Genomic DNA, 230686 nt, shown 5'->3' with positions numbered 1-230686 from the left:
CTTCCGCAGCCAGGCGGCGCTGTAAAGTTCTGGGGTGGAGCTTCAGCGCCCCTGCCACAGTGCCGAGCTGAGATCTGCCGCTGGGCAGTATTTCACTGAGTAATTGTCGAATTTCTACAGTTAGAGGAACGGGCAGCGTCGCACTCTGCTGCTCCAAATGGTGAATGGCCAATCGCTCAACCACTGGATCGGCAGACTTCAGTGGTGTATCCAGAAATGCAGCTGGGAAGTCCATCGCACAATAGCCCGAGCTAAACAGAACCCCACACCCAAAGTAATTGCAGTAGTCACCCTCTACCATTTGAGGACCATGAGGCAGCAGTACGTTTTGCGGGCAACACTCAGTCTCTACCAACATCCGTATCATCGTCAGCGTATTTCCCAGCACCTGCTCTCGGATCTGGCGATAGCTATTGAGAGCTGGGTCCTGCCAATCAAAAACAATACGTAGTACATCTCCCTCACTTAATGGTTCCAGTTGCATACTGAGGGATGAACTATGAAGAGAAAGAAAGCGCCTAACGGATAGCAAGGCTTGCCGGGGAGTGGCCGCATTGCATGCAACTACACCTATCCCACCCAAGCCTTCCACCCCTTGTCGCGATGCGAGGCACAGCCCCAAATCGGGGCGATCTAACCGGCGTGCTGCAGTTTCCAGCAGGCGCGCGACCTCAACAAATGATACCAAGCGGGAATCCGCCGGGCTGATATCACAAGGCATACCGAACTCGGCCAAGAAGGCTTCCCCCCTGCCCCCAAGCTGCTCCACGAATTCACTGAAACCGGAAAGAATACTGACTCGTACAAGGCTACCCATAACTTGCTCCCCATCTTTGTGGCGCGGAAAGACAATTATTTGTCGCAATCTAACAATAAATCACGGGCACATCTACCCAGTCTATAAGGCATAGAAATTTGCAGGGATAGGGATTGTGAAATCGACTCATTTCGATGTATTAATTATCGGCGCGGGACTCTCAGGGGTAGGAATGGCTTGTCATTTGAGTCGCGAATGCCCCAGGCGCAGCTTCGCCATTATCGAGCGCCGGGCACAAGTCGGCGGCACCTGGGACCTCTTTAAATACCCGGGCATTCGATCTGATTCCGATATGTACAGCTTCGGCTATGACTTCCAACCCTGGTCCGGCGAGAAAATACTCGCGGATGGCCCATCTATCCAAAAATATATTGAAACCACCGCAGAGCAATATGACGTTAAAAAGAGAATTCACTTTGGAATAAATTTAACTACGGCAAACTGGTCCAGTACAGACCGAGCTTGGACTCTGGAAGGTCACAACACCGAATCTGGCAGCCCAGTGAGATATATCTGTAGTTTTCTGATTGCCTGTACTGGGTATTACGACCATAAAGAGGGCTACTTGCCGCAATATCCAGGTATAGAAAACTATCAAGGAAAACTGATTCATCCCCAACAGTGGCCAGAAAATCTGGACTACCGCAGCAAGCGTATTATCGTGATCGGCAGCGGTGCTACCGCTGTTACCCTGGTCCCTTCGCTCGCAACCACCGCCCAACATGTCACCATGTTGCAACGCTCCCCAAGCTATATCATTTCAGTTCCATCTATCGATAAAATCTCTCGTGTACTATCAAAATTTCTGCCAGCACCCTGGGTCCACAAGCTAGGACGCTGGCGCAATATCAAATTGCAACGCTGGATTTTTAAAGCTGCTAAGCGCTGGCCTAACTTTATTAGAAAGTTACTATTAAAAGATGTAAGAAAAAGCCTTCCAGCTAATTACGATCTCAGTCACTTCGACCCCAGTTACAACCCCTGGGATCAACGTCTCTGCGTTGTACCTGATGGAGATCTGTTCTCCTCAATCTGCTCAGGAAAAGCTTCTGTTGCCACCGGTGAAATAGAAACCTTCTCAGATAAAGGTATCCTACTTAAATCAGGGCAACAATTAGACGCAGACATTATTATCAGTGCGACCGGATTAAAGTTACAAGTTCTAGGAGGTATCAAGCTCTGTATTGATGGTGCACCGGTAGCAGTCAATCAAAAGCTGACTTACAAAGCAGTGCTAATGGAGGGGGTTCCTAACATCTCATGGGTATTCGGCTATACCAACGCCCCCTGGACTCTTAAAGCCGACATTACTGCTCGCTATATTTGCCGCCTGTTAAAATACATGGACGCACATAACTTTCAGGTGTGTACAGCGATAGATAGCGAAGGCAGTGCTGAGCAAGGTTCGGTGATGAGCAGCCTGGATTCTGGCTATGTAAAACGGGCAAATGGAGAACTTCCCAGACAAGGTAAGCGCTATCCATGGCGCCTGTTAAATAACTATGAGGAGGACTGTAAGATACTCCTTGATTCAGCGATTGAGGATGAATTTCTAACTTTTGTGCCGCACCAATCTGACACCCAGAAAATTCTAAAGGCAAAAGATAAAAACAACACATCCTCTATCGAAGTAAGCAGTATTTAAATTTCAGGCAGCATTAAGAACGCGAGTCTCGGCTCGCTTCTATTTTACCTTTCATTAGGTAGACGGATATAGAGGCCGCACAAAATCCCTAGCTCCAAGCCCAGACTAAAAACCCCATAGTGAACAACCGCTATAAATATTATTTGACCTGACAGTCGCGACTCGTAAAAAAGTAACAAACACTTCTAATTGATCCGCCACCGATACCCTCTCGGAATTCGTTACGGGCTTCACGTAACCATATAATCATGGGGTAGCAAATCCGAATATTAGGTCACCAGACAGGATGGCTTATTGTGAGAGCTGTGAGTATTTTTTTAATTTTGTCCTCGCTATCAATAGCTTCAATGGCGTCTTCTGTAAGTATACAACTAGAAAACTGGGACAGAATTTGTCAAATTCAAGTTACTGGCGGAAAAAACCCGTCGTTCACAAATTTCCAAACTTTTAATAATATTAAAAGAGGCTGGTCAATTTCCAAGCCCTATCAAATATGCTATCGCCGGAATGAAGAACCTTCCCAATGTCATTCAAAAATGACGATGTGGCGGTGCAAGCGGTATGTTCAATCTGAAGACCAGAAAGCAAATACTTTTCCTATATTCTAGGTTTTATCGTCTCCACCTTTACCTTTAAAGGTTTCGCCTAGCACACGACAACCAGATATCGCCCGCGCTACAACTACACAAAACAAACCTTAAAGTGGGAACTGGGTAAAAAACCCGCACACCTTTAATGAAAGCTACCAAATTATGACGCTTGATCTAATATGCTGAACTTAAGCACCCAAGGATTAATATCAGAGGGAGCAACAAAGTCAACTTGCAATACAGTACGATCATCAGAAAACTGATACACCCATTTATTGTCAATAGACGGCCCCTTCCTCCACTCGGGATTTTCTTTCATTTGCTCACTTAACCAGGCTTTTACAGTTTCCACATCACCGTAAAGCTGAAACGCTGTGTACCATTCTTCCAGGCTACCATAGCTATACTCCTTAGAAACAAACTGAATTGACTCAGGCAAATCACCAAGATTTGGCATGATTTTATCCGCCATCATCCCCCGGATATAGCCCCCCTCTGGCACCCACAGGTACTCAATCTTCGCTGCGACACTTTTGGCTTTTTCAATCGTATCAACCTTGCTTACCAGATATAAAGCGCCATCTATACCAGATGAAAGGCCAGCTGTAGTAATAAACTTGCCGTTATCAACAAACTTTTTATTTTTTACCAATTCAACATCAGAGAAGTTCTTCTCGAAAGAATCAAATGCTCCGCGAATGGTGGTTGCTTTCTTACCATCCAGAAGCCCAGTATTTGCCAGAATAAAGGCACCGTTACATACCGATAGAACGTACTGAGCCTGTTTGGACTGCTCTTTAATCCACTGTAATACTTCCGGGCTCTCCATTGCTTCATTAATACTGCCCCCTGGGATAATTACTGCATCAAATTGATTGTCCTGATCGAAGCTGGTATCTGGAGCCACTTTAAGCCCCATGGCTGAAGTAATGGTTCCACCATCTTCCGAAACCGTTGTTAAACGATAATTGGCTTGCCCAAAAACCTCATAGGGCCCGGCATAATCAATAGTTTGTGCACCGTCGTACAACAATATCCCTATGTGAAAGGCATCTTTAGATGTGAAGTGGGCCCAGACCATATTGCTAAAAAGTAGCGAGCATAGGCCAGCCCAGATTAAAGAACGCATGGCTATTTCCTTTTTGTTTTTGTGAGTATAGATACATGCTTAAGCGCTTACCGGGCATCTGATTCAAAGCCCAAACCTATAAACAAGATATCTTTTGGGGATACAGCTAGAAGTGTAAATTGGTGGGCTTGGTCACAAATGACATAAAATCGACAAATTCAGACATCGACAAATAGGTATAGGAGATTTATATCTCAACAATAATATTTGAGTTGGATATTTATAAGACTTACATTATTTCTACTGTGCTAAATTTTCTCTCGACAAAGTAGATCCCCTAGTACGAGACATGTGCCAATAAAATATTTAGATAAACCTATAGTTCGGCAGATAACTAGCAATAATGACTTCACTAACCAACAAACCCACCCGACTAGAATGCAGAAAAATTTGATCACACGTCCACCTAAAAATGTATTCGTGAAACATTCTCAATGTATTAGATCAAAGGATACCAGCTAGCAACATGCAGCAAGCGTACGAACAAGCAGAATGAGTGATTCTTTCAGACAGGCCGCTATTTGGAAGGGGGGGTGAATTAGTTTGCACCTAGACCCAAACGAGCGGTATTACAGGAAATTTTTCTTAGCTGAATGAAAATCGTCCACTCAACAAGCCTGCTTGTAGCTAAATCACCACTTGATGTTTCAATGCAGACAGCCTGTACTATCTTCCTGTTACTCCCTCCTGCTCCAACATTACGTTACCTAATTACGTACTACTGTCGCCCCCTATTGCCCCCTCTTAATCCAACACTATTCTCTGGCTTTACACTTCCTTATACTCCTGTATCAACGAAATCAGCCGCTAAACAAATACCAGCTGTATTCTTTTTTACCCTTCAACATATAGACGTCTAAGCACATTCTTTTATTAATTAGAGACATAAGAATTTTGAATCTAACTCTTCGCCTCATGAGTTTCTAGCTGCTCCTCAGAATTTATCTCAACCTAGGAAAAGTATTCGTTATTTTATAACAGATAAGAATCAGGCATACAGATATTCCTTACAGCATTCAAATAACTCATAATTTATTAACAAATTTTACAGCTTCAGTTAAAGAAAACCTTTCTAACTTATAGTGCAAATAAGCCAAAGGCAATGTAGAACTGATAGACCGTAATTTATTCAGTTCAGAACGCTCCTCATCCGAGAGCGCTTCACAGCAGTTTACTGAGTTCTGCTCCCTCTCAAGCAACCTCCTACCCAAGACTTGCTCAATAGATTCCAAAGCGACCTTATCAATCATACACCCTCCTTAGGTTCTGAACGCTTTGCTTTGGCATTAATATTATGTGGCACATTCCTAACAGTTACCAGTTTTCCATCCAACTCTATCACCACATCTCCACTTTGACCAATTTCAACTTCAAAGTTGTCAAATCCATGAGCGATTCTATGCCTACCAAAGGAAGTTTCCTTAACTGCCTCTGCCGCCACCTCTTCATCAGACCAAGTAGTATTCATCTCTCTTATCTTAATAAATGCTTTCTGAAAATTATCTCTGTTATTATCTATCAAACTTCCAAATAAATATCCGATACTGACATGCCCCCCATCACAGCTACTCCCACCATCCGCATAATACTCAAGACATTTCCCAATGACCTCTCTTGTTATACTAAAGCCTATAGGAACAAGTTTCACAGATTCTTCCTCACCTTTTTTTACCACTCTATTATCCAAAGCAAAGTTAAGCCCACCTATGAGAGCCCCATCTTTACCTCCCCTCTCGCCATCTATCTCTAGATCAAACATCCCTAAGAAAAATCGTTCCCCTCCTATATCAACAATAATAGAGCCTCCACTATTAACAATTAAATTCTCTTTATTGAATTCAATTTTTTTATTTATTTCATTATTTTTAGTCGCATTTTCACCAAGGATCTTGAAACTCCCTACCTTAACAAGGTCATGATCTTTATCTGTTAGATTAGGTGAAAAATAATCACGCTTATCTGCTACCAAGCCAAAAGGATCAACCCAAGCAATCGGATTAGGTACATACCGATAATTATTATTACCACCTAGTAATCCTATGGGGTCCTGCTGAGTAAATACCCCAACTTGTGGATCATAATATCTAAATCGATTGTAATGTAGTCCAGTCTCCTGATCGAAGTACTGCCCTTGGAAGCGAATCGGTTGGTCTATCTGACATTTATGGGCTAAGGCAATATTGCCATAGCTTTTATAGGTAACACTCCATACCACGTTGCTATTTTGGTTAGTTAATGTATCCGGAGTTCCCAGGTGGTCCAGATGATAGTGGTATACCTGTACTTTATCTTGCCCAATTTCCTTCAAAGCAATCGGTTTAAATGTATTTGGTTCGAAGTAGTAGATACGAGAATTTAGGCCCTGATTGGTCCTGACCTCTGATTTATTTTCCCGTAGAAGAACATCATCATTCCAAAGGAAATCAATTTTCTCATCGCCTATAGCTTTACTAATACGGCGACCCAGTGGGTCGTATTGGTAGTGCGCTATCTGCTGGAACTGCTCTACACCCTCTGCCACCTTTAATTTCTCTACACGCACCAGCTGCAGGCGACTGTTGTAGTGATAGCGCGTCTGCAGTTTTTGTCCTTTTCCACGCAGTTCAGCAATCCGATTGCCGTGAATATCGTAGCGATAGTGTGTATCACCACGAAAAGCGAGACGATTGCCTTTTACCTGAGTAGCGCTGGCTTGCTGTTTGGCTTCGTCTTTTGAGTTGGCAGCGGCAAGGATATTGTGCGCAGGGTCGTGTACAAAATACTCTGGGTTGGGCCCCTCTACCTGGGTAAGGCGGTCCAGAGCGTCGTAGTGGTAACTGCGATTACCGCGCAGGCTGTCTTCAATTTTGGCTATCTGACCAGCTTTGTTGTACTGGTAGCCACGCTCAAGGACTGGGTTTGTGCCTGAAGTGGGATCGGACACTGGCTTCTGATTTACATTACTTGTTTTGCCCAGTCTGAGTTTCTGCAGGCGGCCTTGTGGATCGTAGTCTCTCTGGCTTTCCAGCCCATTGCCGTGTTGACGCAGGCTTTCCCTACCCTGTTCATCATGGCTGACACGAGTGATTAACTCATCAGTATTACTACCTAAAGGGCGGCGGTGCAGGCTTTGGAATTGTCCGGCAGGGTTAAAAGTAAACTTAAGTTCTTCTCCATCGGGCAAGGTCGTGGCAATACGATTACCTGCTGCATCGTATCGGTGACTAAGCTTTTCTTTGCCCTGCCAGTCGCCGGTAACTCGGCCATTGGCATCGTATTCCCAACGCAATTTGCTGTGGGCATTTTCCGCCTCTATCAATTGCCCACTGCGGTTGTAGCGGAAATTGGTATTGCCGTCCGGGGTGACCTCTTCCAACAAGCGGCCAAAGGGATCGCGCTCGAAGATGGTATCGATACCTTTACCGCTGTCCGTATCGGTCACGGCTCTGGAGCTTACCAAATGGCCGGCACGGTTGTAGGCATAGCGGGTAACGCGGCCGTCGAAGCCTACTTCTTCAATCAGGCGTTCGTTGAAGTCGTATTTAAGCTGATAGCGCTCGCCGTTTTCATTGGTGAGCCCGATTAGGTTGCGCTCGCCGTCATAGTGATATTCCAGACGGCTGCCATCCGGGTTGGTGCGGGCCTTTACCTGGCTGAGGCCATCGTAGGCATAGCAGGTACTGCGGCCTTCAGAGTCAATAACTTCGGTAAGTAATCCATGGGGGTTGTAGCTGTACTGAGTGCGAGCACCGTCTGGAGTGGTCACCGCATGGATACGATCCTGAGCGTCGTATTCATAGCGGGTCAGCCGGCCGGGGGCGTGCTGCACTTCTTCCAGTCGGCGAGCACCGTCGTACCGGTAGTGCTGGGTACGGCCCATAGGGTCTTTTACTGCGGCGAGCTTGCCTTCGGGGTTCCACAGATAACGCGTGGTATTGCCGAGAGGATCGGTAACACTGCCGATCAAACCAACGGGGTTATAGCCGTATTGGGTCTTGTTACCGAGGGGATCTTTACTGGCCACGATCTGGTCATTTTCGTTGTACTCCCTTTGCCAGTTATTACCAGCAGGGTCGGTAACTTTTGCGGGCAGGCCTTCAGCATTGTATTCGATACGATGGTTATTGCCGGCCGCATCGCTCTTTTGTACTAGGCGGCCCTGGTCATCGTACTGGTAAATTTCTTCGCGAAGGCTGCCATCGTCGCTGGGCAGTTGTACCCGAGTAACCTGCCCCAGGTTGTTGTAGCTGTAGAGAGTCTCTGCACCTTCGGGATCGCGGTGATAGATCGGCAGGGCCCGGTCGTTAAAGCGGTAGCGCTCTTTGCCGCCACGGGTATCAGTAACAGTAACGCCCTTACCATCATCGTCCCAGTCAAACTGGTAATTGTAAGTCGCCTGACCATCGATTGGGTCACCCCACTGTCTCACACAACGGGCGGAGGGGCCTTCGGCATCCCACTCAAAATGGAAACGGTAGCCAGTTTTTAGGGTGCGCTGCTTAATTACATGGTGATGGTATTGGTACTGCTCACTGTAACCATCGGCGTCGGTGGCTTTAATCAGGTCGCCAACATCGCTGTACTCATAGCTTGCGAGTACTTTAATATGGCCATCGCGAGTTTCCTTCTTAAGCTCACCGATACGCAGGCTGTTCGGCTGCCCTTGCGGAGGGCTGATATGCAGGGCTTCACCGAGGCTGCTCTCAATGCATATTAAACGCTCATCGATATAGTGAAACAGGTAGAAATTGCCATAGCCATCACGTATTTCCGCAAGCTTAAGTCCTCCTGTTACACCGGTTGCCTTAAAGTGTTTTTGCACGCCATTGGGGGCCCCGTAAGGGGTAATAATCCAATGATCGTCGTCGACACGAGTAAGTGTTAATTGCTCAACAACATTGTGGCTGCGATCGCTATCCCCCGGAAAGGGAAAATTAATTACCCGACCCTCTGCGTCCATAAACTGAACTCTTTTATCAGGTGCCGATATTAGCCTCTCTCCCAGGGTGTGAGTCCAACCATGACCCAAACCGAAATCTCTGGGATTACTACTGCGATAAGTACGCTCAAAAACAAGGGGGAGCGGTCCGTCTAATAGCGCATCGACTAAGGTCAAACGCTCTTCCCCGGTTTTTAAATTAATGGGATCACCACCTTCAATAGCACAACTATTATTAGGAACTTTCTTCCCAGTGTGGGTTGTGCCGGTTATGGTCCCAGCTTTATCGGGCTGGTCAGAGATTGTATTCTGAGAGCTCTGCGAACCCTGGCTGCTGTCAGAACCCGCTTCAGAATTATCATTGGCGGTTCCTTTACCGCTTTGCGACGCTCCTGCACTTGATGGTTGCCCACCGGAGGAAGGTGGTACTGTAACTTCAGAAGAACTCAGATCAGAGAAGCTCGCCTTATTACCCTCAGTACTTCCTGCGCGTTTATGGAAAAATACATTGCGACGCTTTTTGATTTTGGCAAATTCCAGCATTAGGTTACTAACGCCCTGAAGAGACCTTAGTAAGCCCGCATTATCTTTGGAAATCTCGACAGCGTTGGAATCGCTCATGGATGCTACCATGGCGAATGTTAAGATAATCTCAAAAAGGCCATTTTCTGGTAGGGCAACCTCCGATGGGTATAGAGCTTTTAAGTAATCGCGGAAGAAACGTAAACTTGTTTCACGTATTCTCGCATCCTGGTATAAAGTTTCAGCTACTTCAAAGGCTAACTCTAAGTGCTGCTGGGTAACTTTATTGGCATCGAAACCAAGCGCATCTACTAGGGATCTGCTAGAAGTCGGTATAGATTTTTCATCTTGCTTTTCAATGCTCTTTTCATACAGCAGATAGTTCCTAGCGGTGCACCCCTGCGCCATCAAAGGGCGAATAGAACTCACCAAAGTCTCTACTTCAGATAAATCTTTACGCCATATTGCTAGCCCTCCGGCAAAGTCACTCTGATCAGTAGATTCATTGTTCGATAACCTTGAATTAACTCGCCCTAGGTCAACAATATACTGAAGGCCTGTATCGATTTTAGGAATCAATTGGGACTGCTTGTCGGCTAGCACCGCATCAGCAAATGGAGCCTCTTCGATTACCAAGCGGTTTTGAACTAACTCCTTATAAATAGCTCTCTCAACCCAGGAGTAGCTTGAAGGAGCATCTAAATGGAATGAGGCTGATAAATCACCCCATCTATAAGGCTGCTTGCCTGGTTGAAGAGGATCTGAACAACTCCCTCCCATACCCAGGAAGTAATCGTAAATTTCTTGAAGAGATGAAACACTGAACATTTCCAGGGTTTGCTCAGCACTAGTTGGCAGTGAAGATCCGGAGCTAAAACCGCTGCCTCTTCGAGCCAGGTAAACAATTCCATATGTATTCTCAACAAATAGCTGCATAGCTCACTCTTTATTGATTACGAACCAGCCATGCAACATTCCTTCGCTGCCAGCTCAAAGCAAAATAAAGTCCACTAAAAGTACTCTGCCCTTTCCACCTTCAGTCTTCGCAACTCAGGGAGTCGGAACGTCTGTCACCACTGTTAACGAAAAGTGGTTTTCGGAACGGGAAAGCCGCGGGATTATACTGAGGGGAAATCAGGAAATGGATTACACAGGAGCACAATAAAAAATAATGCACCCTAATGTAATGGCACGTATATCTGAGTTACGAAAACAACTTAAAGAGAGGGAGATAAATTACTACAGATGCACAGGTATAATTCAATTTGGGGCAAGCCTAAGCTTACCCCAAATCAGCGCAATTAATTTACGCTGTCAGAATGATAAACTATTGCCTGCCAAACATTTTGTTGGCCGCCTATATAATTATCCAGGGTAGGATTCTTAATATAGCTCCAGGCAACTTTACCATTACCCAAGTACATAGGCTCATCCAAACCACCCCAACCGTAGTCAGTCAGTTTTACCGGCCCCTCAAGTACATTTAAGTCAGCATCAATCTCCATTACATAGTAGGCTTTTGGCACCAGCATACGCATGGCCTCACCACTCTTATTGTAACTGCGATTGTACGGGAGGTTATCGGAGATACACTGGAACTGCGCGTAACCAAATAAGTAACGGCCATTTTTCAGATCAACCAACTGGGGATCACTAATTTGGCAATCGGAATCCGTTGCCAGCCATTCAATGCCATTACCTTCAATACTGCCTTCCCCATCAACTTTTGCAATACCTACACGTGTCAGGGAAGTAGTATCCAAGGCATCTCCAGAATAGAGACCCTGCCTGGAAATTACAGGATATTCACCACTGTCGATATATGAGAAGAAGCAATTGCGAATGCCGTTATCAGCACATTCCTCATCGAAGGGGCCATCGCCACTAATATCGATGCTCAGCTCGTCCTGCAAGAACATATCCATATTCGCATCTTCAATGTACTTCGGAGATACAATAACTGAGAGGTTTGTATCGGCATCAACCGGGACAACCGTATGGCCACCACCGTTGGATATCATCGCACTTGTCGAGGGCACTAAATGATTATAGGTGCCTTCATAAACAGAGGATCCACTGTCCTCCATTTTAATGGCGATCGCATTCAGGCCCGGTGACGGATAATATTTATTTCCATCGCTGGTACACAGAGCACCGTACATCTCATTCCCCGGATTATAAAAGGCTCGAATATTCAGAACGTGGCCATGGCCACACGCCCAGTACCAACCCCGGTGATCATCTCCAGAGAAGGACATTGACCAGTCATCCCGATTGATTACCGTCAGCCCCGCCGAATAATGCGAACCGCTAACAAGAACACGGGCCGTTACAGAAAACGCATAACTTGTGCGCCCCTGGCTGTCATCCTCTACGTACAATAGCTCTTGAGCTCCTAAATGAGTGCCACCATGCATTTTATTGACAACATAGGCATCTGGAGTTTCAGTTATAGGCTTGTCATCCCACTCCATCAGCCAGATCTGGTCATTATACTTCTCCTCATTATCAGTACCTGCAACACTGTCAAGATTATCTTCAATCTTCATCCAGGTTGTACCGTACTCTTCTACCAGATCCTTCTCGATATCATATCGCTCACTGGCCTTATATTCGGTATTGCATAAAACAGCTACCCTGGAGCAATCCGAACTGGCCGTAATACCATGTGACTCATAACATTGATTCAGAATGGTGGCGTTACCTGTCTGCTCGAAGCTCATGGTATCAGGATTATATTGAAGCTCGTAAACGGACCCATAGGTTGTATCAGAGGCTCTATTCCCCTCTGACAAAGTTGTGGATACATACATTTTTGGCTGGTCAGTATCCGTTGCACAGGAGGCCGTATAGCTACGGATAGGAATATCAATATTTTCCTCATCCTGCTCACTGTCCGTACGGCCAATATAGTGGGCCAGCTGGTAAACCTCCTGGGCATTTACCATTGCATCAGGCAAAGTGATATCTGTAGCGGTAATTGTTGCAAACCCGAGTTCAGCTGTTGACACATCTCCAACGGTTACAGTCGATGGGTCATTATCAGGCAATGAGGAGTCATCTCCACCACTACCTGACCCACTTCCACCTGAACCACTTCCTCCACCTTGATTACCCCCACTACTATCATCCCCACCGTCGCTTACAGGTGGTGAATCGGTGTCAGAATCCGACGAACCTCCCCCTCCACCACAAGCTGCAAGTGCCGCAGTTAGTGCAAGTACCAATAATTTCTGCCCGAATAACTTTTCCATAATCGCCTTAAGTGCCGTGTTTTTTATTTTGGTGTTAGGTACTGTCCAAAATATAAGTTCCAGACAGTCATGAAATGCAAAAGTGGGCGGAATTTTAGCGGAAACGAAATTTAATTCTGTGCGTAACTTAAAAAAATATGAACACAATAAGGAATCTTAAAAATGAGAGAAACAGCACTGTATATTTTTTCTGTTAGATATAGATGGACTTAGGAATCAATAGCTAAAAACACATCAAGTTTCATTGGAAACTACTTATTTGGCAATCACTCGCAGAGCTATAAATCAAAGAAGTTGAAATATGCACTGGAAGCAACTAAATGGACATGAAAACACAGTTAAAAATGCCACTTATACAGGAGGCCACCTTGCCTTCGCATTTAAACTAAAAAGCCCTGAGGCTAATGCCTAGAAGTCTGATGTCGACATCTTGCCCATCGGTTCAGGCGTAACCAGGTTCCACCAGAAATCAAACCGGTCCATTAAGGAAAGTAATGTCTTCAACTCTCCCGCATCGCCCTCAATTTTGATTTTCCCATCCTCCATCTTCTCCTGGATAGATGCACTACCCAAGATGATATCATTGAGATCTGAGCGGTTTATCTGCACACTGCTTCCTGGATTCTCAACTGGGGGGCCATAGTTCAACACCGCATTCTCAAGCACAAGCGCATACTTTTCTTTTACGTCCGGCATATTGATATTGATGGAGAGCTTTTTGCCAGTTGCCTTTGGGCCGTTGAGTCGAATTCCCAGATAATCAAAAATCAAACCAGCCGGCATACTGCGAATAGTGTCCGGGCTCGCAGTCAGAGGGACAGGGTATCTCTGGATACCATCCCGCAACTCCCTGGCACCACTTAAGAAAAAATTTCTCCAGGTGCCATTCTCCTGCTGATAACCCAATTGCTCTAACGCATCTGCCAATAGGTCTCTTGCTGCACGATTATTAGGCTCTGCGGAAACCAATTTATCGAGCACCTCCGCAACCCAGCGGTACTCTCCTGCCTCATAGTCTTTCTTTGCTTGCTTGATAATATTGGCGGCCCCGCCCATATACTCGACGTACTTTATTCCCGCGGCCGTCGGTGGCATTGGATACAGGCGAGCGGGATTGCCATCAAAAAACCCTAAATAATAATTCCATACCGCACGGGTATCGTGATTTACACTGCCGTAATAGCCGCGATTGGCCCAATATTGTGAGAGCTCTGGAGGCAACTCCATCAGCTCAGCCGTTTGAACCATGTTGTACCCGTGATTGGCTAATCGTAGGGTTTGATCGTTGAGGTACTTGTATAGGTCTCGCTGCTTTTTCAGATGATTCACCACATTCTCTGGTCCCCAGGTTGGCCAATGATGGGGTGCAAACAGAACTTCGGCTTTTCCACCCCAGCGCTGCACGGTTTCATTGAGGTAGCGAGACCAGTCACGAGCATTTCGGACCTTTGCTCCCCGCAAGGTGTAAAGGTTATGTAAGGTGTGGGTTGCATTCTCAGCAGCGGTTACGGCTTTGAGTTGAGGAATATAGAAGTGCATTTCTGCCGGCGCTTCAGAGCCCGGCGCCAAGAGAAACTCAAAGATAAGTCCATCCAGTTCCAAAGTTTGCCCGGTCTCAACAATGGAGTCTGTCGGTTCTATCAGTGTGATGGTGCCAGTGGAGGTTTCAAGACCGAGGCCAGACCCTAAGGTACCTTTGGGATCTTTAGGGATCAGGTTCCCGTACATAAAACTGGCACGACGCGCCATATGATTTCCTGCAAAGACATTTTCACTAACAGCTTCAATCAGGAAATCTTGCGGGGCTATTACCTTAACCTTGCCTGATTTTACATCTTCTTCATCGATAACACCGCGAACCCCCCCATAGTGGTCAACGTGACTGTGGGTGTAGATCACAGCAACGACAGGCTTGTTTCCGCGATGCTGCCGATAGAGGTTCAACGCTGCTTCAGCCGTCTCGGCAGAAATCAGCGGGTCCATAACAATGACCCCGGTATCGCCCTCAATAAAAGTTATATTGGAGAGGTCCGCACTGCGAACCTGGTAGATTCGCGGTATCACCTCATAGAGACCGCCCTCCGAAATTAATTGCAGTTGCCGCCACAGACTGGGGTTGGCACTGTCAGGAGCCTCTTTATCGCGAGCAAATTGAAATTGCTCCAAGTTCCATACCGTATCGCCTTTGCTGTTTTTAATCACACCATTATTTGGTAGAGGAGCAATAAACCCCCGCTTTACATCCTCAAAGTCCTTCCGATTTGCAAAGGGGAGCTCTTTCAGTACAGCCTGGTTTGATTTCATTGTGACGACACTGGCGGGATTGGGTTCTTGCGCTATGACACTTACGGTCGTTAGCGAACAGGCAAGGAATACTAAAAATAGCGAAAACAGCGGCAGCTTGTTAACGTTCATCAGTTGTTTCCTTTCCATAATTCGCAAAGTGAAGCGGCAGAGCCCCTTGTAGAGGATAGGTAGGAAACTATTAAGCGGGCGGGTATTTATGCCGGAATCAGGAGAATATCTGACAAATTTAGGGGGAAAGGAACAAAAAAGCCGGCGAAGAGCGCCGGCTTTTTTGTCATTAAATATTATCTGACATCCAGTAAATGCCTGGCAATAATCAGGCGCTGGATCTCACTGGTACCTTCGTAGATTGTAGTGATTCTCACATCCCGACTCATACGTTCGAGTGGATATTCACGGGTATAGCCCACACCACCGTGCATTTGCAGAGCTAGATAACATGCCTCGTTAGCCTTCTCACTAGCGAACAGCTTGCCCATTGAAGCGGCAGGGCCAAACGGCATTCCGGCATCTTTCTGCCAAGCGGCTTGCAGCAATAGGAGTCGCGCACCTTCCATCTCAGTATATTTATCGGCAAGCTGCCATTGCAGCCCCTGGAACTCCGCCAGTTTTTTACCAAACTGCTCCCGCTCATGCAGATAGGCCCGGGCACAATCCAAAGCTTCAAAGCCGATACCCAGCGCCAGGGAGCCAATACCGATTCGGCCTCCAGCGAGCTCACCTGCAGCAATGCGAAAGCCGCGATTTTCTTCACCTAAAAGATGGGAGGCAGGAATACGGCAATTGTCGAAAGAAACCTCATTGGTAACAGAGGCTTTCTGTCCCATTTTTTCTTCGGCCTTGCCAATCACCAGGCCAGGTGTGCCAGCTTCAACCAGGAAGCAGGAAATACCTTTGCCTTTAGGCGCGGAAGAATCTGTCACCGCCCAAACAACAAAAATACCGGCAAATTCGGCGCTACTAATAAAGAGCTTACTGCCATTGAGAACGTATTCATCACCCTGCTTTTCCGCGCGGGTGCGCATAGAGGCCGCATCCGAACCGGAACCGGGCTCGGTGAGACAGAAAGAACCCGCAGGGTATTCTCCACTACAGATTTTGGGGAGGTATTTTTGGCGCTGCTCTTCCGAACCTACCGCCTGAATAACCTCTGCCACCATATTGGTTACGGACGTGGTCGTTGCAACAGAGGCACAGCCCCGCGCCAGCTCGGCGATCGCCAGGGAGAATGCGACAGTGCCAGCACCAGTACCGCCGTAATTGGGATCAATATTGATTCCCATAAAGCCCAGCTCTGCCAATTGCTTGAGCTTTTCCAACAAGAGCTCTCGATTACCGGTCTTGTCGAGTTCGGCAGCAATGGGCTTCAGTTCACTGTCAGCAAATTGCTTTGCCGCATCCTGAATCATCTGCTGTTCTTCGCTCAGTGAAAAATCCATACAGTACCTACTTATAGTTATTACGGACAAATCACACGGCACCCACCTTGGTACCGCATCGCTATGCCGAGCATAATAAAAACCGCGCCGACAATGGTTGCCAATTCCATCTGTTCATCCATGAAATCAGCAATCAATCCCTATGATTGAGGCCTGAGGAGAGAATTCAGATTCCTACCCAGGTTCATAAAAAAGCCAACCAGCAAAATCGCTACAGTTCTTTCACTCCGCACAGGATATTTGACTGCGCTCAATTAGCGCCGCGAACCTTTCACACTGGGTTCTGGGTCCGGTACCGCTACAGCGGTATCAGTCTTCACTTCCTCCATCACCACATAGGTGTGGGTTTCCCGTACTCCCGGTACGGATGCCAGCTTTTCACCGAGGAAGCGACGATAACCCAGCATATCCTTAATACGAATTTTCACCAGGTAGTCAAAACCACCGGCAACCATATGGCACTCCTGGACCTCCTCCAGTCCAGCCACATGCTCATTAAAGGCTTCCAATGCTTCAGTTGCCGTATTGTTCAGGGTCACCTGGATATAGACCACCAGGCCCGCATGAACTTTGAGCGGGTCGAGTAGCGCTACATAGTCGCGAATAAATCCTTCCCTTTCGAGCCGCTTGACTCGCTCCAGGCAAGGGGTGGGACTAAGGTTAACCCGGCGCGCCAATTCCACATTCGGCAAGCGGCCGTGACGTTGCAGAATTCGCAGTATTTGGCGATCAATACGATCAAGATCTTCCAACTGTCGAGACATTACAAAATACCCTACTGGTAATCACGCAATTAGGCGTGATATTTAACCACAACTCGCGACATTATGGCGATTAATTCTAACGATTTTCGCACATAATCCGGTTTTTTATTCTGACCCTAGATATAGAGCTTGGGAGACGATATGTCGACAAACTTCGCCGGAGACCTCCAGAATGCCCGAGACCGGGCACGCGAGTATTTGCACGCCGACGAAAACCTCTGCGTGAGCGAGCTGCTGGCTGCGCCACGCCCCAGCGACGAGATGCGCAAGAAAATTCTGAACACCTCGCGCGCACTGGTTCATCATTCGCGACAGCAGCGCAGCAAGCGCGGAACGCTGGACGCTTTCCTTCAGCAATTCGGCCTTTCCAATAAGGAAGGGGTTGCATTGATGTGTCTGGCAGAGTCCCTGCTCCGGGTACCAGACGCCGATACTGCCGACAAACTAATCGCCGAGAAAGTGCATTCCGGCAACTGGTCCAGCCATCGTGGCCAGTCCGACTCCCTGTTTGTGAACGCCTCAACCTGGGGCCTGATGCTCACCGGCAGCGTGGTGGAGCTGGACCCAGATATCACCGAGCGTCCCTCCCACTGGATGAAACGCCTGGTTAGCCGTATCGGCGAGCCCATGGTGCGCACCTCCATGATGCAGGCCATGAAAATTATGGGTGGCCAGTACGTGCTCGGCCGCACCATCAAGGAAGCCCTGAAACGCGGCCCCAAAGAAAACCTCCCGGGCACCCGCTTTTCCTTCGACATGCTGGGCGAAGGCGCCCGCACCATGGCCGATGCCCACCGCTACTTCGATGCCTATATGATGGCTATCGAAGAGATCGGCAAAGACAACACCCAGCGGGATGTGGTTGAGGCCAACGGTATTTCCATCAAGCTTTCCGCCCTGCACCCCCGCTACAGTGTGCTGCAGCGGGATCGCGTAATGGACGAATTGCTGCCCCAGGTGAAGCGTCTTTGTGTCGCCGCAGCCCAATACGATATGGGCCTGAATATCGATGCAGAAGAGGCAGACCGCCTGGATATCTCGCTGGATATCTTCGAGGCCCTCGCCCGCGACCCCGAAATTAAAGACTGGCAAGGATTGGGCTTTGTACTGCAGGCCTACCAAAAGCGCGCCCCCCATGTCGCCGACTGGCTGATTGCCCTGGGCCGCGATACCGGCCGCAAACTGATGGTGCGCCTGGTTAAAGGCGCTTACTGGGATAGTGAAATCAAACACTCCCAGCAGATGGGCCTGCCGGACTACCCGGTGTACACGCGCAAATGCCACACCGATCTGTCATATCAGGTCTGTGCGAAAAAACTGTTGGAAGCTGGCAATGCAATCTATTCGCAATTTGCCACCCACAACGCCTACACCGTCGGGCTGATTCTTGAGTTAGCCAATGGCCGCACCGACTTTGAATTCCAGCGCCTGCACGGCATGGGCCACTTGCTGTACGCACAAATTGAAGCGGTACACGGCAAGCGTGTGCCCGTGCGCGTCTACGCACCCGTGGGGGCACATCGTGACTTACTGCCCTACCTGGTTCGTCGCCTGCTGGAAAACGGGGCTAATAGCTCCTTTGTTAACCGCTTTATGGACGAAGCAACGCCGGTTGAAGCCCTGGTCCAGGACACCCTGGAACAAAGCGAAGCCTGCAACCCCTACCGTCACCCGCAAATTCCTGTCCCGGAGAATATTTATATGGGCGCAGAAGCCCTGCCACGGAAAAACTCACACGGCATCGAACTGACTGATCCACTCTCCGTTGATCCCTTGCTGAAAGAGCTTGAGCAGCAACGCGAAAAGCATTTCCTCGGTGGCCCTATCGTCAACGGCACCATGGGCGAAGCGGAAGAACCGGTTTTCAACCCGGCAACCGGCGAAAAAATTGGACACACCGCGAATACTGATAAACACCTGATTGAGCAGGCCTATGCCTCCGCCACTGAAGCGCAGATCGACTGGGATCGCCAGGGCGGAAAACACCGCGCGGATATTCTCGACAGAATTGCTGATCTCTACGAAGATAAAGCCAATGAACTGGCTGCAATTATTTGCATTGAAGCGGGCCGCACCCTAAATGATGGCATTAGTGAAGTGCGCGAAGCTATCGACTTCTGCCGCTACTACGCCAACGGCGCACGCCAGCATTTCAGTGAGCCCACCGAACTGCCCGGCCCTACCGGTGAACAAAATCAGCTGTATTTGAGTGGCCGTGGCACCTTCGTGTGCATCAGCCCTTGGAACTTCCCCCTGGCAATCTTTACCGGCCAGGTAGTTGCCGCACTCGCCGCCGGCAATGCCGTACTGGCCAAGCCCGCAGAGCAAACCCCCATCATTGCTGCACACGCCGTGCGCTTGATGCTCGATGCCGGCGTGCCGCCAAAAGTACTGCACTTGATCACAGGTACCGGTGCCGCAGTGGGCAAACTGCTAATCGAAGATCCCCGCCTGGGCGGTGTAGCCTTCACAGGCTCCACCGAAACTGCACGCCTGATCAACCAGCAGCTGGCAGCGAAAGAAGGCCCGATTGTACCGCTGATCGCCGAAACCGGCGGCCAGAATGTCATGGTCGTAGACTCCACTGCCCTGCCCGAGCAGGTGGTAGACGATGTAATTCAGTCTGCCTTCCTCAGTGCCGGTCAGCGCTGTTCCGCTCTGCGTATCCTGTGTGTACAGGATGTCATCGCCGATAACCTGCTGAATATGCTGAAAGGCGCGTGTGAAGAACTGACCCTCGGCGATCCCGGTAAACTGGATACCGATATCGGTCCAGTTATCGACGAAAAAGCCCTCGGCATGCTGGAATCCCACCGCGAGCGCATGGCGAAAGAAGCCAAGCCGCTATTTGCATTTGAGGAAGCGAAGAAGCCCAGCAATGGCACCTTCTTCGGCCCGCAGGTAGTAGAGATTGAAGATTTCTCCGTGCTCAAGCGCGAGACTTTCGGACCTTTCCTACATGTAGTTCGCTTCAAGGCAGACGAGCTGGAAGACGTAATCCGCCGCATTAATGCCACCGGCTACGGCCTTACCTTCGGACTGCACTCCCGCATCGAAGGCCGTGCCCACGCGGTATTTAAGCGTATCAACGTCGGCAACTGCTATGTAAACCGCGATATGGTTGGTGCAGTAGTAGGTGTTAACCCCTTCGGCGGCCACGGCCTATCCGGCACCGGCCCCAAAGCCGGTGGCCCGCACTACCTATTCCGTTTCGCCAGCGAAAAAACCAAAACTATTAACACTGTTGCCACTGGAGGTAACACTGCACTGTTTACATTGGGGCAATAAGCTCCCATAAAACAATGAGAGAGCGGGCTTTTAGCCCGCTTTTTTGTGGAGAATCATTTCGCTAACCACCCACAAAGTACCAACTCCAAACTTCCCTTCCCCGTAAACTTTTCAGCCCCTGTAAATTAATCGGATGAATCATGGCAATTAGTTCAATTTCAAGCGCAGTCTTTTGTGGCAACAACCAAGTATTTTCTTTTACAGCTCCACATAAGGTATAGTTGGTCAGCCCTAAAAAATGGAATGGATTCAATGAAAAACATAATAGCTGGAATAACAATAGGCTTAGTCGCCGGATACTTAGGCCCATTAATTACAGGATATTCTGCAGCCATCACTATACCCGAAGCTTTCAGAGCACTCCTTTCAGATGGAGGAGCTGTCCTTTGGGAAATTTTTGTTGTCCATTTAATAGGATATGGACTAATTGTTTTCACACTCATTTTCTTAGCATCTAGGCTGATAAAACTGCATCCATGGGCAACTGCAGCAATTGCCATTATCGCCTGCGAAGCCACTCTGTATTTTTTCCACACCAGCGAATACACACTTTACGTACCTCATATCGTAGCTCTGGCATTTTGTGCATTCTTAAGCGCAACGCTTTCCAGAAAGAGCACAAATATATCACCTGCCGTTTAATTATCTCTCGAGTTAAGATTAATAGAAGATAAAGAACCCTTAATCCATAATCTGTTCAAACTCGAGCAACAGGGTATCTTATTTCTAAAATGAAATTTGATAAATAAGATACCCTACTTTAAATGGCCGCGCTGGTACTGGCGCAAACAGATAAAATCTAAAAATAACTTTACATTTACGACCATATACCACCATATAAAATTTTCTAACCTGTTAAATTCAAAGTCCCTAAGAACATATAAAAAAGATCAGACTAAACCATAAGCTGCAACAATCCAGCCTCTTCGATTCAGGAACCACAAGCTCTTCACACATTACACAATGCCAGCAATCATGACTGTATTGGTAGAAAATACAAAGCCCAATGACAAAACTGGTTAACCAGTAGGTTACATGAAACTGTTTCCCACGTAGAAAGACTTTTACGCCGCCAAAGGGACAGCTCTTGTCTTGACGCGCCACCGCAGGTGGGAGAAGCTAAGGCCACTCTGGGCAATAAAAACCCTGTCCCAGTATAAAAATGAAGTTTCATGTACACCGATTTTGGGGAGTCTCAATGCGCTCGCTGATACTGATGTGGTTGCTGTCCTTCTTTTTGATTTCCTGTGGTAGTGAACCAAAAACTCACACAGAAAATTTAAATACCGAGATCAAACCCGCCTCCAAGGCAACTATTTCCCACAATAGATCCCTGGCAAAACAACTCCCCTTTGGCGATGAAACTGATTTTTTGCTGGCTAAACGAGGCTTTATTGAATCTATTCCCGGCGCCCAAGTGAAAAATTCCGAAGGTCGGGAAGTCTATGGCCTATCCCAGATGCAATTTTTACAAGGCACGCCTCCTGATACCGTCAACCCCAGCCTTTGGCGTCAGGCCCAGCTCAACGTCCTGAATAACGGCCTGTTCAAAGTGGTAGACGGTATCTATCAGGTGCGCTCGCTGGATTTGGCCAATATGACCCTGGTGCAGGGAGAAAGCGGCTGGATTGTTATCGACCCCCTTACTTCTGCGGAAACTGCAGCTGCAGCTCTTGCACTGGCCAACAAAGCACTCGGAAAGCAACCGGTAAGTGCCGTTATTTTTACCCATAGCCACGCAGATCACTTCGCCGGAATAGCTGGAGTTTTGACCAAAGAACAGCTCGCAAGCGGTTCTATAGATATTATTGCTCCAGAGGGCTTTTCTGAGGAGGCGATTAGCGAGAATGTGCGCACCGGGAATGTGATGCAGCGCCGTGCGTTATACCAATTTGGAAATTTGCTGCCCTCCAGTCCGGAGGGTTTTGTCTCATCCGGCTTAGGCAACCGGGTATCAGATGGTGAGCACGGAATAGCTACACCAACAATAGAGATTACTGAAACCGGTGCAGAGATGACAGTTGATGGAGTGGACATCGTCTTCATTAACACACCCGGGGCCGAAGCACCCGCAGAGATTGTGTTTTTCTTCCCTCAATTTAAAGCACTCTGCATGAGTGAGATCGCCAACCATACACTGCATAATATTTACACTCTGCGTGGTGCGAAAACCCGCGATGCCAAGGCCTGGAGTCGCTATATTGAGTACGCCATGGAGAAATTTGGCGATAAGACCGAGGTGGTTTTCAGCAGCCACCACTGGCCCACCTGGGGCAAAGATGAAGCTATGGATTACCTGGCTAAGCAGAGGGATCTCTATAAATATATCCACGACCAAACACTGCGCCTAGCTAACCACGGTTACGATATGGTCGAGGTTGCAGAGCGCCTTGAGCTGCCCGAGAACCTTTCTCAGGCTTGGGCCAATCGAGGGTACTACGGCACTGTCAATGTTGGAGCCAAGGCAGTTTACAATCGCTATCTGGGTTATTTCGATGGCAACCCAGCAAACCTCCACCCTATTCCTCAGGAAGAAGCTGCAGAGCACTACATCGACTACATGGGGGGGGGAGAAGCCATTATGGCTCGGGCCCGACAGGATTTTGCCCAGGGCAATTATCGCTGGGTAGCCATGGTGCTAAAGCACTTGGTTTTCGCTGAACCTGAGAACGAGCAAGCCCGTTATCTATTGGCTGATAGCTTGGAGCAACTCGGCTACCAGGCAGAATCTGGTATCTGGCGCAACTTTTATCTCTCCGGAGCCAAGGAATTACGCCATGGTATCGAATACCGTGAAGAAATACTGCCCGATGAAGAAATAGTAGCGCGAGTCCCTCTCCAGCTGCTTTTCGACGCGATGGCGGTGCGCCTTAACGGTGAGAAAGCGGCAGATGCAGATATCCGCTTAAATATCGATATGACTGACACTGGAGAAAAGTACTTAGTCGTAGTACAAAATGGAGTGCTGCACGGCTACCCAGGCCGACACAGTAGCGAGCCCTCTGCCAGCCTCGCTCTGAACAGTACCGACTTACGTATGATGTTTAGCGGGTTAGTAGGCGCCCCTACTCTAATCAAAGATGGTAGACTCAAGGTGAGCGGAAATCCTTTGGCACTAATAAAATTTGGGCGGTTATTTGATAAATTTGATCGTAATTTTAGCCTTGTAACACCTTGAAGAAGTTAAGCGGCCAGCGTGTAAAATTCTAACTAACTACAAACTGTAATACGCCTGATAACAGCAGATATCTGACCCATACCAACCCAAACAATACTGAGCCTTTTGGGCTCTGTATGTTTACAAGGCTAAACTCTCCCTACCCAAGAAAGTCATACTACCGATTGATAGAATGTGCCCCGCATAGCACCTGAACCCATCTGTCACACTAACTACCCATTCGCCTATTTCAAACCTGCATCAGCATTCAACAACTGTTCAACCCAATTGAAAATCATGACACACAGAATGCAAAGTTTTACAGGAAACTTCTTAGATAGATTAATTTACAAGAGTCTCTAAAACAGCCTCTGCAGTGATTAAGATAATCTCGGCACATAATAAGATTACTCACCACCCCACCTCACTCCGCCCTAAAAGCCAATCTGCTATTAACCACGCATAAAAACCTATAACCGCAGAATCACAACCTAAGCCAACCATATATTAAATCCAACTTAAAAACCCTCAATTTACTCACAATAGAAATAGACAATACTCACAAATCAAACCTATTACTATTTATTGATATTACGCACCAAACAACAAATACGTAATAGTTCTTCTAGCCGTCAACATCGAAAATTACAAAATCTTACAACGGCTTGATTGGCCCACATAAAATATTTACTGTCCACACCGCATTATTAAATCGTATTGGACAATGGAAATGGACAATGGAAGATATAATGGAAATTTCGATAGCAACAAAAATTGCTGCAACAGATACGACAGCCAGGGATTTTAAGTCTTATCGATCATTTCGCGCTAAAATCCTTGCAGCAACACGGATTGAAGATAGTCTCACGGTAGATTCAAAATACTACGATGAGTTACTCACTTCCTCCGGGGCATTAGACGTCTGGTCGTTGTATATGCTCCAATCACTTGAATGCATGATTGAAGCGTCTCAGACTGCACTTGAATCTCTTGATCAACTCAAGGAGAGTCTCTCAGAAATTCTAAGGCTTGACGCGGATTCTCTTTTAATAAAGATACGCGCCAATACAGAGGTCGATGAAACATTGGCGATAGCTCTTAAAGAGGGATTAAAAAAGTATGGCACTACGGAGAAATGGCTCTTAACTCTTCAACAAGCACTTGTAAACAGAATAGAAATTAGTGAAGAAGGAAAGCGCCTAGTTGAGGCTATTCAGGAAGGTCGACCACCGGAAAGACCACAGCTGTTTCCCGTCTTAACCTACCTTCACGACGACTCTCTTGCTTTGATTTTTTGTTTGCTTGGCGGCCTCACAATGAAAGCAATCTGTGTTGTTACTCTACTAATTGCCCTAGCACCGCACAGCCCTAGCGAGCCACCGCCGCCCCCTCCACCACCACCGCCACCCCCTGAGGACTAACATAATTAACAACTCCAATAATACATCGAGTTCATTGTGGCATGCAGTTAAGAATTAGAGTACAACTTAATTGCATGAGTTATCACTAGCGGCAAGGGCGACAGAGATAAAGCACTGAGCGCCCTTGCTAGTTTCCAACTATATATCTATGATTCTATTTGCAAGACAAGCTATAAATAAATCCAGTTAACTGCACTGAGAGCTTTTGCAAGAACTGTTAACTAACATTCAGCAAGTCATCTGATTAAATATTTACCAACTGAAAGCCAAACCTTATTTGCCTATCCATGTTTAGGATTTGGGCAGTATCGATAACTTAAGTTATTTGTCGCCTCGTAAATATCACCACTGGATACGCTCTCATTAATTTGGCAATAGTAACCATGTCGATTTGAAGATCTTCTATTGGAGCTACAATTCCAACTTTGAGCTCTGCTGCGTATCCAATAACACGTTTTTCACTTACTATTTTAGGCACACTCTTCTACCCTATTCAAAAGGCAAGCATCTACTCGAAAAGGAGAGGTTTCAAACTCCTTTAGCAGAGGCGCAGCCTTGTTTCGCCCTTTGGTTTGACTTGTTAGATGACATGCTTCGTATTTTCTTAGCAATAGGCTTCTCAAAAAAATGAAAAGAAATGTATGCAGCCAGTACACTTAAAGAGAAAGATAGTATCAACTTTAACTCAACGGATAAATCTAATTTATTTACCTGCACAATAATTGGCATATGCAGCAAGTACAAAGAATATGAAATCTTCCCGAAAAAGTCGCCAAACCTATTTGCCAGTAGAATATTATTATTCGGAACTAAAAACACTACACAAAAGAAAACACAACTCATTACCAGTAACACTTCGTAACTTAGCCACATTTTCTGTTTTGCATCAGAGGTAATCATTGTTAAATAAGGATACATCAGAGGAATTAAACAAAGCGCCAATATAAACCAGTGCTTTCTAAGATACCGCGGAACTTTGAGAGATTTATAGTTCATCCCGCATATAACACCGACAAAGAAAAACGGCAAACTCCTAAGCACATTAAACTCATTGTATGGAATACCATAAACTTCACCGTATACTCTCGGGAAATTGGAGAAAAACAGTAAAATCATTAAAGTGAAAATAGATAGATAAATATAACCAGACCGATTCTTAGCACATGCCCAGAAAATTATAAAAATGAAATAAAACTGTATTTCTGGTGGAATTGACCATAGAATACTCTCTCCATACAAGAACAGCAAATGACCTAATAGCGCATTAAGATCAGGTATGCTGTAAAGAGTATTGTTACCTGAAATTGACAGCAAATAAGATCCAACTACCACAACCAAGTATAAAGGTAAAACTCTTCCAATTCTTGCTAAAAAATAATATGTGACGTTGGCTTTTGTGAAGTCTTTCTCTAAATAGAGATATGACATCAAAAAGCCACTGAGCAAGAAAAACAGCATTACACCATATGCACCAGAACCGCCACCCAATACGCCATCAAGCCAATTCGTAATGTCGCTAAAATGGGTAACAAAAACAATTAGAGCTGCTAATCCCCGCAATGTATTAAGCTTTCTAAGCTCCAAAATCTACTCCTAACTAGAAAGACATTAGTCATGCCCACAAAAAGTAGACATTCTAACTATGTATATTTACGCTCATGCCCTGATGGACTTACATAGCCCAATGCAAAATTGCCCATCAATCTTATTATATAATTTTAAATATATTCAAACACTTCAGATTTGACTTACTCTTCGCTTTCAAATGCGCTAGCATATTATAAGCTTTACGAACACATAATCTACCTAGGTAAACTACTGGTAAAAAATTGAACTAAAACCCAAACTGGCAATAATACCTAAAATTAATATTCTTAGGTAAAAATCAACCAAATTATCCATAAAAAATATTAGTGGCTGATAAATGGTAATTAAGGTCCAAGGGTATGAAAGTATTAGTATCAGAAAGCCAGGAATATTGTAGCCATTATCCCAGTGCAAATTAGCAGCTCTGAATATACTCCAGGAAATGTAGTAAGAAATGCTTAATATAAATGGGATTAAGGACGCTTTTTCAATTTTTCTGCCCATGCATATAACATAACGTTGCAATAAAGAGCAGTCAAAGAGGAACGTAGGCTGTCCAACCTAGTCTCCGGCCGGGAAATCTTGCCTGGCCCGGTTACAGCTGACGACCTTTGAACGATCTACATACTCTTCCAACCGCCTTTGGCTAACCGCTGTCAGGCAGATTTACAGGGAAAATACCATACTTTGCTTCTCAGTTAACTACCTGACAGTCCATGACAAATAGCGCTGATAACTTGTGGAGCTTGTTAGCTCAAAATGTAGGCGCTCGAACGAAACGGCTATGCTAGCTTCCAGAAAAACTCTCTGAAATGTGTGTTCAGTGGTGCTTGCAACTACAAACCATCTAAAAAATGACCACCTCAAACTGAGGCATCGCTTGCAGCGCCCTGCTGACTTAAACTCTTATAAACTACACGCTTTGACTTTAAACCAAACAGATAACGAAAAATACCTATAGGCTTTACGACAAAATAACATAGCAAAATACATACAAGGGACGCACCAAGTAATAAGCTCATTGACTTTACCGCAATACTTGCATCCCATTGCACTATATAAAAGGCAAGCGCAACGATAACTGTTTGGTGCAATATATAGAATGGATAAGTCAATTCATTTGCGGTATGTAGCCATTTGGGTGCTTGCTTGAAGAACGCACTTGCATACCCCACTAATACCAACAGCCCAGACCAAGAAACAAGTGTACAAACTAACCACCAAAGCTGCCAACGTACCGCTAGTGGTACATATTCGCTAATATCAGGTTTGAAGTAGTAACCATAAAATAGAACAGTGCTGAATATGAACCATTTTAAATTGACTGACCGGCTGTTAGCCACAGACTGCCATATTTTAGGACTACTCATGAAACACATACCAGCCATGAAGAACAGCAGAAAAAACAACGATACAGATAAGTTATCAATACTGTTATCTTGAGCAGGCATTAGAAGTTTAAGGCCGCACCTCAACAAAAGAACTACAAGGACAAGTGAAAACAATCTATGCTTAAATAACACTAGCCGCTCAAGTCTGATAATAAAGGCTTTACCCACTTGGCTGTCGAGCCCTGACTTAAAAGGCACGGCAAGCAGCATAAACACAATAAGGAACTCGATAAACCAAAGATGATTAGATTCAAATGTCAGAGATAAATGCTAATACGCATCAATTATACTTGTGTAGTCATTTATGTTTTCGAAGTAATTTTGAGGTGGCACTATGAGTACCATACCAACAATTAGTGTGACAAAAAGCCGATGGAACTTGTTGATGATAAATTTTCTCGTATTAATCTTTTTTAGCAAAAGCAGGCTACCTACTCCAGAGATAAAAAAGAGAGTATGCAATCTTAGCTGCTCAAAATACACCATGATATCATCAAGTAACTTACTTGATTTTCCATTCATCACATGCCAACCATCCCCATTAAACGGCATGAACACATGATGTAAGAATACGGCCACGATTAGAAAAACTCTTAACCAGTCTAATTCTGAATATCTTCACCCTTTCATTTAACACGCACCTTCCATTGGCTTTGGTCTTTCCCACAAAAAGTGGACACTCTAACTATGCGCATTTACTCCCATACTCTACTGGCCCCATATAGCCTAATGCAGAGTGCCTACGAACCCTATGGTAAAAAATCTCAATGTATTCAAACACCTCAGATTTTGGTTACTCTTCGCTTTCGAGTGTTCCGGCATAGACCAACTCGACTTTTAGCCTGCTAAAGAATGATTCCATTGCGGCATGGTCCTAACAGTCAGCTTGGCGACTCATACTCCGCTTGCACTTGCTTTTGGACAAGAGATCCTGGTATTTCTGCGATCGATATTGCCCCCCCTATCAGAGTGAACTATTAGTCCAGGCTTTATTTGTCGTCGCTCTAGAGCCATTCTCAATGCTCGACGTATTAAATCATCCGTCACCTGGGAGTCGAATGCCCAACCTCAAATACGTCTAGAGTACAAATCCATCACTGCTGTGAGGCTCAGCCACTGTTCCATAACCCACATATACGTAATGTCACTGGTCCAGCGGCAATTTGGTCGATCCACATCGAAGCAACGCTTAAGTAGGTTGACGGCGACATTGATGCCCACATCTACGGGCTGACCATATCGAAAGCCTTGTCATTTCTCGCTTCAATATGCTCCTGTTGCATAAGCTTAACGTCGTAGCTCCGTGAGCACGACTCGCCTAATCTTAATTAGGCAGGGTGCCTACTAAACGTAGGTAAGTCTTATTTCTCATGCCTAGCAACGCTTCGCTAGCTTCCCGTCAGCGCGGAACTCTGTTTTGTTACTCAGCAGATATAGTGCTTTCGATCCATGCTATGTAATGAGAAATCCGAACGCTATTTCCACGATCACCGTAAAATGGGCCATGATATGTACGAAGATCTTTTTCGCTAGACATCCACGAAGCAAGGCCAGCAAGATACCATTTCTCATTTTCCTTAATGAGGACGGGGCTTCCACTATCGCCACTACCCGACACACCCTCGAGTGGAATAGCAGATTTTGGCGAATCGAATTTGTAGGAAATCCAACGTACATCTACATTAGAAATGACATTATAAGCTCGGCGTAAAGTGGTTCTATGGAGAGCTTGAGGCTCCACTCCATCATAGCCATTGCCCGTCGCCCCTTTACCGATTATTTGGACAGTCTTGCCTTTCTCATCACTACCAAGAAAAAGAGAGATAGGTTCAACATCGGCAATTGGTTCTTTAAGTTTAATAAGCGCAATATCATCGGACAACGCCAAAAACTCCCTCAAATTTGATCCATCACCCGAGGCTAATGCATCTTCAACAAGAGTTGAAGGTGGCTCCTTGTATCCTGGATGTACAATTACTGTCTCCACCGTACGTGATAGGCCGTTAATCATTATCTCCTCAATACAATGCTGCATACAAGCTACATGTGCAGCTGTAACAACCCATTGAGGGTAAATTAATACACCGTGCCCTTCACTTGGAAAGTCAGCAAGCGCTGGAAAGGTAGATACTGGAATTTGATATTTATTATCTTCAATATCATGACGAATGACTATGGCATTGGCCGCAAAAGATGCAGTAAGTATGAGCGAGAAAAAGTATGGCTTTATATTTTTCATATCCTTCATTCCAACATTTACTTCGAAACGACTGTCGATAGGCTTATGCCCTAAATACGAGTAGTGCTAAGCTAGCGGTTTACTCGTGTATTTTTGCAAGCAAAGTGACAGGTTTACACTTCCCTATGAGATTTATCTTGCATGGTTGTTCTTCCCTGATTATGCTGTTGAAAGTCCTTTTCAATGACGGATAAATTGAGTTCAACCTTCAGTGACCACCGAAAGCCTTGTTTATCACAGTTCGCTGCCTAGCCAGTTCATAAATGAGCGATGACAAATATGAATGTGATAAGTACCCACTAAGTATAACTCGAATAGTCATCTGGGCATCGAACCCGAATAGCGAGTCGGAGATAGCTTATCTTATAGAACCTCAAGAGATCAATGTCGACATTAATACAAGCACTAGAGAACTCGATATTTATGTGAGACCTACTGGCCAGCACTTTAGTACTATCAATGATAAAAGTGGCATTAAGCAACTACAACCTATTAAGCCTTAAAGAGTATTAACAGATTCTACTGGGAGACTTGGAATAGAACTCGTAAGTGTCTCTGACATTGCGGGGTTGCCTATTGTCGCCTGCACCCCTTCGCAAATATGAAGCTTTACCTAGTCCATCGGACGACTCGCCAAGACTGACAAACTAGGCGCTATTGATACAGCACATTTTGATGAGGATATGAAGCCTGGACTACATGCTATAAAGCCAGGAAAATTAGAGAGACCTGTAGCTTACTGGCTGTAAGAAGTCATTGTTTAGAAATGAGTAAAATGCAAAATAATCGGCTTCAGAGGATTCCGAAATCACTACACAAACCTATCCAGACCATTCTAAGCACCATTCAAGAATGAGCTAACAGGAATCGATAAGCAACTGAATAAACTGGTTAACAATGTACCTGATCGGCAGCAAAAACAAGATCTATTGTTGAGAACCAAAGGAACCGGAATTGCATTGACTTATACGTTACTATGTGAACTTCCTGAGCCAGGAAAATTGAATCGAAAAGAAATTGTTGAACTTGTAGATATCGCCCTGATGAACTGTGATAGCGGCAGCTTCCAGCGCAAACGATAAATTCGAAGTGGAAGACATCGTGTACGCTCGTTGCTACTTCTTTCCACTATGTCTGCTTACAATTTCATCTCAATTTTATGACGATGTATAAACGACTAGTCGACGCTGACAAGCCTAAAAAGATCGCCCTAATTACTTGCATGAGAAAGGAGCTTACAACCCTAAATACCTTGGTAAAAATAACACCAACTGGAATGAAGGTATGGCTTAAAGGCTTGACGAGCAATCGTAATCACTTGTTATGAATTGCTACTTCCTGCTGGCCTGGATAATAAGCCACTCTATATCTCCGCCACTATTGTTTATTAGACCATACTGCCCACCCGGATGACTGAGGATCATGTCTCCTTCTCAGATAGTTAGCGAAATTTTCCAACAGGTCTTTGGGCTCAAACTATTCGATGACGTTATTTGCCTAATTCTTTGGAACTTCCAACAACAAAATTAAAATTTTATTCACCCTATACTCCTTAACAAGGTCCCAACGGAAAACTTTAAACTACTGCGATTGGCTATCATACCAGCGCTGCACACCACCAATGCACTGACGAGTAAAGTAACGATGATCCATAACCAATCAGGCTTGTAATCGATGCCAAATTGAGACTGATAGATCAACTGGGCCGTAAGGTAAGTACCTAAAATGGCCCCCACGCTAGCAATTAAAGAAGTCAACAACCACTCAAACAGGCTTAGCCTACAGCACGTAAGGCGTGATTGACCAAAGCTGATCAGTAAAGCGTTCTTTTTACGCTCATCAGCTTCATAGCCTTTGACCGATGCACTGATCACCAGCACTGCCAGCAAAATAATCATCAAACTAAATCCAGATACCAGCATAATGACTATCGATAAAGTATCATCAAAGCGTTGCGTCAATTCGCGCACCGAGATTAACCGCAATGATGGATGACGCTGCCAAAGCTCTGCCAATTGTCCCCAAGCAGTGCCCGCAAGCTCTAGACTCCCCATATAAAGAGGCGGCATTTGAAGCTGGTTCATGGTGCTTTGTGGCACATTAAACCAAAAGGTGATGGAACCTTTGCCTGGTACATATTTATGACTGGCTTTAATTTCAAAGTTCAAAGATTGCCCCGCAACTTCAAACCGCAATTGGTCGCCGAGCTTCAACCCCATATCGGTCATAACTTCTTGCTCCACCGATACTTGTTGCCAGTCAGCGTCCCCTTCTTTCCAGCGTTGGCCAATCACGGTTTGGTTGTTGTTTGCTTGCTTAATACTGAAATGCAAGCGTATAGGCTTTTGTAAGCTAGCCAAACTTTCGCTGGGGCCGGTGGCGAATTCTACCAAGGTCTGGCCATTGACATGGCTTAATTGCCCGTACCAAAATGGCTTTAATTGGCGAATGTCACTGCCAGTTTGCGCACTCCATTGGCGAATGTCTTGCACCTGTTGTTCATTGGCTTGGGTGATCATCAGGTTACCATCGTGCTCGCGGGTATAGCTTTCCATGGTTTGGCCAATGTCTTTCATCAAACTTAAGGTGAATAGCAACAAAGTGGCACACATTCCAACACCCAGAATTTGAATGGATTTGCTGAGCAAGCGCTGTTTCATCATATAAAAACCAAAAGCCATCATGCCCGTTGCACGGCTCGTCACGGTATAGCCCAACCTCAATACCAACCAAGTCAATACCATCATCAATATCAAGGTGGCCGCCATAGCGGATAGAGTCATGGCCGTGAGCAGACCGTTGTCGGAGTAAACGAAGACCACCACCGCCACACCGAATAACGCAAATCCATAGCGAGGCAATAAGTGATTCAGACTCGCCATTTGGCGAATCAATTGCGCCGGGGTTACTTTGACCATCGCTAGCCAATTGGGGATTTGGAAAATCGCCAATAGAGCCAACAACAGCGCGTAACTGCTGAATAAATCCGCCCATATCCAGGTGACTGTTAGGTCCGTAAACTGTATCTGCATTTGCTCCAAAATTAGGTATCCCGCCCCCCATGCCAAGATGGTTGCCGGAAGTAGACCTGCTATGACTGTTAATAGCCATTGACCAAATGATAAAGCGAACACCTGGAGTTTATTGCTTCCCATGGCCAGACATACCGCCGCAAAGCGCTGTTGGGATATCAACTGACGTCGACCAGCTTGGTCGATAGCAATAGCTGCCATCAAAAACAACAGTACCGATGCTAAACCCACAAAATTCTCAACACGTTGCCAAAATAAAGACAGCGGATGGCCACTGCGTTTGTCGTAAAGCTGTGCGGTCACTAGCTCAGTAGTGGCCCACTGCTTGAGGGTGTTCAGCTCGCTTTCATCCGCCGTAAGCAAATAGCGAAAGCGGGCATTGTCAGCTTGTATCATTGAAAGATCATCCAGGTGCACCAATGCACGCATCGCCACGGAATGGCCTTCGAGCAGGCGGTCGGGTTCATGTCGTACCAAACCTGTGAGCTTCAATTGTCCATGTCCGATGTCTAAGGATTGACCAAGGGTGAGCTGCAGCGAAGAAAACAATCGGCTATCGACCCAGATTTCACCAGATTTAGGCCCATGGCTTAGGGATTGCCCCTGTCCATCCGTCTCAAATGCCACTTGCACTGTGCCTTGTACTGGATAAAGATCATCCACTGCTTTTAATTGAACCGTTTGCCAATAGTGATCATTAGTCAAAGTTACATTCACCAGCTGGCTTACGCTCAACTGCTGCGCATACTGGTGCAACTTGCTTAGTTGTGCATCGGTTAGCGCTTGATTCTGAGAAATCACCAAATCGCTACCGAGCATTTGCTGTAAATTATTGGCTAAATAAGTTTGAATGGAACTACTGGTTAAGCTGAGCGTTAAAATGAAAAACATCAAAGTTGCTTGGGTCCAGCGAATTAAGCACACATCCGCTTGGTTATATTGCTGGCGGAACAATTGCCACACAAATAAAATCAGCATAATGGGCCCGCCATAGCCGCAGCTTTGTTGCGCGTCTTGACCGCTAATTTACCTTGGCTCAATTGCAGTAAAGTATCCGCCTGCTCTGCTAATTCCATCGAGTGCGTGACCAGCACCAGCCCCACCCGGCTTTGCCGACAACAATCAAACATCAATTGCGCGATATGTTGCGCAGTTTTCTCATCTAGGTTGCCCGTAGGTTCATCGGCAAAAATAAATTCTGGCTTCATGACAAAAGCACGGGCAATGGCCACCCGTTGTTGCTCACCGCCACTGAGTTGCTGTGGTTTATGGTACATTCGATCAGATAACCCCACCTTGTCGAGCCATAATTCAGCTGTGGATAATGCATGTTTGTCACCTTTTAGTTTTAAAGGCAGGGCGACGTTGTTTAAAGCATCAAGTTCGGGCAACAAGTGAAACTGCTGAAAAATAAAACCTGAACTTTGACGCAGGTTCTTTAATAGTTTCTGCTCTCCATTATTCTGAAATTGCACCTCGCCAGAAACCGGACTTTCAAGACCTGCCATTAACAGCAATAAACTTGATTTACCTACTCCAGAGGGTCCAACAACTGCGTAAGAATGGCCGCTGAACAGCTCAACATTCAAATTCCTAAACAGGCTAATCCGCTGTTTGCCGACGGTAAAATGATGATCAATTTGCTTTAAGTTAATGCTGCTCGACATGGATAGCTTCCTGAAATAACTGGTTGAGCAGAACTTTAAAGACGTAAAGGTGAAATTAATGTGAAATCAGTGAAAACAAGTTTCTAAGTTGTCAGATCACAAATAAGGAGGCTATATGTTGCTCAATAACCTCCAGCGAAACAACAAAAGCATGTAGTCCATAAGAAGTCCCTCATAAAGTTTGACGTTACCTTATAATCACCTTATGCGGCCATTCTTTCATATATTTATCTGGACTCCTGAATCCAAGTTAACTGCGCCTTCTCTTCAAGTTATAGTACCTATCAAGGCACTAAGATAAGTTATCCCTAAGCTCCTTAACCAACTCAAAGTAAAATCCTTTGATACTCTAAGTTTTCAGTTTCTGGAAAAATGATTCTACATGCACATTATCATTCATAAATCCTGGTCGATTCATGCTCGGTCCAATACCTAGTTCTGATCCGAACCTTTGGATGATTCGATATCTTGCTGATGTGCCACCGAAAGAAACCGTTGCCACTTTTTCTACAAATCAAGTTCCTGCTTTAATTTACGAATTCCCGCCTCTAAACTCTTTACCCTAGAAATTTCCTTTTCTGTTTTAGAGACTACACCAGTAGGCTTTCTTCGTTTATCCGCCACAACCTTCCTCTCCTGAAACTCTTTTCTCCACCGTGACAATATGAAATGGTGAATATTGGAAGTTTTGGCCACTTCCTTAACTTGAATACCCTCTATCAAACTAAGCATTACCGCTTTCACTTTTACTTCGATTGAATACTGTCAAGTCTTTCTAGGTTTGTTATTATTCGGCATAAGACACCTCGCCTGTTTAACTTTGGTGTCCGTTAAAACGGGGCAAGATCAAAGAGCAACCATAGTCACTTGTTTTAACTTCTATTCATCGGAACTGACTAAAGAGTAAATATCGAAATTCAATGCCAAACCCAAAGTAACGACTCTTTGCAAAAGTTCTTTTTCAAGTATCACTGCCATGTTTGGATAGTAATACGTAGACACATATGTGATACCAATACGAGCCTCACCTGGCAACTGTATAAGCCTTTCTTTTCGTGACTCTAGTAGCTCCAACAACTCTTTGAAATGTACATTTGTATAGTAATCATCGGAAGATTCTAAAGTACGATAGGACCAAAAGTTATCTTTGCGTTTTCGTACATTATTTGGACCCCACAGCTCTCCCTCGCACCAAAAATGCGTTGGTTCGATATCCAATATTTTGGAAATTGACTCGAGAGAACACTTAAAATCTCTAGCATAAAAATATGCGTATGTTTGATGATCATTCATAAGATTTGAGAATTACAACGTCTGCAGTATGGGCGAGGAGCAAAGCGACGTGTCCAGTCCACACGGCGTACATAGCTGAACTGGTTAGGCTTGAATCCCTTAAAAACCATCTACTGCGACATTCTTTAAATAGCTAATGAATTGATCGTCTTCTAGATTGAATAGGTCAAAGCCCACCCTAGCGAAACCATCTTTTTCTATCTCTCTTATTTCACCAACGCCACCATTTATGCGGGAAAAGTCTCGCTGTAGATTATAAATTAATTGATTAAATCTCATATCTGGATCTCTCATCCAGATTTCATCTAAGAGTTCTAATACTTCATGTATCCGTTGAGGATCTCTCATTATCTTACCCAATTATTAACTCTAACGCCCGTAACACCAGGCAGTTTGGAGCGTAGCGGAAAACGGGGCGCGTGCTTGCGTTTGCTAGTGTTGAGGTTGAACATCTGCATATAACTCATTGGCATGGACGTAAAAGTTGCAATTTTTCAAGGAGTCGAAATCTTGACTAGACTCATTTGCACCAATAGCTACCAAAACACTTGAGTCTTGCCAGACCACTTCAAGACTATTCGGATAACCAGATATCCCAAGAAACTCTACACCAGTAGGATTGATAATTCTATACTCCTGAACACCAACCAACCTCATTGAACATCTTACGGAAACTCCCTCAGGATACGCTTCTATGAAGATGTAGTCTTCATCTAAACGAATATCGACCCTCTCAACATTACCCCCCTCTAACCGGAAAATGCTATCAAGAAAGTCTTCTGTATTTTCCTCAACTATTCTTTTCATGACCATTAAACACTAACACCGCAAGCAAAGGCGCGCATTAGTGTGTCCAGTGCGCTGGGCGATTTTTCTTCCATTGTTATGCCTTTAGTCATCATGTGGTTTCAACATAAATAGGAGCTCTGTGAACGAATTGGCCACCGGGAATATTGCTGCATCAATTTCAAGCTCATGAAACCAGAATACAACCTTTGGGTGTTTTCACTCTCTGAGTAATCGAAGCAAAGATAGTCACCGCCCCCACCCACAACAATGGGAAGATAATGCTTTGAAACACCATGAACTCTTCTCAATACTGAAAGTGACTCAATAACATTCTCTTTACTTTCTAATGGATCGAGTGTGAGCAAGGCTCCTAAACCAATAGAAGCCTCCCCCCCTTAAAGTAGACGCCACCTTATATTCATCTTATGCGGCCATTCTTTCATATTCATCTGGGCTTTTGAACCCAAGTGAACCATGTCTTCTTTTAAAGTTATAGTACCCATCAAGATACCAAGCTAAGTTGGTTCTTAGCTCCTCAACGGACTCAAAATTAAATCCTTTAAAACTCTCAGTTTTCAGTGTTTGAAAAAATGATTCTACATACACATTGTCATTCATAAACCCTGGACGATTCATACTCGGCTCCATACCCAGTTCTTTGAGTCGACTTTGGTATGCATAAGCACTGTACTCAGAACCTCCGTCACTGTGAAATATTAGATCTGATTCTATATTTCTGCGACGAACAGCTTTATTTAGCGCTGACAGTGTCAGCTCAACAGTTCGAGTATCCGACAACTCCCAACCCAACACTTTCCGGGAGTAAAGATCAATAATCACAGCTAAATATTGCCATTGTCCATTGATCTTCAGATAGGTTATATCACCAGCCCATTGAGAGTCTGGTTTACTCGGCATACCATGCTCTCTTTGTAGGTTTTCAACCTTAATACAAGGATTTCTAGGCAAAGGGCGTCGACGATAGATCCTTCCAGCTTTCCCCACGATTCCAGCCTCTCTCATAAGGCGTTCAACGCGTTTGTGATTTATTCGTTCACCGTTAGCTTTCAGCTCTACGCTAATCCTTGGACTTCCATAATTACCATCATGCTGCGTATAGATAGCTTCGATACACCCTAGAATTCGCCTATTCTCTATGTCACGAGTGCTTTCATCGCGATTGAGCCACTTATAAAACCCTTGGGGTGAAACATTCAAGTATCTGCATAAGTACCTGGCACCAAAGTCTGATCGATTAAGAGCTATGAACGAGAATCTTTCGGCTTTGGATCTTTCAGGCACATTTCCCACTTTTTTAGGAAATCATTCTCCTTTTGCAATTTCTCGACCTGCTTTTTTAGACGTCTTATCTCTTTATCATCGGCTTGAGACCGATTTTTCGTTGTTTTTGTCATACTTATTCTACGACTGGGCTTCTCGACCAGCTTGCCTTCTCTACTTTCCTGTCGCCATCTATATACCATTACTGGATGCAAACCAATAATGTTGGCGATAGTAGTCGTATCTACTTTCAGTTGATTAGTGAGAGCTACCACTCTAACTTTGAATTCTGTTGAATATTCAACGACTCGCTCTTCACTCAGTATTTTCGGCATTTTTTCCTACCCCATTCAAAAGGTAGGCGTCTACCCAATGGGGGAAGGTTTCTCCCCCCTAAAGTAGACCCTACCTTAAGTTGGGAGGCTTCGCCGTAGGCGACGTTGACCTTATTGTTATACTTTTCTCTGCCCCACTTCAAGCTCATTCTCGTGGCAGTAAAACACAACCGTATTTGAATTATTATGTAACACCATAGTGTCATCTCTAGCAGGCAAAAATATATCCTGCCGCAACTCTAAAAAGATCCGGCTTTACAAAACAAGGTCTTCACTCTCGCTAAATACTACTTGCACAGCTCCTTCATCGCTCAACTTTTCCTTTAACCAGTTTTTTGCAACAGACTCACTTTCAATCTCAAGCCTAGAAATTGATGACACTGCCCCACCATTTAGACCACAGTAATCAGTAGCGCTGTATTTAGTAGCAAAGTCGTAAGTATTCTACGAATGCTCAGAATCCAGCCATCGAGTGTTTAAATTCAGCTTTTCCATTTCACGTTTTCGGTAGTTCATAATGATGCATAATGCCACCATAAAAGGATGCCGAAGCAACGTGCAGGCATTCCGGTAGAGGTCGTTTTTGGCCGGAACGTATTTAATGGCTTTGTTATATGCTTTCGGGCAAAATTTTCTACTCTTCAAGACAGTCATTGATATATTCTTCAATGTTTGAAGCTAGCTCCATATTTGAAATTTCTTTGTGATTAAAATCTTCTTCATGGTCTGCAATATATATAGAAGTATCTTGTTGACGCAAATTGATAAAATAATAATTTCCGAAGCCGTCGAAGCCTATTGCGAAAAAATAATTTGGCCAATAATCTTGATAACAGAAACCATCTTCACGAAGCTTCCGATTAGTTTTTACAAGCCAGTCTAGGTCTTTTACAAGCTGCCCCTCAATACGATCCGGATCATCAGATGGTAGAAATGGATAATTTATAAGAGCATCGGTATAGAAAGATGGTAACTCAATGTCAAAGGCATTATTAATTGTATTAATTATATTTTTCATATGTTTGTGTATTACTCACGTATAACGTCCTTGGTGTGCGGCGGGCCGCGCGTAGCGTGACCCGCCCAGAGGAAGCCACGCAGTCGCTGGAACGAACATCACCCAGTTGTTACATACTGAGCAGCTCGCAGGATATCTCCTTTAGCTCAGAAAACTTAATAGGAAAAGTATAAAGACTACCCATGCTTAATAACTTTTTTTTGAGTTGGTCGTTCATGGCTTTAGACGGTACACGTACTTGTTTATACGGCCCAACTGGTATGCTCCAATCGTAGACATATAACCCCAGTGCAACATAATCTGACCAAACTTCAGGGCTCCCCCAATTGGGCGATTCGAGCTGTTCTGAAATATTATCATGCTCAGAGTAAGCATTCATTACTGGGCTTGGAATTGTTCCTTCGCCAGCGGTAGAGAATAAACCGATACATCCTTCACTATCTATAGCGAACCAGTCGAACTCTCTGCCTTCTAATTCTTCTTCATAGACACTCATAATTTATGGCATGTAACGCCCAGCACACGGGCTAAAAAATTGCGAAGCAGTTTGGCACAACGAAGCTGTGCTCAACGTGCTGCTGCAGGTTAGATTTACTTTGCTGGCTCATATTTATTTTTATATTCAACAAACTTAGCTAGCTCCTTTGCTGATAACTCCGATTCGGGAATCCAATATATAACATGACTCATTTTATCGGTAAATAAGCTACTAGAATGAACTGCTGACTCATATTGTATGTAAACACGGCCTCTAGAGTTGCCAATATAGGAAGCCCAATAGGCAGAATTATTACCAGATGCTGCACTCAGTAGCATTTCAATGTCTTCTTTGTCTGCGCGCTTTAGTGAGTCAGCGCGTGCCGTGCTGGCAATAAAAAAGAGACTGAATATTGTTGCTATGACTATGCGCATAATCTCTCCAAGTGAATCTATCACCGCCAGCAGAGGCCGAAAAACCAAAGCGAAGCGGCGATTTTTTGGTCCTTCCGGCTGGATTTGTTAGCCATTTGGTTTGGACTCAATTAAAAACTCAGTAGAAGGACCTATTTCTAAGTGATGGGTTAGGGAAAATACCTCTACTCGCATGTTAATAATCTTCTGGTTTTTAGGAGCGCCATCAACCCATGACATTTTAAAGACGCCTTCCTTCCCAGTCTCTTCCAGAGGCTTAAAAGGATACTGATGACCAATTAATACATTTTCCCCATCGATTACCTGCACAACTTTAAAGTAAATGCCTAGCTCTGAAAATTTGAAAGGTGATGTCTCTGGTATAACTACGGTGATGGTGACCGAGCCGGCATCAATACAGCTTACACCGTCGCTTCCCAAGCCTCGGGCTACTTTTATGCTTGTAACCTCAAGCTTTGGAGGCCTCACTACATACCCAGTAGCTTGGTCGGTATGCCACTTATACTCATCTTCATTCGGCTTGAAAAGCTGATTTTGTATTGGCGAACAGCCAAAAGCACTTTGGGATAGTAGCGCGAATATTCCAATTAATATGTGAAAATATTTCATAGCTTCCTTGTATGGCTAACGGCTACAACAGAGGCGGCTGGAGCGTAGTGTAGGCCGTCCCGCGAAGGACCAAAGGCACGTAGCAGCCTGCTTGTACTTGCTAAATGTTAACTTAAATACAATCATCAAAGATATAGCAAGCCCCCCAAATAATTGAATACCAGGCTACAAACCCTGCTACGCAAAAATAGACCACTGTAAACTCCCAGTTACGACGGTAAAGCTGATAGCAATAGGAGCCTAACACAACCCCCAGCACACAAACTATAAGGCTAGTAACACCTGACTTTACACCGAAAATATAATGCATGGGCAATGTTACCAATGCCGGCACGAAGGGCAAAAGCAGAAACATTCCTATCAGCACTCTTTTGGGTATAGTCATCTTGGCGATCGCTCTCTTTGGCACTTAACGCCGTGCCTGTGTTTTATACACATTACTTAAATCCATTTAACACCTCTGCTGCTTCAATATAATGGAGTAACTTAGCATATCCTTGCCAAACAGTTTTAACCCCTGGCTCGCCATCCCCTTTACGTCCTAGAAATCCTCCTAGACCTGCCAGCATACGCGTTATATCTCTTATGCTCGGAGGTATATTTGGCGGGGAGCTTTTATCTCGCATCATCCATACCATGCGCCATTCTTTTTCAGAGTAAGCACTCGTACATGGTTCATCAGGAAGACTTCTTGCTTGTGTAGTTATCGAATGTAGTCGCCATCCAATAATCATATAGATCGCAATACAGTTCAACATTCGCTGCTCTGTTCTAAAACGATTACTTTCTATCTGGCATCCGCCTTTTACCACCCGAAAATAGGTTTCAATTTCCCACCGGCTTCGATACCACTCAATGATAACTCTCGCCTGCTTATAGTCTTCAACTGGAAGATCAGTTAACAGCATCCACTCAATGCCTTTTTCACCCTCTGGTGGGTTTATTTCTTTAGCCAATACAGCATAGAGAGAAAGTGGTCGTTTAGATTTTCCTTTTCCAAATAGCCGTATCTCAGTAGTGGATACGCTGACTTTGGCTTTTCTTCCAGGTTCCCCATTCCGTTTGGGAATGTCTACCGTGTATAGACCAATAGATTTCTGCTCGTTCATATGATCCCAAAGCAAAACCGTTTCTTCTCCATCGAGCTCTAAAGTGCGATTGGCCTTAGCTCGAACGATATAGCTCGCCCGCCGCTGTTCACTTTGCTCTTCAGCCAGCTGAAACCACTCATGAATATCACCCTCTCTATCAGCAATACTCACAATTGTGCTTTCAGGGCAGTGCTCTTGTATCTGACAAGCCGTTTCGTAATGGTCTAGCCAGCGTCGACTCTCCTTATCCTTTATCGACTTGGTATAGCGGGAATTAGAACTGGACCCCTTATCTCTCTGCCACATACTACCTTCAACAACACCCAAATTAACCCTGGATGGTGTTATCGCGATGGAGGTGTGCAAGAGTTGTTGGTTGGTCTCTTTACGCCTAAGTGTTCCCATCTCTTTACTTTCTAGGTCAGTGGCAAAATTTAGAAAGGTAGTATCTTGTGGGATAAGAACAACAGGCTGCGCTTTGATTCTCTCAAGAGTTGCAGATTTATGGCCGCTCATAATAGAATCAAAATTGACTTTATCATTTTCGATAAAGCGATAAGCTGCAAACGTTTCTGCCCAAGTTTTGTTTGCACAGGGAATGCTATTCTTTGGATCTGAACTTAAACTACTAAGAATATTGGACAAGCGCTTATTCAAGCGTGTATCACCCATAACCTGATTTTTTACTTCCTCCATGACCCAGTCCTGCATAATTATCCAATCAAATCTGTAATTCATGCCAGGTCAAACTGTAACTTATTGATTTACATAATAAAACCGGAAAAACTTGTGTATAAAACTTAGCGCCTTGCTAAGGGGCAGACGAAACGCAGTGTAGGCTGCCCCGCGGAGGGCCGAAGGCCCGGAGTGAACTTAAGCAACTTGTTAAGCTTGATGCTCATTTAAAACCAACCACTCTACCCACTGTAATCCTGAAATACCAATGTGATTACCCACACTTTTGCTAAGAACAGCATTTGACTCGCTACTTATGTTGCCTAGTATGCTCCAACCACTACCTAATCTTTGGCCAAACTCGATAACCTCAACCACAACGTCTGACCAAGAACATTTATCATTGTGAAGCAATTCTAAGGTAGCCATGTAACCACCTTTAGAATGCTTTTTTATTGTAGATTCAGCTGGTGGACGACCGAATGCCTTTATACATCGATTCACTATTTTTCTAGCTGAATCTTCTGACGAAGAATCTAAATGTAACTTCCAAATTGATCTAGGCATGATTCCTCGTGGAGCTTAACGCCGCCATCACCCGTCGGAGGTAGCTGGCGCTTTTTGTGCGACTTTTTGAACAAGAAGTGACAGGTTCCGAAGGTCGGCTGCATGGCCTACTTAAATTTACGGCAACCATGAGCTGCTATTTATGTCGCATTTACGGGCTTTACTTTCTGTATCTTCAAACCCACGAAATGCAGCAATATTCTCTTCTGAGTTAGCTAACATGGTATATAACTGAGGCATGAAATAAATGCCATTTCCGGATTTACAAAACGAAAATATGAAAGGATTTTTATTTAGTTTTGGCTTATTACCAAGCATACCATTGTAAACATATTGGATCTCACTGGGTAATTCACCATTGTATGATTCGATGACTTTAGCTCTTACGAGGTATTGCTTTAAACCTACCTCTGGAAATCTACCATTATCGTATTCATCAAACTCGATGTTTTTCACTAGAGCAGAATATTCATAAGAATCATAGTTATTGTGTGCCCACATACTAACGTCGGCAAAGCTAAACTGAGCCATAAGCGCGACACTTGCTATTATCATTCTATAAATCATTAACGATCTTCCTTAAGTAAATTTAACGCCCACAGCACACGCGGCCGAAGCGCAGCGTAGGCTGTCCCGCGGAGCCCCGAAGGGCCATAGCAGTGTGTCTGTGATTGTTAAGAGTTATTGGCTCCATGCTCCTTATCCCAACAAAAGCAAACAAATAAGTAGTAGCTACCAAATAGGGCGTATATCCACATAATTGTAGGCCCCATGTGATCCATAGCACTATCGCCATATCTGGAATACAACAAAAATACTAGAAGTGCAGCAAAGAACGAAGTATTTAGAATAACCGTGCTAATAAAGCGCGAAACACCAAACCTGCTCCCCTGCCTCGGGCAAAGAAATGTAAATGGGAGCCACGCAAATTTCTGAGCATGAAATACGTTCATTATTTTAACAAACTCACCCATAAATCGATCCTTCGATTATGATTCTTAACGTTGCCAATAGGGGCGGCCGAAGCAGCGCGTAGGCCGTCCAGCCCAGCTATCAGCTGGGCTGGACCTAGTTATGTGTTTTCAATATCTGCCCAGGACTGGCTGTTTACTAACTTGACCTCTACACTAATCTCTTCAAATTCTGGAGAATAATCTTCAATATGAATAAAATCAGTGGGAATTTTATTACCTGACTCATCTTGAAGCATCAACTCCAGATCATCTCTCTTTTGATAATACTCATCATATTGCTCGCTGGCGAATAACTTAAAAACACTTTTTACTTTTTGATAGCCAGGACCTTGTATAAAACGTCCATGAACCATGCCCACACCTAAATCAGCATGCTCCAGCCTCGATTGACCTATGTAAAAATCTTTTGAAAGTATGTAGTAATTCATGTGGTCACATAACGCCTAAAGCACGGGCGGCAAAACCATAGCGAAGCGGCGGTTTTGGCGTCCCGTGCCTTTACTTGTTAAGCCTTGCCCGGTACTGGCTAAGTTTCTTGTTAAATTGTTTGAGGAACTCACTACATTTAAACTCTTTATCAAGGGAAAGAACCCTCTGAACTTCTGAGCTGATTTCGTCACACTGTTCGATTGTGGCACCGTCATTGCCATAAAGTATGCCGCTTGGCCATTCGTGCTCAGCATATTCAAGCCATGACACGATCGATTGAAGCAGCAATAACCTAGCCTCATCATTTTCTGGGTCAATTTCATGGCACTTATTGTAAAGGTCTAATTCAGTTACCCAATCAAGTGCCTCATGAGCAGTTTTTGATTGATATATATTTTGTGAGAGCTTGCCTAGCCAGAGTGTGCTCGCTAAATCTCCTTTTGCATAGCCGTCACTAAGGATTGGAAACACCAGCTCATGGAATATTTCGTGCCGTATTCTTGAGTGCCTGTTTGTCTCTAACTTTGGCAAATACTCCCACACCCACTCTTCAATCTCTTTGCTGCTTTGAAATGAAGAAATAAAAGCACGAACTGATTTTGAAGCTTGCTTCTTCAATCCCTTTTCTTCGAATTCTCTGAACTCTTTATAGTGTTCAATATTCATAGAGGCTTAACGACTACAACAGGGGCGGCCGGAGTATAGCGTAGGCCGTCCCGCGAAGGGCCAAAGGCCCGTAGCAGCCTGCTTGTAATGGTTAAATGCTGCTGCCATAAAGCTCTATTTTAACTTTTTTGGAGGTATACCACACAATGTATATTTTTGTACCGACGCACAGGCCATTTATGAGTTCACTCGTGTGCACCACAAAGTCTGCTGTGCACTCAAATTTTTCATCCTCTTCATCGAACGGGTAACTCTCTTTAGTCCAGATACTCATAACAGTATCTAGAGTTTGCTCTCGCATAACCTCAACAATCTTACACTCTTCTGGAGTGATCGGATTCATAGGTATTGGATTAACATATGGATTTCTCATGGTATTTAACGCCCACAGCACGGGCGGCCGAAGCGCAGCGTAGGCTGTCCCGCGAAGGCCCGAAGGGCCAAAGCAGCGTGCCTGTGATTGTTAAGAGTTATTGGCATCATGTTCCTGATTCCAACAAAAGCACACAAATAAGTAGTAGCTACCAAATAGAGCGTATATCCACATAATTGTAAACCCCACGTGATCTATAGCACTACTACCAAATTTGGAATACAACAAAAATACCAAAAGTGAAGCAAAGAACGAGGTGTTCAGAATGACAGTGCCAATAAAGCGCGCAACACCAAATCTACTCCCTTGCCTTGGGCGGAGAAATGTAAATGGAAGCCATGCAAATTTCTTAGCGTGAAATACATTCATTATTTTAATAAACTCACTCATAACTCGATCTTTCGATTATGACTCTTAACGCCGCCAACAGCGGCAGTTTTGGAGCGGCGAAGCAGCGGAAAAACTGTCCAGCGCACGGAGTGCGCGATGCTGCTTGGCTTTGTTAGAGCCTGCTCTATTTTTGATAAAACCCACTACAAACATGACAACCAAATATGCCGCCAAAATGTAAATTGTGCTGTTTACAAAAACTCTCTTCACCATCCAGATAGTACATCTCCTGGGCCAAAGTGAGTTCTTTAGCCCATTTACAGGACTCTATAAAAGAAACGGCATCACCGTACCCAAGTGATTTCGCCAATATAGTAAAGCTACTCTCGCGAACTGCTTCGTTTACCGCTTTCCTAACCTCAAGTGGTTTTTCATAAAATTCTGACTCATCAAGGTAAGCAACAGCGTCTTTTTTGTGGGATACATCTATTTTCCCATAGACATCGAATCTTATCGGATCTTCCATGTGTTGTAGTTCTAACGCCTAATGCACCGAGCGCACGTCTGTGCGTCCGGTGCCTTTACTTGTTATAGGGATCACGCTACACAGGTTGTTTATACAACTTGCTTCTGACTTACATAAAGGCAACATAGCGTCATTTTCCGCACCGCAGTTTCCAATTAATGCACACGGATAAAAGTGCTTGCCCTGCCATATTTCTTGGTAGCGTGGATAATTTTTCTTTGAGATAGAATAGTTACACTCATACGGGTCATAGCTCGTATACACAAGCCTGCAATCGTGTTTCGTATTACACTGCTGCTCGTGCGCAGGAAATTCTTCGACCACACTAATCTCACCTTGCAGTAGCGAAGACGACGAGACTAGATACACAAGCGGCACAAGCAGGCTAACAGCGCCTAATATGACAATGTTCTTCGACACCTTTAAGCCCTATAACGCCTTTGTAATGGGCCGGAGCAAGCGTAGCTTGCGGAGGTCCAGCCGAAGGCGACATTCACAAACTTGTTAAGTGATTTTTTCATTCTATATAAAAGCTAAACCAATTTTTGTATTTGGCACTTAATAAATCTCGTATACCGAAATATAAGTCCAAATCTGTTAGAGTTATTGGTAAATTACTTAGTTTAGGTACAATTTCTTTATTTAAGTATCGGTTATCAAAGAACTTTTTTAGAACTTTGATAGTTTCATCTTTATTGAATATTTCGGTAATTATAAGATCATTTTTACGATCTTTACCAAGATTAGCAAGGCTTATTCCCTGGTGGTAGGCCCATATATGTTCTTCTGGACCTATGTAAGATCCAAAACTAATAATCTCCATAGTATCTTTTTTAACGAGATGTCCCGAGCAGCCGATCCATCCAATTGGAAAATAGAAAGCATTTTCATTTTCCAAAACGTTTTGTTTGGAATACCCATTGTCGGTGGGATCAAAATCTAAATCTTCTAGAATTGCTTTTTCAGCCTCATCGAGCAAAGAGTTACTCCTATAATCAACGGGTTGATAATTCAATTCACTGACTAATGACACAATGAATTCTCGCTCCTTGCGGAATTCATTCTGCTTCTCTTGGCATTCAAGATGATATCCTTCATTTCCACATGAACAAATTCCTGGGCCAAAAAGCCCGTCATCTCTATCGACATCATCTGTATACCACTTTTCAAATTCTGACATGATGTATTTTCACTTAACGCCTTGCGAATGGGCGAGCGGCGCGTAGCAGAGCGAGTCCAGCCCCGGTTGTTTTTCCGGGGCGAACATTGCGCATCTTGTTATGCCTTTGCACACACAGCGACCTGGTTAATTTCAATGAGCTGGCCCTCATTGGTTTGAAAAAACAGCTTGTTACTTTTATAAACAGCCACAAGGCTAGAGCTAAAGACATCGTTACTAACAACGTTCTCAGGAATTGGCCAGCCTGAAAAATATTGAATGCCACTCTGGCTTTTTATAGTAACGCACTCTTGATACCAATTTACCTTATCTTCAGAGCCCGACTCAATTACCCATCTGAATTCCGTTTCGAATGGTGATACGACTACAATTTCGTGGGCAGACTCGTTTTTGACGATGCTATTAAAGGTTGCGGGACACCCTGAGAGTAAGATTGATATAAGTACTACGTAAAATATTCGATTCATAATTTATAGGGCATAACATTTATATAGTAATCATTCTGACCACTATTATATTGACTACTATCTCATAATCAATCTGCCGCCACCACCACAGTTTCCTATTGAAAATCAGCTAGTTACACTAAAATGGTACGTTTAAACAAACTACAAAAACGATCACCATGACTACTATCTCAACTTCACCCTACTCACGTAACCCCATAATTTTTAAGTGCTTTCCACAAGCTTTCAGCCGAACCCAGAAATAACACTCATCATGATCATATTTCACTAAGCTGGCACTTACTAACTGGCGTAAATTATAGCCTAACCAACATTCGAATGAGCTTAGCCGTGAACTCTGAGCATGCTTCTAAAAATTAATATTTAGAAAGAGGGAGCAACTTGAAGGCAGGCATATCTGGATGGCTTAAGTAGTTTTTAAAGGCTAAGAAACTACCTCTACACAGTAGTCTGCTAGACCTCCAACCAATCTTACTGCCAAAACCCTATTTTTGAATATTAATACGCTCTATCACTTCCAACACCGAATCAAAGCCCTTGGTATGAAACGCATTCATACCCACCTTATTCGCCACCTCTACGTTTCTAGGGATATCATCCATGTAGACAACACTACTGGCTTCAACTTCCAGTTGCTCAAGCGCGTGCTTGAAAAATGCTTCATCGGGCTTTGCCATACCTATTAGGTGGGAAGCGAATATTCTGCCCAAATAGTTATGTGCGTTAAATTCATGAGTGATGCGTGGCCAGTGAAGTTCATTGGTATTTGTCAATGCAGCCACTTTGTAGTTTTTCTCTAGAGAACTGAGTAATTCAATTGCTCCTGGATAGAATCCTGCGGGCCAGTTTGTGAAATGATCGATAATAGCCTCTATCGATTCCTCTATTTCCAATTGAGACTTTAAAGCGTTTGCAAACTCTTCAGTGGTGATTTCTCCTCTCTCAAACTGCCTTACCGGACCGGAGATAATGACATCTGTCACAGGCGCTTTACCGGTTGGTAATGGACGGCCTTTTAGCTCTATTAGTACGCCGCCGAGATCAAACAGTAATACATCAATTTTCAAAACCCATAACCCTCATATTTTCAACGGCCAGAAACGCGCTGCTCACTCTTCACCATCAGATACACCTCGGTGAGACCAAGGCTAGTGCTATCAAATTAGCCAATATCATTCTTATCGTCCTACTTTCTTCCTCTCTATGATCTAAGATCCCAAGTACAATCAGAAGCTAGTAAGCAAACTATGACGACTTCCCTTCATGAGCTTGTGGAGATGGTGCTCGCAAGAAAGATTAGCGCAGTATCACTGATTGAAGAAGCTTGTGACAATGCAGTTGCTCATTCCGAACTCAATGCTTTTATCTGCCTCGATCGGCATGGCGCCCTTCAAAAAGCAAAATGCATTGACAGGGAATTGGCCTCCGGTAGCCACCGTAGGCCCCTTGCCGGTATCCCCATCGTTGTTAAAGACAACATCAATGTAAAGGGTTTGCATACCACTGCTGGGACCCTTGGCATGAACTTTCTGCCGAAGTCCTCTGCCCCAGTGGTTGAGCGGCTAGAGGGATGTGGGGCCATAGTGGTTGGGAAGACCAATCTACATGAGCTCGCCTTTGGCGTAACCTCCAATAACGCTGCATTTGGTGCCGTAAGGAATCCGTGGGACATCGCTTGCTTCCCCGGCGGTTCATCGGGGGGCACCGCTGTTGCCGTAGCCGCAGGGATTGTGCCCGCTGGCCTCGGCAGCGATACCGCCGGCTCCGTCAGATTACCGGCGGCGTTAACTGGTGTTGTTGGCTTTCGCCCTTCAACTGGCACCCTTAGCAGCCAAGGAGTCGTACCCTCTGTGCCAGCATTTGACACAATCGGCCCTATGGCTGTTAGTGTCGAAGATACCATCTATCTGTTTGAAGTGATGACAAGGGGCTCCGTACCCCAATGCAAGCCAATCAATCAGTTGCGCTTGGGGCTTGCCCACCCTCTATTTGACAACCTCTCACCTGGAGTAAACCAGTCTTTCAGGGCTCTAATCAGTACCCTTATTGATGCTGGAGTAGACCTGGTAGAAGTAGACCTTTCGCCAATAGTCAGCGCCGCTCTCGAAATTGGATTTCCCGTCGGGTTTCATCAGATGCGGACAGCCATGGGGCATTTCCTGGCAAATTATCAACCACAAACTCAACTAGAAGGTTTGGTAGCAATGATCAAAAGTGAGGATGTGAAAGAGGTCTATCAGGAATCAGTGCTCGGCCCTAAGGCACCGCCAGACTCAGCCTATCAAGCGGCCTTAAAGAAATTGCCTGCTGTGCGCGACAGCTATTCGAAGATCATCCAGCAGCATCAACTGGACGCGATCGTATTTCCAACTGCACCTATCGAAGCGCAACCCCTGGAAACATCCTCATATCAACTGGAGCTAAATGGACAGACACTCCCCACCCTGGACACACTGATATACAACAATGTCTCCGCACCAATTACCGGTGCCCCAAGCATCAGCATCCCCATCGGGCCTGGTACCAATGGATTACCGGTGGGCTTGGAGATAGATGGGTTACCTGGAGCGGATTTGGCACTACTTGCCGTAGCTAGACAGATCGAACAGGTAATAACACTCCAAAAGTAAGAGGAACTATCCCCCCTCTTCCCCTCGGGGAATTGTCTTCCATATAGCGGTATTACTTGATGAGTAAATTGCTTTACCGTCAGTTGCTACGCTATACACACCGCCGGGAACAGGGTAAAGATTAACCAGGGAGCCGTTCTCTCGATAGTGTCGCAGTCCGTCACCTGCCGCCACCCACAGATCATTTTTGGGGCCAGTAACAATAAAACCATCAGGAATCCCTACTGGTACCGATAACACCCATTGCTTCTCTTCCAATTTTTCCGGGGATGGCAAAACGCTTACATAAATGTCTTTTGTTTTTTTGGGGTTGTAAGGGTTCTTTCCATCGATAGCTGCAGTATCACCAATATAAATTTGGTTGCCTGCTGGAGAGATTGCCAACCCATGAGGCATCATGTACTCCGCTGACAAGCGAATTAACTTTTTTGTTGAAGGATCAAAAGCGTAGACTGCTGGCGTTAACATTGGCTCAGGCTTGAAGCCTTGGTTGTAGCCATAATCTGGATCGGTGAAGTAGATCCAGCCAGAGGGTGACTGTACAACTTTATTGGGTGAATTAAATGGCTTGCCTTTATAGGCATCTACAAGCACTTCTCGTTGACCGTCTGAAAGGCTTATGCGACTGATAGCGCCCGGGGTTGCTCCTTTCCCCTGCTCTGCAACCAATAAATGTTCACCGTCATTGCTAAGCCACATGCTATTTGCCATATTGCTTCGGTGCTTCCAGGTTACAACTTCGCCAGTAATAAAGTCGTAGTAACGGATCGCTATCTGTGGATTCTCAATCTCTAAATCTGGAACACTGGTGAAGTAGAGACGTTTCTGGGAGGGTATATAAACAAGCCCCTCATGTGCATCCGTTTCCACCAAGATCGAATGGGTAGCCTGCATCGGGGAATTCCCCAGTAAATAATTGCTGTAAGTAATAGCCAAGAAAAGGACTGAGCTGAAAAGCAAAGAAAAGAAGACACTGGGGGATTTAGTAGTCATATCGCCCCTAATTAGACTTTATCTGTACGGATACTTCGACGACTACTCTACTGTGAACCGCTGAAGGTATCATCAGGATCATTCTCTGACCCCACACTGGAAACGGCCTTATCCAGCATTCTATTGATCTCCCCACTCTCCTTTAAGCTTTCTAGAGCAGCATTTAGTCGCTCGAGCAGTTCCTTATTCCCTTTCTTAACACCGATACCAAAGGGTTTTGGCGGGAAGTCTCCACTAATATTCACCAGACGATATAAAGTCGGATAGGCTGATGCCTTACGCAAAAGTACCAGGTTAATAATGTCATTGGAGGCAGCATCAGCATTTCCGCTTTGAACAGCCTCTAAAGTTGCTGAGCTTGTGGGCGCTACAACCAATCTGGCCCCCTCCAATGACGGCAGGACAGCACGCATTCTTTTCAGGGAAAGTGAGCCTTTAGTAACAGCAATTATCTTACCTTCCAGATCGATAAAGCTCTCGATATCGCTATCTTTATGGACTAGTAAACCCTCCCCCGTAACGTAATAAGGAATCGAAAAGTCCACTTTTTCTTCGCGCTCTGGAGTGATGGTAAACTGGGATACCACCATATCCACTCTTCCGTCTTCAAGTGCCTTTATACGATCCTCATCCAGCACACGGGTTAGCCTTATATAGCCAGGGCCGCCAAATAACTTCTCCCCAATTGCCCTGACCAGGTCAGGCTCAAAGCCTTCTATAGCGCCAGAAGAGGGTTCTCTATACGCCAACCCTGGAATGTCATAAGTAACCCCAGCAACAAGCTCTCGGTCCTCAAGATCAGCCCAAACATACCCCACATAAATAACCGATAAAACTAGCAAGCTGCCTATTAGGCGGGACACTAGATACATAGCTAAGATCCAGTAATTTCAAATATATTGGCTCAGAGCCCCCTAAGTAATTCTGTAATATCCACTGAGACACCAAAGGCCGAAACCTTAGTCGACTAGCAGAAAGAGGCTATAGGTAAATATAGGCGTATATAAAACCAATACAGGTGATACTGCACTTTAAGCTACTACGGATATTGGATTGCTGGCGTATCTATAGTTGATAAGCGGACTATTCGTGCCACCAATACAATAAGCGCACTATTCTTTCATTTTCACGATTAGTAACATTGGGCTTGTTGACACCCACTTACTGCTTAGCACCTAACCCTTTCTCTTTTTCAACACCATCAGTTTTGCAAAGGTACGCACGGAGACTGTCTCCACCAAGTGGAAAGGACTATCACTAAAGAGTTGGTTCCATTCACTCAACGTTCGCTCCCGCCCACGAGTTCCCATCAACATCTGCATGTCCATGGCAGCCAAATTAAGGTCTGCGCCCTTCTCAGGTAATACTGCGTCAACAATGGTGAGCGTAGCATTTTGCCCCTGCATGGCAGAGTAAATATTATTAAGGAGTCGCTTTGCCTTACTGTCATTCAGCAAGTGAAAAACGGCCGTACACAAGTAGATATCCTTATCACTATTAGCTACCGGCAGCCTATCGTTAATAATATCTGCTGGGAAGAAGTCCAATCGCTCTTCAACTGAATCACTCAATGAGTTTTTCCAGTACTCTCTTGCCGTCCCCTCAACATTATTCCTGTCGACCACCATCGCCATCATGTGTTTATATGAAGAGAGGACACTCGCACTCTTGCTGCCTTTTGCCCCGCCCAAGTCAATAATCCTATCAAACCTGCTCCAATCAAAATCTTGTAAATACTGTAGCCCGGTAAGATTATCAACGGTATCCATAGCGTCCGAAAACAGCGTGCTCACAGATTGATGATCATTCATATAATCAAACATTTCCTGATCATAAACACCTTCAAAAGGCACACTCCCATCTTTAATATGGTCTTCAAACCCATTAAACCAAGGCTTGCTGAACTCAGGGGAGTTATGCATAAGCACCATGCTTCTTACGCTGTTACTGGCATCACTGCGCAACACTTCAGAGTTTCGATTGTGTGAAAAGTGCCTTGCTTTTACCTCCTTAAAAATCCCCATTGCACACAACATCCTCATCAATCGATATAGATGCTCTTTATCTGCATTACAATCATTTGCCAGTTTTTCTACTGGAACAACTTCACCGTTAATATGATCAGCTATATTGAGTCGGACAGCCGTATACAGACATCTAGACTGCCAAAATAGCGATCCAATTTGCATTACTCGAAATGGCGGCGGCATCAGAGCATTAGGAATATTACAAATACTATTAATCATATTAGAAGCGCGTTGAAAGACCCAATTTACGGCCCTATTTCTTTGCATTGACTGGGGCATAAGAACTCCTCAGAAATAACATCTGATTAAAAATAGATATAAGGGTCCGCCTCAACTTGCTGAGGCCATATCGCTATAAGCTTTGCAAACCTGACTTCAGAAGTCGGCCATTAAACTCTGCAAGCTGTTTTAAAAAATCGGGGTCCATAACGTGCCCCATTTGCTCTTCCAGGACGGGTTTGGCCAACATCGGCAACATAGCCAAACTGACAAATGAAATCCTGAGTAAATCATACTTGGGGTCTTCAGGTTCAGCTTCTTCACCCTTAATTTCAGCTAACCGCCGAGAACCCCTTTGACGCCCCCGCTCCAGGAGCTGACGGATCACATTTTTCCCCGGCCCTTGATTAAGGGCCATGACTTTCAGGATCAGAGCCGGAAATTTGGGATTCTCTTGCATGGTGGAGTAGTAAAGGGCAAAGAAATCTCCAAAATCCCAATCGCCATCAAGGCTGAGTTGCTCTACGGCCTCGATCAATGGCAGAAGGGTTTGGCGGATCATATCTTCATAGAGGCCATCCTTGCTACCGAAGTAATATCGAATCATCGATACCGCCACTCCAGCCTTAGCAGCAATCTGGCGAGTTGTGACCCGTTGGTACTCATCGTTCAAAAAGCACTCTCGCGCCGCATCGATTAGCCGATTGGCAACATCCGACTCCTGCATAGGCCCGCTCCTTCCTATCTAGCTTGCAAGAGAGGCTAACAGGGCACTCTACTGCCTTCCAGGCTATTTGTTGTTCAATTTGAGGGGTTTGTACGACTGGTTGACGTGGCCCCATATCCCCAAACTGGATACGACCCCACTCATTCATATGAAATTGTCTCGAAGATATTCGTAGTTTAGAGCAAGTGGATTTGAATCTGGCACTAATTACCCAGCTAACAAAGCACCTGGGTGATCTCTAATATTCAGAATACAAGTATTGCTAATAACACCAAGATATACACTCGAAAATTGATAGTCATCCTCTACATTTTATCTCGTTCGTAAGCCCGTCCTTCGAGAAATGCCACGAATCAAATCTCGCATTCTGAATCAACTTAAAACCACCTATCGACCTCAAATCCAAACATCGGTATTCTCCCGCGCGGCGGCATATTCATCTTGATTTAACTTGTTGCCAGAGTTAATCAGACATGCCTCCTACTCGACTATTTATGGATAAAAGTTTGGCAAAACATTAAAAACATTTTCAAAGCAGGAACATGAAAATGAAACTATTTACCAGTACAGCACTGGGAATTTCAGCGACCTTGACTCTAACCTTGCAGTCGGCAGTGGCATACAGCCAGACAGCTAATAAAGCGATACGGAGTTATACCAGCAATGAGTTTGCTCAACTGGAGGAGCAACCCAAATCGAGCCAAGTCATTATTGATGGCAAACTATACCAGCTGACCGGAGATATGCTGGAGCCAGTTCAAGAGGATTCCGGTCAAGTTAGCATTATGTCCGCTGTTGAAATATCAGCGAATAAGTGGCCTGATGGAATCATATATTACGACTTTTACGATAGTGTCACTGAAGAAAATCAACAGCGTTTTATCGACGCCACCAAAGTCTGGGAAGAAATTGCAGACTTACAATTTTTAAGACGCACTGATCAATCTGACTACGTTCACGTAAGAAACGGAACTGAAAACCGTTCCATGGTTGGAAAGACTGGCGGCGGGCAATTATTCAGCATGAACAACTGGGATACCAAGTACATTATTGTCCATGAATTGGGCCATGTTATTGGTATGAGGCATGAACATCAGCGATCTGATCGTGATGAATATGTCGAAATCATTGAGGATAATATTAAACCCGAGTATGTCCACAATTTTGATATACGGCAAACCCACAACTACAGTAACTATGACTTCCTGTCTGTAATGCACTATCCATCACGTGCATTTTCGGTTAATGGGCAAGAGACTATTATCCCTAAATCGGGTTATGAGCACTTCAGCCGTATAATGGCCCAACGTATCGACTTGGGCGGCGGTGACCAGGTTACAGCAGCATCCCACTATGGCGCGGTCAATATTAATATTCCTGACCCTGCATTCAAGTCATATTTGACTTCCTATTTCGACACAAACAACGATGGTGAAATTGACAGCCTGGAAGCAGCAAACATTGAAGAAATTCGCACTCCAGGCAACGGGGAAATCCAGTCACTGCAAGGTATTCACGTATTCCGATACTTAAAGCAATTAACCGCTGTTAATGAAAACCTCACAGAGTTACCCGAATTACCTAAACGTCTAGAAACGTTAAATATTGCCGGCAACTACTTGGACACTGCGCAATTCGAGTGGGTAATGGACCGACATTTCTTAACCGCTATTGATGTTACGGACAACCTCCTCGATGTCTACTCCTGCGAGGCACTTGAGTTAATTGATTCTTATCTTAATGAAGGGAGCATTAGCTTCAGCCCCGCTAAAGGCGGTAATTCATTAGCTTGTGATGAGGAGGCAGAGCTAACTCTTATTCCATCAAAAACGCGAGAGAACTTAAGTAGCAAAGGCGAAAAAGTATTCCATATCGACGTGCCCGAAAATGCTCAAACCCTGACAATTATTACTGACAATTCAGGCGATGAACTGGGCGGTGAAATGAATATGTACGTGGCCTATAATCGCCAACCGACCACAACCGATTTTGACTTCAGTTCTGAAAATGGCGGTAATATTGAAAGTATTGAGGTCACTTCGCCAGAAACCGGCCGCTGGTACATATTACTGTCTCCTATCGAACGCTCCTTCGAGGGTGTAAATTTAACGGCAACGGTAACTCTGGCTGATCAGTCCGACAATATTCTGGTTAATCAGGAACCTGTCAGCGGTCTTAATGCCAGTGCAGGAGAGTCGTTGTTCTACACCATCACAGTACCGGAAAATGCCAGCGACCTTTCATTTGAGATAACCGGTGGTAGTGGCGATGCGGATCTCTATATTCGTTTTGCTAGCAGACCAACTGAATCGGTCTATGATTATCGGCCCTATTTAGGTGGCAATGAGGAGTCCGTTGCTATAGCAAACCCAACTCCCGGAATCTGGCATGTCATGCTCCACGGCTATACAGACTTCGATCAAGTATCCCTGACCGGCTCTTTTACTGAATCATCTACTGATGAATTTTTAATCCCCGGCGAGGTTATCTCTGACCTGAATGGCCATGCTGGAGATCAATTAGAGTTTAAGATTGAAGTTCCTGAAGGAGCGAGCCAGCTTTCTGTAGCTACGGGGGCTGCTCTATTCAACTCCGTTGGTGATGCAGATCTCTACATCAAGCACGGTGAACCCGCCACTGAGTCAAATGCCGACTACGCTTCTGAAAACTGGGGCAACTATGAATCCATAGATTTGAACGCTCCTCAATCGGGCACTTGGTATATTACCATCTATGGTTATACCGACTTTGAAAATGTTTGGATTAGTGCTGATTATTGAAGCATGAATAATTAACTAATAATTTGGTAGTAGAGCTTCGTTAAATCAACGGACTCTACTACTCTTTTTGAGGAGTAAATTTGCATAGAATTTTACTAATAACTTAACCACTTGTAACATTACAGTATGTATTTAGAGGTTAAGAAATGACTATCCCAACGCGCCAGATCCGCGCTAGCTTTAATAATCACACCATTCGCGTCTACCAAGCATACAACACAGCCATTGCAAATTCCGCCCTACAAAACGGAACCTTTGTATCCCCACCATTCAAAATGGAACGTATGACCTGGATTAAACCCTCTTTCCTATGGATGATGTACCGTTCGGGTTGGGGAGAAAAAGACAGCGGACAAAACCGCATTCTGGCGATAGATATCACTAGAGAAGGATTTGAATGGGCCTTACAGAATAGCCTACTTAGCCACCAAACCGATCAATACCCAACGAAAGAAGCATGGTTGCAAGCTAAGAGAACTACACCTGTCCGTATTCAGTGGGACCCTGAACGGAATTTAGATCTGGAACCCCTTCCTCACAGAGCTATTCAGATTGGGCTGTCGAATAAAGCTGTGATGCTTTACGTTAACGAATGGATTCAGAAAATTACTGATGTAACTGATAGCGCCTACAGAATTCACCAACTAGTCAAAGCTAGAGAATTAGAGCAAGCGGAAAACCTTCTTCCCTCAGAGGCTGAGTATCCCTTAAGTGTTTCATTAAAAGAAAAATTGGAAATGTAAATCTGCACGGCCAATACCAACATTAAGCCCCTGTGACACATCTAAAAATCACAAAGCCCGAAGAAAATTTTGGTCAGCAAATGGGGCTCAATTGAACTGATGGTATTACTTTTAAAAACCAATATAGAGAATGACTAGCAGTGTTATCCTTCTCCCCAGAAATACAACAACCCGCTGTAGACTTTTCAAACAAACACAAAAAATATAGGCACTAAAATGATCTTATTGGATTTTATTAAGTTTTTTTAGTGTCAAAGCTGCGTAAAATTGATGAATATTTATCGGAATTAGAGTCTTACTAAGCAGTTTTTAAGGATTGTTGATTCAAGCAAATCCAAGACTCTTTCTTAGAGGAGAACAGTAGCGTGACGTAAAAGTAAGTAAAAGGCGCTGACCCAAGGTGCGCCAACACCAGGGGCCAGCTAACCAAATTGATAAATCACCTATCAAGATGGCTGTATGCATAGTACGCTAGAAACCCGCTCGTCTTCAATAAAGTCGAGAAGATCCAGTAGTTTGGAGCGATTTCCCAAGCCCTGGGAGCGTAGTGCCCGCCTTTTCTTCTTTTATGCTTACCGTTCTCGCGCTCCCCCCTGCCTTTCCTGCAATCACGACTTTCTAAGCCTTCCGGTTTCGGAGCCAAAAAAATAGCTTGAAATTCAGTAGGAAAAAATATGTTGATCTTGAAGCGTCGGACTGGTGAAAACCTAAGAATTGGAACAGACATCTCACTCAAAGTACTGGAGGTTAAGGGCAACCAAGTGAAGATCGGGATCCATGCCCCCAAATCCCTAGCAGTTCACCGCGAAGAAATTTATAGACGTATTCAAAGGGAGCAGAAACTCAGTAACAGAAAACGCTGAGAATCAACTTCCCTTTAAATGAGGGCCCACAATGGGCCTCAACCTCAATCTATCGGCCAAGGTTTTCCAACTCTTTCACAAAGAGCAACTCACTAAGCCAACCCAAAAGAAATCCATAGGCTCCTTGAGTGTCCCCCGCTAAATTAGCGCCCTTACATCCTCGCCCGCTAAATCCAAAGCCACTAAAACTACCACCTTTGCTCACTTGCCACGCAAATGCGAATCATTATCATGTTCGGCAGTTTACTTGCTGGAAGTCCTCTCATGTTTCGCAAAACCCTGCTAGCTACCGCACTCGCAGCCGCAGTACCCGCCTCCCTCGCCAATGAAACTCCTTCAGATCAGCCCACGGTAATGGAGGAAACCGTAGTAGTCGGTGTGCGCCAGCGCCTCTATGAGCGCGGAGCCTTGCTGGATGCAATCCAGAAAACTGAGGTTGTTGATGAAAGTCTGATCAAATCCCTGCAGGCGGTTAACCTCACTGACGCCATTGAAAAGTCCCCCGGTGTTCGGGTTTCCAATGAGTGCTCCATGTGCGGGGTGAAACGAATAATGCTGAACGGTATGCGCGGTGAGCACTCTACCATCCTCACCGACGGCGTTCCTCTTCACACCATGATGGCTGGCTATTACGCAGTGGATGCATTGGCCACAACAGGTGTCTCTCGTATCGAAGTGGCCCGAGGTGCGGGAGCATCGCTGCTCGCACCCGAAGCGATCGGAGGAACCATCAATGTCATCTCCAAGGAAGTCGAGGAAACCGGCCTCAACATCAATGCCTCTATGGAGGACAACGACAGCTATTTTCTAGGCATGATGGGCGGCTATGTAAGCGATGATGAACGCACCCGCACATCACTGGTCATTCAGGACGATAAACACCACCAGATGGACAATGATGACAACGGTGTTAGCGAAGCTCCGCTGCAAGAGAACACCAGTTATGTAGTTCGCCTCTCCCATGACCTGGGTGAGCGGGACAACGTGGTACTGCGCACAGCCTATACCGACTCCAGTATTTTTGGCGGCCCCCAGGGATACAGCATTGGTTCCGTCCTACAAGGCTACGATGGTGTGGAATCTGACCACTTGTTTGTCAACGACGATGTGCGGCAGCAATACATTGGCAAACCCTGGGAAACCACCGAATGGATCGCCACCACTCGCAGTGAAATTTCCTCAAGCTGGCTCCACGAATTCAGCGAATCCTATAACACGCTGTTTACTGTCGCCTGGTCTGAGCACAAGCAGGACTCCTTCTACGAAGGCTTCGATTACACCGCTACAGACACACTCAACTACTTCGACCTGCGCAACAATTTGATCCTTAACGATCAGCACATGCTCACATTTGGTGTCGATCTTCGCGATGAATCCATGCGCTCCGACTCTGTCGCAGGAGAGGAAAGCGATAATTACATCGAAGATAGTTTCGACTACCAGACCACCGGCCTCTACATACAGGACACCTGGACCGTTTCACCGGACCTCGAAGTGGCACTGGCCATACGCGTAGACAATGCCAAAGCCGACTTTGTCGCCGAGCAAAAACCCGGTACAGAGATCGATGAAACGGTGGTCGCCCCTCGGATAGACCTCCGCTATCTGCACGACGACCAGTGGACCTCCCGGGTAGCGCTGGGACGAGGATACCGAGCCCCCCTATCCTTTTTCGAAACAGATCACGGCATTCTTGATGCCGGTGATGGCTTTGCCATCGAGATCGAAAACCTTGAAAAATCTCTATCCGCAACTTATGCATTGAGCTTCGAGGGAGAACGCCTCAACAGCACCCTGTCACTGGCATTTACCGAGGTAGATAACCTCGCAGCACTAAGCGAAACCGAGGATGGAGTACCACTGCTTACCCAGATGCAGGAAAGCGCCTCCGTAGGTGCTGCCGATATCACTCTCGGCTATGCGCTCACCGAAAATTTGTCTATCGGTGGCACACTGGAGACCTATGATTACGACGATGTTTTCCGGGAATCTTTTGCCATTGCTCCAGTAGAGCAGCGTGCACTATTCAATCTGGATTACAAAGCCGACTACTGGATGCTATACGCCAGCGCTACCTGGGTGGGCTCCCGGGACTTGGATGAATTTGGCTACGAAGGTTTCAATCAGTTGGGCGACTCCACTTTAAAAAGCACGAGCGCAGACGCCTATTGGACAGTAGATCTTAAATTAACCTTTGACGTCACTGAAAACCTGAGCCTGTATCTGGGCGGAAACAACCTGACAGATTACACCCAGGTTGAGGAAGGTGAGAGCCCTCTATTCTGGGATGCCAGTGGTGCCTACGACGTAGCCTATATCTACGGCCCCCTGCGTGGACGAGAATATTACCTGGGCTTCGACTGGAACCTGTGATGCGAACCTGGCTCGCACTAATCACACTTCTGTTCGCGCCTGCTGGCGCGACAGAAGCTGCCATTTCCCTTTACGATTTTGAACTGCGCAGCCTCACCGGCCCCGAGCGTATCAACTTGCAGCAATTCAAAGGGAAACCCAGCTTGATAGTACTGGTTGAACCGGAATGCCCCTGGTGCTTTCGCCAGGTTCGAACACTCAACCGGCTTACTAGAGAGTGCTCCCAACAGTTTCAACCCATCGCTCTGGGTATCAATGGCTCCCGAAAAGCCCTACTGGCCGAATATCGAAAGCTACGCCCCAAATTCCCCATGCTTCAAGCAAGCACACAGCTTCAACAAGTACTGGGCGAAACTCCCGGCACTCCATTTAGCTTCCTTATAGCCTCCAGCGGAGAGCCTCTTAGCTGGCTAAGGGGGTATATTCCGGATAAGAAACTACAACCGATTTTGGAGAGGAGCTTTGACTTCAAATGTGAAAGTACTCTCGGGACAGCTTCATAAATTAGAGAATTGAATACTGCAATTTTTGCTGAGATAGGAACCCTGCTAGATCTTAAGTACTTATAGATTAAAGATATCGCCAGCCAAGACTGTGAATATCAGCTAACTTAGCTAATTACCCCAATTTAGAACTGTGGCCAGAAGATCTAGGGATTATTTTAGGCTCACTAAGTCAGCGAAAGTTTACAAGTTGATATCATTATCAAGCCCGCGCCTACTCCCTTTTGGCGGTCCCCACCTAACACAAGTACCATCTTTTTCTAAAGTTCCCTTCAGTACACCACATCTAATTTGAGGCGTTGTTATTTGCTGTCTGCAATAGGCTAATGATTTATCTGGATGAGAATCTTCACAGTACTCAGCAAGTAACTCACTCGCTTTCTCCGGCCTACTTAGATAAGCAACACTAACCAGCAATAACACAACCAGTATCGCAACTCTCATGAATTAAGTCCCGGGTAATATATAGAGCTACAATAAATAGCATTGTTCACAACACAACCTTCTTCTTAAAATTCCAAGCTGTATTAGCAACGTAGGGCATCCAACAAAGCCACAACGATACATGTCAGAAATATTGACACAGAATAGAATAAGGAATCAAATTCCGTAAAATTATATAAATTATACACAGTCAATATTCCTGCCATTTATAGTCCTGGCTTTCCAAATAATACGCCTTACAATCGCTATATCTTTTCCTGGGTGTGAATCAGATATTCTATCGATATAGAGACTCGATATAGTTATTCACTACAATGCAATTAAAGTCTGGATAAGTATACTCATCACACTACCAGATCATTCACTAAAGGTTGACGTGATTAAAGGCAAAGTGGTGCTTCACTTTCTGCCCAGAAAAATTGATTAATTGAATGAAACGAATTAACAGGTTTCCAGACTATAAAGCCATAAAGTTGTTGGCTGACTTTTCTTCAACAAAACCAATAGATGGATCTTGGCTTTTTAGCGTGCTTAGTAACGCCTCCCAATCGTAGTTTTTCTCATAGAACTGCTTACTTAAGTACGCAGAAATTGCGGCCTGCACAATTGATACATGGGCAGGGTTATTTTCTTCTTCATTTATAACGCCATACCCATTAATTCCACCCAGTAAATGCTTTGCCCCCACAAGGGTCAGCAAGCACCCTGCACCAGTTCCCAAAGTAAAAGCATCAGTAAACCAGTCTGGCCCACGGGTACTCAGTGGGGAATTATCCTGATCCGCTGCAACAACTAAGCATGGAGCAGTCATTTCCGTAAAACTTGGATTCATAAATGGGAAGAACTTGGCCGCAAAAGGGGATAGGTTCTCTCCGCCCGTTCCAGTTGCACAAAGTAAAACACCCGCTCTCACCCGCTTATCTGATAAATCAGGACCAGGAATATTGTCTTCATTTAGTACCCGAGCCCCCAGTAACATACCTACAGTTTGTGCTCCATAGGAATGCCCAATAGCAACTACCTTTTCTTTATCTAGACGGCCGCGCAACATGGAAACAGCTTTCTCGATACTGTCCAGCTCATCCAGAACTCTCTTCATGTCAGATACTCGATACTGCCAGATTTCAGGCACTCTAGGGTCATCATCTGGCACCTCAGAATCCAGGAAAACTGGTTGCAGAACTACAAAACCCAAAGAGGCGAGAAATTCAGTTATTGGAGCGTATCCATAAGGTGGTGATTTGTATCCATGGGCGAAGATAACGATTGGTAAGTTTTCACCATTCACCGGTGCGATTACACGAACCTTTAGCTCTTGCCCCCTGACCGAGTCAGACAGTAATACAGCATGATGTATAACAAAAGGGCCTTGCTTTTTTACTGATGTGTGATCTGATATTGTCATAAATGGTTTTCCTTCAACTTTAATTTTCCACTTGATCGATGGGGTTAATAGAACTCAGTAAAGTGGCCACTGGTATTTGCAATCAGTACCGAATTACCATGGCATCGAACCATTGAAGCTAGTAAAAGTACCAGAATCTCCTTCTCGACCCAGAAGTGCGACACGCACAATTTCCCTCGCACCCTCTGCTACAGTTTGCTCACCCTCGTAATTATTTAAGCCAGTGCAAGTAAACCCAGGGCATACGGCATTTACCTTTATGTTTGATTTTTCAAGATCAATTGAGAAAGCCATAGTCACAGCATTTAGTGCAGTTTTTGACATGGAGTAGGCACCAAACATTTTTCGTGCCGGATTCTTAGGATTTGAATGGCTCATCAACGAGCCAGCACCGCTAGAAACATTAACCACTTTGGCAGAAGGAGAGAGTTTTAGAAGAGGTAGCATTGCCTGTGTAACCGCTACAACCCCGAAAACATTAGTTTCAAATATCTCACGTAATTCAGCCAAAGTTACAGCGCTAACCTGAGTCTTTTTGCCGATTTCCGCCAGAGTTACTCCAGCCTCCCCTGCATGGCTAATCGCCGCGTTATTAATCAATATATCGAGACGGCCAAAGTCTTTTCTAATAGTGTTGGCTGCAGCTCGGATACTGCTCTCATCAGTAACATCTAGCTGAATAGGCCAAACGCTTTCGCCTATGGAATCAGCGGCTTTTTGCCCCAGCTTCAAATCACGAGCCCCAACTAAGACAGAAACGCCTCTAGCACTCAGGTCCCTCGCAACTTGTAATCCTATTCCCCTATTAGCACCAGTTATCAATGCAATTGGTCTACCGTGCATCGTCAGTCTCCACATAGATACGGCTCATGGGCCATTGGCTCCAGCACATGGCTATGGCAAAATCGGAACAACGTTCCGATTAAATATACGGAACAATGTTCCGTTTAGCAAGAGGTAGATATGCCAAAACCTGATGACACTAATTCGAGCCAACGTAAGCGAGCGGACGGCAAGCGCAACCATGGCGCCCTGCTCCAGGCAGCCAAGGAAGTATTCGCCACCTCCGGCGTAGATGCCCCAGTGCGGGAGATTGCAGGTAAGGCCGGTGTCGGTGTAGGCACTCTTTATCGGCACTACCCGAAGCGGGCAGACCTGATCGCGGCAGTTTTCCGCAGGGAGATCGATAGCTGCTCTGAGGAAGTGATAGAACAAGCTAAACACCTCCCCCCCTTTGAAGCCCTGGCCAGCTGTATGCAAATATTTGCGACCTTTTTTGCCACTAAGCGAGGACTATCCGAAGTATTGCACTCAGGCGATCCAGCCTTTGAAACCCTTCCAAGCTATTTTGACCAGCACTTAAGGCCTGCCCTCGCTATGGTATTAGGTGCAGCAATAGAATCGGGAGATGTTCGTTCAGATATAACTGCAGATGAACTACTTGGAGGAATTGCGAGATTGGGGATGTCCTCATCTGAAGACTCATCTGGGCAAGTAGGACGTATGGTTGCACTTTTAGCCGATGGACTGCGATTTAAAGAGTGAAAAACTCTTTTATCAAAACGGCTTTAAAGGTTAATGGCAGTCAGAAAATGACTGAAGCAACCAAACCAAAATGGTGAGAGCATTTATTCGATGATGCAGATGAATAGTTTTTATTTAGGTGCTATTTAGATCTGGCAATTAAAGAAAGATACAAAAATATGCCTACAGTGAATATTTCACTTTCTGCCGCTCTCTCCATAGGGCTTGAAACCGCTAGGATTGTTAAATGAGATTGATTCTAATTCTAATAGTAGCAGTTGGCCTGGATAGTCTAGTCCATACATTCAGTCCTGAATTGGGAGGGAGTCTACCTTTACTTTTATTCTTAATACTTGGAGGACTTCCGTATGTGGTACTTCCGCCAAAATCCAGATATTTTAGGAGAGAGATAAGATCTTGGGCAAGAAGCAAAAATATAGAAATTGTAGAACCCAAAAACTACTATCTCCTAAAAGGAAAACTGTTCTGGAAGACATCGGATGTCCAAGACATTTTTATTCTAAAATAACATAATGCTGAATATTGGATTGCCTGTGGCTCATGGTTTCTCGGGGTATTCAATAACAACTTAAAGGTATACAAGCTAATTGATAATCGCTTAAAGCTGATAAGCTCCACCTGAGACCTAATATCTATAAAAATAAGTACAAGAATATATAAATCAGCTCCAGCGCCTGAATCTATTGATGCCTACAGCATTAACTTATTGACCGATTTATCTGATACAACAAGCAAATAGATTGAAAAAATAATTACAGTTCAATTTTTGCCCGCTATATTTGAAGGCCGAAGCTTCTCAATTATTGGTTTGTCATTGTCACTCCCCCTATTCTCGTCTAACCCCTATCAGCTCCCCCCAAATAAATTAACATTCACTTAAAGAATAGATAGAGACTAGACCATCGAAAGTGCAATAAATTTACTTTGCAATAGTCTATGCTGCTATGAGACAAACCTCCTCAAACAATGCGATTTTTCAGCCCCCAGAAAACCTTCCTGCTCCAATACAATTTAGGCAAGCTAATGAGGCTGGTATGTATTTTACGTTTCACTTAGCCCATGAAGCACTGAATTCAGACAAATAAATGTCAAGCTTTTATACCGCCCTTCACACTTTACTTTCTTTGACAATCATCACATTGTCACAAAATATCAAAAATGACCTCGTTTTTTGGCCCACGGCTCAGCCAATTGTTGATCAATAGAAACGTAAATTTTATTAAAACATGTTAATTCATGCCTGGCATGGAACCCCCGTACGCATGGAGGGTCTGTCTTATTAGAATTTTTTAAGGGGTGAATATTTATTAACTGCATTTTTTGATCTTGGTGACACAGAAAGAATGGCCGACATTCTCAAACACCAACTTATTTCACAGTATTCACCAGGAAATTAAACTTAATATTTAAATCGTTCTAAATAAATCGACGAGAATAATGTAAACCAGGAGTAACCTTATGCTTTTAAGAAAAAAAAGCGCGCTTGCGACAATGTTGCTGATACCTTTCAGCTTACAAGTACAAGCTCACGGCTGGTCTGAATTTCCAAAAGCCAGGCAAAAAATTTGCTATGATCAAGGCAATATCTGGTCTGGAACACCATCCAATCCAGGCTGCGCGCTGGCAAAAACCATTTCCGGATCTTATCCTTTTCAACAACACAACGAATTCTCCATTAACATCCCTGACTATAATAATTCTGCCGCTGTAAAAAGTGCCATTCCCGATGGAACTCTTTGCTATGCAAATGATCAGCAGAAAAAAGGGATGGGAGCAGCAACTGATGCCTGGACCCGTGTAGAAGTTAATGCTGGGACATTCGAATACGTATTTCAGGCAACAGCGCCACACAACCCATCTTTTTGGGAGTTTTACCTTACGAAAGCGGATGCAGACCTGTCACAACCACTGGCATGGGATGACCTTGAGCTTATCCAGGAGGAAGGGGACGTACCTGTCGTCAATGGTCAATATCGCATGAATGTCACCATTCCAGAAGACAGGGTGGGTAATGCAATTTTATTTGTACGTTGGCAGCGAGTAGACCCAGTTGGTGAAGGCTTCTACAACTGTAGTGATATCACTATTGTAAATACTGATGTTGAACCGCCTAGCGAACCTGATCCCGGCACCACACAGCCGCACCTGATTCAAGGCAACACCTTTATTCCAGAAGACATTAGTATAGATTCGGTTAATGTGGGGGACACCGTCAATTATACGGTATTCAATAAAAATGGTGAGGAACACTCATCATTTTCGCTGGCAATTACCGAAGATAATAATAATGACTGGGACAGGCTTTTAGCTTCTCAAGTCACTGGCTGGTACCAATCAAACCACAATGGAAATGTTTTTATTGGTCGCTGGCATGAAGAAATGAATCACTACATGTACTTCCAGGGTGATTTACATGGCAACTACTTCAACTCCAAAGACTCACGAGCCTCCGGTCAATTCACTATTACAAGCAATGGAAGTGAATTAATAGCTGCTATCACACCCAAGGTTTTAAAACCGCTTGATATAGCTAGAGTAGAACACGGGGATTTAGTGGTACTTTCATCGGGAGAAAGCGCCGGAAATATCAATAATACGGAATGGTCACAGGTAAGTGGAAGCCCTGTTGAAACCGCAACCGGGCCCAGTGGTGCACTGGTTATCGACACGTCAAGCTTAACAAATGAACAGCATGAATTAAGTTTCAAGTTAACCGTAAGCGGTGACTCTGCTGTTGATGACGAGATCTACTCATTTACTGTTGAACCATCAACTACCACAGATCCCACAGATCCCAAAGATCCCACAGATCCCACAGATCCCACAGATCCCACAGATCCCACAGATCCCACAGATCCCAGTATTCAAGCTTGGGATAGCAACGAAATCTACACCGCAGGTGATATCGTTAGCCACAATGGTGAAACATGGACTGCCGGATGGTGGACAAGGGGCGAGGAGCCGGGTACAACCGGCCAATGGGGTGTTTGGCGTTAAGTTAAAGGTCACCAACCAAAACAAGTAGCTAGTAGAAAATTATCTGCTAGCGCTTATCTGAAAGGCCTCAATAATCCTGAGGCCTTTCATTATAAAAACTCACCCCAAAAGAGTTACCTTTCAACTGGATCAATATTTGAAGATTGTGGACTGGAGTAGTCGACATTTAGATCCCAGAAAGCGCGGCGCCTTTACTGAGAATACTCCCCTATTCTCCAGCCGCTGGAAATTCCATCAAAATACTGATCAATCTCAATCGAAATTTTGAAAGCCACTATAAAGATAATGTGAGCATTGAAGAGGCTGTACGACATGCTTGCAGCGAGCGCGATAAGCGCTGGGTACACAGCATATGGACTGTCGGCACAACCTTTCTTCAGCGCCCTGCTAACTCCACTCCGTCACCACCATCATTACTTCCAGCTTTCACCTAAAACCACAATTTCTAATCCAAATCTGAATTCTTGATACTTTCATTACACCTTAGAAAACTAACAGACTGGGAGAGCACCTGCTTCACCGCCAGCGCCTCTAGCACCACTCTTCAATCTGTTGGCATGCTGGTTTTCTGATGCACCGAATCAGGAAAGGATTGGTTATATCTAGCGGTAGTGATCGACTTATATAGTTGGCTAGTTATTGATTGGGTAACGTCGAAAACGGGTGGCTAACTTATGACGCTTTTCAAATGACTATATGGAGATGTAAGAAGCCTACGAATGTTCTCCTACATACTGACAGGAGAAGTCAGTATTGCTCTAGGAATTATCAATCTTTAATTACAGCGTATGATCTGCGGTACAGTATGAGCGCCAAGGGTAATTACTACAATAACGCCTTTGTAGGTACCTTTTTCCACTCACTTAAAGCAGAGCTAATCCATGGTATCCGCTGTTGATGGCTAGGATCAAAAATTGCCACTTTCAAATAGTAATACCTGCTATCTCTTGCACTTCTAGCTGCCTATCAAACCCTCTACAGCTCAACTAAATAAAGGTCGAAAGCACTCCTCATCGAAGACAGAATTACATGTATATTTTACAGCAACCCCTTTTAGAGCCAAATAAACCTTACTTTCTGCCAAATCACGATTCTACTTATTTCTAGGTAAGATGGAAAATGGTAATGACTACCCATTCCTATTGTTTCTTACATACAAATCAGAACTCTCGGTAGAATATTTTAAGTATGTCTGTTTATTTTCTAGAAAAATCTAAATCTTCTTATTCAGGCAATATTCACATAGAAAATTTAGAATCACTTTTCTAGCGAAAACATTAATTTAAATGCTAGAAGGTTAACCTTTGCTGTTAATGGGGAAGTATGTATGAAAGTGAATTCTCAAAAATTAATTATATGCCTTGCAGTTACCGCTCTCCTCTCTGGATGCGGAGGTGGTTCTGGAAGTGACAAGTCAGCGAACAGTAATTCTGGAAGCGGACCGGTTAGTGGAGGTGGGAGTGGCTCCGGAAATGGGTCAGGAAATGGCTCCGGGAGTGGATCTGGAGATGGAGATGGAGATGGAGATGGAGATGGAGATGGAGATACCACTACACCTCCAACGGACGACCCCGATGCTGGCAGCTCGCGCTTCACAGTTAACTTTACACCTTTAAGCGGCAGTACTATTGGCAAAGATAAGGAAATCTATTTAGATTTTAGCGAAGCTATTCTAATCGACAACATTGTCATATCTGGGAGCATGGGAGAGGCCGGTGAACTTTCTCAACTCGATGAAGATACGCTTATATTGCATCCCAGGGGAGACTGGACCAACTCTTCGAACTACTCCCTAACAGTCAACGCCAGAGATGATTCCGGCTATGATATCGAAGCGCTAACCGCCACCTACTATATTGATACGCTCTCCCCTTCCATTACTAACTTCGAGCCAGATATCACTCGCCTGGAGAAAGATGACACGATCAATGTCCTCTTCTCTGAGACCATGGATATCGAGAGCCTTGCCCTATCTGGTACTCTCGTAGAAGATGGCTATACAATCAACTGGTCAAAAACAAATATACCCAATGATACCTTAACGATTAGTCCTGTAGATGGCTGGAAATCAGCTCAAGATCGTAGCATTCAGATTGATATAGACGATCTTGTAGGGATTCCATTGATCACTTATGAGAATAGCTTTACTGTTCCCTTTTACTTTGAGAATTTTGATCCCGCACAGGTCGTTATAGGGCAAGATAACTTCTCCAGCACAGATTTGGGAATAAATGCTAAAAATTTTGCCTTTCAGCCATCCGGTGATGTCAGCATCGATGATGAGGGGAAACTATTTATATCAGATACTTCATCCAATCGCGTCTTAGTTTTTAATTCAATTCCTATTACAAATGGCTCACCTGCAAATGCAGTAATAGGCAAGGACGGACTGGACACTTTGGCTTTATCAAATCCGGAACAGGAATTATTCGGTCCCTCAGACATTAGTTTTGACGGAGAACACCTGCTAATTTCTCAATACCGGGAAAGGCATATTTCTATTTACGATAGTGTGGTATCCGGAGCAGGAGCAGCGCCTACACTGACTTTAAATATTGGAGATTATGACATCTCCCCCTGTAAAAGTCTGGCACTTTGGATAAACTGGGGAGCTACCGTTGCTGATAGCAAAATAATGGTTACTGATGCAGCCAATTCCAGGGTGTTAATATGGAGCCAAATTCCTGAAAATAGTTATGCCTCCCCGGATCTCCTTGTTGGTCAGTCAGGGTTAGAAAACTGTGATCCAAACGATGTAGACCAAAGTGGCATATCATATCAACTATCAGCAAGCACCCTATACACTCCAACAGATGTTTGGAGTGACGGAGAAAAGCTGGCCATTATTGACAGTGGAAATAACCGAATTCTTCTTTGGAATAATTTTCCTACCAGCAGTTTTGCCCCTGCTGATGTTGTTCTCGGACAACCCTCATTCAGCGAAAGAAATATTGAACTACCCGATGTGGACGGTATTGAATGGCCTGTAAATAGTAAGACCCTAAATCGCCCAGAAACTGGCATCTGGTCAAATGGCATTCAACTCTTTGTTGCCGACGCAAAGAACAATAGAGTTTTGGTTTGGAATAATTGGCCAACCAGTAATTTCGCTCCAGCAGACACAGTGTTAGGACAAGCTGACTTTGTAAGCTTCAAGCCAAATGATGCCAACCAAAACGGTATTAGCTATCCTGATGAACCTGAATCACCTACAGCTTCGACTTTAAAGGAGCCAACAGGAATTTTTGGCTATAAAGATAACTTATTTGTTACTGATTCTGGCAATCATCGAATTCTGATCTTTAAATCTAAATAAAAACATCACTTGATAAATGGCTGTATAATTCGCAAGGAATATGTACGGCCATTCTTCAATTTATATTTTAAAAAGCTAACTCTGCCTATATAAGTATCTTAAACATATATACGATATAGAAAAAACATAAAAAAACCAAGCTAAGCGCTTACCATCGCCCATTTTATAGTAGTGGATCAATCGACTTTTAGTTATTCAGCAGGCTCTATCCAACCATAGTTTTGAGCCAAGCGTGCCGCTTCAACTCTATTACTGACATTCATTTTTTGGCAGCTGCTATGGATATAATTTCGAATGGTACCTGGGGAGAGTGAAACTTCTCGTGCAATATCCTCAGTGGTTTTCCCGGTATAAACGAGCTGGAGAATCCTCTGTTCCTTAGCGGAGAGCGGATTGTCCCCACATTTGAGTGCTTGCTGCACTAATTCAGGAGCTACCACGGTTTTACCTACTGAAACTTGACGAATACAGCTTGCAAGCTGGCTCGGCGGAGCATCTTTAAGAAGGTAGCCGTTAACCCCTGCATTGAGTGCGCGACGAATATAGCCACTCCTTGAGAAAGTTGTCAGCATCACAACCTTGGGAGGATTTATAAGGCGCTGTAATTGTTCTGCGAGCTCAAGACCTGTCATCCCAGGCATTTCTATATCACTAACTACCAAATCCGGCCTGCAATTATCGCAAATCTCAAGGGCCTCTCTCCCATTGCTCGCAGTTGCGACGACCCGAATATCTTTCTCCAAGTCAAGTAGTGCTCTCAATGCACCGAGCACCATCGCTTGATCTTCAACTAAAAGCACTTTAATCATCATTTTATACAACTACTTCTTTGAGGGGAATTGTGGCGTAAATATGACAACCACCCTGGAATTGAATTTTCAAACTGCCTCCAAGATGGTTCCAGCGATCGCTCATACCACTGAGGCCATGGCCCATAGATACCTTTCCCGCAGCCTTTCCATTGTCACAAATATGTAAAGAGAGTAGTTGCTTATCAAGCCACAGCGAAACTTTACACATGCTCGCTTGGCTGTGACGTAGAATATTTGTGGTGGCTTCGCGAATAGTCATTGCCAACGTATTGTCAACCTGAAGGGGTATTTCTGTGGCCTCGATATCATGTATAAAGGTTATATTCACTGACTCCAGCGCAAATTTTGAACTCGCCAGCTCATTGACCAATGAGCTGCTTTTATAATTCGATACCGTTTCTCGAACCTCGGTAATCGCTGTTCTAGAGATTTTTTTAATATCAAGAATATGCTGCAGTGCCGTTGCTGGATCAACTTCGAGAAGCCGTTCTGCAAGCTCCGCCTTTAAAGTGATACTCGTGAGACTCTGACCGAGCGAATCGTGCAAGTCTTGTGCAATACGTTCACGCTCGGATGTCTTTGCCATAGAGGAAATTTCCTTTTGGCTCTGTTTAATAACCAGGTTAGATAAGTACTTTCTCAGTTGAAATAGAAAGTTCAGGCCGTTGATAGCTGTAAAAAATAGTCCCGTCAAAACAGCATATAGTGATTGTCCAGTTAAGTAGGCAGTACTCAAATAAGAAGAAGTAACAACAAACAGTAAAATAATGGATGCATAGAGTTGCCTGTACGCTGAGCAAGCTGCAGCTGCAAAGGCAAAGAAACCGATACCGGCAAGTGAATAGAAAGAAGTGATAACACCTAAAAGGTTTAACACCAGGACAATACCAATAACTTTGGTTCCTTTGCACCAAAATACGAGGAAGAACAAGGGAAAGAGAAGCAAGTGGCAAATCACTACCACCCCAAAAGCAACTTCACTAAAAGTGTGAAAAATAAAGGGCAAGTATATAAGGATCTGAAAATAAGGTACTAAGTTCAGAGCACCTCTCAGATTCTCGGGGAAACTATAGAACCTTTGTAAATAGTGATATGCCGACATTAGTTATTAGCTTCCAAAAATTGTACTCCATGCTCCATCCATTCTTTCACATATACAGGTGCCATGGCATGGCCCATGCCTTCAACCCACAACGTTTTAGCACCAGGAATGCGAGCTGCATACTTTTTGGCTTGAGCAATACTTAACAGGGGATCTCTATCACCGTGAATAACCATAGTGGGGACCTCTAAGCCCTCCAATCGCTCTAATCGCGAGCCAGAAAGAGAGATTGCTGTAAATTGCTGAACTGGCAGATTATGATCAAATCCTTGCCTATGACGTAGTTCGTAGAGAGTGGTGTGTGCAATATGTTCAACATCAAAGCCTCCCTGCCCCTGAAGACTGTGATAAGTACTTACCATCAACTTAGCCATTCCCTCATCGGAGCCACTGAGTCCATAGCGAAGAAATAGCCGAAGCATATTGTATCTGAAGGTTTTTCCCTGGGGTAACTCGGGGTCGTCTAGAAAACCTGAGGACATGATTGAAGTAAGGCTTTTCAAGCGATTGGGGTATTGCAGGGCCATTTCTTGCGCAATCATCCCTCCCATTGAGGCGCCCATAACATGAACTTGCTTAATCCCCAGGGAGTCCATAACCGCAAGGTTATCGCGCATCATGTCAGAAAGGTCGTAAGCAGTCTCCTTAGTCCAGTTGGTAACCCAACTCGAGGCACCGCAGCCACGATGATCGGTGAGTAGTACTTGATAGCCAGCAGCTAAGAGTGGCTCATAGACTTCAGATGGCCAATACAAAGAAGAAGAGCCCATACCGTTTATCAATAACACTGTGCCACGAACAGGTATCCCCTCTGGGCTTTTTAGCTGATACCAAATTTTAAGGCTCCCTGAGTGAACATATCCGCTCTGACCTGAGATCAGTTCAGGTAGTGGTTTCTCAAGACTCAGATTTAGCTGTTTCTGGATATCCTTGGGCAGCGGGGGCGTTGTAAGGACCCAAATAGTACAGACCACCACCAGAAGGAATACTATCGCGCCAACGATTAAAGAAACTTTCTTGATCAATGTAAGCCTCCATAAACACCGTAACACCGGTGCAGAAATAATATTTATATGTAATATCAGGCAATAGTGAGATCTGGGTAAGTCATTTCTGTCATCAAATCCATATGACATTTGTCATCTTTTGCCAATGATTAAGCAGTCTAGCCACAACTACTGGATAGTAAATGTACATATATTAAATTCAAGCCTCCGGCAAGGGATGCTAAGGGCCAATAATGCATAAAATTACCTTGCATATCCCCCTCAAACTTTTATTTATATTGTCTTCTGCGAAAGTTTTTTTAAATATAATACCTATAGAGGGATAGCCAGAAATAAAAACAAGAATATATATAACCAACGCCCAACACCTGACCCCATGAATACTATTTAGACTAAGAAGTACAATTTTTTGATAGACGCATTAGAGAAAACAGCACTAGATAATCACTAGAACCAGCAGCTCCATTTACCACACCCTTCACATTAATGGTACGAACGTGCACCTTAGGCAATAGATGGTCAGTACTTACCCACATCTTTGACCAACCAAACAGCAACAAAATAATTAAAACACTGTAGCTCAAAGGAAGATTTTACGAGAAAATACCATCAATGGACATCATCAACACATAAGAAACGGAGATTAATACAGCAGTGAAAAAAGTAGTTTGCTATTTTTTATTTCACCTTATTAGCTACAACTGTCTAGCAGAAGACAAAGATATGATCCCCCCTCTCTCCCCTGGGGAGGGTTATGCTATTTTACCATTATCAATACATGGAACCCCACCTAAATCGGTAAAACTACAAGATCCAAAATCATTCGGGAAAAGCTATATCTTCAAAAGCCCCGCAACAGGAAATAACTTCAAGATTATAAAATTACCCGCCGGAAACTATAGGTGGACAAAAGTTATTGCAAACAGGAGCTACCTCTTCAACCTAAAAGAGAAACAATTCGACCTGATCATACATGAAGGCGCTATAAACTATGGAGGACATCTTACTATAGATATAAATTGGACATTCGGAACAGCTACATTTGATTACCTTAACCGGAGCTCCGAAACGATAGAAGAGTTAGAGAGCTGCTGCCAAAAACTCCTAGAGCAGCACCCACTCACATTCACAGGAAACACAAAAGATCCGTTTATTAAGTTCTACCTGGAAACCATTCAGATGGATTCAACCAAATGAAAGAGTTATTGTTTACACTTTCCGTTCTAATGTCATCGCTCGTACTTGCAGGATTGTCAGAAGATAGTAAAGCCTCTCCGGAAAAAACTCTTGAGATCGCAAAAAAATTCTTTAAGGCAAGCCAAGTCACAAAAATTAAAGTCTCCCCCAACGGAGAGAATGTTGCAATCATGAGGAATTCCGGAGAGACAATACAAATCTCGCTCCTAAATACAAATTCCTTCAAAGAAAAGCTAATCCTTCAGTATGCTACTAATGACTCCCTGGAGGTTATTGATTTTAATTGGATAGATGATAACTCTATCCTTAGCGACACATTTACAAAAGGAAAGGGTTGGGATTTATTCTTAAGTAAGTTAACCTTCAATAATTCACAAGTAGTATCCGTTGAAAATAGGCGATTTCTTGAAAACGCCTTTTTGGTAGATCCCCTCCCAGACTCTGAAAATCAATTTCTAATCGCAAAATGGAGAAACGAAAAAACTGGTATATACAAAATTGATATCTCAGAAAAAAATTTTCATAGACAATTACGAAAAGAGTTTAGATTAAACAGGAGGGGGCCAGATACACCATACTGGCTAACTAATGCGAAAGGGCGGTTGTCTATTGGATATTCACTCAACAAAGCGGATTCAAAAAATGAAATTTGGGCCCGGCGCCCTAATGGAAGAAAGTGGGAAATTATATGGGAAGGGCCGGAGGATACAACTTTCACTCCCGTACTAATATCTGAGAATGGCAAAATACTACATGTCCTTTCAAACGAGAAAGATAACTTCATTAGTTTATATAGATACAGCATCCCAGAGAAAAGGTATCTTGATAAAATATATGGGCACCCAAATACAGATATTAACTCTGCAATCATAAGCCCAAACAAGGATGGTATATTGGGTGTTTCCTTTATTGAGAGTGGTTTCCATAAACATGAGTACTTGATGGAGGTAGAAGCCGTTCTTAAGGGGGAACTAGAACTTTCAGTTGAAGAATCGAAAGCTTATATTGTTGATTTTAACCAAGATAAAACTATCGCGGTAGTTCAAACTTCTAGTGCTACCGACCCAGGCTCTTATCACCTGCTAAATAGAAAATCTAATGAGCTAATTAAGTTTGCATCTATAGCTCCATGGCTCAAAGAATTTAAACTCTCCGAAACTCAAATAATAAAGTCAACATCAATTGACGGGCAGATTATTGAATCATACTTGACATTACCAACCTCAGATGGCACAACTCGACCACCATTGATCGTATTACCGCATGGCGGACCGATTTCAATAAGAGATACCAGGCATTTTAATGCCCATACTCAATACCTGGCCACACTAGGTTACGCAGTACTACAACCTAACTATCGAGGCTCTTCCGGATACGGAAAGAAATTTGAAAATCAAGGGATGCGTCAATGGGGACGCCTAATCGAGAATGACATTTATTCAAGTGTCGAAGAGGTTATCAACCAAAAGCTGGTGGAACCAAGTAAAATTTGTATTTATGGAATTAGCTATGGAGGTTATTCAGCTCTAATTTCTGCTATTAATCGTCCAGACCTATTTAAGTGCGCTGCTTCCTACGCTGGAGTTACCGACTTACCATTGCTTTTTAGCAATAACGATTTAACTGGAGACGAAAGACGAAATAACTTCATCGAAAAAATTATTGGTGACCCTGATACCGACATAGATACACTTATGGAGTACTCTCCTGTTTATCAAGCTCACAGGGTAAAAATACCAATATTTATAGCACAGGGTAAAAAGGATAAAGTTGTTGACCAGGAACACTTTAACAGAATAAAAAAAATTCTTGATGCTCACGATATAAATTACGATAGCATGCTACTAGAGGATGAAGGTCATGGCTTTCATTACCTTAAAAGCACAACTTCTTTTTACACCAAATTAGATTCATTTTTTCGAGAATCACTTCAGCTTGAGCCCTTACAGTAGCAGCCCAACTTAGCAATGATAGCCTGGCACCCCGCTCCGGGCTATCACTAAGCACAGAGCAATAATAACAAAAAACAACATCAACCTAACACACCAAATCAGCTCAACAAAACACAGAAATCAACCATAACTATCTACAATCACACACCAATCGTAGAATCTCTAAAATTAATAAATTTAAAAATATAGAAAAACACAATTAACCCAACCTTTTATACTCAACGACATCCACTCACTGAGTATTTGCACGCCCCAACGCACATTTTCATAAAGCTCAACTAAAGATAAGAAATAGTAGATGATTGAGTTCAAAATAGAAAATTTTACACCATTAAGTCACCCAGGGTGGCCAACCCTAAGATACTAATTGATGCAATTTTTTAAGCTGTAGACATAAAAAAAACACACTTCGCTCTTAACAGCACCACAGTACGTCAATTCTGTTTCTACCCTTCCTGCGACAAAACAATCCGATACTTAGCCTTACCAGATTTCAAATGCTCAAATGCCGCTTCTATCTGGCTCATTGGGAAAATCTCTATCTCAGGTTTAATCTTATGATGCGCCACAAACTCAAGCATAGTTTCGATGGTACCAGGGCTGCCGACTGGAGATGCTGAAATTGAGCGCTGCCCAAATAACAAGGGGAATAGAGTAAATTGGATTGGGTTAGTTACAGCTCCAACAAAGTGTAAACGCCCTTTTGGTTTCAAAGCCTGGATATACAAATCCCAATCAAGACTGACATTCACAGTCGACAGAATAAAATCAAAGCTCATTGCCGCTGCTTGAATCTCTGCGGGATCACGGGAGTTCAGTGTTTTATGAGCACCCAGAGCTAAGGCTTCTTTACGTTTTTCCTCGCTGGATGTAAACGCGGTAACTTCACAGCCCCAGGCATGGAAAAACTTCAAGGCAAGATGGCCCAAGCCACCAATACCAATCACTGCCACTTTGTCAGTGGGTTTGATATCAAATTGGACCAATGGATTGAATACGGTAATACCCGCACATAAAAGGGGGCCGGCTGATGCATAATCCACACCATCAGGGATAACAACCAGGCTACTCATGTCCGCCCTGGCTTTATCGGCAAAGCCTCCATTGGTGAGTATGGTGAACTTTGCCTCTCTACATAAGTTGAGGTCACCAATTCGGCAAGTATGGCATGTTTCACAGTAGCCTGAATTCCACCCCAACCCAACCACCGTGCCCTTTTTAAGGTGCGCTACTTGCTCCCCCATCGCGGTGACACGGCCGATGACTTCGTGACCGGCAACCATAGGGTACTGTCCAATACCCCATTCATTTTCAATCATGCTCAAGTCACTATGACAGATGCCACAGTACATGATTTCCAGTTCAACCTCTGTTGCACCCAACTCTCCTGCTGCAATTTGGTAGGTCTTAAATGGACCGCCGGCCTCTAAGACTGCATAGGCATTAATAGTTGATGCAGTAGACATGGCGGGCTCCTTGAAGAAAAGGAAATCACAAATGACCTTAAAAGTTTAGACGCCATTCAGCTGTAGACTTTATTGCACCCTTACAATTTTATTTTCTAGAAACTAGTGGCCCTACTATCCAGGGAGCCTCTGAATAATTCCGTGATGCCTCTGGCATGCAGAGCGGTTCACAATCAAGGCGCGACTTCGCAGGAATGTCTAGACCTTTCAAGAAGTTGCAACGCGGAGTGTGAATCGCTCTGCATGCCCCGAAGGGCGGGCCTTGAAGGCCGCAGCTGTTGCGTTGCAGCTCTTGCAAAGGGCTACGGCCATTCGCGGTGAGCTGCGCCTAACATCTGCAGCCTTCAAGACCCGCAGAAGCATTACGGAATTATTCAGAGGCTCCCTAGCACAGAAATTAAAAGTGTTAACCGGGAGAAAGTAAAAGATTGAAATTAAAGCTGTAAAACAGAAAAAAGGCCGAGGGGACTTCCCCCGGCCAGTGCCAAGTCCTGTGAGGTTGCTGAATAGCAGAGGACTGATGAGAAATTGGACCGCAGTTTTACGCAGAAGATCAATTCAACACTCGATATCCGCGACCAACCAGGCAATTCTTGATGATGTAGGTTGCCTCAGAGCTCGCACTACCCGCCCCTGACAAGCCCCCAACAAGCGCGCCGGCACCAGCTCCGGCTACCGCAGCACGCCCGCTGTCACCGACTATTGCACCGAGCGCACCACCTACTACAGCACCACCCGCAGCACCGGCAGCTGTTCTGCGCCCTTGGTCACTGTACGTGGAGTAAGCGATTCCCTTGCACTCTGCAAGGTCCGCTTGATACTGATTCATATTAACGCCCCAGGTATCGATAACGATTCCACCGGCACCGGGAACCTGCTCTGGCTGATTCGCACAGCCGTAAAGCAGCGACATCATAATTCCAGCAGTTGCAGAAATAGCAGTCTTCATCAAACACCCCATATCGCTTTCGCCACAGGATAGTGAGCTTGTCACGCTTTTCTTCTTTAGGTTTAGCTGCTGGTAGAACTTGGCGCCAGTCCGGCGCCTAAAAATGAATGACCCGCTGGGCAACAAATCCAACAGGCGTAAATAGTGTTGTAGCTATTAGCGGAGGGCTCTTTCTATCTATGGATCTGCAGGCTGGGTTCCTACAGGCAGAATTGAATATTGGTAAAACACTTCTAATTCTTGAGATTTCGCTTGTGGATCGAGGATATTTACTATGCCCTTAAAACTCTTTAATCGCCGACTCTCTGTATCGTAAGTGAGATTTAAGTCCTCTACGAAAAGGCGGATAAGAGGCTGGGAAACATCTACTCGTATACAAGTATTTTCACCTGCCGCTTGATTACAGGATACTGCCTTAGCGCGCAGCTTTATCGATCGACCATGCAGTGGCGAAGCAAAATTGAATTTAAGAGTTTTTCCTGAAGACAATAAGTCCCAGTGGTCACGCACATAAGTATCAAAGCCTGCATCAACTACATCAACACTTCTTGCCTCTCGCAAACTTACTTTCCAGGCTTCGCCCTCGTTGGCTCTGTAGCGCATCATCCACTGGCCGTCATCCCAAAGGACTTCACGGACTTCGCCGTGCCTCCGATCTATTTGAGTGACGCTAGGTAAGGCACTGCGACCAGCTGCGGGGCCATTTCGCTCTCGAAGAGTTTTCTCTGCTATCAAATCACCCTGGGGTGCATAGTAGAAAACAGTTATTTCGCCATTATCTTGCGAAGTATAATATTCGCAGTACTGCAACTGTTGATTATCCGGATCATAGGCCAAACCTTTGACCAGGAAAGGCCCTTCATAGTGACAGTTAGTTCCGGCAATAGCCGACATCGCAATAAATTCAAGCATTGCTCACCTCTTTTTGACAAATCTTTCTTGCCAAATAGGCAAACAACGGCAGGATGCAGGCCCAAATTACACTTAATGTTCCCAGGGATTGCCACAAGGGCCTGTGCAATTCCACAGTGCCATTTAGGAATGCACCGGTAAAGTAACTAAATGGTCCGAAAAAACCACCCAGGATTACCGCCAACCATAGATTTTTCTGTAAGAAAACCAAACTGTATCGTAAGGTCATGGCAAAGTTCAACCACAGGCAGATCAGCCATAAGGGAGGCCAGGAGGAGCCGCTGTCATTTCGCATCACCCCCAAATGAAACAAGATAGAGTCTATAGACACACCAAAGATAAACACCCCCGCTAACCAAAGCGGTTCCCTGGGCAAATTGGCGATATAGCGCAGATGTACAAAAAGGTTCAACAGAGTAAAGGGTACCACCAACCACACCTTGGCCACTATGACGCACAGTGGCCAAGCGATATCGAAGAGTAAGGCATTAGCGACAAAACGCCACATGCAGGAGAGCCTCTGGTTGATTCCGTAATAATCTTGGATTGCAAACTCTTAAAAGGTTTAAACAACCCCCTGAAATCACGCCTTGATCCTGAGCCATTCTGAAAGCCAAACACATCACAACAGTAACCGGAGAGACTTTAGAAATTACCCAGAAACCGAGGTTTGGCGAACACAAATTGGGCGGTACCAATCACTCGTTGCAAAAACCCCCCTTCGCAATAGCATAAATAGAATTCCCACATACGGATAAAGCGCTCATCAAAACCTAACTCGCGCACTTTGGAAATTCGCTCAAAAAATGCTTTGCGCCAGTCACTTAACGTGCGGGCGTAATGGGCGGTGATGTCTTCGAGCCCAACAATTTGCATATCTGTTGAATTGGCAATATGGTCCGCGATAACCTGATTAGATGGCAGGCAGCCACCGGGGAAAATATATCGCTGAATGAAGTCGACCTCTTTGCGATACTCGTGGTAGCGCTGGTCGCGAATGGTGATTGCCTGCATCACCATCAGGCCATCCTCTTTGAGTAATTCGCTACAACCGGCGAAGAAGGTCTTGTGAAATTCGTGACCTACCGCTTCCACCATTTCAATCGATACAATTTTATCGTACTGACCTTTCAGGTCCCGATAGTCTTGTAATAGCAGGGTCACCTGCTCCTCTAACCCTTCGTGCTTCACCCATTGGCGGGCATAGTCATATTGCTCTTGGGAAATAGTAGTGGTTGTTACTTTACAGCCATAGTACTTGGCAGCATGAATGGCCATCCCCCCCCAACCAGTACCAATCTCAAGGAGGTGATCGGAGGGTTTTAACTTTAACTTTCGACAGATCAGTTCCAGTTTGTGATTAGAGGCTTCAAACAGGGTTGCGTTTTCAGACGGGTAGACCGCAGATGAATACAGCATGGTCCTGTCTAAAAATAACCGGAAAAATTCATTGCCCAGGTCATAGTGTGCAGAAATATTCTTGCGTGAGCCATTGCGGTTATTCGCATTCAACTGATGTAACCAGCGCAGGCCTAACCGGGGTAAATAACTCCAACGACTATCGATACCTTCCACCAATTCCATGTTGTCAACCATCAGGCGAATCAGGTCCACAGTATTGGTTGAAGTCCAGGCGCCCTGCATAAAGGCTTCTCCAGAACCAATGGTTCCATTTAAAAGCACCTGTATATAGCTGGATGGATCGTGTACGCAAATATGTGCCGAGATCTCTGCTTCTTCTGGCCTCTGGCCAAAATGGTAACACTGCTCCCCCTCTTCAATTAGCAAGTGGCCACGATCAATACCCTTGAGTTTTTCCAACACCAGCTTGCGCGCCAGGCGAACTGGCCAGGACTGTGCCGATACTTCTGATTTTGACGACGAAGCCTGATCAACTTCCTGAACTGCTCTCATAGTTGTTTATCTCCTGCCTGAACCTCAGCGTCGTCGCGAGGATGCGAAAATACCGGAATACGCTTGACCCATAATTTCAGTGCCTGCCAATAAATGGCGGCTATAACTTTTACGGTCATCAAGGGATACTGGATCAATATTGAATTAAGTGATCGGCCGCTAATTTCGCAACGCTGTAAACTCAGGGTTGCATCAAACATTGGGCGAGTGCCATCTTCTGTATCCGCAGCACTCGCATCAAAATTTTGCAGGTAGGCTGTCAGCTTTTCCCCAGGTTTTGTCCCCCTCCATCGATACCCTTGGGCCATGGGCATAAAAGGCGAGACATGAAACGTTTTTGCGAAGGTCGCTTTTTGCAACTTGGTATTATTACGGCAATCCAAAACATAGCTGTGACGCTCTTTCCAGGGTGTGTTGTGTACATCCAGGAGCAGCCAATCCACATTCTGGCCCTCAGCATCGAAACAATAGTAAACACTGAGTGGATTCATGTTGTAGCCAAAGTAGCGCCAATTGGCCAGCAAGCGAATTGGTCCCACAGGCTGCTCTCCCGCTTCCTCCTCCACCCGCTGTCGAACCGCCTCATCAAGACTGAGGGATTCATCGCCAAAAAAATCACTGCGACAAAACCTTGCAGGTGCCCGCCGCTGGGAGGACCAAAGAGGTGAGAGCTGGCAAATGGCTTCCACCTCTGCCAGATCGACGTACATCATAAAAACCTGGTAGCGAAACTGATGAGCTCTGGGCGCAAAGCGCCGGTGTTCCAACCACCCGGTATAAATCGCACTTTCCATGATACCGGCCTCCTTACCAGTCAACACCCAACCCCCGAGCCACTCGCAACGCACTCGTTACACCATCTTCATGAAATCCATTTGCCCAATAAGCACCGCAGAACCAGGTGCGGTTAACACCATTAATACTATCCCACTGCTGTTGCGCTCGTGTTCCGGCCACAGAGAACTGGGGATGGGAGTATTCAAAACGACCGAGCACAGACTTGGGATCGATACGCTCTTCGGCATTCAGAGTGACACAATAGGTTTTCTCGGTATTCAAGCCCTGAAGTATATTCATGTTGTATGTCAAAACAGGCAGTGCATCCTGTTCACTGCGCAATTGGTAATTCCAACTCGACCAACTACGACGGTGACGGGGTAGCAAGGTGCAGTCTGTATGCAGGACCACGGCATTTTTTGCATAGGGTATAGCCCCCAGGATTTTTTGCTCACTGCCGCTGGGGTCGGTCAAACATTGAAGGGCCTGATCGGAATGGCAAGCGAAAACAACGGCATCAAATTCCAGATTTTCCCCGGCTGCGGTGCGAACATTCACACCTTCTCGACAGCGTTGCACGGCCTCAATGGGCGTAGATAAGCGAATTTTATCTGCGAAAGATTGTATTAACGGATCAATATATTCACGCGACCCACCCTTAATCACTCGCCACTGCGGGCGACGCACCAGGTTGAGCAGGCCGTGATTGACAAAGAAGCGGACAAAGAAACTAACAGAAAACTCCAGCATTTGCGCCACACTGGCAGACCAGATAGCAGAGCCCATAGGTACCAAATAGCGATTGGCGAATTCCGCGGAGTAACCGTTCGCAGGTAGATACTCACCCAGGGTCAATGTCTCGCCCAGCCTCCCCTCCTGCCAGTCGCGGAGGGCATTACGATTAAAGCGCACAATGTCCCAGAGCATACGCCAGTGCCCAGCGCTGACGATGTTCGAGCGCTGTGCAAACAGGCTGTTGAGATTGTTACCCGCATATTCAAACCCCTCCTGATCGCAGCGCACACTAAAGCCCATGGAGGTGGGTTGGGATTGAACTCCCAGCTCTTTAAGCAAGCGAATAAAATTCGGATAGGTCCAGTCGTTGTAAACAATAAAGCCGGTATCCACTGCTAACCGGCGCCCCCCATCATCAATATCAACCGTAGCGGTATGCCCTCCCAGGCGCGCCTGTGCTTCAAACAGGGTGACATCGTACTTTCGATTCAATAGATAAGCGGCAGTAAGACCGGCAATGCCGCTGCCAACAATAGCGATTCGCATCAATTCTTCCTTAGAGTGCGGATTCTTGTCATTTTGGGTACGCAAAAACGGAACCAGATTGAGCTGAAAAAACCCAGAAACCGCAGAGGCCAGCTGAGCCGTTTGGGGAAATCAACTGTGCTCCCAACGCCACAGAGCCCGCGTTCAATGCGCTCGGCAGCTTGCTCTGGAGTCATTAAAAAGGGCATATCAAAATCATTGCGCTGGGTAAGGCGGGTATCGACAAACCCCGGGCGAATTTGAACTACTCGAAGTGGAGTGAGGCTGGTATCGGCGCGCACCGACTCTAAAAAATAGGCCACCGCCGCTTTGGAGCTGCCATACGCTTCGGCGCGGGGAAAAGGCACCACTGACGAGAGACTACCGAGCGCGGCAAAAACCGGAGTCCGGCTTGCGGCTAACAGTGGCTGCGCGCATTTCAAGGTATTCACCAAGGCAAAGAAGTTGCCATCAAAAACCCGCCGGTACATGGTGATATCCAATTGAAGGTCGTCGTCATATTCACAGGTACCAGCGCAAGCAATCACCATATCCAGGTGATCTGTGAAGTCCGCTAATCGCCGAGCAACTCCCGGCATTACCGCATCATCACTAAGGTCACAGTCCAATACCCTGAGGCGACTGGGGGCTATGTTCTGTAACTCCGTCAGCGCATCCAGCCTGCGACCGCTGGCAATCACAAAATTATTCTGCTCCACCAGGCGCAATGTGAGCGCGCGTCCAATACCCGAACTAGCACCTGTGATCCAGATGGTTTTATCGCGAATCCCCTGGGACACTTAGTTGCGCTCCATTCGCGACTTGATAAAACCAATGCAGGAGCCCAATACCGGCACCTGCTCATAGACCATGGCACCCATATCGTAAAAGTCCTCGTGGTAGTGAATCTTATCGGTGTAACGCAACAGGCTACAGCCACGAAGTTGTAATGGGCGTCCACCTTTGAGTGATTGGTGTCGGTAGTGCATGGTCCACGAAAGGCAGGCGCTGCCCTCGCCCACCACCGGCAGATCATCAAATTGGAAGCGGCACTGGGTAAGCCCCCTGCTCATTCCCGCAAAGTAACTCTTTAAAGCAGGCAATCCCTCTATCCGATGCAACGGGTCACAAAAAATGACATCGTCGCTATATAGTGATCCAAGGCTGCCAGTTTCCTGCATCAGGAAGTCTTTGTAGTACTCCTCTAGCTCCTCAATCAACGCGCTCATCATCGGATTCCTTACTGTTCAAGCTGCAGATAAATACGCCACACCCCATCGGTTGGATCACCGCTTAATAAAAGGTAGGCCAGGGAGATCCAGTTATGCCCCCTCTGCGTAAGTAGTTATCAGACAACTTGGAAGTCTCCCCCTGAGAGTCTGTTGCAGAGTGTGGTACACGGATGTACCACAACAGGTCTCAACACTAATTTCCACACATGCTTGATTGCGTGAGTATCGACAACGACAGAAAGACCGTTAACATGGCGCATAGCCCCCAAGCAAAAAGTGAAATACGCCCGGTGAAACTGCCACAAAGAGAGGACCAGGACTGGAGTGCCCTGCTGACGCGAGTCGGTGCGGAGCGTGATCGCCAGTCCTTTGAGCAGCTCTTTCACCACTTTGCCCCACTAATTAAGGGTTTCCATCACAGCCGCACCACTCAGGCAATTAGCGCTGAAGCCGCCGATGAGCTAGTTCAGGAAACCCTGTTTAAAGTCTGGCGCAAGGCCCCCAGCTTCGATGCTAGTAAGGCTTCTGCCAGCACCTGGATATTCACCATTATGCGCAACACTCGTATCGACATGTTGCGCCGTAACGGGCGTCATCAAAACGCCGAGATTATTGAAGCCATGGATGTTTGGGATGAAACCCCCGAACACCAACCGTTAATATTTCTACAGAGAAGACGCAACGAAAAGGAAGTTGCGGACGGCCTGCACAGCCTGCCGGCAGAACAGAGCCACGTCTTGGAAAAGGCGTATATGGAGGGAAAATCCCACAGTGAGATATCCAAGGAGCTGGAATTACCATTGGGCACGGTAAAGTCCCGCGTGCGACTGGCCCTAAAGAAGTTACAAGCGAGGTTGGCCAAGTAGGTTTAGTATGATTCGCCACCACCCCGATAAAAATTTACTCCTTGAATACGCTTCCGGCAGCCTGCCCAAAGGCGCCAGCCTGGTCGTTTCCGCCCATATACAAATGTGTGCCGAGTGTCGCGCTCAATATCAAACCATGAACACCCTGGGTGGCTCCATTCTGGAGTCCTGTGCACCACAGGCCGTAAACGATGAGGCTTTCCAACGCCTGATGGGACGTATTGATCAGGCCGCTGAACCGGAGCAACAAGTGGCTCCCGAGAGATCCAAATCCACGGAGCCCATGCTGGCGGGTGCACCGCCAGTCGTGCACAAGCTGCTGGAAAAAAATCCCCCGATCAAGTGGAAAACTATCGCGCCCGCCCTGAAAATGTGTCGACTAAAAACCGGGCAGGATCAATATGAAGTGAGCTTTCATCGCCTCAGTTGTGGCGGCAAAGTAGCAGAGCACGATCACCGGGGCTACGAACTCACCCTGGTTTTGTACGGCAGTTTCTCTGATAGCGATGGTGTTTATAGTCCTGGGGACTTTCTGTTGCGGGAACCCGGCGACGTGCACCGCCCGACGGTCACAGAAGATCAAGAGTGCCTGTGCTTCTCTGCGGTACAGGCACCGGTGGCGATTACCGGTGTCAGCGGCTGGTTGCTAAACCGCCTTATCCCGTTTCGTCCGGGCTGACACCGATTAAAAGAGCTGCGGCGTCTAGGACGCCGCCAGAGAAGTCGGCTCTTGCTCCCCATCCACAAATACTGCAGAAAGCTCATCCCAACGATCGCTGACCGCCGCGAATTTTTCCTCGCGCACATGGCCATAGCCACGCACTTGAAGGGGGATTTCGAGCAGCTCTTGTGCCTCTGACAGGTTTTCGCCGGACAGATGCGCGGCCACGCTATCAACTGCTTTGGCCACCTGTTGGGCCCAGCGCCGTTCAGCACGGCGCTCCTGGGTGTAACCGAAGACATCCAGTGCAGTACCGCGAAGCACTTTACCCTTAGCCAACAGCGGCATCAGCTTGCCCATCCAGGGGCCAAACTGCATTTTGCGTACGCGACCACTGCTATCGGGGCGAGCAAGAAGCGGCGGCGCCATATGGAATTTCAGGGTGTAGTCGCCGCTGAATGTCTCACGTAGCTGTCGCTTGAAATCTTCACCGGTGTAGAGGCGCGCCACTTCGTACTCATCTTTATAAGCCATCGCTTTATAAAGGCTGCGCGCACCCATACGGGTAAGATCGCCCCGAGCAGCTGGCAGTGAGGATTCTGCTTTGCGCAGCGCCTCTATATGGCGAAGGAATTCTGCCGCATAGGCCGGGCTTTGATAGTCGCGAAGCTCTGCTGCCAATCGCTCCAGCAACTGCTCCACCGACTCCTCAGGCTCCACCAATTTCACCGGCTTGGCCGGCACTGCCAATTGCTCGATCGCTTTAGGATTCTCCGCCAGCAAACGGCCAGCGCGGAAAGCGCGCAGGTTGTTCTCTACCGCCACGCCATTGAGTTCGATGGCCCGCTCCAGGGCCGCTTCACCGATTGGCAGCAGTCCTTTCTGGCAGGCAAAACCCATAATCATCAAGTTACTGGCTACGGTATCGCCAAACAGTGCCTGGGCATATTTATTCGCATCAAAGGCAAAATATTCTGCACACAGAGACTCAATACTCTGTTGGGTCGCATCGGCAGGGAATGCCAGCTCGTTGTCGCGAACAAAGGCCGCTACCGGTACTTCAGCAGTATTTACCAGGGCACGCATTTCGCCGGTGGCAAATTTGGTTCGCTGGCCAGCGGCGGTGACCATATCGCAACCCAGTAACAACTGCGCCGCGCCATCGCGAATACGAGCGGTGGTAATCGCCTCGGGGTTTTCTCCCACTTTCACATGAGCCACTACGGCGCCATTTTTTTGTGAGAGTCCGGTAAAGTACAAAGTTGTACTGCCCTTCTCTTCCAGGTGCGCCGCCATACCCAGCAGTGCCGCCACGGTAAGTACACCACTGCCACCAATGCCGGCCACCAAAATACTGAGGGGCTGGGCCAGAGTCGCGACCGGCGCAGAAGGTAATCCGGCAATAGCCACGTCCAAGGCATCCGCCAGGGACTGCACCGGGGGCTTTTTCAGTTCTCCCCCTTCCACAGTGACAAAGCTCGGGCAGAAACCATCGGCACAGCGCATATCCTTGTTGCAGCTGGACTGGTTGATTTGACGCTTGCGCCCCAACGGGGTTTCCAGTGGCTCCACCGCAATACAGCTGGACTGCACACTGCAATCGCCACAGCCTTCGCAGACCCGGTGGTTAATCAGCAATCGCTGGGATGGATCGACCATCTGTTTTTTCTTGCGGCGGCGGCGTTTTTCGGCTGCGCAGACCTGCTCATAAATAATCGCCGTCACACCAGCAGTTTCCCGCAGGCGGCGCTGCACGGCATCCAGCTCAGAGCGGGGAAGAACTTCTACGGCAGTGGGCAGTTGGCTGCGGTGTTCGCGCCAGTGGTCGGGGTTCTCGGTCAAAAGAATAACCGTACCAACCCCCTCGGCCAGCAACTGTGCAGCCAGGGAGGGAGCATTAACTTCGCCATCGGCGGGTTGGCCACCGGTCATGGCCACCGCATCGTTCAGAAGAATTTTGTAGGTGATATTCACCTGGCTCGCCACGGCCTGGCGAATGGCCAATAGCCCGGAGTGGTTGTAGGTTCCATCGCCCATATTCTGGAAAATATGCTCGGCGCAGGAAAAACGGTGCAGTCCTACCCATTGGGCGCCCTCGCCTCCCATATGGGAATAGGTATCGGTGCGCAGGCCTTTACCCAAAGCCATAATATGACAGCCAATACCGGCACTCCCCAAACTGCCTTCTGGCAATTTGGTGGAAGTGTTATGAGGACAACCTGCACAGAAAATGGGTTCACGAGCCAACAAGCCCTGAGCCTTTGCAGCGACATTGCCCCCCAGTTTTTCTGCCAGGGGAATCAGCTGTGCCGCCAGTTCAGTATCCACCAGCCAGCGGGCAATGGCCTTGGCCACCTGATCCGGGCCAAAGCCCCACACTGCCGGCAACAGGTCCTTGCCATCCAGGTCTTTCTTACCGACTACCTTCGGACGATAACTATCTTCCCAACCGTAGAGCAGGTTTTTCAGCTGATCCTCCACCAGGGGACGCTTCTCCTCGACTACCAGCAAGCGCTCCATGCCCTTGGCGAACTCACTGATGCCCCTAGGCTCCAGCGGCCAGGACATCGCCACTTTATAGATGGAGATGCCGGCTGAGTTCAGATCTGCCTCTGATAAGTTGAGCAGTTTCAAAGCCTCAAGCAAATCACCGTGGGCCTTACCCACCGTTACAATGCCGAAGCGTTTTCGCTCCGCACTGTGAGTGGTTTTATCCAGGCGGTTGGCATAGGCGAATGCCTTGGCTGCAGGCAAACGCTCCTCCAGCATACGGCGCTCATATTCGAGGCGCTCCGCAGGCCAATTCAGGTGGGGATCGTAGTTCAGGCCGTGTGGCGGGATTGGGAAGTCAGCTGGAATTGTAAACTGGGGCAACTCCGGCACAATCAAGGAAGCACCGGCCTCTACAGTTTCAGTAATTGCCTTAAAACCCACCCACAAGCCCGAAAAACGGGATAAGGCAATGCCCGCGAGGCCCAGGGTCAGGTACTCATCAATGGAGGACGGAAATATCAGCGGCATCATTACCGACTCAAAAATCTGGTCGGTATTGTGGGAAAACATGGAGGATTCTGCAGTGTGGTCATCCCCACACAGCGCCAAAACACCACCTAGTTTTGAGGTGCCCTGAATATTGGCTTGGCGGAAAACATCTGCGGTGCGATCTACACCGTGGCCCTTGCCATACCAAATAGAAAAGACGCCGTCTTTCGTTGCCTGCTGGCGATAGTGATCCAGCAACTGGGTGCCCCAAATATTGGTCGCCCCCAGGTCTTCATTAATGCCCGGCTCAAAATGGATTTCCCGCTCGGCCAATAGCTTCTTGTGCCGCCACAGGGCCTGGTCGTAACCGCCCAATGGGGAACCGCGATAACCGGAAACAAAGCCAGCTGTATTGAGGCCCGCCAGCTCGTCCATGCGCTTTTGCATTAAGGGCAAACGAACCAGGGCGTCAATTCCGGTCAGGAATACACGGCCAGATTCACGGGTAAAAGCCGCTTTCAGCGAATACTCGCTATCAAAGCCCAATTCCTGATCGCCTTCGACCATTGCCATGGGTACCACCTATTTTATCTTTATTGCTTTATTGCTTTCATCACTCCAGTTCTCGACGCCAGTAACATGTCGCGAAAATATTCGCGGCATCTCCCGAGTTACAGCAGAACAGACCAGAGCTGTTTAATAGCGCTAAAATTAACACTGCCCGGCAGAGCAGGTCATACCAAAATTGGCCCAACTCAGGCATAATGCCGCCATAACTCGCTAAAGATGACCAGCTACTGGCAACAAATCACTCAAAATGAAGTATTTTGGGGGATACAGCGGAAAGGAGATGCCCTCTTATGGTGCTCGCCTCTGGCCTTCACACTCTGTGTGACTAAATAAGCGCCAAAGGTTCAGCTTTTTGAGAGGCATAGCCTGGAACTGATCAGGGGATATCAGTTTCCGCCCGTTTACAGCTAACCAGTATCAACCGGTTGGGCAACGTACCCATTAGCGGGAAATTAATAAAAAACGAGAAGGTCTCACAAAAGATGTGCAGTATAGGAAGCTACTGCCATAACAAACCAAAAAAAACCATGTACGCAATGCACACAATTTACCGGAGAACGCTGGGAAGCAAAGATTCACTGGCAGGTTGATGATTAGCAGCCGGCGATACCGGCGTACGTTCAGAGAGATGAGATACGGAATATAACCATGGCCTATTTACTGGATGCCATCGACAAGAAAATTCTGGAAATCCTTCAACAGGATGCCACCATTCCAAATATTGAGCTTGCAGAAAAAGTCTGCCTCTCACCCTCCCCCTGTTCACGGCGGGTTAAAAATCTAAACGAGCAAGGGTTTATAAAACGCGCAGTTACCCTGCTTGAACCGGAAAAGGTTGGGTTACCGGTAAGTGTATTTATCCAGGTTACTCTTAACCACCAAGTGAAAAAAGAGTTGCAGGACTTCGAATCGGTTATCGGCCAATGGCCGGAAGTGATGGAGTGCTACCTGATGACCGGTGATTTCGACTACCTGCTGCGCGTTGTTGTACCCAATTTGCAGGCTTACCAGGAATTCCTGGATAAAAAACTCACTGAGCTCCCTGGCATCGATCATATTAAAAGTAGTTTCTCTTTGAAGCAGGTGCGTTACCGCACTGAGTTGCCGCTGGATCAGTTGCTGGAAAACCAAAGCTGAGCCTCTTTTGACGCCTGCATTCTTGCAGGCGTCAATACAGCTTTGAGTTTATTCACTGGAAAGTATTACAAGTCACTCAGCGCTTTTTGGGCTGTCTACTCGCGTGTTAAGTGACGCCCTATCCGCCTGATTTAAAAGACTATACACCAACCACTTTACGAAAAAGCCTGTCAAACTCTGGAAGATCCAATTTTGGCCTTTCCTCTATAGAGTTGGCACCAGATCTATCTAGATTTTCCTGTATCCAGCCATCCAGTTTGCCATCAACGGCTATCAAATCGCCCTCTTCAAGCTCCTTCTTTTTCAAAATCAAACTGGAAAGAATATCCAGAAGCCACTCACTTCCTGAGGAAGGCAACAATTCGTTGTACATATGACTAAAGTCCACAGGAGGAATTTTTGTAAACTCTTTTATATACAGAGCATTAAGCAGTGAACGCAGCACATAAAGTAACTTCTTGACCTTAATCTCTTTAAAGCCTCTATCACCCTCCTGAATAAATCTGGAATAAGTATTAAATCCCATACTGACATAGTGATGAGCTAATGCTCGCGGCTGCCAACATTTTAAGGCCAAATCCTGCAATGACTTCAAAACATCTTCATTTCTAAAATAGACCTTTGGCGAAAATAGCCACTCAATTAAAGTGGGGTTACTTGCCCTCATTAAAGTTAAAGTCTTCTTGATATCCCAGCCGACCAAGTCCAGTTCATCGCCAAGTTTCTTATCAAATGGAACCTCAACAACATCTCTGGGAGTACCTATAGTGAGATATTGCTGAATATCACGTTTGTAGATAAACCTTACATCCCAGTCACTATCAGGGGATTCAAATCCCCATGCGCGGCTTCCTGACTCACAGGCATAGATAATTTCAATATCTCGCTCTACTTCCAGTGATTTCAGGCGGTCCTTTATCAGCGATTCCATATACATCTACCTGCTACGTCAAAACAAATCAACTATACCCGAAAAACTCGTTGATTACCCTTAGGAGACCTGTCGGTTTACTCTCATAAGAGAGCCATTAGGGCAGCTGTCTCTCTCTCCTAACAACTGGACTAGAAAATGTTAAGCATAAAGCTCCTATAGACTATGATAAGCGCTAAGAAGTGGCTCCCAGGAAGCTAGCCCCATGGACAGAAATCCAAAAGACTCTATCTCTGTAAACAACCACTCTATCTCTTATTTCCAGGAGGGACAGGGAGAACCCATTGTTTTTGTACATGGTGCGCTGGCCGATGCTCGTATGTGGCAAGAACACTGCAAAATTCTATCAAGTGAATTTAGAGCGATTTCATTCACCCAAAGGCATTTCAGTAACCCGGGTAACCCTTCAGAAGGCCCCTTTGGAATTGATACCCATGCAGCAGACCTAGTAGGGCTGATTGAGGCACTAGATATAGGTCCTGTCCACCTAGTAGGATGGTCCTATGGTGCCGATGTGAGCTTAAATGCTGCTATAAAGGCACCTAAATTAATCAAAAGTCTGTACCTTTATGAGCCTGGATATCCGGGATACATTGAAAACAATGACATGGAAGAGTATCGCCAAGATGCTGAATCTATGTTTGCAGAAATTTTTAAAACAACAGCTGAAGGTGAGCTGGATACTGCCGTTAAGCTACTAATCGACGGCTCTGGGAATCAAGCAGGCTACTTCTCTCAGCAGCCCCTTAAATATCGTGTACAGCAGCTGGATAATGCCTACACCCTACCTCTGCAGCTTAATCAAACTGAACAACCCGCACTGAACCCAACTAGTCTTTCAGGCATATCTATTCCAGTTTCCGTGGCCTACGGCAGCAATACTCACCAGCTATTTAGAACTGTATCGCTTGCGGCAGGTACATTGATTCCAGATACTCATCCACAAGAGGTAAGCTCAGCAAATCATATGCTGCCTCTGGAAGATCCTGCACACTTCTGCCAACTTGTGAGAGAAAGCATTGCTAATTGCTGTGACCAGCAACCTGTAACTTAATAATAAAGAGCAGGGAAAGAATACCTATAAGGTATGAATACCGATTTTAGGCTTAGTCTCTCGAGTATTCTTTCCCGCTCAACAGTTAAAAGCCTCTTATTATTACTCATTATCAATTAAATACAGGGGGTGGAATTATCCCCCCTAAAGTGCTCTAATCAGCTTTACAAATCCTTGCGTCTGAATACCAAACTCCCGCTTGGCAGCTGGAACCCTCTTCACAGTGTTCATCTGTTTGACAATAGCACTGACCATCGGGATTGCAGCCAGGAGTTAAATAGTTTTCCAAAGGATCAGCTCCACTTACCCGATTCCAAAAGGGGTTGGAAAATATATTGTTTGGGTCCAACTCTTCTTTAACATCCATAAACTGGGACCATTTGGGGAATCGCTCTGCCATGTCCTCAAAAATAGCGACTGAATTCTTACCCCAGTGAGGCCTGGCCCCATACTTCCGGAGGGACATTTGCTCAATTTCCAAATTGACAAAGTAGTTCTTTGGCACAGCTTCACCTCGTTGACGAAGGGTATATTCAATCCCTACAAACGCTGTGTCACGGCCTGCTGTCATCCCTAAATAGCTGTCGGAAGCCTTGCCAAAACGGAAATAAATACCATTCAGCGGAAAACAGGTTTTTTCACTATTTGCAATAATCTGGCGGACATCCGCAATCCAGTTTGGCAACTCTTCAAATGGAATCGCGACTTCCTGAAGTGCAATTGGAAGGTTATCCCAGACACATTTGTCTGGCTCTTTACATACGAAATGTTGCATCAGGTCCGCGTGTCCAGTGGGCTTAATAAACTTCTTCAAGCCTGAATCAACATCCCTGAAATAGGAACTGGAGCGAGCAGTATGGCGAAGAGAAGCTGCAAAACACTGCAATGCGGCACTATCGGCTTCATGAAGGCTATCAAATATCAGTCCAAATAAATATTCGGAGAAGTCTGATACATCTGCCTGGGCATTGTAGGCATTACCCTTAGTCGACAAAGGTACCTTGTTGTAAGTTGTTACGGTATAGCGCCCTAATCCCGGGAACCAGGCAACATTAGCTGAATGATTATCTCGAGCCAAATCAAGAACAACATCCTCCAGCTCATCATCGTTGTGATACCCCTTTACTTTTGCTTGTACTTTATAGCCAGGTTCAACCTCTATGGTCACTTCAACAACTACGCCTAAAACACCTAGGTTTACCCTGGCGGCATTGAGCATCTCACCATTGATTACTCGTAAGTCCCCATTGCCATCAACCAACTTCAATTCGGTGACATAATCAGAGATCATGCTGCTTTTTTGTGTAAAAGTTGAACCGTGAGTACCGCTTCCCAGCATACCGCCTATCGTGAATATGGCCAGCTCTGTCACCATCGGCACACTTAGTTCATGCTCTCGAAGATAGGCGGTCAAATCCCGGAATCTCATACCGGCCTGGACAGTAACCAACAGGTTATCTTTGTCCAGGCTAACGACCTGATCCATATTTTCCAGAGTGATTTGCACCTCTCCATTACCTGCACAGGCCGCATCAATCTGACTATTGAATCGGCGACTCCCTGTCATCACTTTACGGCCTTGATCCGCTGCATCACGTACTATCTGCTGAACTTCATCAATACTGGTCGGATCATGGATAACACCAGGGAAACAATCCTGAGTATCCTGGTAGTTTTTTAATACCTCAGGCACTTCAATTGGCGGCGGTAGCTGCTCTGCAACACTTGTAGCAGCCATGAAAACGCCCGCTATACAAAGAGCTTTTCTACACCACCTCAATAAATGTTTGGATTTGGTTATTATTTCTGCACACATACCTAAACTCCCTTTATTGCATTAACGTAGACTGGATAAATCAACCAAAACGGGGAAGCAGCTCCCCATCGATAATGTCCCGAACATTACTGCTGTGATCAGGCGCTTTACTGCGAAGAAAATCAGCATAATTTGACCGGTAGGCTGATAAAGGGCGACGACCAATGGATGGCACCCACAGTGCATGATTCGTGGTTGCAAATTCCAGTGATCGGTTAGCTAGGATACAAATTGGCCCACCGCTGAGACGTGCCGCATCAAAAATCCAAAACTCTTTACCATTGGAATCGGATGTCGTTGGATATTTGCGTACAACTGCTGCAATCACATAACCGTCGTTCTGGGCCGTGGAGCCCGGGCGGGCCATAAATTGCGGTGTACGCATTACGCAATCTTCTGGGAACTGAAAGGCATCCGCAATTTTCATATTGACGCAGTCCATATGAATCAAGGCAGAAGGACGACTTTCTTCAGGCATATTCCAATAGCCGTAGTGGCGCTCAGGATAATCGCGATATGCCCAGGAAACCCGCATAGATATATGGTCAGGCCTGTAACCCACAGCAGCCCAATAAAGGTGCTCAAAGGTTTCAGGGAACTGGAAGTGCCCACGGTAAGCCGGATCATTCATATCCCAGGAAAGCGCATCATCCCGAATAACCCGGTAATCTTCTTTTATCTCAATAGCTGAATTTGAGTTAACTCGAATCCGGGCACGTACCAAACCTCCAACATCCAGCGGTGCTGCAGGGTATCCGGACAACCACTTGGGTACCAAACCTCCCTTCTGCAGGATTTCAAAGCGGAATAACTGCTCAGATTTATCCATTGCCCCCATATATTGGCCATACAGGGTAATCTCACCCGCATTGTCATCGTAGTTGCAGACAATGTCCGACGTATCAAAGCCGAGCTCCAGGTAATCTGCGATAATAGTATCAGCACCCGGCACCATATCGGCCTTCCGAATAACCCAACACCGGGTCCGGTGTTCTTGAGGCAGAACTATTCTTGTTCCAATAATTCGGGTAGATTCAACTCTCGCTGCAGTTTCAAAGACAATGATATGATTTCGCGTTACGCCAAGAGAGTGTGAGCTTGCAGCAATATAGGCGTTGTTACCCTGACGATCCCGAATGTTCCAACTTTCAAATGCACCCTCTCGATCCCAGCGAATTAATCGAATAAATCCTGAGCTACCAGAATCACCAATATTTCCACCATAGTTGATGGTGATACAGTTACCTGTTTCCAGATCAAAGAAAGGGTGACCGGTAGTCCGAACCTGGGGAAATAGCCACTTTTCTGGGGTTAGATTTTCAAGCAGCGGAGGTAAGCTCGATTTCCATTCATCCACTTCTCCAATAGGGGTTACCATCTCTAGAGTTGTAGCATCAAACTCATAGGGCATACCCCCTTCATAACTCATTGCAAAACGGTTATCTCCCATATAGTTGGGGGCCGTATTACAGTAGTTCATAAATCCCAGATTCGGGCTTGAGTATATTGTCCCACCTAACAAATTGAATTTATCAAAACCTGTTAAATCCTGCTCCTGCATTATCGCAGACGCGGTACGTATCATTTTTCGGGTATAGGGAACTTCACTGTTATTGCTCCGCCCAGTAAAGTCGAGCCGGGTCAAAGCTCCCTTTCCATTAGGTGTAAGATGGTTGGACGCCAAAGGAATACCCTCAGCCATAAGAAGATGGCCAATAACATCATCAGGTAAGATTCCCTGTATTACACTGAGTACTCCGGAGGAATCTGATAGATCACCAACCATTATTGACTCTGGGAAACTAGAGCCATCCAAAGCATTACTTGTTCCAGCCTTAGCTGATGCCACTCCCATAAGCGGTGATGCAGACATTACACCTGCAGCCTTCAATAGATCTCGACGCTTCATTTTTTATCCCTAAAAAATACGGCCGACAGCTTAACCTGACCATAAAATTAAATTTTTTAATTAAATAATTGGCGCAATTTACACCCAAAGTAAACCTTTAAGCGAAAACCATTTATTATTTTTTATCAAATCAAACCCCCAGAATTTTAACCTCATAAAATTCACACCATCAACCTATATACCACAATAAAAATAAACCAAACCAGAAAATAAAACCTATTAAAAAGAACAAAAAACAAATACCAGCCAGTCAAGCAAAAAAATATCGATAAGAATTTCGATATCGCCCGAATTAGCCACCACATTATTATCAACAGCAGAATTTAAAATAAATATTAATGATCATTGAATCGCACAATATTTAATATATCTGTGAGGCATCTCATATATAAACCCCAACAGGTAGAAAGCTGCACCAATCCACACACCCTGAGAAGTACAGCCTGGAGGTAACGGATATACGAACAATTCTATTAGGCATTGAGTGAATGATTATTCATTGATGTTTAATAGTATTGGTATACAATCTTTCACGCACAACTACCCTAAAATTAATTTAAGGTGACATCAATGTTTAGTCATATTATGGTCGGGGCCAACGATATCGAGGAATCAAAGGTATTTTACGATTCCACTTTTGGAATATTGGGTTACAAACCCGGCACTATTGATGATCGTGGCCGCTGCTTCTATTTTAATGACAACGGTATTTTTGCCATCACCAAACCCATCAATGGGGAGCCCGCAAGCCATGGCAATGGCAGCACTATTGGCTTTACAGTGAACAGTTCTGAAGAGGTTGATGCCTGGCATGCTGCAGGTATTGCCAACGGTGGTACCAGCTGCGAAGAGCCCCCAGGCGTACGGGATAGCGCCGTTGGCCCAATCTACCTCGCCTACTTACGAGACCCTGCTGGCAATAAGCTTTGCGCACTGTATAGAGCAAGCTAATTAGGGTTCGCAATCAGGTGCCTCCCTTTACAGGGAGGCGTTTTATAAGTGGACTAATAGTGTAATCAGTCCCAGCGGTTGAAAATAACGTGCATGCCGTGATGATCGTCACTCACGAATACGAAATAGCCGGCTCCAGTATGTGCAGTTGCGCACACCTTCGTCCCCTGGGAAGTCTCAGAACACTGCATTTTGTAGGCTTCAATTCCCGCAGTATCGTATTCACACTGACTGTATTGGCTGTCAAGAGTTTGCACTAAATCGCGGCTGCTCCTTGCCAACACATAGCGGTAATCACCAAAGTAGCGATAGTTATAGGCATCCAGGTAATATGCCTGGGAATCAATACCCCCTTCCAGAAGCTCGCTATAGCAGAGTTCAGGTCTGGCCATCCACAGAGTTTCCTGATCATTCGAAGAATGTATTCCTGGCCAATTCTGTTGATCATGTTGAGAGAGTACTACGTTGGTTGAATCAACATAGTCTTTCACAACGACGTAATCACCTTCATCACTTTCTATTCTGCAAACCGGTGCACCGCCAATAAAATTATCACACTGAACCATATCCAGGCTGACTTGAGTTGTCTCCCCGGCACAGTCTTCTGCAAAGCTTTCAGCCCAGTATTGCACAGCCTTAACTGCATACTCTCGAGAGTCTTCTATTTCATAATAGAAGTCTGAAAAGATGCGATAAACCTCGCGATCATTAGTATTACTTGCAGAAGCTGCTACAGAACACTGACTAAACTTAGGCAGTTCAAAAGTCTGTTCTGCTTGAGCGGGAACCGCACCGGCAATAGCAATCGCTGCTGTAAAAGTGGCAAGAGTTTTCATTAGATGTCCTCCGTGAACAATCATCCTAAAAGGGACGCGGATTCTAGCAGAGGAAAAAAAACTATCAAAAGCAGTGTAACGATATGAAAGTTCAGGTACCTTCTTCCAAAGTTGTGAATATCTGAATAATATTAATTATCGGCATGAGTGAGTTAACTCGATAAAACGTTCCAACTGAAATCCGGCCTCAGTCTTCCCTCCATCTTTACTTTCAAGCGGCCAACCACAATTCACCCGCACACAATCACCGTAGAGATCAAGCGTGCTGAAATCTGCACCGCCCAGCAAGACTATATTTTCTTCGGAAGCCATACGGCAAAGACTCCGACTATCCAACCCTGGGATCTGCAACCAAATCACCATTCCTCCATGGGGATCACTGATGCGCGATTCATCGGGCAAGGATGAACTTAAGTAGTTGCGATAGGATGCGACCTGCAAGGCAAGCTTTTGCCTGAGCCCCTGCACATGACGGGAGTATTGAGTGGTACCGATGAAATCGGCTACCGCTAATTGGACGGGCAAGTTCACACCGAAACTTTCGGTAAATCGATAGCGTTCATATTGTTTTCGATACCTTCCTGGTAAGCACCACCCCAGTCGATAGCCTGCGCTCAATGTCTTGGAGATAGAGCCACACCAAAGCACATACCCGCTCCGGTCCCAGTAGCGCACGGGCATGGGCAGACTTCTTTGAAATCCGAGCTCCAAATACACATCATCCTCGACAATTGGAATCCGATATTTACCAGCCAGTGCGGCCAGGTTCTCTTTCTGCTCCGAGCTCAGGGACACGCCCGTAGGATTCATATGACTGCTGCTAAAAAGACCCGCTTGGACCAGTCCCTGCTGCATATAGCGCTCTAGCTGTGCGAGGTCTAAGCCGTTTTCAACAGTCGGTATCTCAACAACTTTTCGCCCCATCAAAGCCAACAGATTAAGAAGACCGTTGTAACAAGGAGAACTGATCGCAACCGCTTCACCGGGCCTAGTCGTAATGGCAATCGCCGTGCGGACGGCATCCATACAACCATTCGTCACTACTAATTCATTGGCAGAGAAATGCAAATCATAGCTGGCAAAGTGTGCACTAAGCGCACTGCGCAAAAGCGGCTCCCCAGAGGAAACCGGATAGCCATGCATCCTGGCGCCAGCCTCTCGGGTTGCCCGCCGCATACTGCGCTCCAGGGAATCTAACGGCAATAGCTCTGGAGATAAAGACGCAACACCCAATGGCCCTGTTCCCAACCCACGGAAATAGCAATCGTGATTTACTGGATCTGTTGTTCGGCAGGTGAATGCGGGCATTATGGGAGGCGGGTTACTGCTGGGAGGAACTGAGGCAAAGAATCCAGATTGCGGTCGAACCTTCGCCCAGCCGAGCTCCTCCAGCAAGTAGTAGGTGCTTTGGGCTGTTGTCAGGCTCACTTCGTTTTGTGCAGCGAACCGCCTGAGGGACGGTAGTTTATGACCGTTTGGTATTCTCCCTAACTGAATATCCTCTATACAGCGTTCGGCAAGCTCTTTATACCGCACCTATCCCCTCTCCGATTCCGTCTCCGCCCAAACTGTATACCTATTTTATACAAAAATTGCATCTGTATACCTTTTTTCATTTCTTGGATAGTTAGCCCCGAGACAAATTGGAGGGGCTGATGCGGTACTCGGATTTATTACTTGGTGTGCTACTAATGGCAATGTGGGGATTCAACTTCATTGTTATTCAGATGGGAACGGAAGATCTGGACCCACTCCTTCTGGTGGCTTTACGCTTTTCTTTGGCAGCCTTTCCGGCAGTGCTTTTCGTTTCCAGGCCAACAGTCAGCTGGAAGTACGTTCTGGCCTACAGCCTGACTTTTGGCTGTGGGGTTTGGGGGATGGCCACCTGGGCAATCTCTAGCGGGCTCTCTGCGGGAATGGCCTCACTTCTTTTGCAAGTAAATGTTGCGATTAGCTTACTATTCGGCTGGGTATTCCTGAAAGAAAAGATTATCCCGCAGAAAGCTCTTGGGGCTCTACTTGCCCTGGGAGGGCTGTTATTAAGTTTGATGGTTGAAGATGGCACTGTGCCCCTTATCAGTATTGCACTTATCCTAATAGCGGCTACCAGCTGGAGTATCAGTGGGCTCATTGTAAAGGCCAGTGGCACACAGCAAGTATTTAGCTTTATCGTCTGGGGGCTATTTTTTGCACCGTTACCACTGTTCGCTGCTACCTATATTCAAAATGGTGCGGATATATTTTATGAAATTCAAAACAACCTTAGTGGAAAGTTGATTTTCTCCATATTGTTTCAGGCCTACCCAACCACTCTGCTGGGATACTGGTTCTGGAACCGGTTAATCGTTAAGTACCCGCTGTCTACTGTTGCGCCTTTAGGTTTACTCTGCCCCGTTTTTGGACTCTTTTTCAGTTGGTTATTAACTGGCGAATCGATTGGTTCAGAAAAGTTAATGGCCGCTATTATGATTTTCTCTGGGCTGGCACTTGGTATTGTTCATTTTCGCCAGAGCTTTAAGATGCTAAGAAACTCACGGATTTTTGGCATATTAAACATATCGCGATGAACAAGTATCCAAGTTGAGACTTGCCAGCTTTCAGGCGTAGGAATCTCAATAATGTCTTCAAATTTTTCAGCCAGGATTCTCGGCATGGCGCCAATACCGCAGCCTGAAAGCACTGCCTGGTTAAGAATTTGCTGACTGGAAGCAGTCAGCACAATCTTTTGATCGGGAATATGATTATAAATCCATTCATTCCAGCCAAAGTGTAACGGACGATCACCTAGAGCCAGAAACCTGTGCTCTTGGAGATTACTTTTATCGGGAAGCCCATACTCTTCAATATAGGATTTGTGTGCATAGAAAACGAATTCTGTAGTGAAAAATGGCAGCACGATATTATCGGGTGTCGTTGGTTTCTCGCCGACACGAATCGCAATATCAGCTTCACCGTACTCTAGGTTAAAATTGCGCAGGTCCCCGATTAAATTGACAAGCATACCTGGGTGCTGGGCCTGGTACTGCCTAATGAGCGGCATCAACAGGTCTACCATTTCGCCGACAGAGGTGATGGTGAGGTTGCCTTGCAAATTCTGCTCTTTGCTTTGTAACCGCGAGGACAACTGAGAAAAATGGCTGTCCGTCACCGCTCCCAGTCGCATAACCTCCAGCCCCGCCTCCGTTGGAATATAGCCTTTGTCATTGCGCTGAAATAGTACAACCCCAAGGCTCTCCTCCAGTATATTAATATGGCGCATCACGGTGGATCTATGAATACCAATCTCCTGGGCAGTTGCACTCAGAGTGCCCAGCTTGGCCAGCTTATAAGCGGTCCTTAACTCAGTCCATTTATCCATTATTTAGCTCAAGTCCCCCATGCTCGGCATGTGCAAATATGCACATCAGAGTCTCATAATCACACATTCACAGCATATTCGCTACACCATAAAATGGATTCAAATGACCTGTACACCCTCTAATGGTTGAAAAATATGGTAATTGAAGCGGAAGTATTGATAGTAGGCGGTGGTTTCGCCGGTGTGTCTGTCGCACAAGCACTGGAAAGACATGGGCTCCATACCATTCTGGTAGACAAAAAAGATTATTTCGAAGTCACTTTTGCCACCTTGCGCAATGTAACCGATCCATCCAGCACCGGGAATCAAGCGCGCAAGTACTATAGGGACTTTTTCTATGGCCGCTTCATTCAGGGAGATGTAATGGAAATGTCTGCGAAATCAGCGCGTTTGGCAGATGGAACAGAGTTACATTTCAACAGTGCCATACTCGCCTCTGGCACCCGATATCCGAGCATGCCGCTAGCCAAATCCCTTTCAGCAATGGATATTCAATCCCGGAACCAAGAACTATTGAACGAGCACCAGCGACTGAAACAAGCAAGGAAAGTCATGGTTATAGGAGGAGGAGTCGTTGGTGTCGAATTGGCAGGAGAGATCGCGCACGCTATGCCGAGCACTCACGTAATTCTGACACACAATAAAGAGGTCTTACTGGACAACTTCAAGCCTAAAGCACAGATCAAAGCCCAGAGACAATTAGAGAATTTAGGTGTAGAAATTCAGTTTAACAGCCGCTACCAATATCAGAATGGCTGCTATATAAATCTCAACAATGGCCAAGCCAACGATGCAGACCTGGTTTTTGAAGCAATTGGTGCGCTGCCCAACAATGATTACCTAAAACCGCACTTAGCGCATATCCTTAATGAGCAGGGATTTGTGAAAGTCGATAACAGACTTCAAGTTATTAACGAACCAAGCTTGTATGCACTCGGAGACATTGCAGATATTGGTGAGGCCAAACTGGGCTACCTCGCCTCTCAGCAAGGTGAATACCTGGCAAAGGCCATCGCCAGAAATAGAAAAGGAAAAAGTACCAAAAGCTATAAACGAAACCCACTAATGGCACTAGTTCCCATTGGCCAGAAGCAAGGATTAGTGCAGTTACCTTTCGCAGTAACAACCTGCAACCACCTCGTTCGGTTGAAGCAGAAAGACCTATTCATTAATAAGGTTTATCGTGGATTTGGCACTCAGCCAAATGCCCGGCTCTCTTAGTTCGGGCTAACTATTGTAAGTAGCTATTAATGCAGTTAACGATATGATTCTATTTTGGTCAACTGTATAAATACAAAAAATAAAATCATAAAGTGAGCATTATCAAGGACAAAAAATCACAAGTACTAACCAGGTTTATTACTTTTTTCCCTCACCAGCCAGTAGGAAACTCCCAGGGCGATAGTCACCAGGGCAATACCGACTATTTGCTCCGCATTAACAAATTTTAAGTCGAGCACAATAACCTTCCGAGCTACAGCCATTAAGGCTGTAGCCAATACCAATTGCACCGGTATCACATTAGTACCCAGGTAGAGTCGGATATTAGTGAAAATTTCAATGGCAATAAGAACGGCGAGAAAGGCCCCAAAAGTCTCGAGGATATCTTCCATATCCAGCAATAGGAATGGCGTCTCCATTAGCCTTTCATAAAGTACATAGACGACATCCGCAATGGTCCAGAATATGACCAACACCATAAGAATGGCGAGAAATTTAACGGCATATTTTATTGCTCGATGTAATTGGTTGATCAGGGGATCAGCATGATCCTCATGTATCTCGTCATATTTCATGGGCTTCGCTCTGCCGATTGATACCGCACATTGCTTGAGTTCGACTATAGGCGAAATCCCCGTATTCAGCCGAGAGAGCTTCCTTGAGTGAGTAAGTAGTAAGAGGAATCCCGGCAGCATATTCACCGCCGGGATATTGTGAGTCGTTAAGGTAGGCAGGCTGCGTTAGTGAAGAAATACTTTACTTCGTAGTCACTACAATCCTCTGTTGCACAAAAGAAGCGGTAATTAGTGCCGATATCGCCTATATGCATGCTTTCGCCGGTTAAGGAATAATCCAACTTCGTATCAACAACCCTTGCCTCAATACCAGCAACATCACTGACAGCACAGCTATTGCTTATATTTCCCGCTGACTTGTGTTCGTTAAAGCTCTCATAATCAATGCCACCTGAGGAGGGATCATCCAGGTCCAGCCACTCGGTTGCGTAGTACCCTGGATTTACCAAGCTGTTGGACAACTTGTGCACGCCCAAAGCATTGATTTCATCACCGTGGCGCCCGTGGAAAGCAAAAATTTGCTGGGATGAAGTGGAAGAATAAGTTGTACAAATCCCCTGCTGAGTGCCCCCGGAAATAGATGAGCCATTGCTCGACGTCAATTTAAGGTAGTAAACACTACCTGTTTCATGCTTTTCATCGTCGACACAAATTTTAACGTCATCCAGATACTCGCTGCTGGCGGAGTTAAAACTCAGCACACTCCCCATCGAGCCACCGTCTCCATCACCGTATTCAATACAATATTCATGATCACTGGCTGTGGCATGGCTTAGGGATTGCTTAAATTCATAGCAAGCTTTAAAACCGTCAATTCGACCACCGGAACGAATCTGGACAGATTTCAGATTCATAGTACCGCTGCCGAGTAGCTTACGTTTTACCAGGTCGATTGAATCAAACGCATCACCTCCGGTACCACCCACAACATCTTTTTTGATATAACCAAAATCCGAGTAGCTGTCTTGGTTGGCGATCCAGAACCCATCAAATGGTTCGTAGTAATTCACCCACACCGAGGTAGTTACACCTTCCAAATTCCTCTTGGCATAGAGAGCGGCATTTTCCAAAGCGTTATAAGGCATTCCATAGCGATAGCCATCGGCTTCACAGGCGGAATAACCTTCACTCCAGGCTCCCGATGCACTGCTAATGTGCCAGTTTCGCTCATCGTCTACACAGGCAAACACTCGCTCCGTACTACAGCTATAGTCGCGAATTTCACCGTCATTACTTAACCAGGCGCAACTATTGCTGCCACTGGGAGAGTCATTCCGCCAAGACCACGTAAAATCTTCAATCTGGGGTGCTTTAGAAGCACCTATAGTGGTCGCATTGGCCTCCACCAGCGCCAACTCAAGCATGTTATACCCAGATACTGCTTTCTCCAGGATCTCACTGCCGGAATACTTGATGTCATCCTTGCTATATTCGGTTGTTGCATCCAAGGCGACACTTAAATTCCCATTGTTGTAGTGGCTGGTTGCGCTGGCATTACCGTCGATATCTGCTGTTAACTGGCTGGAATTTTGTGCAAGTGGCTCATTGGAAGTGAGGTTTCCAGATGCATCCATCTCATCCACACCGATCCAGACATTGCGTCTGAATTTCGATGTGTTTGACTCGTCATGGTAATCACACAGATTGTTATCACCAGTGTGCGGATACTCTCTGGGCACCTGAATAAATAGGATAACGTTGCGTCCCGCATCCAACACATCCTGTTTAGTCAGTGTTTGCGCCGGCAGGGAGGCGCAATCATCTTCTGTATAGCCCCAGTCGGTAGGCTTAAATACCAGATCCCCCAACCTGCTTTCAATTTTCTCACCAATCTTATTGCGGAAGTTCTGATGGTAATCAGAATCGTAAGCCTCAAACTTTAGGAATATGACTTCATCGTTATTATCTTCAAGAAAATCCTTAATCTCATCCAGCCCATCCCCCAGCGTTGCAGCTGTACCAAACATATAAATACACATAGTGGCCTCTTCCAGGCCCATATGACACAGGTGCGGTGTTGAGCTGAAATTGGAAGCGGGGTAAGTATCATATTCGACCAGACGTATCCCACGACTGAACAATTTCTCCGGCGCGTACCACTGGTTTACATCGGTATATACACCCTGATCCCACTGATAGGATGCATAGGCATTATGCGCTCCCGCCCACAAGGTCTTTGATAAGGGAGCCTTTGTATCAATCTGCCCCTGTAAATCCAGGCGCTTCACTTTATCATCGCTAGCATCAATTTCGCCGACAACAGACATCGAAAAACTCAAAAGCAAACTTGATACCAAACCAATTGTTTTATGCATTATTCTTTTCCTGATAAGTATCTTGATAGTTACCGCTAAAATAAAAATCCCAGTAAGTATTTCCCCTCAGTTGAATTGACCAATTGGAACAAGCGTACACGCCTGTCGCGAACCGCTAAATTACAACAGTACTGACTGGTCAATTTTAGTCATTTACCCTACTTTACATTTTCATAATTTGCGCACTTTTCAGTACTGACAAACATCCATCTCCGAATTAAACATTCATAAAACTATCCGCTAGCGGGGGGGCGCAAAATAGTAGCTACAGAGCATGACCAATCAGTTACGAGCTTAAGGTAGTTATGTAAACATCTGCCCATTTGTAACAGGGCCAACATAAATGACAGACCAAATGTCCCTCCAGTATTTAGGGTTCAATCACAACCTTGGAAGTAATATCACGCACGTTAAATCTTCTGGTTTAGGAGCAGAGTTTGGGCATCTAATTCATCTTTTTAGATTATTGATAGTTTCAAAATATAATTGGGACAAACCTTAAAAGAGTCGGCATCACACTCTTCAGCTAACATCGATAAAAAAATAGACGACAAGAAATCTTCTCCTTAAGGCGTAGAGTTGATTTAAAGCTAAGCCGGATTCAGGATATAAGAAGAGTACAACTTAGATATTTATACTTACCAAACAATGAATTGAGCACCCAAGGAGTGGTAGGCTTATTGAAATATTACATTCATAGAACAAATAGAAACTTATAATTTCCGCCCCAGGAAAGCAGACTTATCAAGGAGAGAGAATGAAAAGCAAGGCACTTATCATACTGAGTAGTATTCTTATCGCCTCATGTGGATCTATGCGACCGCAAAATGCAAGCAATTATCAGCAAGACCTGATCACCCCAGAAGAAACAGATAACTTTGTACTCACCGAAAGCAGCACCTTCGATGAACCCATGCTGGGAATTGCCCTAAAGTACGATAATAAGCAGTATCCTACCGATATTATCAATGTCTATGTATACCCTATCGATAGCATCACATGGGAAAATACAGATGAAATCATCTCCATTGAAATGGGCGATATTATAGATGAAGTTGACTTTGCTATAGAGCAAGGGCATTACAAGTCAAGATCACCAGAGACTATTGAAAACTTCAGTTTTAAAATCGGTGAAAAGCTATATTCTGGAAAAAAGTCATCTTTCACACTTACCAACAGAAACGATGCTGAATACTTCTCAAATAGCTATGTATTTGTCGATAAGGATAAATATATAAAGTTCAGAACCAGCTTCGACAGCAGAGCGACCGTAGAATGGAATGGCGACTCAGCAGTGAAAGAAATACTGCCTGAAATAGTTGTCCCCGACGAGTCTGCGTACATGAAGAACCTGAGAGCTGAACACCAAAAAGAAATCACCAAGAATCTGATAAAATCACTATTCCAAGCTTCTCAAGAATCACAACCTAACACAGAGTAATTTCTCAACTAACTTAATAGCAATTGCGACAAATCCGACTCTGTAAGAGCTGATGGCTACTAGGTGCCGCTTAGCACCAGAGAATTGCAAGCGGCACGCTTTAACTGAAGTCTCCTGTACTTCAACGGCATGAAAGCACACTTCTTCCCCCATTGGCAGGAGATTAGCCCTAGACATCTCCAATTCAGATTTTTAAACAAATCTCACTAAAACCCACTCCAACTGGCGAATAAATTTCTCAGGTGGTTGAGATAATACTGGCACTTCGGCGTCTATGATTAAGGAGGCACTAAGGAAAGGAAATTCGAATCATGAGCAAAATCCTGCCTCCAATTCTTGCTCTTCTGCTCGCCGCATTTGTTTTAGGCGCGCAAGCCAACAACTATGTCAGTAAGGATAGTCAAGCCACTTCGCCTCTCGGATGTATCAGTGCCACATCAGTACTATCTACCCATACACCGACAGATATTACTGCTGCCGCCAAAACATGTACCGAACAATCCAAATTTGATGAGGCAGCTGAGTTGTTAATGGTTGCCAGTGCCTTTGCTTATTTCGACACACAGAGGGTTAGCGACAAAACCGGGCACAATGTATTAAGAGTGATTTTCAATAAAAAATTTAATTCGATGCCAGAGGGAGATCGAAAAAAGCTATTCTCCAGCATTAACTCTCTTGATCAGGGCGGCGCAAGGAAGCTGGAAGTTTGTAACTATTTGACAGCCGCAAAGCCGCCATCCTATATACCAAGCTATATGATTTCTCATGGGTTAAGAAAATTTACAGGCGTTACTGAAGCCCCCCTGATAAAAGATTTTGATGCCGATCAAAGTTGGTTAAACTCAATGGTGTTTGTCAAATGCCGCAGTTAATCGGTATCTTGTTGCATAGAAACGAAATACCTATATCAGGCTCACCTTTGGGCTGAATATAAGTATCTATGGCAGTAAAGATTCCCACGTCTTAAATACTAGCCATCTAGATGCCCTCAAGCATATTCGGCCACCGCAATTCTGGTATTTCCCTGATGCTTAGCTAAATCGCCACTTCATGAACTCTCTTTACCACTATTTACCAAGTATAAAGTTTCAAGCATTATTTTCCCATGGTCGAAATTTTCTCTAATCAGATTAATGGGAAGAACTGTGAAAGAAAACGGAATGCTCTTTTTATTTTGCGGAAAGATGGGCGCAGGAAAAAGTACAAAAGCTGCGGAGATAGCACAAACTACAGGAGCTATTCTTATTTCCGAAGATGAGTGGCTGTCTAATTTATATCCCCATGAGATTTCCTCACTCTCCACTTACATAGAGTATTCTGCAAGATTAAAACCAATGATCAAGTCACATACTCAGGATATCTTAAGGAGTGGCATCTCGGTAGTACTGGATTTTCCCGGCAATACAAGAAAACAAAGATCTTGGTTCAAAGAGATATTTCTGGATAACCTCTTTCCCCATCAATTAATCTATCTTAAAGCCGATGATAAATTATGTTTACAACAAATTGCCCAAAGGCAAAAATCACATCCGGAACGAGCCGCCTTTGATACCCCTGAGACCTTCAAACAAGTTAATAAGTACTTTGAAGAACCTTGCCAATCAGAGGGATTCAATATTGAAGTAGTCCATCTGGGAGGCATTTAAACGTACCCACTCCCTCTAATAATTGGGAGTAACCTCTACTGGACTCTCTTTCCGTTTGCCCTATCTCCTCCAGTGTTGGAGAAACTAAAGGAAGCCTAAGTCTCGATGCTGGCTCAGTATTTTGACTCCCTGTGAACCCGTTATTCGACTAGCCGGTTCCAAGCAGATTCAGAAAGGCCCGACTGAGACTGATGTACCTTTGCTTTGCCTAATATTTCGATTATTATAGAAGTATAGAAATATAGAAATTTGGAGGTAACTCATGATGCTACCGAACCACACCCCCATCAATATTCTTAATCGCCTGGTGGACTCCCCTCCCACTGGTGACCCTACCAGGATTCTGGTGTTGTACGGATCCCTGAGACCCAACTCCTTTTCGCGTCTATTGGCCCACCAGGTTGTTGAAATATTGCAGTATTTTGGTACTGAGGTTCGCTTGTTTGACCCTGTCGACCTCCCTCTTTACGACGGCACCAGCCAGGATCACCCCAAGGTGCAGCAACTGCGCGAGTGGTCTGCCTGGAGCCAGGGGCAAGTGTGGATTAGCCCGGAAATACACGGAAATATCTCGGCTGTTTTCAAGAATCAGATCGACTGGCTACCACTGGACCAATCTGCAAGCCGGGCAACCCAGGGAAAAACCCTGGCGGTCATGCAGATTTCCGGTGGCTCACAATCATTCAATACCGTCAACAATTTGAGGGTTCTCGGCCGCTGGATGCGCATGTTTACGATTCCCAACCAATCCTCTATTGCCAAGGCCTGGCAGGAATTCGATGAACAAGGGCACCTCAAAGATTCCCCATTCCGGGACCGGGTGATTGACGTTCTGGAAGAGCTGGTAAAAACCACCATTTTATTGCGTGGCCAGGGTAACTATCTGACCGAGCGGTACAGCGAGAATAAATCAGAGGTGCAGTCAACTTCGACAACATCTATTCAGACCTTGGTGGCTGAAAGCGGTGTCGCAGAACCCAGCTAAAAGTACTGGCATTTCGCTGCCGAAGGTCCACATTTAGCAAAGGTCCATATCTAGCAATGGACCACTAGATGATAGGAACTCCGATAAGGATCTCGTCAATGAGCTTTTCCCTGGACCCGGACTTTTCAAGCGCCCTTGGCAAGTTTGGCGACTTGCTGGATACCTTGGCAGAAGCGCCTATTGGGGACGTGAATACTCGCCGTAAGAATGGAGCCGTGGTCACCCAAGCACTATTTCAGGGTCGCAGTTTTCCATCAGATGTTTCCTTTCGGGACTTTACCCTAAAGAGTTCAGACCAAGAGGAGATCCAGTTACGCTGGTACCAAAAGGAGAATAGCAAACCAGGCTCCGCCATTCTCTACATTCATGGCGGTGGGCTCATCTGCCACGATATCTCACGGTACGACTTGGTCATCGCCAAATATGTAGCTGCCAGCGGCGTGCCATTTTTATCAGTAAATTACCGAAAGGCTCCGGAGTTCCCCTACCCTATACCGATTGATGATTGCTATCGGGCATTCATTTGGCTGGTACAGCACTCACAGGAACTCTCCATTGACCCCACGCGAATTGGCATCATGGGAGATAGTGCCGGAGGGGGGCTCGCTGCAGCCCTGACAATTGTCGCTCGCGACAAAAAAGGCCCGTCCCTGGCACGGCAGATATTGTTATACCCAATGCTGGACGACAGGACGGTTACTCCCGATCCCGAGTTATTGCCATTTATTATCTGGACCTATGAAGATAATCTCACCGGCTGGACCGCTTACCTGGGTAATCAAGTGGGCAGCCCTGCGGTCAGTCCTCATGCTGCCCCTGCCCGCCTGCAAGATGCCAAGGGTCTACCGCCAGCATTTATCGATGTTGGCGAACTAGATATTTTTCGCGATGAGGATATGCAATACGCCCAATTACTCACCGATGCCGGTGTTAGCACCGAGCTCCACGTTCGACCTGGCGTGATTCACTCTTGGGAGCTATTCGCCCCGGACATTCCCGTTTCACAGCGCGCTCTTGCAGATCGAGTGAGAGTCATCCAGGAAATCTAAGCGAGCACGGTGCACCTGACTATGGAACAGCAAAAACAGAGACTATTTGATAGTCACTTCCACATCATAAATCCCAAGTTCCCCCTATTCCCAAATCACGGCTATTTGCCGCCAAAATTTACCGTGGACGACTATCAACTCAAGTTACAAAACTACCAGCTAGTGGGGGGCGCTGTAGTTTCCGGCTCATTCCAGAAGCTGAATCAAACCTACCTTATTGATGCCCTGGAAAAGCTGGGCAAAAACTATGTTGGGGTCACACAACTATCCGCCGACACTCCCGACAACACCATTTTGTCACTCCACAAACATGGAGTCAGAGCCCTGCGCTTTAATTTGGTACGGGGCGGCTCGGAACAGATCGGTTTTATCGATACCCTTGCCCGGCGAGTTTTTGACTTGGCAGGCTGGCATGTCGAACTATACGTTGAAGCCTCTGCATTAACCCCTCTCTATAATAAATTGATCGCGTTACCAGCCGCCTCCATTGATCACATGGGAATCACCAAGCAGGGTTTTCCCATCTTGCTCAAACTGGCAGAAAAAGGGGTAAAGGTAAAAGCGAGCGGCTTTGGCCGCCTGGATTTCGACCCCGCAGCGGCAATTGTCGACCTCTACCAGGCCAACCCTAATTGCCTAATGTTTGGCTCCGATCTTCCCTCTACCAGGGCACCGCGCCCCTTCAAACCTGAAGATATTTTGTTAATTCGCGACACCCTCGATGAAGCACAAGCAGAAAATGTCCTGGTAAAAAATGCCTATCAATTTTATTTAAAAAAATAATGGAATGATGGGGCAGTATCAGGAACTGAGTTCTTCTTCTGCTGTCATTCACTACGCTGTATTTTCTAAAAGCGCACGATATGCCTAAATTCGTGCACTTCTCTATACCCACTCAATTCATGCTACAGCAGTGTAATCTCGGGTCATCGATCATCTTTATAAATCACTGGCAATTAAAACATGCGAATTGTAGGATGCGCCGAATATTTCAGGCCACAGGGAACCTGGAAGATACAGTGCAGGAGGTTGTAGTGAAAGGACTGGTAACGGTTATTTTTTCCCTATTTGTGCTATCCGGATGTACCGGCATTGGCACAAAACCCCTGGGAGAAAAAGAGATAGCGTTAGGCGTAGATACTGAGCAATCCATTAAAGAGAAGCTCGGTAAGCCTTATGAAAAAGGCATGTTTGTAAAAAACAACCAACAAATTTTAACACTCGCTTATGCTTACCCCACTACTGGCAAAAAGGCGGTTAGCGAAAATATTAGCGGTACCCGTAACCAGGGTTTCTACTTTTATAACGATAAATTGGTTGGGCAGGATTTTGTCAGCTCTCTCGCTGAAGATTCCACCGATTTTGATGAGTCAAAAGTACCACTTATCAGCGAAGGCCAAACCAGTATTCTCGAAGCTCTGGATTTATTGGGCAAACCCTCCGGCGAATATCAGTACCCACTGATCAGCAATAAATCCGAGAAAGCCAAAGTATATATGTATAGCCAAACCAATAAGGCTATTTTCCAACCGGCCTCTTATCAAAAAGTATTGATTCTCAGTTACAATTCTGATGGCATCATCACGAACGTAAATTTTGCAGAATTAGGCAATAGAAATTTAAGCGAGCAATAAATCATTTCTCAGACAGGGGAGCCTTATCTACTGGCTTCCCTGAAACAAACAAAAGGCACACTACCAGCCCCACCATCGCCAGATAGGCATTAACCGTAAAAGCGCGATCAATCCCCGTAGAGATATCGGGAGCCATTGCCACAATTGTGGTATTCATACCCAAGCCTATTGCTCCCCCACCAATCTGGAACATATAGAGAATTGCTCCCGCCAAGCTCGCTCGCTCCGGCGCTACAACCGTAATTGCGGCAGTAGTAATAGCAGAGTAAAACAGGCCAATACCCGCCCCGAGAACCACCAGTCCCGGTACCATTTGCAAAAAAGTTGTTTCTTTATGCAAATGAGAAAGCATAAACATACCAATACACATGGCAATGGTGCCCGCTGAGACAATCGTTTTTGCACCGAGCGTTTCGTAGAGCCCACCGGCAATAAAAGACACCAAACCAAATGAGACCATCATAGGAAGTAGCCCCATTCCCGAATACATCGCCGAGTGATTATGGACCTTACTCAAGTATTGGGGAACGTATACAAGGGCGGCAAAGAACACCACAGACAGCAACAAGGTAGCTATACCTGCGGCAAAGAAACCGTGATTCGTTGCTACATCTACGGGAATTAACGCATCTCTGCCCACATGGCGCTCAACCAGGATAAACGCCCCCATAAACAGTAAGGTGGCTAGTGCCAAGACAATAATCACCGGGCTCTTAAAGCCGATATCCACGACTAAATCCAGCGCCAGCAGAAGGCAAAACAGCGATGTGGTCAGGGTGATTACACCACCGTAATCAATACGCTCAGTGACATTTTCCGGTGTGTCATCCGGGATAACCTTCCAGCAGACCCAAAATGCCAATGCAGCCACCGGCAAGTTGATAAAGAAAATCCAGCGCCAGCTCAATAAGTCTGTAAGAATGCCCCCCAATACCGGACCAATTGCATTCGCAGCGGCACACATGCCCATCACCAAGCCCCCAGCAAAGCCCGAGCGATCCTCCGGTAACATCCCGTAGATCAGCCCCAGGATTGCCGGCCACATAAGGGCACTACCGATCCCCATCAATCCCCGCGCCGCCAACAGCATTGGAATATTGGTAGCTATGCCGCCGAGGAGGGAGAAAAATGCAAAGGCGGCCATGCCGAGGAAAAAGATTTTGCGCCGGCCAAACATATCCGCCAAACGCCCGCCCGAGATCAGCAGCACCCCAAAAGCCAGTGTATAGCCGTTGATAATCCATTGGGTGGTGGTGATATTGGAGTTGAAGTCTTTTTCGATGGCTGGAATTGCTACGGAAAACGCAGTGAGGTCATTTCCGATCAGAAAAATTGCCAAGCTTAGGGCAAACAGTCCCAGTACCTGAATTCTGGTCAGTTTAGTTTTCTCATCTGCCATGTTTCGAGTCCAGCCACAGAGTTCGGTTTTACAAGTGTGGCTCAAACTCGGGAAACGGCAGGGACACTAACTATGGCCCCTGCTGGCAAACAAAATGGTGAGGGCCTGCGACTAACGCTCACCTGAAGTGTCTTGAAAGAACTCCTCTACAGGCTGGTAATCCGGATTGGCACCACAAGAACCCCGCACTACCAGCTCGGTAGGTAGTACATCTGGCATCGCCGATTTTCCAGAGAGAAGTTCCATCATTTTCTCCACCATCAATTCACCACCTCGGTGGATGTTCTGGCGAACGGTTGTCAGAGGAGGGGTAAAAAACGGCGCGATTGGGATATCGTCAAAACCCACTATGCCGACATCTTCCGGCACCTTATAGCCACGGGCCTGTAGCGCTTTTATCGCCCCCATAGCGATACTGTCACTGGCGGCGAAAATGCCATCAAAACTAAGCCCTTCCTGCGCAACCAGGTCGATAATGGATTGATAACCACTTTCACTGGAGAAGCCGGCGGTCAACTGCCTGGTCGTGCCAGACAGATCAGCTTCATTGAGCGCGGCACAGTAACCTTCAAAGCGCCCATTGACCTCCGGGTGAGCTGTGTCGCCGAGAAAGAGAATTCGCCGCCGCCCCAAGCTCATTAAGTGCTCGGTGGCCTGACGCCCGCCCATTTGATTGTCACTACTGACGATGCAATATTCGGCCCCCTGCCTTGAGGTCCCTCCCCAGACAACAAGAGGGTCCCCCTGCTGCTGCAGATCACGAAGTGGGGTATCGTCCACCCCCTGGCCAATCACAATAACGCCATCAGCCCGCCTGGAACTCATCAGATAAGAATGCCAATCCGAGCGGCTGGCAATACTGCTGGAAAACAGTAAATCGTATTTATGCACTGCGAGGCGATCGGCAATTGAACCAATCATATCGATCATAAATGGATCAGAAAATGTCTGGCCACCACTGCGCCCCGTATTAATCACAACCGAAATTGTATGGCTGCGTTGCAGGCGTAAGTTTCGCGCGCTCTCATTGATTTTGTAATTCATGGAGCTCGCGATTTTTTGAATACGCTCGCGAGTCTTTTCGTTAATCAATGGATTATCGTTCAGCGCTCGCGAAACAGTAGATTCAGAAACTCCCGCCAACCGAGCAATATCGGACATGGAAACGGGAGAGGAGGACCCCTTGGGCATGGCGTACTTCACCTTGTTCGCGGGAAAAATGCCATCTTAGGCCCGTCGCCCAAGTTTGTAAAACCACCCTGCTACCCAGCCAGGGGGGCTGAGGCCTCAAGCGTCTCATCCCCCCGCTCTACGGCGCGACGGAAAAAGAACAGGGTAATCAGAATCACTGTGATGGGTACCAAGGATAAGTAGAAAGCCACCTGGCCATCAAAGGCCTCGAAAACCGACCCGGTAATCAGTGAGCCAGTTGTACCGCCCAGCGCAGAAAAAATCACCAGTAAACCTGTCATTGCAGAGTGCTGGTGGGGGGGCAATGAACTGAGCATCACAGAATTGATAGCTGGATACACAGGTGCCATAAACAAGCCAATCAGCGGTAAAACAAAAGCTGCCACTGGGGCACTAAGCCAGTTTACATCGGGATTCGCCACAATATTACTCGCCAGGGGCAGGCTAACGACCACCAGTAATCCCATCGCAACTAAGCACACATTCAGCATCGGGTACCAGTGTACTTTGCGCATCATCACACCGGCACCAAGTCGCCCCAACGCCAGCCCTGCGGCAAAGATACTTGCAGCCTGAACACTCATCGCAGCGGGCAGCTTAAGAATTTCATTATTAAAAGTCGGCAACCAACTTCCTATCCCCTGCTCAATCAATACATAGAAAAATACGGAGATCACGTAGATGTACACCAGGGGTTTGGCCATCAACTTTATCATCGCGATAAAGTCCTGTTTCGGGCTAGCCTCTTCGATTCGCGCCCCGGATTCATCCAACTCTGTGCACCAGAGCAAAACAAATGCAATCACACAGATCACCGCCAACACCCAATAGACATTGAGCCAGGCAGTCGACCCTTGGTTCGATGAATCAATAAATGCGCTAAACAGCCAGTAGCCACTGAGAACCCCCACCATAAACACCCCCTCCAGGGTGTTTAGAAGGCTCGCATGTGCGCTGCGGCCCTGCGCTAACAATCCCACGGTGGAGTATGCGGCAACCTTTACCAATGCGAACGCAACACCCACGGACAAGAACAGTAACTTCGCCGTCCAAAACCCGGGTAACAGGGGCATAGCTGTACAAGCCAGGGTGACGATTGCCAATCCCGTCAGCATCGCCCGCTTAAACCCCAATCGGGGAAGCTGGGAAGCAATCAGGAAAGACACTATACCGATGGGGATATCCTTGAACCCCTCCAGCACACTCGCAGCAGATTTACTCACCCCATAGGTATTGATTACCTGCAGGATCACCGTGCCTACGCTGTTCAACAAAATGGCAAAGACAAAGTAGATAGCGAATAGAGATAGGAGTATGCGCTGATTCTTCATAGTGGATTCTATCTGGCTCTGTGGTTTAGGCAGTCAGCCGTACCAACCTGTTATTGTACATTTTTTACCCAGACCTTGTGGAGAAAGGCGACTTCTCCCCAATGCCTGAAGATACCCAGTATGTATCAGTCAGACAAAAATTTGCAATCGTTTGCATAAAAACCAATGAAAATTTGGGAATGCCTTATGCAGATCAGTCACAAATTAACTGGCAATTGACCCAGAAAAAGAAAATAACCTCTATTTTTCAACAGGTTACAGACTTTTCGGAAATGAAAATCAGGTCTATCTTCTAGTAACAGCCAGGCTTAACTCCAGGTCTGCAATCGATTGCAAAAAGATATCAACTACGGATAGACTGAATGCCAGTTGCCGAAGGCCCAGCAGGCCCGGCCCTAGGACCCAATCTCCAATCCAGTGAAAGTGGTATGAAGCAAAAACAACAAATCAAACACAAGATCCACCCCTGGGACTTGGTGGAGGATACCTTCCAGCCCGAAGATTACAGCCTCAACGCCACCCTATTCTCCCTCGGTAATGGCTATATCGGCTTGCGCGGTACCTTTGAGGAGGGTTTCGATCCAGAACCCTTTACAGATGGTTGTTACCTGAATGGAGTCTACGCCAGCGAACCTATCACCTATGGTGAGTCTGCTTATGGCTACGCGCGCAACAACCAGAGGATGTTGACGGTTCCCGACGGTAAGACCATTTATATCAGCTTGGATGGAGAACGCTTTAATCTCGCCCAAGGCGAGCTGCTCAACTACGAGCGTCGCCTGGACATGGCCGCGGGGATCAGCGAGAGAAAACTCACTTGGCGCTCCCCAAAAGGAAAAACCATTGAACTCAAAGTGCAGCGCCTGGTTTCCCTCAGTGAGAAAAACCTATTAGCTCTGCAACTGGAACTCACTCCCATCGATTTTGACGGAGAGGTACACCTGCAATCCTGCCTTGATGGTGACCTTGCCCAAGCAGAACGCAGTGAGGACCCACGCCTAGCCTCCCCTATTGATCGGGGAGATATCGAATGGCTGGAAAATACAGCTGAAGATGGTTATTTGGCCCTGCCTCTATCCGTTAAGAGCAGTGGCTTCTCTATACGATGCGCAGCCCTGCACCTTTGTGAGAGTGACAGCGATTACACGTCCAATAACCTCCGCAGTGAAGACTGCGTCTCGGTTGACTATCGCTTTGCTGCCCGCCGCAACACCCCTATTCGCCTAACCAAGTACGTCGCTTACTTTGCACAGCAAAATGCTGAGCCGATATCAGCAGACGAATTGCATCATTACCTGGAGCGCTGTGCGGCTAAAAGTTTTGCGAACCATGTCGAAACCCAGCGTATACAAATGGACAATTTCTGGCTTGAATCCGATATTCAGGTCAGTGGAAATGATGCCCTGCAACAGGGAATACGTTTCAACCAGTACCACTTGTTCCAATCCTTAGGTCGGGATGGCAATACCAATATTGCAGCCAAAGGACTTTCCGGTGACGGCTATGACGGCCACTATTTCTGGGATACAGAAATCTATGTACTACCGTTTTTCCTCTACACCCAACCCGAATTAGCGCGCGGCCTACTGGAATACCGCTACTCAATCCTCGATGCCGCACGAAAAAGGGCGAGGGAGATGTCGATTCAAAAGGGAGCACTGTTTCCCTGGCGCACCATCGGCGGTGAGGAGTGCTCAGCCTATTACCCGGCAGGCACTGCGCAATACCATATCAATGCGGATATTGCCTACGCCGTACGACATTACTGCCGGGTTACCGGTGATGTCGATTTTCTGCGCAACAAGGGCGCAGAAGTCGTGATAGAGGGCGCGCGTATGTGGTTGGAGATTGGCCACTTCAACGCACTTCGCGACAACCAGTTCTGTATCAATGAGGTTACCGGACCAGACGAATACACCGCCCTGGTTGACAATAATTTCTACACAAACCTGATGGCCAAGGCCCATCTTGAATATGCTGTTGAAGTATTACAGTGGTTAAAATCATTCGATCCTGCAGCGTGCGATGAGTTAACCCAGCGTATTCAACTCGGCAAACAGGAAATTGATAACTGGGCCAAGGCCGCAGAAAGCATGTATCTGCCCTACGATGAAAAGCAGGGTATACATTCTCAAGACGATAGTTTTCTAAACAAACCCCGCTGGAATATTGCCGAAACGCCAGCCGATCAATTCCCGCTGTTACTTCACTATCATCCCCTGGTGATCTATCGACACCAAGTTTGTAAGCAGGCGGATGTCGTTCTTGGCCTGTTACTGGAAAGTTCAGAATTTTCAATTGAGCAGAAGCGTCGGGATTTCGACTTCTATGAACCGCTCACCACGCACGATTCCACTTTATCCGCTTGTATTCACAGCATTATTGCCAGTGAAGTTGGGTATCCGGATAAAGCGCTGAACTATTTCCAGCAAGTTGCGCGAATGGATCTGGATAACCACCACAACAATACCCAGCACGGCATACACACTGCCTGCATGGGGGGTACCTGGATGTGTATGGTCCAGGGATTTGCAGGAATGCGCCTGCACGGCAATGAACTCAACTTTAATCCATATCTGCCCAATGGAATGGACGGCTATCGTTTCCGGTTGCAATTCCGTGGCCGCACGATCGCAGTCGATGTCGATTCTTACAGCGCCAGGTACACCTTGGTGAAAGGTGAAGCACTCAGTTTTCATCACGGCAAGCAAATTCTATTCCTGGAGACACCAGGGCAAACAGAAACCATTCAAATAGCACCGATGGAGGAGGTATCCTGATGATCTATCGTGCAGCAATCTTTGATCTCGACGGCGTTATTGCAGACACCGCACGTCTCCACCTGATCGCATGGCAACAGCTGGCTGAAGGGCTCAACCTTCCCTGGACAGCGGATACTGAAGAGCGCTTAAAGGGCCTGGAAAGAATGGCTTCCCTTGAGGTGATTCTCGGGGAAAAAAGCAGCAATTACACTGAAGAAGCAAAAATCGCACTGGCTGCTAGAAAAAACAGCCGCTACCAGGAATTAATTCGCAGCCTCTCTCCCGCAGACTTGTTACCGGGCGCCGGTGAACTGCTCGCATGGTTAAATTCTCAGCATATTCCGGTTGGCCTCGCCTCAGCGAGTAAAAACGCGCCGGCGGTACTGGAAGCCCTGGGAATATCCCGTTGCTTTTCTGTTATTGCAGACCCAGAAAAATCTGCACCTAAACCTGCACCAGATATATTCCTAGCCGCCGCCAAAGGCCTCGGAGTTGATCCAGAGTTTTGCATTGCTTTTGAGGATGCGCCCGCAGGAGTCAGTGCAATTAAGTCCGCTGATGGTATGACGGCTGTAGGCATAGGTAATCCAGATTCGTTAAAGGACGCAGACTATACGCTGGACAGTCTGGAACAATTTGTGCCAAATGATTTCTTTCTATCAGCACTAGCAGAATCAGGTATGCGCCAAAGTAAAGGCTTGGCTGTTAACGAATAAACTGAGATAAGCACAAGAGTGAAAGCCTATTTATAGAGCAAGTATTTAGCTCCGATAGAGTCTTTCTACCAAATTGCTATTCCATTATTAATAGCTAAAGGCTGCTACTCCTCTACAACTTACATATTGCTTTGGAGATGTAAAAAGTAGCAGCCATACTGATTAGAGACATTCAACCTCTAATTTTCAAAGCAAGCGCCCTCAACAGCATCAGCCGTATTCCCAACCCAAGAGTTCACACATGGAAAGTTGTTATCGCCAAGGTCCGCATTATTATTGTTAGTCGCTTCATTACTAACAATGGTATTGCCTTCTTGACCGTCATCGCAAACAAAAGTATCTCCCGGTAAATAAACACCAGTTGCAGTATTAGTAATTTCCACTCCATTGCCTTCTACAACATTTTGCGAGATAACATTCCTATCACTACAAACAATCACTCCATACTGATCAAAACCAGATACCATATTCGACAAAATATAAGAGCTGTCCGCACCCACTTGAAGAATTACCCCCCAGGCTCCACTAGCACTGGTAGATGTAGATACTTCATTTGCAATAAGTGTAGAATTACTGCCGTTTATAGCTACTCCAATTTCCGTAGTTTCAGAGATTACCGAGTTAGACAACGTATTATTGTCTGACACAAAAGCCACTGAAACGGCATTGCCCTCAAAGGCTATACCTGTCACCGTATGCGCCCCGCTTCCTATTGCCTCTACACCGAACCCACAACCTTGCACCTTGCCATTTGATAAAGCTCCCCCAGTGACAACAGCTCCAGTGCCATCTAGAAATATCCCATCAACATCAAAATCACAATCAATAGTAAATCCATTTAAATCAAGATAACCGCCAGGTCCGACGACCGTCAGTGCAAGGTCAAACGCTGATGAACAAGACAAATCCTCAGTGAGAACTTCAGCTGTAGTAATGACATCACCACAGGAGACATCAGCCTTTGCGCCGTAGGATGTAATCAATACACATCCTGCAAACAACATACGAATCAAACCTGAAGGCCGTTTGATGTATCTATCTTTCATAAAATCTCCTCAAACGAAATTATAAATGCCCACCTATAAAGTAGACCTAACCCATATTGGTCTAAATTTGAGAATCAACCATGAGAAATTATTCTCAACGAAAAAGTTATCAGCTTAAGGGGCCTTACTTCGCCTGATAAAACGGGGGCGGATATTCTTTAGTTACCAGGGAATCAGCAATACCAACAACTATTAAGGAGCCTCTGAATAACTCCGTAATGCCTCTGCGGGTCTTGAAGGCTGCAGATGTTAGGCGCAGCTCGCCGCGAATGGCCGTAGCCCTTTGCAAGAGCTGCAACGCAGCAGCTGTGGCCTTCAAGGCCCGCCCTTCGGGGCTTGCAGAGCGATTCACGGAGTTATTCAGAGGCTCCTTAAATACATTGCTATCACGGCAATACTTGGCTCAATGAAACAGCACAACTTTTATCATAAGTGCCAGTTATATTTTGAAACCAGCATTTAGACAAGAAGGTTGTTTTCATGCCCTAGACATCAGCAGAAAACAACTCCAAGCTAAAATAACATTGCCACTCGATACTATTAGATAATCTAGTGGCAGATCGATAAAATCCTATTGTTCAATAAATCTTATCAGGGAGGGATCTATCTTGCAGATACAATCTGTTATTGGATCTCCAACATCAATCAATTTAAAGTCACAAAACTCGAACCCAGGCCCCACCGAACAACCCACAAGCACAGGGCCTGAAATTGGCTCTGCAGCCTGCCAAGCGCCAGCAGGAACAACACAGCAAAATGTATTATTCTCTGCAGAAATTTCAATCTTTTGCAAACAGCTATCCTCCTCAGTCCAAATATAGAGAAACAAGCCGTCCCCCTGATATAAGTTCCAAATCTCATCAGATTCGACCCGGTGAAATTTCGACACTTCACCTTTCTGTAGGGAGAAGTAAATATGCGTCAATGCGCTTCGCTTCTGCCCATCCTCTCTTGTTACTATTGAGTTCGACTTAAACACCTGAAGAAACTTCCCGCCTTCAGGATGATCAATTAAGTTATCAGGCTTCATGGACTGATCAGCACCTTGAAATTAGAACTAGAAATATATTTATACTATATTATCTACATAATATGTCAGTGAAATTTAATCCCTATGGAACAATAAGTATAATAGTTGAGCAGATACTAATTTAAACACAGGCTCACCCAATTAAAATTAGGGTGAGCCTTTTAGACATCCTTACCTTAAGCAATCAGGATTGGCATTAATAAAAGTATTTCCAAGCCAAACGTTGGTGTTACTGCATGCATTTGCATTTAGTTCTTCCAAGTCAAAATCCGTATTATTTTCGGATGTATTGTTAAGGATATAATTAAAAAACTGATTATCCGCTTCCATATAGATACCTACCGAACCATTCATCTCAGAGGTATTCTGGCTATAGTTACCGAAGCTGGAATCAGCAATATAAATTCCATATCGATTATTGTCATAAATATAATTCTGGGTTAAATTTGGGGCATCACCATCCAACTGAATCCCATCTAACAAATTACTTTCGATATTATTCGAAATTAAGGTATTTCTTAGCCCCGTAACTAATATACCAGTATTACCATTACCATTAGCACTTGAATTAGTAATTAGATTAAAGTCGCTCGATACCGCCAACCCTACAAAGTCATTATTGTTAGCAGAAATATTGGTTACATTATGAAATCCGTCACCAGCCAATCTAACCCCTGTCTGGCAGAATGATATAGTACCTGCGCCCTCCAAATACCCCACAAGACCGACAACATCTATGCCTATTGCAGAATTATTGTCACAAGTAATGGTATGACCATTCATATCCAGGCCACCAGTTGGGCCAACAATGGTTATCGCGATATTGTCTGTACATACCAAATCATCATCCAAAACTTCTCGGGTGTTAATGGTATCACCACAATCAACCGCCGATGCAAGCCCGGATATTAGCAAGCAAAAAGCACCTGCAAATATAGATAAAGTACACTTCATACCTTGTAACTGCCATATAGCCATCTTACTACCCTCTATAAAATCAGTTAATAATGACCTTCTCCTGAACAGAGTGTGATCCAGCTTGCTAAAAGGGCTATAAGAAATTTCTCTTAAAGAAATGGCAACTAAGTACGGAGTCTAAACATCTGTGAATGGTAAATAGTGGCTATCTACGCCAATTAGACAAAACGCAAGAAACAGTGTTGGATATGAAGCCAGTGGGCCTTTACATGGGAAGTTTAAGGGGGCGGTACTCATTACCCTCCTTTTCCCTCCCTTAAAAAAGGCTCTGCACAAATCTACCGCTAGCCTGATTACTGTTATTGCTCTTTATCTCAAGTAACTTTGACACCTTTAATAGTATAAATTAGCGGAATCTCATGTCCTTTAAAAGGCAGGTAGTATTTCCCCTTCTCACGCTCCTCCATGCCATCAAAACAGTTGTAAGGGCTATACGGGTATTCTTTTAGTTGAGTGATTTGAATACCATATTTTAATAATGCACTCACAACATCGCTAATCGGATGTGACCAGGTGGCTAGGGTAGACTTGTCACCCCGATCATTCTCTGTATAGGTACCCTGCTCTTCAATATCTGGATCGGCTCGATGAAAGTATGTGTAACCAGAGAAAATATCATAAAATGGATGAAATTCTGCGATGTAGAAAGTCCCCCCCGGCTTTAAGCATTGAGCAACAACTGATGCCCATCGTTCAATATCCGGCAACCAACAGAGTGCGCCGTAGGAAGTAAAGACGATATCAAATTCTTTATTGTTTGACTCTCCAAAACTGTAGATATCATTACAGATAAACTCTCCATGTAAACCTGAACGGTCAGAAAGAGCCTGTGCTTCAGTAATGGCTACAGAAGAAATATCAACTCCCGTCACCTTCGCCCCCAATCGAGCCCAAGATAAGGTATCCAAACCAAAGTGGCACTGTAAGTGGAGTAAACTTTTTCCAGACACACTACCTATATCTGAAAGCTCGACTTCATTTAAAGTAGATTTTCCGCTTAGAAATCCATCAATATTATAAAATTCAGACTTAACATGAATACGGGTGCGGCTATCCCAGGAGTGTCGGTTAATTTCAAAAAAATCCATAACTCACCTTCTAATTACTTATATTTATCGATTCTATTTAATTATCAAGGGTAAGAAATTTAAATTTACTTGTAAGTCCTATTCCGTTATGCCTCAAGTTCAAGAAAACTAAGATTGCCAATCATTCTAACTATATATTTTTAGCAATGCTCCAGTCACAAAACGCCCTATTGAACTAAATTGCAAGTACAGATCATGATTTACTATAAAGCAGGCTAAGAATCTTTGAGAAAAGCCCTAAATGGGGGCAATAGAAGGTAGAATCCTTAATCTACGATTGATTATCCTCATCATATCTTAGGCGCGCTCTACGAATCTCGGGATGATGTTCATCTGCCCAAGAGACTAACTTCCACACAGCTGCAGATAACCCCCTTCCCAGGTCAGTTAATTCATACTCCACTTTAACTGGAACCTGCGCAAAGACAGTACGGAGTACAAAACCATCGCGCTCTAAGTCGCGCAGGGTTTGCGTCAACATTCGCTGTGAAATCCCTTCAATGCGCGACTTCAGGGAGTTGAATCGATCTGGACCATCAACAAGGGCAAACAATATCAGGATGGACCACTTGTCACCAATTTGAGCTACCACATTGCGAACGGGACATTCATCATCATTCACAAACACGCGTCTCTCACTATTTTTATTCTGCTTCCCCACCCTTCCACTCCATAGGTTATCAAAAAGTAACTTAACCACTTAATAGTGCCTTATTGGCAACCAACTCTCAAGTGAGTAACCTAGTATAAATAAGTAACTTAACCCGAAATCACCTATAGACCCATATAGATATATACCCTGTTATGACCCAAGCTCTCTTAAACAAGGCCCTCACCCAATACGCCTCCAATAGACCCTCAACCGCTGACGATATATTTACACCGCAGTTTGTCTCTGTAGGGAAATTTAACATTCGCTTTCTACGCAAGGAAAAACCTCAGGCTCCCAGCCTACTACTGCTGAATGGTCTACCCCAAAGTATTCGCATGTGGGAGTCATCCATTGAAGCATTTAGTGAAAAGTTTGATGTGCTAGCCTTTGATATCCCAGGATTTGGCTTATCAAAAGCAGAGGAAGGAGATATGTCTCCAAGCAGCCTGAGCGCAGCCCTTGTTCAAATAATGAACCATTTTGGCATCAAGCAGGCCCACCTGGTAGGGCCGGATGTGGGTGTGCCTATTGCTTTAGCGGCCGTTATTAACCACCCTCAACGATTCTTGAGTCTCAATATCTTTGACGGCCCAGGCACCTTCCCTCCAAAACTCTCTCCTATTCTTATGGCCGTTGTCAGATCCCGAATGGTTCGCTGGATAGCAAAAGGCTTAAACAAGAAGTCAGTAATGAAAACCAACTTCCTGACTGCCGTCAAAGACGGCTATCACAACTACAAACCCAGCAAACGAGCTATCCAAGAGTACTATGACATAGCCTTTGATAATGACAGTCACAAGTGCGCCATCAGTTTCTTTGGAAGCTATTCGAAAGAGCTTCCATGGATTGAGAGAAAACTAAATGGTATTAAAGTTCCGACATTGATCACTTGGGGCAAGAGAGATCCATTTGTTTTAGTGGATAATGCGACTGCCTTATCCAAGCATATCCCCAATAGCAAGCTAGTTATATTTGACAACGCATCTCACTTCTCATCGGATGATGCTGGACAAGAGTATGTTGACTTGATAATCAATTGGGTAGATGGCGGCTTCCTTGAGCATCGTGACGCATGAGTTTTTAAATATTCTAAGAACAAATACCTAATCACTAACTGAATTCAAGGTGGCGTTAAACAATTTCGCCACCGATATATTAATGGGGCTCAACTACCATCATTAGAGCGCCCTTTATCAAATTGGTTTTTTAACTCATTAACTTTGACTCTGATTCAGCATCATCCTTCCCCTTTTTGGCCTTAATCTGTGAAACACCAATCAATGCGCGGCCTAGGTCTGAAGCATAAAATCCCGCAGCCAATATTACGAAGGCGCCAAATAATGTAATTCCATCAGGCAGATCTCCGAAGATTACAAAGCCAATAACAATAGCCCAAAATAGTAAAGCGTAACTAAAGGGCTGCAAAATAGAAGCTGGAGTAAGTGCCAGTGCCTTAATCAGTAAATAGTGGCCCATTGCACCTAAGAGCCCATTTAAAATCAACAATTGCCACCCTGATACTGTCGGCTCTACCCAATAAAATGGTGCTAAGCATCCAAAAATAATAAGACCCATGGTCGCGGTATAGAAAACGGTTGTATCGGCACTATCAAAGTGTGAAACACGGCGTGAAAGCACTTGATATGCGGCCCATAGGATAGCTCCCAAGATGGGGACCAAGGTTTGCCAACCCATCATTCCCATTCCAGGCCTAATGATAATAAGGGCACCTATAAATCCGGCCGCAACACTTACCCAGCTCCTTGTATCTATCCTCTCCCCTAAAAACCATCCAGCCATTAATATTGCGAATAATGGGGCTGTCGCAGCTATAGCATGCACATCAGCCAAAGACATCATACTAAAAGCAAAAACAAATACTGACACCTCAAGTGCGAGAACAATAGAGCGGGCTAATTGAGTGCCAAATATTTTACTTCGCACTAACTCCAAGCTCCCTTTGAGTCCCGCCAAGCTTATAACGATGAAGAAAAATATCGCGAAACGAATCGCCATTATTTGAACGATAGAATAGTTCTGAACGAGAAGCTTACCTGTTGCATCCATACCAGCCAAACAGAGCATTGCCAAAATAGTCAGAATAATTCCACGACCGTCTTTAAACTTCACTTTAAACTCTCTAATAACAACTATAGTTTCTATTGAAGTGTGGCATTTCCAATCTACATACCAAGTTTATCGCCCCAAAACCCTACTGTAATCTTAGGCTGGTACTACCCTATCCTCTCTCTTATATATCTCCCAAAGAACCTTCTACCTGCGTGGCTCTAAGCTGAGTATTTTGAGTATTTATTTCGCTGAGAAAGATTGAGTTGGTCTCTTCTGCTAACTTAACGGCTCGATCTGAAGCACTCATTGCACCCTTTAGTTTTCCGCCCAACTTATAGGCAGTTGCCAAACTATCCCATAAAATCTCAGAATCGGGAAATTCCTTAGCTCCCTGCTCTAGGATCTCAATCCCCCAATCAGTCTTACCTTCATAGGCCGCTTTAAGCCCATAGACATTATATTGATGTACAGAAAGTGGGAATAAATAGCCATACTCATCAACTTTAGAACTATAAAACTCTTTTAATTCATTTAAAGACATAACATCAATTTCAGGCACAGCATTCCAACCAGAGAAAACTGCTTGCAATCCCTTTGCATTGCCTACTAACGGTGTACTGTCGTGTGTTTCATTGCGGAATCGTGCATAAGAGACGTGCAATCCTGATCTTGGCATATCATTTAATGCTTGAAGCATACCGTTAAAAGCCGCCGGCATTTCATTTGGCTCATTTGCCATACTCAGAAACCATCTAAAAGGCTTATTCTCCTTACTTGCATGGCTACCCTTATAATCATCTATAAGAGATGAATCATCCCACCATAAACTGGGACTAATTGAAATTGCTGCATCAAACATAGATTCATTATTAATTGCCAAGTAACTAGTATATAGCCCAGAAAGTGAGTGACCTGAGATAATAGAATATGGAGAAATTCGATATTTCTCACTCAAGATTCCTGAGAATTCGTCTTCCAAGAATTTTGTCAGTTTGTCAGCTTTGCCTGAGCGCCCCGCGTAGGCTTCGAGCTCAGTGGGAGTAAAATATGCGAGCCGATTCTGAGTGCTGATACCGACCACTATCATTTCAGGTATAACAGCATAGGTACTATAAAAATGTACACTAGACGCCATATGATTAAATTGCGTTGAGCCATCCAATATCACTAGTAGAGGATAAGAAAAACTCTCAGAATGGTGATAGGTATCCGGTAAAGATACGCGAGCTGTAACCTCCTCCCCCAGGATCTCTGAATCTATACGAAAATGTGCAACCTCCCCTAAGACATTAGCCGAAAAGAACAAAAATAAAACAAATATACTTCTCATTCAAATACCCTTTTATTACAACCCAACTTACCAGCCCACAGTTTCTAACTCTGTCTTATCACTCGGAGTAATCATGTGTGAATACCGGTAGATTATCGCTAATACTGCACCAAGAGGGCATCTCACTAACCCACATGTGACCAGATATACTAACTTCAGGATTATCATCAAGTAATCCCAGACGAATCCGACAGAGATTAGACTGGGATTCCACCTCAACAAAAATCGGGGCAAAGCAAGTGGGACAATAGTGCCGAGTTTTTCCTGGTTTAGAAATATATTGTAAAAGCTTCTGGGGAGAACTAATAATCTTAAACTGACTCTTATTCACCAATGCTACCACTGAATAATCAGCTCCACTTAGTTTTCTACATGTTTCACAATAACACTTGCGAACATCCAGTGATTTCTCATTAACTACAAATTGGACACTTTTACAGTGGCAGCTACCATTGATCATATTAAACCTCCAACTCAAAATAATGGCTTAAGGTATCTATTCGAGCTGTGCAGATTACCATTAACCTTATAAAAGGTAATAGTTATCGATAAAAGCCCCATTTTGAGCACACTGAAGTTTGATGACAAGACTAAGATAAACAGAGTCCCAGTGGTAAATTAGCCATGAAAGATGAGAGCAACCCAAACCTCTTAGGCTGCACAGGAATAAAGCGCCAGGATCTAACTTATCCCGGCACTAGTACGCTCTTAATTTTCAGTTACTGTAGAGGAAAGCTTGAAGTGGCTGAGAGCCTTTTCAGCAATTTCTTTACCATATTCCTGCACAAAGTGGCCCGCCTCCGCTATTTTGAGAGGCTCGGGGCAGTTTTTGATGGTTCCCCTCAGCAACTCCATCACTTTCTCACCAAGTACAAAGTCCCTCATTCCAATCGCCATAAAGCTCTCACCACCCCAGCTCCTAGACCAGAATTCTCGAGCCCTTACCCCTAGCTCTGCTCCCTCCATATCAGGATCAACCGGTACAATTGACGGGAATCGACGAACGCCAGCCTTATAGCGGTTGTCTGGAAAAGGCGCATCATAGGCTACTATATCGAATAAATTGACCTCAGATTGAGCATCATTGGCAATGAGCCCTCCCACAGGGATTTCAGGCACATTGACAGAGAAGTTCCGCCAGTGGTAGAACCCCTCTGAAGCACCATCCCCTGCTGCGATAGCCGTATTCATTACCAGTAATCGGGTAAATCTATCCGGCATATCCATTGGAAGTGTCAATCCCAGAAGTCCACCCCAATCCTGACAAACCAGCGTAATATTCTTAAGATCCAAATGCTCAATCAAACGCATCAGGCTGTTACGATGGAAGTTAAAAGTGTACACATCTTCATTGACGGGCTTATCTGAGCGACCAAATCCAAACAAATCTGGAGCAATTACCCGGTGTCCTGCCTCAACAAAAACTGGGATCATTTTTCGATATAAGTAACCCCAACTGGGCTCCCCATGGAGACAAAGAAAGGTGGTATCCGAACCCTTCTCCCCCTCATCGATATATGCCATACGCATAGAATCATAGCCTTCCAGGCTATCAATATAGTTAGGAGTATACGGAAAACCCGGTAGTAAAGAAAAACGCTCCTCAGGAGTTCTCAATCGTTCAATAGACATCGGCAACCCTCTTTTAGTTGAAAGTTAAGTTAGCGCCTTGCTTCTGAAAAGCTAGATCAGTGGGAATCCAAAGATCATCCATTGTGGCGCTTCTATCGGTGCTTCAAATCTGAAAAGGTAACTGTAGAAAAATACCTATTATCCTACTAGATAATAAGGATAAATATGCTCCTAAAACATGGCATGGTCTCTAATTTTTACATTTAGAAACCTTATTAGGCGCCAGATCACTTAAATTACCTCATAATGCCAATCTGGCAAGTCTGAAACTATTGAGCTAAGTACAGCCGATTAATCAAACTTCTTACCATTAAAAACATGTTAGATGTATTGAAATACCCATCTGGATGTAAGCTGTCTACCAGCAATATATCTCAATTATCAGTGAACAGGAATTGAGCCTAGGAGAAATTAGGCTACAAAAATCACTGGGATGCATATATCACTGTAAGAACAATATCTCTCATGACTATGAATCATGGACAACACCTCAATACACTTTACCAAAGCCCGCCAAGATCCAGCCCCTTTTCACTGGAGAATCCATTTCTACTTCCCTGGCGAACAGGGTTTTGGGTGCTGACTCCATGATTTTATACCCCCTATTATCAACATAAGTAACTAAAGCAACATGGGCAATATATCCTTTTTCAGTCTTTCTATAAAAAACCAAATCCCCCAACTGCGGCTTATAAGATGCTGGTTTCAAAGATTGAATTGACTGGAAATAGGAATATAGATTTCTTGCTCGGCGATGGAAAAATGGATTCTCTGGATTATTACCATTTCGAGCATCATAAAAATTTGGATTTTCTACAAAACTATCTCTCAATAAGACCTGAAATGAATATCCAGCCATTCCGTAAGCGATATTAGGTACATCACTACAGACAATAAATCCAAGTTTCCCTCCTATATTATTATACATCCCCATCAGTGGATCATAAGGCGTAAACCAAAGAGAATATGCATTATCGACAACCAGATTAACATTTGGAAGGCCATGATGATTGGTAAAACTTCTTTCCCCCTTATAGGTAGAAAAATAGACGAGCAGTGGTATTGCCAAAACAACAACAAGAAAGCCAATAAATTTTTTCATATTACCAAAAATGTACCAACCCAAAATCACTAATACATATGAAACATTACTAAACTAATAATAGGTGGGGGAAAAGAGTACAGCTAACAAACCCTTACGCCACCTTAATGCCACTTTTAAGTCCGAACGTCAACATACAGCTAGCAATAGGAATTGGGGTAACTTCTCATAACTTAATAGAACTATCTCCCACTGCCAATTTAAATTTGTATACGAACGTTAAGGTTTCACACCTGCAATGACCTTAGGGATCTCCACCTCGACTCTAATTTCGCTTCATGAAAGCAGTTTAACCACATACTTTATTGGGGAGCCTCCGGAAGGATTTGGGTTAGACCACAAAGATCGAAGCTTCATTATTTGTATGGATTTGAAAATGGATTGTAGTTAAATTTTTCAGGCAATAAAAAAGCCGCACACTGGAGAAGTGTGCGGCAAAGCTTGGAAGCCTATGGGAGAGGCATGAGGTTAAAAATCGTACGCGAAGCTAAGCTTGATATTGCGCGGCAAGATGTAGCGGACATTGGACGCTAGCGGATCGCGGGGATCACCTTCGGTGATACCATCTTCATCAGTTAAGTTGTCCACAGCCAACTGGACAGTAATATCATTGATATAGGCCACTGCACCCAGATCAACTTTTGTATAGGCTGGCAAAGTTACTTCATTGCTGCTTCCATTAAAGCGATCACCTACCCGACTGATATCGGTATACACAGCCATATCAATGTTATTCAGTGTGAAATCATAATTCTGGCTCAGGCGCACCTGGTATTCAGGCTGACGCATAACCTGGTTGCCTTCATATTCACCACTCGTGATTTCTGGCTTTTGCAGGGTAGTATTTAACCCAAAGGTGAAATCTCCCCAGTGAACTTTACCGTCCAATTCGAGACCAAGCGCCTCAGTCTCTAAACGAGTACAGGTACTGCTGCCAATGATACAGTCAGGCATGCCCTGGGTTTCGTTGTAGAACAGAGTCGCAAAGAGGGAATAATCTTGCTCCTGCAATTTATAACCCAGTTCGTATTGGTCAATGTCGATCACAAGGTCAGACCCAGCAAGGAAGCTGTCACCGAACTCGCGATAAATGTCAAAGTCTGCGAATTTAAAGCCGGAATTTATACGGAAGAAGGTGCCCATATTTTCGGCAAAGGCCCAGTCCACTGCGGCAGTGTAAGCAGTACCATCTTCATCTGCTTTATAGGTGGTGAATTTGCCGTCTCGCTCACCATGGTCCACGGAGTAATTGGTTTTTCGGTTTGCGGAACGCACGCCCAGATCGAAGGTAAAGTCCCCTAAGTAGAACTCTCCGGCGAGATAAAGCGCGTTTTCTCGGGCATCACCCACAGCATCCACATCATATTTCCCATCACAAGTAGAAATATCTACAGATGTGTTACAGGCAAGATCACCAGTAAGCTCAGAGCCATCTGCAGTTCCTGTGATCAGCTCCCCATCTTGACCCAGTACGTAGTATTTCTGGTTACCCAGGGACCACCATTCATCAACTTCCCAGCTTGAGGTGTAATAACCGGCAGTTACCTTAAAGCTATCCCACTCTTTTGCCAGGCTAATGTCATTTGTCGTAGCCTCGATATCTTTGCGTACTACCCACGCGCCAAACTGCTGTACCACGGTGTCACTACTGAGTTCGTTTCCAGAAGCGGTAACTACAGGTTGATCCGTTAGGGCGTTCAGCGATACAGGCGAGCCATTAGGAACGAAACCCAAAGTGTCAGCATTACCCGCAGTAACTCCAAAGCGCTCGGTGAGACTCCAGCCATCCCCTAAGTCAAGCTCCAGGTAAGCACCGGCTACATTGCCATTCCAGCCGCGCCCTTCGCCCATATCGAAAGTTTCCCAGGTAGTTTCTGAGCCGCCATTACCGTCAGCCTGAGTAATAGGTACAGAAACCTTGCGATTACTGGGGCCTACCTGGGTGTAATCTGTTTCCAGAAATGCAGCATTGGGCAAATACCAGGTACCAGTATCTTTTGTATCCCGGATGTAAAAACCCGCTTTGCCGTTATCCATCTCTTTGGTGATATGCAGGGTAAATTGATGCCCTTCTTCCGCATCAAAACCCGCATCACGAATGCCAGGGGAGGAAGATACGTAGCCTCCAACCATGTAGTACACATCATCCGAAACCTTACCGGTCATCACGGCATCAGTCCGCTGCAGATCATAGTCAGATAAAGTGTACTTAAATCGCCCCTCAGTCTCTTCAGTACCTTCTTTTAAAATAAAGTTGGTAGTCAGACCTGGCTGGCCATTGGAGAAAACCGGATTGGGTCCACCGCGCAGAGCTTCCACTCGCTGAATAGTTTCATCGACACGAAATAGAGAAGAGTTTTCTAAAAATGAGAGTGTTGGCGCTGGATACAGAGGCAATCCATTCATGGATACCGTGACAAAGGGTGCATCACTACCGCCGGGGAAACCGCGAACATCGATATTTGCCCCAGAAACACCGCCAGAGCTCTCAACCCACAGGCCTGGAACGGACTTCAACAGATCTGCAGTACTTGAAGGAGAGGCTTTGCTAATCTCATCATCACTTAAAGTTGTGATAGAAAAGCTGGCATCCAGCTTACGCATGCCTGCACCGCCAGGGGTGCCTGTTGTGATGACTTCCTCCATCACCATATCGTTTTCAGGGCTAATTTCTTGGGCTGCGGCATAGCCGCAAAGACCAACGGAGAGCGCGGCCATGGATACGGCCTGCGCCAATGGTTTCTTGCTCATCAACTCTTCCCTCTCGTCGTCATTCTTATCTGTTCTGATACTTCGGTGCTATTTTTATAAAGCTTCATGCAATCGATTGCATAAAGAGTTGCTAAACGCTACTTGATGCACCGTGCTTTAACTATAATGTGCAAATGCAATCGATTGCAAATTGAATTGATGGATAGATTTGAGTGACTAGTCATCCGTAAGGCCATCGCAGATCAAGATTTGAGGGGTAGGGGCGGATTTTCTGCCATTGATAGAAGATCATATTTGGAAACTACACCCGGATGTTCTTAGATTTAGTATGTAGGGCTGTCCAAATGTGGCGCCAAATTATTGATTCTAGAAGCATTCGGCGACGAGTGGTTCCATGTAAGTGCCAAGCGGCCGGGAGAGTTATCGTGGAAAAAGGCAAGTGCCAACAGGCGGAGCATCATTCACATACACATAATAGCCACTGTGGCCACACAGCCATTCGCCACAGGGACCACATCTGTTACCTCCATGACGGCCACCTACACCATCCCCACAAAGACCACTACGACGAGCACGTCTTGGAAGTAAGCATCCAAAACCCGGAGGGTTGCCACCCTGTTACAGGGGGCTACGACAGCTCCCATGTCCACGGCAAAAACTGTGGCCATGAGCAGGTTCCCCACGGAGATCATGTTGACTACCTGGTTAACGGGCGACTTCACCATGTTCATGGTGATCACTGTGATGACCATGGACCGGTCGAATTGGCTAAACATCAGTAAGCCTGCTAGCCAAAACTTGGCGAGGCCAAGATTTATAGCAATCCAAAGTTACCTGGGCGCCGATCACATAAGCTGAGATTTTATTTCTACTAACGGCGCCCTTTCATGTTCAGATCGCGTTTTAGCTGCTCTCTATGCCTATGCCTATGCCGTTAATCCAACTGCTTCGAATTTGAGACTCAGATCAACTCATTAACACTAAAGACTTTTGCATTAAAAACTCCTGAAATAAAAATCTCTTGGCAACCTAAATGAAAGCCCCACCGAAGAGAAAGAAAAGTACATTGGCCAACCTGTTTTCTAGCGCTGAAGACGAAAAGGAGTTGCCAAGCAATTCCTTGTTGACGAGATCTTTCAAAAAGGGGCCATCCTTTTGTTCAACGCAAGGGGAATTATTAAAGAAGATCTCTTTGGTGATCTGGAAGTAAAAGACCTGGAAGTGAAAGCCGGTAAATGCCTTATTTTCTCACCCCTAAATATGCACACATCCTATGCAAACACATCAAAAGATAAATCTCGATTTTCGTTTGCCAGGAGGTATACAGCTAATTACATAAAAGTTGTTCCTTATGGCAAAGACAACATTTCAACCATGGTGGGCTTGCTGAAATTCACATTACCCAAAGTAGGTAATTTTCAGGTGTTTGGCAAAGATTCTTACGACTACAATGAAATTCTGGATGATAATGAGTCTACTTCAGAATCGGTGTTACCCCTTCTACTATGGGGCAATTAGCAGTAAAAGCATTATTTCGGTAAGTTTGGTAATATAGTTTAAAGAAATATAAGTAATGTAGCTTCCTCTCAATATCCTAAAAAACTAGTGGCAGCACTAGCTTGAGCAGTCCCCCACATGACACTTTATCTTTAGTACTAAACTGTATATATTTCGACGAATATAGAACTTATAGCTAAATCATGATGGAAATCGAAGAAGTAGCCAAATCGCTCAAAGAGCTGGGACACCCAACCCGCTTGTTGATCTACAAAAAAGTAGTCAAAGCTGGCCTACCGGGTATTCCTGTAGGCAACATCCAGGAGCAGTTAGATATCCCCGGATCAACCCTTTCCCACCATATTTCCAGTCTGATTTCGGCGGGATTGATCTTCCAGCGGCGTGAGAGCCGAACCCTGTTCTGCGTAGCCGAATATCAGCACTTAACTGAGGTTATTCAGTTTTTACAAGATGAATGCTGTCACGATGATTTCAATACACCGATAAAGTGTCCTGATATCAAGTGTGCGGTACCGGATCAGCACTGAACAATGTCGCTCCTGCTTTGGGCGACCTCTATCGATGACGTCCGAACTTTCCTCTATTCACCCCGATAGGTACATGTAGGCCCTAAATTCTGCATTAGGTACCGCTAGAATGACCATTCACAGCAATAGCCAGCTTTAGTTGGCTCCCTTCCCTTGATACCTTTCTTAGATACCTCGGAAATAACTCGAACACACCTTTACTTAACACTAATATTTCCATTATTCTAGAAATATCATATCATTTGAGTTGTGTACCCCAGCATACAAAGGCCAGAGGAAACCATGAAAAAGAGCCATCCAAACGCCATTCAGGCAGCCAATGAAGCGGTAGAGTGGGGGCTTGCCCATGGCTTGGCTTTCAAATCTAGTCGTGGCTCAGCGAGCCATGTGCCTTTTAGCCTTACCCCAAGTACTATCGCCCTGGAACGGTTTGAGACGTTAAAGAAAGCAGTACCCCTATTGGGAAAGCTGATCCATCAAGTCTCAGAAGATCACCAATTTCTTCACGAAGCTATCAGGCCTGTTGCACATGGAGACCCGTTTTTCGGTGCCTTACTCGCCATGCATGGTCAAATAAAAAATGCGCCCCGCCTCCCCCTCCTGATTATGAGAAGTGACTTTATGGACGATGTGAGCCAAGGACCAAAGCTCATTGAGTTCAATGGAATCGCAGCAGGAATGGGGCCCTTCGGGCAGCGTATTTACGAGTTGCACCAATTCATCCGCTGGCAAAGTCCTGAGACCTATTCCGATTGGTCCAATAATTCGAACGGCCAACCTATAGAGAACCCAGCAATTGAGAGACTTTCCCAAGGCCTTGCGAATGCGACAAGAGCCATCAAAAGCGAATTTGGAGATGGTGGCAACCCAACATTTCTAATGGTGATACAGGAATATGAAGACAATGTTTTCGACCAACACCTTCTTGAATATGCCTTAGCTGAAAAAGGCATACGTACGGTACGAAAGACCTTTCGCGAACTCAAAGCGGGCCTGGTAACAGGCCCCAACAATAGGCTCCTGCTGCAAGGAATAGGCCCTGTAGATTGCGTGTATTTACGAGCCGGCTACAACTACTGTGATTATGTCGCCAAAGACCTGGATAGCGAGCGCTGCTGTGAAACACTGATGCAATCGCGAATTTTGCTTGAGAGCCATCGGATCGCAATTAATGCAACCGTAAGCCAACAACTGGCTACCAGCAAGCGTGTACAAATGATCCTTTCGTCCATGTCAGTAGAAATGCTAACCGGATTCAATGTATCCCAGGATGAAGCGGTTTTAATCAAGTCATTACTTGGCGAGATGCAACCAATTTCATCAGAGACGATAGAATGGTTCAGTCAGCAGAACGCCTCTAAGTGGGTGCTCAAAAATCAGGGAGAAGGCGGCGGGCACTGTGTCTTTGGTCAGGATATCAAGCTGAAACTCAAACAGCTCTCAGTAGACGAATACCCTGCCTGGGCACTAATGCCACGCTTGAGCCCGCCCCCTAGAAACAACCCCGCCCTGGTAGTCAGAGACTCTGAATTATATTTAGTAGGCGATTTAATCAGTGAAATAGGTATGTTTACTATTCATTTCAATGGTCAACCAGCTACTTCAGAGCAAGGTTTTGCAGGCTACTTAGTTCGGAGTAAATCCTCTCAGGAAATGGAGGGTGGCGTGCACAGTGGCAAGGGCGTTTTAGATTCACTGATATCCAGTGTCGCCTGACAACATCACAAGCGATCCGTAAAAGGGATCTCTTGGCACCATAAATCACACTTCAAAGCTAATGAAAACACACTGACAAAATTCATTATTTCTATATTTCTGATACTAACAAATTAAATTAAGGAGCTAAAACAATGCCCCCAGAGTTCGTATCCATGCTAGAAGAAGCTCTCTCTATGTTTGCTTTTCTTGCAGTTGAGCTGACAGTATTATTTTTAGCTATCAGTTACCTCGTTGGTGTATTGCAGCAGTACATTACACCGGAAAAAATCCAAGCGACCCTAAGCTCACACAATGGCCGAGGCTACGTAATAGCCGCATTACTTGGCTCCATTACACCTTTCTGTTCATGCTCTACTATTCCATTTTTGAAGGGACTACTTCGCGCCCGCGCTGGTTTCGGACCAATGATGGTGTTCCTATTCTCCAGCCCTCTACTTAATCCGGTTGTTATTGGCTTGTTGATCTTTACATTTGGTCTCAACGTAGCGATTTTTTATTTCACTCTAGCGATGACTGTGTCAATTTCTGCGGGATTTGCACTGGAAAAATTTGGATTCGAGCGTTTTGTTCGCGATGGTGTCTACCGAGACACAAATAGTAAAAATCCCCCTTCACCCAGTGAGAACAAAGGGAGAGCCAATAATTTGGCATTTAATAATGGAGTCTTGGCTACAACTGGCGCAACCAATACAGCAACAATATCTTCTCTATCATCAGCTGCAAAAACTGGAGAAACTACATCCTGCTGTATCAATACTCCGGCAAATAGCTGTGATTCTGAGGGAGGAGTAGAAACCCAGAAACTAAATCGCTGGATCATTATTTGGAATTCCACCTGGATAGATTTTAAAAAAACACTCCCCTATTTACTGCTCGGTATTTCTCTGGGATCATTCATTTACGGATTTGTTCCTACTGATTTGATCGTAACCTACGCAGGAGAAAACAAGTGGTACGCGATTCCAATTGCAGCTGTAATCGGTATTCCACTCTATATACGTGCCTCTGCTGTTATCCCTCTGAGTGCTGGTTTGGTGCAAAAGGGCATGGCTCTCGGATCGGTAATGGCACTAATTATCGGCAGTGCTGGCGCCAGCCTGACAGAAGTTATCCTCTTAAGGTCCATCTTTAAAACCCAGATGATCGCAGCATTTTTAGTGGTTGTTTTAGGTATGGCTATCACAGCGGGTTACCTGTACACCCTTCTGTTTTAATTCCAGGTATTTTGGAGGTAGAGACTTATGAACAAGATACACGACGCGATTATCATTGGCGCAGGGCCTATTGGAATTACTGCCGCTGTACAGCTCTTGTCGAGAAAACTGAAGCCCTTGGTTTTAGAGAAAGGCATATCGGCCGGCAGCGCCATGCTGGATTGGGGCCATGTTCGGGTTTTTACACTCTGACCTTATATCATTGATAAAGCAGTTGCTAACCTCCTTGATATGAATGGCTGGGTATATCCAAATAGGGAATACTTACCTACAGGCCGTGAAATAGTGGACGAGTATTTAGGTCCATCAGCCAAAACTTTGGAGCTAATTAATAAAAGTACTCTTATTTTATTTAGCTCCATAAAATTAATTGGAGATGATTTCCTTAATCAATTTATGGTGATAGATTTAGAGATGAAAGCTGGGGAGTGTTTGATCTTTTCTTCATTGAACTTACATGCTTCCCATTCCAATACCAGCGATAATAGTAGAAGGTTCTCCTTTGTAGGAAGATGCACTGCCAACCACATAAAGGTAGCCCCCTACGGAAAAGGTTTATATTCAACCTAAGAGGGACTTGTCGAATATGATACCCCTAAAATCGACACTTTTCAGGTTTTCGGCAATGATACCTACGGTTACAACGAAATCCTTAAAGAATAAACGTTCATTTAAAGCTTTGTCAGGTTTTGGGTATATGCTTGTCGTACCACCGGAAAAGATACGGCGAGCTTTGCCAACATCCGCACCAATATTTTATTTAGCAAGGAATTTGAGCTTATAATCCGCCTAACAATTTCTGTCTTTCGAATCGTCGCCGCGCCTATTTTACGCCTTTCATCGGAATAACTATCTACTGTGCCGTTTATAATCGCATCAACTGCAGCTATCGCATCGGCAATACCCAGATTCATACCCTTGCCACCTACGGGAGAATGGCAGTGAGCGGCGTCTCCGACTAAAAGTACGCGCTGGGAGCGATAACTCTTCGCCTGCCGAATTGAAATTTGAAAACTACCGGAGCGATGGATATTCTTAATTTTTAGCGGCACATCTAGTGCTCCCAACGCATCTGGCTGGGTAGCAACTACTCTTAAACGCTGTTTACCCATAGGTAAAGTAATTGTAAATTGATTGCCGGGCCGCTGAATATCCACGCTAACTAAATCGGGATCACACTCTCCTTCTATATCTACATCAGCGACTCCCCAAGGTTCCGGCAAATCTGTACCAGAAAATGGAATACTCAGTTTCTCACGAATTGTTGAATGAACTCCGTCAGCAGCAATTAACCAGTCAAAGCATTCGACACTGCCGTCAGACAGGGTAACTACCACCCGGTGATCACTAGAATCCACTTCAGTAGCAGCCACGCCATATTCAACTGAAACGCCTTGCTCAAGTAAAGCATCTCGCAAAATTTCCTCGGTGCGATTTTGCGGCAGCCCAAAGCCCACATACTCTTTATACGCATCGCCCCGGTTATCCAAAAATAACAACGGCCTACCCGCTTGAAGATATTGAACTTTGCAGAGTCGCATCGCCTCAGAGACCAAGTTATCTGAAACGCCCACCTTAAGAAGGCGCCTGATGGTGCAGGGAAAAATACCGACTGCCCGAGAGAGTTCACTGGGCTTGGTTCGGCGTTCAACTATTCGGCATTTGATTCCATAGAAAGACAAAGCACAAGCTGCCGCCAACCCCGTTGGGCCCGCACCAACCACTAACACCCGGTCTATATGGCTCACTGGTAGTGTTGCACTCTGTCGTTGAACTCACTTCTATTGTAGAAGCCCGGGAAAAAGCAAGGCACGGCCATCATAGAAGTAAACACACCTGCTGTGATAAAATCGCAATTTCAGGGCACCCCTCATATGATCGACCTCAGTATTTTACCCGCCTTCTTGATCGCAGCGATTGTTCTAGCGGCCTCCCCTGGTCCTGACTTACTGTTAATATCTGCTTACTCTTCGGCTCGCGGATTTACTGCTGGAGTAATGATCTCGCTGGGCATTTTTACTGCTGGGATAGTGCAAACGGCGCTAGTTGCTCTCGGACTCGGACATATCATGCAGACGATGCCTCTGGTGGCAATGGTAGTAAAACTGGTGGGAGCCGTATATTTAGCTTGGCTTGGCTTGGATTGTCACTCCTTCGCAATTGGCGTTCAAATAAAGTGGCACAAAATAACCAACCAGATACCGTGGCACTGTCGGCAGCACAGCTGATGGCCCGAGGCTTGCTCAACAACCTAATGAACCCCAAAGCCCTACTTTTCTTTAGCCTTTTCCTGCCTCAATTTACCGTGTCATCCCAGGCAATCACGCCCCAAATTCTTGTATTGGGCATACTCTTGAGCATTACAGCGTTGGCTTTTAACACCCTGGTATCCCTATCGTTTAGCAAGCTGGGAAAATCTCTTGCTACACAGGCCAATATTCAGCGGCACCTGGATGGTTTTCTTGGAGTTATTTTCCTCGGCTTGGCCTCTCGCCTGGCTTTTGACCGCTGATTTTTTATAGTTTTATGGACGACAGGAAGCTTTCTGTGAAAATATAGCAGCAGTCAAAGTACTTTCAGCAGTCCAGCGGAGAGCTCAATGCGAATAGCGGTCCTGTCTGACATCCATAGCAATGTTTATGCCCTCGATGCCATTGTTGCTGATCTAAAAAAGAGAGGCGCCGATCTAACGGTGAACCTGGGTGATATTTTATATGGCCCTATTGCGCCACGACTCACCTATGAACGCTTAATGGAGCAAGGTTACACGACAATTCGCGGTAATCAGGACCGGCAAATATATGAAGCCACATCTACCGAAATAGAAAGCAACCCAACCCTGCAATTTATTCTGAAAGACCTTGGTGTTAAACCACTATTATGGATGAAGCAGTTACCACCCAGCTTACAAATCACCGATGAAGTCTTTCTTTGCCATGGAACACCCAGTAGTGACCTCATATATCTGCTGGAAGATACCAGCAGCGGCCGCTCCCAGATACGTTCCAACCATGAAATCCTTAACCTCGTTGGAAAGATTTCCTCAAAAGTCATTCTATGTGGGCATACACATCAACCTCGCTGTGTCTCTGTCGGTAGTGGCCAGCTGGTCGTAAATCCAGGCAGCGTTGGGCTACCGGCTTACACTGACAGTGAACCGCAACCCCATATAATGGAAACCTTTAGCCCCCATGCGAGTTACGCCCTGATAGAGAGAAGCAAAAATGGAGCCTGGAGCGCAGAATTTTTTAAGGTAAGTTATGATACAGATAAAGCTGTTCAAGCTGCTATTGCGCAAGGGAGAGATGACTGGGGTTTCTATCTGTCAACCGGACGAGCTAGCTAGGTAAGTCAGCTTACATAGGACATTGAATCAAAAGGAAAGTCGCCAAATGGAAGATTATCGCCCTTGGGATATGGAACTAAATACCTTCCTAATGTTGCTTCATCTAAGTCAATTGGCTTGGGTCGTGATTCCTGGTGCTGGTTTTGTTTTACCCATTATTATGTGGGCGACAACAAGGGACCGCTCTCAAGAAATTGACAAACACGGCAAGATGATATTCAACTGGATGTTAAGCCTACTTATCTATTCTATTATTTCCGCCATACTGATATTTTTTATTATCGGTATTTTTGGACTGATTGCACTAGCAATAATCAATGTAATATTTATTGTGATTGGAGCAATCCGGGCCAATGAAGGCCAATTTTGGCGCTACCCACTCAGTATTCGATTTTTTGGTTAAATAGTTAACCGTTTTTTTCAGATGGAAAATCGGGAGAGCACCTCCCGATTTCCCTTGGCTATAAGCCAGTAATCTCTACAATTACTTTCAGCAAATTAGCGCCGATTAGTAGTAACCAGAGATATCATCGGTGATAGGACCGAGAGCACGGTAAGCGTTAGAAATGTCTACGCCGTTTGAGCGCTCACCACAGGCCAAGCCACCACACTCGTACCAGTCAGGATCAGAGAACCAATCGTACTGGGTAACGTTTTCGCCGTATTTCCAAGGGTAAGCCATGATGGTAGAGAACTTGTTATCTACACCGTGACCCATACCGTAAGAGTAAACGCCACCAGAGGTATCACCCTGCTTGGTTGAGTGAAGCAGACCCATATTGTGGCCCAGCTCGTGAACGAAGGTGTTATAACCACAGTCAACGCCAGTTACGCTGTAAGCACGCTCTTTTGCGCTGGAGTACATGGTGCCATTGCTACCCTGTCCAACCCAGGCAATACCACAGGTGATGTAGGTGTTGCCGTCGATTACAGTTTCTTCAGCTTTACCCAGGAAAACCACCATATCCGCCTTTTCAGAGGAACGCCAGTCATTCACAGTGTCGTGGAAGGTAATCAGGTCCAGGGTTTCTTCGTTAACACGGAGATCGGAGCTGGTAGCTTGCCAGGTGTCTACCAGGTTCAACTGGATATCAATACCATTCCTTGAAAAGGAATTGTTCGCATAGCTGATATAGCTATCGATCTTGGCTGAGATATCACCGGTATACTCCGCAGCTGGTGCAGTGTACATAATAGCGATATCGACGGTATCGGCACTCGCAGCGCCAGAAACAGTCAGTGCTGCAATAGCAGCGGCCAGGCTTTTCTTCAGGTTCATTATAAGACTCCTTTTATTATAATAAGTAGTGCACACTCCTCCCCCAGCAATTAATTAAAATTGCTGCCCAAAGGAGTAACAATACGCTTTTAATACCCTGACTCGATTAAAAAACTATCCCTAGTCTTTTAACCGCCTGAGGAGACTAGCCCCCGGTATCTGCAGGATTTACTTGGGCCTTCCTTTGCCTGATTATTAATTCAAAGCATAATTACTTTGAATCAATTTCTTCTTATTTGAAGTCGTTTAGCGGTAAATCGTCATCCGACCAGGTCTTTTCACGAGGTGCTTCCGAGGACATATCCTTATCGTGTTTCTCTACGTGGTTTTTAATTAATGCACCATTAGGCGCTATCCACGCATAACTACCCTGACCTTCCATAGTGTATGACCCGGAAGGTAAGTTTAGCTGTGCATAAACAGAGTTTGCTCCGAGAGTAAAAGTTACGCCATGCAGGCGAGTCATCCCCGGGAGATTTAATTGTACGCTTTTGTTGCCACTGGCATGCTCTTCGATACTGCCAACCTGAGCATCGTAATCACCTTCAATACCTGGCAAGTCAATGTCGACGTAATCACCAACAGTGAGATTCCGGAGCATATCAATATCCAGCTCGAGATAGGTTTCACCATTGAGATCTACGGGTAGGCGACCATTTTCATGAAGAGCTTCCCTAGCCAGCTCTGACTCAACCCAAAGTGCTTTTTCTTCATCACTTTCGAGGAGTTCTTCTTCACCCACCTGAACCTCCTCAGGTTTAAGCGGCTCTGCTTTTTGAGCAGACTTACTGATAGCTGGCTTGGGTTTTTCTAGCTCAGCGACTGGTTTTTGACCTTCAGATTGGCTTTTGGCCCAAACGAAATACCCTGCTGCCACTGCAATGGCGACGAGAGGAATTATTTTTCTCACAAGCTTTTCTCTCAAAATAATGCTACGTGCAACGGCAAAGCACGTCCTATCGACAGCTTAACCAGCCTTACCTCATGTTGGCATCTTTACGATTCTTAACATTCGATATTTAGTTGAGACGATCGATCCTAATTATCACGCAGCTTTTTTTTGGGAAATTTTTCACATAATTTTCATAAAAACTGAACAGAATCTAAATTATTTTTCAAAACTGTGGGGAACGTCGGAATTAAAGCAGACATGCTTCACGAAAACCCTTTTTGCACCAAATTAGTTCAAGCCAAGTACCTGTGGTGAGATTCCCCCAAATACGAGCAGGAATCACCTGCAAAAAACCAAAAAAATAAGTTTCACAAGAAACAAATTTGATAGATTTTTAAGCAGAATCAACAATTTCAGCGTGCGAAAGACAATAGAAGAAAAAAGTGAGAGCTCAAAATTTCTCTTCAATTTTGGAATGGAATTTTCTGGTAGAAAAAAGTGAATATAAGGACAAACTGGAAAATCGTAACTAGGCAGGCAATTCAGACAATCTGTTTATTCTTGATTGGGGAGAGATAAAGCTGTACGCAATAACTGCAGCGTACAGCAATTAATTGGCTAAAGGTGACACCGTTACTCAACTCGATAGCGCAACAACACCAAATTATCCAGGACTATGTTTTTTGACCAGATAAATTTAGCACCACTGCCATAAAACTGTTTCCGAAAATTCATATACGCCGCTTTATTGTCCACACCTATCTGCTGCTCCGTGTATTCTGTCGCATAAGGCCAAGAAAGATAGCGATCGTCGACTTTCCAATTTTTCGGAATATCCCAGTGCAGAGAATAGACTTGTGCACCTGGTTTTGGGGACCTCTCAGCACAATCCGAGGAGGTTCGCTCTTCTCCCCGCTCTTTCAAGCACCCCAAATCATAAATAGGTGCTGTATAAAAAGTTTGTGCATGCCACTTTGAATTTGTCTTGGTACCGTCTGAAAAGCTGGCAATAAAGCCACCGTCACCGGCGTGGGTGCGGACACCTCTGTTACTCTCTGTGCCTTCTCCTAAGTTCTCCTCCCAGTCAACCGCTTTTACAGCGATATCGTAGGGCCTCTTCACCCTGAACTTAACCACACTGGAGTTAAACGGCGTAAATGGAACCGGATCAACAGCAACTAACTTGCCATTGATATATAGCTCAAAATAATTGTCGGCAAAGATATAACCGGTAACCACCTCACCTTCTTTGTCGATATCGACCACCGGTACCTTTGTAAGATCCATATCCTCCAATGAGGATGGAGTGACCCCAGAGCACTGGTTATAGAGATCCGCAGCAAAGTACCGCTTGCTGTAATTCACTTCAGCCGGAACGGTAAAGGCTTTGCCCTCTACCTGCTTCTCCCCCATTGGCGACAACCGGGAGCGACCGGAAGCACAGGAAAACAGGTTCTCCGTTTCTACTTTGGCAGAACCCTCAGCCACCGCCCCATTGCTCGAGTAAGGGTTTTCCAGAGACCAGGCATTTGCCGTAATCGATATAAGGCCCAGAAAGGCCGCCTGATATCGTTTTCCCATCGTTCCAACCTCCTTTCGAGAGACAGCTTTAGCCGGAAGTGCACCAAGCTGTAGCCCTATTAACCTGAGAAGCTGCAAGATTAATGATTTACAAAGTAATCAAAATGCACTTTTCACCTTCTAAATAGAAAGCTAACACAGTAAGAGAGTAATAGTTGCCGGGGTCAACAATTCTTAACCCTGTAGCCGAGGCAGTTTTAAGATTATTTACACGGGAGGGGTACAACAGAGGGAGGTTAACGGCACCCGGCCTTAAGCAGATCGAGTGCCGTTTAAGAAGGGCATTAAGCGGGCTTGGTTCGCACCCACTTATGATCAAAGAAACCGCTGACAAAGCCTGCCAACACAATAGCCATCAACAGTAGCCATATCAGCTTTTCCGGCTTATCACTGGGAGTCGGCTCTGCAACCTGCTCCAGCTTCTGGCCACTGACCTGTTGCGCGGCATTGGCGCTGCTAACCTGAGGGTTATCCAATGCCTGGGCATTGGCCAGGGCCGCGAGGCCGAACCCTAGAGCCTGCTGATTGACGAATTCCTTGAACTTGTCATTGTCGGTAGCCACATCAAACTGATTTGCCAGCTCGGTGTAGGTCTCTACCATTTTCTCCAGGGTTTCAGGCTTCGCATCCCAATATCCCTTGCGCACCGCTTCCAGCATTCGCTCCAACATCTGGGCCAGGGCCTCGGCATTGTGCTCTTCGAAGAATTCGCGCATGTCCATTTCATATTTGTCATCCACGTAGACTTCAAACATTTCCTGCCACTGATCGTCGCGAATGGTTTCCGGGGTCATTACTTCCCAGCCCCACATATTGTTGACGCGATCCAGGATAGCAGTAGCGCCTGCGTAGCCGGAATCCTGCATCGCCTCAATCCAGCGGGGGTGGAAATAACGGCTGCGCATTTCCTGGTTAACGAACTCCGCAAGGGTTTGCGCTTTTACGTTATCTTTGCGACGCAAATTGGAAACATACATTTCCGGCGTTGCGCCATCCAGATTGCGAACCGCCAGACCAATACCGCCAAAGTATTGGAAGGGATCGTCATTGGTCATCATGGCGTAGAGGTTGGTGGAGCGGGAAAAAATCACCCCATCGGTGCCAGACAACACCTTGCCGTACAGCTCAACACTGCGCTGATCCTCGCTCCAGCGGGATTCATCTTTGCCATAGGCAAAGCCCATACGGCGCATATAGAGGTCAGCGAGCTTGTCATCCCCCTCCCAACTGTCAGAGGCCAGACTGGCGGCGGCAAGGCCCGTTCCATAGTTGCCGCTTTCATTGGAGAAGATACGCACCGATGACAAATAGCGAGCATCCTCTTCATTGTTGCCGTCTTCCAGCAGCTGCTGTTGCAATGCCTGGCTGTGGCGGTAGACAAAGTTATTGTCTTCTTTCATCTGCGCCACTTTATCGATGGCTTCTGCCAACCACAGCATCACGTTGGGGAAAGCATCCCGATAAAGGCCTGTCGCAGAGATTACGACATCAATACGCGGGCGCTTTAATTCCGAATAGGGAATAACTTCTGTACCGGTAACATTGCCCTGCTGGTTCCACTTTGGTTTTAGGCCCAGGGCGTGCAGGATCTGGGCTTCCAGGGCTCCCTGGTGGCGCATGGTTTCAAGGGACCACAGGGAGAATGCCAACTTGTCCGGGAAGCGGCCGTGCTTTGCATGGTAGTCAGCAATGGTCTGGTCCATCAGCTGTACACCAGCTTCATAGGCTTCCTTCGACGGCACCTTAGCCGGGTTAAAGCCAATCAGGTTGCGGCCGGTGGGCACCGCCTGTGGGTTGCGAATCGGGTCACCCCCATGGCTTACAGGAATGTAGTTACCATCGAGTGCCGACATCAGGTTTTCCAGCTCGGCAATTTTGGCAAAGTTATCGGAGTATTCCCGGGCCTGATCCAACTGGGCCTGCAAGGGCTCAGGAACCTGCTCCAGCTCACCGCCCTCTAGGAAGGTATCCAGCAACTGGAACCCCGCCTGCGCTTCCAAAGCCACAACATTGCGCTCGTCCCGGGTTTGCTCTTCCGGCAAACGCAACCCGTGCTCCGCCTCATATTCATCCGCTGCAGTGATAAACCCTTCACCCAACATTTGCAGCATGGTGCTGGTGAGGTGTTCGGTTTTGGGCAGCTGACCAAAACGATGGATGCCCAGCGGCTGGCTCATCTCTGCCAATTGACCCAAATGATCCTGCAAGCGGCTCAGTTGGCCATCAAAATCCGCACTTAAGGCTTCAGCACTGATTTCCAGATCCTTGAGCATATTGAGCTCTTCGGCCAGACCGATAATACGCTCTTGGGTATTGGCCCGGGTCTGCCCCTCAGACAATACCAGGTAATTGCCAATTAACTCGGACAACTCAGCCACTTCCGCATATAGGCCCGCTTTCGCAAAGCCTGGGGTCAAGTGGCTGATCATGGTGGCACGGCCACGGCGCTTGGCCTGCATAGCTTCTCCCACATTATCGATAATGTAGGGGTAGAACACCGGGATATTTCCCAGGGCCAAACTAGGTGCATCGTAAACCGACAGGCCCCGCTCTTTGCCACTGAGCCACTCCTGGGAGCCATGGGTTCCCAGGTGAATATAGGCATCGGCACCAAAGGTTTCCCGCGCATAGAGGTAAACCGCCAGGTAGGCGTGGTTCACCGGGGTTTTCATATCGTGGTAGAGGGAAGAGTGATCCTTGGCATTGTCCGCGCGAACGCCTTGCGGCAACACAATCAAATTGCCGAGGGTCATCCGGGGAATAACAAATGCAGGCTCGCCGTTATGTTCGGCCAACATGGCATTGTCTTCCGGCTTGCCCCAACGCTCTACAATAGGATCCCGCACAGTTGCAGGCAGTTGGTCAAACCAGGCTTGATAGGTGGTCAGCGGCATCCAATCAGCCAGCCCTTTATCGATCAAGGCTACGCTGTCTTCGCGACGATAATAGGGGCGCAACAACTGCCCGGCCCAATCGATAAGGGTTTTTGAATCCCTGATATGTACCTCATAGCCTCTTTCGCGCATTGCCTGGGCAATCGACTCAATCGAGCTGGGTACATCCAGGAAAGCCGCACCGATATTTTTTTCCCCGGGCGGGTAGTTCCAAATAAACGTTGCCACCTTTTTATTGGTGTTGCTTTGATAAGCGAGGGAGGCATGATTCCAGGCGCGCTCAATCAAGGCCTGCATCTGTACATCCATCACTTCTTTATTGCCGTCTTTATTAGCAGCGATAATCACCGGATCGATGCTGCCAGTATCTTCTGGCATTACCAGGAAGAATGGTGTCAGGGATGGAGATACACCGCTATTATCAGCAAAATATTCTTCTTCACTGCCCTCGGTGTAATTGAGTGCATGAATAACCGGCACTCCCAACTTCTCAAATTCAGCGCGACGTTTGCTGACATAGTGCAGGGAGCGGTAATTAATCATCAAGTCGACACGGGTATTGCCGCTATCAGTTTGCAATAAGTCCGGATAGGAAAGCGGCAAGTCTTCACCTTCAAAGAAGAAGGCAAAAGCTTTGGCACCTTTAGACTCAAGACCATCCAACAGGGTATCGACAACCTGCTGCTGTTCATAATCCACCACGGAGCGATGGATGGCCACGGCAATCACTGGTTGCTGCTCAGCGGGCTTTAACCAGTCAAAGAAAAATTCCTCTTTGTCGGTGACAAGCTGCTCCAGGCGGGGATGATAAAAACCCACCTTGGGTACGATTATCGGTGCCGGTACTGAGCCACTGGAAAGGTCAAATACCTCTGCCGACAAAAACTGCATCATATGCCGGTAGTTATTGCGGCCCGCATTATTAAAATAAGCGGCTATCGCCCGATGCTCGGACTCTGCCAACCCCTGGTTCATGGACTTATTATCTGCATCCCCCAGGGAAATCACCGGAACTTGCGGATGCTTGGCCAGCAGTGGCTGGAACTTGCCAAACATAAAAGCAGAAAGCGCCGGGTTGATGCCATCCAGCATTATCAGTTCAGCGGAAGACCAGGCCAGGTCAATTTCCTCATCGCTCTTACCTTTGCTGTTAAAGATCTCCAGCTCAAAGGGTTGGTCTGCAGAGAGATCAGTCAGCAATGTACCTTTTGCCTTGGCCGTGTGGCTCGACATCATCAAGAGTACTTTGGGTTTATCGCTGGCCTGGGCAAAGGTTGCAAAAGCCAAGCTCATCAACAGGCACATAAAACGTGCCCACAGTTTATTACGCACCACTAATTCCCCCCCGAAGCTTTTTCACCGGCTGGAGTATCTTTACCTTCCCCTTCCGGTACATAAACCAGGCTGCCATCGGCCATCTGGTAAGCCACTCCCGCACGGGTGCCCTCCCCTGAGCCAATTTCCCCGGTGGATTTGTATTGTTTGATTTCCTTACCGTCCTTGACGATCACTTCCATATTGGGTTCGCCGGCATTTTTAATCACCGTGACCTTTTCATTGGAAAAAACGTTCAAGGGATTTTGCGCAATGGCAATCAGCAGCGCGGCGATAATGACCAGAAACACATCGATCAGGTTCACCGCACTCAGAATAGGATTCAGTTCTTCATCTTCGTCGAGGAAGCGCATCAGTCGGCCTCCTTCAGCTTGCGGATATTGATCAGCTCAGAGGCAAACCAGCGTTTTTTCACTGAGGCGGGCCAGAAGGTAATTGTGGAGATTACCAAGCCCCAGATCACAGCGGCGAAAGCAATAATCAGGTTTTCACTAATTCCCTGGATATTGCCATCGGCCAGCGCGCGAAGTGCCGGCCCCATAGGAATCATGGTGGCAATCAAACCCAACATGGGCGCGATCCGGGTAGCCATGCGAAGAAGTTCCAGTTTTCTCAACGCAAAAACTTCCAATTCGTCGTCACATGCCAAAGGGTTATTCACGTAAAAGTTGTGTACTTGGTAGCCCGGCAGGCGCTCAATCCGACCTTGCTTCAATGCCAACCGATAGGCTCCTGCATTTTTGCGGCGAAGCATCCACAGTGAAATAAAGCGCCCGGCGGCATAAAGCGAGTAGATAAAAAGTACCAGAATCGCCAGTAATACTGGGGCCATAAACAGGTCGGCCACATCCGCCATTAAGGTCTCAATTGATTGAATATTCACTGCAAGCCTCCCAAGCCCCACTATTGATGCCGTTCACAAATTTGAGCGGAAAGTACCCAAAGAAACTTTTAAGGTCAAATTTAATCTAATTGATATTGATTCGCATTTACCTTTACATTTTAATAAGTATCCATATAATCTCGCTCCGAACTGGTCGACAAGACCAAGCGAAAGGGCAACCAGAGACCCTTAACGAGCAGACCGAATCAACGACATCAAGGAATTCACCATGAAACGTCGCCCACTAGCAGCAGCCATTTTGGGCTTAGCCTCCGCCTCAAACCTGTACGCAGAGACCCCGACCTCTCCGTCCAGCAATGAACTCGAGCTGATCGTCGTCAGCGGGCGCGCAGAAAAACCCCTGAAAGACGTTGCGGGCAGCGTTTCCGTGGTGACCAATGAAGAAATTGAGCAGCTTCAGCTCAACGACATGAACCAGCTGTTCCAATACGAGCCCGGCGTTGAAGTAACCGGCGAGGCTGGCGGCGCGCAGAATATTCTGGTGCGCGGCATGGGCGGTGACCGTGTACTGATTATCAAAGACGGTATGCGGGTGAACGAGGGTTATGGCGCCAATGGCCAAAACGACATTATTGGTCGCGGCTTTATTGAAGTGGACACCCTAAAGCAGGTTGAAGTTGCCAAAGGCGCAGCCTCCTCCCTATACGGTTCAGACGCCCTCGCCGGTATCGTAGTATTCACCACCAAAGATGCTTCCGACTACCTGGAAGATGGCGAACACTTTGGCGGTTCTATCAAGAGAGGCTATAGCGGCATTAGCAACCAGCATAATGCTTCCCCTACCCTCGCCCTGCGCACCGGCAATTTTGAGCAGTTACTGCACACCACCTTCCGAGACGGTGAAGAACAGCAGAACTACGACGAAACCCAGGACCCCTTCGAGATTGAATCGAAGAGCATCTTGTACAAAGGTAAGTACAACCTGGGTGGCGAAGACTTTATCAGCTTCAGCATCGACCACTGGAACCAGGAGACTGTCGGCGACAGTGCCGATGGCCTGCTGTATTACTTCCGCGGACTGGCCGACTACGGCTACAACATCGTCGCTGAACAATCTGTTTCCGACAAAGAGACCACTGCATACCAGCTCCGCTACCACAGCGAGACTCCAACTGCGATTTACGACCAGGTAAATATCAGCTTGTACAACAACAAGTCTGAACAGGAAGATGAGCAGTACGGGCAACTGGACATCAACGCCCCCATGTTCGGTGTGATCGAAATCCGCGATATGTGGGAAACCGGCCTCTACCGCCAGGACACTATCGGCCTGCTGTCCAACGCCAGTAAAACCCTGAATGAGACCCACACCCTGGGTTACGGCCTGGACCTGGAGCAAACCGAGAGCGAACGTACCGTTCACCAATACCGTGAAGTTGCGGGTAGCTCCACCCTGGACTCCACCACCGAGAAATTCCCAGAAAACGAAGTGGCGCGCGCCGGCCTGTTTATCAATGACGAAATGTCATTCGCCAATGGCCAGCTGACCGTTACCCCGGGCCTGCGCTACGACTGGTACGAAATGGACCCCAACGGTGCATTGAAGTCAGATGACACTCCATTTGCCACCATTGAAGAAAGCAATGTTTCCTTCAACCTTGGCGCGCTGTACCGAATCAATTCGACACTGTCCGCCTTTGCCCAATACGGACAGGGCTTTAAAGTGCCGGCCTACGATTTAGCCTATATCGAGCACTACCTGCAGCCGACCTCCAGCTACATCTACGAGGTTCTGCCCGCCGACGATCTGTCACCAGAAACAAGTGACACCTTCGAACTCGGCCTGCGCGGGCACCTGGGCCCTGTAGCTTTCAGTACTGCAGCGTTTTATACCGAATACGATGATTTCCTGGAAACCACTTTAATTCACCAAGAATCTGTAAATGGTGATGACGGCAGTTTCTCCCATGTATTTGAACAGTACCAGTACCAGAACATCGAATCTGTCACCATCAAAGGTATAGAGGCGAGCGCCAGCTGGTACCTGTCTCCAACAATCGAGTTGTTTGCAAATGCCAGCTACCAGCGCGGCGAAAACGACACCACCGGTGAATACCTAACTAGCATCAGCCCACTTTCTGGCGTGGTCGGTGCAAGCTACAGCGGAGCCAAACTCTCCAGCCAGGTACTGGTGCGCTGGGCAGACCGCATGGAAAAAGTGAACGACGGCGCTACTGAAACTGCCGGTTATGGCACTGTAGACTGGACCATGGGTTATCAGGTAATGGACTCCATGTCTGTGAACTTGGCGGTTAACAACCTGATGGATAAATACTACGTTCCCTACCTGAATGTCGCAGGCTGGGATGAAGGTAGCGATCTTTCTGTCAATGCGGCGCCGGGGCGTACTTTCTCTGCGTCAATCAGATACGATTTTTAATTAACGAGTTTTACACTCTCCTATCTCGCAAATAAGTCCCTTGATGGCCGTACTCCCATACGGCCTTTTTTTATTTTGCGGCGTCAAAAAATACAATTAATCCGTGTAAATCTTCTCCATCATTTCTTTCACTTCCGCCTGGTATAGCCGCAACGCTTTTAACAGCTCAAGTCTGAACAGCGGCATATAAAGCAAGTACACTAGCTGATAAATTGGGTTCGCAGAGTGCATTTTGAAATAACACTGTCTCTCCCAGTGACTTGCCCCACCCTTCATTTCGGTAATGGTGTAACTGAAATGGCCCGTGATGTGTTTAGTAATTGGTAAAAATAATAGAACCAGCGCACCACCGTAAATCGTCTTCCCCTCCCAGGAAATTTTGTTGGGCCGCTCATAATTTATTAATTGATGCTTCATTACGTGGTAGCCAGTAATCCCCCAATATTTTTCGATCGCCACGCTACCTACAGTAGACTTATCGCCCCCCAGATTGTATTCCGCAAATAAAGTGTTCGGATATTTGCTTTCCCAATTTCGCAGGTCTACCACATAATCAAACAAGGCTTCGGGCGGGGCTTGTATAATGGCAGCATTTTTGTAGAAATAGGACTTGTCTTTAAAATACAGCACCAGGCAAATCAACACATACAGAATAATTACCGCATATATGATGTCTAGTATCATCAACTGCCTCCACTACTAAAAAACTTAATACTGGCACTGATATAAATGAACTAGAAAGTCACAAGCCTAATTATAGAAGAATAAAAAAAAGCCATAGATTTACGGCACGAATTCAAAATAAATAAAGATAACAATCAATTTGAGAGAGGCGATTAAATGATCGCAGAAGTGGATATAAATTTCATGGCTAATCGGTCTGCAAATACCGCCACCCGGCGCGGCTGGGCCCGGCTTGGAGGGAACAACATTTGAAGCGGTACCGGCGGTGGAGTGTACTCTTCTAACAGGTGAACCAGCCTGCCCGCCTGAATATCCGGCCCTACATCCAGTTCTGATTTTAAAATAATGCCACTTCCCTTCAGGCACCACTGGCGAGCCAGCTCCCCGTCATTGGTCACCCGGTCGCCGCGTACCACCACAGTTTGCTCACTCCCCGATCCATCGCGGCCATCGAGAAAGCGCCAGTGGTTATCCAGATTTTCACCGAAACGCATTACCAGACAGTTGTGCCCCTTCAGGTCCTCGGGCTTTTGTGGAGTACCTCGCTCTTGTAAATATCTGGGAGAAGCGCAGAGGATGCGCTGCTTTTGGCTCAGGGTCCTGACCCGAAGTGAACTGTCGGTGATTGCGCCGAAACGCAAGGCTATATCAATACCCTGACCAACAATGTCCACATAACCATCAGACAACAGCAATTCAATAGAAATAGCCGGGTGATCCAGTAAGAAGCGGTCAATTTCCGGGGCCACAATCGCCCGCCCCAAGTCACAGGGGGCACTTACGCGAATGCCACCTGACAGGGTCTGCGCTCCTGATCGAATACGGCTTTCAAGGTCATCCACTTCACCCAGAATCTGTTTAGCACCCTCAATCAGGGTGCGCCCTTCCTCTGTCAGGCTAATTGCCCGGGTTGTTCGATTCAGTAACACCACACCGAAGTGCGACTCCAATGCCGCAAGGCGCTCGGAAACCCTGCTGGAAGATAGGCCCGAGTCCCGCGCTGCGGCGACCAGACTACCTTTATCAACAATTTGCAGGAACAACTTGAGATTATCTATCAGCATTGATCGGAAATATCGAATATTGATTTCTATTAATAGCAGTTTATCCGGTAAATCAAAGCAACCACAATACCCCTATCGCAGTAAATACTGCACAGTCACAAACTTACACTAGGGAGTTTCGGTATGAATAACAGTATTCGCATCGGACACATTGCGCTCTCTTTCCACGAGGCCAGCGCTCGGGAAGTCGCCAAGGTTCTCGAGGCTCACGGCCACCAAACCAGCTTCAAGTCCGCCCCCCATGAGGCGGCCTTCGAGCTGTTAAAAAACGGGGAAATCGACCTTTTAACTTCGGCCTGGCTGCCCTCCAGCCACGAGGTCTACCTGAATCCCCTGCTGGACCAGGTAGAAAAAGTGACCGTGCTGTATGAGCCCTACTGTATCTGGGGCGTGCCGGATTATGTGCCCGAAAATGCAATTGCCAGCGTTGATGACCTACTCAGCGAACCCGCCCTCACCCATATGGATCGCCTGATCCAGGGAATCAATCCCGGTGCCGGTATTAGCCGCTTTTCCGCTGAAATGATCCAGGCCTATGGCCTCGATAAGGCAGGTTACGAATTCCGACCGGGAACAGAAGCGGACTGCTTCAACCGTTTTGAAGACGCCGTAGCGCAGGAGCGCTGGGTAGTGATCCCCTTGTGGCACCCGCAATTTCTCCACAACCGCTACACCATCCGCGCACTAAAAGAGCCCAAAGGGCTTCTCGGCACTCAAGATGAAGCAACGCTCATCGTGCGCAAAGATGCCAAACAGAAAATTGGCAGCGCCGCCCTGGCTGCACTGTCCCAGCTTTATATCGGCAACAAAAAACTCAGCGCCTTGGAAGATGCGCTGCGCAAACAAGCCAAAAACTAAGACACCGTAAAATTTAAGGAAGTCGCAATGAAGTCCCCGAAAATACTATTTGCCGCACTGGCTCTTGCAGGTGTTGGCAGCTTAGCCTCCAGCGTCTCTCACGCAGCTGAAGCGAAGTCACTGCAAACAGTCACTGAATTCAGCGAGTCCCGCGCTGCCGGTGTCACTGTCACCCCCAATGGCCGGGTACTGGTCAGCATGCACCCACTGGATGCGCCAAAACTAAAAGTACTCGAGGTAATGGCCAACGGCTCCAAGCAACCCTTTCCCAATCGAGATTGGGCGGATGGGTCTGAGCAGGGTGAAGTGGGTTTTGGATCAGTAATTGGCATTCACTCTGACAGCAAAGGCATCGTCTGGATTTTGGATATGGGCGGTGAAAATACACCCGTCCAACTTGTCGCCTGGGACAGTGTCAACAATAAACTGCACCAACAGATTGAAATTTCCAAGCCAGCATTAGTGGAAAATTCATTTCCGCAGGATTTTGCCTTGGATGAAAAGCGCCAAAAAATCTACATCGCCGATATGTCCTTCGGTAATTTTAACGGCGCGACCAAACCGGCAATTATTGTCGTCGACCTGAAAACCGGTCACTCCCGGCGCGTACTGGAAAGCGCTAATGAATTTATGCCGCCAAAGCGAGATCTCATCATCGGCGGAGTTTTGCTAGCGGCTAAAACTGAAGGTGATACGAATAAAAGCCTGCACTTTGGTCTCAACCCCATTGCCCTGGACGACAAGGCTGAATGGCTCTACTTTGGCAGCCTCAGCGGCGATAAAATCTTCCGCCTTCCTGCGGCACAGTTGGCGGACGCCGATATTTCCGAGAGTAAACTAACCGCACAAATTGAAGAATTTGGCCCCAAAAACCCCAGTGATGGCATTGCAATGGCACCGGAAGGTGGCGTGCTGGTTACCGACCTGCAGAATAACGCCATTGGACTGACCACCCAGGGCAATTACCAAATCCTGTTACAGGACAAACAGCTCTCTTGGCCTGACAGCCTCGCTATTAGCAATGGCTGGGTATATATAACCCAGGACCAACTTCACCAGCATCCTGCTTTCAGTTCTGGCCTTGGTAATGCCAAGCCACCCTACAAGCTGATGCGCTTCCGCTACACTCCATAAACTCCCTCTCACCGCCAGGAGATAGTTGCCCTGGCGGTTTTTTATTAACGTCGAAATAAATTCACCAGTAAACTCAATACCAAACTAACGATAATCATCGATACAATTGGAAAGTAAAAACGGGTGCGCCCCGACTCCACACGAATATCTCCCGGCAAGCGCCCGAACCAGCTGAATAACCCAGGGGAAAAGTGCAATAGCACCCCAACCAGCACTAAAATTATTCCTGCGATAATCAACCAGCGGGACATCTATTCGCCTCCCTACAGAGTGATTTAACGCCCTGACAGTTACCCTGGCGCACTGCCTGGACATTCCCCAGTGACTACTCTATCTATGCTCAATCCCGAGACAAATCGATAGAGGCCATGTGGTGAAATACCTCCTTAGTGTAGTTGTCACAATCTGCATCTTTTTTAGCACTGCTGCCAATAGTCAGGGTAATCCTTTGATTTCCCGGGGCACTATCCCGCTCGCCGAAGAGGTTACCCTTACTTCAATCGCCGGCCCACTTGAATACCCTTGGGGTATAACCAGCCTGCCCGATGGAAGTTTTCTTATCACCCAGCGCAGCGGACAACTCAGAATTGTAAAAGATGGAAAGTTATTGGCGAACCCTATCGAGTTTCCAGCAGAAATCTTGTTTCTTGGCCAAGGGGGCTTGCTTGATATCGCTGTGAGCCCCACCTTCCCTCAAGACCAGGTGCTCTACTTCAGTTATGCCATTGGCAATATGGACAGCAACCGACTTGCCATTGGTCGGGCTAAATGGGTTAACGGCAAGTTGGAAAACTTTGAAGAGATATTCAAGTCCGCGCAGGGTAAAAATAACGGCGCACACTTCGGTTCCCGGCTCGCCTTCCTACCTGATAAAACGTTGCTGGCTACCATTGGCGATGGCGGTAATCCCCCACAAGGATTTCTCGATATTTTTGCCAGGGAACAGGCCCAAAACCTGCAAACCCACTTCGGCTCTATTATTCGTATTAATGGGGACGGTTCCATTCCCGACGACAACCCTTTCAAAAACCAAGCAGATGCCCTGCCGCAAATCTGGAGCTTTGGCCACCGCAACCCCCAAGGATTGGTGATCGATCAACAAAGTGGGGAGATCTGGTCCTCCGAACACGGCCCCGCTGGAGGCGATGAATTGAACCGCCTCAAAGCTGGCAGTAACTATGGCTGGCCAAGGGTCACTTTTGGTCGGGACTATCGAGATGGCTCCAATATAGCCTTCAAAATCGAGGATCCAGAATTTACCTCGCCCGCACTGGCCTGGCTCGATACCCACGCCCCTGGAGGACTGGCATTCTATACCGGCAATGCCTTCCCCGAATGGAAAGGACGGCTTATTTCCGCCGGATTAGTTAGCGAAGATTTACGGGTCATTCAGATAAAAGATGATGCCGCTATTGGCGAGCTAAGGATACCTATTGGGGAGCGCGTACGCGACGCAGAAGTTGGCCAGGATGGCAGTCTTTACATATTGACCGATGGCCCCAAAGGCCGTTTACTGCGTATAGATCCAGCAAAACAATAACTCGAACTTCAAGATATTCGACTAGTTGGGGCGAGGTTCAAAAGTCGCCCTATAAGGCAAGCTATCTATGCGTTTTTTCCGCCCCCTTTCAGCCACTCTACTTATGGCCACCTCACTGTGTGTTCAGTCCACCACTCTGATTCACAATGTTTCCGGCTACCAAACTACTGATGATCAACTACTCACGTTCGATGCTTTAGCCTTTGATCAAGGTAAGGTACTGGCAACTGGAAGCTATCAACAGCTGGAAAAGCAATTTCCTACAGCCGATAGAATTGATGCGCAGGGTAAAACCCTACTCCCAGGCCTAATTGATGCCCACGGCCATATGCTGGGCCTGGGCCAACTCACCGGTGAATTGGACTTACGCGGTCACTCCCTTGCAGCAGCACTCTCAGCCATCAAGAAGTACGCCCGGGATCTGGGGCCCGACGAATGGCTATCGGGCCGTGGCTGGAACCAGGTTACCTGGCCCAACAAAGCTTTCCCAACCCGTAAACAACTGGATAAATTGGAAATCAAGCAGCCAATTTGGTTGCGCCGGGTCGATGGCCACGCAGGTTGGGCCAATTCCAGGGCCCTGGAGTTAGCGGGGATCAACAAGGAAACCCAATCACCAGATGGCGGTGAGATTCTACGGGATGAAAACGGCAACCCGACAGGCATCCTGATCGATAACGCCATGAGCCTGATGTACAAGGCGATACCCGCACCTACTTTAGCCCAGGAGAAAAAGAATCTACAAAATGCATTTACCACCGCTCTCTCCCTGGGATTAACCAGTGTGCATGATGCAGGTATCAGCGAACAGACCCTGAACGCCTACAGAGACCTGGCAAATAAGAAAGCCATCCCGTTGCGTATTTACCCCATGCTTTCAGTAGATAGCCACAACTATGCCCAGTTACTTCAGGCCGGGCATATTGGAGAGCCTTCGGACAGGCTGTATATGCGAAGCATCAAACTTTCCGCCGATGGCGCCTTGGGAAGCCGAGGCGCTGCCCTGCTGGAGCCCTACCACGACCGCCCTCAGGAAAAGGGGCTGCTGCTCTACCCGGAAGACAAAATGTTGGCTTTGCTCAAGCTGGCTACCGACAATAACTTCCAGGTTAACGTACATGCGATCGGCGACAGGGCTAACCATATCGTACTGAACCATTTGGAAACCCTAAACAAGGCAGAGAGCCAGGCTAGCTATCGTCATCGCGTGGAGCACGCCCAGGTTATTGAGGTGGAAGATATTCCGCGCTTCGCCCGGCTCAACCTGATTGCCTCTATGCAGCCCACTCACGCTACCAGCGATAAGAACATGGCCGGCGACCGCCTGGGGAATGAGCGCCTGATCGGCGCCTACGCATGGCAGACACTGCTGGAGCAAGGCACTCCCATCGCCGCAGGTTCCGACTTCCCTGTAGAACCTGCAAACCCGCTTTTCGGTCTACACGCCGCAGTTACCCGCCGCGACCGCCAGGGAGACCCCAGTAAAGGCTGGCGCACTGAAGAAGCTATGACTCTGGAGCAAGCCCTGCGCGCCTTTACCCTGGATGCAGCCTATGCCAGCCATCAAGAGAAAGTCATCGGCAACCTTGAAGCCGGGAAGTTCGCCGATTTTATTTTGCTGGATAAGGATATTTTTACGATGGCTCCCCAGGAGATCTGGAAAGTACAAGTTCTGGAGACCTGGGTTGAAGGAGAACAGGTATACCGTAAACCCCTGTAGCCAATCACTGACCTTCATTTTTCCCGCACTTCAAATCTGCGAATACCGGCGAAAGCCGGTATTCGCAGAAACAACGACTGCCCCATAATTCACTAAGAGCCTTGTATTGCGCTATTGCTATACTACTTTTTGTGGATACGAGAAAACTTTATTGATAAAGCGCATATAGGTTAACGCCTCAAATAGAAACCAAGTAGACCGCGCTATGAAATACATCCAAATACCCGTAAGCGATGCACCTTTATATCTTCTACTCGAAGCAGATCCCTCTAAGAAGAAAATAGACAGCTATTTACCTGAATCCTGGTGCTTCGCAGCAATTGATGCTGGCGTTGTGGAAGGTATATGCGTAGTAAAAGAAATTGATACCGCAATCGCTGAGATTTTCAATATCTCAGTTTCTCCTGAAATGCGACAGCAAGGGATTGGATCAAAACTGTTAAAGTTCTCTCTATCAGAGCTCATCACCAGGGGAGTTCATAGAGTTGAATTGAGCACCGGTACATTTGGTTACCAACTAACGTTCTACCAACGCCATGGGTTCAGGGTTGAAACCGTCATTAAAGATTATTTCTTACATAATTACGATCAGCCCATTATTGAAGATGGGGTACAACACAAAGATGCCTTAAGGCTACTATTAGAAATTACAAGACATACAAAAAATCAACAAAACTAAAAAACAACAAATCTTTTGACTAAGATTTATCCGTGAAATTGGTACATTCTTACTTTCTAAAAAAGATTCCCACTCACATCTTCACCAAGGCCAAAGCCCCAACCTTGAATTTTTACAGGAAAGCTTAATTGTCGCAATTGTCCTGAAATTATTAAAATGATATCAATCTAAACCATCATTCTAACTTGATAATTTTGAAAAGAACTGAGATTATCTTTTAGTAATCTAGACTATTAAGAGATTACAGGAAACCCACCTCATATAACGATTATCGAGCATAGGAAATATGCAAGCACTAAGAAAATTCTTAAATAGACTATTTTTTGGGTTAGGATTTAGCATAGCATGCCTTGGCACTGCTACTCCATTGAGTGCTTTCGCCGCAGAGAGAAAAGCTCCTCTTTGGAAAATGGGTATTGATAAACGTATAGAAGCCGCAACAGCAATCATTGCCACCGAATTTAAAGAGGGAGAAAATGGCAATTTGACGGAAATAGTCTCAGAAGTACTTAAATTGGACGATGGTGTCGATTTACATTTTAAAGTGGGTGATGTGTACAATGAAAAAATAGAAAACGAGGCCGGCATTCGAAAAAATAAAATTAGCGGGCAAATCATATTTATGGCTGGCAACCCCGCTAAGATGGTGATAGCTGGCTCCTATGCAGGTGATAAAATTGGCGGCATGTCGGGCCTCCCTATCAAGGTTCTCAAACAGAAAATAGAAGCGGAGCGCAATTAACCTGTAGAAATTTAGTTCTGCCTTATAGATCAATACTCACAGCATAAGCTCAGCAGAGATCCACAACCAAATCTAATAATCACATAAGGGCAATATTAACGGGCCAGCATGTCGATCGTGTATCCGCCCCTCCGGTGACGATCTAGATGACTCTAGTTAAAACCACTTTACTCCCCTGTCAAGGTAATCCTCTCCAAGTTGAATACTAGCGATAGGCTCCAAGTCGATGCATATGCGATCGGCGACGGAGCTAACCTTACCACCTCGATATAACCTACCCACGTTACTAGTAATAGTATCGCCCCACTATTGAAGGCGGAGTCCAACACAAAGACATATTGCGACTCTTACTAGATCTTACAAGTAGACGGTAGTAAAGCTATCGGCGGTGTAATAACTACCCTAAATAATAAACGTGCGCCTTTCAATCATCACTCTTCACACCGGGCTCCAAGTCGTCGTAACGCCATTCAGTTATAAGTGAAAATTTCCTTTCATCTAATCTAACTTTACCTGCCAAACATCAACATTAAACCACTCACCTTGAATACTGTATTTATAAACAGTAAACTTAAAGCGACCTAGAAAAAACCAAGGGAATACTATGCCAGTAAAGCATGAATGGCGAAAAAAAGAAAAATCTCTCTATCTCCCTAAAACTCAACCTGAAGTTATCGATATTCCTAAACTTAATTACATTACTATTCATGGAGAAGGCAGCCCTGCTGGGGAGGCATTCACGAACTGTATCGGTACCCTATATTCCTTGGCTTATGCCATCAAGATGCTTCCCAAAAAAACGGATGAGAAGCCGACTGGATACTTTGATTTTACAGTCTATCCATTAGAGGGAGTCTGGGACATCAATGAAAAGGCCAAAGAGAGTTATTCTGGGGAGATCAAAAAAGAAGATTTAATCTATAAGCTGATGATACGTCAGCCTGATTTTGTCGAGCTACCCTTTTTCAAGGAAATACTTAACTACGTTAAGAACAAAAAACCAAATCCATTACTGAATCAAGTTAACTTTGAGACTATTTTAGAGGGGAAGTGTGTACAAATGCTCCACTTAGGGAGATTTGAGGATGAGCCTATCAGCTTTGAGAAAATGGAAGCTTTTGCTAAAGATCAGGGCTTAAATCGCCTATCCAAGGTACACAAGGAAATTTATCTTTCAGACACAAGAAAAGTTGCACCGGAAAAATTGAAAACCGTATTAAGGTTTCGGGTTAGCTAAACAATGGCTTATTTTCACCCCCACAACCAACTTTTATCATCAGATCCCCCCCAGTATCCCAAACCCTATTTTAGTACCAGCTATACACTAACTCTTATCAAGAAACCCTCCAATTCTTAAAGCCATTTATTAAGTTATACACCGGGAATATATTCAAGGTGTTAATGTTTCCAGCTAAGTTAATTAGCGCCTGCGGCTAAACAAGTAAAAGAACTTCACAGAGGGTGAGATCAGAAACCAGCTGAAATACTCACAGACCAAGTTAAACCAATAAAAAAAGCCGCATCGAAGGATGCGGCTTTTTTGTCACGGGGACTATTGCTAATTAGTCCTTAACAGCTACCGTGCTCGCTTTCTTTTCAGGGATCGGGAAGCCACGATCGCGCATTAATGCTTCGATATTGGCATCGCGACCACGGAAAGAGCGGTAAGCGTCTGCCGGGTCCAACGCATTGCGAGGAGCGAACAAGTATTTCACCAGTCTCGCAGCTACTTCCTTATCGTAGAAGCCACCTTTGGACTCAGCGAAAGCCTCAGAGGCATCGGAGGTCAGTACGTCGGCCCACATGTAGCCGTAGTAGCTGGCCGCATAGCCTTCACCGGAGAAGATATGACCAAAATGAGGAGAGCGGTGACGCATCACCAGTTCATCCGGCATACCCAACTTCTTCAAAGTTTCACGTTCAAACTTGTCTGGATCGATACCTTCAGGATCAGCAGTGTGGAACTTCATATCCACCAGTGCAGATGCCAGGTACTCAGTAGTGCTAAAGCCTGAGTTGAACTTGGCTGCTTTCTTGATCTTTTTCACCAGATCCGCAGGGATCGGCTCACCAGTTTTGTAGTGCACCAGATAGTTATCGATTACCGCATCGGTAGACAACCAGCGCTCTAGCAGCTGAGACTGAAACTCAGTGTAGTCACGCACACCGCCATTTAAGGTCGGATAAGTAACGTTGGACGCAAGGAAGTGCAGCGCATGGCCAAACTCGTGGAAGAAAGTCTCTGCATCATCCCAGCTTACCAGTACAGGCTCACCGGGAGCGCCCTTGATAAAGTTGGAGTTGTTGGAAGAGAGAACGTTCTTCTTACCATCGAAAGTGGAGTGGTCGCGGTACATGGTTGCCCAGGCTCCAGAACGCTTACCCGCGCGAGCAAATGGGTCCAGGTACCAGAGGCCGATATGGTCGCCGCTCGTCTTATCGGTAACTTCCCAGACCTTAACATCTTCATGGAATACCGGTACTGAGCCTTCCTTCACTGGAGTGAACTCAAAATTGAACAGCTCTCCAGCCACATAGAACATGGCTTCACGCAGGTTATCCAGCTGCAAGTACTGTTTAACTTCATCGGAGTTCAGGTCGTACTTGGCCTTGCGAACTTTTTCTGCGTAGTAGCGGTAGTCCCAGGGCTCAATAGTGATATTGGCTTTTTCAGCATCAGCCACAGCCTGCATATCAGCCACTTCTTCTTTCACGCGACCAACTGCAGCCGGCCATACCGCTTCCATCAACTCCATGGCACGCTCAGGTGATTTGGCCATACGATCACGCAAGCGCCACTGAGCGTAGTTGTCAAAGCCTTGTAGGCCGACACGCTCATCGCGCAGCTTCAGGATTTCAGCGATAATGGCGTTGTTATCGCGCTCATCACCATTATCACCACGACTGTAGTAATTGGTCCAAATCTGCTTACGCAACTCGCGATTGTCAGAGTAAGTCAGGAAGGGATCCATGGAGGAGCGGGTATTGGTAATCGCGTACTTACCTTTTTCGCCCTTCTCTTCCGCCATTGCTGCCGCTGCGGCGACAAAGGAATCCGGTAGGCCGCCCAGCTGATCTTTTGTCAGGAAGATATCGTAACCTTCCTCATCAGCCAGTACATTGTTGGAGAACTTTGTATAGAGCTCCGCCAAGCGCTTGTTGATTTCTGCATAGCGCTCTTTCTTTTCCCCTTCCAGGGTGGCGCCATTGGTTGCGAACTGGGTATATACCAACTCGACTACGCGCTTCTGCTCAGCGTCCAGATCCATCGACTCACGCTGATCATAGATAGACTTGATGCGCTTAAAGAGGGCCTTGTTCTGGTAAATTTTGGACTCGTAGTCAGCCCACAGAGGTGCCAGTTCACGCTGGACCTTACGGAATTCCGGGGAGGACATATTGCCGGCCCAGATTCCATAATAAGAAGATGCACGACCCAACTCTGCACCACTGCGCTCCATCGGAACAAAAGTATTGGCGAAAGTAGGCTTGGCAGGATCGGCGGCGATGGCGTCCAGCTCCGCCAGATTCATCTCAATACCCTTCTCAATTGCGGGCTTGAGATCTTCAAGATTCATCTTGTCAAACGCAGGAACACCACCAAAAGGACCTGTCCACTCCGCCAATAGCATGTTGCTGGCGTGCTCCGGACTAACAGTCATGGACTTCTCGGCATTCACGGTATCTTTGACCACCTCAGCCTGTTGTGTCTTTTCACCACAACCGCCCACTACCGCAAGAGCTGCGGCCACGGATAGTGCGATCATTGTTTGACGCATCGGTATCTCCTCTAGGATAGAGCTTTGTAATAGTTTTAAGAGCGGGAGTTTAACCCCAGTTGGCCTATGCCCGCCAATACTACCGCCATTCTCAGCCAAGGCTGCGACAGAGTGAAGGAAATACACGACGACTTCCTTCAGCTTTGACCATATAGTCTAGGCGTCCCAGCTACCCACACCTCTCCTACTCAACGATCCCTTCTGAAGTAACCAAACCAGTAAATTCGACCCGAACCCCCTACCCGGTCAAAATCAGCTTATTTCCGTCACCGCTGGAATCTCACTTAAAACTCAACATAAATAAAGCCTTCAGCAGCCAGCGAATACAACTCCACACCTTTGCTTACCTTTTGAAAATAAAAGTGCGCTGTCTTGCAGCTAAAACTGAGCCTTTAAATCAGAGGAGTTTTGGAGCAGCAATCAAAATTTCACTTACAACAGTAAACGACCTATAAAGCCGCACCTAAACTCAACACAAACAAACACATTTAAATATATTTAGAAAAACCTATTCCCATTCATAATTAGGTGGAAACTTTTCTTCTACTCACAAAATCCTCTTCAACATAAAAGTCACGATTACTGGAAATATTTCCCCATAAGAAAATGCAATTAGCGACAATCCGTAAAATTATCAGAATATTTACCACATATATCAATGAAATTCGGAAATAAAGCCAACCACCTTATGCAATTTTTTATAATTATTTCCATTAAAAAATACTATTAAAACTTCAAAACAATATTTATCTAATCAAGACAGATCGGGCAATATTTAAACGAAAAGCAGGTGCTCTTTTTCAGGCACAAATAACAAATCCGGAAATCTGGCTTTTTATTTTATTTATACATTCGCTCAACTGATTAAAAGTTAGGGATAGACTCATGCAAAAGAAATCCATTTTACCACTTAGCGCAGCTATAGCCGTCTTATCAATGGGTATTGCCTCAGGCTCACAAGCTCAGGCGGTTAGCTGTGGTGACGTAATAACCTCTCCGACCACCCTCGACAGTGATTTAGTCTGCACTATTGCTGATGAATTTTCTGTCGCAATAGCAATTGAGGGACCATCTGGCAGCCTTTCAATGGGAGATTACAGTTTGACCTGTTCCACCAATGAATTTGGCACAGGTATTATTTTACTGGAAAGTGGCGCCCGGCTTAGCGGGGGTAGCGTAATCGGTTGCGGCGATGCTGTGACTGTTGGAGGGGATGGTAACCATTTTGTTACAGGTGTCACTATCACTGATTTTGGTGATGATGCTGTATATGTCGAAAGCGATTTCAATGTGGTCAGCAACATGACAATCACTGGAGATGGGTGGGATTCCGATGAAGGTATCGATATCCAGGGTAATAACAATCTAGTCAACAACAATCTAGTTGAAAATGCTGGTGACGAAGGTATTGAAGTTGCAGGAGACTACAATACGGTTACCTTTAACGAGGTCTATTTTTCAGGAAACGATGGCATTGAAATTGACGGTATTTTTGCAAATATCACCAACAACATATCCGCCTTCAATGGTAGCAGCGGTATTGAAATTGATAGTGACAACGGCACTATCTCTCTAAATAATGTTACTGATAACGAGGAAGGGGGAATCGACCTAGATCAAGGCGATAGCAATAGTATTGTCAATAACAACGTTGTTGATAATGGCACTTATGGAATATTTATTTCGGACGATGAACCTACCAACAATACGATTTCTGGTAATTTCTCTGAGGGCCAAACCTACGACTTATTTGATGCAGTTGACTTTGATTGCACAGGCAGTAATACCTGGCAAAACAATACATTTACCACATCTGATCCCTCTTGTTTAGATTAAATACTTGAGGGAATTTACAAGCAAGCAATTCAAGAACTTATAAATAGCCAACCTCCTTGTCAACCCACTTTAAACCTTAAGGCGATTCTCTTTCCCAAAAAGAGAATCGCTATTCAATTAAAATGTTGCGCACCCACAACCATTAATAAATAGTTTTACTGTCGACATTAGCAGACACTTAAATCCGTCTCAACAATAAGAGACCATATCCGACAGATTAAAAGATACAGACACCTTAAATTACTCCGCTAAATATTCTCAATAAAAAGATATCTACACTTATTAAATCTGTTAAAAGGAGTTAGACATGTTGTACCCCAACCATTACCTTCAAATTCTATCCGCGGCACTACTTTCTCTAGGTGCTTCCCTATCACCAAGCATAAACGCTGTAGAATGCGGCGATATCATTACAGAGCCCGCAACACTAACAGAAGATCTAACCTGTTCAATCAGTGACCCAAATAGCGCAGCTCTCACTATTCAAGGACCAAGTGGCAGCCTATATATGGCAGGATTCTCACTTACCTGTTCCGGACTGGATCAGTCAAACGGGATAGTCCTTACAGGCTCATCCGGTGAACTATCCACAGGCACAATTAATGGCTGTAACGACGCAGTAGTACTATCAGAAGGTGGGCTTCATACCGTATACGGCATCAATATATTACTTCCACTAGATGATGCCATTGTTGTAAGCAGTGATAGCAATATCGTCACAGGCAATTATACACTTGGTGACGGGAATGACTCAGATGATGGAATCGATATCAATGGTAACCTTAATTTTATTTCCCAAAACATTATTGAGTTATCCGGTGACGAGGGTATGGAAGTTGACGGCACTTCCAATACAATAATCGGCAATACTATTACTGGGTCCGACGGTGATGGAGTCGAATTAGATGGGGATTTTTCAATCTTTGTTTCGAACATTGTACAAGACAATGACAATACAGGTATTGAAATTGAAGGAAGCTCATGCACCGTTTCGAATAACACAATAGTAGAAAATGGATCTTCTGGAATTTCATTAGAATTTTCCGCATCCAACAATGGCATCAGTCAAAATACCAGTAGTGACAATGGAGCTTACGGTATATTAGTTATCGGTGTTAACGCCATTGGCAATAACATTGTCTTTAACACTGCCACAGGAAACGGCTTATTCGACCTTGAAGATCTTTTTGAGAGTGAGGATTGTAGCGTTAACAATAACCTTTGGTCAGGCAACACCTTCACATCCGCGGAGCCAAGCTGCCTTGAATAAACCCTAAGTTACGTCTGCCGGGGTTATTAGCCTTTAAACTAAGGCAATAACCCCGCCCCCCTTTACTGCCAATGCTACTATTTCAGGTCGGCATTACCCCCTTTTCAAATTAACTTTCAGAGACAACGGCATCCATCTCAATCTCCACTAACCAATTAGAGTCAATAAACCCCTTAACCTCCACAAAAGTACAGGCAGGGCGAATATCTGAAAACAGTTCCCCATGTGCCCTGGCCGCATCTTCCCAGCGCTTTATATCAACTAACATAATCCGGGTTCTAATAACGTCAGGCAGATGTCCACCAGCCTCCTTCAGAGCAGCGACAGCAATATCCAAGCAGAGTTTGGTCTGGCCATAAACATCACCGATAAAGGCAGTTTTGCCCTCTGATATAGGAGCGGTCCCCGATATAGCGATTTGCCCCCCGATCCTACAGGCTCTTGAAAACCCTATGGGATTCTCAAGGTATGAACCGGAACTTACCAATTTTCTCACTTTAACTCCTTCTAACGAGTAAATACGGCTATTTTATTTCCATCCAAATCCCTAAAATAGGCCCCATAAAAAGATTCCGAATTCCTATAGCCTGGATCACCTTCAGATGTCCCTCCAAGTCCAAGCGCTATAGAAAAAATCTTATCGACTTTATCAATACTGCCAACGTTAAGGGCTAACATTGTACCGTTACCAATACTCGCCGGCTTTTCATCATAGGGAGCAGTAACAGCAAGTTTTGTGGAGGAGCCTTTAAACTGCCAGAAAATAACTGTATCAGAGCGATAAACTTCCTCCGCAGCAATAGGGGCTAAAATCTTGCAATAAAACAGCCCCGCCCTAGGCAAGTTATTTGTACCTAATGTTATATGAGAAATCATGTCGTAAAGCACCCTATTGGGAATAGTAAAACCTAAGATTTTATGGTCTAACCGCTAAAGCAACTACTGTATTTCAAAGGTTTCAATCCGTGATCAGGTCTCTATTTAGTGAGAACGGCACCTCCAGATAATTGCCCCTACCTAAATTCTACAAATTCCCAGTAGTCAACGGGCAGGTCTCATATTGGCATAGCTGGTGATCAGGACCGAACTCAAATCGGCCTTTAATTTCATTTAAATACTCCAACAGTGCCGAGACTCTCTTGGGCTTATTGACTCCGGGCCGATAGACTACATAAATTGGCATAAATATCGCGTGCCATTCGGGAAATATTCGTATTAACTCCTGCTTCTCCAACTCACAGATCATGCTGTTAACCGGAATTTGAGCTATTCCCACCCCGCCAGCAGCAGCCCTTTTTGCCGTTTCTGGATTGCCACAATGGAAGTTACTTCGCACTTCGATAGATTCCGTTTTGTTTTCGGATACTAGAGTCCAAAAAGCAGACTCAGGGGCAGTCCCGGCTGTAATACAATTGTGCTGCCTGAGCTCCTGGGGTGACTCAGGTATTCCGTACTCCCTTAAATAGTCCGGACTGGCTACCAGAACCTGAGTCGTATACCCGATTTCTTTCGCCACCAAACGGTCATCGGCGATCTGCCCGACACGAATTGCCAGGTCTATACCCTGAATAAACAGGTCATCAAAAGTGTTGGATAGCTCCAGCGAGATTTGGGCTTTCGGCCACTGCTGGAGAAATGGAGGGAAAATATACTGGGCCAGGTAGCTCCCCATGGCCGGGGGGGCCGATACACGCAGCAACCCCTGTACTTGCTGCTCTATCTCCCGCACATCCTCGCGCAAGGATTTAAACTCCTCCACCAGTAAAGAGGCCCGGCGAAGGGTAACCCGGCCCGCATCAGTAATCTCAATTTTCCGTGTAGAGCGCTCCAGCAGCTTGGCTTGCAGTTGCTCTTCCAGCTTCGAAATGGCTTTGCTCACTGTAGATTTGGGCAGTCCCAGCTCCTCGGCACACTGGGTGAGACTCAGCAGTCTGCAAGTGGTCACAAAGATTGATAAAGTTCGAAAGTCTATAGTTTCCAAATCGCGAACAATCAATTTCCAAACACCTTATTGTTTCCAATAAGCTGTGAGCTTAGTCTGTGCGCCATCGATAGACAACTGCTTTTCGTGACAACATTGAGGCACACAAGATGACTGCGACACAGGATCTGTTTACAGGTATTCAATTAGGTGATGTGAAGCTTGCCAACCGTGCGGTGATGGCCCCCTTGACCCGCGCAAGAGCTGAAAACCACGTACCTACCCCTTTAATGGCTGAGTACTATGCACAGAGGGCTGGCGCCGGCCTGATTATTGCCGAGGCAACTATGGTGGCAGAGGGAACTTCAGCCTTTATTTCTGAGCCAGGTATCTACTCCCAGGAACAGATCGAAGGCTGGAGACAAGTGACTGACGCCGTTCACGAGAGAGGCGGCAAGATATTCCTGCAACTTTGGCACGGTGGGCGAGCCAGTCACCCCGATCTGAATAATGGCACAACGCCGGTTGCAGCCAGCCCAATCGCCATTGACGATACGGTTCACACACCGGACGGAAAAAAACCTTACACCACCCCAAGACCCCTTGAAACTGTGGAGATCCCAGGAATTATCGCGGCTTTTAAACAGGGAGCAATCAATGCTAGAGATGCTGGCTTCGATGGAGTTGAGGTTCATGGTGCAAACGGCTATCTCTTGGACAGTTTTTTGCGGGATGGCTCAAACCTTAGAACAGACGAGTACGGTGGGTCTTTAGAGAATCGTGCACGCTTGCTGTTTGAAGTTCTGGAAGCCGTTATCGAAGTTTGGGGCTCCGGCAAAGTTGGATTGCGAACTTCTCCCCTAAACGGATTCAACAGCATGCGCGATAGCGATCCTGAGGGACACACTCGCTGGTTTGCATCAAAATTGAATGAATATAATTTGGCCTACTGGCACTTGATGCGAGCCGACTTCCTCGGCGAGCAACTCGGAGATGTATTGACTCCAGCAAGGGAACTGTATCAGGGCAATCTGATTGGCAATATGGGGTACGGGCGAGATGAGGCCAATACAGCCATTGGGCAGCAGCAAGTAGATGCGGTTGCCTTCGGCGTTCCATTCCTGGCGAACCCGGACCTGCTAAAGCGTTTTAAAGCCGATGCGAGCTTAAATGAAGCAGACCCAAACACCTTCTATACCGGTGGCGCAAACGGATATACCGATTACCCCACAATGCCCTAACCTTTAAGGAGTAAGCAGCTAGGTCGCCTTAAGCGGGCGACCTGCTTTCCGTACTCGGAGCACCAGCAGTCTCGGAGCGGATCTTCACGTTATTAATCAGTGAGACCAGTACAAAACTCAGCAGCATCAGTAGATACCATGAACTGAGCTTCGCCAGAGATACCATTTGCCATTCATGGGATTGATTAGGGTAAATCCATATATTTGCAAAAGTAGCAATGTTTTCAGCAAACCAAATAAACAGTGCTACCAGCAACCACCCCAAAAGAAGCGGCATAGAGCGATGCTTTTCAACGACCTTAAAGTAAATATTGGTTCGATAAAACATTAACACTGTTCCCGCTAGTAATGCCCAGCGGAAATCCCAGATATAGTGATGTGTAAAGAAGTTGGCATAGATAAGCACAACCAGAACAACTGTCAGCAATTTCGATGGATAGTGAGAGTATTCAAATTCAAAAATTCGCCACACTCGAGCAATATAACTGCCCACTGCGCTATACATGAATCCTGTAAACAGTGGCACATTAGCAATCCCAAAGAAATACTCTTCCGGGTAACTCCATGAGCCAATAGCGTCAGATGTCTTAAATATCTCCATGACGGTCGCAACGACATGAAATACGACAATAACTATTGACTCCCTGAATGTTTCCAGTTTTGTCGCTAGAAGAAAGACTTGAAAGGCTATGGCAGCCAGAAAAATAAAGTCATACCGGTGAATCGATTCCAGTGGATACCAATAGTTGGTGACAATCATAATTCCCAGCAAGAAGCCACCGAAAATACAGGCATAAGCCTGCCTCAAGCCAAACAACCAGAACTCACGAATATATCGTTTCAAATCCACACTTGATAACACTGCAAACAACACCTAAGTGGAAAATTTCTGTGGCTTCAAGCCTATCGATTCCAATACCTTTCTATCTTTAGAAAAAACTATCTGACATTTATGTTTTTAAATCCAAACTCTTTACTCCCGGCCTTAAAGCCGAGATTCAAGATTTCAGTATAGTTCTCAGGGACTTCAAAAAACACGATTTCCAGCTCGGCCTCAGAACCGCGGGGAAGCTCCAGATATACCATTCCCCTCACTTCCTGCCCACCCCTAAATGCCTCATACTCCTTGAAGACAGCGCCATCTTTCATAATCAGGCGCCAGGAGGAAAGCCTTACTTTTTGCCGACTTCTCCGATTAGTCACGGTCATACGGCACTGCACTGTACCGCCCTGCCTTACACAATTATTGTGATGAATCTCGACCCCTTGCAGGTAAACAGCACCACCTTCAGAAGTCGTTTTTGGAAGACCCGCAACAAAATCCGGACTATGATACTCCTTCCCCAGAATAAAAAATGAAAAACAAGAGATCGAATAAGCCAAAACCACAACCACACCAAATAGGTAGCGATTTTTTAAGTAGCTCCAAATACAAAGAGATAGAGAAGTGCACACAATCACAATAGCCATAAAGGCTACAAAATACTCAGGGCGCCATATGCCGTATAGGTAAATCATGGGCTCAGGAAATAGATACTGGGTAAGTGCCCATAACACTGCTACTACTGCCGACAATACGCCGAATATTTTTGCAGCAAAAAACTTCCTGCGACTGACTGAGTAATGTCCCTTTACCATATCTGTCATTTTGCTCTATCCCTATACAACCAGCGTCAGGCTGATTAGCTAGCACTGCTGACAAGTCACTTAAGCTTCAAGCCAGCGCAAAATGGTACATGATACAGATTTAAAGACCGAAATCGATTACACCTTATTTCTAAACCTATCCTGGCATAATCGATCAAAACTTAAACACCACACTCTTCAACAAGCTTGTAGCGCCCTTCTCGGAATTTGAATATGACTCAATTATATTGAAAATATAGTCATACTAGTTATAGTGAGGAGAAAAGTCAGGGAATTCACCAGAAAGGGAATGGCGGGAAGCCAAACCCTTTGTCAATAAAGAACTCGATCTACTGAGCCCCTACCGCACTCTGGTAGTCCATATATGCAGGTAATGCGACTGCAGCAAGAATACCCAAAATAGGAATTATCAACAAACAAACACCCCAAACAGACCACTTTTTCTGGACAGAATTAAAATGCTCAAGGCTTTCCCATTGCTTATTTTTCCAGGCGAGTTCGCGCCCCTTAATTCCCAGGTAAATAGCAACAATTAACCCAATATAAGGTATAAAAGCCAGCAAACCGATATAGCTTTTGTTAAATATAGCCCATATCCAATTTAAGAGAAAAGCACCCCAACTCCAACCTTTAACTCCCTCTGGAATGACGTCGCTTTTCTGTCCAGAATTATTAACAGCATCAGTACTCACATCCGAGGTTGGTGCCACATACGGATTGGTCATAACTTCCCCCAACTTTCACTTTATAAATAGAATAAATACAGCAAGGTAAAGTCACCCAAATAAAGGAGGGAGACAGCCTCTCATCAGATTATTCAAGGCCCCTGCACAGGCCATGAATTCTAATTGGCGGGTATTAACAGCGCAATAGCTCATCCCGATAAATGCGAGTCAGCGCACGCACAACCAGCTAATATAGCAGCCTCCAAGAATAGCTTGTCAAACAGAAACTAATCATCGCTACTGCAAGAACTGCCACTCGAACTACTGCCAGAATTACTATCGTACCAACCATCATCCTCATCGCTACTGGAGGAACCGAACCATCGTGCCATCAAACCTATACCAAATACGACTAGCATTATCGCGTAAACATCGATTTCTACTGTAATTCCCCGGTAAATACCAAGGCCAACAAGACATAACCCCAACAAAAACTCGATAGTTCGCACCATTACCCCACCCTACAATTTTACTTTTACAAAAATTGACAGAATAAACTATCAAATATTATCAACAATGTCGTTTAAGGGATATCCATCCCCTAATCTAATAAATGAGGTGGCTTTAATTGATACTTAAATACTTTCAGTTGAAGTAAAACCTGGAGAATGTTCAGCTTGAATGACTTAACTGTAATAGGAGCAGCTCCTCACATACAGTCTGACAAATATAGAATACTGATTTAGACGGAGTTTCAGTCGAGAGAAATGAAAACCTCTCATTCGAGCCAAAGGCTCAAGATAAGAGGTTTTACATTCAGAATTTCTTAATTAAAGAGAACAGCCAATTAAGCGATTCGACCAGCGCGCAACCATTCAGAAACACAAAACGCCAGTTCTAACACCTGATCGGCATTTAGTCGCGGATCGCATTGGGTGCGGTAGCAACTGGCGAGGTCTGCTTCAGAAATTTTCCAAGCTCCACCGGTGCACTCAGTGACATGCTGCCCGGTCATTTCCAGATGGATACCGCCGGGATGGCTTCCCTCGGCCCAGTGTACCGAGAAAAAGTCGCGAATTTCCCGCAGGATTTTTTCAAAATCGCGAGTTTTATAGCCGTTACCCGCTTTAACGGTATTGCCATGCATGGGATCAGTGCTCCATACCACCGAGCGCCCCTCCGCTTGAATGGCGCGCACCAATGCAGGCAATTTTTCTCCCAAAGTATCGGCGCCCATACGGGTAATCAGTGTAAGGCGACCTGCATCGTTCTCGGGGTTGAGCTTATCGATCAAACGCAGCAGCTCATCCGGCTGCATCTTTGGACCAACTTTCACCCCAATCGGGTTGCAAACACCGGAGAGAAACTCCACATGGGCGCCATCCAGTTGCCGAGTGCGTTCACCAATCCACAGCATATGTGCGGAGCAGTCATACCATTTTCCAGTAAGGCTATCGGTTCGTGTCAGTGCCTGCTCGTATTCAAGCAATAGCGCTTCATGAGAGGTGTAGAGTGAAGTCTCACGAATTGCGGGAGAGTTCTCTGAGGTAACACCACATACCGCCATAAACTCTAAAGCTTCCTGAAGGCGTTCCGCCAGCTGGGCATATTTTTCCCGCTGAGGATTATTCTTCAGGAAGCTGAGATTCCATTTGTGCACCTGATGCAGATCGGCCAATCCCCCCTGGGCGAAAGCTCGCAGTAGGTTCAGGGTGGCAGCCGATTGATTATAAGCAGTTACCATCCGCTGTGGATCAGGTATGCGCGCTTCAGCGGTAAAATCAATGCCGTTGATAATATCGCCACGGTAGCTGGGTAGTTCTACTCCGTTCACTGTCTCGGTATTTGCTGAACGGGGTTTGGCATATTGGCCGGCCATTCTCGCAACTTTCACCACCGGCAGGTTACCGGCAAAGGTGAGTACGACAGCCATCTGCAACAATACCTTGAAAGTATCGCGAATGCGGTTTGCATTAAAATCGGCAAAAGATTCAGCACAATCACCGCCCTGCAAAAGGAAGGCTTTCCCCTCGGCAACCTGAGCCAGCTGACGGCGCAGCTCGCGAGCCTCTGCCGCAAAAACCAGGGGCGGATGACCAGAGAGCTGTTTAGCCACCTGGGCAACATCTTCGGCAGACGTGTATTGGGGCTGTTGATGTGCGGTGAAGTTTCGCCAGCTCTGGGGGGTCCAAATTTGGGTGGGGGATTCGGGCACTGGGACTCCTAGCTCAACTTCCATCTTTCACTCTTACTTCTAAAGGATAAATCTTAAGGGTGAGCATATTGCTCACCCCCAAATGTGCCGAATTTACAGCACGCTGGCAACAGCCTTACAGAAGTATTCCATATTATTGGAACTCAGGCCGGCAATACTGATGCGACTCGAGTCCACCATATAAATGGAATAGTCCTTTTGCAGCTGTTGTACCTGTTCGGGATTGATACCCAGGAATGAGAACATCCCTTTCTGCTGGCGGATAAAGCCAAACTCACCGGCAGCACCCGCTGCGGCGAGCCCTTCTACCAATCCAGCACGCAAACCGTTAATGCGCTCGCGCATCTCGGTCAGCTCAGCTTCCCAGTTCGCTTTCAGTCCCGCATCAGTAAGAATAGATTCTACAATGGCAGCACCGTGGGAAGGTGGCATGGAATAGTTGCCACGAATAGCGCTCAGCAACTGGCTATGGCCTTTATCGGCGGCTTCACCATTCGCATAAATCACCATAGCCAGGCCGACACGTTCGCGATAGAGGCCAAAATTTTTCGAGCAGGAAGCCGCGACCAGCATTTCTGGAACAGATTCAGCCATCAAGCGCAGGCCGTAGGCATCATTTTCCAGGCTCTCGCCAAAGCCCTGATAGGCCATATCGATAAACGGCGTGAAGCCCTGCTTTTGCGCCATTTCCGCCAACACTTTCCACTGCTCGCGGGACAGATCCGCACCACAGGGGTTATGACAGCAGGCGTGGAAAAGAACAACATCGCCCTCACCCACATCCTTCAGAGTCTCGACCATTTTGTCGAACTGCAAACTGCTGGTAGCGCGGTCGTAGTATGGGTAGCTCTTAATTTGCAAGCCCGCATTACCCAGAAGCGGCACATGGTTAGCCCAAGTGGGGTCACTCACCCACACGGTTGCCCCAGCTTTGGCGCGATTAATCAATTCCGCCAGAACTCTTAAAGCACCACATCCACCGGGAGTTTGAGCTGAGCGAACGCGACCGCCCACCAACGCGGGGTGCCCGGCACCCAGTACCAGCTCCTGCATGACTGTGTTGAAACCTGGAGTTCCGGCCGGGCCGATATAGGCCTTGGTTTCCTCACCCTGCAATAAGCGGGTTTCGGCTTCCTTGACGGCTTGCAAGACAGCGGTATGGCCTGCCTCATCTTTGTAGACGCCCACACCGAGATCAATTTTGCTGGGGTTTTCATCCGCGCGGTAGCTGGCCAAAAGGCCCAAAATCGGATCTGGCGGAAGGCTGTTTAAATGCTCAAACATCTGAAAACTCCTCTTAGTTATCTCATTTATTCATCAACGAGGCCGCGCTCAGACCATTCCTTCGCGCGCACCATTAACTTATCAATAATGCTATCCAGTTGTTCCCGCTCCTCAGTGGATAGGGATGCCATCAAGTCATTCTCGTACTGATGGGCCAGCGGCACTATGCGAGCATAAATATCACGCCCCAGCTCCGACAGGTTCAGCACTTGCCGGCGCCGGTCACCAGGATCTTCACTGCGTGTAATGTAGTCATTCTTTAACAGGGAAGAGACGGCCCGACTGATTGCCACCTTGTCCATCGCCGTCTGCTCAACCAGCTCGGCGGCAGATAAATCGGGAAAACGGCCCAGAATTGCCATCACCCGCCAAGCGGGAATGGTGAGGTGGAAGCGCGCACCATAAGCTTGCGCAATAGCATTACTCACTCGGTTGGAAAGTACCGAGAGGCGGTAGGGTAAGAACTTTTCGAGGCGCAGCTCGTCGTTCTCAACAACGGTGGGTCGCGTGTTTTGTTCGATTGTCATAGCTGCCCTCAAACCTGCCTGCTCGGGTGTCCCGGTTGTACCTGTTACTCAATTTAACTAACATTGGTTTCAATTGTAACCACTATCGGCACAAATACTTTCTGGAAAAGTTACCGGGCCATACGAAAAAATGGCCGGACAGTATAGGTTTTTTTGCGCCATATTTGCGAACTAATTGGGTCTATGGCGCAAGAAATTTGCGTGTAAGTGGCGCTGAGATGCTCAATTTTTCGCCACACCTTCGAACCATCCGCACAGAAGCGAGGCCACGCTATGAAACAGTGGATCAGCTTTCCGCGAACGGAAGGAAATACAAGCCGCCAAGCCCATGCAGATTTCCCACCCAGCAGCTTTGAAAGGGAAATGGGCAAAGAGGGTTTTTTTGGGCCCTGCACCCACTTCTACCATCGTCATCCCCCCACCGGCTGGAGCCAGTTCGAAGGTCCACTGCGTCCCCACGCTTTTGATGCCACGCAAATGAAGCACAAAGGAACAAGCCCCTGGGATCAAAAGCCGATCCTGCGAAACCAGGATAGTCAGGTCGCCCTCTGGACCTGCCGGGAGCCTATGAATCATCTGGTGCGCAACGCTGACGGCGACCAACTCCTGTTTATACACAATGGGAGCGGCGACTTGTTCTGCGATTTTGGCCACCTCTCTATTCGCGATGGCGACTATATCCTGCTGCCCCGCGGCACCTTATGGCGCCTGACGCCGACAGAGGATGAGCCGCTGGAACTATTGATGGTAGAGGCGATAGGTAGCCATTTTCAGCTCCCCGAAAAAGGCATCCTTGGCCCCAATGCGATTTTTGACCAAGCGATGCTGGATGTGCCTCGTATAGATAAAGCCTTCCTCGATCAACAGGGCGATGATAAGTGGCGGGTTGTGGTTAAGGCCCGGCAACAACTGTCGACCATTACCTACCCCTTCAACCCACTGGACGCCTGTGGTTGGACTGGGGACAACCTGGCCGTTCGCATCAACTGGCGCGATATACGCCCGCTGATGAGCCACCGCTACCACCTACCCCCTTCGGCTCATACCACCTTTGTCGCACAAGGTTTTGTTGTAGCGACTTTTGTACCTCGCCCGATTGAGAGTGACCCTGGCGCACTCAAAGTCCCCTTCTTTCACAACAATGATGACTTTGATGAACTCATCTTCTATCACCGTGGTGACTTCTTTAGCCGCGACAATATTCATCCGGGGATGCTTACCCTCCACCCCATGGGATTTACCCACGGCCCCCACCCCAAGGCATTTGCTACCGGGGCCCGGCATGCGCGCAAGGAAACCGATGAAGTTGCTGTAATGATCGACAGCCGCACCCCCTGGGATATTCTCCCGGATGCCCATGCCGTGGAGCTAACAGATTATGTAAACTCCTGGAAGCCAAAGTGAATACAGCGCATCCAGACAACACCAAAAAGGCTGACAATCAAACAGCCAAACGCCAAAACAAAGAAAAGGAAAGAGAATGGACCTTTACGGATACTTTCGCTCATCCGCCAGCTACCGAGTGCGTATCGGGCTCAACTTGAAAGGCCTGGAATACGAGTATCACCCGGTAAACCTGCTCAAGGGAGATCAGCACGGAGACGACTACCGCACGTTGAATCCACACGGTCTACTGCCAACCCTGAATGATGGCGAAACCAGTCTCACCCAATCCCTCGCCATTTTGGAATGGCTGGATGAAACCCATCCAGAACCAGCGCTACTTCCAAAGGCTCCTGAAGCCCGCGCACATATCCGCGCGCTCGCGCAAAGTATTGCCAGCGATATTCAACCTATACAGAACCTCAGGGTTCTGCAGTACCTCCAGGCTGAACTCAAAGTCAGTGATGAGCAAAAAATTCAATGGATTCAGCACTGGATACACCTGGGCTTCTCCGCACTGGAGAAGCAATTAAGGCCCGCGCCTTTCGCCGCTGGAGACAATCCAGGGTTGTTCGAGTGTTGCTTACTCCCGCAAGTATACAGTGCGGAACGCTTTGGCCTGGATATGACCCAGTACCCCAAAATCCAGAAAATCACAGACGCTTGCAATGAACTGCCGGCCTTTATTAAAGCCCACCCTTCAGAACAACCAGACTGTATTGTGTAGTACCCTTTTATGGATGCCCGGTCGCATCGGGCATCCTACGTACACTCGAAAATTTCACTACTTGCCACATTTCATTGCCTGTGGTTAATATCTCTATCCAAACTTGAAAATAACTCGAATAATAATATTCCCCACTGCTGTAGCTAATCAGCCGAGGTCATCAATATGAACTCCCAAGACCAGATCTCCCCCAAAGAAAAAGAAGTCATTGAGCATGTCAAGAAGCTGAAGAGCTTTTACCAACACCTAATCACCTATTTATTAGTTATCTCGGGACTAGTAATTGCCAACTTAATACTCGCCCCCGGATACTTATGGTCACTCTGGGCGGCATTTGGCTGGGGTATAGGGCTCGCCTCCCATGCAATTAGCACCTTCAATTTATTTAATTTCTTTGGTGAAGATTGGGAGAGAAAGCAGATAGATAAGAGAATGGGGCGTAAATAGCAATAAATCGTGTGCGATGGAGCATCGCCAAATACAAGCATATGCTTTAGATGTTAGAGTACTTTCCCAAAGTACTCTTCTCCTAGCCCCTCACTGTCAACGCAAAAACTCCAAACACTTCCCTACTTACGAACACGAACACGAACAATTACCTGTAATCTAAACAAAAATCTATATACTCCAAGCCGCTTGACAAAAAAACAGTTAATTAACAGGCTTAAATTATCGAGCCCTGGTAACAAAGTATTAACATACTTTTTATATAACAAATAATAAATATATTATTAAAATGATAACAGGAACCCCAATGTCCTTCCTCAAAGTCTCTACAGGCACTCTATGTCTATCACTTTGGATATCTATACCCAGCATCAGTAAAGCTGACACTTTTCACTGGCCCGATTACCAAGCAGAAGCGGCCACCAGTGAGCATCGTATTGATGAGCTTTATTACTTACAGCCCCATAACAGCTATGAGCGGCTAGAAAACGGTGAAACACTGACTGACTGGCTCGACAAAGGCTTTCGATCACTGGAAATCGATGTCGTAGATCACGGTGCCTGGCAAGGTAGCAGCCATGGGCCCTATGTTGCCCATGGACAAAACGACATCGGTAATCACATGTGCAATAGCAACGGAGACGATGATCGTCTGGAACACTGTCTGGACGATATCAAATCCTGGCTCTCCGTTAACACTATTGAAGCGCCAATAATGCTGTATATCGATATGAAAACCAATTTAGATTGGTTTAACGCCTGGTATGCAGATGAAATTTATTTGCTTGACCAGTATATCCAACAAGAGCTGGGCGACCTCCAGTACAGCTACCAGGATATGCTTACATATTTACAACAAATTTCTTCCTCAGAAAATTACCGTACCACGCTTAAAAGTACGGGATGGCCTAGCGTTGGCAACTTATTAAATAACGGCAAAAAAGTAATCGTTATTTTTACCGGAGGACAATCAGGCAACGTCAATAATCGAATGGAATCCGCATTAGACTCCTACGAGATGAGCGCATTTTTATGTCCTGATATAGATACCGCAGATCCAGAAGAATTTACCGGCTCCATTGATTCAATAGACAGCAGTAGTTCGCAAAGAATATTTTGCGGCAATGTCCAGGCTGGCGATCATTACCAGATAACAGCCAACGCAGCCGCTGAAACCAAACAGCTGATGCACCTATGGGATAGTTCTGGCGATTTTAGCAATACCGACTATGGCTACATATTTACAGCAATCGCACATGGTGCCACTGCAATCGGGATGGATCCTGATACAGTCGCAACCACCCCCAATTATACTGGCACGGCAATTCCTTTTGTCGGAGTAAGGAGAAGTCTTCCTGGCTATTTGAGAATCCGTTCTGCCTCAAATGCTGACTTGTGCATGACCGTCTCCCAGGGCTATAGCAATGGCTCAAACCTAAATATGAATAACTGTGGCTCCAGCAATGAACAGCAGTTTGTTTATACTGCTGAAGGCCAACTCCGTCCCAAGGGTAATAATAAATACTGTGTTGACTTCAACACTGGCTCTGCTGATAACGGCGATAAAATGCACCTGTGGGATTGTGACGGCGGCAATTCGGAAAAATGGCAAATCCAGGAAAGTGGGGCCATCCAAAATCGCGATAAGAACTGGACCTACTGTATAGACGCACCGGGTAGTTCAACCGAAGAGGGTGAGCGTCTTCAGGTTTACAAGTGTGATAAGAATGACAAAAGCCAACAGTTCGTTTTAGAGCCTGTCGATGATTGGGAGCAGAGTAGCTTTTGAATTCGAGTTACAAAAAAGAGGCGCCTTTACAGGCGCCCTTTTTTCAAAGATCCCAGCATTATGGGGCCCTTGTAAAAACATGCGTTATTGGGAAAGTAAGCTCTGGACAGTTAATCCAATTCACCTGCTTCACACTGTCTCCAATCACCGAACATGCCATCGTCGGCAGCAACCCAGGTTTCATAGGTGAAGGTCAACTCCGGAATCTCTTTAATATTGAAAGAGAAGTGGAAACCTTCTGCTTTGTCATCGGTACGAATACACGGTACCGCTGGCATCCAGGTCTTAAAGTCTAAAGACTCCCCTTCACTGATAACCTGCCCCTCTACCAAACCTTCAAACCAGGGAGTAAGACTTTCCAAATCACCATTGATATGCTTAACCTGAACATTTTCAATCGTGTAGTCGGAATCAACAGCAGTCAAAGACCACTGCAGATATTCCTCTTCCGTGGCAGAAGTATCCCACTGCAGGTTAGACGGAGTGCCGTAGCTTGGAATATTTTCGTACGGCATCGGCAGCCACAGGCTCTCGTCCCAGGAGTTAATGTTGCGCAGACGTACACCCTTAGCTTCACTCATGGGCTCAACTTCTACAACAAAATCGTATTCCGGCGCATCGTCAATCAAGTCCGTGGCGTAGTAGCGGAAAATATAGGTGCCCGCCTTTGAAAATACTGTGCCAGCTGTATTTTCACAATCTTCACTGTCGGGGTAACTGGTGAATTCACCACCTTCCGGTGCACTTATCAGTTCTTCGTAGGTAAACACTTCGTCACCATCAGCATCAACTACTACAGGACGATGCAATAGGGACATACACGGCAAGATTTGGTAATAATCTTCGTCAGTGGACAATCTACCCCAGTTACGCGCCCACACTACAGAGCGGATTTCTGGTGCTGTGTTGGAAACTTTTGCAAGACCATCATCTTCAGAATAGGTCTTAGCATATAAACCACGATCATCACTGACAATCAAACGTGCAGTGTAGGAACCCGGCACATCGGTAACAACTTGAGCACGGCGAAGCTCTCCACTCTCAGGCTCGGTGATTGGCTCAATTACGGCATTACTGCCATCGGGCTTGTCAACCAACTCCCAGTGGAATTCCATTGGATCATCATTAGGATCGCTACTGGAGGCATCGAACACCAAGGCATCCCCAACGAGCACAGACTTGGATTGGGCCTCAACACCACGGGTAGAAGGATAACCATTTACGTCACCGATCTTCGCCTCCATGGTTGCTTCCAAGTCGATTTGGTTAGCCCCGTCAGAAACGGTCATGCTTACACGATATGTACCAACCACATCCAGCTCTTGGATTTTTTTACCCATTGGTTTCCAAGAACCAATATCTACCAACTCGGCAACACTGCCTTCAGGTTTTTCGATCAATTCTGCATCAATAATTTGCAGAGCATCACCCTCAGGGTCATAGCCAACAAAATTAAACTCGGCACGAAGACCCAACTCTTGCTCACCAATACTGTAGGACGGGTAGTAACCAGTAGCCTCTATCTCACCAATTGGAGCTTCATTCACCTCAGCTTCAGAATCAGCCTCAACTACAATGGTAACTTCGCGCTCTTCACTCTTTCTGGCACCATCAAAAACAAACAATATTAGGTTGTAAGTATCTGCTGCAATAGGAGTGAATTTAACGGTAGAAGTTGTCTCGCCTTCCAATTCAGGAACCGGAACACCATCAGTTTCAACTGGGCTATATGCCCACTTCCAACGGTACTGCAGAGAATTACCCTCAGGGTCGTAACTCTCGCTCGCATCCAATACAACTTCTTCGCCAAGAGTAATAGTCTGGTCTTCTGTTACTGCAACAGGTGGAGCATCACCAGCGGAAACAGTTACCAGAACTTCCGCGGGCTCACTGGCAACTCCGTTATAAGTGACAACTAACTCAAGTCTGTAGTCACCTTCGACATCCAAATGCAAAGTGGCTTGACTAGAGTCACTGTTAGTCAGGTATGCAGCACTATCGAGCGGTTTTTCAACCAAGGACCACAAATACTCCAGATCTCCAGTCTCATTGGTTGGAGGAGTACTCAAGCTGCCATCGAGCCCCAGAGTATCAGTTCCCAGGATAATACTGTGCACCGGCTCAGTAATGGCCACTGGATTCGGGCTGGTTGCAGTCAGGGTCATACGAGCCGCTTCACTGGTTTCAGTGCCGTCATCTACAATCAGGCTCACCACATAGTCGCCCGGGAGATCGGCAGTAAATTCAGTGTAGGCATCTTCAGTGCTGGTCAGCTCTGCCAAGCTAAGCTCAGGCCACTCAATCAGCTCCCAACGGTAAGTCAGGCTTGCATCTCGCGGGCTACTGCTATCAGTACCGTTCAACTGGACAGTAACATCGCCATCTGCCAGCGAGAAAGTGGTATCAGCAGGAGACAGCAAGCTGAAACTGGCAGTGGGCTTTTCCACCTTGTTATTTGAACCACCGCCGCCACCACAGGCAACGAGTACGAGAGACAGGCACAGCGTGGCCCAAAGGGCTAGTGCTCTTTTCATCTGTGATACTCCGATCGATTAATACTGATAAGTGAGACTGAGCCTTGCCGTGCGACCCGGGGCAGGGACCAAGCCAAGACTCAAAGCATCGAGGTAATATTTATCGTTAACATTGTCGACGGTGAAATCCACTGACAAGCTATCGTTTAATTTGTAACTGGTATAAACATCCACCACTTGGTAGCTGTGCCATAAAACAGGCTCATTAAAACTGGTCGGCGCGTTGTAGCGGGGAATAGAATTCCGCTCACCAACAAAGGTACCACGCACACCCAGCTCCAATTTTTTCTGGAGTAAACGCAGACCGAAATGGGCGCTGGCATGCCAGTTGGGTGGGATCATGTTATTGATATAACTTTCCGGAATGCCCCAATCTGTGCAGGAGTAGCGTACATAGCTGGCAACGTTGCATACTTCAATATGGCTGTACTTGGTGCCACTCAATTCGAGTAACCACCAGTGGGCGTCATACCCTAGATTCAGCTCCCAACCTTTAAGATCAAGGCTATCGATATTGCGCATACGGAAAAAGTCGAGCCCATCCTGCTCCTCCTCCCAAGCATTCGGCTGGGTACGGGTCAGGTAGTCATCTACATGGTTTTCAAAATAGGCAACTTTTGTACGCAACTGGTGATTAGCCTCAAATAATTGACCATTGAGATAATTAATTCCAACTTCATTATTTTTGGCATGCTCTGGCTTTAAAGGAATATCCAGCGCGGGGCTCACTGACCAGCCGGAAGTATTTTCAAACAGACTCGGCATGCGCAAGGCTTGCGCGTGGCGAGCATAAAATTGCAAACCAGTGATTGGCTCCCAGGTTAAAACCACCATTGGTGCAGTGCCGGAGTGGCTATTGCTGTAGTGAACATCCAGACAACCACCTTCACCATCGGCCACACAAGCGGGGTCACTGGTGCTTAATGGAAGTGCATTGTTATCTTTAGAGGAGAAACGTGTGTAGCGAAGTCCGGCTTCCAGAGTCCACTCCGGCCACGGCTGCCACTCCATACCTGTAAATGCACTGAATTCTTTGCGCCAACCATTGCGGGAACCGGTATAAAAACTATCAGTTGCCGGGGTATCGGTATCCATGTCTTCCCACTGGGCAGAAATACCGTAATCCCAACGTAACTCACCCATCGGGTAGAAGCGCATACTATTGGTGATATCCAACCCAAAACGCTGGTAATCATCAGTTCGCGCTGTATTGTCTTCCAGGTCGATAGAGCCAACATCCGGGGTATTCAGGTCAGTTACCGCATCGGTATGCCAGAAATTAATACGCAGATCTGCCCAGTCATATTCAACAGGTTGCCAGCGGTAACGAGCGGTATAAGTTTGATTCAGCACCTCACTGTCAAGCCACTGGCGCGCCTGCCCAAAAGAAACAATCTGGGAGGGCATCATTTCGCCATAAGTGCTGTTATAGCGCAGGTAGCTCAATTCCAGGCTCTGGTCCTTTGGCAAATGGAGGCTGCTTTTTAATAACCAGGAGTCACTAGAAAAATTGGTATTGGGGATTTGCTCGCCCGCGCGGAATGGAGATGCCCCTACAAGAGTGACCGGGGTTTCGGTATACCAGGCCAACTCTTGAGATTCGCCAACAATCACTTCCGGTGCGGGACCATCAGTACCCGCATAGTAATTGCCCTGCTCACGTTGAGCGTGGGCCACCACCAAATCACCCCACTCAAAACGCTGGGCGCCTGCAAAACTCGCCGCGTAACCTTCGAAATCCAACAAGCTGGGACTGTCCATACCGTAATCAGGCGCAAAGCTCTCCGGCATTGCATAGTCGTCTGTGCAATAGCTGGCAAAGCGACAATCGGAGCGATATGCATTTCGCGGCAGGTAATAGCCTGCGTAGGTACCGGGCTCTGGGGCTTCGCTATTGTTTCCGATACCACTGACACGAACACGGAAACCCGACAATTCGCCGGGTTTTACGACATCTTCCGCTCGTAGGGTATTTATACTGACAACGCCACCGGTAGCGCCAGTGCCCTCGGCACCCATTACTGGGCCTTTATCAATACGCAAGGACCCAATCAGATCTGGGTCAATATAACTGCGACTGGAAACCCCGGCATAACCGCGATAAATCGTTGTTTCCTGGCGACTGCCATCGATTAAGACAGGAACCCTACCCTGCCCTTGCATACCGCGAATATTGACATCCAGACCACCGGAATTGCGGTTTTCACTGATAAGTACACCGGGGGTGCCCTGAAAAATATCGCCAACACTGGTACCGCGAAAGCGCTCAATATTTTCCTGGGTGAGAATATTTACTGAACCGGACTCGCGAAATACCTGGTCTTTTTCACCGCCATCACGAGTCTCAACCTGAATGCTGTCCAGCACCATCAGATCCTGCTCGCCAGCGGACTGGATCAGCCAGGCACCACTACCAACGGGAACCGCTTGCAGGTTGGTACCGCGCAACAAGCTCAACAGAGCTTCTTCTGCACGATAACTACCAAATAGTGCTGGAACAGAAATAGTTTCCACCAGGTTCTCGTCGAAAGAGAGCGTTACCCCGGCCTGACGCGAGTAGAGGTTGAGCACATCTCCCAGATTGCCCGCGGGCAAACTGAATTCGATCAACGCTGTATTGCCCTGCTGGGCTTGCGCAAAACTCGATACGGGAACTACGGCCAACAACAGTGCCAACAAGGTGGACAAAATATGTTTTGGGGCGCGGGACTGCATTTAAGCGGCTTCCTATTCTCAGGTGTATAACTAGGAAGCCGAACGAAAATCAAAAACCCGTAATCTAAATGAGAATTATTTTGTTTTTTTTGCTTCGGAGGGAAAACTAGCAATCAAAAGCGTCATCAAAAATAAAAAATGACACCTTCGGGTAACTTTTTTGTGGTCATCTGGCAATAAGAGCAGAAATTAAAGGTTGCCCGTTCCGAAAAAACCGTCGGCCCGGACGAACAGGGGAAGGCAGGGAGCGATGCGACTTACTATCAGCCCGGCAATTGAATCGTTGCCCACCACCGCGTGGTATAGCTCAGTTCAGCTCCCGCCGAACGCGCCAATATTTTTAGGATGGTATCGATATCGTGAAGCTGGAAAACCCCAGAAACCTGGTGATCTCTTAATGCCGGATCACAGCGTAAAAAACCAACACGATAGCGAGACAACTCTTCAAGCAGCGCTCCTAATGGCATACTCCGAGCTGAAAGCACCCCGTCAATCCATCCGCTGTAATCAAACATCTTGCTGTCCAGAGCGAGCGAACCGGCGCCAGTAAGGCGATAAGCCTCACCCGCTTTAACTGCAAAGGGCTCTATATCCGCACTCGGCTGAACCTGCACCCCACCTTCCACAACCTGCAAAATCGTGTGGTCATCGCCATTGCGCACAAAAAAGCGCGAGTCACGGGAAATCAGCTGCCCCTGAGGCACCGATACCTGCATTGGCCTCGGGTCAGCGGCACTGGTCAAGTGCATTTCACCTTTAGTCAGCACAAGGGAACGGATTGCTGTGCCCGACTCCCACTCAATGGCACTACCGGTGTTTAGCCAGACTTGGCTCTTATCATCCAGAGTATATTGGGCCGGCTTAGAACCAGAGGAATAGTCAGCAGACATATACTTCAGCAAACCGTTGTCATATCCCACCAGGCCAACAGCAAAAGCCCCAAGGACACCACCACCCATGGTCTTTAGAGCAGCCCTGCGATTTAAACGGCGAATTTCTGCATCGGTTTGATTTAGGGTGGAATGGGCCAAACGCGGCGCTCGGCGAGCCACCGTATCTAGAGGCGACTCCATCCGCTCAAAACGCTGCCACGCCAGTTCATGCAGAGGGTCCGCCGAACGCCATTGACTGCAAGCATCGCGCTCTGAGTCAAGCGCCTCGCCGGAACCCAGGCGAACGCGCCAGCTAACGGCTTGCAACAGTACTGCTTCAGGAATTTTTTCTCTATTTTTTTCTGGGGCGTTTGACATCAGCAAGCAAGTTCCAAGTCCATAGAAAATTATTCGTTATCGTACGCAGCGGCATAGCACTTGAGCATGGCCTTTGCGATATATTTCTCTACTGAGGAAAGGCTCAGCCCCTGCTGCTCAGCCACCTGGCGGTATGTTAAGCCGTCTAGTCTCGCCATTAGAAATACCGTTTTCTCTATCGGGCGCAGACCACTGAGCAATTGATCAATTTGCTCCAAAAGCCCCAATAGCTCCCACTTATCTTCTGGGGAAGGACATTCCGGTTCCGGCAAATTTTCCAGCAGCGCTAAATAATTCTTCTCCAGCACTTGGCGACGGGCTTGGTCGATCAGCAGGTTCCCGGCCACTTTGGTTAACCAGGCCCTCGGGCTTCGAATCCCCGCAGGCAGGCTCGGCCTATCCAGCAGACGAATAAAAGTGTCCTGAGCTAAATCCTGGGCATTATCAACACCGGAAGTTCGGCGCGCTATCCAACGGACAAGCCACTCGTGGTGCTCTTGGTAAAGCTCATCAAATCCTGGGGTTGAAGGGGTTTCCGGGGCCAAAACTCAGACCTTGCGCTGTAATCTTTTGAGGGCGGGGACTGTAAATGATATCTATTCTCATTTAAAGTAGCTGAGCTGAGAATGTTATATCAATTTGGAATAACCCGGTGAATTTTTCAAAAAATATTGATCAACGGGATGGGTTAATTTGAATTTGGTCCGTCACCCATTACAAAGCCACCGGAATAACCGGGCGGTTATTGTTTAATTTGTTTTGGAAAAAACCCGTGAGCAATCCAGCAGAATGCCAATCCATTGAACCGACAGAGCCCACCTTTTCCGCTTGGCTGAAAGAAGGCACTAATACGACCCACGAGAGTCTTGATAAACGCATTATGTCCCTGTCACCATTTTCCAATCGCGAGCGGTATGCACTGTTTGTTCGCACGCAGTCGCGACTGCATCAAGCGGTGTCTGATTGGTTTCAAAGTGACGAATTAAATAATTTTTTGCCCGGCCTGAAAGAGAGAGACCGCTCTGAAGCAGTCCTCCAGGACTGTGCTGATTTCAAAATGCCCGAAAGTGATTTGAAAGCTGATCAGCAAGCCGCAGCAGAAGTCACAATTAGTGATTTCCACTCTGCACTGGGCTGGCTCTATGTAGTCGAAGGCTCCAACTTAGGAGCAGCATTCCTTCTCAAGTACGCGCGCAAACATCTGGATTTATCAGAAGAGTTCGGCGCACGCCACTTGGCAGGACATGAAGACGGTCGCGGGTTACACTGGCGCCAATTCAAAACTGCGTTAGATGCTCTTGAACTCAACGAAGAGCAAAAAGAAGTAGCCCTCAGTGGGGCCAAACAGGCCTTTGCTTTTGCACGACAAAATGTCGAACAATTATTAGCGCCCGCTACACCCTAATTTATTTTTCACCTGAAGCCAGGAGTCGGTAATGAAAATCTGGACTGTAATTTTATTGTGCCTGCTAGGCAGCACATTGGGCCCATTGCCGGCTTTAGCGCAGGAAAATAATTCCAACTCAAGCGAACAAAGCAATACAGAAATAGTTCTCGAGGGAGATGTGGAAACCTCCGTGGGGTTGCAAGAAAATCAAGACAACTCTACCTCGACTGCAACCTCCAACATTGGAGATACCGCTTTCAGCGCACACGATTTATCTCCCATGGGAATGTATCACGCCGCGGATATCGTCGTTAAAAGCGTAATGATCGGCCTACTGTTGGCCTCTGTTTTAACCTGGGCGATTTGGCTTTTTAAAACCGTGCAGCTGGTAATAACACGTCGCAAGGCCAAACAATTATTGGCAACCCTGATCCAAAGCAAGACGTTCGCCAATGCCGAATCAAAGCTTTCAGGCCAAACCGGCGGTGCCCTGTTATTGGTAGAAGCGAGTCGCCACGAACTCGACTTATCTTCAGGTGGCCCAGTGTCAGATGACGGCTTAAAAGAACGTGTTCTGGCTCGCCTGGAAAGAGTCCAGGCTTCTCTCGCTACCGACATGAACCGTGGCACCGGAATTCTGGCAACCATCGGTTCCGTCGCCCCCTTTGTCGGTCTATTTGGAACTGTTTGGGGCATCATGAACAGTTTCATCGGTATCGCAAAAACCCAAACCACAAACCTGGCCGTAGTGGCTCCAGGTATTGCGGAAGCCCTGCTGGCAACTGCGATCGGCCTGGTTGCTGCGATTCCGGCGGTAGTGATCTACAACTACTTTTCCCGGGCTATCGGCAATTATCGCGCGGTATTGGCCGATAATGTCACCGCCTTAATGGTACTGATTAGTCGGGACCTGGATCGCCACCATCCAAATGCGCGCCCGCTCGCCGAACTGGTTAGCGCGAACAAAAAGCGCGCAGTACCGCAGGTTCAGGGCGTCAACTAATGGCATTCAATCTCAACAGCAGCAATAGCGAAGAACTGCCAGAACAGCACGATATCAATGTCACACCTTTTATCGATGTGATGCTGGTATTGCTAATTATTTTTATGGTTGCGGCTCCGTTGGCCACTGTAAGCGTGCCCGTCAATCTACCCTCGGCGACAGCTCCACAACAACCCCAGGCAGAAGATCCGAAATATCTCACCCTGCAAAAGGACCTCACCCTGACTCTCGGTGAGGACAAAGTTATTGTGCGGGAGAACTTGGCTGCTGAACTCCAGGCAAATGAAATTGGCACAGAACAGCAAATCCTGCTGCGTGCCGACAGCAAAGTGGAATATGGGGATTTGATGGACCTGATGAACCGCCTTGCCAGTGCCGGATACCAGAAAATCGCTCTGGTAGGTCTGGATAAACCGGCGACCGTAAACCAATGAGCCTCTTGGCCGGCCCGAAGGTAAAATCTTCGAAGCGTCCGCGATTTTTTCTATCGCTCTGCGCCTTTTGCTGCGCCCTAGCCCTTCACGGACTTATTGCCGTCTATTTTTTATGGCAGCCCAAATCCGAACTGGCGCTGCCGCCTGCTGCAGCACCACAGGTATTTGAAGTCAGTATGGTAGCCGCTCCAGTGGCACCACCCACGTCGCTACCGGTAGGTCCTCAACAACAGGAATCCTCTCCCGCAAACCAGCGGAGCAGCGAGCCACAAAAAACCTCTGCGCAGCCAGAGCCTGTTATTTTGCCAGAAGCCCCCTCGGAAATTGCCATTGAGAAGCCCGAAGAGGAGCCCTCCACGGAGGAAAAGGAAGAGACCCCTGAGCCAGTGGAAGAGAAGGAAATCGCACAGCAACAAGACTCCAGTGGAGAGGCTACTGGAGAAACTGTTGTTGAAGAAACATCAGCCCCTCTCGCGGCAGATGTAGCAGAAGCAGAGCAAGCTGCGGCACCGGAAGTGGGCGCCTTAAACCAGAGGGAATCACAAGCCAGATTAACCTGGCAGAACCAATTACAGGCTCACCTTGAGCGAAGAAAACGCTACCCCCGTAGCGCCCAAATACGGCGTCAACAAGGTATTCCCTGGGTACAATTCACGATGGACAGAAAAGGCAAAGTACTAAAGGTTGAGCTGCACCGAGCCAGTGGCATATCGTCTCTCGACCGAGAAGTCGTGGCCTTGGTGCGCAGGGCAGAACCACTGCCTAGACCACCAGAAGAGGTACCCGGTGATCCTCTGACAATGGCCGTTCCGGTCGAATTTTTTATTCGTTAACCAAAATAAATTGCCTTCTCAGAACTGGGAGGCCTGGTTTCACATAAACCAGAAAGTCACCTCCCTGGACAGAGGAAATCATCCACATAATCCGTTACCCTGCACTAGCGACCTATCGGCCTGCTGACTCTATTTACTAGGTGCTGGGCAAACTGCTTATGAGCAAGCAGACCAAGCGGACAAATATTGTTACTTTTGATGCACAACTACTGCAATAAGCTAGAAGGTAGAGGTACCGAATGAAAGAATCCACTGAAGACAGCGTAATGTCCTACACCCCGCCGTTGGCAAAGGGCTGGATGCGCTGGCTGTGGGGCGCCGCTGCTTGCTTTTTTATCGCCCTTGGCATTATCGGAGCCATTCTTCCCGGCCTGCCGTCGGCTGTATTTATTGTCCTCGGTGCCTGGGCCGCATCACGCAGCTCCCAGCGCCTGCACCAATGGATCGAAGAACACCATCTCTTTGGGCATCTATTGCGGACTTGGCGCAGTGGTTATGTAAGCCGCAGAACCAAGTTACTGGCCAGCCTGACAATGGCTATATCCCTAGCTTTTGCCATCCTTCATATCAGTAATATTTACCTTCTTTGCTTTACCATTGGCGGCATCAGCTGCGGCGCCTACTGGATTTGGTCCCGGCCGGAACCCAGGGAGTAGACAACGCTACTTTCTACCCCTATTTGGCAGCAGACACCCGTAGATTTTAGCGCTATAGTCCCCCAACAAGGATTTGTCTGGGGGACAGGATGTACAACGTAGTACTTTTTTTTCACCTTCTAGGTGCAACAATTTGGACCGGTGGGCATCTGATACTTGCCTGCACAATACTACCCAAAGTTTTACGGGATAAGGATGTAGCTTTTCTTTCCCGGTTTGAAAGCAGCTACGAAAAGATTGGCATCCCCGCCCTGCTCATTCAAATACTCTCCGGGCTATATCTCTCATATACCCTACTGCCTGACTTATCGCAGTGGTTCAACTTCTCCAATCCAATTTCTCGCCTGGTATCCTTCAAACTGATTCTTTTGGCATGCACTTTCTTACTGGCAATTGACGCAAGGCTGCGAATCATTCCAAATCTTTCTGAAAAAAATCTCACTGCACTGGCATACCATATTATCCCAGTTACAGTACTGTCCGTTCTCTTTGCTTTTGTTGGAATTTCATTTCGAACGGGATGGTTGTTTTAGATTGCGCCCCAGCGCACATACTGCTGAATCAGAAGGAGATGCCAAAAACGTCCCCACTGGCTTGCTTGATCGATATACTGAGCAAAAATGGGATATGACAGGAGTTCGGGGTTTGTCTATAGCTGAATACTATGAAGTGATTTTCGATACGCTGGAAAAAAACGAATCCATCCAAGACGGCCTTGAAAACCTTTCTTTTTGGGCTGATGGCCGAACCCCCAATTTGGCATGGCTAAAGCTGCCCACTATGCTAGGAACTGATGAACTTGACCTAGCCCAAACATGGTTCGATACAGAACTGGTAGCTGCTGGGGACTCGCTTCCTCCTTCAGTCCTATATTTCGAGCTGCGTGAATTCAGAGATAGTATCGGCCGGGAATTCCCGGATATCAGCTTAACACTACTTCCTCAACTATTTAAAAGCAGACGGGATTGGATATATTCGAATTCTGATTTGGGCTCGAGATATTTGAGAAATATTGCAGCCTTGTGTAAAGGAGCTAACAAGCCGAAACACCTAAATAGAGACGGATACATTGGTTTCAGCTTATGCTATACATCCCTCCTAGCACGAGAACTCTGCAAAAACGAACAACTTCTCCAATACAGTGAAGAAGCACCGATTAAAATTGTTGTTGGATTTTCTTCTGGAGACCTTCTTGAGATTATGCGTATATCCAACGGCCTGTATTATTACGAACGTCGCTTTGCGCAGTTAGAGAGCCTGTAAATAATTAGCTATATCTCTGTGGACTTTGAAGACCCGCCCTAAAGGACACCCAGGTATAAGTATCCTAGCTTCCCTTAGCCTTAGAAAATTGGTACCACAAAGCAATCTGGCATAAACACACCAACTATCACAATAATTTTATACTGACCGAAAATAGCATCTATTACTCAAGGAAAAAACTAATGGAACTAGCAATTTATCAAGTAGATGCCTTTGCCTCCGAGGTATTTGAAGGTAATCCTGCTGCTGTATGCCCTCTTGATAACTGGCTTGCGGATGAGACGCTGCAAAAGATAGCTGAGGAAAACAACCTCTCTGAAACCGCATTCTTTGTTAAAAATGAAGATTCCTTTTCTCTGAGATGGTTTACTCCTCAGGCAGAAGTAGATTTATGTGGCCACGCCACACTCGCAGCTGCCCACGTTCTATTTACTCATTTAAGATACTCAGGCCAAACCATCCAGTTTGATACAAAAAGCGGCCCACTGTTAGTCCAGAGATCGGGAGCTGTCTATAGCATGGACTTTCCGGCTAGCATTCCGGTATCCACAGAAGCACCAGATGCTCTTATTGATGGCCTCGGCATCACTCCGCGAGAAGTTCTGTGCGCATATGATTATATAGCTGTGTTAGGTAGCGAAACCGATCTAAAATCTGTAAATCCAAATTTTATAAAACTTTCCCAGCTGGATAAACGAGGAGTTATCATTACCGCTCCTGGGATGAGTGATGATATTGATTTCGTTAGCCGATGCTTCTATCCAAAATTAAGGGTAAACGAAGATCCTGTGACCGGGTCAGCGCACTGTCAACTGGCACCATATTGGAGCCAACAATTTAAAAAGGATGTGCTTTTAGCTAAGCAACTCTCCAAGCGGACTGGACTAATTCACTGCGAACTGCATAGTAACAGAGTCTCTCTCAAGGGAGGCGCTATAGATTATCTTCGCGGCAGTATTAAGATTTAATAGCTTGGAGCGTTAAATTTATATAAGGAGCCTCTAAATAAATCCGTGATGCTTCTGGCTCACAGAGATATTACGGAATTGTTCAGAAGCTCCATAAGTCATCTTGCTACGTGTTCTCATTGAAAGCTCTTCAGCTCTGCTTAGTGGTAACCTTCCCCCCCAAGAAAACAGAAAAGCTACTATCCGAACCTCCAGTTACAACCTGACTCAACTCCCTAGCCTTTTACTTATCTCAAAGTGAGAACTTAGAGCCTATAGATGCCTTCCCGACCCAGAATGTGGATCCAGGCAATAGTTAAAGGTTGTGCGCCCCTTGTAGTACATCAGTGAATCACCTAACCTTCAAACTCGCCCACCAATGACCGCAAATCGCACAGACAGTCTATTATTTGGACAAAGTCATATAGCTGTCAGGTAGGTGTCGCAAGAACATCGTAACCAATAAGGACTGCCCCCCTGAAAATGGAGCTCTATTTTCAGAGGGCAGAAGTATGGAAGTGAAAGTTAACTCAAAGAAAATTATTAAACTGAGAACAACTAGAGCTTGGAGTCAACAACAACTAGCCGATGTTGCATCATTAAGCCTTAGAACCATTCAACGGATAGAAAAAAGTGGAAATGCCTCTCAAGATTCAATAAAAGCAATATCTTCGGCATTTTCACTGAAGCCCATAGATATAATCCTTCAGGAAAACCCAAAAATATCGATGGCCAAGCAGGGCAGAAAATATCTCACCGCAATATTGGCTCTGGGTACGACTTTACTCTTGTATACCTCCTTATCGTCAGCTTCTCCAATAATGCTTAAGGTAGATGCCAGCACCAGAAACGAGAACCTGGCCTCCGTCCGCCTCCTCAATAACGAAGGAGATGAAAGCGAAATCCAAATCGAAAACACACTTAGGTTCGAGGTGTCTGCCGAACAAGTTTCTGAAAACCAAATTCGATTGCAGACAAAAATATATGAATTTGGGGCTTCTAGTGGTTATAAGCAGATAGCAAGTCCCATTCTGGTGACAGGGTTCAACCAAGCTGCAGAGGTAGAGTTTAAAACTTCAAACGGAACTCCGTTTAAAATCCAAATTACCCCTGAAATTTAGCCAGCCCAGCAAGGCTGGCACCCCTGCCAACGCCACCAAAAATATCTCTTGGGCCTACCTTTTTTGGGTGGGACTGAGAGGTATGAGGTGAGTGACATATATCCTAGCAAAAAGTACCTGCAGCTCCACCCTGTGAAAACAGCCTTCCTGAGGACACCCAATAGTCATTGCAAATAAGTGCACACTTACATTTAGGATAGAATTTTGAAAGCGCAAGAATGCAAGGCTCAGACATTAATCCAAATGCCAACATAAACAATTCTTTACATAGGAATACATCGCCTATTGCAACAATATTTTAAGTCGTAAATCATTAGCGGATTAAAAAACAGGAAACGACGATCATCACGACCAAAAGGTGCTACAAGTCACACTTTTAGCATGCAATCCGTGCTAAATTCAGCGCATTCAAGTCGAGGTCAGCTTGATTGATTGCCAGACCGAAAACGCTGGTAAGCTCGCTGTAGGTAGTATTCCAATCATATATTGTTTTGTGCCAATAGGCTCGATACCCATCAGCAGACAATTAGAAGTATGCCCTCCACAAAAGGAAGTAAATATTTACTTACAGGTCGAGCCTGAAGTAAATAGCGAGAATATAGCGATATCAACAGCAATCGCAAAAATCGATCGTAGCTTAAGGCCAGAAGAGACTCTTCTTCACCTTGATGCAAGCACGAGAAAACGGGCATTGCAACTCTACGAGAGAGACGAAAACTGTAAAAGGACAAAGGAAGTCGTTCTTAAGGTATGTGCACAATAGGGAAAAGGCAGAGACAGGGATATTTTAGGTGACCAAAAGCACTGATAGTCTAATTTTCTTTTTTAGCAAAACACTCACAGCAAAGAAAAAAAATTGACATAAATGTAGGGACGTTTGTTTTGATAGGTTTTACTCAGTATCAAAATAATCCGTACCCGCCATTAAAAAGTGCCTTATCACTTTTAAAAATTTTGATTTTCTGATTTAACAAAAACCCAACGTATCGACAACCTTGTAACCACGGTTATCGGTGCAATCGACGCAACAGCTGACTTTTCTAAACAGAGAGACTTATTTCTATGAGCACTGACAAAAGCAATGACTCCACACCATTTTTAGCGGGCATGAGCGCTGTTGAGCAGCAATCATCTCTTTCGGGCTCAGGCTCCAAGTCAGTGCTGGGTGAAGGTATTAACTTTCGTGGCGAGCTGATCGGCACCGAAGATCTGCACGTGGAAGGTACTGTTGATGGTACCGTGATCATGGTTGGCCACAATCTTTCTGTTGGCACTGGCGGTGCAGTTACTGCCAATATCCACGCAAAAAATATTGTTGTAGAAGGCACCTTGGATGGCGACGCCCTTGCCGATGAGTTGATCGAAATCCGCAACACTGCACAAGTTAATGGCAATCTGATTGCACCGAGAATCAAGCTGGACGACGGCGGTAAATTCCGTGGTTCCATGGACATGGTTGATACCGATTCCGAAATGAAAGAGCGCCACAAGGAATTCTCTGATCGCCTGGTACACCCAGACCTGCCCGCAGCAGAAGAGAAGCCCGCAGCCCGTACTCGCGGCAGCTCTACCTACTCCTCCAGCAGCACTAGCACGAGCGATTCCTCTCGCCTGTCCGACACCAGCGACTACCTCTTCGGCACTAAAGAGACCGAAGAAGAAGCTGAGGAAAGCTAGGAAACCTTCTTAGTTAATCCTCAATATGGGCCCCGGCTAATGCCGGGGCTTTAGTTTTGGTGTGGGAAATATGTTGCAGCATCATTCATTTGGTATTGCTGCTTTGGTGGATGAAGTCATTCAACCAGGTAGTAAAGTTTTAGATTTGGGATGCCTTTCGTTTGGCACCACACAGCCTTTATTGGAGCGCTCCTGCCAGACATTTATCGAAGATTTACGCAGTCTGCTACTGGATACTTCTGCCCTCGATAAAGAAGTCAGGGCCGTTAAGCTTTCTGAATATCTCACCAAAAAGCCCCAACGAATCAAGCTTGATGTGGTGCTCTGCTGGGATCTATTCAACTTTATGGAGCCTGAGCTTATTACCAAGCTCATTGAGGAAATCCGACCCCACTTAAAGCCGCGTACCATTTTCCATACAATGCTGTACACCGGGACTATGCCCAAGGGGCCCGCAGATTTTAAGCGCCTTTCTGGCTTTACTTTCAATACAGAACCGCTCCACCTGGAAGAACCACTACCCACCTATAGGTACTCATCCCTGAATTTAATGAAGACTATGGGCAACTTCTCCCTGCGCTCCTCCCTGCTACAAAGAGAGGGGATGCGTAAAGACCTTATCGAATTAATGTTTGAGTATGGCAATGTAAAATCGCCAACTTCAGTGATGGCCAGTGGATCATCAGCAGCGGTATCCGCTTTCCAGAAAAACCGCCTTACTAATATTTCGCTAACCGCTCTGGACACCGCCCTGACTCACGTCAAGCGCTCACCGGTCAGCAAAGTTTTGGATATTGGGCAAAAGGCTGGGAGAAATATGGAACACCTCCAAAGGGAGGTGGGCGAACTGTTTATTTCTGATTTTTACTCATCGCTCGCTTGGCAAACCAGCAGAAAAGTGCCATTTGAAGAAGCCGTTCAGGCCGCGTTGCGACAGGCAACCCTACCAAAGGATCTCAATTGCATCCTCCTCTGGGATCTTCTCAACTTCATTTCCACCGAGCAAATACAATCGATTACTAAGGCCCTATATCAATATCTCAGTGATGGAGGCGTGATGCACTTTTTGCTATTCAAGCAAAACAAGCTTCCCGTTAACTGTGGTGTATTTGAAATTCAAAAGTCGGGCCAGGTTGGAACCTATGTTCACGCTTCGGGCAACAAGCAGTCCCAGCTCCGCACTATCACCGATGTAGTGAAATCTCTACCAGAGATGAAAGTACTCAGCCAGGGAACCGGGCGAATACCCAACGGACCTTTTTATCACGAAATAACAATGCAAAAAGTTGTAAAGGATAAATAATGACCCAGTTTTTCTATCACTGGTTAACCAGGTTGTCTGCGGAACAGGTTACCGACACCTTTCTTATGGTCATGCTTGCCATTGGTGCTATAGCCATAGTCCTCTACCCTTTAGGCAAGTTTCCCCGCTTTGTAAAAGAAACACCATCACTACTGACTGCTCTCGGTATTTTAGGTACTTTTATCGGTATCATTATCGGTATCTATGGGTTTGATCTAAACGATATTGACACCTCAATTTCAGAACTGATGCAAGGTCTGGAAACCGCCTTTATGACCAGTATTTTGGGACTCTTCCTGTCCCTGATATTGCGAACTATTTTTCAAATATTCACTAAAGAACATGCCCCTAAAGCGACAGCGGATGACATACTGCAGGCTATTAACGGTCAGCGCGAAGATCTGGCAAAATTCCAGCGACAGATTAGTGATGAAGTCCTACAGTCACTCACTGCGGTTGTAGAAAAGTTTAATAGCGGCCTGAATGCCCAGATGGGTGAGAACCTACAGCAGTTTACCCAGCAATTAGAGGCCGTATCCCCTGCCCTGCAGGCCCTAATAGATCAGCATCAGCAGCACGCAGAACTCGCAACTATTTACCGCGACCAAACTGCAACTCTTCTCAATGAAATTAATGGTGCTCAGGAAAACCTTCTGCTGTTACACCAGCGTATTACTGAGCTGCCAGAAATTTTCAACGTGATTCCGACCCTGGTAGAGCAGCAGCGCAATCACGCAGAGCAGATATCAATCATGCTGAATGAGCAACAAGCTTCTATTGAAGTTCTACAGCAATCGATCCCCGATATTGCGCCCAAGTTTGAAGCGCTCACCCGAGGAATTGACCAAGCTCAACAGCAACTGGGGGCCCAGGTTTCCAACCTGATCTCCCTGAGTAGGACCCAGGCGGAAGTATTCGACCAAAGAACCAGTAGGGTCGTAGCCCTGGCCGATGTGGTTACCAGTATGGACCCCAACCACTTCTCTAAAGCAATTCACGAGCAGGCTACCAGTCACCGGGAATCCATGGCTGAGCTAGCTCAGTTGATCGCCAAAACTCACAACCAGATGATTACCGAATTGTCACAAGTGATTACTCGCGATCTTAGTAATGCCGATGTCAGTATCAAGCGCCAATATGAACTCCTGGATGAACGTCTGCGCGATGAAGTAGAGAGTGTTATGGCAGCGATGGGCGATGCCCTTGGCACGTTAAGCGGTGAATTCTCCAGAGACTTCCGTCAGCTCATCCAGCAAATGAAGAGAATCGATGCGCAAGCTCAGAGAGTCACTGGAGAGGCGCATGTTTGAAAGCACGCAAGCCAGTAGTGAGTCCAGCGATAGTCAATGGATTAGCCTATCGGACATGATGGCTGGCCTGATGATGGTATTTCTCTGTATTGCCGTCTTTGTAATGCGCTCCCTTATCGACGAACGCGCCAAGATCCGCGAACTCGCAGAGTCTTACCGGGACACCCAGTTGGCCATCTATCAAACTCTGCAACAGGAATTTGCCCACGACTTAACTCGTTGGGGGGCGTCTCTGGATAAGCAAACCCTGGCCATCTCCTTTAATAACAGTGATGCCTTATTTAAAACCGGTGATTTTACCCTGAGCGACAATGCCCGCGAGATTATGTCCTCCTTTGTACCTCGCTACATCGAAGCACTCACGCCCTATATGGATTCCATTGCCGCAATCCAAATCGAAGGGCACACAAGCTCTGAATGGGGAGATCAATCCGCACCGGAAGCTGGTTATTTCCACAACCTGCGACTTTCCCAACAACGCTCCCGAGCCGTAATGCAATATGCCCATTCATTACTGCCTTCGCAGCAAGCCGTCCTGGTACGGGCCAAGGTAGCAGCTGTCGGTTACTCCTCAGCTCGCCCAGTCTTGGATAAAAATGGGGTAGAAGATCCAGATCGTTCTCGCCGGGTAGCATTCAGGGTAGTTAGAGACTCTGAGAGCCATATCCTACAAATCCTTGAGGAAGCTCTGTGAACCTCACAAAATTTCAACCCATTCAAAACCGTCAGGCTATCACAGCATTCCCAAGCGCCACACGAGCACTATCAGTACCTTATGTCATTAACGATGGTGATTCATTCTCAGCCGGCAAACGTCCGTTAGCACAGCGCTTGTCTGAAATGCCTGATCGAAACAGCTTAGCCAAAGCCATCCGTACTGGAATGCAACTCGATTCAAGTGATCTGGACAGCGTACCTGTGGCTTGGCGCTACCGGGGTATACCGGTTTTTTTATTTGGCCTGGAACAAAACCCGGACTCTTTTGGTCAAGTTCATATTTACCCCAAGTGCCCAATAGTGAATAACTATAAGGGTCCGGTTTGGATAAGCAGTGACTATAGCGAAGCGCGAAAGGCATTTCCCCAGGATCAACTAAAGCCATGCCCTCACTGCTTACGTCACCTTTACAGCCACAATATTCCCGATGTTGTACACAAAGACCGTTTCGGCAATGTGACCAATATCGACTGGCTGACCTATACCCGATACTTTGCCAGCAATATTTTTAAAAGACACTCTCTCATCTGGAAAAATGGCGAACGCCCCCAAAAAGTTAGTTCTGTATTCACCCCTGAAAACCCGAAATATAACTGCTCTATCTGCCAATGCGATATCAAAGCCGGTGGATGGGCACTCAACCAAGAGCTTGCAGAAAGTAGCGGTCTCCCCAAAGAGATTTGCTTACTCTGTGCAGAGAGAAGGGCCCGTGCCGTCATACTCGCACCACCCCAAGCCTCACTAAGAGCCGCTACATTGCGCTACGAATCCCTGGCAAAGCAACTGGGTAGTGATCCTCAGGCCTCATGGATGATCGCAGAACAGGTAGTCCCAGCATCCTGGCTACCATTAATACAGAGACTCAAATCCCTAATGGGGCCACCCAAAGTCTTCCAAGTAATCGCGCCCAGGGTATTGGCCGTACTATGCTGGCCAAACCTCGGCCGCGCCATCCTTGCCGATGGCACCAAAGAGGCAAAGATACCAGCCAGTTACTCAGTTTGGAGAAAGGCTCAGATTGAGCGGGAATTAGGACTTAGCAACTAGATATATTAATGTGCTGCCTCCGGGCAGCTTATTATTGTTACTTATCGGCCAAACTGGCAACTCTATTTCATCTTGTAGCTCTCTACATCACTAGATCAACCCAGATTAAAATCTATTCTCTTCTACCCCACCGAGAATTAGCACCTCCTCAATTTATGGATCCAACAAAACCATTCCAAGAACCTCAAGACTTTTGACCAAAAATGTGGTTACAAATAAGCCAAAAAAAAATTAAACTTTTTAGCTCGGAGTGCCGTAAGGGGATGCAGTATTAGATAATGTGATCACACTACCCCTTCATTCTTTACACATGTAGAAGATTTTCTACTGTAGATTACTTTTTTTTACAAAAGCTATCCCTATAGAAAATAACCAATAGAAAACCAGAAAAAACACAATTAGCCCAAAATATCCATCACAGAAGAACCGACTTAAAAGACCAAAAAATCTATCCTAGAAATCATACTCGATACGACCATCTCCAAGATTGCCAATATTAATAAAAACTACACTACAGGACATTAAAAGGGAACCTACCTCACAAAGGACACAAACCCCTGGGCAATAAACACCCCCGAAAGAAATAACTCACAAACTAAGACAAAATTTGGAAAGGTGTTGCATTTATTTCTTGAACCTAACTTTCATGAAGAGTAACTTGATTAGCAATACATGCATTACAAAAACTGAAATATGATAACTCCTGCTTTTGCAGTTGTGTCCAAGCCAAATAAAAAGGTTCTACTCGACGAGAAATACACCGAGCACATTCGACGCTAAACCAGTCGTTCTATAGCAAGATGGAGATATAAAATGCCAGTAAACAATATAACCCTGCAAGACGCAAAGGCTCGTGTTCGCGCCACATTGCAAGCCGGAGGGCTAGTGATTGTCCAAGAGCCGCACAATGATGTACCTCACGGTTTCTCCTTTGCAGCTGAAGCTATAGCTGATAATAGCGATCAGCCTCACTCATTATTCGTCGAAGCACCGCATGAAATAAAAGCTGCAGGAACTCTCTCCGCTTACCCCAATAGGATAAAAGACTATTTCGCGGGTGGCGTAACTGATACTGAAACATCAGCGCTATTAATCAATATAGCTTCTCGGAAAAGTTGGGATATAGCCTGTGTGGATTCATGGAGAGGAAATGGAGAGTGGAAATCTTCAGAAAAACGTCAAAAGGGAATAGCAAGAAGAATTATTCACCACTTTAATATAGGCGGACGTCCAGGCGGAATAATCCCTATAGGTTCTGCGCATGTCACAGGGTTAAGAATGGGAAGAAACATGATTGGAGGCCGACGTGTTGCTCGTACTATAAGCACTCTTTCAAACCAAATCCCCGATGATCAAGCCATTAACTATCAGGGTTACTGGGGATTGGGAAGGTATATTGCCGGACGGAACTTACAAATGTATAAATTCACAGCTACCGGAGATTATTCCCATATCAGTGCACCGAATGTTTCTCGAGACCTGCACATTCAGTTTGTTCCTCGCGACAGAATCTTTCGAGCTCGAAATCTTGCCATCTAGAACCCCCAAAAGCTCTTGCTTTTGTAATGCTTAACAAGCATCTGATCCCAGATGATAAACTCAGCCATGATCCAAATTTTCATTTTCCGTCAGCAATCACCACCTACCCGAATTGCTGACGGGCTTCTCTCACAATGACGCCATTTCTAATAGATAATAAACATAGCCTTCCTAGGTCACATATACTAAAGAATCAAATTCCAAAAGAAAGATTATTGAGAAAATGCTGTTAGCATATATTCCAATCAACGCCCTAAAGAAAGGAAAGATCATTGCTAAGGGATATCAAAGTTGACTTGAAATTGAACAAAGGATGTTCAGATCAATACGATGCTCTGGTGGCTGTTATGATCTATAATTCTTCGAGCAGAAAGACCTCACAAAACACCTTTCTCTAGTACTTACCTGAAAATAATTACGAATAATACAAATAATATTTAAAACAACCATTTGGTAATAATGTACCAAAGCCCTCCATTACATCGAAGCCTCAGAGTATACCAATCGACATAAAATATCTGTATAAACACAGATCCAGCACTTGCTTTAAATATTCATTCGGGCTTATTAAAATGTATATAGGATTTAATAAAACTCTACCGAGGATTCTCCTGGCAGTCACACTTCTAACGTCACCCTTTATCGCACATGCCGACGATTCGTTACAAGAGTTTCTCGAACAAATACTTACTAATGCCCGAGATAGCAACAACCTTCCAGCAGTCGGTGTACTAGTTCAAATCGATGGCGAAATCGCTGCCATGGCGGTAGACGGAGTTCGCGCACAGGGCCATAATGAAATAGTAACTATTAATGATCGCTGGCACATAGGTTCCAACACCAAAGCGATTACGGCGACAATGGTAGCGCGCTTAGTCGAGCAGGGTATATTACAATTTGAGGATACACTAGCTGACTCATTTCCCTCTTTTGCAAAAGATATAGACCCCGCTTACCGTAATATTACGATCACACAATTGCTCAGTCACACTGCCGGCCTACCCCCTTTATCCAGCTGGTATGAGCTTCCTACATTAATGAAAGTAATCGAGCCGGAACACAGTATTCGAGCGCAACGCATGGCAGTCGCACGCCATTACCTCACTGTACCTCCCAGCTCCGAGGCTGGCTCAGCTGAATATTCCAATCTCGGCTTTATCATTGCTGGGGCTATCGCCGAAGCTCGAACAGACAAGACCTGGGAAGATCTCATCAAGGAGCAGATCTTTGCTCCACTTGGTATCAAGAATGCAGGTTTTTCAGCTCCCGGCTCTTCGACCACATTAGATCAACCTCGTGGCCACAAAAAATCCTGGCTGGGCAAGCTCATCCCGCTAGACCCTGCCGACAAAAATAGTGATAACCCACAAGTAATGGGTCCCGCAGGAACTATCAATATATCACTCCAGGATTGGACTCTTTTTGTAGAAGATCAGCTCAATGGCGTACATGGTCGCGGTAAATTGCTAAAGACTGAAACCTATCGCAAGTTACATTCACCGGTGACAGGCAATTATGCTCTCGGGTGGGGCGCAGTGTACGACTCTGAGTTATCACTTCTTGCACATACTGGCAGTAATGGATATTGGTTTACTGATGTGCGTATCATGCCCAAGCATGACATAATCTTTCTAATTGCGATAAATGCGGGGCACAAGACTGCGGAAAAGTCGATGAAAGATATCCGCAAGCACCTTACAAAACGTTTGAAACCATTTGAGTGATTCACTGGAGCAAGCGGGCTTGATTGTTCAGGTCCGCAGCAGTTTCTCACTCCCTCCTCCTATAGACGCCCACATCTTGTGGAAAATAGCAGCCGCATTAAAGGAAGTCGCCCACCTTTAAATATATTAAAATAAATATTTCTGAAAATTAATTTTATAAAACCACACCTCAGATCCTTAAACAGAATAAGCCAGCATAATTATCAACCCATACGGACACATAGTAAGATCCTATTAACAACTAGTGGGCCAGCTAAAATTTAGCAAACACCGAAATTCGATTCAAAAAGGATTTAACACCAAAATATAGAGATACCTCCTTGTAAACAATGGTGTGATTGGCCATTATTGAACTACCGCTGAGTAATAAAGCACAAGTAAGTAGCGGCCTGTGAATTAACTCTCCATATTCTGACTAGAATAGAAAAACCATCGAAACCAGACAGAAATACTAACAATACTGACGAAAACAGCTATTAAAAAGCTCCACCCTAGGCAATCAATGTTGCGCCTGGTATAACCTACAAAAATAGATAATACTCATGAAAAAGCTGATTTTCTTTCTGCTATTTTCTAGCTGTGCAAATGGAACATCTATAGAGCCTGCAACACTGGAACAGCTTCTAGAAAGCACCGATCACGTTTTACATGTTCTGGTTCAAAAGGTAGATATGATCACCTCAAGAGGAGAAATCACCTTTAATCCAGATGGGAGAACCAGTCCTTTATCAGGGAATAAGATTAGGCTCCATGTTAAATTAATGCCAAATGGTGTAATTAAAAGTAACCTTGATCATGTCCCCCCGGAATTTTACGTAGAACTTTGGGAAATGTGGCACTATCAACTCGGCAATATTCAAGAGTCATCATTAGGCGAAGAGTTTGTTTTTCTGCTGAGAGGTCCAGACTTAAACAAGGTATACCCCCGGTATTTTATGAGAAAAACAAATGAAAAACCTAACATTATTGAACTACTGAAGAAGCTATCTGACTAATTAATGCTACCTCTAAATTCACCCTTAAATTTTCAGTCAGCATGAAATTCTCAGTATAATGTTTAAATACTAGATTCTGTATACTCTTTTCTAAATATCGCGAAGGGAGGCAACATATAGCTTCTCAGATACTCTTGAATACCCTGCCACTTTCTCCAGCAACACCAAAAAGGAGTACATATTTTGAAATTAATCACAGGCACTGATTCCACCTGGTCCTTAAGAGTCTGGATATGCGCCCAAATCGCAGGCCTTGACATTGAGATCAAAGCCATAGACCTCTCCAGCCCTAACTACAAAAACGAAGTACTTAAATATTCCCAAGCTGGACTTGTACCTGTGTTGTTGCTTGAAGATACTTATATTCATGATTCACTGGCAATCGCTGAGTATTTTAATGAGCTCTCCAAAGGTATCTTGTACCCTTCATCAAATATTGAGCGAGCACAATCAAGAAGCCTATGTGCTGAACTTCACTCCGGTTTCATCGCCTTAAGAAGCAACTGCCCTTTCACTTTAGATAAAAGCAACTCCTCTCCGGATATGAACCCTGGAATTCAGGCTGAGTTAAAAAGGATTGAAGATATTTTCTCGAAAGCAAAACTGCCCTTCATGTTCGGCTCTGCTGGGGCTGTAGACGCATTTTACGCAATACTCGCTTATAGACTACATGTTTATAATATCTCATTAAGCGAGAAAGCAACCAAATACCAGCAAAGTCTTTTGGAATGGCCAATCTTGCAGCAAGCAATTGACCTGGCTGCAGAGTGGAGAAACTCATAATTAAAGCTGTCGCCAAATGTCGCTTTGGAACTTTCTTATCAATTCATCGATTACAAGGTTGGCTGTAGCCAGCCTTGTAGTTACAACAGCATCAACACGGCGAAATTTGTAAGTTATTTACCTAATTTGCCATAATCACTAATAAGGGAACCAATCTTAAAGGGCCTCGGATAAGATACATGCCTATATCCAGCCTACACTTAAGTACTGAGCAAGCAAGAAGCGCCACATCTCAAACTACTTGGCTAGCCATTATCAGCCTCCTCTTAGGCGCAGCCTGTATTCAGTTAGTTATCATGCGCTTTTTTAATGGGCAAATGGCACCGGATGTCTTCGCAAGTTTATTACATCAGCTTGTACAGACTAAGGGCACACCTTTACTTGTCAAATCACTGGTCAGCTACCTTATCCCTTACTCAGCTTTTGTGACCTATACACTCCACCTGGCACTATTGCTTGCTGGGACCCTCTTGATATTGCGTGTTTTTATTGTTTTGGGCGCGACGCTCATGTTTTTCGGATTTATCTTGCTATGGGGGTTGACTTACATGGGAGAAAACAGCTGGTACTTCGAGTTATTGTCACCTGCGTTATTTGCCTTAATCTTGGCAGTTAGCATTTACAAGCTCCATAAAGACTCTCAATACAATTTTCGTTCTCGGCTTTTAGGCGCGGTGATAGCACCGAGAGTAAGCCTATTAACCTGGGGCTGTGCGATTGTTGTAGCATCTGCTCTCTTATTTGGGGTCTTTACTATGTCACGCAATGGTGGCGATTACGTATTCATTGTAAGCGCCCTATCCAGCATTACCATTGCCATTTTATCAATAGCTTCAAAGTATTTAGACAAGTATCGAAATACTCCCCCCAAACAGGATTCAACTCCAATAGTAGGGCGCTGGATTGATCTTTTTACCTTCACCATCGGGGTAATGTTAGTCTTTCAGGTTTTTGAGGATGGGCTATTAAATTGGTTTACTGTAGAAGGGTACCGAGGTCTCATTAACTCCTATGTCGAATACGGGAATACACCGTATTGGTATCGGGGAGCCTTGGCTTGGGTAGCGGATCACGCCGAGATCTTTATGCCAATCCAGAGAGTATTCGAGACTTTTGCTGCTATCTGCATGGTAATTTTAGTATTTCGATTTCCAGTTGTACTGCTGACGACCGGTCTCTTTGCCATTCTCTCTTTTACAGAATTTGGAATTACGAATGCTTGGCCTCCCGCTCCAGGCAAGCCTCCCGCCTGGGTATTTGAACTACTGCTTACAACATTGGTTAGCTTTACCTGCGGTCTCTATTACTTACTAGATGCTATTGCGCACAAATCCTGGAAGCATTGGATATTGGGCCCCAAAATATTTGACTCAATTTCAGATTTCAATAAATGTTTTTTATTTATTTTCTTACTTATTATCGAAGTAATTATATTTTCCTCCACGCCCATACAAGAGGAGACCAAATTCATTGCACTACACTTCTCAGTACTGTCACTTATTCCTTTATTCTTCATTATGATAATTCTGGATAAATACCGAGCAATCACACCCAATATAGATTTTTATACCAACCCAAACGGGAAAAATCATAACCAACTACCGTAAGCTCCCACCTGCTTTGACTTTAAGCAATCAACCCTATAAAACGGACGTTTGTGCAACTTATATGGCCGGCAATATTGCAGCAACAACTAATAGCAGTAATTCCACAGTACAATGTGGGCATAAGCGAATATTGGTAGCCGAAGCCCCTTCGCCTACGAACTTCCTCTGATAACGTTATAGAAATTTTATTGGGTTAATTTGCGTCATGAAGACTCTTCATCTGGTAATTTTATTTAGCATCCTGTCTATTTTTTCTACTTATGTGGCAGCAGAGAGAATCAAGATCGACAACTCTCTCACAATCCACTACGAACAAGCGGGTAATGGCGATACGACAATCATCTTTATTCCCGGCTGGATGATGTCTACAAAGGTTTTCGAGCATCAACTTGCCCATTTCAAGGACTCCACCCAGTATCGCGCACTAGCTTATGATCCCCGCGGCCAGGGCATGTCATCCAAGCCTGTTGAGGGCCATACTTATCAGCAACACGCTCGAGACTTAGCTGCACTGATTGACAAGCTGGGGCTTGATAGCGTGATTCTCGCGGGTTGGTCCTATGGAGTGACCGAGCAACTGGCCTATCTCAACCAGTTCGGCACTGACAAGATAAAAGCCATGATTATGATCGACACTGGCCCGGAGATTTCTGGGGCCAGCCGGGACGAGTGGGTCTGGTATCTGAATGATGATTCAGACGGATACTCGCGCTCATTCACTGAGGGGATTATTGAGGATCGCGAAAATGTGATTGCAGAGTTCGTCAAATGGATGCTTGAAAATCCCACTGCAGAAAATATTGCCTGGGTGTCTAATATCGCCAATCAAACCTCTAGCAGCGTCGCCGCAATTACCAACGCTACTGGTTTTTATCTCGACTACAGCAAAGACCTTATCGGCCTTGAAGGGAAGATTCCCATGCTATATGTGGTACGAAATGAAGCTAAGGAAGTGGCTAACAAATGGATCAAAGCTAATACCCCTTCCGCCACTACCGCTTATATGGGAAAGCATATGATGTTTTGGGAGAGGCCCGATGAATTCAATGCAGTGGTCGATCAATTTCTGAAGAATATAGAAACTAAGTAGCATTTACTATTTTGTTAAACTTAGGGCAGACTGACTTCAGCCTGCCCTAAGCTTTAAGTCTGCAGGCCCTACTTCATCGACTTACCCTCGCTCAACAAGGCATATCTCCTAGTCAAGGCACTTGACATCTAAAGGGTCAATAAATAGATTTAAGTCATATAACAATAAATTGTTAACTTCTTCCGGCACAAATATCGGCGCACGTCGACACGAGTACCCTCTACTGAAAATACCTGACAAGTAGGCAAAAGCAGCTTTCTTTAGCCAGTTTTAGCTGGTTAATTTAACCCGAACTTTAGTGTTACACCCTAAAATAATACCAACAAGGAGAGTGGAAAATGAGAGTTCTATTTTTAGCCTTGATAAGTGTTTGTTCGCTGATAGCAAATGCTTCAGATTTTATTCTCGCACAAAAGACGGAAATCAAATCAGATTTCCTTGGTGAAAACCGAACCATCTTGGTGAAACTTCCCGAACAATATAAGGATAATGACAAAGAATATCCTGTGCTCTACGTATTACATGCTCAGTGGGACATGCTTTCTACTTTGTCTACTATCGATTTACTTGAAGGCCAAGTGCCCAATTTTATCGTGATTGGTGTAGAGGGAATGGGTAAGGAGTTGCGCCCGGATCAAGGTAAATCGACAGTATTTTCTCAGTTCCTAGCGAACGAAGTTGTGCCCTATGTCAATAAAAACTATCGAACTGCAGATTTTAGTATTTTGTCTGGGCACTCCAACTCTGGCCGCTTCGTACTGGACTACTGGCTAAACGACAAAGCACCATTTTCACAGTACTTTGCTTTTAGCCCGTCATTAGAGGATAAATATATAACCGGGCGAGTTTCCAATTTAGCACCTAAACAACTCAAAGAGCTTTCCCCGCTGACCGTGACCATCGCTAACGAGGGGAATCATATGCAAGTCCCATTTGACGAGTTGAGCCAAACTCTCGCAAATGTACCGGGTGCAACCTTTACCTTCCAGAAATTCCCAGAGCAATCCCACAGAACGACCAAACATCACTCTATGCAATTTGCCCTACAACACACCTTTGCAGGGTGGGAACCTACTTACGAACTTAAAGTAAGTGGGTTTGAAGGACTGACAAATCACTACCGTAATTTATCAGATAAATTTGGCTTCAAAGTAGTTATTCCCACCAATACCCTACAGCGCTTGATGGCCCACCATGCCATTTCCGATTCTGAAAATGCTGCTAGCGAATTGAAACTCCATATCGCATACACCATTAAAGAAATTTCGAGCGGGATCGATGCCACAGTTGAGACAGCAGACTACCTGCTGAACAATGGCTATGAAGAGGCGGGGAAAACCATATTGAAAGAGATGTGCAACCAGGCTGAAGAGCACGCTCGCTGCAAAGGCTGACAAAATCTACTCGAAGGCCAGACACACTCTCAATGTGAAGCGAGCCCACTAAAACTTCAAGGAAAGCTAGCAAAGTAAAAAAGGAGACTGTGCCCGCCCTATCATGATTTAGGCGCGGGCTTCTATAAAGGCAGGCTCTCGCTAGCGGCGTGCGGCGAAAATGCCACCGGTCATTACCGCTAAAGAAGATAAAAGTCCAACACCTACCAAGCTATACAAGCTAATGGATTGCTTGGCCATCTCGGCAACTACCTCACTGAAAGGGAACTGCCAGGCAATGATCCCTAATGCAGCTGCTACCGCGATGTACTGAGAGTAACTGGAGCGACGCTTTGAGCGTTTAGGCTGCGCAGGGAGCGCGGCCATCACGCGGTCACAAAAACCATCATTATCCAAATGGGGCTCATTGAACTGGAGCTGTTCACTTAGCCAGGCGTCAAACTCCCGGTCGTTGCCCTCTAAAGCCATTTCACTCAAGGCGTTACCTTTCGTGTTGCGCTGTTCAAAGTTAACCATTTACCACCTCCTCACGCCAGGGCTGTAACAAGCTACGCAGCTTGGCCCGAGCACGGTTGACATGGGATTTTACCGTACCAAGCGGCAATTTCATAATACTTGCCGCCTCCTCGTGAGAAAAGCCCCTGTGCATACACAGATGGATTGCTTGCCGTTGCGGGCCACTCAGGGTATCCATCGCGGCAGTGAGGTCCCTAGCCATCCCTAACTGCCGGGATTCTTCAATAGTCTCATCGGCCTGAGCCCTATCCACTGCCTCTTGATCCACATCGGGCATATTCTTACGCTTGTGGCTCATGACGAGATTATAGGCGATACGGTACAGCCAGGTGCTGAAGCGGGCATCCCCCCTGAACGCCGGCAACGCCTTATAGGCCTTAATAAAGGCCTCCTGCGCCATATCGTCTGCCAGACCCTGGTCACCATCACACAGCTGTCGGAGCGAGTATCGCAGCTGAGATTGATAGCGACGAACCAGCTGGGCGTATGCCCGCTGGTCCCCGTCTTTGACGGCCCGCCTGATTAATTCCTCGTCATTGAGGTCCATACTCGCCTTTCCTACACCTGCTTGTTATCAAGCTTCCAGTTCACATAGCGAGCCACACCGATAAACAGAGGGATCAAGCCGAGACTGCCTACACCAATACCCGCAAGAGCTGAGAGGGAGAGGAATACAGCAGCGCCTATCGCAATCAGGTTGATACCGCGATCATTGGAGCTATTTGGCTCTCTCTCATCCAAAAGATCTATTAACTCTGGAGGCACATCCCGACCATCAGCAACCATCTGGTTGATATTACTCATTACCAGTTGTTTCTTGCGATAGCTACTGCGTGTCACTAGCCACACAATAAATACCGGCATTCCAAATACACAGAGGAGCGCCACTACTGGTACAACTGTGGTGACTCCCGATACGAGATCCTCGTTATTGTGATCGTGGTGTGAGTAGTTGTGATCCCAGTGCCTGTCCCGGCCCCGATAGTTACGGTCACCAGAGAGGCTTATCCTGACATTGTCCGGTACGCTATTCAGGGTATCTTCGGTAACCTTGCCGTCTACATCCAGAATGCCCTTGCTTTTCAGCCGTTCAATAATTTCCTGGCTTAGGGGGCCGCCAAAGTCCTGCCCCAAGTCAACCCGAACTTCACTTTTCTCACCATTCTCGCCTTCGGATTTGATCGTGAGAACACCATCTTCACGTAATATACGGACGCGGGTTTCAGATTCGGAGGCCTCCACACCTGGCGGCGGCGGAGGCTCTGGAACAAATGAGTCCTCCTCCTGGGCCCAGCTGCCCATGCTTATGCTGGATGCCGCAATGGCCACCCAACAGCAGATGACTGCCTGGAATGATTGTTTATTTCTCGCTCTCATTACTTACTCTCTAATCATTTTCGTTATCAGTGGTGTGAACCGTCATTGGGGGGAGGTGACCTACATCACCATCATTCGAGCCTTGGAGTAGGGGTAAGCCATTCCTCCTCGGGGCTCCTTTTCCTCAGCAATACGTACAGGAGGTAGCCGGCTAACCTTCTCACTCTTATCAGTGCACTCACCAAGCTTCTTAAGTATTTGCTGATCAATTTTCTGGGTGAGCTCTCGGTGAATCCCATCCTGGGAAAGCGTCAGCTCGGAGGCATTAACCTGACCCACTTGCAGAGCCGCAACTACCAGAGATAGCGCGACGCAAAATTGTACCTTTTTAGTTGATCTCGCAGTAAACATTGTGATCTCCCGATTTTCCCTTGTACGCCACTATGACGATTCGGGGAGCCCAATTGGATGCAGCTGTATAATTTTTTTTACGCCAACACTTGGAACCACCTTCTAATGGTCATCACTGGGCTGGAACGATCGGATAAACTCGGAACACAACACGGAATGAGAACTTCGATATGACAACCCCTGATGATGTCCTGGTTTTTTGGTTTGGCGGCACTGATATTCGTGGTAACTCTATTGCTGCAGAGAAGCAGAGTTTATGGTTTGCCGCTACTCCGGAAGTAGACGCCGACATCAAGGCAAGATTTGGAGCTATTGCCGAGTCAGCGCTGCGTGGAGAGCTGGACCGTTGGCGGCAAACTTTGGAAGGCGAACTCGCCTTGCTACTGGTTTGTGACCAATTATCCAGAAACATTTACCGGGGCACCCGCCAGGCATTCGCTACAGACTCCCTGGCACTGGCAATAGCGATATCATTGATTCAGCGCGGAGAGGCCCCGAATCTTGGGCTCTACCAGCAGGTATTCTTGGGCATGCCGCTAGAGCACAGCGAAGACCTCGTGACCCAGCAACACTCGGTAGACTACTTTCGACAGTTGCAGCAAACCTTCGCAGAAGACAAAATTGCCTCGCCCTATCTCGACACTCATTATCGATACGCCCTTGCCCATCAAGAGGTCATTGAGCGATTTGGGCGCTTCCCTCACCGCAATACGGCTTTGGGTCGCACTTCCACTCAAGCAGAAAAAGAATGGCTGGCTCAAGGGGGCGGCTTTAAATAATGGATTTACTCAGTTGGTTATCTCTCGCGGGGATCTGTGCCCTCGGCGCTATGTCTCCGGGACCGAGTCTTCTTATCGTCTTACGCAGCGCCTCCTCAGGCCTACAGCAAGGCCTGGCCAGTGCTATTGCTCACGGAGCCGGGGTCGCTATATACGCAATTCTTACCGCATTTGGCCTGGCGGTGCTGATTACTAGCTCTCCTCTTCTATTTAACATTCTGCAGTGGGCCGGTGCAGCAATGCTGGTCTACCTGGGCTGGAAAGCCCTCAGTGCACCCGCACCGGGTACCAGTACTGCAACCGTACAACCTCCTCACCAGAGCCTGAAGCGCTCTATCGCTCAAGGTTTTGGTGTTGCCTTCTTCAACCCCAAGATCGCTGTATTTTTCACCGCCCTATTCAGCCAGTTTGTGTCAGAACAGCAAGCCCTGAGCACCAAGCTGGGCATGGCGGCGCTGGTTTCAGGAGTGGATGCAATTTGGTACTGCATCGTTGCCCTGGCGGTTCACGCCAGCCGTAAACGCCAGCTGGTCAGCAAGCATATTGGCCATCGCATCCAACAGGTTTTCGGGATCTTACTGATAGGACTGGCTGCCCGGCTGATCCTTAGCATCTAAAGCCACAGGCCTGCAGAAACCTTCACTACCTCAGTTTCACCACACCCAAATAAAAAACAGGCCCGCAAGCGGGCCTGTTAAATGATGTGAAGACAGCCAGTCGCCCCGGGGGGAATGCGTCTGGCTGTATGCACATTATGACAGTGTTCACGCTTAATGGCGGACCAATCATCGCACCTGCTGGTCTTTTGACCGCATAGAGCCCTTTCTTCACCCCATCGTTGACACTGAATATTTATACAGTTAGGGTAGCGGCATACAAACTAAGTGGACAGTCTAATAGACGATTGGGAGGCACACGATGGCCGTAGTAGCTGTTTGGAAATGCGATAGAGACGGAGCAATGTTCGACAACAAAAAAGACGCTGAAGAACACGATAAGATGCTGGAGCTCGCAGCTAATATCACGTCGCTGATTGAGCGCCACATCGACAGCATTGATGAGCAAGTGGGCGAAGAGATCGGCCTGCTGTTGGCCAAACGCCGCGATGCCCTGGCTAAAGCCTGTAAAGGGAAGCCTGAAGTACTACTCGAAGAAGACGAAAACATGGTGCAGGAGAGCGAAGATGATCGCGTAACTCCGCTCGCCGCCAATCAGTAAACGCTTATAGATTCATCCCTGTACTCTGCCCGGTTCTACCGGGCTTTTTTGCGTGGGGCTCATACTGAGCCTCACCAATAAACTTCAAAGATTAATTACGGCATTAGCAATGTTAATGACCGCTAACACAACGATAACGACCCAGCTGATTAAAGTTCCCCAGAAGCGCCCAAAGTGCAGCCCGCCTTTGCCCTTGGTCAGTCCATAGGCATGAAATACCCGTGAGATAAAAAAGAGCGCCCCGAAGAGGTGTAACCACAGTGCAGGCAAACCGCCCAACTCTGCAGCCAGCAACAGAAGCAACGCTATCGGAGTGTACTCAATCGCATTAGCGTGAACTCGCACCCTAATCTCATTGAAACGATCATCTCCGGTTCCAATTCCCACTTTCTTTGTGCGACGAAACTCGACTACCCTGAATGCCAAGTAAATAATCAGAAGCGCACAGAGGCCGGTGTAGAGTGCTGTGATATTCGCCATGTTTTTTCCTTGTTCTTATCAATCTGGCCAGGGAATATATCCCCGAAAGCAAGTATTCCGCCACACAAATCCTGTACAAGCCAATGGACCTTTCAGATCAATAGGCGGAAAAAGAAAAGCGGGCTAGAAGCCCGCTCTTTGCATACTAGTGCTTGTAACCAAATTCATGGCCCTTTGCGGGCTTGAGGTGTCGATCTCTGAGGCGCGTTGAGCGATTCACCAGGGATTGATTCTCACCCTCAATCAGGATCTGCTCAGCGTAGCTGGTAACTTCCAGGGGATCACCGCTCCAGATCACAATATCCGCAACCGCGCCCTTTTCCAACGTACCGCCCTCAAGGTTAAAAATCTCAGCAACATTGCTACTGATTGCCTTTAGCGCTTCCTCATAAGGCATACCATGGGCTACAGCGTTGCCCGCCGATTGGCGCGAGAGGTAAACGTTGTGGCTAGCCACCATATCTGGGCCACTGATAGCTACCGTCACCCCAGCCTTGGCCAGAAGTGCAGCATTATCCAGGCGTGCGCCCAAACTTGAGAATGATGCTGGAATGTTGTTGATTGCATCGATCACAACAGGCACTTGTGCTTGCGCCAGTTTATCGGCAACCATCCAGCCCTCAGCTGCACCGATTATAATGAGCTTCACCTTAAAGGTTTCACCCAGTTCTAATACTGCGAGGATATCACTGGCCCGGTTGGCAGTTACCATCAAAGGCTCCTTACCATCGATCACCGGCTGCAGAGCTTGCAGATCTGCCAGATCGTAATCCAGCTCTCGCCATTCTCCACGGTGGATCGCTGCACGATTATCACGATACTCCTGAGCTTCACGCAGAGCACTCTCCACCTTGGCATAAGCGTTGGCACGGCTACCACCGGCCAGCTCGCCACCGGACTCTCCCAGATAAGCTTTTTGCGCAACATTCTTTGCTTCGACGCTATCAAATTCACCATTCAACTTGATGGCAAAACTGCGCCCTGCAAATATCCGCTGAGCATCGATAGCACCGCTGTCCCAAGTGCTGATTCCCGGTGAAACAACAGCACTGGTGACTCCACCCGCCCGGTTGAATGGGATCAGGGTGGACTTAGGGTTGTAAGCAGGTACCGGATTGAAGGCACTACCGATACTGTCACCGGTCACCTGGTGATCATTGGTGGCGCTGGCCGCACTGATCTCGACCAACCCCAGTTCAGAAATGGGCGCTATCACACCGGGCGTCACCACCTTGTTGCGCGCATCAATTACCTGATCTGCATTCACCTCCAGTGAGGGGGCTACCTGCTGGACCTTGCCATCCACAACCAGAATATCTGCGGACTCCAGGCTGCCCTGTCCCGCCAAGGTGTGTACCTTGCCACCCTTGATCAGGATGGTCTCTGCCTGGCCAGCGGCTGACATCAACCCCAGGGCCAGCGCACAATAAACAGCTACTTTTCTCACAGTCGCTCTCCCTCTGCATCGAGAATACCCAACTCGAAATCGGTGCGTGGCTGACGTTTCTTGTCCGCACGATCGAACATCAATTCCCCATCGATGAAAACTTGATCTACATGGGTGTAAACACTGAAGGGGCTGCCGGACCAAACAACGATATCCGCCATCTTGCCGCTCTCAAGGCTGCCAGTTTGATCGGCAATACCCAGAGCCTTGGCGGGGTTCAAGGTCATCCAAACCACTGCATCCTTTGGCTGAATATCGAAGCCCGCACGCTGTCCTGCAGTCATTGCCTTCGCGGTCTCCTCGTGCAAATGCTGTACGCCAACACCGGAGTCCGAGTGAATCATTGCGCAGGCTTTGGCTTGATCCACAATGGCGATATTGGCCTCGGTCATATCGTAGGCCTCATGCTTAAAGCCCCACCAATCAGCCCACATTGCCGCACAAACATTGTTTTCAGCCAGCAGGTCAGCAACCTTGTAAGCTTCCACTGCGTGGTGGAAAGTGGAAATTTTGAAATCAAACTCCTTGGCAACGTCCATCATTACCGCCATTTCCTCGCCGCGGTAGCAATGGTTATGAACGAGAATATCTCCATTGAGTACGCCCGCCAGAGTTTCCATCTGCAGGTCGCGCTTGGGCTCATCCCCTCCGTTCTCAACGTAATCCTCCCACTCCTGCTTGTAGGCACTCGCCTTAATCCAAGCATCGCGATAACCGGCGACGTTACCCATTCGAGTTGAGGGAGAGCTACCTTTACCACCGTAAACCCGCTTGGGGTTTTCACCACAGGCCATTTTCAAGCCGTAGGGAGCGCCGGGGAATTTCATATCCTGAACACTGCGGCCGGGTACATTTTTCAGGGTGACACTGCGGCCGCCAAACAAGTTGGCCGAACCCGGCAGGATTTGCAGGGTTGTTACACCTCCGGCAAGAGCTAAGGGAAACTGGGGGTCTTGGGTCCAGACAGAGTGCTCCGACCAAACCTGGGCAGTGTTTGGCGAGGTCATCTCATTGCCATCCTGGGCAGATTCAATCCCCGGAGCTGGATAATCACCCAGATGAGAATGCACATCGATAATGCCAGGAGTGACCCACTTACCTTTGCCATCGACAATCAAGGCGCCTTCGGGGGCCAGTAACCCCTTACCGATCTCCTTGATCTTTCCATTTTCAAACAACAGGTCCGCATTTTCTTGCTGCTCCCCTGTACCGGTTAGCAGGGTAGCTCCCTGAATCAACACAGGGCGGGACTGGGTTACAGAATAAGTGGAAGGGAAGGCGTCCACACGAGCGAAGTCGAGAGATCTCGGCTCACTGTCAACACGCTTCTCACCGCATGCGGACAGCAGTAGCGAGGCACTTAACAGAGCCGCGATACTGCGCCCGAGAAATCGGGGTTGCAGCTGCATAGTCATTCATCCAATCGTTTTGAATATGGCGGTGAATGCTACCAGTTTGTGCTGACAGCGCCACTATCCAAATTGTCACAAACGACTGTTTAGAGATATGCATCTCCCAATCCAAGGGGCCATAACTGAGCCTGAGAGTTCCCCCAGTACCACTAAAGCACACTTGATAACAATACGAACTAAAAATAACAGCCAGTCAGCAAAGAATGTCTACACGGTCAAAATACGCCGCCCCAGCTATATACTTTTGTACGTCTTCATGGTGGAATTTCTGGCGGAAAAACAGGCAGCCGCACTCAGGAGGAGAAATAGGTGATCAAGGAAAGTAATATGCCCATTTTTCCCCTTTCACCATCTACAGCTACCACCTCGGATAGAGACTCAACCCAGGTCTATGAGGCCTTACGTAAAAGTGAGGAGCGCTACCGGGAGCTGGTGGAGCATGCAAACTCGATCATAATGCGATGCGATCAACACGGCCGTATCACATCCTTTAACGAGTACGCTCAACAATTATTTGGCTATACCGAAGCCGAGATTATTGGCAGGCACTTAATTGGTACGATTGTTCCCGCCAGCGAAACGAGCGGCCGTGACCTGCGGCAATTGATAGACCGTATTTGCCAGTTCCCAGAGGAACACCGTTACAATATTAATGAAAACATTACAAAGTGCGGGAAACGAGTATGGATCGCCTGGACCAATAAGATCATTTCAGATGAAAACGGAAATCCTGCGGGAATTCTCAGTATTGGCTCGGATATTACTAAACAGCGGTTGCTGGAGGAAGAGCTTCGGCAAGCTCAAAAAATGCAAGCTATCGGTGAGCTTGCCGGCGGTATCGCCCACGACTTCAACAATATGATTCATGGAATCAATGGCTATGCTGAAGTTATTCGACAAATTTCCACCGATGCCAGAATCAACGAGTATACCAACCATATACTGACTACTGCCCGCCATGCCGCAGAGCTGACCAAACAGCTACTCACTTTTGCCCGCAAGGGAAATTATCAACTTAAGAGCTGCAATACCCACGAAATCATTCGCGACGTTTGTGCAATGCTAACCCGCACTATTGATCGCAGAATCGAGATTGATCAGCAATTAGATGCAAATCGTCCACATATTGTGGGCGACCCTGCTCAACTCAAGAGCGCTTTGCTAAATATCGGAATCAATGCCAAGGATGCTATGCCCTCTGGTGGCTCCCTGAGCTTTGTCACAGCCAATATCACCATAGAAAAATCGGCTTCTATCGCCGATTTTGAGATTCAGCCTGGCCAATACCTTTTAATAACGATTACCGATAATGGCACTGGCATGTCTGACGAAGTGCGACGCCGTATTTTTGAACCATTTTTCACTACCAAAGAAAGTGGACGTGGTGCTGGACTGGGCCTTGCCGCAGTGCACGGCACCATTCATTTACATAAGGGCGCTATACAATGTCAGAGCCGTGAGGGAATTGGCAGCAGCTTTAAGCTATACCTGCCAATTTCCAAGCCCCCAATCAAAAAGAGAACTTACCAGGCCAAGAAACTGGCTCGCGAGCGCAAATTGCGCATTATGGTTGTCGACGATGAGGCAATTGTCCGCACCTACTCTAAAGCCCTGTTCGAAATGAACGGCCATAGCGTCGTTACCTTTGCGACGGCAGAGCAGGCAATAACTTACTACCGAAAATATAGTGATGAAGTAGATTTGGTCCTGCTGGACATGATTATGCCCGGCATGGATGGGCAAGAATTATTCGCTTTTCTAAAACGGATTAACCCCGAAGTGAAGGCTATTCTCTCCACCGGTTACAGCGTGGATAGTAAAGTTCAGGAAGTAATTTCTGACGGGGTACTGGATTGCATCCAGAAACCATTTACATTTGAGCATCTCAGTAAAAAGATCGAAGAGATGATTGCCAGCGGAAAAATAACTTTACCCAGGTAACAAAATAATTCTACCTAAATCGCCGCAGCCGGCCTAGCTGACAGCTACGTCACAGAGTTCAGCTACAAACAGGTTGGCTTATGGAATGACCTCTATGATAACCGGCTGTAAAAAGTGAAGTGATAAAGTAACCAGGATAAGGCTATACAAAAGCAGCTCAAGCGGAATTCCCCATTATTTTAGTGCTTGCAGACTCCCCCAAACCAAAGTCAATCGATATGTCATCATTTTCCTGTTCAGTATAATCTCGATAATTTTCAAGCCGATACTATCTTAGTCGTACATCACAATTTTGCTGCTACGGCCCCCTTCCCCACCAATGTTGTCAGCTTGATGTTCTCGTCTCCTATTTCTGTGGACACGGTCTCCACGAAGCGTACCATGCCCGCTAAAATCGCTGCGTTATAGTGCTCTTCACTTGCCTCTAGCTCCTCAACGGCTGCGTTCATATCCTTGAGAGCCCGGGATGCTTCTAGGTCCCACTCCTTCAGCTTGGCGAGACTTGCCCTGGCAGATGCCACTTGCTGTTCATTCACTCCGTCTTGAGTCGCCGCAAGACTTGCTTCCCGGACGGTTTTTATCTCAGCATCATATTTACGAATAGTAGTCAGAGATCGACGAACAATACTGTTCAACTTGATAACAGTATCCCGCTCAAATGCGGCCTTGATATCGTTGCTAGCCAGTGCCACTGAAGCAGGTGTTTTTGCGGGGTGGATAACGCTTTCAACATTCGGTGCCGACTCCTGTTTACCTACCCAGACCTTCTCGTTTTCGACTGGCTCTATGAGTGTGTGCGTAGCTAAAAACCCAAAAGCGATTATTCCGAACACTGCCCCTGCAATATATCGTTTGCTATTCATACGGTGAGTTACCTTTGGTGTGGCCGCCCCTTACGGAGCGGCACCTGATGGAGAGTGAGAATTTAGCTCATAGCGTAAAAATAGTTTACCTGCGAGCCCTTGATCTACTAATCAGGCTAAATGCTTCGACGTTGTTCATTAAATTCTGCGCGATTTGCTCGCCCATGACTTGGCCTGCAATATTGTCAAAGTCCCAGTGCACTCCGTTATAAATGCGGCTGAGGCCATTTTCCTGTTGAGCGGCGGTATAGGATTCAAAACGGACAGGTACCAAAGGCCTCGGTGTATCCGGCGTGAAAGGGTCGAAGCCTTCCCCATTGTATTCTTCCGATACAAAAGTAAAGGGCTGGTCTCCAAACATACTGCGCATAATCTCGAAGGTGGAAGCACCGAAGGTAGCATGACCCGATGGGTAGGAGGGGAACGGCGGTGTTGGCCTAATCGCAATGGTGGTATTGATGACTGACACCCCTACCGGCAACCATTGCTCATCCTGCAAGGTCGATGGGTTGTCGTCATCGATGCGAATACCGGTAACCGGTCTCCAGTAATTGTAATAGTATTTACTGTCCCACGCAGCGATACCAGAATCCGCCAGCCCCACATTGATCAAAGCAAAATACCGGGCCAGATCCAGCTCATTCTCGACTTTGTTATCCAGTGCTGCCTGCAGGGCGATAAGGTTATACAGTCTCGGGGGAATGCCCAATAACGGTACACCGTCATATCCCCAGTAATTCCCGATAAATCGTGTCTCTGCTGTGGATGTCGATGGGGTAATAGTATTGGCTGGGGACCCGCCGAGGGCCGCCACTTCCTCATAGGCTTCGGCATATTCCTCAGACGTAATTGTAGGCGGAATCGGACTGCGGAATTGATCACCTGAACTTAGTGAAAAAGGTGTCACACTGCCCCAATAGGCTCCCAGAGCCACGGAGTCTTGGCCGACCGGGTCGACAGGATCAGGCTGCCATTCTCCCGGTACCGTGGCCCCAGTATTAACCGATGTAGAGTGATAGGTCCCATCCCCATCCGCGACAGCGCCGCCCTCACCATAAGCGGGTTCCAAATGCTCGGCCTTATCATTGCTGCGCACTGCAAGCATTGCCGCAGCAGCGGCTTCGCCAATCACTTGGCCCTTGGCAATTCTATCTGCGCTATCTCTTATCTGGTCAAGATCTGATAGCAGTAATTCCTGCAAACGCTCTGACTGATCGGGGTAGAGTGCGCGCAAGGTATCGTAAGCGGCGTAAGCGATAGCTGCATCTTTGGATGCATCTCTGGTGTCGAGTACACCGAGATCATTATAAGGTTGGTATTTACCGTCAAAGGCGTTCAGAGCGTCAAACACAGCAGTTTGTACGATGGCGAATGCGCGACTGGACCGGGTAGGGCCGCCTTGGTAGAAATCCACTTCGCCGGTATCAGGGTCGGGAGTATGATCGATAGCCGATGAGTCGAGCATCGTGTTGAACCAAAATACAACCCGATCTCTAGGTCTATTAAGCTCGCCAGACTTCCCCGAAGTCCGCTCAAGCCGATCAAGTACACCTTTGGAGAGAGTTGATCGGCTGGTTTCTCCTAGATACGCGCTGGTTTGTCCCTTGGGCTGCTTACCCTTTGTCTTCTGGGCCTGCACAGCACCCGATGTCAATATTAAGCCTGCTGCCAGGAAGCAGGCCGTTGTTTTTAACAGAATGTGGTTCATTGTATTACGTCCTTTGATATTGAAGGGCGCGCTGAATCAGTAAATCTATCAGTGGGCCGTAAGTTTGTTTTCAAATTGGCTGTTGTTGACCGCACTGGGTTGTGGAGGCCGTACCAACCTGTCGATACACCGATTCAGCTAGACCTTAAACTGGACTTCAGTCGAATGTCTCTTCATCTATTACACTTGTGATCCCTAGCACTTCAATCCCTCAACGACTTAATTCCAAATGCATTTCGTGTCGATAGCAAAAAATGAGTAGATGCTAAAACGGTTTTCTTTTCCAGCAGTCAGATTTTTATCGGGCGCTGGCTATTTTCCCATCCCCAAGTTCAATTCCAAGGAAGCCCTCAGTACTTTTTGGCTCTCTATGATCTGTATCGCAGTCAATATCGATTCCTCCAGGATCGAGAGCAGATTTCCATAGAGCTTCATTTGCAGATGTGATAACTCCATCACCAGCCTCTAGGTAAACATGGTCAGCTGCACTAGATCTGGTTCTAGTTGAGACAACAGCAATAATCGTGGATTTAATGCGACTTGATTAAATACAGATGCCAGGTTGGTTTTTTGTGAAATCATACCTCTGCCTATTATTCGAGTTTGTCCAACTCCCTCCCCCAGATTAATCAGGTTATTATCCTGTCGAGATCAACCTCAAATATAATATTTATTGTAAATTTTTAGACCACCACCTGGCTTCACAGTTCCTGACAATTATCTTCAAATCTTAAACCCCAAAAAATAAAATCACTAAAATATCAAACCAAAAATGTATAGAACAAAAAACAGCTAACAAGGTAAATTTCTAAACACTTAAAACAATCAAATCACCAACAGGCACTAAAGAAATAAGGAATTCCGAAGCTTCACAGGAAAAGGGTTTCTGCCTTATTGGCTCAACATATAAATAGATCCTTTTAATGATACTCAGACTTGGGAAAATAATTTGACACCAGCCCAGGCAAATTTGATCGGAAAAACACCCCCCACCCTAGTGAGGCTCACCCAGAGCTACCACTAGAATAACAGCGCCTCCGCAATCAAACTGAAACGTCGATTTACATCGTTAACTTCACGACCTGCCGGATAAGCACCTTTTGATTACATCAACGATAATGTCGAAGGTATCTCAAATAAATCAAACCTCAAAATCAACGGTTCATTTTTACCACCCGAAAAACGAACACAACACTACACGAGAGCCCGCTGAGCTATATGGCATCATATCTTTACACAAAGGCACTATGCCCTACCTGAGCAGCAAACAAGATACAGTTACTTCAAACTGTACCTGCCAATTTCCGCCCCTCATAATTAAATAAATTTATCAGGCCAAAAAATTAATTCACTAATAAAATCTGCACACACGCTGAGACCCGATTTGAAATAAAAAATAACGGCCCCGTTAATATTACAGGCGCCGAATAGCGCGATATCTGACTATAGGAAGTTGTTCAATAGGGTGGACTTTGCGTATCTGGATCGAATGATACCGCAAAGAGGCAGCTAGGAATTGATCACTGTTCTGGACAGTATTGACCCAGAGGGGAAAGCAATTCCCTTCTAGAGTTACAGAGTTGACAGTAAGATTCAGGAAGTCATTGTCAGGTGACGCTTTGCGCTGTATTCAGAAGCCCTTCACATTTGAATGTATCAACAGGAAAGTTAAAGGAATAAATACTGGCGGGAAGTAAGATTGGTGTATCACAAAGAGCAACACACCTGATAGCTTAACAAATGCGTCCGACCTAAGGGAACTGCGCCCTTTGGTCGGACTGAGCTCAATCAACTACCAAAAGATAGGAGGCAGAGTGTACTCATCATTGGCAGGAACTCTCTTCCCAATACTGAGGTGCGGCCGATGGGGACCACCAGTTTGGCCCGTAGGTTGAAATGTAGACCTGACCACTGAAAGTTACCCGATCTCCAACTTGGTAAGCACTATCACCGGCGTAGGGCTGCTGGAACTCAGGACAGGAAACCGCAGAGCTATCATCTCCACCACTGCTATCAGAGCTGTCATCGGAGCCGTTATCAGAGCTATCGTCTGAACCACTATCGGAGCCATCGCAGGTAGTTTCATTCCAGAATTGCGGTGCAGCACTCGGCGACCACCAGTTTGGCTCATGTGTAGATTCATAAGCAACATTGTCATAAACAACTACGTCGCCAATCGAGTAGCCTGGATCACCACCATACTGCTGCACAAACGCTTCACAGCTAGAGTTTCCGGAATTTCCAGAGTCGCCATTGTCTCCACTATTATCCGAATTATCGTCACCGGAATTATTGTCGTCATCGGTAGAGTCATCATCCTGATCTTGGATAAGCTCGTATCCAATTTCAACACTCTCTAAACTGCTACCTTCTAACAAGTAGATACTGTTGATGCCATATAGAGGCTCAAAACTACTGCTTCCATCGTAATCACCGGCGCGGATGCTGCTCTGTTCCTGGTTAATCAGCTCAGCCAAGTCGTGAGACCAGTTTTCAGCGATACCCTGCTCATCTGAAGCAATTTCCAGGACAGTAGAATATGAGGAGTTTTCACCGGAGCTATCAAATACACGAGTGTAAACTTTATCGCCCACGTCCAAATCTTGAGTTGGATTAATAGTGCCTGCAACACTCCAGTCAGTATTGACAACATTATCACCATCAAACTCGACATCGATAACATTATAGAAGGCATTAACCGTATCACCCACATCCCAAACTGCAAGAATTACGTGGTAGCCTTCACGTTCCGGCACCTGACACTCATGTGTCGTATTTACCGCAGGCTGCTCATAGTTGCCATCAACCTCACAGAATGGATCTAAATCAAATTGGTCGCGGGTCAAAACCGCATTTGGATTCCAACCTTCTTTGGTAATGTAATATTTCCAGTCCCGGGTTACATGATTGGCTGTGAAGCGCCATTTAAAAGTTTGCCAACCGGAGCTAATATAATTCTTAACCCAGCGATCAGAGGATTGTTCGTTCAGCTCAGACCAGGAACTATCTCCTGCACTGGCTATCTGCCCATCAGCAGGACCACTTTCGGGAAAACCTTCATTCCCTTCTATACTTTGCGGTTCCCATTGAACAGCACCGCAGTCAACATTCATCTCTCCTGTATCGAGAGCATATTTACACAAGGTTCCACGAGCGGATGCAACACCACCATCAGCGGCCTCTACATAGCCGTGGCTAAGTGCATTTGAACTCATACCGGCCAGTGCTATTGCCATCAGGGCGCTATTTAATACGGGTAGTTTAATTGCAGATGCTAGTTTGGTTTTTCGTAAAATCATATCTATGCCTGTTATTCAATTTCGCCCAACCTCCTTCCCCAGCTGAACCAGGTCCTTATCCTGATTACACATATTCGATGTGTAATGTTGGCGACAGAATTATGGACCGCTACTTAACAGCACGGTTCCTGACAATTATTGATATAAATTTACAAACTTCAGAAGATCACCAGCGCACCATTTTCCCTTAAAAATAATATTAAGGGGTATTATTTTTCAAGAAAAAATAATCAATTAAAAAATAGGACGAAAAAACTACAGCGACTCCTAAAATAGAGAACAGGCAAACCTTTAACAGGATGAGAAATTTCACAGACGATTTTTAACTTAATACAAGTCCCTACACCCATTAATTATCAATAGGTGACACCCTCCCTCACGAACAACCCTCTATTACAATTCAAAATAGATAAGCCTGACTGCCTTAAAACCATAAATCTCTCGAGATTACCTACCCGCAAAAGTTGCCAGTAGGGCGGGAATTGGCAGCTACCCCAACCTACGAACACGTATTTCATCCTGAGAAAAAACCTCTTTACATATCAGAGAACTATCGCTGTCACCGCTTTTTTTAAACTGTCACTGCAAGTGTTTTCCTGGCAACAAATACAACTGCAGACCAGTAAATTATTCCTATTAGTAAATTACCACTGGGATAAAAGACCTATATTCGCTCACCTCTGTCTACACTGGAAAAGAACCCGGATGATTTTGAGTTTCCCTAACCAATCATTTTCTTGTAGTCACCATTCGTAGTAGGAAAGGTAGGATCAGGGATGATGTTGTACTTGATTATCCGCAGGCTCGGCCTGTGTCTGTTATTTTCTTCTCTTTTGCTTCCAGCCTGGTCTTTGGCTGAAACGGCAACAAACCCGGATAAACGGTGGGCTGCAATTGTTGGGGCCGGCCCGGGATTTTCCAATCGTCGCAATGAACTCACCCAATATCGCCTTGCCATATCCAAGGACCTGCCCTGGCAGTGGTCTCTTGCTGAGAAATGGACGCTCAAAACGCGACTGGAGACCAGTTACTTTGAATGGCGATCCGGCCTGGACGATGGCGATCCAGACGTCTCCAAACGGGGAGAGGATTTAGTTCACGGTATGTCAGTGAGCCCGGTATGGAGGCTTGAGTACCTGCCCCAGTGGGACAAGCCTATCTTTCCCTACTTCGAGTTTTCCGTGGGGGCCAGTTACATTACTGAGTCCAATATTGTGAGTAAAAACACAAATCACACAACTCTGGGATGCCACTTCCAGTTTGAGGATCGAATTGGATTGGGCTCTGACTTTGGGAGTGAGCGCCGCTGGGGAGTCACAACTTACGCACTGCACTACTCAAATGCAGGAACCTGTTCTGAAAATTCAGGAGTGAATTTTTTTGAGCTGCGGCTGCACTATAACTTTTAAAGAAGAGGATTGA

195 protein-coding genes and 2 pseudogenes (1 of these 197 running past the window's edge) are annotated in these 230686 nt (G+C 46.2%); 87 read left to right on the top strand and 110 right to left on the bottom strand.

The window, feature by feature from the left end; translation table 11 throughout:
* Positions 1 to 817, bottom strand: partial view of an AraC family transcriptional regulator ligand-binding domain-containing protein gene (locus ACJJIM_RS06985; protein ID WP_444912791.1) — the 5' portion only. Its footprint begins 221 nt before the window's first position; only the first 817 of its 1038 coding nucleotides appear in the window; the start codon lies at positions 815 to 817; its stop codon lies off the left edge, out of view.
* 115 nt (positions 818 to 932) lie between these two features.
* On the opposite strand from ACJJIM_RS06985, the gene ACJJIM_RS06980 reads away from it, so the two are divergent.
* A complete protein-coding gene (locus tag ACJJIM_RS06980; RefSeq protein WP_444912790.1) occupies positions 933 to 2462 on the top strand; it encodes a flavin-containing monooxygenase in 1530 nt (509 codons plus the stop codon).
* Positions 2463 to 3212: 750 nt separating this feature from the next.
* Here ACJJIM_RS06980 and ACJJIM_RS06975 read toward each other — a convergent pair.
* The 7 genes from ACJJIM_RS06975 to ACJJIM_RS06945 form a co-directional block, all read right to left on the bottom strand.
* Positions 3213 to 4181 (bottom strand): DJ-1/PfpI family protein, encoded by a 969-nt coding sequence (locus ACJJIM_RS06975; protein ID WP_444912789.1) that lies wholly within the window; start codon positions 4179 to 4181, stop codon positions 3213 to 3215.
* Between the two features lie 1025 nt (positions 4182 to 5206).
* Entirely contained in the window at positions 5207 to 5431 is a 225-nt protein-coding gene (locus ACJJIM_RS06970) for a hypothetical protein (RefSeq protein WP_444912788.1), read from the bottom strand.
* Positions 5428 to 10557 (bottom strand): RHS repeat-associated core domain-containing protein, encoded by a 5130-nt coding sequence (locus ACJJIM_RS06965; RefSeq protein WP_444912787.1) that lies wholly within the window; start codon positions 10555 to 10557, stop codon positions 5428 to 5430. Before ACJJIM_RS06965 ends, ACJJIM_RS06970 begins: the two co-directional genes overlap by 4 nt.
* Before the next feature lie 365 nt (positions 10558 to 10922).
* The gene (locus ACJJIM_RS06960; RefSeq protein ID WP_444912786.1) at positions 10923 to 12875 is read right to left on the bottom strand and encodes a hypothetical protein; all 1953 of its coding nucleotides are present in this window, start codon (positions 12873 to 12875) and stop codon (positions 10923 to 10925) included.
* 408 nt (positions 12876 to 13283) lie between these two features.
* Complete coding sequence (locus ACJJIM_RS06955) at positions 13284 to 15290, bottom strand: alkyl/aryl-sulfatase (RefSeq protein WP_444912785.1); 2007 nt, start codon at positions 15288 to 15290, stop codon at positions 13284 to 13286.
* Positions 15291 to 15466: 176 nt separating this feature from the next.
* Positions 15467 to 16621 carry an acyl-CoA dehydrogenase family protein gene (locus ACJJIM_RS06950; RefSeq protein WP_413665396.1) on the bottom strand — a complete coding sequence of 385 codons (1155 nt, stop codon included), beginning with the start codon at positions 16619 to 16621 and terminating at the stop codon, positions 15467 to 15469.
* Between the two features lie 254 nt (positions 16622 to 16875).
* The gene (locus tag ACJJIM_RS06945; RefSeq protein ID WP_108732847.1) at positions 16876 to 17385 is read right to left on the bottom strand and encodes an Lrp/AsnC ligand binding domain-containing protein; all 510 of its coding nucleotides are present in this window, start codon (positions 17383 to 17385) and stop codon (positions 16876 to 16878) included.
* 141 nt (positions 17386 to 17526) lie between these two features.
* Here ACJJIM_RS06945 and putA point away from each other — a divergent pair, with 141 nt between their 5' ends.
* From putA to ACJJIM_RS06925, 4 genes are all read left to right on the top strand, one after another.
* Positions 17527 to 20673, top strand: coding sequence for a bifunctional proline dehydrogenase/L-glutamate gamma-semialdehyde dehydrogenase PutA (gene putA / locus ACJJIM_RS06940; RefSeq protein ID WP_444912784.1), 3147 nt, complete (start codon positions 17527 to 17529; stop codon positions 20671 to 20673).
* Positions 20674 to 20847: 174 nt separating this feature from the next.
* Positions 20848 to 21315, top strand: a complete 468-nt coding sequence (locus ACJJIM_RS06935; protein ID WP_444912783.1) for a hypothetical protein — start codon at positions 20848 to 20850, stop codon at positions 21313 to 21315.
* A gap of 556 nt (positions 21316 to 21871) precedes the next feature.
* Entirely contained in the window at positions 21872 to 23851 is a 1980-nt protein-coding gene (locus ACJJIM_RS06930; protein ID WP_444912782.1) for an alkyl/aryl-sulfatase, read from the top strand.
* A 716-nt stretch (positions 23852 to 24567) separates the two neighbouring features.
* On the top strand, positions 24568 to 25251 hold the full coding sequence (locus ACJJIM_RS06925) for a hypothetical protein (protein ID WP_444912781.1): 684 nt from the start codon (positions 24568 to 24570) through the stop codon (positions 25249 to 25251).
* Positions 25252 to 25779: 528 nt separating this feature from the next.
* On the opposite strand, the gene ACJJIM_RS06920 is transcribed toward ACJJIM_RS06925, so the two are convergent.
* The 4 genes and pseudogenes from ACJJIM_RS06920 to ACJJIM_RS06905 all read right to left on the bottom strand — a co-directional run bounded on the left by ACJJIM_RS06920 (position 25780) and on the right by ACJJIM_RS06905 (position 30468).
* Positions 25780 to 26835 carry an acyltransferase family protein gene (locus ACJJIM_RS06920; RefSeq protein WP_444912780.1) on the bottom strand — a complete coding sequence of 352 codons (1056 nt, stop codon included), beginning with the start codon at positions 26833 to 26835 and terminating at the stop codon, positions 25780 to 25782.
* An 866-nt stretch (positions 26836 to 27701) separates the two neighbouring features.
* Positions 27702 to 28829 (bottom strand): annotated as a pseudogene (locus ACJJIM_RS06915) (acyltransferase family protein); the annotation flags it as partial.
* Between the two features lie 85 nt (positions 28830 to 28914).
* Positions 28915 to 29010: a hypothetical protein gene (locus ACJJIM_RS06910; RefSeq protein ID WP_444912779.1), complete on the bottom strand. Its 96-nt coding sequence runs from the start codon at positions 29008 to 29010 to the stop codon at positions 28915 to 28917.
* Between the two features lie 639 nt (positions 29011 to 29649).
* Complete coding sequence (locus ACJJIM_RS06905; RefSeq protein ID WP_444912778.1) at positions 29650 to 30468, bottom strand: trypsin-like serine protease; 819 nt, start codon at positions 30466 to 30468, stop codon at positions 29650 to 29652.
* A gap of 932 nt (positions 30469 to 31400) precedes the next feature.
* Between ACJJIM_RS06905 and ACJJIM_RS06900 the strand changes: the two genes are divergently transcribed.
* Positions 31401 to 31550, top strand: coding sequence for a hypothetical protein (locus ACJJIM_RS06900; protein WP_444912777.1), 150 nt, complete (start codon positions 31401 to 31403; stop codon positions 31548 to 31550).
* Between the two features lie 456 nt (positions 31551 to 32006).
* Here ACJJIM_RS06900 and ACJJIM_RS06895 read toward each other — a convergent pair whose 3' ends face one another.
* The 21 genes from ACJJIM_RS06895 to ACJJIM_RS06795 form a co-directional block, all read right to left on the bottom strand.
* Positions 32007 to 34478 (bottom strand): ABC transporter permease, encoded by a 2472-nt coding sequence (locus tag ACJJIM_RS06895; protein ID WP_444912776.1) that lies wholly within the window; start codon positions 34476 to 34478, stop codon positions 32007 to 32009.
* Complete coding sequence (locus ACJJIM_RS06890) at positions 34472 to 35167, bottom strand: ABC transporter ATP-binding protein (protein WP_444912775.1); 696 nt, start codon at positions 35165 to 35167, stop codon at positions 34472 to 34474. Before ACJJIM_RS06890 ends, ACJJIM_RS06895 begins: the two co-directional genes overlap by 7 nt.
* A gap of 507 nt (positions 35168 to 35674) precedes the next feature.
* Entirely contained in the window at positions 35675 to 35923 is a 249-nt protein-coding gene (locus tag ACJJIM_RS06885) for a transposase (protein ID WP_444913385.1), read from the bottom strand.
* Between the two features lie 123 nt (positions 35924 to 36046).
* Positions 36047 to 36460: a DUF4279 domain-containing protein gene (locus tag ACJJIM_RS06880; RefSeq protein WP_413665383.1), complete on the bottom strand. Its 414-nt coding sequence runs from the start codon at positions 36458 to 36460 to the stop codon at positions 36047 to 36049.
* A 99-nt stretch (positions 36461 to 36559) separates the two neighbouring features.
* Entirely contained in the window at positions 36560 to 36808 is a 249-nt protein-coding gene (locus ACJJIM_RS06875) for a hypothetical protein (RefSeq protein ID WP_413665382.1), read from the bottom strand.
* A gap of 84 nt (positions 36809 to 36892) precedes the next feature.
* Complete coding sequence (locus ACJJIM_RS06870) at positions 36893 to 37267, bottom strand: hypothetical protein (RefSeq protein WP_444912774.1); 375 nt, start codon at positions 37265 to 37267, stop codon at positions 36893 to 36895.
* 405 nt (positions 37268 to 37672) lie between these two features.
* Complete coding sequence (locus ACJJIM_RS06865) at positions 37673 to 38551, bottom strand: IS3 family transposase (protein ID WP_444912773.1); 879 nt, start codon at positions 38549 to 38551, stop codon at positions 37673 to 37675.
* Positions 38512 to 38865 (bottom strand): transposase, encoded by a 354-nt coding sequence (locus ACJJIM_RS06860; protein WP_444912772.1) that lies wholly within the window; start codon positions 38863 to 38865, stop codon positions 38512 to 38514. The genes ACJJIM_RS06865 and ACJJIM_RS06860 overlap by 40 nt, the downstream gene beginning before the upstream one ends.
* Positions 38866 to 39499: 634 nt before the next feature.
* On the bottom strand, positions 39500 to 39883 hold the full coding sequence (locus ACJJIM_RS06855) for an SMI1/KNR4 family protein (RefSeq protein ID WP_413665365.1): 384 nt from the start codon (positions 39881 to 39883) through the stop codon (positions 39500 to 39502).
* A 109-nt stretch (positions 39884 to 39992) separates the two neighbouring features.
* Positions 39993 to 40379 (bottom strand): hypothetical protein, encoded by a 387-nt coding sequence (locus ACJJIM_RS06850; RefSeq protein WP_413665364.1) that lies wholly within the window; start codon positions 40377 to 40379, stop codon positions 39993 to 39995.
* 95 nt (positions 40380 to 40474) lie between these two features.
* Positions 40475 to 40795 (bottom strand): hypothetical protein, encoded by a 321-nt coding sequence (locus tag ACJJIM_RS06845; RefSeq protein WP_444912771.1) that lies wholly within the window; start codon positions 40793 to 40795, stop codon positions 40475 to 40477.
* Positions 40796 to 40882: 87 nt separating this feature from the next.
* Positions 40883 to 41404 (bottom strand): hypothetical protein, encoded by a 522-nt coding sequence (locus ACJJIM_RS06840; RefSeq protein ID WP_413665362.1) that lies wholly within the window; start codon positions 41402 to 41404, stop codon positions 40883 to 40885.
* A 437-nt stretch (positions 41405 to 41841) separates the two neighbouring features.
* On the bottom strand, positions 41842 to 43191 hold the full coding sequence (locus ACJJIM_RS06835) for an IS4 family transposase (protein WP_444912479.1): 1350 nt from the start codon (positions 43189 to 43191) through the stop codon (positions 41842 to 41844).
* Positions 43192 to 43380: 189 nt separating this feature from the next.
* Positions 43381 to 43737, bottom strand: coding sequence for a hypothetical protein (locus ACJJIM_RS06830; RefSeq protein WP_413665355.1), 357 nt, complete (start codon positions 43735 to 43737; stop codon positions 43381 to 43383).
* Positions 43738 to 43854: 117 nt separating this feature from the next.
* Entirely contained in the window at positions 43855 to 44304 is a 450-nt protein-coding gene (locus tag ACJJIM_RS06825; protein WP_413665354.1) for a hypothetical protein, read from the bottom strand.
* A gap of 505 nt (positions 44305 to 44809) precedes the next feature.
* Positions 44810 to 45139 (bottom strand): hypothetical protein, encoded by a 330-nt coding sequence (locus ACJJIM_RS06820; RefSeq protein WP_413665353.1) that lies wholly within the window; start codon positions 45137 to 45139, stop codon positions 44810 to 44812.
* 70 nt (positions 45140 to 45209) lie between these two features.
* The gene (locus tag ACJJIM_RS06815) at positions 45210 to 45806 is read right to left on the bottom strand and encodes a hypothetical protein (RefSeq protein ID WP_413665352.1); all 597 of its coding nucleotides are present in this window, start codon (positions 45804 to 45806) and stop codon (positions 45210 to 45212) included.
* Between the two features lie 91 nt (positions 45807 to 45897).
* Positions 45898 to 46179: a hypothetical protein gene (locus ACJJIM_RS06810; protein WP_413665351.1), complete on the bottom strand. Its 282-nt coding sequence runs from the start codon at positions 46177 to 46179 to the stop codon at positions 45898 to 45900.
* Positions 46180 to 46693: 514 nt separating this feature from the next.
* Positions 46694 to 47035, bottom strand: coding sequence for a hypothetical protein (locus ACJJIM_RS06805; protein ID WP_413665350.1), 342 nt, complete (start codon positions 47033 to 47035; stop codon positions 46694 to 46696).
* Positions 47036 to 47552: 517 nt separating this feature from the next.
* Positions 47553 to 48215: a hypothetical protein gene (locus ACJJIM_RS06800; protein WP_413665349.1), complete on the bottom strand. Its 663-nt coding sequence runs from the start codon at positions 48213 to 48215 to the stop codon at positions 47553 to 47555.
* Positions 48216 to 49167: 952 nt separating this feature from the next.
* Entirely contained in the window at positions 49168 to 49749 is a 582-nt protein-coding gene (locus ACJJIM_RS06795) for an HAD family hydrolase (RefSeq protein ID WP_413665348.1), read from the bottom strand.
* 180 nt (positions 49750 to 49929) lie between these two features.
* On the opposite strand from ACJJIM_RS06795, the gene ACJJIM_RS06790 reads away from it, so the two are divergent.
* On the top strand, positions 49930 to 51312 hold the full coding sequence (locus ACJJIM_RS06790; RefSeq protein WP_444912770.1) for an amidase family protein: 1383 nt from the start codon (positions 49930 to 49932) through the stop codon (positions 51310 to 51312).
* 6 nt (positions 51313 to 51318) lie between these two features.
* Here ACJJIM_RS06790 and ACJJIM_RS06785 read toward each other — a convergent pair whose 3' ends face one another.
* The 4 genes from ACJJIM_RS06785 to ACJJIM_RS06770 form a co-directional block, all read right to left on the bottom strand.
* Positions 51319 to 52206 carry an SMP-30/gluconolactonase/LRE family protein gene (locus tag ACJJIM_RS06785; RefSeq protein ID WP_444912769.1) on the bottom strand — a complete coding sequence of 296 codons (888 nt, stop codon included), beginning with the start codon at positions 52204 to 52206 and terminating at the stop codon, positions 51319 to 51321.
* 146 nt (positions 52207 to 52352) lie between these two features.
* Entirely contained in the window at positions 52353 to 53177 is an 825-nt protein-coding gene (locus ACJJIM_RS06780) for a transporter substrate-binding domain-containing protein (RefSeq protein ID WP_282933242.1), read from the bottom strand.
* A gap of 303 nt (positions 53178 to 53480) precedes the next feature.
* Positions 53481 to 54551: a methyltransferase gene (locus ACJJIM_RS06775; protein WP_444912768.1), complete on the bottom strand. Its 1071-nt coding sequence runs from the start codon at positions 54549 to 54551 to the stop codon at positions 53481 to 53483.
* Positions 54552 to 54684: 133 nt separating this feature from the next.
* On the bottom strand, positions 54685 to 55278 hold the full coding sequence (locus tag ACJJIM_RS06770; RefSeq protein ID WP_282933244.1) for a TetR/AcrR family transcriptional regulator: 594 nt from the start codon (positions 55276 to 55278) through the stop codon (positions 54685 to 54687).
* Positions 55279 to 55826: 548 nt separating this feature from the next.
* Between ACJJIM_RS06770 and ACJJIM_RS06765 the strand changes: the two genes are divergently transcribed.
* From ACJJIM_RS06765 to ACJJIM_RS06745, 5 genes are all read left to right on the top strand, one after another.
* Complete coding sequence (locus tag ACJJIM_RS06765; RefSeq protein ID WP_444912767.1) at positions 55827 to 58058, top strand: pre-peptidase C-terminal domain-containing protein; 2232 nt, start codon at positions 55827 to 55829, stop codon at positions 58056 to 58058.
* Positions 58059 to 58204: 146 nt separating this feature from the next.
* Complete coding sequence (locus tag ACJJIM_RS06760) at positions 58205 to 58801, top strand: DUF4291 domain-containing protein (RefSeq protein WP_444912766.1); 597 nt, start codon at positions 58205 to 58207, stop codon at positions 58799 to 58801.
* A 674-nt stretch (positions 58802 to 59475) separates the two neighbouring features.
* The gene (csrA, locus tag ACJJIM_RS06755; RefSeq protein ID WP_108732829.1) at positions 59476 to 59664 is read left to right on the top strand and encodes a carbon storage regulator CsrA; all 189 of its coding nucleotides are present in this window, start codon (positions 59476 to 59478) and stop codon (positions 59662 to 59664) included.
* Between the two features lie 264 nt (positions 59665 to 59928).
* A complete protein-coding gene (locus ACJJIM_RS06750; protein ID WP_444912765.1) occupies positions 59929 to 62037 on the top strand; it encodes a TonB-dependent receptor plug domain-containing protein in 2109 nt (702 codons plus the stop codon).
* Positions 62037 to 62540 (top strand): TlpA family protein disulfide reductase, encoded by a 504-nt coding sequence (locus ACJJIM_RS06745; protein ID WP_444912764.1) that lies wholly within the window; start codon positions 62037 to 62039, stop codon positions 62538 to 62540. The genes ACJJIM_RS06750 and ACJJIM_RS06745 overlap by 1 nt, the downstream gene beginning before the upstream one ends.
* A gap of 901 nt (positions 62541 to 63441) precedes the next feature.
* Here the strand turns inward: ACJJIM_RS06745 and ACJJIM_RS06740 are convergent.
* Together ACJJIM_RS06740 and ACJJIM_RS06735 are read right to left on the bottom strand one after the other, a co-directional pair.
* The gene (locus ACJJIM_RS06740) at positions 63442 to 64389 is read right to left on the bottom strand and encodes an alpha/beta hydrolase family protein (RefSeq protein ID WP_444912763.1); all 948 of its coding nucleotides are present in this window, start codon (positions 64387 to 64389) and stop codon (positions 63442 to 63444) included.
* A 93-nt stretch (positions 64390 to 64482) separates the two neighbouring features.
* Positions 64483 to 65232, bottom strand: coding sequence for an SDR family NAD(P)-dependent oxidoreductase (locus ACJJIM_RS06735; protein WP_444912762.1), 750 nt, complete (start codon positions 65230 to 65232; stop codon positions 64483 to 64485).
* Positions 65233 to 65352: 120 nt separating this feature from the next.
* On the opposite strand from ACJJIM_RS06735, the gene ACJJIM_RS06730 reads away from it, so the two are divergent.
* The 4 genes and pseudogenes from ACJJIM_RS06730 (at position 65353) to ACJJIM_RS06715 (ending at position 72247) form a co-directional block, all read left to right on the top strand.
* Positions 65353 to 65934, top strand: a complete 582-nt coding sequence (locus ACJJIM_RS06730) for a TetR/AcrR family transcriptional regulator (RefSeq protein WP_413665337.1) — start codon at positions 65353 to 65355, stop codon at positions 65932 to 65934.
* Between the two features lie 1458 nt (positions 65935 to 67392).
* Positions 67393 to 68931, top strand: a complete 1539-nt coding sequence (locus ACJJIM_RS06725) for a lytic polysaccharide monooxygenase (protein WP_444912761.1) — start codon at positions 67393 to 67395, stop codon at positions 68929 to 68931.
* Between the two features lie 593 nt (positions 68932 to 69524).
* Positions 69525 to 69823 (top strand): annotated as a pseudogene (locus ACJJIM_RS06720) (DDE-type integrase/transposase/recombinase); the annotation flags it as partial.
* A 435-nt stretch (positions 69824 to 70258) separates the two neighbouring features.
* A complete protein-coding gene (locus ACJJIM_RS06715; protein ID WP_444912760.1) occupies positions 70259 to 72247 on the top strand; it encodes a hypothetical protein in 1989 nt (662 codons plus the stop codon).
* A 191-nt stretch (positions 72248 to 72438) separates the two neighbouring features.
* Here the strand turns inward: ACJJIM_RS06715 and ACJJIM_RS06710 are convergent, their stop codons facing one another.
* From ACJJIM_RS06710 to ACJJIM_RS06700, 3 genes are read right to left on the bottom strand one after another with little or no spacing between them, the layout of a single operon-like run.
* Positions 72439 to 73059: a response regulator gene (locus tag ACJJIM_RS06710; protein ID WP_444912759.1), complete on the bottom strand. Its 621-nt coding sequence runs from the start codon at positions 73057 to 73059 to the stop codon at positions 72439 to 72441.
* Position 73060: 1 nt separating this feature from the next.
* Complete coding sequence (locus ACJJIM_RS06705; protein ID WP_444912758.1) at positions 73061 to 74161, bottom strand: sensor histidine kinase; 1101 nt, start codon at positions 74159 to 74161, stop codon at positions 73061 to 73063.
* Positions 74161 to 75186, bottom strand: a complete 1026-nt coding sequence (locus ACJJIM_RS06700) for an alpha/beta fold hydrolase (protein WP_444912757.1) — start codon at positions 75184 to 75186, stop codon at positions 74161 to 74163. Before ACJJIM_RS06700 ends, ACJJIM_RS06705 begins: the two co-directional genes overlap by 1 nt.
* A gap of 636 nt (positions 75187 to 75822) precedes the next feature.
* Between ACJJIM_RS06700 and ACJJIM_RS06695 the strand changes: the two genes are divergently transcribed.
* Complete coding sequence (locus tag ACJJIM_RS06695) at positions 75823 to 76365, top strand: hypothetical protein (protein ID WP_444912756.1); 543 nt, start codon at positions 75823 to 75825, stop codon at positions 76363 to 76365.
* Positions 76362 to 78317, top strand: a complete 1956-nt coding sequence (locus ACJJIM_RS06690) for an alpha/beta hydrolase family protein (protein ID WP_444912755.1) — start codon at positions 76362 to 76364, stop codon at positions 78315 to 78317. The genes ACJJIM_RS06695 and ACJJIM_RS06690 overlap by 4 nt, the downstream gene beginning before the upstream one ends.
* Before the next feature lie 446 nt (positions 78318 to 78763).
* Here ACJJIM_RS06690 and ahr read toward each other — a convergent pair whose 3' ends face one another.
* The 9 genes from ahr to ACJJIM_RS06645 all read right to left on the bottom strand — a co-directional run bounded on the left by ahr (position 78764) and on the right by ACJJIM_RS06645 (position 86824).
* Complete coding sequence (gene ahr / locus ACJJIM_RS06685) at positions 78764 to 79783, bottom strand: NADPH-dependent aldehyde reductase Ahr (protein WP_444905634.1); 1020 nt, start codon at positions 79781 to 79783, stop codon at positions 78764 to 78766.
* Between the two features lie 553 nt (positions 79784 to 80336).
* A complete protein-coding gene (locus ACJJIM_RS06680) occupies positions 80337 to 80732 on the bottom strand; it encodes a glycine zipper family protein (RefSeq protein WP_444896834.1) in 396 nt (131 codons plus the stop codon).
* A gap of 177 nt (positions 80733 to 80909) precedes the next feature.
* Positions 80910 to 81644 (bottom strand): hypothetical protein, encoded by a 735-nt coding sequence (locus ACJJIM_RS06675; RefSeq protein WP_444912754.1) that lies wholly within the window; start codon positions 81642 to 81644, stop codon positions 80910 to 80912.
* Positions 81637 to 82152: a DUF2878 domain-containing protein gene (locus tag ACJJIM_RS06670; protein ID WP_444912753.1), complete on the bottom strand. Its 516-nt coding sequence runs from the start codon at positions 82150 to 82152 to the stop codon at positions 81637 to 81639. Before ACJJIM_RS06670 ends, ACJJIM_RS06675 begins: the two co-directional genes overlap by 8 nt.
* 137 nt (positions 82153 to 82289) lie before the next feature.
* On the bottom strand, positions 82290 to 83558 hold the full coding sequence (locus tag ACJJIM_RS06665) for a class I SAM-dependent methyltransferase (protein ID WP_444912752.1): 1269 nt from the start codon (positions 83556 to 83558) through the stop codon (positions 82290 to 82292).
* Entirely contained in the window at positions 83555 to 84352 is a 798-nt protein-coding gene (locus ACJJIM_RS06660) for a DUF1365 domain-containing protein (protein ID WP_444912751.1), read from the bottom strand. The genes ACJJIM_RS06665 and ACJJIM_RS06660 overlap by 4 nt, the downstream gene beginning before the upstream one ends.
* Before the next feature lie 13 nt (positions 84353 to 84365).
* Positions 84366 to 85616, bottom strand: coding sequence for an NAD(P)/FAD-dependent oxidoreductase (locus tag ACJJIM_RS06655; protein ID WP_444912750.1), 1251 nt, complete (start codon positions 85614 to 85616; stop codon positions 84366 to 84368).
* The gene (locus ACJJIM_RS06650; protein ID WP_444912749.1) at positions 85616 to 86395 is read right to left on the bottom strand and encodes an SDR family NAD(P)-dependent oxidoreductase; all 780 of its coding nucleotides are present in this window, start codon (positions 86393 to 86395) and stop codon (positions 85616 to 85618) included. The genes ACJJIM_RS06655 and ACJJIM_RS06650 overlap by 1 nt, the downstream gene beginning before the upstream one ends.
* Entirely contained in the window at positions 86396 to 86824 is a 429-nt protein-coding gene (locus ACJJIM_RS06645) for a nuclear transport factor 2 family protein (RefSeq protein ID WP_413665319.1), read from the bottom strand. It lies immediately after the preceding gene.
* A 254-nt stretch (positions 86825 to 87078) separates the two neighbouring features.
* Here ACJJIM_RS06645 and ACJJIM_RS06640 point away from each other — a divergent pair, with 254 nt between their 5' ends.
* Both ACJJIM_RS06640 and ACJJIM_RS06635 read left to right on the top strand, forming a co-directional pair.
* Entirely contained in the window at positions 87079 to 87693 is a 615-nt protein-coding gene (locus tag ACJJIM_RS06640) for a sigma-70 family RNA polymerase sigma factor (RefSeq protein ID WP_444912748.1), read from the top strand.
* A gap of 7 nt (positions 87694 to 87700) precedes the next feature.
* Positions 87701 to 88372, top strand: a complete 672-nt coding sequence (locus ACJJIM_RS06635; protein WP_444912747.1) for a ChrR family anti-sigma-E factor — start codon at positions 87701 to 87703, stop codon at positions 88370 to 88372.
* 24 nt (positions 88373 to 88396) lie between these two features.
* Here the strand turns inward: ACJJIM_RS06635 and ACJJIM_RS06630 are convergent, their stop codons facing one another.
* The gene (locus ACJJIM_RS06630) at positions 88397 to 91909 is read right to left on the bottom strand and encodes an indolepyruvate ferredoxin oxidoreductase family protein (protein ID WP_444912746.1); all 3513 of its coding nucleotides are present in this window, start codon (positions 91907 to 91909) and stop codon (positions 88397 to 88399) included.
* A 645-nt stretch (positions 91910 to 92554) separates the two neighbouring features.
* Between ACJJIM_RS06630 and ACJJIM_RS06625 the strand changes: the two genes are divergently transcribed.
* Positions 92555 to 93043 carry an Lrp/AsnC family transcriptional regulator gene (locus ACJJIM_RS06625; protein WP_413665315.1) on the top strand — a complete coding sequence of 163 codons (489 nt, stop codon included), beginning with the start codon at positions 92555 to 92557 and terminating at the stop codon, positions 93041 to 93043.
* Positions 93044 to 93182: 139 nt separating this feature from the next.
* Here ACJJIM_RS06625 and ACJJIM_RS06620 read toward each other — a convergent pair whose 3' ends face one another.
* A complete protein-coding gene (locus ACJJIM_RS06620; RefSeq protein WP_444912745.1) occupies positions 93183 to 93974 on the bottom strand; it encodes a nucleotidyltransferase domain-containing protein in 792 nt (263 codons plus the stop codon).
* A gap of 205 nt (positions 93975 to 94179) precedes the next feature.
* Here ACJJIM_RS06620 and ACJJIM_RS06615 point away from each other — a divergent pair, with 205 nt between their 5' ends.
* Positions 94180 to 95028: an alpha/beta fold hydrolase gene (locus ACJJIM_RS06615; RefSeq protein WP_444912744.1), complete on the top strand. Its 849-nt coding sequence runs from the start codon at positions 94180 to 94182 to the stop codon at positions 95026 to 95028.
* Between the two features lie 154 nt (positions 95029 to 95182).
* Here ACJJIM_RS06615 and ACJJIM_RS06610 read toward each other — a convergent pair whose 3' ends face one another.
* Together ACJJIM_RS06610 and ACJJIM_RS06605 are read right to left on the bottom strand one after the other, a co-directional pair.
* The gene (locus ACJJIM_RS06610; protein WP_413665312.1) at positions 95183 to 96766 is read right to left on the bottom strand and encodes a D-arabinono-1,4-lactone oxidase; all 1584 of its coding nucleotides are present in this window, start codon (positions 96764 to 96766) and stop codon (positions 95183 to 95185) included.
* A 118-nt stretch (positions 96767 to 96884) separates the two neighbouring features.
* Positions 96885 to 98753 (bottom strand): carotenoid oxygenase family protein, encoded by a 1869-nt coding sequence (locus ACJJIM_RS06605; RefSeq protein ID WP_444912743.1) that lies wholly within the window; start codon positions 98751 to 98753, stop codon positions 96885 to 96887.
* A 570-nt stretch (positions 98754 to 99323) separates the two neighbouring features.
* On the opposite strand from ACJJIM_RS06605, the gene ACJJIM_RS06600 reads away from it, so the two are divergent.
* On the top strand, positions 99324 to 99704 hold the full coding sequence (locus ACJJIM_RS06600) for a VOC family protein (protein WP_413665310.1): 381 nt from the start codon (positions 99324 to 99326) through the stop codon (positions 99702 to 99704).
* Positions 99705 to 99769: 65 nt separating this feature from the next.
* Here the strand turns inward: ACJJIM_RS06600 and ACJJIM_RS06595 are convergent, their stop codons facing one another.
* Complete coding sequence (locus ACJJIM_RS06595) at positions 99770 to 100540, bottom strand: hypothetical protein (protein ID WP_444912742.1); 771 nt, start codon at positions 100538 to 100540, stop codon at positions 99770 to 99772.
* Between the two features lie 135 nt (positions 100541 to 100675).
* Positions 100676 to 102076 (bottom strand): aminotransferase-like domain-containing protein, encoded by a 1401-nt coding sequence (locus ACJJIM_RS06590; RefSeq protein ID WP_444912741.1) that lies wholly within the window; start codon positions 102074 to 102076, stop codon positions 100676 to 100678.
* A 119-nt stretch (positions 102077 to 102195) separates the two neighbouring features.
* Between ACJJIM_RS06590 and ACJJIM_RS06585 the strand changes: the two genes are divergently transcribed.
* A complete protein-coding gene (locus ACJJIM_RS06585; protein WP_444912740.1) occupies positions 102196 to 103107 on the top strand; it encodes an EamA family transporter in 912 nt (303 codons plus the stop codon).
* Here the strand turns inward: ACJJIM_RS06585 and ACJJIM_RS06580 are convergent.
* Positions 103038 to 103898 (bottom strand): LysR family transcriptional regulator, encoded by an 861-nt coding sequence (locus ACJJIM_RS06580; RefSeq protein ID WP_444912739.1) that lies wholly within the window; start codon positions 103896 to 103898, stop codon positions 103038 to 103040. The two genes, ACJJIM_RS06585 and ACJJIM_RS06580, sit on opposite strands and share 70 nt — an antisense overlap.
* Positions 103899 to 104033: 135 nt before the next feature.
* Here ACJJIM_RS06580 and ACJJIM_RS06575 point away from each other — a divergent pair, with 135 nt between their 5' ends.
* Complete coding sequence (locus ACJJIM_RS06575) at positions 104034 to 105119, top strand: FAD-dependent oxidoreductase (RefSeq protein ID WP_444912738.1); 1086 nt, start codon at positions 104034 to 104036, stop codon at positions 105117 to 105119.
* 125 nt (positions 105120 to 105244) lie between these two features.
* Here ACJJIM_RS06575 and ACJJIM_RS06570 read toward each other — a convergent pair whose 3' ends face one another.
* The gene (locus ACJJIM_RS06570; protein ID WP_413665304.1) at positions 105245 to 105694 is read right to left on the bottom strand and encodes a phosphate-starvation-inducible PsiE family protein; all 450 of its coding nucleotides are present in this window, start codon (positions 105692 to 105694) and stop codon (positions 105245 to 105247) included.
* A gap of 146 nt (positions 105695 to 105840) precedes the next feature.
* Positions 105841 to 108009 (bottom strand): jacalin-like lectin, encoded by a 2169-nt coding sequence (locus tag ACJJIM_RS06565; protein ID WP_444912737.1) that lies wholly within the window; start codon positions 108007 to 108009, stop codon positions 105841 to 105843.
* 757 nt (positions 108010 to 108766) lie between these two features.
* Here ACJJIM_RS06565 and ACJJIM_RS06560 point away from each other — a divergent pair.
* The 7 genes from ACJJIM_RS06560 (at position 108767) to ACJJIM_RS06530 (ending at position 114764) form a co-directional block, all read left to right on the top strand.
* Positions 108767 to 109450 (top strand): hypothetical protein, encoded by a 684-nt coding sequence (locus tag ACJJIM_RS06560; protein ID WP_444896816.1) that lies wholly within the window; start codon positions 108767 to 108769, stop codon positions 109448 to 109450.
* A gap of 311 nt (positions 109451 to 109761) precedes the next feature.
* Positions 109762 to 110322, top strand: coding sequence for a hypothetical protein (locus ACJJIM_RS06555; protein WP_444912736.1), 561 nt, complete (start codon positions 109762 to 109764; stop codon positions 110320 to 110322).
* Positions 110323 to 110595: 273 nt separating this feature from the next.
* Complete coding sequence (locus ACJJIM_RS06550; protein ID WP_444905653.1) at positions 110596 to 111096, top strand: AAA family ATPase; 501 nt, start codon at positions 110596 to 110598, stop codon at positions 111094 to 111096.
* 262 nt (positions 111097 to 111358) lie between these two features.
* Positions 111359 to 112081, top strand: coding sequence for an arsenical resistance protein ArsH (gene arsH, locus ACJJIM_RS06545; RefSeq protein WP_444912735.1), 723 nt, complete (start codon positions 111359 to 111361; stop codon positions 112079 to 112081).
* Between the two features lie 98 nt (positions 112082 to 112179).
* The gene (locus tag ACJJIM_RS06540) at positions 112180 to 113130 is read left to right on the top strand and encodes an alpha/beta hydrolase (RefSeq protein ID WP_444912734.1); all 951 of its coding nucleotides are present in this window, start codon (positions 112180 to 112182) and stop codon (positions 113128 to 113130) included.
* A 21-nt stretch (positions 113131 to 113151) separates the two neighbouring features.
* Positions 113152 to 113913, top strand: coding sequence for an amidohydrolase family protein (locus tag ACJJIM_RS06535; protein ID WP_444912733.1), 762 nt, complete (start codon positions 113152 to 113154; stop codon positions 113911 to 113913).
* 194 nt (positions 113914 to 114107) lie between these two features.
* On the top strand, positions 114108 to 114764 hold the full coding sequence (locus ACJJIM_RS06530; RefSeq protein ID WP_444912732.1) for a hypothetical protein: 657 nt from the start codon (positions 114108 to 114110) through the stop codon (positions 114762 to 114764).
* Between the two features lies 1 nt (position 114765).
* On the opposite strand, the gene ACJJIM_RS06525 is transcribed toward ACJJIM_RS06530, so the two are convergent.
* From ACJJIM_RS06525 to ACJJIM_RS06515, 3 genes are all read right to left on the bottom strand, one after another.
* Positions 114766 to 116163, bottom strand: coding sequence for an MFS transporter (locus ACJJIM_RS06525; RefSeq protein WP_444912731.1), 1398 nt, complete (start codon positions 116161 to 116163; stop codon positions 114766 to 114768).
* Between the two features lie 111 nt (positions 116164 to 116274).
* The gene (locus ACJJIM_RS06520) at positions 116275 to 117354 is read right to left on the bottom strand and encodes a LacI family DNA-binding transcriptional regulator (RefSeq protein WP_444896809.1); all 1080 of its coding nucleotides are present in this window, start codon (positions 117352 to 117354) and stop codon (positions 116275 to 116277) included.
* A 71-nt stretch (positions 117355 to 117425) separates the two neighbouring features.
* Positions 117426 to 118685, bottom strand: a complete 1260-nt coding sequence (locus ACJJIM_RS06515) for an MFS transporter (RefSeq protein ID WP_444912730.1) — start codon at positions 118683 to 118685, stop codon at positions 117426 to 117428.
* A gap of 101 nt (positions 118686 to 118786) precedes the next feature.
* On the opposite strand from ACJJIM_RS06515, the gene ACJJIM_RS06510 reads away from it, so the two are divergent.
* From ACJJIM_RS06510 to pgmB, 3 genes are all read left to right on the top strand, one after another.
* Complete coding sequence (locus ACJJIM_RS06510) at positions 118787 to 118981, top strand: hypothetical protein (protein WP_444912729.1); 195 nt, start codon at positions 118787 to 118789, stop codon at positions 118979 to 118981.
* Between the two features lie 66 nt (positions 118982 to 119047).
* Positions 119048 to 121465 carry a glycoside hydrolase family 65 protein gene (locus ACJJIM_RS06505; RefSeq protein WP_444912728.1) on the top strand — a complete coding sequence of 806 codons (2418 nt, stop codon included), beginning with the start codon at positions 119048 to 119050 and terminating at the stop codon, positions 121463 to 121465.
* Positions 121465 to 122163: a beta-phosphoglucomutase gene (gene pgmB / locus ACJJIM_RS06500; RefSeq protein ID WP_444912727.1), complete on the top strand. Its 699-nt coding sequence runs from the start codon at positions 121465 to 121467 to the stop codon at positions 122161 to 122163. The genes ACJJIM_RS06505 and pgmB overlap by 1 nt, the downstream gene beginning before the upstream one ends.
* Positions 122164 to 122342: 179 nt before the next feature.
* Here the strand turns inward: pgmB and ACJJIM_RS06495 are convergent, their stop codons facing one another.
* The 6 genes from ACJJIM_RS06495 to ACJJIM_RS06470 all read right to left on the bottom strand — a co-directional run bounded on the left by ACJJIM_RS06495 (position 122343) and on the right by ACJJIM_RS06470 (position 126966).
* Positions 122343 to 123209 (bottom strand): NosD domain-containing protein, encoded by an 867-nt coding sequence (locus tag ACJJIM_RS06495; RefSeq protein WP_444912726.1) that lies wholly within the window; start codon positions 123207 to 123209, stop codon positions 122343 to 122345.
* A 124-nt stretch (positions 123210 to 123333) separates the two neighbouring features.
* On the bottom strand, positions 123334 to 123561 hold the full coding sequence (locus ACJJIM_RS06490) for a hypothetical protein (RefSeq protein WP_282933298.1): 228 nt from the start codon (positions 123559 to 123561) through the stop codon (positions 123334 to 123336).
* Positions 123562 to 123780: 219 nt separating this feature from the next.
* On the bottom strand, positions 123781 to 124239 hold the full coding sequence (locus ACJJIM_RS06485; protein WP_444912725.1) for a cupin domain-containing protein: 459 nt from the start codon (positions 124237 to 124239) through the stop codon (positions 123781 to 123783).
* 171 nt (positions 124240 to 124410) lie between these two features.
* Complete coding sequence (locus ACJJIM_RS06480) at positions 124411 to 125217, bottom strand: right-handed parallel beta-helix repeat-containing protein (RefSeq protein ID WP_444912724.1); 807 nt, start codon at positions 125215 to 125217, stop codon at positions 124411 to 124413.
* Positions 125218 to 125531: 314 nt separating this feature from the next.
* Entirely contained in the window at positions 125532 to 126305 is a 774-nt protein-coding gene (locus ACJJIM_RS06475) for a class I SAM-dependent methyltransferase (protein ID WP_444912723.1), read from the bottom strand.
* A 271-nt stretch (positions 126306 to 126576) separates the two neighbouring features.
* The gene (locus ACJJIM_RS06470) at positions 126577 to 126966 is read right to left on the bottom strand and encodes a winged helix-turn-helix transcriptional regulator (protein ID WP_444912722.1); all 390 of its coding nucleotides are present in this window, start codon (positions 126964 to 126966) and stop codon (positions 126577 to 126579) included.
* 143 nt (positions 126967 to 127109) lie between these two features.
* Here ACJJIM_RS06470 and ACJJIM_RS06465 point away from each other — a divergent pair, with 143 nt between their 5' ends.
* Positions 127110 to 128033: an alpha/beta fold hydrolase gene (locus ACJJIM_RS06465; RefSeq protein ID WP_444912721.1), complete on the top strand. Its 924-nt coding sequence runs from the start codon at positions 127110 to 127112 to the stop codon at positions 128031 to 128033.
* A 130-nt stretch (positions 128034 to 128163) separates the two neighbouring features.
* On the opposite strand, the gene ACJJIM_RS06460 is transcribed toward ACJJIM_RS06465, so the two are convergent.
* The 6 genes from ACJJIM_RS06460 to ACJJIM_RS06435 all read right to left on the bottom strand — a co-directional run bounded on the left by ACJJIM_RS06460 (position 128164) and on the right by ACJJIM_RS06435 (position 135842).
* Positions 128164 to 129087: a DMT family transporter gene (locus ACJJIM_RS06460; RefSeq protein WP_444912720.1), complete on the bottom strand. Its 924-nt coding sequence runs from the start codon at positions 129085 to 129087 to the stop codon at positions 128164 to 128166.
* 121 nt (positions 129088 to 129208) lie between these two features.
* Positions 129209 to 130357, bottom strand: a complete 1149-nt coding sequence (locus ACJJIM_RS06455; protein WP_444912719.1) for an alpha/beta hydrolase-fold protein — start codon at positions 130355 to 130357, stop codon at positions 129209 to 129211.
* Between the two features lie 58 nt (positions 130358 to 130415).
* A complete protein-coding gene (locus ACJJIM_RS06450; protein ID WP_444912718.1) occupies positions 130416 to 130817 on the bottom strand; it encodes a GFA family protein in 402 nt (133 codons plus the stop codon).
* A 248-nt stretch (positions 130818 to 131065) separates the two neighbouring features.
* Positions 131066 to 131989, bottom strand: a complete 924-nt coding sequence (locus tag ACJJIM_RS06445) for a haloalkane dehalogenase (protein WP_444912717.1) — start codon at positions 131987 to 131989, stop codon at positions 131066 to 131068.
* Positions 131990 to 132479: 490 nt separating this feature from the next.
* A complete protein-coding gene (locus tag ACJJIM_RS06440; RefSeq protein WP_444912716.1) occupies positions 132480 to 133091 on the bottom strand; it encodes a CHAP domain-containing protein in 612 nt (203 codons plus the stop codon).
* 468 nt (positions 133092 to 133559) lie between these two features.
* Positions 133560 to 135842: a TonB-dependent receptor gene (locus tag ACJJIM_RS06435; RefSeq protein WP_444912715.1), complete on the bottom strand. Its 2283-nt coding sequence runs from the start codon at positions 135840 to 135842 to the stop codon at positions 133560 to 133562.
* Positions 135843 to 136228: 386 nt separating this feature from the next.
* Here ACJJIM_RS06435 and ACJJIM_RS06430 point away from each other — a divergent pair, with 386 nt between their 5' ends.
* From ACJJIM_RS06430 to ACJJIM_RS06400, 7 genes are all read left to right on the top strand, one after another.
* Positions 136229 to 136585, top strand: a complete 357-nt coding sequence (locus tag ACJJIM_RS06430; protein ID WP_444912714.1) for a hypothetical protein — start codon at positions 136229 to 136231, stop codon at positions 136583 to 136585.
* 373 nt (positions 136586 to 136958) lie between these two features.
* The gene (locus ACJJIM_RS06425; protein ID WP_444912713.1) at positions 136959 to 137321 is read left to right on the top strand and encodes a hypothetical protein; all 363 of its coding nucleotides are present in this window, start codon (positions 136959 to 136961) and stop codon (positions 137319 to 137321) included.
* 182 nt (positions 137322 to 137503) lie between these two features.
* Positions 137504 to 137848 (top strand): ArsR/SmtB family transcription factor, encoded by a 345-nt coding sequence (locus ACJJIM_RS06420; protein WP_413665278.1) that lies wholly within the window; start codon positions 137504 to 137506, stop codon positions 137846 to 137848.
* Between the two features lie 282 nt (positions 137849 to 138130).
* Positions 138131 to 139564, top strand: a complete 1434-nt coding sequence (locus ACJJIM_RS06415) for a hypothetical protein (protein WP_444912712.1) — start codon at positions 138131 to 138133, stop codon at positions 139562 to 139564.
* 134 nt (positions 139565 to 139698) lie between these two features.
* Positions 139699 to 140781, top strand: coding sequence for a permease (locus ACJJIM_RS06410; protein WP_444912711.1), 1083 nt, complete (start codon positions 139699 to 139701; stop codon positions 140779 to 140781).
* Between the two features lie 27 nt (positions 140782 to 140808).
* A complete protein-coding gene (locus tag ACJJIM_RS06405; protein WP_444912710.1) occupies positions 140809 to 140973 on the top strand; it encodes an NAD(P)-binding domain-containing protein in 165 nt (54 codons plus the stop codon).
* Between the two features lie 39 nt (positions 140974 to 141012).
* Positions 141013 to 141351 (top strand): phytanoyl-CoA dioxygenase family protein, encoded by a 339-nt coding sequence (locus ACJJIM_RS06400; protein ID WP_444912709.1) that lies wholly within the window; start codon positions 141013 to 141015, stop codon positions 141349 to 141351.
* A 101-nt stretch (positions 141352 to 141452) separates the two neighbouring features.
* Here ACJJIM_RS06400 and ACJJIM_RS06395 read toward each other — a convergent pair whose 3' ends face one another.
* On the bottom strand, positions 141453 to 142529 hold the full coding sequence (locus ACJJIM_RS06395; protein ID WP_413665273.1) for an FAD-dependent oxidoreductase: 1077 nt from the start codon (positions 142527 to 142529) through the stop codon (positions 141453 to 141455).
* Between the two features lie 126 nt (positions 142530 to 142655).
* On the opposite strand from ACJJIM_RS06395, the gene ACJJIM_RS06390 reads away from it, so the two are divergent.
* The 4 genes from ACJJIM_RS06390 (at position 142656) to ACJJIM_RS06375 (ending at position 144530) form a co-directional block, all read left to right on the top strand.
* A complete protein-coding gene (locus ACJJIM_RS06390) occupies positions 142656 to 143009 on the top strand; it encodes a LysE family translocator (protein WP_413665272.1) in 354 nt (117 codons plus the stop codon).
* The gene (locus ACJJIM_RS06385) at positions 142910 to 143293 is read left to right on the top strand and encodes a LysE family translocator (protein ID WP_444912708.1); all 384 of its coding nucleotides are present in this window, start codon (positions 142910 to 142912) and stop codon (positions 143291 to 143293) included. The genes ACJJIM_RS06390 and ACJJIM_RS06385 overlap by 100 nt, the downstream gene beginning before the upstream one ends.
* A gap of 87 nt (positions 143294 to 143380) precedes the next feature.
* Positions 143381 to 144127, top strand: a complete 747-nt coding sequence (locus tag ACJJIM_RS06380; RefSeq protein WP_444912707.1) for a metallophosphoesterase family protein — start codon at positions 143381 to 143383, stop codon at positions 144125 to 144127.
* 46 nt (positions 144128 to 144173) lie between these two features.
* Positions 144174 to 144530, top strand: coding sequence for a DUF4870 domain-containing protein (locus tag ACJJIM_RS06375; protein ID WP_413665269.1), 357 nt, complete (start codon positions 144174 to 144176; stop codon positions 144528 to 144530).
* Between the two features lie 105 nt (positions 144531 to 144635).
* On the opposite strand, the gene ACJJIM_RS06370 is transcribed toward ACJJIM_RS06375, so the two are convergent.
* The 6 genes from ACJJIM_RS06370 to ACJJIM_RS06345 all read right to left on the bottom strand — a co-directional run bounded on the left by ACJJIM_RS06370 (position 144636) and on the right by ACJJIM_RS06345 (position 152991).
* Complete coding sequence (locus ACJJIM_RS06370) at positions 144636 to 145406, bottom strand: zinc-dependent metalloprotease family protein (RefSeq protein WP_413665268.1); 771 nt, start codon at positions 145404 to 145406, stop codon at positions 144636 to 144638.
* A gap of 232 nt (positions 145407 to 145638) precedes the next feature.
* Entirely contained in the window at positions 145639 to 146316 is a 678-nt protein-coding gene (locus tag ACJJIM_RS06365; protein ID WP_413665267.1) for a hypothetical protein, read from the bottom strand.
* A gap of 615 nt (positions 146317 to 146931) precedes the next feature.
* Entirely contained in the window at positions 146932 to 147879 is a 948-nt protein-coding gene (locus tag ACJJIM_RS06360) for a hypothetical protein (RefSeq protein ID WP_444912706.1), read from the bottom strand.
* A 284-nt stretch (positions 147880 to 148163) separates the two neighbouring features.
* Positions 148164 to 152105 (bottom strand): cobaltochelatase subunit CobN, encoded by a 3942-nt coding sequence (gene cobN / locus ACJJIM_RS06355; RefSeq protein WP_444912705.1) that lies wholly within the window; start codon positions 152103 to 152105, stop codon positions 148164 to 148166.
* Positions 152106 to 152107: 2 nt separating this feature from the next.
* Positions 152108 to 152461 (bottom strand): DUF2149 domain-containing protein, encoded by a 354-nt coding sequence (locus ACJJIM_RS06350; RefSeq protein ID WP_444912704.1) that lies wholly within the window; start codon positions 152459 to 152461, stop codon positions 152108 to 152110.
* The gene (locus ACJJIM_RS06345; RefSeq protein ID WP_444912703.1) at positions 152461 to 152991 is read right to left on the bottom strand and encodes a MotA/TolQ/ExbB proton channel family protein; all 531 of its coding nucleotides are present in this window, start codon (positions 152989 to 152991) and stop codon (positions 152461 to 152463) included. The genes ACJJIM_RS06350 and ACJJIM_RS06345 overlap by 1 nt, the downstream gene beginning before the upstream one ends.
* Positions 152992 to 153220: 229 nt before the next feature.
* On the opposite strand from ACJJIM_RS06345, the gene ACJJIM_RS06340 reads away from it, so the two are divergent.
* On the top strand, positions 153221 to 155392 hold the full coding sequence (locus ACJJIM_RS06340; RefSeq protein ID WP_444912702.1) for a TonB-dependent hemoglobin/transferrin/lactoferrin family receptor: 2172 nt from the start codon (positions 153221 to 153223) through the stop codon (positions 155390 to 155392).
* Positions 155393 to 155488: 96 nt separating this feature from the next.
* On the opposite strand, the gene ACJJIM_RS06335 is transcribed toward ACJJIM_RS06340, so the two are convergent.
* Positions 155489 to 156022 carry an SRPBCC family protein gene (locus ACJJIM_RS06335; protein WP_413665261.1) on the bottom strand — a complete coding sequence of 178 codons (534 nt, stop codon included), beginning with the start codon at positions 156020 to 156022 and terminating at the stop codon, positions 155489 to 155491.
* 206 nt (positions 156023 to 156228) lie between these two features.
* Positions 156229 to 157140: a LysR family transcriptional regulator gene (locus ACJJIM_RS06330; RefSeq protein WP_444912701.1), complete on the bottom strand. Its 912-nt coding sequence runs from the start codon at positions 157138 to 157140 to the stop codon at positions 156229 to 156231.
* 123 nt (positions 157141 to 157263) lie between these two features.
* On the opposite strand from ACJJIM_RS06330, the gene ACJJIM_RS06325 reads away from it, so the two are divergent.
* Entirely contained in the window at positions 157264 to 157998 is a 735-nt protein-coding gene (locus tag ACJJIM_RS06325; protein ID WP_444912700.1) for a glycine betaine ABC transporter substrate-binding protein, read from the top strand.
* A 27-nt stretch (positions 157999 to 158025) separates the two neighbouring features.
* Entirely contained in the window at positions 158026 to 159132 is a 1107-nt protein-coding gene (locus ACJJIM_RS06320) for an L-dopachrome tautomerase-related protein (protein WP_444912699.1), read from the top strand.
* Between the two features lie 44 nt (positions 159133 to 159176).
* On the opposite strand, the gene ACJJIM_RS06315 is transcribed toward ACJJIM_RS06320, so the two are convergent.
* Positions 159177 to 159383, bottom strand: a complete 207-nt coding sequence (locus ACJJIM_RS06315; RefSeq protein WP_282933328.1) for a DUF2905 domain-containing protein — start codon at positions 159381 to 159383, stop codon at positions 159177 to 159179.
* Between the two features lie 122 nt (positions 159384 to 159505).
* Here ACJJIM_RS06315 and ACJJIM_RS06310 point away from each other — a divergent pair, with 122 nt between their 5' ends.
* From ACJJIM_RS06310 to ACJJIM_RS06290, 5 genes are all read left to right on the top strand, one after another.
* Positions 159506 to 160672: a PQQ-dependent sugar dehydrogenase gene (locus ACJJIM_RS06310; protein WP_444912698.1), complete on the top strand. Its 1167-nt coding sequence runs from the start codon at positions 159506 to 159508 to the stop codon at positions 160670 to 160672.
* A 67-nt stretch (positions 160673 to 160739) separates the two neighbouring features.
* Complete coding sequence (locus tag ACJJIM_RS06305) at positions 160740 to 162392, top strand: amidohydrolase (RefSeq protein ID WP_444912697.1); 1653 nt, start codon at positions 160740 to 160742, stop codon at positions 162390 to 162392.
* Between the two features lie 205 nt (positions 162393 to 162597).
* The gene (locus ACJJIM_RS06300; protein ID WP_413665255.1) at positions 162598 to 163071 is read left to right on the top strand and encodes a GNAT family N-acetyltransferase; all 474 of its coding nucleotides are present in this window, start codon (positions 162598 to 162600) and stop codon (positions 163069 to 163071) included.
* 286 nt (positions 163072 to 163357) lie between these two features.
* Complete coding sequence (locus tag ACJJIM_RS06295; RefSeq protein WP_444912696.1) at positions 163358 to 163813, top strand: hypothetical protein; 456 nt, start codon at positions 163358 to 163360, stop codon at positions 163811 to 163813.
* A 604-nt stretch (positions 163814 to 164417) separates the two neighbouring features.
* The gene (locus ACJJIM_RS06290) at positions 164418 to 165050 is read left to right on the top strand and encodes a GyrI-like domain-containing protein (RefSeq protein ID WP_413665253.1); all 633 of its coding nucleotides are present in this window, start codon (positions 164418 to 164420) and stop codon (positions 165048 to 165050) included.
* Positions 165051 to 165375: 325 nt separating this feature from the next.
* Here ACJJIM_RS06290 and ACJJIM_RS06285 read toward each other — a convergent pair whose 3' ends face one another.
* Entirely contained in the window at positions 165376 to 167592 is a 2217-nt protein-coding gene (locus ACJJIM_RS06285; protein ID WP_413665252.1) for a M3 family metallopeptidase, read from the bottom strand.
* A gap of 885 nt (positions 167593 to 168477) precedes the next feature.
* Between ACJJIM_RS06285 and ACJJIM_RS06280 the strand changes: the two genes are divergently transcribed.
* Both ACJJIM_RS06280 and ACJJIM_RS06275 read left to right on the top strand, forming a co-directional pair.
* On the top strand, positions 168478 to 169428 hold the full coding sequence (locus ACJJIM_RS06280; protein WP_413665251.1) for a right-handed parallel beta-helix repeat-containing protein: 951 nt from the start codon (positions 168478 to 168480) through the stop codon (positions 169426 to 169428).
* Positions 169429 to 169735: 307 nt separating this feature from the next.
* Positions 169736 to 170698, top strand: coding sequence for a right-handed parallel beta-helix repeat-containing protein (locus tag ACJJIM_RS06275; RefSeq protein ID WP_413665250.1), 963 nt, complete (start codon positions 169736 to 169738; stop codon positions 170696 to 170698).
* Positions 170699 to 170807: 109 nt separating this feature from the next.
* Here the strand turns inward: ACJJIM_RS06275 and ACJJIM_RS06270 are convergent, their stop codons facing one another.
* The 3 genes from ACJJIM_RS06270 to ACJJIM_RS06260 form a co-directional block, all read right to left on the bottom strand.
* Entirely contained in the window at positions 170808 to 171194 is a 387-nt protein-coding gene (locus ACJJIM_RS06270; RefSeq protein ID WP_413665249.1) for a RidA family protein, read from the bottom strand.
* 11 nt (positions 171195 to 171205) lie between these two features.
* Positions 171206 to 171574, bottom strand: a complete 369-nt coding sequence (locus tag ACJJIM_RS06265; protein WP_413665248.1) for a VOC family protein — start codon at positions 171572 to 171574, stop codon at positions 171206 to 171208.
* A gap of 148 nt (positions 171575 to 171722) precedes the next feature.
* A complete protein-coding gene (locus ACJJIM_RS06260; protein ID WP_413665247.1) occupies positions 171723 to 172694 on the bottom strand; it encodes a LysR family transcriptional regulator in 972 nt (323 codons plus the stop codon).
* Positions 172695 to 172789: 95 nt separating this feature from the next.
* Here ACJJIM_RS06260 and ACJJIM_RS06255 point away from each other — a divergent pair, with 95 nt between their 5' ends.
* Entirely contained in the window at positions 172790 to 173860 is a 1071-nt protein-coding gene (locus ACJJIM_RS06255) for an alkene reductase (protein ID WP_413665246.1), read from the top strand.
* A gap of 28 nt (positions 173861 to 173888) precedes the next feature.
* On the opposite strand, the gene ACJJIM_RS06250 is transcribed toward ACJJIM_RS06255, so the two are convergent.
* The 7 genes from ACJJIM_RS06250 to ACJJIM_RS06220 all read right to left on the bottom strand — a co-directional run bounded on the left by ACJJIM_RS06250 (position 173889) and on the right by ACJJIM_RS06220 (position 180198).
* Positions 173889 to 174704, bottom strand: coding sequence for a DUF817 domain-containing protein (locus tag ACJJIM_RS06250; protein WP_444912695.1), 816 nt, complete (start codon positions 174702 to 174704; stop codon positions 173889 to 173891).
* A 95-nt stretch (positions 174705 to 174799) separates the two neighbouring features.
* Positions 174800 to 175330 carry a hypothetical protein gene (locus tag ACJJIM_RS06245; protein ID WP_444912694.1) on the bottom strand — a complete coding sequence of 177 codons (531 nt, stop codon included), beginning with the start codon at positions 175328 to 175330 and terminating at the stop codon, positions 174800 to 174802.
* A gap of 506 nt (positions 175331 to 175836) precedes the next feature.
* Entirely contained in the window at positions 175837 to 176244 is a 408-nt protein-coding gene (locus ACJJIM_RS06240; RefSeq protein WP_444912693.1) for a hypothetical protein, read from the bottom strand.
* A 215-nt stretch (positions 176245 to 176459) separates the two neighbouring features.
* Entirely contained in the window at positions 176460 to 176684 is a 225-nt protein-coding gene (locus ACJJIM_RS06235) for a hypothetical protein (protein WP_444912692.1), read from the bottom strand.
* A 335-nt stretch (positions 176685 to 177019) separates the two neighbouring features.
* On the bottom strand, positions 177020 to 178411 hold the full coding sequence (locus ACJJIM_RS06230; protein ID WP_444896762.1) for a class II 3-deoxy-7-phosphoheptulonate synthase: 1392 nt from the start codon (positions 178409 to 178411) through the stop codon (positions 177020 to 177022).
* A 69-nt stretch (positions 178412 to 178480) separates the two neighbouring features.
* Positions 178481 to 179671 carry an amino acid aminotransferase gene (locus ACJJIM_RS06225; RefSeq protein WP_444912691.1) on the bottom strand — a complete coding sequence of 397 codons (1191 nt, stop codon included), beginning with the start codon at positions 179669 to 179671 and terminating at the stop codon, positions 178481 to 178483.
* 26 nt (positions 179672 to 179697) lie between these two features.
* Entirely contained in the window at positions 179698 to 180198 is a 501-nt protein-coding gene (locus ACJJIM_RS06220; protein ID WP_282933355.1) for a MarR family winged helix-turn-helix transcriptional regulator, read from the bottom strand.
* 273 nt (positions 180199 to 180471) lie between these two features.
* Between ACJJIM_RS06220 and ACJJIM_RS06215 the strand changes: the two genes are divergently transcribed.
* The 4 genes from ACJJIM_RS06215 (at position 180472) to ACJJIM_RS06200 (ending at position 184544) form a co-directional block, all read left to right on the top strand.
* Positions 180472 to 181602 carry a homogentisate 1,2-dioxygenase gene (locus ACJJIM_RS06215; protein WP_444912690.1) on the top strand — a complete coding sequence of 377 codons (1131 nt, stop codon included), beginning with the start codon at positions 180472 to 180474 and terminating at the stop codon, positions 181600 to 181602.
* A 76-nt stretch (positions 181603 to 181678) separates the two neighbouring features.
* The gene (maiA, locus tag ACJJIM_RS06210) at positions 181679 to 182308 is read left to right on the top strand and encodes a maleylacetoacetate isomerase (RefSeq protein ID WP_444912689.1); all 630 of its coding nucleotides are present in this window, start codon (positions 181679 to 181681) and stop codon (positions 182306 to 182308) included.
* Positions 182309 to 182473: 165 nt separating this feature from the next.
* Positions 182474 to 182755: a 2TM domain-containing protein gene (locus ACJJIM_RS06205; RefSeq protein ID WP_444912688.1), complete on the top strand. Its 282-nt coding sequence runs from the start codon at positions 182474 to 182476 to the stop codon at positions 182753 to 182755.
* Positions 182756 to 183062: 307 nt separating this feature from the next.
* Positions 183063 to 184544 (top strand): ricin-type beta-trefoil lectin domain protein, encoded by a 1482-nt coding sequence (locus ACJJIM_RS06200; RefSeq protein ID WP_444912687.1) that lies wholly within the window; start codon positions 183063 to 183065, stop codon positions 184542 to 184544.
* A gap of 110 nt (positions 184545 to 184654) precedes the next feature.
* Here the strand turns inward: ACJJIM_RS06200 and ACJJIM_RS06195 are convergent, their stop codons facing one another.
* The 4 genes from ACJJIM_RS06195 to ACJJIM_RS06180 form a co-directional block, all read right to left on the bottom strand.
* On the bottom strand, positions 184655 to 187078 hold the full coding sequence (locus ACJJIM_RS06195; RefSeq protein ID WP_444905709.1) for a PKD domain-containing protein: 2424 nt from the start codon (positions 187076 to 187078) through the stop codon (positions 184655 to 184657).
* Between the two features lie 18 nt (positions 187079 to 187096).
* Positions 187097 to 189793 carry a TonB-dependent receptor domain-containing protein gene (locus ACJJIM_RS06190; protein ID WP_444912686.1) on the bottom strand — a complete coding sequence of 899 codons (2697 nt, stop codon included), beginning with the start codon at positions 189791 to 189793 and terminating at the stop codon, positions 187097 to 187099.
* A 263-nt stretch (positions 189794 to 190056) separates the two neighbouring features.
* Positions 190057 to 191043 (bottom strand): FecR domain-containing protein, encoded by a 987-nt coding sequence (locus tag ACJJIM_RS06185; RefSeq protein ID WP_444912685.1) that lies wholly within the window; start codon positions 191041 to 191043, stop codon positions 190057 to 190059.
* 29 nt (positions 191044 to 191072) lie between these two features.
* Positions 191073 to 191588: a sigma-70 family RNA polymerase sigma factor gene (locus ACJJIM_RS06180; RefSeq protein WP_282933363.1), complete on the bottom strand. Its 516-nt coding sequence runs from the start codon at positions 191586 to 191588 to the stop codon at positions 191073 to 191075.
* A 227-nt stretch (positions 191589 to 191815) separates the two neighbouring features.
* Between ACJJIM_RS06180 and ACJJIM_RS06175 the strand changes: the two genes are divergently transcribed.
* From ACJJIM_RS06175 to ACJJIM_RS06080, 20 genes are all read left to right on the top strand, one after another.
* Positions 191816 to 192448, top strand: a complete 633-nt coding sequence (locus ACJJIM_RS06175) for a biliverdin-producing heme oxygenase (RefSeq protein WP_444912684.1) — start codon at positions 191816 to 191818, stop codon at positions 192446 to 192448.
* A 31-nt stretch (positions 192449 to 192479) separates the two neighbouring features.
* Positions 192480 to 193433 (top strand): tonB-system energizer ExbB, encoded by a 954-nt coding sequence (gene exbB / locus ACJJIM_RS06170; protein WP_444912683.1) that lies wholly within the window; start codon positions 192480 to 192482, stop codon positions 193431 to 193433.
* Positions 193433 to 193867: a TonB system transport protein ExbD gene (gene exbD / locus ACJJIM_RS06165; RefSeq protein WP_108732725.1), complete on the top strand. Its 435-nt coding sequence runs from the start codon at positions 193433 to 193435 to the stop codon at positions 193865 to 193867. Before exbB ends, exbD begins: the two co-directional genes overlap by 1 nt.
* The gene (locus ACJJIM_RS06160; RefSeq protein ID WP_444912682.1) at positions 193864 to 194700 is read left to right on the top strand and encodes an energy transducer TonB; all 837 of its coding nucleotides are present in this window, start codon (positions 193864 to 193866) and stop codon (positions 194698 to 194700) included. Before exbD ends, ACJJIM_RS06160 begins: the two co-directional genes overlap by 4 nt.
* A 239-nt stretch (positions 194701 to 194939) precedes the next feature.
* A complete protein-coding gene (locus tag ACJJIM_RS06155; RefSeq protein ID WP_108732723.1) occupies positions 194940 to 195356 on the top strand; it encodes a YbaN family protein in 417 nt (138 codons plus the stop codon).
* Between the two features lie 534 nt (positions 195357 to 195890).
* Positions 195891 to 196619 carry a hypothetical protein gene (locus ACJJIM_RS06150; RefSeq protein WP_444912681.1) on the top strand — a complete coding sequence of 243 codons (729 nt, stop codon included), beginning with the start codon at positions 195891 to 195893 and terminating at the stop codon, positions 196617 to 196619.
* A gap of 182 nt (positions 196620 to 196801) precedes the next feature.
* A complete protein-coding gene (locus ACJJIM_RS06145; RefSeq protein WP_444912680.1) occupies positions 196802 to 197587 on the top strand; it encodes a PhzF family phenazine biosynthesis protein in 786 nt (261 codons plus the stop codon).
* Positions 197588 to 198078: 491 nt separating this feature from the next.
* A complete protein-coding gene (locus ACJJIM_RS06140; protein ID WP_444912679.1) occupies positions 198079 to 198687 on the top strand; it encodes a helix-turn-helix transcriptional regulator in 609 nt (202 codons plus the stop codon).
* A gap of 1062 nt (positions 198688 to 199749) precedes the next feature.
* Positions 199750 to 200364, top strand: a complete 615-nt coding sequence (locus ACJJIM_RS06135) for a bactofilin family protein (protein WP_444912678.1) — start codon at positions 199750 to 199752, stop codon at positions 200362 to 200364.
* Positions 200365 to 200434: 70 nt separating this feature from the next.
* Complete coding sequence (locus ACJJIM_RS06130) at positions 200435 to 201667, top strand: hypothetical protein (RefSeq protein ID WP_444912677.1); 1233 nt, start codon at positions 200435 to 200437, stop codon at positions 201665 to 201667.
* Complete coding sequence (locus ACJJIM_RS06125) at positions 201667 to 202977, top strand: MotA/TolQ/ExbB proton channel family protein (protein ID WP_444912676.1); 1311 nt, start codon at positions 201667 to 201669, stop codon at positions 202975 to 202977. The genes ACJJIM_RS06130 and ACJJIM_RS06125 overlap by 1 nt, the downstream gene beginning before the upstream one ends.
* The gene (locus ACJJIM_RS06120) at positions 202970 to 203671 is read left to right on the top strand and encodes an OmpA/MotB family protein (RefSeq protein ID WP_413665220.1); all 702 of its coding nucleotides are present in this window, start codon (positions 202970 to 202972) and stop codon (positions 203669 to 203671) included. Before ACJJIM_RS06125 ends, ACJJIM_RS06120 begins: the two co-directional genes overlap by 8 nt.
* Positions 203668 to 204741 (top strand): hypothetical protein, encoded by a 1074-nt coding sequence (locus tag ACJJIM_RS06115; protein ID WP_413665219.1) that lies wholly within the window; start codon positions 203668 to 203670, stop codon positions 204739 to 204741. The genes ACJJIM_RS06120 and ACJJIM_RS06115 overlap by 4 nt, the downstream gene beginning before the upstream one ends.
* Positions 204742 to 205554: 813 nt before the next feature.
* On the top strand, positions 205555 to 206280 hold the full coding sequence (locus ACJJIM_RS06110) for a hypothetical protein (RefSeq protein ID WP_413665218.1): 726 nt from the start codon (positions 205555 to 205557) through the stop codon (positions 206278 to 206280).
* A gap of 572 nt (positions 206281 to 206852) precedes the next feature.
* On the top strand, positions 206853 to 208004 hold the full coding sequence (locus tag ACJJIM_RS06105; RefSeq protein ID WP_444912675.1) for a serine hydrolase domain-containing protein: 1152 nt from the start codon (positions 206853 to 206855) through the stop codon (positions 208002 to 208004).
* 542 nt (positions 208005 to 208546) lie between these two features.
* A complete protein-coding gene (locus tag ACJJIM_RS06100) occupies positions 208547 to 208999 on the top strand; it encodes a hypothetical protein (RefSeq protein WP_444912674.1) in 453 nt (150 codons plus the stop codon).
* Between the two features lie 183 nt (positions 209000 to 209182).
* Positions 209183 to 209782 (top strand): glutathione S-transferase N-terminal domain-containing protein, encoded by a 600-nt coding sequence (locus ACJJIM_RS06095; protein ID WP_444912673.1) that lies wholly within the window; start codon positions 209183 to 209185, stop codon positions 209780 to 209782.
* 179 nt (positions 209783 to 209961) lie between these two features.
* Complete coding sequence (locus ACJJIM_RS06090; protein ID WP_444912672.1) at positions 209962 to 211389, top strand: hypothetical protein; 1428 nt, start codon at positions 209962 to 209964, stop codon at positions 211387 to 211389.
* A 205-nt stretch (positions 211390 to 211594) separates the two neighbouring features.
* Entirely contained in the window at positions 211595 to 212479 is an 885-nt protein-coding gene (locus tag ACJJIM_RS06085) for an alpha/beta fold hydrolase (RefSeq protein ID WP_444912671.1), read from the top strand.
* Positions 212480 to 212817: 338 nt separating this feature from the next.
* Entirely contained in the window at positions 212818 to 213873 is a 1056-nt protein-coding gene (locus tag ACJJIM_RS06080; protein WP_444912670.1) for an alpha/beta hydrolase, read from the top strand.
* A 141-nt stretch (positions 213874 to 214014) separates the two neighbouring features.
* Here the strand turns inward: ACJJIM_RS06080 and ACJJIM_RS06075 are convergent, their stop codons facing one another.
* From ACJJIM_RS06075 to ACJJIM_RS06060, 4 genes are read right to left on the bottom strand one after another with little or no spacing between them, the layout of a single operon-like run.
* Complete coding sequence (locus ACJJIM_RS06075; protein WP_282933382.1) at positions 214015 to 214389, bottom strand: hypothetical protein; 375 nt, start codon at positions 214387 to 214389, stop codon at positions 214015 to 214017.
* A complete protein-coding gene (locus tag ACJJIM_RS06070) occupies positions 214382 to 214936 on the bottom strand; it encodes an RNA polymerase sigma factor (protein ID WP_413665211.1) in 555 nt (184 codons plus the stop codon). Before ACJJIM_RS06070 ends, ACJJIM_RS06075 begins: the two co-directional genes overlap by 8 nt.
* Positions 214937 to 214947: 11 nt before the next feature.
* Positions 214948 to 215766 (bottom strand): DUF6249 domain-containing protein, encoded by an 819-nt coding sequence (locus ACJJIM_RS06065; RefSeq protein ID WP_444912669.1) that lies wholly within the window; start codon positions 215764 to 215766, stop codon positions 214948 to 214950.
* A 60-nt stretch (positions 215767 to 215826) separates the two neighbouring features.
* Complete coding sequence (locus tag ACJJIM_RS06060; protein ID WP_444912668.1) at positions 215827 to 216117, bottom strand: hypothetical protein; 291 nt, start codon at positions 216115 to 216117, stop codon at positions 215827 to 215829.
* A 170-nt stretch (positions 216118 to 216287) separates the two neighbouring features.
* Between ACJJIM_RS06060 and ACJJIM_RS06055 the strand changes: the two genes are divergently transcribed.
* The 3 genes from ACJJIM_RS06055 (at position 216288) to ACJJIM_RS06045 (ending at position 218114) form a co-directional block, all read left to right on the top strand.
* A complete protein-coding gene (locus ACJJIM_RS06055) occupies positions 216288 to 216896 on the top strand; it encodes a DUF924 family protein (protein ID WP_413665208.1) in 609 nt (202 codons plus the stop codon).
* Entirely contained in the window at positions 216896 to 217513 is a 618-nt protein-coding gene (locus tag ACJJIM_RS06050; RefSeq protein WP_282933387.1) for a LysE family translocator, read from the top strand. Before ACJJIM_RS06055 ends, ACJJIM_RS06050 begins: the two co-directional genes overlap by 1 nt.
* 301 nt (positions 217514 to 217814) lie before the next feature.
* Positions 217815 to 218114 (top strand): YebG family protein, encoded by a 300-nt coding sequence (locus tag ACJJIM_RS06045; protein WP_108732704.1) that lies wholly within the window; start codon positions 217815 to 217817, stop codon positions 218112 to 218114.
* Positions 218115 to 218198: 84 nt separating this feature from the next.
* Here ACJJIM_RS06045 and ACJJIM_RS06040 read toward each other — a convergent pair whose 3' ends face one another.
* The 3 genes from ACJJIM_RS06040 to ACJJIM_RS06030 all read right to left on the bottom strand — a co-directional run bounded on the left by ACJJIM_RS06040 (position 218199) and on the right by ACJJIM_RS06030 (position 221450).
* Positions 218199 to 218594: an MAPEG family protein gene (locus ACJJIM_RS06040; RefSeq protein WP_413665207.1), complete on the bottom strand. Its 396-nt coding sequence runs from the start codon at positions 218592 to 218594 to the stop codon at positions 218199 to 218201.
* A 145-nt stretch (positions 218595 to 218739) separates the two neighbouring features.
* Positions 218740 to 220041, bottom strand: coding sequence for an amidohydrolase family protein (locus ACJJIM_RS06035; RefSeq protein WP_444912667.1), 1302 nt, complete (start codon positions 220039 to 220041; stop codon positions 218740 to 218742).
* Entirely contained in the window at positions 220038 to 221450 is a 1413-nt protein-coding gene (locus ACJJIM_RS06030; RefSeq protein ID WP_444905736.1) for an amidohydrolase, read from the bottom strand. The genes ACJJIM_RS06035 and ACJJIM_RS06030 overlap by 4 nt, the downstream gene beginning before the upstream one ends.
* 330 nt (positions 221451 to 221780) lie before the next feature.
* Here ACJJIM_RS06030 and ACJJIM_RS06025 point away from each other — a divergent pair, with 330 nt between their 5' ends.
* A complete protein-coding gene (locus ACJJIM_RS06025) occupies positions 221781 to 223394 on the top strand; it encodes a hybrid sensor histidine kinase/response regulator (protein ID WP_444912666.1) in 1614 nt (537 codons plus the stop codon).
* A 284-nt stretch (positions 223395 to 223678) separates the two neighbouring features.
* Here the strand turns inward: ACJJIM_RS06025 and ACJJIM_RS06020 are convergent, their stop codons facing one another.
* The 3 genes from ACJJIM_RS06020 to ACJJIM_RS06010 form a co-directional block, all read right to left on the bottom strand.
* On the bottom strand, positions 223679 to 224257 hold the full coding sequence (locus tag ACJJIM_RS06020) for a hypothetical protein (protein WP_444896734.1): 579 nt from the start codon (positions 224255 to 224257) through the stop codon (positions 223679 to 223681).
* An 85-nt stretch (positions 224258 to 224342) separates the two neighbouring features.
* Positions 224343 to 225965, bottom strand: a complete 1623-nt coding sequence (locus ACJJIM_RS06015) for a vanadium-dependent haloperoxidase (RefSeq protein WP_444912665.1) — start codon at positions 225963 to 225965, stop codon at positions 224343 to 224345.
* A 1823-nt stretch (positions 225966 to 227788) separates the two neighbouring features.
* Complete coding sequence (locus tag ACJJIM_RS06010; RefSeq protein WP_444896731.1) at positions 227789 to 229264, bottom strand: lytic polysaccharide monooxygenase; 1476 nt, start codon at positions 229262 to 229264, stop codon at positions 227789 to 227791.
* Positions 229265 to 230040: 776 nt separating this feature from the next.
* Between ACJJIM_RS06010 and ACJJIM_RS06005 the strand changes: the two genes are divergently transcribed.
* Positions 230041 to 230673 carry an acyloxyacyl hydrolase gene (locus ACJJIM_RS06005; protein WP_282933394.1) on the top strand — a complete coding sequence of 211 codons (633 nt, stop codon included), beginning with the start codon at positions 230041 to 230043 and terminating at the stop codon, positions 230671 to 230673.
* Positions 230674 to 230686 lie beyond the last annotated feature (13 nt).

The organism is Microbulbifer maximicatervae (SeqCode) (assembly GCF_052467615.1).
This window is presented reverse-complemented; position numbering and strand designations above follow the sequence as displayed.

Coding starts and splice junctions, on each gene's coding strand:
- ACJJIM_RS06975 (WP_444912789.1), bottom strand. CDS start 4,181: ATGCGTTCTTTAATCTGGGCTGGCCTATGCTCGCTACTTTTTAGCAAT.
- ACJJIM_RS06970 (WP_444912788.1), bottom strand. CDS start 5,431: ATGATTGATAAGGTCGCTTTGGAATCTATTGAGCAAGTCTTGGGTAGG.
- ACJJIM_RS06965 (WP_444912787.1), bottom strand. CDS start 10,557: ATGCAGCTATTTGTTGAGAATACATATGGAATTGTTTACCTGGCTCGA.
- ACJJIM_RS06960 (WP_444912786.1), bottom strand. CDS start 12,875: ATGGAAAAGTTATTCGGGCAGAAATTATTGGTACTTGCACTAACTGCG.
- ACJJIM_RS06955 (WP_444912785.1), bottom strand. CDS start 15,290: ATGAACGTTAACAAGCTGCCGCTGTTTTCGCTATTTTTAGTATTCCTT.
- ACJJIM_RS06950 (WP_413665396.1), bottom strand. CDS start 16,621: ATGGATTTTTCACTGAGCGAAGAACAGCAGATGATTCAGGATGCGGCA.
- ACJJIM_RS06945 (WP_108732847.1), bottom strand. CDS start 17,385: ATGTCTCGACAGTTGGAAGATCTTGATCGTATTGATCGCCAAATACTG.
- putA (WP_444912784.1), top strand. CDS start 17,527: ATGTCGACAAACTTCGCCGGAGACCTCCAGAATGCCCGAGACCGGGCA.
- ACJJIM_RS06930 (WP_444912782.1), top strand. CDS start 21,872: ATGCGCTCGCTGATACTGATGTGGTTGCTGTCCTTCTTTTTGATTTCC.
- ACJJIM_RS06925 (WP_444912781.1), top strand. CDS start 24,568: ATGGAAGATATAATGGAAATTTCGATAGCAACAAAAATTGCTGCAACA.
- ACJJIM_RS06905 (WP_444912778.1), bottom strand. CDS start 30,468: ATGAAAAATATAAAGCCATACTTTTTCTCGCTCATACTTACTGCATCT.
- ACJJIM_RS06895 (WP_444912776.1), bottom strand. CDS start 34,478: ATGCTGATTTTATTTGTGTGGCAATTGTTCCGCCAGCAATATAACCAA.
- ACJJIM_RS06890 (WP_444912775.1), bottom strand. CDS start 35,167: ATGTCGAGCAGCATTAACTTAAAGCAAATTGATCATCATTTTACCGTC.
- ACJJIM_RS06880 (WP_413665383.1), bottom strand. CDS start 36,460: ATGAATGATCATCAAACATACGCATATTTTTATGCTAGAGATTTTAAG.
- ACJJIM_RS06875 (WP_413665382.1), bottom strand. CDS start 36,808: ATGAGAGATCCTCAACGGATACATGAAGTATTAGAACTCTTAGATGAA.
- ACJJIM_RS06870 (WP_444912774.1), bottom strand. CDS start 37,267: ATGAAAAGAATAGTTGAGGAAAATACAGAAGACTTTCTTGATAGCATT.
- ACJJIM_RS06860 (WP_444912772.1), bottom strand. CDS start 38,865: ATGCCGAAAATACTGAGTGAAGAGCGAGTCGTTGAATATTCAACAGAA.
- ACJJIM_RS06855 (WP_413665365.1), bottom strand. CDS start 39,883: ATGAAAAATATAATTAATACAATTAATAATGCCTTTGACATTGAGTTA.
- ACJJIM_RS06850 (WP_413665364.1), bottom strand. CDS start 40,379: ATGAGTGTCTATGAAGAAGAATTAGAAGGCAGAGAGTTCGACTGGTTC.
- ACJJIM_RS06845 (WP_444912771.1), bottom strand. CDS start 40,795: ATGCGCATAGTCATAGCAACAATATTCAGTCTCTTTTTTATTGCCAGC.
- ACJJIM_RS06840 (WP_413665362.1), bottom strand. CDS start 41,404: ATGAAATATTTTCACATATTAATTGGAATATTCGCGCTACTATCCCAA.
- ACJJIM_RS06835 (WP_444912479.1), bottom strand. CDS start 43,191: ATGGAGGAAGTAAAAAATCAGGTTATGGGTGATACACGCTTGAATAAG.
- ACJJIM_RS06830 (WP_413665355.1), bottom strand. CDS start 43,737: ATGCCTAGATCAATTTGGAAGTTACATTTAGATTCTTCGTCAGAAGAT.
- ACJJIM_RS06825 (WP_413665354.1), bottom strand. CDS start 44,304: ATGATTTATAGAATGATAATAGCAAGTGTCGCGCTTATGGCTCAGTTT.
- ACJJIM_RS06820 (WP_413665353.1), bottom strand. CDS start 45,139: ATGAATTACTACATACTTTCAAAAGATTTTTACATAGGTCAATCGAGG.
- ACJJIM_RS06815 (WP_413665352.1), bottom strand. CDS start 45,806: ATGAATATTGAACACTATAAAGAGTTCAGAGAATTCGAAGAAAAGGGA.
- ACJJIM_RS06810 (WP_413665351.1), bottom strand. CDS start 46,179: ATGAGAAATCCATATGTTAATCCAATACCTATGAATCCGATCACTCCA.
- ACJJIM_RS06805 (WP_413665350.1), bottom strand. CDS start 47,035: ATGGAAGATCCGATAAGATTCGATGTCTATGGGAAAATAGATGTATCC.
- ACJJIM_RS06800 (WP_413665349.1), bottom strand. CDS start 48,215: ATGTCAGAATTTGAAAAGTGGTATACAGATGATGTCGATAGAGATGAC.
- ACJJIM_RS06790 (WP_444912770.1), top strand. CDS start 49,930: ATGACGACTTCCCTTCATGAGCTTGTGGAGATGGTGCTCGCAAGAAAG.
- ACJJIM_RS06785 (WP_444912769.1), bottom strand. CDS start 52,206: ATGCAGGCTACCCATTCGATCTTGGTGGAAACGGATGCACATGAGGGG.
- ACJJIM_RS06780 (WP_282933242.1), bottom strand. CDS start 53,177: ATGTATCTAGTGTCCCGCCTAATAGGCAGCTTGCTAGTTTTATCGGTT.
- ACJJIM_RS06775 (WP_444912768.1), bottom strand. CDS start 54,551: ATGATTAATAGTATTTGTAATATTCCTAATGCTCTGATGCCGCCGCCA.
- ACJJIM_RS06770 (WP_282933244.1), bottom strand. CDS start 55,278: ATGCAGGAGTCGGATGTTGCCAATCGGCTAATCGATGCGGCGCGAGAG.
- ACJJIM_RS06765 (WP_444912767.1), top strand. CDS start 55,827: ATGAAACTATTTACCAGTACAGCACTGGGAATTTCAGCGACCTTGACT.
- ACJJIM_RS06760 (WP_444912766.1), top strand. CDS start 58,205: ATGACTATCCCAACGCGCCAGATCCGCGCTAGCTTTAATAATCACACC.
- csrA (WP_108732829.1), top strand. CDS start 59,476: ATGTTGATCTTGAAGCGTCGGACTGGTGAAAACCTAAGAATTGGAACA.
- ACJJIM_RS06750 (WP_444912765.1), top strand. CDS start 59,929: ATGTTTCGCAAAACCCTGCTAGCTACCGCACTCGCAGCCGCAGTACCC.
- ACJJIM_RS06745 (WP_444912764.1), top strand. CDS start 62,037: ATGCGAACCTGGCTCGCACTAATCACACTTCTGTTCGCGCCTGCTGGC.
- ACJJIM_RS06740 (WP_444912763.1), bottom strand. CDS start 64,389: ATGACAATATCAGATCACACATCAGTAAAAAAGCAAGGCCCTTTTGTT.
- ACJJIM_RS06735 (WP_444912762.1), bottom strand. CDS start 65,232: ATGCACGGTAGACCAATTGCATTGATAACTGGTGCTAATAGGGGAATA.
- ACJJIM_RS06730 (WP_413665337.1), top strand. CDS start 65,353: ATGCCAAAACCTGATGACACTAATTCGAGCCAACGTAAGCGAGCGGAC.
- ACJJIM_RS06725 (WP_444912761.1), top strand. CDS start 67,393: ATGCTTTTAAGAAAAAAAAGCGCGCTTGCGACAATGTTGCTGATACCT.
- ACJJIM_RS06715 (WP_444912760.1), top strand. CDS start 70,259: ATGAAAGTGAATTCTCAAAAATTAATTATATGCCTTGCAGTTACCGCT.
- ACJJIM_RS06710 (WP_444912759.1), bottom strand. CDS start 73,059: ATGATGATTAAAGTGCTTTTAGTTGAAGATCAAGCGATGGTGCTCGGT.
- ACJJIM_RS06705 (WP_444912758.1), bottom strand. CDS start 74,161: ATGTCGGCATATCACTATTTACAAAGGTTCTATAGTTTCCCCGAGAAT.
- ACJJIM_RS06690 (WP_444912755.1), top strand. CDS start 76,362: ATGAAAGAGTTATTGTTTACACTTTCCGTTCTAATGTCATCGCTCGTA.
- ahr (WP_444905634.1), bottom strand. CDS start 79,783: ATGTCTACTGCATCAACTATTAATGCCTATGCAGTCTTAGAGGCCGGC.
- ACJJIM_RS06680 (WP_444896834.1), bottom strand. CDS start 80,732: ATGAAGACTGCTATTTCTGCAACTGCTGGAATTATGATGTCGCTGCTT.
- ACJJIM_RS06675 (WP_444912754.1), bottom strand. CDS start 81,644: ATGCTTGAATTTATTGCGATGTCGGCTATTGCCGGAACTAACTGTCAC.
- ACJJIM_RS06670 (WP_444912753.1), bottom strand. CDS start 82,152: ATGTGGCGTTTTGTCGCTAATGCCTTACTCTTCGATATCGCTTGGCCA.
- ACJJIM_RS06665 (WP_444912752.1), bottom strand. CDS start 83,558: ATGAGAGCAGTTCAGGAAGTTGATCAGGCTTCGTCGTCAAAATCAGAA.
- ACJJIM_RS06660 (WP_444912751.1), bottom strand. CDS start 84,352: ATGGAAAGTGCGATTTATACCGGGTGGTTGGAACACCGGCGCTTTGCG.
- ACJJIM_RS06655 (WP_444912750.1), bottom strand. CDS start 85,616: ATGCGAATCGCTATTGTTGGCAGCGGCATTGCCGGTCTTACTGCCGCT.
- ACJJIM_RS06645 (WP_413665319.1), bottom strand. CDS start 86,824: ATGAGCGCGTTGATTGAGGAGCTAGAGGAGTACTACAAAGACTTCCTG.
- ACJJIM_RS06640 (WP_444912748.1), top strand. CDS start 87,079: ATGGCGCATAGCCCCCAAGCAAAAAGTGAAATACGCCCGGTGAAACTG.
- ACJJIM_RS06635 (WP_444912747.1), top strand. CDS start 87,701: ATGATTCGCCACCACCCCGATAAAAATTTACTCCTTGAATACGCTTCC.
- ACJJIM_RS06630 (WP_444912746.1), bottom strand. CDS start 91,909: ATGGCAATGGTCGAAGGCGATCAGGAATTGGGCTTTGATAGCGAGTAT.
- ACJJIM_RS06625 (WP_413665315.1), top strand. CDS start 92,555: ATGGCCTATTTACTGGATGCCATCGACAAGAAAATTCTGGAAATCCTT.
- ACJJIM_RS06620 (WP_444912745.1), bottom strand. CDS start 93,974: ATGGAATCGCTGATAAAGGACCGCCTGAAATCACTGGAAGTAGAGCGA.
- ACJJIM_RS06615 (WP_444912744.1), top strand. CDS start 94,180: ATGGACAGAAATCCAAAAGACTCTATCTCTGTAAACAACCACTCTATC.
- ACJJIM_RS06610 (WP_413665312.1), bottom strand. CDS start 96,766: ATGGCTGCTACAAGTGTTGCAGAGCAGCTACCGCCGCCAATTGAAGTG.
- ACJJIM_RS06605 (WP_444912743.1), bottom strand. CDS start 98,753: ATGAAGCGTCGAGATCTATTGAAGGCTGCAGGTGTAATGTCTGCATCA.
- ACJJIM_RS06600 (WP_413665310.1), top strand. CDS start 99,324: ATGTTTAGTCATATTATGGTCGGGGCCAACGATATCGAGGAATCAAAG.
- ACJJIM_RS06595 (WP_444912742.1), bottom strand. CDS start 100,540: ATGAAAACTCTTGCCACTTTTACAGCAGCGATTGCTATTGCCGGTGCG.
- ACJJIM_RS06585 (WP_444912740.1), top strand. CDS start 102,196: ATGCGGTACTCGGATTTATTACTTGGTGTGCTACTAATGGCAATGTGG.
- ACJJIM_RS06580 (WP_444912739.1), bottom strand. CDS start 103,898: ATGGATAAATGGACTGAGTTAAGGACCGCTTATAAGCTGGCCAAGCTG.
- ACJJIM_RS06575 (WP_444912738.1), top strand. CDS start 104,034: ATGGTAATTGAAGCGGAAGTATTGATAGTAGGCGGTGGTTTCGCCGGT.
- ACJJIM_RS06570 (WP_413665304.1), bottom strand. CDS start 105,694: ATGAAATATGACGAGATACATGAGGATCATGCTGATCCCCTGATCAAC.
- ACJJIM_RS06565 (WP_444912737.1), bottom strand. CDS start 108,009: ATGCATAAAACAATTGGTTTGGTATCAAGTTTGCTTTTGAGTTTTTCG.
- ACJJIM_RS06560 (WP_444896816.1), top strand. CDS start 108,767: ATGAAAAGCAAGGCACTTATCATACTGAGTAGTATTCTTATCGCCTCA.
- ACJJIM_RS06555 (WP_444912736.1), top strand. CDS start 109,762: ATGAGCAAAATCCTGCCTCCAATTCTTGCTCTTCTGCTCGCCGCATTT.
- arsH (WP_444912735.1), top strand. CDS start 111,359: ATGATGCTACCGAACCACACCCCCATCAATATTCTTAATCGCCTGGTG.
- ACJJIM_RS06540 (WP_444912734.1), top strand. CDS start 112,180: ATGAGCTTTTCCCTGGACCCGGACTTTTCAAGCGCCCTTGGCAAGTTT.
- ACJJIM_RS06535 (WP_444912733.1), top strand. CDS start 113,152: ATGGAACAGCAAAAACAGAGACTATTTGATAGTCACTTCCACATCATA.
- ACJJIM_RS06530 (WP_444912732.1), top strand. CDS start 114,108: ATGCGCCGAATATTTCAGGCCACAGGGAACCTGGAAGATACAGTGCAG.
- ACJJIM_RS06525 (WP_444912731.1), bottom strand. CDS start 116,163: ATGGCAGATGAGAAAACTAAACTGACCAGAATTCAGGTACTGGGACTG.
- ACJJIM_RS06520 (WP_444896809.1), bottom strand. CDS start 117,354: ATGCCCAAGGGGTCCTCCTCTCCCGTTTCCATGTCCGATATTGCTCGG.
- ACJJIM_RS06515 (WP_444912730.1), bottom strand. CDS start 118,685: ATGAAGAATCAGCGCATACTCCTATCTCTATTCGCTATCTACTTTGTC.
- ACJJIM_RS06510 (WP_444912729.1), top strand. CDS start 118,787: ATGCCTGAAGATACCCAGTATGTATCAGTCAGACAAAAATTTGCAATC.
- ACJJIM_RS06505 (WP_444912728.1), top strand. CDS start 119,048: ATGCCAGTTGCCGAAGGCCCAGCAGGCCCGGCCCTAGGACCCAATCTC.
- pgmB (WP_444912727.1), top strand. CDS start 121,465: ATGATCTATCGTGCAGCAATCTTTGATCTCGACGGCGTTATTGCAGAC.
- ACJJIM_RS06495 (WP_444912726.1), bottom strand. CDS start 123,209: ATGAAAGATAGATACATCAAACGGCCTTCAGGTTTGATTCGTATGTTG.
- ACJJIM_RS06485 (WP_444912725.1), bottom strand. CDS start 124,239: ATGAAGCCTGATAACTTAATTGATCATCCTGAAGGCGGGAAGTTTCTT.
- ACJJIM_RS06480 (WP_444912724.1), bottom strand. CDS start 125,217: ATGGCTATATGGCAGTTACAAGGTATGAAGTGTACTTTATCTATATTT.
- ACJJIM_RS06475 (WP_444912723.1), bottom strand. CDS start 126,305: ATGGATTTTTTTGAAATTAACCGACACTCCTGGGATAGCCGCACCCGT.
- ACJJIM_RS06465 (WP_444912721.1), top strand. CDS start 127,110: ATGACCCAAGCTCTCTTAAACAAGGCCCTCACCCAATACGCCTCCAAT.
- ACJJIM_RS06455 (WP_444912719.1), bottom strand. CDS start 130,357: ATGAGAAGTATATTTGTTTTATTTTTGTTCTTTTCGGCTAATGTCTTA.
- ACJJIM_RS06450 (WP_444912718.1), bottom strand. CDS start 130,817: ATGATCAATGGTAGCTGCCACTGTAAAAGTGTCCAATTTGTAGTTAAT.
- ACJJIM_RS06445 (WP_444912717.1), bottom strand. CDS start 131,989: ATGTCTATTGAACGATTGAGAACTCCTGAGGAGCGTTTTTCTTTACTA.
- ACJJIM_RS06440 (WP_444912716.1), bottom strand. CDS start 133,091: ATGAAAAAATTTATTGGCTTTCTTGTTGTTGTTTTGGCAATACCACTG.
- ACJJIM_RS06435 (WP_444912715.1), bottom strand. CDS start 135,842: ATGAGCAAGAAACCATTGGCGCAGGCCGTATCCATGGCCGCGCTCTCC.
- ACJJIM_RS06420 (WP_413665278.1), top strand. CDS start 137,504: ATGATGGAAATCGAAGAAGTAGCCAAATCGCTCAAAGAGCTGGGACAC.
- ACJJIM_RS06415 (WP_444912712.1), top strand. CDS start 138,131: ATGAAAAAGAGCCATCCAAACGCCATTCAGGCAGCCAATGAAGCGGTA.
- ACJJIM_RS06410 (WP_444912711.1), top strand. CDS start 139,699: ATGCCCCCAGAGTTCGTATCCATGCTAGAAGAAGCTCTCTCTATGTTT.
- ACJJIM_RS06405 (WP_444912710.1), top strand. CDS start 140,809: ATGAACAAGATACACGACGCGATTATCATTGGCGCAGGGCCTATTGGA.
- ACJJIM_RS06400 (WP_444912709.1), top strand. CDS start 141,013: ATGAATGGCTGGGTATATCCAAATAGGGAATACTTACCTACAGGCCGT.
- ACJJIM_RS06390 (WP_413665272.1), top strand. CDS start 142,656: ATGATCGACCTCAGTATTTTACCCGCCTTCTTGATCGCAGCGATTGTT.
- ACJJIM_RS06380 (WP_444912707.1), top strand. CDS start 143,381: ATGCGAATAGCGGTCCTGTCTGACATCCATAGCAATGTTTATGCCCTC.
- ACJJIM_RS06375 (WP_413665269.1), top strand. CDS start 144,174: ATGGAAGATTATCGCCCTTGGGATATGGAACTAAATACCTTCCTAATG.
- ACJJIM_RS06370 (WP_413665268.1), bottom strand. CDS start 145,406: ATGAACCTGAAGAAAAGCCTGGCCGCTGCTATTGCAGCACTGACTGTT.
- ACJJIM_RS06360 (WP_444912706.1), bottom strand. CDS start 147,879: ATGGGAAAACGATATCAGGCGGCCTTTCTGGGCCTTATATCGATTACG.
- ACJJIM_RS06350 (WP_444912704.1), bottom strand. CDS start 152,461: ATGCGCTTCCTCGACGAAGATGAAGAACTGAATCCTATTCTGAGTGCG.
- ACJJIM_RS06340 (WP_444912702.1), top strand. CDS start 153,221: ATGAAACGTCGCCCACTAGCAGCAGCCATTTTGGGCTTAGCCTCCGCC.
- ACJJIM_RS06330 (WP_444912701.1), bottom strand. CDS start 157,140: ATGCTGATAGATAATCTCAAGTTGTTCCTGCAAATTGTTGATAAAGGT.
- ACJJIM_RS06325 (WP_444912700.1), top strand. CDS start 157,264: ATGAATAACAGTATTCGCATCGGACACATTGCGCTCTCTTTCCACGAG.
- ACJJIM_RS06320 (WP_444912699.1), top strand. CDS start 158,026: ATGAAGTCCCCGAAAATACTATTTGCCGCACTGGCTCTTGCAGGTGTT.
- ACJJIM_RS06315 (WP_282933328.1), bottom strand. CDS start 159,383: ATGTCCCGCTGGTTGATTATCGCAGGAATAATTTTAGTGCTGGTTGGG.
- ACJJIM_RS06305 (WP_444912697.1), top strand. CDS start 160,740: ATGCGTTTTTTCCGCCCCCTTTCAGCCACTCTACTTATGGCCACCTCA.
- ACJJIM_RS06300 (WP_413665255.1), top strand. CDS start 162,598: ATGAAATACATCCAAATACCCGTAAGCGATGCACCTTTATATCTTCTA.
- ACJJIM_RS06295 (WP_444912696.1), top strand. CDS start 163,358: ATGCAAGCACTAAGAAAATTCTTAAATAGACTATTTTTTGGGTTAGGA.
- ACJJIM_RS06290 (WP_413665253.1), top strand. CDS start 164,418: ATGCCAGTAAAGCATGAATGGCGAAAAAAAGAAAAATCTCTCTATCTC.
- ACJJIM_RS06285 (WP_413665252.1), bottom strand. CDS start 167,592: ATGCGTCAAACAATGATCGCACTATCCGTGGCCGCAGCTCTTGCGGTA.
- ACJJIM_RS06280 (WP_413665251.1), top strand. CDS start 168,478: ATGCAAAAGAAATCCATTTTACCACTTAGCGCAGCTATAGCCGTCTTA.
- ACJJIM_RS06275 (WP_413665250.1), top strand. CDS start 169,736: ATGTTGTACCCCAACCATTACCTTCAAATTCTATCCGCGGCACTACTT.
- ACJJIM_RS06265 (WP_413665248.1), bottom strand. CDS start 171,574: ATGATTTCTCATATAACATTAGGTACAAATAACTTGCCTAGGGCGGGG.
- ACJJIM_RS06255 (WP_413665246.1), top strand. CDS start 172,790: ATGACTGCGACACAGGATCTGTTTACAGGTATTCAATTAGGTGATGTG.
- ACJJIM_RS06245 (WP_444912694.1), bottom strand. CDS start 175,330: ATGGCTATTGTGATTGTGTGCACTTCTCTATCTCTTTGTATTTGGAGC.
- ACJJIM_RS06235 (WP_444912692.1), bottom strand. CDS start 176,684: ATGGTGCGAACTATCGAGTTTTTGTTGGGGTTATGTCTTGTTGGCCTT.
- ACJJIM_RS06230 (WP_444896762.1), bottom strand. CDS start 178,411: ATGGAAGTTGAGCTAGGAGTCCCAGTGCCCGAATCCCCCACCCAAATT.
- ACJJIM_RS06225 (WP_444912691.1), bottom strand. CDS start 179,671: ATGTTTGAGCATTTAAACAGCCTTCCGCCAGATCCGATTTTGGGCCTT.
- ACJJIM_RS06220 (WP_282933355.1), bottom strand. CDS start 180,198: ATGACAATCGAACAAAACACGCGACCCACCGTTGTTGAGAACGACGAG.
- ACJJIM_RS06215 (WP_444912690.1), top strand. CDS start 180,472: ATGAAACAGTGGATCAGCTTTCCGCGAACGGAAGGAAATACAAGCCGC.
- maiA (WP_444912689.1), top strand. CDS start 181,679: ATGGACCTTTACGGATACTTTCGCTCATCCGCCAGCTACCGAGTGCGT.
- ACJJIM_RS06205 (WP_444912688.1), top strand. CDS start 182,474: ATGAACTCCCAAGACCAGATCTCCCCCAAAGAAAAAGAAGTCATTGAG.
- ACJJIM_RS06200 (WP_444912687.1), top strand. CDS start 183,063: ATGTCCTTCCTCAAAGTCTCTACAGGCACTCTATGTCTATCACTTTGG.
- ACJJIM_RS06195 (WP_444905709.1), bottom strand. CDS start 187,078: ATGAAAAGAGCACTAGCCCTTTGGGCCACGCTGTGCCTGTCTCTCGTA.
- ACJJIM_RS06190 (WP_444912686.1), bottom strand. CDS start 189,793: ATGCAGTCCCGCGCCCCAAAACATATTTTGTCCACCTTGTTGGCACTG.
- ACJJIM_RS06185 (WP_444912685.1), bottom strand. CDS start 191,043: ATGTCAAACGCCCCAGAAAAAAATAGAGAAAAAATTCCTGAAGCAGTA.
- exbB (WP_444912683.1), top strand. CDS start 192,480: ATGAAAATCTGGACTGTAATTTTATTGTGCCTGCTAGGCAGCACATTG.
- exbD (WP_108732725.1), top strand. CDS start 193,433: ATGGCATTCAATCTCAACAGCAGCAATAGCGAAGAACTGCCAGAACAG.
- ACJJIM_RS06160 (WP_444912682.1), top strand. CDS start 193,864: ATGAGCCTCTTGGCCGGCCCGAAGGTAAAATCTTCGAAGCGTCCGCGA.
- ACJJIM_RS06155 (WP_108732723.1), top strand. CDS start 194,940: ATGAAAGAATCCACTGAAGACAGCGTAATGTCCTACACCCCGCCGTTG.
- ACJJIM_RS06145 (WP_444912680.1), top strand. CDS start 196,802: ATGGAACTAGCAATTTATCAAGTAGATGCCTTTGCCTCCGAGGTATTT.
- ACJJIM_RS06140 (WP_444912679.1), top strand. CDS start 198,079: ATGGAAGTGAAAGTTAACTCAAAGAAAATTATTAAACTGAGAACAACT.
- ACJJIM_RS06135 (WP_444912678.1), top strand. CDS start 199,750: ATGAGCACTGACAAAAGCAATGACTCCACACCATTTTTAGCGGGCATG.
- ACJJIM_RS06130 (WP_444912677.1), top strand. CDS start 200,435: ATGTTGCAGCATCATTCATTTGGTATTGCTGCTTTGGTGGATGAAGTC.
- ACJJIM_RS06125 (WP_444912676.1), top strand. CDS start 201,667: ATGACCCAGTTTTTCTATCACTGGTTAACCAGGTTGTCTGCGGAACAG.
- ACJJIM_RS06120 (WP_413665220.1), top strand. CDS start 202,970: ATGTTTGAAAGCACGCAAGCCAGTAGTGAGTCCAGCGATAGTCAATGG.
- ACJJIM_RS06110 (WP_413665218.1), top strand. CDS start 205,555: ATGCCAGTAAACAATATAACCCTGCAAGACGCAAAGGCTCGTGTTCGC.
- ACJJIM_RS06105 (WP_444912675.1), top strand. CDS start 206,853: ATGTATATAGGATTTAATAAAACTCTACCGAGGATTCTCCTGGCAGTC.
- ACJJIM_RS06100 (WP_444912674.1), top strand. CDS start 208,547: ATGAAAAAGCTGATTTTCTTTCTGCTATTTTCTAGCTGTGCAAATGGA.
- ACJJIM_RS06090 (WP_444912672.1), top strand. CDS start 209,962: ATGCCTATATCCAGCCTACACTTAAGTACTGAGCAAGCAAGAAGCGCC.
- ACJJIM_RS06085 (WP_444912671.1), top strand. CDS start 211,595: ATGAAGACTCTTCATCTGGTAATTTTATTTAGCATCCTGTCTATTTTT.
- ACJJIM_RS06080 (WP_444912670.1), top strand. CDS start 212,818: ATGAGAGTTCTATTTTTAGCCTTGATAAGTGTTTGTTCGCTGATAGCA.
- ACJJIM_RS06075 (WP_282933382.1), bottom strand. CDS start 214,389: ATGGTTAACTTTGAACAGCGCAACACGAAAGGTAACGCCTTGAGTGAA.
- ACJJIM_RS06070 (WP_413665211.1), bottom strand. CDS start 214,936: ATGGACCTCAATGACGAGGAATTAATCAGGCGGGCCGTCAAAGACGGG.
- ACJJIM_RS06065 (WP_444912669.1), bottom strand. CDS start 215,766: ATGAGAGCGAGAAATAAACAATCATTCCAGGCAGTCATCTGCTGTTGG.
- ACJJIM_RS06060 (WP_444912668.1), bottom strand. CDS start 216,117: ATGTTTACTGCGAGATCAACTAAAAAGGTACAATTTTGCGTCGCGCTA.
- ACJJIM_RS06055 (WP_413665208.1), top strand. CDS start 216,288: ATGACAACCCCTGATGATGTCCTGGTTTTTTGGTTTGGCGGCACTGAT.
- ACJJIM_RS06050 (WP_282933387.1), top strand. CDS start 216,896: ATGGATTTACTCAGTTGGTTATCTCTCGCGGGGATCTGTGCCCTCGGC.
- ACJJIM_RS06045 (WP_108732704.1), top strand. CDS start 217,815: ATGGCCGTAGTAGCTGTTTGGAAATGCGATAGAGACGGAGCAATGTTC.
- ACJJIM_RS06040 (WP_413665207.1), bottom strand. CDS start 218,594: ATGGCGAATATCACAGCACTCTACACCGGCCTCTGTGCGCTTCTGATT.
- ACJJIM_RS06030 (WP_444905736.1), bottom strand. CDS start 221,450: ATGCAGCTGCAACCCCGATTTCTCGGGCGCAGTATCGCGGCTCTGTTA.
- ACJJIM_RS06025 (WP_444912666.1), top strand. CDS start 221,781: ATGCCCATTTTTCCCCTTTCACCATCTACAGCTACCACCTCGGATAGA.
- ACJJIM_RS06020 (WP_444896734.1), bottom strand. CDS start 224,257: ATGAATAGCAAACGATATATTGCAGGGGCAGTGTTCGGAATAATCGCT.
- ACJJIM_RS06015 (WP_444912665.1), bottom strand. CDS start 225,965: ATGAACCACATTCTGTTAAAAACAACGGCCTGCTTCCTGGCAGCAGGC.
- ACJJIM_RS06010 (WP_444896731.1), bottom strand. CDS start 229,264: ATGATTTTACGAAAAACCAAACTAGCATCTGCAATTAAACTACCCGTA.
- ACJJIM_RS06005 (WP_282933394.1), top strand. CDS start 230,041: ATGATGTTGTACTTGATTATCCGCAGGCTCGGCCTGTGTCTGTTATTT.